Below are 230,686 nucleotides of genomic sequence, written 5' to 3'. Positions count from 1 at the left end.
CCGGCTCTCGCGGACTCGGTCTCGCACTGGTCTCTCAAGTGGTGAAACGGCACGGCGGCACGCTCACCAGCGAACCGGCGATGGGCTCCATGCTGGTGGTCCGCATCCCGCTGCGCGAGGCGGAAGCGCCGCGATGATCCGTGTACTGATAGTCGACGACGAACCGTTGATCGCGCAGGCACACCGTTCCTACGTCGAGCGAGTGCCGGAATTCGTGGTCCACGGCGTGGTTCATTCCGGGAACGCCGCCGTGCGTGCAGTTACGGCGGCCAACGCCACCGACCAGCCCATCGACCTGGTCCTGCTCGACATCGGGTTGCCCGACGCCAGCGGTCTCGACGTGGCTTCCGCCCTGGGCGGTTTGCGCCCGAGTCCGGACATCATCGCGGTTACCTCGGCGCGCGATCTGGAGGTGGTCCGAAGCGCCGTGGCTCGCGGGATCGTCCTCTATCTTCTCAAGCCGTTCACTTTCGCAGCATTCCGCGACAAGCTCGAGCGCTACCTCGAATATCGTGCAGCGCTTCCCGCTGGAGAGTCTGCGGTCAGTCAACACGACATCGACCGCGCGATGTCCGCGCTACGAACGTCCGACGATCGAGCAGCGGCACCGAAAGGCTTTGCGTCTCAAACACTCGGACTCGTCGCAGCGTCCGTCCGGGATTCTGAGGGACCCGTGACCGCTGCAGAGGTGGCAGCATCGGTCGGCGTGTCCCGGGTGACAGCCTGGCGCTACCTGGAAAAGCTGGCAGACGACGGCATGCTCACCCGGGAGACCGAGTACGGGCGCGCTGGGCGCCCTCAGGTTCGTTACCGCAGAACCTGATTGACACAGAACCTGACAGTCACCGAACCTGATTGACACAGAAGCTAGTTCGCGCCCACGGTGTCCAACACCCAGGCGAACTCGAACGCGACCTCTTTCCACTTCTCGTACCGACCGCTGACACCGCCGTGTCCGGCGCTCATCTCGGTCTTGAGAAGTAGCGGAGCATCACCGGTCTTGGTGGCGCGCAGTTTTGCGACCCACTTGGCCGGCTCCACGTACAGAACACGGGTGTCGTTGATGCTCGTGATCGCAAGAATGGCGGGATAGTCCTTGGCTTCCACGTTCTCGTACGGGCTGTACGAGCGCATGTAGTCGTAGACGTCCTTGTTGTGCAGCGGATCTCCCCATTCGTCCCACTCGATGACCGTCAACGGCAGCGACGGATCGAGAATCGACGTCAACGGGTCGACAAACGGAACGTTGGCGAGAATGCCGGCAAACAGTTCCGGAGCGATGTTGGCGACAGCGCCCATCAGCAATCCACCTGCACTACCGCCGTCGGCAACCATCCGGTCGGCCGACGTGACACCGGTGTCGATCAAATGCTTTGCGCAAGAGACAAAATCGGTGAAGGTGTTCTTCTTGGTGAGCGTCTTGCCGTTTTCGTACCAGTGACGGCCCATCTCGCCGCCGCCGCGCACGTGTGCGACGACGAAGACGACACCGCGATCGAGCAACGACAAGCGGGCAACCGAGAACGACGGGTCGATGCTCGCCTCGTAGGAACCGTAGCCGTACAACAGCAGCGGCGCGGGACCTTGCGGCGCACCTACGCGCCTCACGATCGAGAGCGGAATGCGGGTTCCGTCGTCGGCTACTGCCCAGTCGCGACGCTGCTCGTAGTTACTCGCATCGAAGTCTCCGAGAACGGGCTGCGACTTACGCAGTGCCAGTTCACCACTGGCGACGTAGTAGTCGTACACCTGCCCGGGAGTGATGAATGAGGTGAACCCGAGCCGGATGGTGGGCTGCGCCCATTCCGGGTTGGACCCCATGCCGATGCTGAAGAGTTCTTCGTCGAAGTCGATCTCGTGGCGTTCGCCGTAGCCGTCATCCGTCAACGGCCACACGGCAACCCGAGTGAGCGCCTCGCGTCGGTAGCTCAGGACGAGGTGTCCGGCAAAGGCTTCGGCTTCTTCCAGCCGAACGTCCGCGCTGTGCTCGATCAGCGTCGTCATGTTCATCGGATCCGACACGGGAGCTTCCACCAACACGAAGTTCTCTGCCTTGATGCCGTCGACGACGTCGTTGTGGAGGATCAGGAAGCGGTCCTCTCCCCCGATCACGGCGTGCTCGGCCCCGTACTCGACGCCCTCGCGACGCGGGATGATGACGCGGAAGTCGCCTTCCGGGTTCGCCGATTCCAGCATCCAGCCTTCGCTGGTCACCTTGGAACCGACCCAGATCATCAGGTACTTCTCGCTGCGGGTGGACCCCACCGAAACCCAGTACCGTTCGTCGGGCTCGTGGAACACCGAAACATCTTGACTCTGCGGCGTTCCCAGCTTGTGACGCCACACCGTGTCCGGACGCCAGGAGTCGTCGACCGTCATGTAGAAGACGTGACTGTGGTCGATCGCCCAGGTGGCGCCAGGCGCGGTATCGGGAATCTCGTCGGCGAGCATCTCACCGGTCTCGAGGTTCTTGAACCGCAAGGTGTACCGCTCGTCGCCGACGATGTCCACCGAGTACGCGAGCAACGTGCCGTCCTCGCTGATGGAGAACGCGCCGAGCGAAAAGAACTCGTGCCCTTCGGCTTCGACGTTGCCGTCCATGAGGATCTGCTCGTCGGCCAGCTCGACGCCGGGCGTCAGGTCGGGCGGAGTCCAGTCATCTTCACCGGCGATGGGGCACCGGCACTGGACGGTGTACGACTTGCCTTCCACGCTGCGCGAGTAGTACCACCACTTACCCATGCGCGTGGGCACCGACATGTCGGTTTCCTGCGTCCGCGACTTGATCTCCTGGAAGATCTTCTCGCGCAAGGGCTCGAGCGCGGCCGTCTGCTCGTCGGTGTACGCGTTTTCGGCTTCGAGGTATGCGACTACCTCGGCGTTGTCCTTGTCCCGCAGCCACTCGTAGTCATCGACGAACGTGTGTCCGTGATGGGTACGTTCGGTGGGGACCTTCTTTGCGACCGGCGGGATCAGGCTCATGCGCTGGGACCGACCCAATCGTCGAAGGACAGACCGGAAATACGCTCGTACGCCTCGATGTAGCGTGCCCGGGTCGCGTCGACGATCTCCTGCGGCAACGGCGGCGGTGTCGTGTCCGAGCTACGGTCCCAGCCGGATTCGGGGCTCGTGAGCCAGTCGCGCACGAACTGCTTGTCGAAACTGGGCTGCACCTTGCCCGCTTCGTAGCCTTCGAGAGGCCAGTAGCGCGACGAGTCGGGGGTGAGCACCTCGTCGGCGAGCACGAGGTTTCCAGCGGAGTCGAGACCGAATTCGAGCTTGGTGTCGGCAAGGATGATTCCGCGATCCGCTGCGAAGTTGGAGGCGCGGGCATAGACGTCGAGAGTGTCCTCACGAAGCTGCACTGCCAGCTTCTGGCCGACCTTCTCCACTACCTGATCGAAGCTGATGTTCTCGTCGTGATCCCCGAGAGCCGCCTTGGACGCCGGGGTGAAGATCGGGTCGGGCAGACGGGACGCCTCGACGAGGCCCTCGGGCAACGCGACGCCGCACACTGCGCCGGTGTTGTTGTAGTCGACCAAGCCGGAGCCGGTGAGGAAGCCACGAACGACGCATTCGACGGGAACCATGTCGAGGGAGCGCACCACGAGAGCGCGGCCGAGAACCTCTTCCGGGATACGATCGTCGTCGGGCTCGCCGGCCAGGTGGTTGGTGCCACCGAGGACGTTGAAGAAGAACACGCTCATCGCGGTGAGCACGCGCCCCTTGTCCGGGATCGGTGTGCTGAGCACGTGGTCGTAGGCCGAGATCCGATCACTCGCGACAAGCAGCAGATGCTCGTCGTCGATCGTGTAAAGGTCACGGACCTTGCCACCGGCCAGATGAGTGTAGGAATCAAGTGTAGGACGCACCCGGTCACCCTATCGGGCGTTCGCAGTTCGTACAGAACCCCGGTAGCCGGGACAGGTAAGCGTCCTCGCCGTTCGGAGAGCTGTCCGCCCTGCTCATCCGGATATGCAGGTGGCCCCTCGCCATCAGGCGAGAGGCCACCGTCACAGTCGATGAACTACTGGTTTGCGGGCAGCTTCGACAGGCCCTCGTCGATCGAATCCAGCGTCAGAAGGGCCGTCTGATAGGTCGCGGCCAGCGAATGCTGGACCTGGACGACGTTGCCGGCCTTCACTGCGGGCAATTCCTTCCACAGCTCGGAATTGACCAGCTCCTGCAACTGGGGCGACATCGAGCCGTCGGCATTGAGGCCGTAGACGATCACGTCGACATTTCCGAGATTTTCACCGATCTTCTCGATGGATACCTGTTCGACGTGGATGTCGGCAGGGTCTGCGGGGGTGCCGGGGAACTGCAGTCCGAGTCCGTCGAAGAGATTGGTCGTGTACGAGGACGCGTACTCGCGTGAGAAGGTGCCGGCTTCCGGCTTGCAGACGTTGCACACGCCGCCGAAGGTCAGCGAGCCGAGCTTGTCCTTGTACTTCGCGGCCAGTTCGGCGGTTTTGGCGTCGTAGTCGTCCTTGAACTCGCCGTAGTTGTCGGAGACATTCGCGGCATCGGCGAACTGCTCGCCCAGCACTCGCCAATCAGCAGGAACCGTCGGTCCCAGGAAGACGACGGGAGCGGCCGCCTCGAGCTGCGCCATGTCCAGCTGGCTTTCGACTCGAGCGGGAACACCCATGATGATCAGATCGGGCTCGGCAGCGACGATTCCCTCGTAGTTGAGCTGGGAGACGTTGCCGTCGGGCGCGACCTTCGGCAGAGCTTCGTAAGCGGCCTTGGTCTTGTCGTCCATGTTGCCGAGTTCACGGGTCCACTCACATACTGCTGCCAGGTTCGCTCCCGCCTGAATCAGCGGCAGAACTGCGTATCCGCAGGCCACGATCCGTTGCGGGTCGCTCGGGATCTCGATGGATCCGTTCTGTGCCTCGAAGACACGGGTCTGCGAGCTCGCGGCTGTCGTCGACGATTCGGACGACGCCTCCTCGGAGTTGCTACAGCCGGCGACGCCGACCGCCAGCGCAGCTGCTGCGCCGATCACCACTGCGCGGCGAAACCGCGACAGACCTTGAACCCGCATGTTGAACTCCATCTGAACGCACCGGACTGCTCCGGAATTGATTTGGTGAGGCTAACCAATATCAGGGCACTGGACCTTTACACAAACACAGCTCCCGAGGAATGAACTGCGCCTCCCGAGCCGCCCACGCTCACAGCAGCACGCCTCCCACTGAGAGGGAGCAAAGCAAGATTCCTCTCGAATCGGACACGCGAACTCGCTACCTTGCCTTCGCGATACCTCATCGACTCGCCACTCTCTCCGCTCGACGAAGGGCTCACACATGTCCCGATCCACCCGTACCTGCTCACTACGGTCTGCCGCGGCCATTGCGTTGACCAGTAGCTTTCTCATCACCGGTTTCGGCGCCTCGATCGCGCAGGCCGAACCTGGCCCCTCGGCTCCGCTGTTCGGCTCGCTGGATTTCGGATCCAGCAACCTCGGCAGTTCCGAGCAGACCCCAGATGCGCCGCGGCTGACCGGAATCGACAATTTCCGCGACGTCGCAGGCACCGGCGCCGGATACTCGGGGACTTTCGGCCTGCCCGTGAACAAGGGAGTCTTCTACCGCGCGAACGCGATCACGCCCAAGGGCGATGACATGAGCAATCTCGAAAAGCTGGGACTGACAAAGGTTTACGATCTGCGCACTGAACCCGAGATCGCCAGTAAGCCCGATGTCTTGCCCGACGGGGTTGCGTACGAGAACATTCCGATCCTGTCCGGGAACATCGCCGAGATGATCGCGAAGATCAAGTCCCCCGAGGACTCACGATCGATGATGCAGGACATGAACCGCGCCTTCGTCACCGGAGCGACGGAGCGAGCCGGGTTCGCGCAGTTGCTCACGGGTCTCGCGGAAACCGAAGGTGCACAGGTCTTCCACTGCACCGCAGGCAAAGACCGCACCGGCTGGACGTCGTTTCTGCTGCTGAGTATCGCCGGTGTCGACCGCTCGGTGATCATGAACGACTACTTGCTGACCAACGAGTACACAGCCGAAGGCATGAAGGCCACGCGCGCGGGCATCGCGGCGAGCCTGGGCGAACAGATGGCCGTCAACATGGAGCCTCTGTTGGGTGTCGAGGCAAGCTATCTCGATGCCGGTCTCGCCCAGTTGGACCAGACCTACGGGTCGGTCGATCGGTACCTGACCGAGGGCCTGGGTCTGAGCCCGGCGACTGTCATGACGCTCAAAGCCAAACTGCTGGGCTGAGTGGCACGGATGCCCCGGGTTCGACGAGGGATCGGACCCGGGGCACGTGTACTTCTCTGCCCGTGCCGCGGCGGATGCGCCGCAGCGTCCCGTGCGTCAGCGCGATACGGCGATCACGTTGTTTCGGTACGCCCAGATGACGATCTGCACACGGGTACGCACCTGCAGCTTCTTGCAGATGTTGCTGATGTGCGACTTCACCGTGCTCTGTTCGAGGCTGAGGGAATCTGCGATGTCGTTGTTTCCCAAGCCTTGTGACAGCAACTGCACCACATCCATCTCACGCGCACTGAGACCGTGATCCGATCCGGAGCGCGCCGTGGACATCGGTGCCGGCTTGCGCCTCGCGAACTCCACGATCAGTCTCGACGTCAATCTCGGCGAGAGCACCGAACCACCTTCGGCCACGGTCAACACTGCCGACGAGAGCTCTTCGGGATCGGCGTCTTTGAGCAAGAACCCTGCGGCACCGCTGTCGAGCGCCTCGAAAACGTACTCGTCGAGATCGAACGTGGTGATCACGATGACGCGGGTCCCGGGAAACTCGGCAAGGACCTCCCGAGTCGCAGTCAACCCGTCGCCGTGCGGCATTCGGATATCCATCAGCACGACGTCCGGACGCAGTGCACGCACCTGCTCGTACGCCTCGACTCCCGTCTTGGCATGCCCGACGACGCGAATCTCGGGGTGACCGGAGAGAAACAGCTCGAACCCCTGCCGTACCACCTGCTGGTCGTCTGCAATAAGGACATCGATCATGCGTTGATCCTCCCGTTCACCGGCACCAGTGCCTGCACAGCCCACTCACCTTCCGAATTCGGTCCGGCGTCCAGTTGACCACCCATGAGCGTCGCGCGTTCGCGCATTCCCACAATTCCGAGGTTTTGCCCGTCGGAGGCCGGGCGAGCATTCCCGAGAGTATTGACCACCCGTACCCTCACCGCACCGGCTTCTCGACTCAGACACACCTTGGACTCGCTACCCGGCGCATGGCGAAGGACGTTCGACAACGCCTCCTGCACGATGCGGTAACACGTCAACTGGACTCCGCTGTCCAGGTCGTCGAAGCGGCCGACCTTCTCCAACGAGATCGACGAGATGGTGCGCTTGCAGTCGTCCACCAACTCGTCGATGTCGGAGACCATGGGCGTCGGGAAATCGGGGTCTTCCTCACCCAGACGAAGTATCCCCACGATCTGCCGCAAGCTGTTGAGGGCCCGCTGACCCTGCTCGATGACGCCCCCCCAGAAGGGCTTGTGCTTGTTCGGGATTGCTCGAGAAGAACTTGTCGGCGGCACGAGCCTGGATGATCATGCCGGTCATGTGGTGGGCAGCGACATCGTGCAGTTCACGTGCCATGTCCTGCCGTTCGGCGACAACGGCATTCGCGATCTTGCGTTCGCGGTCCCGGTGCAGATCCGCTACTGCCTGACTGTTCTCCACTGCTTGTTTTCGCAGGCGCGCGACGATCTTTCCCATGGCTGCGACGACCAGAAAACTCGTGACGGTGTTTGCCGCCGGTTCGAGGAACAAGTGAGGCAACTCCCCCACCTGAACCTCGGCGACCGTCAGCCCGTCCCGTTCGGTGAGATACATCGCCAAGATCACGTCCATCGCCATTCCGAGGACCAGCAGTCCGACCAGGCGCATGCCTGTCACTCGGATGGACACTGCCATGATCGCGAACCAGAAAAGCGGCGTGGCCCCCAGCGATCGACTGCCGAGGAAGAGCATCAATCCGCCGGATCCTGCCAACGTCAGGAGGTAGTACGCGATCGGGTACCGCCGGCGCGCACACGCCACAACGGTCAACACCGTCAGGAAACCCATGATGCCGACGACGGTTCCCGGATCGCTCAGCACTCGATTGCTCGTCTCGGGTTCAGTCTTGAGACTGGCGAGACCGAACACCCACGGCACACTCAGCAGGCCGACGATCACGGCCGCCGTGGCCGGGTTGTTCAGGTTGAAACGTCCCCACCCTCGCGATGCCAGGGCTTGCCCCGGGGCATTCTGACCAGCCGAGTCGAACATCCACTCCCCATTCCGCATCCGATGATTGACGTTCATGGTGGCATGCGCGCACCACTTGGTCCCACATTCGGCGAACGTGAAGGGAATGTTCGATTCCCGGCTCCTACCAAAGCACTAGTTGAAGGTGAAAGGCCTAGTACTTATGGCTCAGCTGAACTGCTCGACCAACCGGTTCACCATGTTGGTTGCGCTGTAGTAGTCGAGACGGAAGGTGTCCAGACCCACGGCATAGACGTGGTGATCACGAATTGCCGGATGCTGGGCCAACAGTGGAAGTGCCTCGACCGCCTTCACCGCACCGTCGTCGGCACTGACCAAGATCAGGGTGTTGCCCGCGATACCGTCGTAGAGGTTCTCCGCCGAGACCTGAATGATGTCCTTGCGCTTACCCATGGATTCACTGCTCTTCGCGGACTCGGGAATGTCGGCGACCGTGAAACCCATCGCCGTGAGCAACTTCGCCTGCCCCGACTCGTGCGTCCAGATATTGGCGCCGCTGCCGTCCTCGTAGTAGACCAGCGCAGTGGTCGGCTGCGGGGGAAGTGTGATCTTGGCCTTCGCGGCCTCTACTGCGCTGTCGAACTTCGCGACCGTGGCCGCCGCGTTGTCTTCGAGACCTGTCGCCTTACCCAGCACAGCGGCGACTTCCTGCCAACTACTTCCGCCGTAGTCCACCACGATTGTCGGCGCGATGGCCGTGAACTGTTCGTACAGATCGACGACGGAGTCACCTCCAGTTGCCGAGACGACGATCAGGTCCGGGTTCTGCGCCAGAACGGATTCCGCGTTCGCACCGCCCATCGGCAACACTGCAAGTCCGCGTTCTTCTGCTATGTCGCCCCACTGTGTGAACAACCCCTGCGCATCCGAGACGTCGGTGTTCGGTCCCGTCGATGCGGTAGCCACCACCGGAGCGTCGATCGACAACAGCGTGCCCGTCAGCGTCACACTGGTCGAGACGATCCTCTCCGGCTTCGACGTGATCTCCACCGGCCCCTTCGGCGTTTCCACGGTACGCGGCCAATTACCCTGCGATGCAGCTGAGTCAGCATCGGAATCGGCATCCGCAGAACTACAACCGGCGAGGGCGAACCCTGCTACCAAGACTGCGGAGAGCACCTTCAGGGTGCGTGATTTTTTCATTGTGACGCCCACTGGCGGACCACTCCTCGAATTCAAAAGCCCATCAAATTAGGTTAGGCTGTGCTCATGCTAACTCAGGCGGTGACCGAATTGTCCGCTACCCTCGCGGCCTCGCCCGACATCGAGACGTCCTGGAATCGGATAGTGCAACAAGGAACGCCGATCATCGAAAGCGTTGATACACAGACTGTTCGAGTTACGTTCCTCTGGCGTCAGCCCGAGGAGACCGAGGTCGAGCGCGTTTACCTGGATGCAAATTCGCTGACCGACCATCACGCAGAACAACTCAGCGTGATGCAGCGACTCGGCGACAGTCCGGTGTGGTTCTACACCGCCGAAGTCTCGAACACCTGGCGTAGCAGTTACAGCATCATCCCGGTACCGAAGTCCGTAGTCGACGAGTTCGACTATCCGGGAGCAGGCAAGGAAGACTCGACCCGCCGCACACGCTGGTTGGGGTTGCTCGAGCACCGAATTGCCGACCCACTCAATCCGCTTTCCGCAGGTGTGGACACAAGGCGTTCCGTCGCCGAGATGCCCTTGGCGCCGGTCCAGTTCGGTTGGGATGCTCCAGTTTTCAGGAAGTCGGTACAGCTCACCTGGGCTAGTTCGACTTTGGACGTCGAGCGGCCGGTGTGGATCTACGAGACCGTGGACGACGGATTGACACCGCTCGAAGAACGGCCGCTCGTGATACTTCTCGACGGGCGTCACTGGGCCGAGGTCATGCCGGCAGGCGCCGCCTTCGATCGTGCGGTCCAGACCGGCAAACTGAAATCCTGCGTTCTGCTGGCCATCGATTCCGTTGACAATCAACGCCGTTCGCAGGAATTGCCGTGCAACCGCGACTACTGGAGTGCAGTCGTCGACGAACTGCTTCCGCAGGTGCGCGCCGTCACACCTTTCTCGTCTGATCGAACGCGAACGGTGGTCTCGGGGCAGAGCTTCGGCGGCCTGGCTTCGATGTTCGCAGCACTCGAATTCCCCGAACACTTCGCGCTGGTCGCCAGCGGGTCCGGTTCGTTCTGGTGGCCAACCGGCTTGAAGCGCGGGGAAGACGGCCCGCCGGGTGGAGACATAGCCGCACGCATCGAGCGCGACGGCGTACCGGACGGATTACGCGTTGTCCTCGAAGTAGGTAAGCACGAGTCCGACATGGTCGGGCACAGCGCAGCGGTCGCACAGGCGCTGGAGGCCGCAGGAGCGCAAGTGTCGTGTCGGATCTTCGACGGCGGCCACGACTGGTTGTGCTGGCGCAGTGTCCTTCTGGACTCCGTTGTCGAACTGATCGGCAGTCCGTGAGACAGACCACGCTCTAGGCCGGCTCGATGTCACCAAGCTTCCAAGTCCGATCGAAATACGGTTCGAGCGGTCCGTAGAAGCGGAAGTACGAGAACCAGTGCTGACCCGCAATGGTCTGAACCCAATTGGGTTCCTTCCCTACCGGAGCTGTAGGTCCGTAGTAAAGATCCACCGAACCGTCCTCGTTGACAACAAGATCGGGATCTCGCGAGCCACGGTCACCTCGGCCCTGCTCGTTGTCGACAAGGCAGCGTGTGTCGACCGAGTAGACCGTCGCGGACCAGAACAACTTTGCCGGGACATCGGCGGGTACGTGGAGTGTGTAACTCTTTGCTCCGTCCAACCAGTGGCCCTCGGCGTCGGCGTAGCTACCCAGATATGCCTGCCCAAGTCCGGGCGTCGTACTCTTCATCGCCTCGGAGAAGGTGACCGCCTCGTAGAACCACGACGCGCGTTCGTAGAACTCGTCGTAGTTGTCCCCTCGCTGAGCTGAGTTGTCCAGGACAATCGCCAAGTCCCACTGGCGATCCGGCCAGTAGCGCGAACCGGGGAAGCGTTTGACGAACGCATTCGCCTGGGCGAACACCTCCCCCACTTCGACGGCCCGTTGCAAGATCTTTCTCGCTCGATCATCCGGGGCGAATGGCTTGCCCTTCTCAATCCCCAGCTGCCGAAGCCACGCCATCGGGAAGCGGTCGCGCTCTTCGACAGGTTCGTCCTGCACGATGTCGTGCAGGAGTTCCCAGTATCGAAGGTCTCGCGGCTGAATTCCGCTCCAGGGCTTGCCGTCCGGTGAGACCAGACGCGTCGGAGTCGGATTCTCACGATCGGAGTACGGGTACACCCGGACGGCGTCGACCAACGCGTCCGAGCGCGCCGGGTCGGGATCGAGCGTGCGGAAGCCGAACATGATGTGCATCATCGGGGAGTGGACAACGGTGTAATCACCTGTGTCCTCGGCACTCTGGCCTGGGCCGACTACCAGGGTCTTGCCACCCTTGCCTGCATCGGGGCCCATCTCACCGAGCACCGCGAATTCTCGTTGCCAGAAATCTGCGATGCCCCCGGCGGTCGGCCCTGGCGGCAATTCGATCACCAACGGCCCCGTTGCACCGAGATCGAAAAAGTTCAAGATGTACGGAGTCGTCGCGTTGGCGGTGATCAGGCCTAGTCGGTCACGATATGAGCGGTAGACGACGATATCGGAGGCAGTTGCTCCGAAGATGTTGGTATGCACGTCCATCCACTGAGCCCAGGACACGATGGGTATGGCCCACAAGTACGCCTGCACTGCTGTTTGGAAGTCGAGCTCGTCGAAGACCGTTGCGATGGTTTCGCGAGCGGGAAGCTCTCCGTCCCTCGGGACAAGTCCGCAGGAATACGTCAGTTCGATGTCGGCCATACCCAGATGGTGCTGGGAGAAACCTCGGCGCGAATCACCCACACCGGGTGAACCTCTAGTTCAGTGCGCCTCGAATGACGGCAGCCGTGCTGTCGAGGATTGTCCGATTGGGCGTGCGAGGTAGGGCGCGCAGGCCGAAGCCGTCGCCGCGATTTCGCGGAATGACATGCAGATGAACATGGAAGACTTCCTGCCCCGCAACAGCTCCGTCGGAGAGGTGCAGATTCACTCCGTCGACGGGAAGAGATCCGGTACGCATCGCCGCGGCGATCTTCTGCGCGACGGCGAAGATCCTGGCACCGTCGTCGGGATCGAGCGTGGACAATCCACTGGCGTGGCGCTTCGGCACGACCAGGAGATGGCCGGATGTGAACGGCCGAATATCCATGAAGGCAAGGACATTCGCGTCGTCGTAGACGACGCTGGCCTCGGCCTCACCGGCGATGATGGAACAGAAGATGCAGTCCATGGTCTCCGGCCCCTGTGCGCCTTTTCGGTAGTGGTGACCACCGAAAAGGCGCACGGGGCGTAGCCCTTACAGAATCGGCGACGGCGCGTACGCCGCAGCTTCGGGGTTGGCGTCGACAAGTTTCTGCACCTCGGCGACAACGGCATCGACCTGAGCCGAAGCGGCACCGACAAAAGCAGCCTTGTCGGCCAGGGCCTCGTCGAGTGCAACGCGGTCGAGCGGCAAACGGTCGTCGGCGGCAAGGCGATCGAGCAGGTCGGGCTCCTTGCCCTCTTCACGCATCGCCAGCGCAACTGCGACGGCATTCTCCTTGATCGCCTCGTGTGCGGTCTCGCGTCCGACGCCGGCGCGGACGGCGGCCATGAGCACGCGCGTCGTGGCGAGGAACGGCAGATACCTGGTCAGTTCCTTCTCGATGACGGCCGGGTACGCGCCCATCTCGATCAGCACGGTCAGGAAGGTCTCGAACATGCCGTCGATCGCGAAGAACGCGTCCGGGAGCGCGACGCGGCGCACAACGGAGCAGAAGACGTCGCCCTCGTTCCACTGTGCACCCGCAAGCTCGGCTGCCATGGAGCCGTATCCGCGCAGGATCACCTGAAGTCCGTTGACTCGCTCGCACGAGCGGGTGTTCATCTTGTGCGGCATCGCCGAGCTGCCGACCTGGCCGGGCTGGAAGCCTTCGGTGACCAGCTCGTGGCCGGCCATCAGGCGGATCGTGTGTGCAAACGACGACGGGCCCGCGCCGACCTGAACGAGCGCGGAGATGACGTCGTGGTCGAGGGAACGCGGGTACACCTGGCCGACGCTGGTCAACACGTGAGCGAATCCGAGGTGCTCCGCAACCTTCGCTTCGAGCTGCTCGAGTTTGGCCGCATCGCCGTCGAGGAGGTCGAGCATGTCCTGAGCGGTCCCCATCGGGCCCTTGATCCCACGAAGCGGGTACCGGTCGATCAGCTGGCGCAGACGCGTCAGTGCAACCAGCAGCTCGTCGGCGGCCGAAGCGAAACGCTTGCCCAAGGTGGTGGCCTGAGCTGCGACGTTGTGCGAGCGGCCGGCCATAACGATGGACGAGTACTCGGCAGCGCGCTCACCCAGACGGGCGGCGACGGCGATGCCGTGGTTGTAGACGTGTTCGAGAGAACGCACGATCTGCAGCTGCTCGACGTTCTCGGTGAGGTCGCGGCTGGTCATGCCCTTGTGGACCTGCTCGTGCCCGGCAAGTGCGTTGAATTCCTCGATGCGTGCCTTCACGTCGTGGCGGGTGACCCGCTCGCGGTCCGCGATGGACTCGAGGTCGACGTTGTCGATGACACGCTCGTAGTCGTCGATGGCGTCGGCCGGAATGTCGATGCCCAGCTCTGCCTGCGCACGCAACACCGCCACCCACAATTGACGCTCGAGCACGATCTTGTACTCGGGAGACCACAGAGCAACGAGCTCCGGGCTGGCGTAGCGGTTGGCAAGGACATTCGGGATGCGGCTCACGAGGCCTCAGTCTAACGGTGGCCGAGCAGTGCCGTTACCCCCGATAGGAGACCGAGCTAGACCGGCGGCGCCATCACGTCGATCGATTCCAAGAGCATTCCCCTGGCCAACCCCCGTGGGTCCGGGTCGTACTCCCCCAGAGCCGTGATCATCGCACCGTCGACCATCGCGACAAGACGGCGCAATTGCCCCTCGGGAGCCGACCGGCCCGAGCGTCGAAGCGCATCGGTCAACAGGTCGTCGAGCTGGGCTCGTAGGCGCAACTGCACGTCACGAAGTGCGGGATGACGGGCACATGCCACAAATCGTTCGTAGCGCGAGATCAAACGCTCGCGGCTCTCCGGCCGCTTCTCTTCGTCTCCGAGCAGCAGCTCGACCAACAGTTCGACGGTTGATTCCGCGCCCCGCCGACGTTGGGTCACCGCAGCCACTCTGGCGCGCATCGCTTCCATGTCGGCGTTGCCGTTGAGCTCGACGGCACACGCGATCAGATCGTCGAGTGAGTCGAAGTAATAGGTCGTCGAAGCCAGTGGAAGGTCAGCTCTGGTTGCCACCGCTCGGTGACGAACGGCGTCGAACCCGCCCTCCAGCAAAAGTTCAGCAGCGGACGCCACCAGAGCTTGGCGACGTCGTTCGCCCTTGGGCGTAGCTGCAGAAGACACCACGACATCGTGCCAGCAGAGGGCACCTCCGCATGGCGAAACAGCTCGAAGACCCTGCTGTTTGTTACCCGAGCCACTTCTCGAGGCGGGCCAGTGCCTCCTGGATGTCTGCTGTCGCACCCGCGAACGAGAGTCTGACCATCCGGTTTCCGTGGACGGTGTCGAAATCGATTCCGGGTGCCAGCGCGACCCCGGTATCTGTCAGCAACCGGGCACACCACGCGGTGGCGCCCTCGTCGCCACACAGATGGCCGATGTCCGCGTAGACGTAGAACGCACCGTCGGCGGGAGCCAACTCGGTGATGCCCAGTTTCGGCAACCCGGTCAACAACAGTTCACGATTGACGGCGTACCGCTGAACGTGCCCGTCCAACTCGACCTTCGCCTCGTCCGAGAACGCCTCGACGGCGGCGTACTGAGAGATCGCGGGCGGACACACGGTCATGTTCGACGCGAGTCTCTGCAGCGGGCGCCGAAGATAGGTCGGCACCAACATCCACCCGAGTCGCCAACCCGTCATCGAGAAGTACTTGGACACCGAGCCGATCACGACGGATTCGCGTGAGGTCTCCCAGGCGCTCGACGTGTGCTGATCGCCGTATCCGATGCCGTGGTAGATCTCGTCCGAGATCAGAAGAGTTCCGTGCTGCTCGCACCACGTCGCCAATGCAGCGAGCTCCTCGGGCGAGATCACCGTGCCCGTGGGATTTGCCGGGCTCGCGACGATCAGACCGGCAGGCGGCGACGGCAAAGCCTCGAGCATTTCCACTGTCGGCTGGTATCGAGTTGCCGGCCCGCAGTCGAGTTCGACGACGTTGCAGCCGAGAGCGGCAAGGGTATTGCGGTACGCGGGATATCCGGGTCGAGCAACCACCACGGTGTCGCCCTCGTCGAACGCGGCCAGGAAGAGCAAGGTGAACGCCCCGGACGAACCGGTCGTCACCACCACGTCTTCGGCGTCGACGGCGATTCCCGATCGCTCGCTGTGGTAGCGCGCAATAGCCTCGCGTAGCTGCAGGATCCCGAAAGTCTCGGTATACCCGAGTAGTTCGGTGCCCAGAATCTCTCGCGTCGCACGTAGCACCGGTGCCGGCGCGGGCGTCGACGGTTGACCTGCCGCCAAGGTCAGGACGTCACCATGTGTCCGCTGACGTTCGGTCGCGGCCTTCCATACATCCATGACATGGAACGTCTGGATATCTGATCGACGAGATTCTGAGCGCACACTCCGACGGTAGTCGAACCGTGGTGCGGCAAGAAACGACGGCCACCCATTGTGACGATCCGACAGATTCAGGCGCTCAGCATGAGTCGATTCAACGAGACCTGGGCCACGTCCCTCGCGCAACATTGATCAACGACTTCCTTCGATCAAAAGGTGCATCAGATGAAAGCTCGCTCAGTGCCCACTGCGGCTCTGGTCACGATCGGCGTTCTCACGGTTGCCTCGTGCGGAAGCACCTCTGATCCTGGCGGCAATTCTTCCGGCGACTACGCGAAGGACGGCAGTTTCACCACGATCGTGAACACCGATCCCGGCAACCTTCATCCCCTGATCACCAATCTGACTGCCACGCAGGCGATCAACAGCTATACGAACGACTCGTTGTTGGCCATCGACCCCAAAACCCGCGCAGCGGGCTCGTATCTGGCCGAAAAATGGAGCGAGAACGGAACTTCGCTGAACTTCACCCTCAAAAAGGGGATCACGTGTGAAGACGGCACGACCTTCACTGCCCAGACAGCGGCAAACAACATCAACTGGGTCGTCGACACGACCAACGGCTCGCCGTGGTTGGGAGCATCCGTACCCGAAACTGCGGTAGCAACCGCTGATGGTGACGAGCTCACGATCAAGACAACGGAACCCGCGCCCTTCCTCCTCGAGCGCATCGGCGCTCTCAAGATGGCGTGCCAGGCAGCCCTCGACGACCCTGCCAGTGTTCGAGGCAGCAGCAACGGAACCGGACTGTTCAAGATCACCGAAGTAGTGGCCAACGATCACGTCACGCTCGAACGCCGCGACGGATACAACTGGGGGCCGAACGGCGAAACCACGTCGGACACGCTCGGAGTGCCCAAGACGGTCACGATCAAGGTCGTGACCGACGCCGCGACGACGGCGAATCTCGTCCTCACCGGAACGGTCAACGCGGCCCCGGTTGCCGGCGCGGATATCGAACGTGTGGAAGCTTCAGGCCTCGAGTCGATGACGTCCAACACCCTGAGCGGACAGTTCATCTTCAACCACAATGCGGCTCTCCCCACCAAGGACGAAGCCGTACGCACCGCACTCGTGCAAGCGATCGATCTCGACGATTACACGGACATCAACACCGGTGGCAAAGGCTCACGAGCTACGGCACTGGCAGTAGTCGATCCGCGGGCGTGTGACTTCGACAGCGTCACCGGTGTAGTTCCGAAGTTCGACATGGCCGCTGCGAAAAAGACTCTTGCGGACGCCGGTTGGAAACCCGGATCCGACGGTGTCCTGACCAAGGACGGTCAAGCGCTGCAATTGACGGTCATCTTTGCCAACTACCGCGACACCACCTCTGCAGCAGCAGAATACGCGATGAAGCAGTGGCAGGAGCTCGGCGCGAAGGTAGAGCTTCGTGGTGGTGACAACAACTTCATCATTTCCAACACATTCGCAGCGAAAGACCTGACGTCATGGTCGATCTCGATCGGACTGACCGTCCAGAGCGATACCCCCAGCATCTTCGTTCCGTACTTCGCCGGCCCCACCCCACCGTCGGGTGTCAACTTCGCATCGATCGACAATCAAAAGTACGCCGAACTGGCGGCGAAGGCCTCGGTTCTGCCCGGGCAGGAATCCTGCTCGGTGTGGAAGGAAGCGGAACAAGCACTGTTCACCTCGTCCGACGTCATTCCGGTGTCCACGTCGCCGAACTTCATGTTCTTCAACGGCGCAACGGCCCTGTATGCACCAGTTGGCGGCACCCTGGCCGGCCCTGGCGTTCGCGTTCTGAAATAAGCCGGAAGACAAAGCTTTACGTCTGCATCTATTTCTCCGATTCGAAGGATCTACATGACTGACCGTCCATTTGTTCTCGACGACCTCCACCGTGTGGTCACACCCACTGAGACCTCAATCTCTCCCGACGGCACCGTGGTCGTCTTCGTTCGCTCGGAAATTGTTGCTGGAAAGGCAACTACATCGCTCTGGGCGGTGTCCCGCGATTCCCAGGCTCGCCGCCTCACCGCAGGGCCCGCCGATTCTGCCCCTCGGTTCTCTCCGGACGGAACCTCGATTGCCTTCCTGCGTAAGGTCGGCGACTCCGCGCAGCTGCACCTGATCCCGCTCGCCGGTGGCGAGGCCGAAACTCTCACCACATCAGCATCACTCCCCCTCGGCGCCGGTGCAGCAGCCTGGAGCCCGGACGGAAATGCCATCGCGTTCGCCGCTGTGGTCTCACGCTCGGACTCCGCCGATCCGAATGCTCCCATCGTCACCGACCGACTCGGATACAAGGTGGACGGTGCCGGTTGGCTCGGCACCTTCCGTCGCCACCTTCACACTGTCGATCTGGAGACGAAGGCAGTTCGACGGCTCACCGACGGTGATTGGAATGCCGACGTTCCGTCCTGGTCGCCCGACGGCACGGCCCTTGCCTTCACCGCGAATCTCGAACCGGACAGCGATCTGAACCTCACGTTCAGCGCTTACCGCATCCTCGTCGACGATCTGTCGGTTCCCCCGCAGCGACTCGGTCATGCCACCGGAGTGCAGGGCTCCACACTGTGGCATCCGCAGGGAGATTCGGTCGTCGCCATCGGCACTCCCGAGGTCCGTGTCGGAACTGCAGACCTGATCCGGCTGTCCGTCCCCGGCCCAACCGAGACACCGGTCGACGTCACCCTCACAGCTCATCTCGATCGCAACGTGATGCCCGGTGCACCCGGTTACCCCGGCGGCACACCGGCACTGTCGAATACTCGCGACGAAATCGTGTTCTGCCTACGCGATCGTGGATGGACGCATCTGTACGCGGCCGACATCGAAACCGGCACCTCTCGATCCCTCGTCGCCAATCCCAACGAGGTCGTCTCGGCGCTCTCCGTTGCCCGTGACGCCCGCGTCGCCTCCGTCATCGTCACCACGCAGCAGTCCTTCGGCGAGGTCGCACTCGTCGATCTCGACAGCGGCGCGGTCACCACGCTGACGAAATTCACCGCAGAAGCACTCCCCGAGGTGACACTGTTTGCCGCCGAGGAACGCGAGTTCACCATCTCCGACGGCCGCACCGTGCATGGTTGGTTACTGTCCGCTCCCGAAACCAGTGGCGCTGCACCTCTTCTGCTCGACATTCACGGCGGACCGCACAACGCGTGGACCGGCGTTGCAGATACCTATCACCCCGCCCACCAGGTTCTCGCCGCCCAGGGTTGGCGCATCCTGACCCTCAATCCACGTGGGTCGGACGGGTACGGCGCAGACTTCATGTACGCCGTCAACGGCGCCTGGGGTACCTCCGACCAAGCCGACTTCCTCGAGCCGATCGACGCGCTTGTCGCCGAGGGACTTGTCGACGGGGACCGTCTGGCGATCACCGGGTACAGCTACGGCGGATACAGTACGTGTCACCTGACGTCCGCGACGGATCGTTTTGCCGCTGCGGTTGCCGGCGGGCTGATCTGCGATTTCAACGCCATGGCCGGAGTCTGCGATTTCGGTCCGCACCTCGCGTCACTCGCCACCGGCACGACTGTTCCCGAGAACTCCGCCAAGCTGCTGGCAGCCTCACCGCTCGCCGCTGTGAAGAACGTGGTGACCCCGACGCTGATCCTGCACGGAAAGTCGGACGAGCGGTGCCCGCTGGGTCAGGCCGAGGCCTGGTTCGCCGCACTGCGCCAGCAGCATGTACCCACCCGACTGGTGGCGTATCCCGGTGCAAGCCACGGGTTCCTCGTCAACGGCTCGATCTCGCACCGAATCGACTACAGCACGCGGCTCATCGAGTGGGTGAAGCGATACACCTCCGCGAAGCTGCCCAAGACCGGCCTGGCCAATGCATCTGCCGGCGCCGACGCGTGGAAGCGCTCACTGGACGTACTGTGTGAGCGTTACGGCGTCACCGGTGCTCAATTCGGTATTCTCACACTCGATTCCAGCGGCAAGGAAATCACCCGTACGACGGTGGCTTCCGGCGTGATCAACGCAGACACCGGGGTCGAGGTATCCACCGACTCCCTGTTCCAGATCGGATCCATCACCAAGGTATGGACCGCGATGCTGGTCATGCAGCTTGTCGACGAAGGCTTGCTCGACCTGGACGCGACCGTCCGGTCGATCCTGCCCGATTTCGCACTGCAGGACGAGGAAACAGCTGCCCGCATCACGGTTCGCGCACTTCTGAACCATCGCAACGGAATCGACGGTGACCTGTTCATCGACAAGGGTCGCGGCGACGACGTCGTCGAACGCTACGTCGAGGGCCTGCGTGACTTCCGTCAGGTTCATCCACTCGAGGACGGCTTCGCGTACTCGAACTCCGCGTACGTCCTTGCAGCTCGTATCGTCGAGGTTCTTCGCGGCGGCATCTGGGACGACATCCTCAAGGAGCGGATCATCGATCCTCTCGGCCTCGCGCACACACTCACGTTGACCGGAGATACACCGAGATACTCTGTGGCAGCGGGTCATACGGGGAACTCCGTCGTGATGCCCGTCTGGCCGATCACCCGCTCGATGGGGCCCGCCGGCTGCATCACTGCCAGCATCGGAGATCTACTCACGTTCGCGGAACTCGGTCTTCTCGAAGGACAGAGCGTCGACGGCGTACGGATCGTGTCGGAAAAGTCAGCCGCCGCGATGCGCACACCCGAAATCGACATCAGCGAACTGTTCCCGGACAAGTCGGGTTGGGGCTTGGGCTGGTTCCACGAAACCTGGTCGGGCGAAGAGATTTTCGGGCACGACGGCAGCACCATCGGCCAGCACGCGTATCTGCGCATCTTCCCCCGCCACAATGTCGCGATCGCACTGCTGACCAGCGGCGGCAAGGCCGACGGCCTCTACCGTGATCTCTTCACCGAAGCCGCGGCCGCGTTGGTCGGACTCGAACCTCCGCAAGCCCTCGCCCCGAACCCCGCGAGTGTGGAGTCGATTCCGGATTCGGTTCTGGGAAAGTACAGCTCGGGCGGAATAGCAATCGAGTTCCGTCGTGTAGAGTCCGCTGACGAGGCCGTGATCACCGTCATCGGCGACGTAATCCCGAATCCCGAGGAAGACGAAACAGCTCCGAAGAAGCCTGCAACGGTAGCCACTCTCGTACCGTCACAGATCCCGGGGACCTGGACCACCCGTCAACCCGGGGCCGCCGGTTGGACGACGGTACGGCCGCACCGAGACGGAGTGTACGTCGGATTCCGCTTCCTACCACGGGTTAACGCGTGACGATGACCGATACACATACGATGACGGAAACACAGAACGCCGAAACACAGAACGCCAGCGAACTCGAGGAATCAAAGATGCAAGAACAGCTTCAAGAACTCGTCGATCAGTGGAGGGTCGAGGCAAACATCCCCGGCGTCTCGGTCGGTATCGTGCACGGCGACAAGGACATCGTCGTCACCAGCGGAATCGAAAGCGTCGAAACCCAACTCCCGGTCACCGACAAGACGATGTTCATGATCGGCTCCACCACAAAGGTGTTCGCCGCAACAGCCGCGATGGCACTCGTCGAGGACGGCCTACTCGATCTCGACACCCCGTTGGTCGAGTACGTCCCCGAACTGACCTTCGCCGACGAAACAGCCACGCGCACAGTCACGATGCGTCATCTCCTCACCCACACCGGCGGATTCACCGGCGACGCGGGCCTCTCGGCAGGCTGGGGCGAAGACGCCCTGGGACGCTCGGTTTCACGGCTGAACGAACTGCGACAAGAATTTCCCGTCGGAGAAGTCTTCTCCTACAGCAACTCCGGATTCGTTCTCGCCGGACATGTCGTGGCCAAGATCAGCGGACTGACCTTCGAAGAGCTGGTCAAGCAGCGCGTGCTCGACCCCCTCGACATGAAGAACTCGGCCTTCCTGCCCTGGGACGTGATGACCCACCGGTTCGCACTCGGTCACTACATCCGCGACGGTGTGCCGTTCGTGTCCAACGAAACCGGGCTGGACCGCGGCATGATCCCTTGCGGCGGAATGTGGTCCTCGGTGCGAGACCAACTCGTCTTGGCACGTTACGCACTGTCTGGCGAACACCCCGGCGAAGGACAGCCGCTCGACGAGTCCACCCGGTTGTTGATGCAGAAGCCGCAGCGTCCCGCCGCGATGATGTTCGAAGAAGTCGGCCTGGGATGGCTGTTGACTCGATACGGAACCACACAGGTAGTGCGGCACGGCGGAAACGTGAGCAACCTCCAGGTCTCCGAGTTCATGACAGTGCCCGAGAAGAACTTCGCCGTCACCGTGCTGACCAACGCCCTCGGCGGCGGAATCGGCAAGAAGATCGTCGACTGGTGCATGGCCAACCTCACTGAACTACCCACGCCGGCATCCCTCGACGTGGTCGAGCCCGAACCCGCTGCCGTCGACGCAGTCCTGGGCAAGTATCAGGCCGGCTCACTGACGATGACCGTCGCCCCCGGTGACGAGGGAATCGGCATCCGGATGGGCAGCGCGCAGGATCTCGGTGAATACGAGGACATCGTCTGGCCGCCGGCAATCCCGATCGCCTTCCTCAACGACCGTGACTTCGCTGCGCGCGCCGACACCACCCGGGCGTTGGGACGCTTCGTCACCGACGACACCGGTCGCGCCGTGATGCTCGAATTCGGCGGCCGCACCGCCAAGCGAGTGGCCTGATCCTCTAGACGGGTGACGCGGTCCGATTACGGGACCGCGTCACCCGTCTTCGTAAATGCACAGCCGAGAAGGTACAGACTGGACGCCATGAACTTCATCGGCGAGTCGCTTCTGCACCCCTCCCGGTGGAGCGTGCGTGCCCGTTCGACCGTGGCATCGACACTCGTGATCGCCTTCTGCCTGGTGATCGCCGGGCTTGCACTGGTTTTCGTGCTGGCAAACTCCCTGCATCTGTCCGCGCTGAACAGCTCCGACGCTCGCGCCACGCAATTGGTCCAGCAGCTCAACGGAAAAAACCCGGCCGATCTCGACCCTTCGCTTCTGTCCACAGACAGTCAGATCGGAATCGTGCAGATCGTCGACGCCGATCACCGAATAGTCGCCCAATCACCTGGAACCGACAGCGACCTCCTGTCCGAACGTTTTCTCGGCCCTGACGAGTCGGACGCTCTCGGAAGGGTCAAGAAGTCCGACGACGAGGACTACTGGCTGATCGGGCGAGGCGCTCAGACGGCGACCGGACCAGTCACCGTCTTCGTCGGCGCCGACCGCGAACCGGTTGAAACCGTGGTGACGACCGTTGCCGTTCTGCTGGCCATCGTCGGACCTCTGGTCCTGGGGCTGGCAGCGTTTGCCACCTACCGCCTCGTCGGTTCGGCCCTCGCTCCCGTCGAACGCATCCGCGCTCGGGTAGCATCGATTTCGAGTGGGCGTCAAGGTGAACGAGTGCCTGTCCCGTCAGGGAACGACGAGATAGCCCGACTGGCAACAACAATGAACGACATGCTGGCGCGCCTCGACGAAGGTGCGCTGGCCCAGCAACGATTTGTCAGCGATGCCTCACACGAGTTACGCAGTCCGCTGTCCACGATCACGACGGCCCTCGAACTGGCACACCGACGCCCGGATCTCCTCGACGACGCGCTGATCGAAGACGCACTACTTCCCGAGGCGCGCCGGATGCGGCAGTTGATCGAAGACCTGTTGATTCTCGCGCGCTCTGACGAAAGCGAACTCGAAAAGTTCGGCATCGTCGTCGACGTCGACCTCGATGACATCTTGTTCGCCGAGCAGAAAAGGATCGACGGTATCTCCGCAGTTACGGTCGCCGCTGCCGTGGCTCCGGTTCGGGTCTCCGGAGACCCGAGAGCATTGACGCGGATGGTGCGAAACCTCGTGGACAATGCAGTGCGGCATGCGGAGACCCTCGTGTATCTCGAGTGCTCCGAAGCCGGAAACGAAGCCCACATCGTGATCGAGGACGACGGGCCCGGAATCCCTGCAGCAGAACGCGAACGAATCTTCGGACGCTTCGTCCGCCTGGACCAGCCACGGTCGAGGCAGGGAGGCGGGTCCGGACTTGGACTCGCCATCGCGTCGGAAATAGTTGCGGCGCACCACGGAACCATTTCCGTCAGCGAGAGGGCGGGCGGTGGAAGTAGATTCGAGGTGACGATTCCGGTACCGAACGACTGACGATCAGGCAGTGCCGACAAAGCGGTACCCGACGCCTCGGACCGTTTCGATGCTCTGAGTTCCGAACGGGAGGTCGAGCTTCTTACGAAGGTAACCGATATACACCTCGACGATGTTCTCGTCACCTTCGTAGTTGGTGTCCCAGACAGCGCGAACGATCTCGGTCTTCGTGACCACCACACCATTGTTGCGCATCAAGAATTCGAGAACGCTGTACTCCCGCGGCGTCAGGGTCAATTCGATTCCCGCTCTGCTCACCTGATGTTTGGCCGGGTCGAGGGACAGGTCTCCAACGGAGAGTATCGCCGGACGTTGTGGAGCGCCGCGACGCACCAGTGCGCGCAGCCGAGCGAGAAGCACGACAAACGAGAATGGCTTGACCAGGTAGTCGTCGGCGCCGAGATCGAATGCATCGGCCAGGTCGTATTCGCCGTCCTTTGCCGAGAGCATGAGGATCGGCGTCCAGATCTCCCGGGCGCGTAGATCCCGCACGATGTCGTACCCGTGTTTGCCCGGCAACATGATGTCGAGAACGATCACGTCGAATTCGTCACTGCACGCAGTCGCGAATCCGTCGTCACCGTTGAGTTCGACGGCGGTCACGAATCCCTCGGCCACCAATCCCCGCCGGATCGTCTCGGCCAAGCGCACTTCGTCTTCGACCACCAGTACTCGCACCACCGGCCCCGTTTCGTCGCCACGCAGTTGTTCGGATGCACCCAGTAGAGCAGACGGTAGACCCAGAGCCGAGTTCCGTTCAGCGTTTCTTCAGCTTCGGCTCGTCACACTGCATTCATGCCTGCAACTGTGTCGACCGTGCGAAACGTGGTCACCGAAGTCCTGACCGAGAGCACCACCGCAGAGATCGCGGTTGCCGCAATCGTGGTGGCCGCAGCTCTGTTCGCGTTCGGTTCGATCTACCGAGCTTCCGGCGTTCGGTCTACAGCCCTTCGCACGTGCGGACTCGTGCTTGCACTGGTGACGCTGTCGATCCAGGTGTATGGAAGCGGGTGGTTGACGAGCTTCGACGGGCCGGTGACCGACTGGATGGTCGATCATCGGAGCGGCGCCCTGAACCAGATCGCGGTCGCCGTCACAGATCTCGGTAGCCCGGTCGCCACCGCGCTGCTCGGGATCACCTGCGGAGTGCTCATCTCATGGCGAGCGCGTTCGGTCGTTCCGGGCTTGATCGTGATCGGAACCGTTGGCGGGGCGGCGGTCGCCAGCACGGCAATCAAAGCGCTCGTCGGTCGCGAACGTCCGCCGACCAACATCCAGGTTCTTCTCGAGACCGGCCACTCGTTCCCCTCCGGTCACGTGACGGGCACAGCAGCGCTGTTCGGCATTGCCGTTCTCGTTGTGAGCGTCGACCGAACACCGGCCGTCAAACGCCTTCTGATGCTCCTCGCCGTGACGGTCACCGTCGTCGTCGCGCTGACTCGCCTCTACTTGGGTGCGCACTGGCTCACCGACGTCATCGCCGGAGCCATTCTCGCGACGCTTGCAGTCACGGTGGGTGGAGCCCTCTTCCGATTCGTCGGCACTCACAACCAAGCTGAATCGACTACTGCTGCAATGCGCTCTGCAGAACCTTCAGCACTTCACGAGCCGCAGTCGGCCCGGTATTGAGGTAAAAGACGTCATCGTCAACAGCGACGGCGTGGTTGGCGACCACACCACGTAACTGCGCCCACAACGGCGCGTTCGTCAATGTCGCCGGGTCCCCGCCCTGCACGCCGTAGAAGATCCAGTCGGCGTCCGCCACGTTCAACTCTTCTTCACTGATGTCTCGGGAAGTGTCGTCGAACTGCTGCGACTGCGGACGGGTCAAGCCGGCATCCTCGGCGATACTGCCGGTGAACGAAGGAATACCGAAGATGCGCAGACGATTTCCGTTCTGGCGCGTGAACGACACCGTCGGCGGCGACGAGAGGGAAGCACCGAGGGCCGCGGCATCGGTATTGAAGGTATCCAGCAGTACCGTCGCCTGCTGCGTCTTACCTACCCCGTCGGCAACCAGCAGGAAGTCCTGCTTCCAGTAGACGCCGGTTCCCTGTGTTGCCACCGTGGGTGCGATGGCAGAAAGCTGGTCGTACAGCGAATCAGCGTCCTTTCCTGCAACATTCATCAAGATCAGGTCAGGATCGAGCGTGACGATCGCTTCGAAATTCGGTGTGAAGCGTCCACCTGCGTCAACGACATCACTTAGCTGAGTACGGAATTCGGGGTATGCAGACAACAAGTACGGAGGCACCAGGTCCGCACCGTCACCACGCGTCGAACCTGCGGGCACGACACCGAGCGACAGGAGAGCATCTGCTTGCCCGGTCGAGATGACGACAACCTTTTCGGGCTGCGATTCGATCGTGGTGTCCCCTTTGAAGTGTGAGACGGTACGAGGGAACTCGCCGTCCGACTTTCCGCTCCCCATTCCAACCGGGACTTCTCGCGGAGCGACAAACGCAGAGTCCGCCGGAGCCGACGCACTGATCTCGGCATCTGTGGGCGACGCGTCCTCGCTCGAGCAGCCACTGAGAGCTGCCACCAATGTCAGTGCGCCGATCAGCATTACACTGCGTGACTTCTTTCGAAAATTCATGATCGTGTCCCGTACGTCGTGAAGCATGACAGCTTCATCTTCCGTCATGGTTAGGTGACCCTACCCTTTGAAGAACTGTAAACTATATCTGTGTCAGATACAGTTCCAGGGCGTGGATCACACGAGGTCGATCGCTACTCCGATCGCGTGCCCACCGCGGAAGAAGCATCGAGATCACTCATCGCTGCGGCGTTCGAATTGCGTCGAGCGCTGCGGGAATACATGGATACGTCGGGTACCGACGCGACTCTGCCAGAGGCACAATCCGAAGTACTTCACGATGTCGCACACCATCCGGGCACTCGCATCGGGGCCGTGGCCGATCGCCTCTCCAGACGCCCGAACACCGTCAGCACGCTGGTGCGCATCCTCTCCGACAAAGACCTGATCGAGCGGCGACCCGATCCCACGGACGGCCGAGTGAGCACACTTTTCGTGAAGGACGAGCGAAGCGCGCGACGAGACCGTCGATCCGAACTACGCATCGGCGTTCTCGCCGAAGAATTGGCGGCCCTCGACGAGGGCGACCTCGACACATTGACCACTGCCGTCGGTATCCTCGACCGAGTCAATCGATCATTGCGAGATCACGCACCGCGATGACACTCCGGGACATACAGAAGCGGTGCGGTGCAGCACCTGCCGCACCGCACCGCACCTGCTGACGAGTTACCGCCCTAGTTCATGTCGTTCGCAATGATGTTCTCGATATTCCGTTCGGCCAGAGCGGTGATGGTGACGAACGGATTGACTCCCACATTGCCCGGTACGAGGGATCCGTCCATGACGTACAGACCCGGGTACTCCGGCAGACGACCGTAGCCGTCGGTCGCCTTGCCGAGCACACAACCGCCGAGGGGGTGGTACGTCAACTGATCGCCCCACGTCTGCGTCGGGCCGAAGAGGTCGGTCCGGTAGATCGTGCCTTCCTTCTTGTTGATCTTGTCGAAGAGCTTCTTCGCCATGTCGATCGACGGCTGGTTCTGCGAGCGCTGCCAGTTCAATCCGACCTTGCCTGTTGCCGAGTTGAATTGGAACTGAGCACGTTGCGGATTCTTGGCAATCGCCAAGTACAGGCTGACCCACAGTTCGGTACCGGCCGGGAAGGGTGCGATTTCCGCAAAGACGGGAGCGGATGTGTCGGCCCAGTTGTCGATACCCATCACGGGGATCGCCGACTGCTTCGCACCGGTGGCGTCCCACATGTGATTGGCGCGGCCCACCATCACGTTGCCGTTGTGACCCCATTCCTGTCCAACTGCACCCGGCAAATTCGCCAGCTGCCCTTGCGCTTTCATCGCGACCAGGAGCTTGCTGGTCCCGATACTGCCGGCCGCGAAGAAGACCTTGTCCGCCGTCACTGTCTTGGTGCCGACGGTATTGCCCTGCTCGTTGATCTGGTTCATCACCACTTGATAGCCACCGCCGGTCGCGGCCGGGGAAACCGAGGTCACGACGTGCAGAGCTGAAATGGTGAGCTTGCCGGTGGCGGATGCCGCAGCGAGGTACGTCTTGTCCAGAGATTTCTTTCCGGCATTGTTGCCGTAGATGACCTCACTGACCAGAGCGGACTTGGTGACCTGGCCGGCAGCTTCTTGCTTCATGTAGTTGAAGTCGTAGACATTCGGCACGAACGTTGTTGTGTAACCGGATCTCTCAGCGGTCTTTCGCCCCGTCCGCGCGAACTTGTAGTACTCGGTCGATTCGAACCAGGCCGGGTCGATGTTGTTGACTCCGAGCGCAGCGTTCGCGCGCGGGAAATACGTCGAGTACATCTCGTTGGAATCGACACCGGGCAGGATCTCTTCGAAATAGTTACGCTTGGGTGTGACGGCCATACCGCCGTTGACCAGCGACCCACCGCCGACCCCTCGGCCCTGGTAGACCTTGATCCCGCCGAAGTCCTCGGCGTCGAGAACACCGACGTAGCGGCTGATGTTCTTGTCCACCGAGCCGCCGGAGAAGTGTGAAACCGGTTGAACTGTACGGTCTCTGAGCCAGAAGGACCGACCGTCGGGCGAGAGCATCGGGCAGAAGATCTTGCCGTCGGACCCTGGTGTGGTCCACGACTTCCCCATCTCGACCATGTGCGTGTCGATACCGGCCTGTGTCAGGCGAAGTGCCGCAACGGCACCGCCGTATCCACTGCCGATCACGAGCGCGGGGACACGGTCTCCGTCGTTCAATGCTCGTCTGGGCGCAGCGGCCGCCGTGGTCCACGAGGACGAGAGTGCGGCGGCCCCCACAGCTAATCCTGTTGCTGCCAAGAAGTTTCTACGCGAGAGCGTGGAATTGGTACGTGCGTGCCGTTCGTTGGATCCAGCGCGAATGCTCAAGTGTGCCCTTCTCTTTCCGTGACCCCCGCGCTGAGATATACCGGGAGAAACCGAACGAGAAGTCCATACTCGTGGGTAACTTCGAGGAACCGTTGATTTTCCATGAAAAGGGCCGATGAACAGAAAGTTCACCGGCCCTCCGAAAGAACGAGTCAGGGAATTGAGATGCGACCTTCGACGGCGCCGAGCCCGATGTCCTTGCGGAAATGACCGCCGGGAAGCTTGACGTCGGCGATCTTTGCGTAGGCGTCGTCGCGAGCTTCGGTCAGATCCTTGCCCACTCCGACAACACTCAGCACACGCCCGCCGGCCGAGACGACGGCACCGTCTTCACGCTTCTTGGTACCGGCGTGCAGGACTCCGTCGGCGTCGGCTCCGGTGATCACGTCGCCGGTGCGTGGGGTTGACGGGTAGTTCTCCGCGGCAATCACGACCGTGACAGCGGAACCGTCGCGCCACTGCAACGGACCGACCGAATCGAGTGTTCCGGTCGAGGCCGCATTGAGTAGACCGCCCAGCGGCGTTTCGAGGAGAGCAAGCACGGCCTGAGTTTCGGGGTCACCGAACCGGCAGTTGAATTCGACGACGGCCGGGCCGTCGACACCGATCGCCAGACCGGCGTAGAGAAGGCCGGAGAAACTGCTACCGCGCGCGACCAACTCGGCAGCGACAGGCTTGACGACGTCGTCGACGATCTGCGTGACCATCTCGTCGGGCAGCCACGGCAATGGGGTGTACGCGCCCATGCCGCCGGTGTTGGGTCCGGAGTCTCCGTCGCCTACTCGCTTGTGGTCCTGTGCCGGGAGCAGCGGGATCACGGTTTCGCCGTCGACGAGGCAGAAGAGCGAAACTTCCGGACCGTCGAGGAAGGACTCGAGGAGAACCGGGTGTCCGGTCTCGAGCAGTTCTGCGGCATGATCGCGCGCGGCGAGACGATCCGTCGTGACGACTACGCCCTTACCCGCGGCCAATCCGTCGTCCTTGACCACCCAGTTGGGACCGAAGCGGTCGAGTGCTTCGTCGAGCTTGGCCGGATTGTCGACGATCTCGCTGTGAGCGGTCTTGACGCCGGCGACAGCCATCACGTCCTTGGCGAAAGCCTTCGATCCCTCGATGCGGGCGGCGTCGGCCGAAGGCCCGAAGCAGGCGATACCTGCTGCGCGCACCGCGTCTGCGACACCGAGGACCAGCGGAACCTCGGGTCCGATGACGACGAGGTCGGCTTCGACCTTCTGGGCCAGCGCGGTAACCGCGTCACCCGAAGCGACGTCGATGGGGTGCTGCTCGGCGATTTTTGCGATCCCGGCATTGCCAGGCGCGCAGATCAGGGCCGTGACACCTGGATCGCGAGCAAGAGAGAGAAGGAGGGCATGTTCACGGGCTCCGGAGCCGATTACTAGTACGCGCACGGGGAACAGACTACGGCCTGCGATAACAGCGCTCTCGGAGTGCCACTGGCGGGGCCAAGGTCCCAGCGTTCGGCCTTTGTGCGAAATATCCGTTTCGAGATGAGATCATATGAATACCTGAATAGGTGAACAGATGTTTTCGGACACCTGTCCACCAAGGAAAGGACACCCGTGAAACTCCACAAACCAGGCGTTCTGACGCTCACCGCAACCGCCGCAATCGGCGCACTTCTGATCACGTCGTGCAGTAGCCCGACTGGCACCGACTCCTCGGGCAACAACGACGGCCTGGTCTTGGCCGACGGCTACGAGCTGGGCGGCTACAACCCGGTCGCAGGCTTCGGCGCTGCCGGTGAGGCCAAGATGTACGACGGTCTCGTCCGACTCACCGGAGGGACCGGCATGCCGGGCTTCGAGCCGTCTCTGGCCGCGGAGATGCCCACTGCCAACGCCGACGCGACGGTCTGGACGGTCAAACTCCGCGACGGGGTCACCTTCTCCGACGGGTCGACCTTCGACGCCGACGACGTGGTTGCCACGTACAAGGCGATCCTCGATCCGGCTTCCGCCTCCGAAGCGCGGTCGTCGTACGACATGATCAGCGACGTCGTGGCCGTCGACGACAGCACAGTCGAGTTTCGTCTCGCCTACTCGTATGCGCCCCTGCTGACGAAGATGCTGATCGGCATGGTTCCGTCGGAATCCCTCGCGACACCCGGACTGGCCGCCGAATCGCCGTTGAACACCGCGCCTGTCGGTACGGGTCCGTACACACTCGTCGATCTCTCACCGGATCGAGCGGTCTTCGAGGCGAACGAGAACTACTGGGACGGTGCACCGGAGATCAAGAAGCTCACTCTCCTCTACGTTCCGGACGACAACACCCGCGCCCAACGTATGGTGTCGGGCGAGATCGACGGAACCAACCTCCCTCCACTGCTTGCCAATACGTTCTCGGGCAAAGACAACATGTCGGTGACTGCCCATCAGTCAGCGGACTGGCGCGGTCTCTCACTTCCGACGAACAATCCCGTGGCAGGCGACAAAGCCGTACGGATGGCGCTCAACCTCGCCGCCGATCGCCAGTCGATGATCGACAACGTCCTGGGCGGACACGGCCGCGTCGCCGCCACTCCGATCCCCGAGGTCTACGGCGATTCGTACAACCCGAACGCAACCTTCGCCTACGACCCGGCCGAGGCCGAGCGAATTCTCACCGAAGCGGGCTGGATCGAAGGTGCCGACGGAATCCGTTCGAAAGACGGTCAGCGGGCGCAGTTCACGATCATGTACAACTCCGTCGACACCGTTCGACGTGATCTCGCTCAGGCATTTGCCTCCGATGCTCTCGCTGTCGGCATCGAGGTGGATCTCGAAGCGCTCTCCTGGGACCGCATAGACCCTCGAATCAACCTGGATTCGACGCTTCTCGGTGGTGGAGACGAACCTTTCGATCCAGACACGCAGGCGTACGACGCGCTGAACTCGAAGTACATAGCGCCCGGGGTCGGCAGCATCTACGACAACGCCAGCGACTACTCCAATCCAGCAGTCGACGCAGGCTTGGAAGTAGGACGCCGCAGCCTGGATCAGGCAACGCGTGACGCCGCGTATCGCGACGTGCAGCAGGCGTACGTCGAGGATCCCGGATTTGTCATCCTCGTATTCCTCGACCATACGTACGTTTCGAAGGATTCCGACTGGCAGATGTCCGGACCTGTACTCGAGCCACACTCACACGGTGTGACCTGGGGCCCGTGGTGGTCACTGCAGACGTGGGCCAGAGGGCAATGACAGCGGTCGACGTTCGGGTAGACGCGCGGCAATCGCTCGACCACCGTGGCAACTCCCGCCGAAAGGCCATCCTCACGATGGTCGGTCGGCGGGCGTTGTTCATCGTGCCGGTGATCGCCGTGGTGTCCGCGGGACTCTTTGCCGCCGCCGCGATCTCACCGTTCGATCCACTTGTCGGCTACCTGGGCACGCGATACATGACGACCAGCGACGCGGACAAAGCGTTGATCGCCGATCAGATGGGTTTCGACAACCCCTGGTACAGCACGTACTGGAATTGGCTCCAGGGCGTGTTCACCGGTGATCTCGGGATCTCCAGATCGTTCAATCAGCCTGTTTCCCAAGTTATCTCCGAGCGTCTGCCATGGACCCTGCTGCTGGTCGGTATCTCACTCCTCATCGCGATTCTCGCCTCGCTGACACTCGGTGTTCTCGCCGGAATCCGCAGTGGAGGATTCTTGGACAAGACCGTGTCCGGGCTGAGCGTCGTGGTCCAAGGACTTCCGCCGTTTGTCTTGTCGCTGGGTGCCATCGCGCTCTTCGCGTTGACTCTCGGCTGGCTCCCGGTCGCCGGGTTGACCGACGGGGGTGCCGATCCCACACCGGGACAGGTGATCCGGCACTTGGTGCTACCGGTGACGGTCCTCTCCATCTCGCAGATGCCGTGGCTCCTACTCGCGGTCCGAGAATCCGTCGTGGGTTCGAAAAGTGAGGGATTTGTCGCGGGCGCCGTAGCACGCGGAATCCCGACGCCGACCATCACGAAACGCCACATACTGCCGACCTCACTGGCGCCTTTCGTGAACATCGTCGGCGTGCGACTGCCCGAGCTGATAGTCGGGGCAGTGCTGGTGGAAGAGGTCTTCAGTTGGCCAGGGATCGCCGGCGCCATCGTCTCGTCAGCCCGTGACCTCGACATGGCACTGCTCGCGTTCCTCACCGTCGGTACGACATTGACGGTCATGCTCGGCTCACTGCTTGCCGACGTCCTCGTTGCAGTACTCGACCCGAGAGTGAGTACCGATGGCTGAACGACGCTTCAAGATCGCCGTCGGCGTGCTGATCCTCGTGGCGCTGTACGCGGCGTTGGTCCCATGGTTGGCCGACGTCGACGACCGAGTCACAGACTTCTCGGCAGCTCGCCTGGCTCCGTCGTTCGATCACCCGTTCGGAACTGACTCGGCGGGCCGAGATCTATTCGTGCGCATAGCTGCAGGCATCAGAACCTCACTTCTGATCGCACTCGCCTGCGCGCTGCTCGCCACGGTGATCGGCGTCGCCGTCGGCACTACGGCCGGACTGGTCGGTGGCTGGGTGGACAGGTTCGTCATGCGCGGCACCGATGCCGTCAACGCACTCCCCCACCTGTTGCTCGGCATCGTCATCGTCGCGATGTTCCGTGGAAGCATTGCCGCCATCGTGCTTTCGATCGCACTGACCCACTGGACCCAAGTGGCCCGGATCATCCGCTCCGAGATCTTGAGTCTGCGCGAGCGTCCCTACATCGACGCCGCCATTCTCGCGGGAGCAAGTCGACGTCACGTGATCATGCGCCACCTCGTGCCGGCGACGGCGCCACAGGCTTGGATCGCAGTCGTTCTCCTGCTGCCCCACGCCGTCTGGCACGAATCGACGTTGTCCTTCCTGGGATTCGGCCTTCCCCCGCACAAGCCCAGTCTCGGGACGCTTCTCGAAGAGGCACGCAGTTCTCTGCTCCTCGGCGGTTGGTGGACGCTGGTATTCCCCGCCGCAGTTCTCGTGATCGCCACCGTCGCAGTTGCCGTCGCCGGTTCGGCCCTGCGGTCGATGCTCACGCCCCCTCGACCTTCGGAGTTGCGACTGTGAACCACGGCCTGCGCATCGAATCTCTCACCGTCAGGATCCCTCTACTCGGAGGATCGGTAGTTCACGCTGCGAGCGACATCGACCTCGACGTTCCAGCCGGCACGGTGACCGCACTTGTCGGGGAATCGGGGTGTGGCAAGTCGATCATCGCCACCTCGGTCATGAACATGTTGCCGCCGAATGCTTCTCGAACCGGAACGGTCACCGTCGGAACACCGGACCTCGAGATCGACGTCTTCTCCGGCACCGCGTTCCGTGGGCGGCACGTGGCTCTCGTTCCACAATCCGCCGCAACACATCTCACCCCCGTCCGCACTGCGCGATCGCAACTACAGGAGACGATCGACGCACTCGGCAGCGATCACACTTGCGATGCCTTGGCACTTCGCGTCGGACTCGAACCGTCGGCCCTGGACTGCTACCCGCACGAACTGTCGGGCGGCATGGCGCAACGCGTGGCCATTGCCGGTGCGCTGTCCGGGAATCCGTCGGTGATCGTCGCAGACGAACCCACCGCCAACCTCGACCGCGAACTCACCGACCACGTCGTGGGATTACTTCGAGAGTGCGCGGACGCCGGAGCGGCGGTCCTGCTCATCACCCATGACCTGGCATCCCTCACCCGCAGCGGTGTCGCTGATCGACTTGCCGTCATGTACGCATCACGCATCATGGAGACCGGTCCGGCCGCGCTGGTGTTCAAAGATCCGCTTCACGATTACACCCGAGACCTTCTCGGCGCCTTACCTTCCAGAGGTTTGACTCCCATGCCGGGATCGCCACCGCAACTCACCGATCTCCCCGAGGAGTGCGTCTATCACCTACGACGCCCGGAGTCGAAACAATCCGGTGGCCCGACCGAACTCGTCACATTGGGTGACCGCACGTACCGAACGCTGCGGAAGGTGGGCTGACATGAGTCTGCAAGCTCTGGGAATCACCAGCGGTTACCGTCGCAACCGGCCAGTTCTCGAGAACGTCTCGCTCGAGATTCCGTCGGGAAAGCTGATCGGCCTGACCGGGCCTTCGGGCACCGGAAAATCAACACTTGCAAGGATTCTCGCCTCACTGGATGCACCGTGGTCAGGCGAAGTGCGGATCGACGGATCACCCGTTGTGGGTACCAGATTCTCGGTACCCGCGGCACTACGCGGCACGGTGTCCATGCTGTTTCAGTCACCTCGCGCATCGACCGACCCTCGGCAGACGCTCGCCTCGATCATCGGCCAACCCGGTGACATTGCCAGTAGGTCAATCGATGTGGCCGCGCTGGCAGCAGAAGTGGGCCTCACTCCCGATCTCTTGTCGCGCAGACCACACCAGGTGAGCGACGGCCAACTACAGCGCGCCTGCCTGGCGAGATCGCTGGCGCAACAACCGAAATACCTCATCTGTGACGAGGCGACGGCGATGCTCGACGCCGCCACGACGGCCGCGCTCATTCGGTTGATCGAGAGTCGCGCCGCCGAAACCGGCGTCGGCGTATTACTCATCAGCCATGATCGCGAATTGCTCGGCGCCTGCTGCGACGTTGTCCACGACCTCGACATTATTAGCGCTTAGCCCCTGCGAAATCGGCCCTTGACTCGAACACGTGTTCGAGTATGGTTTGGGGAGGGGATCGGGGGATTCAATGAGCGTCTTGTTGTCGGATGTGGTGTCTGGTTCTGCGGTGGGGTTACGCGGACGCCTGTGGCAGTTGACTGCTGCCGAGTTGCGTGCTGCTGCTGTCGAAGCGAGTGCGGAGATTCTGCGTCTCGAGGCTGTGCGGGTGGCGGTGGTGGACGAGTTGTCGTTGCGCCCGGATGATCAGGTGATTGCCAGTCGCGGGGTGGGTGCGTGGTTGGCGGCCAACACGATGCTGCAGGTTCGGGACGGGAAGAAGATCGCCGCGTTAGGTGCAGCTTTGCGGCCATTTCCGGCGGTGGCTGCTCGGTTCGATGGCGGGGACTGCTCCTTCGAGCATGCGGTGTTGATCGTGGCGTTCTGCGAATCACCACCGAAAGGCATGCCAGACGCCGCGCTCCCTCGCTGTATCGACCTACTGCTTGCGGCTGCGTCGGGTGTGGAAGCGACGACCACGAAAGTGCGGAACGTGATCGCGACGTTGGAGCGAATCTTCGAATCGGATGAGATTCCGCCCGCCGAAGACATCGACCGGAACGAGCTCCGGATCGCCTCGACATTGAACGGTCGAGTGGTGGTGCGCGGCGATTTCGACGCTCTCACCGGGGAGATGTTGCTGTCGGCGTTGTCGAATCTGACGATGCCGACCCCGGCACCAGATGGGACGCCGGATTCTCGGTCGGCAGCGAAGCGGACCGCGGACGGGTTCACCGAACTGATTCGCCGCTATCTCGATTGCGCCAAGACCGGAATCGATGGTGGTCAGCGTCCGCATGTGAACGTGCACATCAATGCTCGGGATCTGGCCGAGCATCGGGACTGCGCCGCCACACCAACTGATGGTGGTGGAGTGGCTGTGTCTGATCTTGATGTCGGGCACATGCCCTGGCTCGGGCCACTGTCGGTGTCGCAGACCCGACTTCTCGGGTGTGATTGTTTCCTCTCGACCGTTCTGCTCGACGATCACGGCGCGCCCTTGGATGCGCAACCAGGGAAGAGGTTGGTCACCGCCGAACAACGCGTCGCCCTCATCGCCCGAGACAAAGGCTGCGCCTTCCCGGGCTGCACATGTGTACCGGCCTGGACGGATGCGCACCATATCCGGCACTGGGCGAACGGTGGGCCGACGGTGATGAACAACCTGGTCCTGCTGTGCCGTTCACATCACCGGCTGATGCACCGAAAATCAGGGTTCGTCGGGAAATGGGAAATCCGCATCGGCGCCGACAACAAACCCTGGTTCATCCCGCCACCCTCGATCGACCCCGGGCAGCAACCCAGGCCGGCGAACACCACCTTCAAAACCTGAGGACGAACCTCAGGCATACAACTTCACGCCAGGTCCGCATCGGAGGAAGCACCTCCGATGCGGACCTGGCGTGCGTTCCTGTTGGTCAGCCTGCAACCGTCAAGTCGTAGAGGGTTACTCCGTCCACCGTTGTGGCGGTGAAGTTTTCGGTCACCCACGTCGAGATGGCGGTAGCGGTGCCTTCGGCGTTCATACCGCCACCCATCCCACCGCCGGCGATGAAGAAGTGAATCTTGCCCTCTGCCACGTACTGCTGGAACTGCGCGAGCGTCGGCGACGGATCGCTCCCGTTGAACCCTCCGATAGCCATGACTGGTGACTGCGTCGCAAGCTGATAACCCGAGGCGCTGTTGGACCCGATTGCCGCGGCTACCCACGTGAACTGGTCGGAGTTCTCTTCGAGTGTGGACACAACAGCGGCTCCCGGCGTGCTGCCCTGCAGTAGACCACCGGCACCGCCTCCCATTGCGCCTCGCGTTCCGTCGGTGGTCGGCGTGGTACCACCCGGAACTGTTGCACCACCGGGCATCTGACCCATTCCTACAGGGGGCGTGCCCGGCATTCCGGTCCCAGCCCCGTCAGTCCGACGGTTACCGCCATCAGCCGTGCCACCGAATCCACCGAAGCCTCCGCGGCCACCGCCGGGCCCGCCCATTCCACCTTCGACGCTCGGTCCGGCCGAAACTATGGAACCGGTATGCGGAGTATTGATCGTGTCGATCGCGTATGCAGTCGGACCCGCCAGACCGGTGAAGATCGCTGCGAGAATCACTGCCACAGCCAATCGACCTCGCGTCACTGCCGGAATCAGCACTGCCACGGCACTGACGATGCCGACCACCAGAATGGTCCAGCGAAGCCACGGTACGAACGTAGGCGAGCGTCCGAGCAGTACCCACGCCATCGCGACGGTTGCGGCCAAGGACACCGCCAGAATGATGCGAACCCAGAGGACGTCACGATGACGCCACGCCACTACCGATCCTGAACCGATCAGCGCGGCGATCGCCGGCGCAAGCGCAACGGTGTAGTAGGCGTGGAAGATTCCCGCCATGAAACTGAAGGTCAGTCCGGTCACCAACAGCCACAGTCCCCAGACGATGAATGACGCGCGCTGTGTATCAGCGCGGGGTGCCCTGCCTCGCAGCACGATTCCAGCCACCAGAAGTATCAGCGCAGCAGGAATCAACCAGGCGATCTGTCCGCCCTGGGCCGATTCGAACAGTCGGGTAATACCGGTACTCCCCCACATACCACCGCCGGCCGCACCACCTGGTGCCATACCTCCCCCGGCCATACCACCCGCGGCCTCGCCCATACCTGGGAAACCGCCCGCAGCAGCGCCGGCCGCGGCATCACCAGCACCGCGCATTCCGCCGCCGCCGACGCTTCCGGTCTCGTTGCCGCTCAAGCGCCCGAGCCCGTTGTAGCCGAGCGTCAGTTCGAGAATCGAATTGTTCTGTGAACCACCGATCCACGGACGCGAGTCGGCCGGCCACAGTTCGACGATTGCCAACCACCATCCGGCGGAGACGATCAGTCCGCCCAGTGCCGCGAACAGTTGGAGTACGCGCTTACCCAGTTTCGGCGGTCCGGCGATCAGATAGGTGAGCGCCAGCGGTGGAACCACCAACATGACCTGTAATTGCTTTGTCAGGAAACCGAATCCGCAGAAGATACCGACCAACACGAGCCAGCGGGTGCGGCCGTCCTGCACGGCGCGCATCATCGCCCACACTGCTGCGATCATCAGGAGCACCAGCAGAGCATCCGGGTTGTTGAACCGGAACATCAGCGCCGCTACGGGTGTGAGCGCAAGTACCAGGCCTGCGAGGAGGCCGGCGGCCGCACCGAAATACCGTCGAACCGTTCCCCACAACAGTGCAACCGATCCGACCCCGAGGAGTGCCTGCGGCACCAACATCGCCCAGGAATTGAGTCCGAAGATGCGAACCGACAGCGACATCAACCACAGGGACATGGGCGGCTTGTCGACGGTGATCGAGTTTGCAGCGTCCGAGGAGCCGAAGAAGAAAGCCTTCCACGACACCGAACCTGCCTGTACCGCAGCGGCATAGAACGAGTTGGCCCATCCGGACGCGCCCAGGCCCCAGATGTAGGCGACTCCGGTGCCCACCAACAACACTCCCAGCGCCCACGGTTCCCAGCGCACCTGACGTTGCGGTTCCGGCGCTGGCAGCGGCGCGGCGAGTGTCTCTGCAGCGGCGGTCATCGATTGGCTCCTACGGATTGTGCGGTGCGAAACACCCAGCGCAGTGCGATGAATCGACTGACTGTGGCAACAAGATTGGCGATGACGAGTACGGCAAGCTCCACATGCTTGGAAGCATCGGGCGCCATGACGTCGAGCACGAACAACGATCCGCTGGTGAGCAGTAGACCGAACCCGAACACGAGCAGGCCCTGCATCTGGTGACGAGCGGATCCTTCCGACCCTCGGATCCCGAAGGTGAAGGCCCGGTTGGCGGCGGTGTTGAATACCGCGGTCACCAGCAATGCGACGGCGTTGGCCCACTGCGCACCCATGATCGAGTGCAGAGCGAGGTAGAGCAGCGCGTACGCGAGCGTCGAAATGACTCCCACCACGGCAAAGCGTGAGAGCTGCCCGACCATTCCTCGTGGAACTCCGGGAACCAACGGTTCACGTCCGAAACTAGCCCTGAGCTCGGCCAATGGAAGGGAACCAGTAGACAGTGCTCGCCCGACACGGACCACACCTTTGAGGTCGGCAACTGCCGTGGCAATGATGTCCACCCGGCTGTCCGGGTCGTCCACCCAGTCGACAGGGACCTCGTGAATCCGCATGCCCGCTCGCTCGGCCAGCACCAGCAATTCGGTATCGAAGAACCACCCGGTGTCCTCCACCAGCGGAAGTAGTTGGCGTGCAACATCGACGCGCATGGCTTTGAATCCGCACTGGGCGTCGGAGAAGCGAGCATGCAGTGCGCTTCGGAGGATGAGGTTGTAGCTACGTGAGATGAACTCACGCTTGGGGCCGCGCACCACGCGGGACGATCGTGCCAGCCGGGAACCGATGGCGATGTCCGAGTGTCCGGAGAGCAACGGAGCAATCAACGGCATCAGGGCGTTGAGGTCGGTCGAGAGGTCGACGTCCATGTACGCGACCACGTCGGCATCGGACTCGCTCCATACCTGCCGCAGTGCTCGACCACGACCCTTCGCATCCAGGTGGACGACCCGGACGTCGTCGAATTCTTCGGCGAGGGAACGGGCGAGTGCCAACGTGCCGTCGACACTGGCGTTGTCCGCGATGGTAATTCGTGCAGAGAATGGCACCTGCGTGCGTAAATGCCGGCGCAGGCGCCGCACGCACGTCTCGAGGCCTGCCTCTTCGTTGTATACCGGGACGACCACGTCCAGCACTACAGTCGTCGCGGAGACCTCCTCTGCGTCCGTGCTGCCCGCGGTCTGCATGGCTTCTGTCGTCATACGTCCTAGATTTGTCGGGCCGGCTCCGACGAACCTGCGTCCAGCCTGGGAGTTTCCTGGCAACCGGACGCGGGCTAATCTCGGGGTATGCCTTCAGTCTTCAGTGCCATCATCAACGGGGATCTACCAGGACGTTTCGTGTGGGAGGACGAGGACGTCGTCGCGTTCTTGACCATCGCGCCGGTAACGCAGGGCCACGTGCTTGTGGTTCCGCGAGCCGAGGTCGATCAGTGGCAGGACGTGGATCCTGAACTCTTTGCCAAGGTCACCGCTGTTGCCCGCAACCTCGGCCAAGCCGTGCGTAAGGCGTTCGACGCGCCTCGGTCGGGTCTCCTCATCGCAGGTCTGGAAGTTCCGCATCTTCACGTTCATGTTTTCCCCGCATACGACATGGGGAACTTCGACATCAGTGGCGCCGACACCTCGCCGTCACCCGAATCTCTCGACGAGGCGCAGACCAAACTCAAGTCGGCGCTACGCGACCTCGGCTTCGAGGCAACTGTCTCGACTCGTTGATCGCATACCTTCGACCGAATTTCGCTGGCCGATAACTGGACTCCCCGCCGCAGCCTCCAACGGAGGTTGCGGCGGTCGCATTTGTCGCTCCTACCGACCGTGACCTGCGATTGCACACCGAACAGTCCGTTTCGCGCTGTCGCGCGAGCACGAGATTCGCTGCTACCGTGGGTCGCTGGTCCGGGACCTAGGGCCCTAAAACTGGTTCACGTGTTAACAGTCGGAGGACAAGGGAGCAATGCAGGAACGTGCCAAGATCAGTCGCCGACAGATTCTTCAAGGTGCTGCTGATCGGTTCGAAGTCACGGGGTACGGCAGCACGAGCATGAATGACATCGTGTCCGCGGCGCAGATGACCAAGGGCGCGGTCTATTTTCACTTCTCGTCCAAAGACGAACTGGCTCAGGCGGTGATCGAAGAACAGCACCAGATCTCGATCAGTGCCTTCACCGCAGTTGCAGCCACAGGCGCACCGGCACTGGAACAGCTCGTCATGGTGTGCCACGAGATGGGCCGCCAACTCGTCGCAGAACCTATTGTTCGTGCGGGAATCCGACTTACCCTCGAGTTGGCCTCTGCCGACGGTTCGCAAGGCCCGTACGTCGCGTGGATCCGCGAGCTTCGAAAACTGGCCGAGGCCGCGAAGCTCGAAGGCGACATCCGCGACGATGTGGAGCCGGAATCGGTGGGTCGCGTGGTGATCTCGGCATTCACCGGCGTTCAACTGGTTTCGAACGTTCTCACCAGACGAAGCGATTTGAACGACCGTATCGACGAATTGTTCACCCTCCTGTTGGCAGGCGTGGTCTCCGACAAGCGACGCAGCGCCGTCGCCGAACTGGTCGGATGTCGCCTCGAAACTTATGCGTCCTGATCCGGAGAACACCCCGACGCCCGGATGATTCGGCGCATCAGCACCGAACCGTGCGCCAACCTTCGTCGATTCGTACAAGACCCCCCGTCGTCGACTCACTATCGTCAGATCCACGAATAACCCAGATACATGGATACCGACGAAAGGGCTTCTCGAATGACCGAAACCGCCACGTACGTTGAGAGCGCACAGCAGGAGATCGCTGCTGTACTCGCCGAAGCGAAGACCGATGCCTACGTCCACGCACGCGACATCGATTCCGGCGAAGAGTTCGGCTACGGCGCGGACGAAGGTGTCATCCTCGCCTCCGTTTTCAAGATTCCTGTTGTGCTTCAGTACGCCCGTGAAGTAGCGGCAGGCACCCTTGATCCGACCGAGCACGCCACGGTGACCGCCGAGTTCCGCTCCGGCGGCATCGGTATCGGCGGCTGCGCCGACGACGTGACTGCAAGCTGGCGAGACCTCGCTCTGCTCATGATGAGCTTCAGCGACAACGCCGCCACGGATTTCTTGTACGAACGTCTCGGACTCGACAACATCGTCGCAACGCTGCGCGGGCTCGGTTTGGAGAAGACCAACTTGGTCCGTGACTGCCGAGGCCTCTTCAAGACGGTCTACGACGACCTCGGCGTCGACAAGAGCACCTTGCTGGAAATGCCCCCCATCGAAATTCTTCGGACAATTTCCGTCATGGATCCCGCCCGCTCCAATTCCAGTACTCCTCGTGAGATCACAATGTTGCTGGCTGCAATCTGGAGGGACGAAGCCGGCCCCGCATCGGCTTGTGAAGAGGTCCGAACCATCATGAGCAAGCAGGTCTGGCCGCACCGCCTTTCGTCCGGTTTCCCCGACGAGGTCACTGTCGCCGCCAAGACCGGAACGCTGGGACTGGTACGAAACGAAGCCGGCGTCGTGGCGTACCCGGACGGCAAGCGTTACGCCGTCGGTGTCTTCACCAAGTCCCACGAGCTCACCCACCGCGCCCCGAAGATCGACGCCTCCATCGGAACCGTCGGCCGCATCGCTGTCGAAGCACTTCGCAACAACAGCTGATCCGAACCCACTGACAAAGAATGCGGGTCGCGCTGAGAAATCAGTGCGACCCGCATTTTTCGGCTTTCGAGCTAGCGTGGACCGCGCAGACGAAGATGCACCATCAACCGGAAGCGGACGTTGGGGTCGTCGAGATCCAACGCGGCCATACCCTTCAACTTGCTGAGGCGATACCGAAAGGTGTTGGGGTGCACGTGCAATGACGCCGCGGCGTCACCGACATCACCGAACGCGTTGAGCCACGCATCGAGAGTGTCCACGAACGAGGTCGCATGAGCGGCGTCGTGGCTGGCGATCGCCTCGATCGGTCCGAGGTCCGAGAACCCTTCGGCTGCAGCTTCCGACGCGATCTCCAAGAGGATGGCATCGACGTGGACGCTACTGAAGGTGGCGACGCTGCCCGACGCTCGTCCCGCCAACAACACTTCGAGGGCATGTTCGGCGTCGCGCTTCGATCGGCTCAGCTGCGCCGGTCTGGTCACGACCCGGCCGATCCCGATGATCGTGTCGCCGGACGCTCCGGTGCGGTCCAGGAAGTCCGAGGCCACACGGAACGCCTGCAACTCGGCTTCGGCCGGGGAATGCCCTCGTACAGACAGCACCGCGTAGCCGGTTCCGTTGACCAAGGCTGCCGCCGACTGCGAGTGGACGGCGCCGAGGTGCATGGCCAGAGCGTCGGTCAGTCGCACCACGTGGGCGGCATCGTCCGGCTTCGACGATCCCTCGAAAGACCTACGACCCAAAGCCATCACGAGTGCGGGGCCGGTCCCGAGACCGAGGCGATTCATCGCGTCGACCGCACCTGACCCACCGTCGAGAAGGGTTGCGATCAGGTCTGCGCGCAGTCGGCGCTCGGCGTCGGCGCCGCCGCGCAACCGCAACATCTGCAGCGCGATCAACCCGGCAGAATCGCGCAGAGCACGCATACGGTCGTCGGACATCGGCTCACCGGTTGCCACCCACATGGAGCCGAGGAACTCGTCGCCGGCTCTGATGGACACGGCGATACGACCCATTTTGGTACCGAGGGTCTCGGCCGAGACCCACACCGGATCGTCGCTGCGATAGAGCCGGTCGAAGACCCCGGCCTCTTCGAGCACTCGAATGTACTGGTCAGGAACTTGCCGCTCCAGCACGGTCGCGATACGTGGACCGTCTCCTTCTTCCTGGCGGCCGGAGAAGGCGATGACCCGTGAGCTTCGGTCCTCGATCGTGATCGGCGCATCGAGAAGTGCGCTGACAGCGTTGGCGAAGGCGAACAGATCGCCGGCCGGGCCACCTCCGCGTGAGTGGATGTGCCCGACTTCGTTTCGGGCCGAGAGCACCGAATGAAGCAGGCTTGTCAGCTGAACCCACGAGACTCCACGCGCCAAGGCCAACAGCACGACGCCCGAGGCGATGACGGATTCGCGGTCCGCATCGCTGACCTCGGCGGTCACTCGCGCGACCACCACGCGTACTCCGCGCTCGGCCAGGCCGGCCACGGACTCCGCGATACGTTCGCCTCCGGTGACGCCGACGAGCAGCACCATGGAGTCCGGTGTCGAGGGTGAGTCGTCGTCGGGGTCGTGAATGACCACCGAGGCGATCTCCTGGACCGCCTCCGGGTCGCCGACAACCGGATTCAGCACCGTAGTTCCCACGTCTTCGAGAAGCCGCACCAAACTGATGCGAGGTCGTACGGTGCCCACGTCTATCACTCCTTCGTCCGGTGAACGAAGTGTGTCATAGTGATTCGTCAAAGCCGATCCATGCCGATCCATTCGACCGACGTGGTAATTGCTTCGAGCAGGTCGGGGATCGGTTCGACGCCGATGCCCGGTCCTTCCGGAACCTTCACGTAACCGTTGTCGAGTACGAACGGCTCGGTGATGTCTTCGGCGAAGTACCGGTCGGAAGCCGATGTATCGCCTGGTAGGGCAAATCCGGGGAGCGCGGCAAGCGCGACGTTGGCGGCCCTGCCGATTCCGGTCTCGAGCATTCCGCCGCACCACACGGCAATTCCGTTGGCCTTGCAGACGTCGTGGATACGACGCGATTCCAGATAACCGCCCACACGTCCCGGTTTGATGTTCACCACGCTGCACGCACCGATTGCCAGCGCGTCGGCGGTGACCTTCGCGGAGGTGATCGACTCGTCGAGGCAGACCGGCGTCCGCATCATCTCGGCCAGCCTGGCGTGGCCGCGCAGTTCCTCTTCGGGAAGCGGCTGCTCGATCAGCAGGAGGTCGAAGTCGTCGAGCCGCTGGAGATTGCGGGCGTCAGCCAGGGTGTACGCGGTGTTCGCGTCGACCTGGAGGAGTACGTCGTCGCCGAACCTCTCGCGGACTGCGCGAACCGGCTCGATGTCCCAGCCCGGTTCGATCTTCAGTTTGATGCGCAGGTATCCGGCATCGAGGAACCCGCCTACCTCCTCTAGCAGCTCATCGATCGAATTCTTGATACCCACCGAGACACCCGCGGGTACGCGATCGACCACCGCGCCCAGGTACGAAGACATGCTCGTCCCGGCAGCCCGTAACTCGGCGTCGAGAAATGCGGTTTCCAGTGCCGCTTTGGCCATGGGGTGCCCGGCGAACTGTTCCATCGTCGCGCTCAGTGCGTGCACGTCGGGATCGGTGAGTTGACCCAGAGACGGAATCAGGAACTTACGAAGGACTTCGGCGGCGCCGTCCGTGTATTCGGAGCAGTAGCGAGGCTCGGACATCGCCACGCACTCGCCCCAGCCCTCCGACTCCGAGGTGACTACCTTGACGAACAACACGTCCTTGGTGGTCTCGGTGCCGAACGAGGTACGGAACGGCGCTTTCAACGGCATTGCCGCCCGGCGTAATTCAACTCCGTCGATCTTCACGATGTAACCTCCGCTGTTGTCCTGCCTGCCTGTGTTCCCGGCGCACGGTCCAGCACGTACTTTCCGGTTCTGGTAACTGCGAGAACCACTCCGTTCTCGGCGAGCACACCACCGAGAGTCTCGCGGACTGCCAGGCGCCAGTCGTTCGCCGCCGCCGGGTCCGACTTACGCAGTGTGTACACGTCATTCGGTGTAGCCACCGTGACGAATCGATTCTTGGTCGACTTCAACACGGGCAGGCCGGCTTCGGAGACGGACAGCAGTTCGCTCGCCCCCAAGGACTCGGGAGTCGGGACTTCTCCCGAACCGGCGACGACGTCGGCAACCTTGCTACTACCGATTTCCCAGTCGATCAGCAATCGGTCGCTGTCTGCGCCGCCGTTGAGACTGTCGTTCATCGGCGCGTAGAAACGCGGCAGATACTCGATCGGGAACGCACCGAGCTTCGAGACGTTGAAGTAGGCATTGCGTGCGACGAGCGGGTCGAAAGTCCACCGCACGTGGAGAATTCCCCGTTCCAGTGCCCACGCACGCTGGAACAGTTTCAACGCGAGGCCGATGTGCCCGTTCTGCACGTTCGGGAGGATCCCCGTGATGTGCGAATGCAACGAACGGTGTTGCGGTTCCTCGAAGAATGCAACCGAGCCGCCGATCAAATCTCCACCACGAAACGCGCCGGCGACGTAGTTACCGGAGTATGCGAGCGCTTTCATCATGTCCCGATGGACGGGAGGGTTACCGCTCTCCGGCTGCCATACCTTCTCGAACAGACCGAATACCTGTTCCAACTCGGCATGCCCGGTGACGGTTTCGATAGTCACACATGCAAGCAGGGCGGCCTGCTCGGCCTGGCTGATTGCTTGCCGCATCCTTGAAGGCGATACACCTCCGAATGGTTGAACGGTCTTGCGTTGGACATTGTTCGGCGACGTCATAGTCACAGTCCTCCCTCCAGGATTCGAGTCACCAGACCGGCCAACAAGGTGGCGCGCGGGATCATCTGATCTATCTCTACGTGTTCTGTCGCTGCGTGGGCGCCACCGCCGACGGCACCGAGGCCGTCCAACGTGGGAGTTCCTACTGCGGCAGTGAAATTTCCGTCCGATGCACCGCCGACGGCGCAGTCGCGCAGCATCCCCAAACCGCTCTCACTGCTGACCTGGTGAGCGAGAAAGTACAGCTTCTCCGAAGACACTGATTCCAGTGGTCCACGGTTGGGGCCTCCGGACACCGAAATTCGACTTTCGGCCAGCGCCGGTGTCAGTGCACGGATCGAACGGTCGATGCGTTCCTGTTCCTTCGCCGACCACATGCGAACGTCACACCACAGTTGCGCTTGCGCTGCAACAGTATTGGTGGTCGTGCCGCCACTGATCACGGACGGCACCACCGACGTTCCCGCCGCCGGGTCCGCGAGCTCCACCACGGCCTGAATCTGGTGTGCGAGCTCCACTACAGCGTTCACACCTCGTTCCGGTTCCAGTCCGGCGTGTGCAGCGCGTCCCTCGATGTCGACGCAGTACAGCGACATACCCTTGCGCGCGGTCTTCACTGCGCCGTCGGCTGCGGCTTCGAGGACCAGCACCGCGTCGACCTGACGTGCTTGCTCCTCGATCAGTGCGCGCGAGGTCGGGGAGCCGATTTCCTCGTCGGAACTGAGGAGCACGACCACCCCGTCGAGCGACGGAAGCGATGCGAGCGCGTGGAAGAGCTGGACGATGCCGGCCTTCATGTCGAAGACTCCGGGTCCGGTGGCGATGTTGTCGGTGACAGACCAGGGCAACTCCGCGAGCGTTCCGAGCGGCCAGACGGTGTCGAAATGGCCCAGGAGCATCACCTTCGGCTCCGCGCCGAACGACCAACGCAAGTGCTGGCGCCCGTCGATGCGGATACGTTCGGGGGTGCTTCCGAGGTGGCGTTCGCCGATTTCGGCCACCACGTCCGCACATGCATCGACTGCGCCGAGATCGGAACTGGGCGACTCGGCGGTTACCAACGCCGCCAGGTCTGCCACCATTGATTTCTTGTCCACTCCGACGCTCTCCTGTCACCGACTTGCAACTTCGCAGTCAAGCTTGGTCGAAGCGACCCTGTCGGATCTTGTCCAAGACTCCTGTCCTTCGGGCTCGGATTCGTCGTGTGTCACGAACAGCTGGGTGTCATCAAGCAGGTGTGTCAGGTACCGATCTCTGTTCGGGCGGCAAACAGCTCGGGAAAGAAGCTCAACTCCAGCGCACGTTGCAGGAAGCCGGCACCACCACTCGAACCGCCGGTCCCCTTCTTCATGCCGATCACCCGCAGCACGGTCCGAAGGTGCCGGAACCGCCACAGCTGAAAGCTCTCCTCGAGGTCGACCAACTCCTCGAACGCCTCGTACGCCGTCCAGTGCTGTTCGACGTTCTCGTAGATTGCTTTGACCAGCGGAATCAGTTCGTCGTTTCGCACGTAGGGCGCGCTGACGTCTCGTTCGAGAGCCGACGCCGGAACGTCGTACCCCTGCCTGGACAGGTACCGCCAGAACTCGTCGTACAGTGTCGGCTCCCCGAGCAGGGTCTCCAACAATCGATGGGCGGACGGATCCGATTCGAACACCTTCAGCATGCCCGCGTTCTTGTTTCCGAGCACGAATTCCACGGCGCGGTACTGGTACGACTGGAACCCCGACGAGTTGCCGAGAACGCCCCTGAACTCCGCATACTCCGCCGGCGTCAGTGTCGCCAACACCGACCACTGCTCGGTCAAGGTGGCCTGAATATGTTTGACACGTGCGATCCGCTTGAACGCAACCCGAATGTCGTCGGCAGCGATCGCTGCTCTGGCCGCCCGAATCTCGTGGAGAAACAGCTTGAGCCACAACTCGCTGGTCTGGTGCTGAATGATGAACAAGAGTTCGTCGTGGTGTTCCGGCTCGCTCACCGGGTGCTGCGAATCCAGGAGGGTGTCGAGTCCGAGGTAGGCCCCGTAACTCATCTTCCCGGAAAAATCGGTGACGACGTCGTCTTCGATCTTTCGTGTGCCGTCCGTTGCCGACATCTTCGGTCTCCTTGTCAGAATTTCGCCGGGGTCTGAGGAACGATCATGGCCACCAATGCGGCAGCGCTCGTCGCTCCGACCAGGACTCCGAATGCAGCCATGTACGAGAACTGGTCCACCATCCATCCCATCACGAGCGGGGTGATGAAACCGGCGAACTGACCACAACCGTTGATCAAACCCATTCCGGAACCGAGGAATTCGGCCGGAAGTGCCCGCAACGGCATCGCGAAGATCGACATCGAACACAGACCGCTGATGCCTAGAGCCAACGTCTCGTAGAACGTGAACATCGCGACGGTGTCAGCGGTGGTCATCAGGAACAAAAGGACTGCCGACGTGGCCATACACGGAACCAGAAGGATCCTGGCCCGGTCGTGGAAGTACTTGTCCACCAACCGCCCGCCCACAATCGTGGCCAGCGCCGTGACGATGAAGGGGATTGCGGCAAAGATTCCCGTGTCGATCAGCGAGAGTCCCTTGTCGTTGAGCAGATAACTCGGCACCCAGGTCATCAGCCCGTACGCGGACATGTTGGCCAGGCAGAACAGAATCGCGAACTTCCACACCGACGCGGACTTGAACACCGCGGCGCGAGAGTGCTCGCTCGCCAGAGGTTGCAAGGCTGCCTCGGGATCTTCCGAGATTTCCGTGTCCAGCGGTGCGGGCAGCACCAACCACACCACCGTGCCGATCACTGCGCCGGCGATCGCCACCAGCCAGAACGCGTCACGCCACCCCACGGCCATGAGGACCGGCGCGATGATCAGCGGTGCGATGCCGGGGCCGAGGTTGTTGGCGCCGAGCATGAAACCCATCGCGGTCGCCCTGGTTTTCGGACGCGTCCGCTCAGCCAAAGCCTTGAACGACGCCGCTGGAAAGAGCCCCTGGCTGATGCCGAACATCGCACGCATGACCATCAGCGAGACGAGACCCCACGCGAACCCTGTCAACGCTGTGAAGACCGACCACAGGATCAAAGCAACGATCAACAGTGGCCTGGGTCCGAAGCGGTCGGCCAACATTCCGCCGGGGACCTGCCCGAGCATGTAGAAGATCGCGAATACCGAGACCACGCCACCCAACTGCGTACTGCTGAGCGAGAATTCGTCGCCGATCATCGGAAGCGCAAGCCCGATCATGACGCGATCCACCATGTCGATCAACCAGATGGTACTGAGCAGCCCCACCGTAACGGTGGTCGTACGACGAATCGACTTGTTGTCCATCATTTTTCGAACCGAACCGTCGCTCGCCCGCGACGGCGCTTCCACTGTGACGCGTTCCGCCTTCATCAAGCCTCCCGAATTGTCTTGTGCCGCATGGACTGGAACATTGAAAAGACTGATGAAGTGTGACAGCGAACACGTCTACCGCATTGGTCCGTTTCACCAATAGCCGAAGCAACGTTTGGTCGGTCGGAACATGTTCTGCCCCAAGAGATGACAAATGCCGCCGACACACAAGGCGTCGACGGCATTTCGCGATGGAGTCGCTACTTCATCACGTGCGATTGGCGACTGCCACGATCGTCGAGACGCCTGCGGCTGCAAGCCGAGCATTGACAGTGATCAGACCGAGAATGTCGTCGACGCTACCGAGTGTGTGCGAAATCGTACGATCCGAAATCCGTCGCGAGCCGGGAACAGCCTCGGCGAGTTCAGCTCCCGTGGTGGTGGGGTGAACGATCTCGAGGGTCCATTCGTCACGCAGCTCGACCGGCTTCAGTGTGTCGGCCTTACGCACTGCGCGCTCGGCTCCTGCTCGGATCTGCTCGCACGCCAGCGACGGCGGCAGCGAATTGGTTGCCGACCATCCATGTGCCTTCTTGACCTCGACGGTCTCGGTTGTCGGCGATGCCGCGTCGACCAAGCCGCAGATGATGTCGTCACCCGTCACCAGGCCGACGGGAACGCCCTGGGTGGCAGCGTAGAGGGTGTTGACGTCGGTCTCCGAGACGGACTTGCCGTCGAGGCGGACGTCGGCGAACAAGCTCGAGAACGTGTGCGCCAGGACGCCGGGCCCACCGGCTGGTGCGTGATAGCCGACAAACAGAGCGACGTCGTGATCGGACGTCAGTCCCTCCGCCATGCACTGCATCTTCGGTGTTCCGAAGATCAGACGCGCCCGTGGATCCAGGTCGGCGTGAAGCAGATTGTCCATCGTTCCGTGGCTGTCGTTGACCAGGACGCTCGTCGCACCGGCGTCGAACGCACCGGCGATCGCGGCATTGGTCTCGGCGGTCATGAGCATCTGCGCACGGTGGTAGCCGCCACCGCCGCGGATCGTCTGATCGAGCGTCGCGATACCCGCGATGCCCTCCATGTCCACCGAAATATAGACGTGCATTCCTGTCCTCCATCGATCTCAATCGGCTGAATTGATAACTTCGCTTTCACCTTCACACTCGAGCGCATCCGTTTCTTGTCCGCTCGAACGGTGAGTCGGCCTCCATTTGGGACGTTCACACCAGAATCCGATACCCGAGCCGTGAAACCATCGGGACATTCGCCGGGCCATGCGGTTCGACCAACGACAGGAGTGCAGCGCTGATGCAGGTCCACGACATCGTGTTCACCGGCGGCCGCGTCGTCGATCCCGCATCGGGGACCGACGAGGTTCGGGGCATCGCGATCACCGACGGCAAGGTCTCGGCGTGGGGTCGCGACGCGATCGAAGCCCGGCAGACGATCGACGTGACCGGTCAGGTCATCTGCCCCGGATTCATCGACCTGCACAGCCACGGACAGGAAATCGCCGAGCAGCGACTTCAGGCATTGGACGGAGTCACGACGGCCCTCGAACTGGAAGCCGGCGTCATTCCTGTTGCAAAGGCATATGCCCAGGCCGGCGCCGAGGGCCGCCCGATCAACTACGGCTACGCGACGTCGTGGGCGCACGCCCGAATGATCGAACTCTCAGGGGCCGATCCCGACGGCGACATCAGAACGCTCCTGCACCATCTCGGTTCCCCGAGCTGGCAGGGCGAGCCCACCGCCTCCCAGCGCGCCCACATTCTCGAACTCCTCGAAAACGATCTGGCCGCAGGCGCTCTCGGCATCGGCGTGGTGGTCGGGTACGCGCCGAAATCCGATCCGGTGGAGTACCTACAGGTGGCGGATCTCGCGGCCCGAGCCGGTGTTCCCACCTATACCCATGCGCGCCCGCTCATCTCGGCCGATCCGTCGAGCCCGGTGGATGGTGCCGTCGAAATCGCCCGTGCAGCAGCCGAAACCGGCGCACACATGCACTACTGCCACGTCAACAGCACCTCGGGAATGCACGTCGACCACGCGCTGTCGGTGGTGGCACAAGTTCAGGCAGCCGGATCGCGCGTCACGACGGAGGCGTATCCGTACGGTTCCGGGTCGACGGCCGTCGGAGCTGCGTTTCTCGATCCCGACAAGCTGCACCTGATGAATCTGACACCACGGTCGCTGACATTCGTACCCACCGGTGAACGTATCGCGGACCGCAAACAGCTGGAACATCTTCGGGCCACCGACCCCGGTGGGTTGGTGCTGGTGGAGTTCCTCGACGAGAACGACACCGTGCAGCGCGAATTCCTCGAACGGGCGATGACTTTCGATCGCGCCGCCATCGCGAGCGACGCGATGCCACTGACCTGGCCCGGCCGTTCGCCTGCCGACTCATTGCAGTGGCCACTGCCGAAGAAGGCACTCGGCCACCCCCGCGGCGCCGGCACCTACGCACGTGCGATTCGTACGCTGTACCGCGAGCGTCGGCTGCTGTCGCTGTCGGAGATCATCGCGCGCTGCTCGTTGATCCCTGCGCAGATTCTGGAGGAGTCGGTTCCCTCGATGGCGACGAAAGGTCGGATCAGCCCCGGTAGCGACGCGGACATCCTCGTTTTCGACCCCGAGCGAATCACCGACAACGCCACGTACATCGACGGCACCCGCCCCTCCACCGGTATCAGCCGCGTGCTGGTCGGCGGAGTACCCGTCGTCGAAGACGGTGTCGTGGTCCAGGACGCGTTGCCTGGTCGCCCGGTACGCCGCTCGTAGCCGGATCTCATCCTGACCTGCATAGTTCTGACAGAAAGTCACCACACATGAACACATCGTCTGCAATCAACGGCACAATCGATGCCATGACGGATTTCGCGAACCCCCCGATCGGTTGGCAGCACAAGGCCTTCGGCACCGACCTCGAAGGTCGCGACGGTTCCGACCTCGAGCCGCTGGGGATCTCGGCACTCGACGGCAACCTCCTGCTACCCGTGATGACACTCAACCGTGCAGCGATCGCGCACAATGTCGACCTCATGGCGCAGTTCTGCTCCGACCACGATGTGGATCTGGCGCCTCACGCGAAGACCACGATGAGCCCCGAACTGGTTCGACGGCAGCTCGACGCCGGGGCTTGGGCGATGACGGCGGCAACCGTTGCGCAGGCACGCATTCTGCGTGAGTTCGGTGTGGACACCATCATCATCGCCAGCCAGGTTCTCGATCCCGCCGGTATTCGGTGGATCTGCGACGCCCAGGCCACCGACCCCGATTTCTTCGTCACCACCCTCGTGGACTCGGTCGAGAGCGTCCGCCTGATGGAACAGTTGATCGCGAAAGTCTCACCGGCCACCCGTATCCGGGTTCTCGTCGAACTCGGCTACGACAGCGGACGCGCGGGCGCTCGCACTGTCGAGCAAGCACTCGACGTCGCACGCGCAGCATCGCAGGCACCTTCGTTGATACTCACCGGAGTCGAGGGGTTCGAGGGCATGATGCCCGGAGCCTCGGTAGCAGCCCGCCGTATCTCCGTCGATTCGTATCTCAAATCCGCGCGGGTTTTCACGGAAATCTGTGTGGCCGAGAACCTGTTCGAGAACAACTCCGCGAAGGCTCCCAGGCCACTGGTCACTTTCGGCGGCAGTGCGTTTCACGATCTGGTCGTACGCGAGCTGGCCGGCCGATGGGCACTCGACAATGGTGTACGCATCGTGCTGCGCAGCGGTTGCTATATCACCCATGATCACGGTCTCTATGCCGAAACTTCGCCGTGGGCTGACGGTCCGCGAACTCTGCAGGGAGCCGCAGAGGTCTGGGGCGTAGTGCTCTCCATACCTGAACCCGGACGGGTGATCCTGGGCTTCGGCCGCCGCGATGTCGGTTCCGACGCAGGCTTTCCCATAGTCCTGTGGCGCCGACGCGACGGATCCAACCGATCAGCGCGAGAGCTGACGATCACCGCACTCAACGACCAGCACGCGTACGTCGACGTTCCGGCTGACTTCGACGTGAAGGTCGGCGATCTGCTCGGTTGCGGAATCTCGCATCCCTGCACCACATTCGACAAGTGGTCACTGATTCCCGAGGTCGATTCGGATTACCGCGTCGTCGGCACGGTGCACACCTACTTCTGAGGGGACCGGTTGCGGCAATCCGGCGTCAGTCGTCCTTCGGGTCACGCGGCAATTCGACGCGGAACGTCGTCCCCTGCCCGAGGGAGGTCTCGACGCTGACGGTTCCGTCGTGCGCTGCAACCAAAGCCGAAACGATGGACAGGCCGAGACCGGCGCCCCCGGTCTCACGGGTGCGAGAGGTGTCGGCGCGGTAGAAACGCTCGAAGATCCGCGCGGCATCCTCGTCACTCAAACCCTGACCGGTATCCGAAACCTCGACCACCGCGGAGTTCTCGGTCGTACCGACACGAACGGTGACCTGCGCATCCGGCGGCGTGTGTTTGATCGCGTTGCCCACCAGATTGGCAACTACCTGACGCAGTCTGGCCTCGTCACCATGCACTTCGGGCAGGCCTGGGCCGCCGGTCATCTGAAGTTCGACAGTTCGATCCGGTGCGATCGCTCGTGCCGCCTGTACCGAATCCGCCGCAACTGCAAGCAGATCCACAGGCTTGTTCTCGAGTGGACGCTGTTCGTCGAGTCTTGCCAGCATGAGCAGATCTTCGACCAGAAGTCCCATCCTCGACGCCTCGCCCTCGATCCGGTTCATCAGCGTTTCCGTATCAGTCATGGCGCCTTGGCGATACAACTCGGCGAACCCACGAATAGTCGTCAAGGGTGTGCGCAACTCGTGGCTCGCGTCGCCGACAAACCTACGCATCTTCTCCTCGGAACGCCGGGCCGATTCCTCCGAAGCCTCGGTCGCGGCAAATGCGTGCTGAATCTGCGCGAGCATTCCGTTGAGCGCCACGGACAGTCGACCGACCTCGGTGCGGTCATCGCGCTCCGGAACACGTCGATGAAGGTCGCCGGCGGCAATGGCAGCGGCAGTCTCCTCCACCTCGACAAGCGGACGGAGGCTCCGACGAACCACGAAATACGCTGCGCCGCCGAGGATCAGCAGGACAACCAGGCCGATGCCGAGTTGCAGGCCGACCAAGTCGTCGACGGTCTGCTCGTTATCCGTCAGTCGCACACCGATAGTCGTGGTCGTGCCGTCGCGGACCGTCGTGAGAACCCGCCAGTTCACGTCCGAACCGTCGCTCGATCCGACGGTGATCGGGCCGTTGGTGGAATCTTTCGACAGGTCGGGTTCGGTCGTCGTCGACTTGTCGTTCAGGATGATCACCCGTCCGTCCGGGGTCACGGTCCGAACGAAGAAGGGGCTGGGTGGGCGGGTGCCCGGGCCGACATCACTGGGCGGTTGCAGGTCTCTGCTGTGCGGCTTTGCCCAACCGTCGACCGCTTCGTACAGCGTTTTGTCGGTTCGCTGGGTCAGTGAGTTCTCGAGAGCAGAAGTGACCGCTACACCCGACGCCAACAGACCCAGCGCGGCCAACACCAGCAAGGCCGCAACCAGGGTGAAGCGCAGCGGCAGTGAATGGAGACGGAAACGACCCCGCTTCGGAAGCTGATCGTTTTCCGCGGCGGCGATCATTGCCGCGGTTCACGCATCACGTAGCCGACCCCACGCAATGTGTGAATCAGCGGTGTCTCCCCCGTGTCCACCTTGCGCCGCAGGTAGGAAACGTAGGACTCGACAACTCCGACCTCCCCACCGAAGTCGTAATTCCAGACGTGGTCGAGAATCCGCGGTTTGCTGAGAACCGTCCCGGCGTTGACCATGAAGTATCGGAGCAGTGTGAACTCGGTGGGCGAGAGTGCAACCAACTCGCCCTTCTTCCAGACCTCGCGGGTGTCGTCGTCGAGTTCGATGTCGGCGAACTTCACCCGCGGCGACTGCTCCGGCGCGACACCGCGACCGGCGCGGCGCAGGATGACCCGCAACCGCGTCACGACTTCTTCGAGGCTGAAGGGCTTGGTCACGTAGTCGTCCGCGCCGAGGGTCAGGCCGCTGATCTTGTCGTCGAGCGAATCCTTCGCCGTCAGAAACAGGACCGGCGCGTCCACGCCGTCGGCGCGCAGGCGCCGAAGCAGACCGAAGCCGTCCATCCCGGGCATCATGACGTCGAGAACGATCGCGTCGGGACGGAATGTCCGTGCGACGTCCAGGCCTTGGGCGCCGCTCGAAGCAGTTGCCACCTCGAAACCCTGGAATCGGAGGCTCACGGAGAGCAACTCCACGATGGTGGGTTCGTCGTCGACAACGAGGATGCGGGCTTCGGGGGTCTTGTCGGTCACGAGAACCATCTTCTCCCCTGCCACTGGATTCCCGCTGTATGTTCCCTGGGAGCTTCCTGTGAACGGCCGGGTGCATGTGATGGACTGAGTACAGGTGAAAAGCCAGGTGCAGGTGAAAAGCCGGGTGCAGCTGAAAAGCTGGGGTGCAGGCCCACGAACCGGAAGGATGCGGCATGTCACTACCCCCACTGTGGAACATGGAGTGCTTGACCTGGCGTATTCCTCTGTTCACCAACAACTCCGATACCGGCGAGGATCCCGGCTTCGCGCCACCGGAGTCTTGGGCACAGGCCCTCGCAGGTGTTGCCCAAGATCTGCGTTGCCTGCGATTCGGACCTGAAGTTGTTGTCGACCGTTTGATATGGGAATTTTCGATCAACAGCGACTACAACGTCACGATCGGCTGGCAAGGCACACGTGACATCAGCGGATTCAGCTACTTCAACGCACTGTCGATGGAGACTGCATTCGCGGACGCTGCGGTGTGGGTCGCCGACGCAGTTCAGACAAATTTGGCCGGCTACGACTTCGTTCAGTGGCCGAGTCGAGGACGCCATCTGCTGGTTCCTCGACTTCGGGACGGGGAACCGGTGTGGATTGATCCGCACGGCGATGTGACGATAAGTCGTATAGGCGAGTTGTGCAAGAATTCGACGAATTATGCAGCAACGTAGCCCAGTTCAAATCGCTCAGCTCTACGGTCCTGTGGCGTCCGCGCTGGTCGGCGGTGTGGTAGCCGCGTACGCAGTGGCCGAGTCCCGAGTTGACGACTTCTCCTTCTCCGACGCCGGCGTTATCTCGGTGGTGATCACGCCGCAGTGGGCGGGAGCAACTGCCGCGGTGGTTGCGGCCGTCGGCGTAGCGCTACTGCATCGCTGGGGACGTGGCGGTCTCGCGAGTGTCTTCGCTGTAGTCGGCGCCCTCGCCATCGCGCTACCTGCATTCGTCCCCGTCTCCGCCCAGATTTCGGTGACTCTGAACGCAGTCGGAGCAGGCGCTTTCCTCGCGGCAGCGGCATTTCCGACGAAGGGGCACCGCGGAGCACAAACCGCTCTCGGACTCGGCGTAACCACGACGACCCTGTACTTCGGCGCAGCGGACTTGTGGCGCGATCGCGTCCCCAGGTGGTCGCTCACACTTCCGGGCGATTCCTACCCCGTGCCGTCCACGGTTCCCGTCTGGATTCTGCTCGCCGCAACTCTTCTCGTGGGTGGAGTCGCCGCACTCGCACGACCGAATCAGGAGCCGGGCGACATCGACGCACGCCTGGTGAAGCTGGGAGTTGTTCTGCCCCTGGTATTCACGGCTCTCTATGTGTGGTTGGGCTCGACGACATCACCTGGGTCATGGGTGATCGCGGTGGTATTGGCGGTTGCCGTTACCGTCGCACTGGCTTGGCGGTTGCCGCCACACGACGGTCGTTTCGTACTCGTCGGACTGGCAGTCAGCGCGGTTTCGGTCAGCTCGATTTCCTTTCCATCCGACTGGACCTGGGCGATGCCCGCGGGAGCTGCTGCCCTGGCGTTGGGCGTCGTCGTCGGCTGGAGAAGACCGATGCCGCAACTCGGGCTGGGACTCCTTGCCGTGACTGCACTCTCGGGATTGCTGGATGCCGCCCCGACCACGGTTGCCTACGTCCTCGTCCTCCCGCTTGCGCTGGGACTGGCCGTCACGTCATGCATGCCTGTTGCCGTCGGAGCAGTCTCGAGCGGGTCCGTATTTCCCTTCGCTCTTACCTTGTTCTCGGTTTCAGCGACCTTCCTGGACCCTGTCTCGCAGGAATTCGGGTGGTCGACCGATACGCTCGAGGAACACGGTCCCGTCTCGGTGGACACGCCGATTCCTCTGGCTGTTCTCGCTGCAACGGCGACGATCGTGGTGGCCGTGACGAGCATCCATCTGAAGCGGGTTCGACCGGCGGTGGTGACCTAAATCGCCAGCTGATCGGGTCGGAACGCAGAATTCTGTTGCTATGGTTGGGTGGTCAACGACGACATCCGGACGAGCGCACCGTACCCGGCCAGCGAAAAGACGGTGCCTTGGGAGTTGTTCACCATGGCATGGATCGTGCTCGTCATTTCCGGACTTTTCGAAGCTGTCTGGGCTACCGCCCTCGGTAAGTCCGACGGATTCAGCAAGATGTCGCCTACCATCGTCTTCGTCCTCGGCCTGATCGTCAGTATGGCCGGCCTCGCGTATGCAATGCGTACCCTTCCCATCGGGACTTCCTACGCGATCTGGGTCGGCATCGGCGCCGCCCTGACTGTGGGATATGCGATGATCACCGGCGCGGAGTCCACGTCGATCGTCAAGATACTGCTGATCCTGGGCATCGTCGGCTGTGTCGTCGGTCTGAAGGTCCTTCACTGACCGGCGATCCTGGTGAGTGTTTGTGTGTTACCGGTTACAGTTAACGCATGAAACTGCTGGAGATGCTCACGCTTCCCCTACGCGCGGGCATTGCAGCCGCAGAGATCAGTTTGGGAATCGCCGAGCTGACGGTCACGACAGTTCGTATCGCCGTCGGTAATACCGGCGCGGTGACGGCGGGTGCTGCCGGCTTGGCAAGCCCCCGCGGACCCATGCAGATGATCCAGCAGTTGTCATCACTCACCGCTGACGATCGGCCCATCGGGCAGGCCTTGGCCCCCGGTGGGCCACTCGATCGACTTCTCTCTCCCGGCGGTCCGGTCGACAAACTGACTGCACCCGACGGCACTCTCGAACGACTACTCGCTCCCGGCGGACCACTCGAAAGACTTCTTGCCCCCGGCGGACCGCTGGATAGGGTGCTCGCCGAGAACGGCGCATTGGAACGCTTGCTCGCGCCGGACGGTCTCCTCGACCGAATGATGGCGGAGGACGGTCCGCTTGAACGCCTGACAGCGCAAGACGGTGCCGTCGAACGCCTGACTGCCAAGGACGGTGTCATCGATCGCGCACTGGCCGAGAACGGCATCCTCGAAACACTCCTGGCAGAGAACGGCGCCTTCGAACGGCTCATCGCCGAAGGCGGCCCGCTTGACCAGATCGTTGCACTGTCCGACACCTTGACTTCCCTCGCCCCCAACCTCGAGCGGATGAGCGCGAGCATCGAGGTCCTTCAGGAAACCGTCGGAATCCTCAGCGCTGCAGTCGGTCCACTCGGAGAACTTGCCGGCAAACTTCCCAATCGGTGGCTCAAGAGCAAGAGCGACCGCCCAGGGCCGGACCTTCCGATCGAATCGGCATAACAAACGGTTACTCGCCGATTACGCGGTCAGTTGTTGATCACGATGTTGAGGTTGATGATGATTCCGCCGAAAGTCAGGATCGTGTTGGCCAAGCCAACGGTCATTCCACTGTTCAGAGCCGCGATCAGTCCGTTCATCGTCGTATCCCCTTCACTGTCTACGGGTTACGCGTACAAGATTGTGCGCTGGCGCTGACAATAGGCCAAGTTCGTGACCTGCGCGCCATTGCGGAGAAAACTTGTACCCCGGTCGCAGTTTCCACGTTAACTGTTGCAGGACAACATAATTCCAAGATCGGCGCAGTACCCGCTAACGGCCGAATCAAACATCACGATTGGGCATACGCAGACCACTTCACATAACCGTCCGCCCCATCAGACACTTGTCCACCGAAACAGAGTGCACAACAGTTAGTCCGGTGCAACAATGAGACGAATCGGACATGCCTGCGACGTGATGGGGAAGGGTGGTTGAGACAATGACGGCGCCGCGCATCGCCAGAGGACACCGCGGCCCCACCGGGGGCCGAAATTCCGCGTCGCAGGACAGCCTGGACGCCGCCTCGGACGCCCTGCAATCGCTGTACGCGCACCTCGATCCACATGCCCAGGCCGAGCAATTTCTCGAACAAGTCTGCAGGCATGCCGTCGATCTCATCGCCGACGCCGACATGGCCGGAATTACCATCGGCGGTTCGGACACGACATTCCGAACCGTCGCCGCCACCCACCAACTTGTTCGCACCGTCGACTCGATCCAATTCCGACTGGACTACGGACCGAGTGTGACGTCGTCACGCACGGGAACCGTTGTCCGCGCACATGCCAGCGAAGCCCACAGCCGGTGGCCTCAATTCGCAAGCGCGGCAAAGGCAGTCGGCGCCGTCAGCTTCTTGTCCATGCCACTGCCTGGCCGGGAACGCCCGCTCGGAACCCTCAATCTCTACAGCCACGACCTCCGAGGTTTCACCGGCGCCGACGTGGCATTGCTCCAACTGTTCGCCGTGACCTCGGCCTACGCGCTGCACAGCTCGCAGCGCCTCGACATCGCCAGAAAGCACGCAATGGACCTCGAGCGAGCACTCGAATCGCGAGGCGTCATCGAACAGGCCAAGGGCATCATCATGGGCACCCACCACGTCGACGCCGACCGAGCCTTCCGCATTCTCATCCAGGACTCGCAGCGCAGCAACGTCAAACTGCGAGTGATCGCCCAGCAGTACATCGACGGCGCGATCGACCCGCGCCAGGCTACGAACAAGCCCGAGACCAACTGAACCGGGCGCCTATCGGCACCTCAGCAAATACAGAGGCACCCACCACATTGGTGAGTGCCTCTTCTTTCGGAGCCTCCTGTCGGGATTGAACCGACGACCTTTCGCTTACAAGGCGAGTGCTCTACCACTGAGCTAAGGAGGCGAAGACCGACGCGTTGCCGCGACTGACTTTGCGGAGCCATCATATCCAAGCCGTCACGGTGGCCGCGCGCGGGTCACGTTAGATAGCGTGGGCCCCATGCGCAACTCCCACTCCGCCCCCTGATGGCGAAATTCACCGAAGTACTCACACGCCTGACGGGAAACCGGCAAGCCACCGTCGACACGGTCACGTCGGCTCCCGCACCGCTTCAACCGATCGACCTGACAGACGACGCCGTCGTCGCAGAGGTCCTGGACCTCGCGGTTCGGGTGGGCGAAGTCCTCCTCGCATCCGGAACCGCGGCCATGGACACCGCTGAGCAGGTGCAGTTCATCGCCGCCACGTACGGCCTTGCCCAGTGTGACGTCGACGTCACTTACAACTCGATTGTGCTCTCCGCCTATCGCGGCCCGACGCGACCGCCGGCGAGCACGATGCGCATCGTCCACTACCGGTCGATGGACTTCACGCGGCTGGCGGCTGTCGATCGTCTGACACGTCGTATCCGCCGTGAGGCGATCACACCGGACCAAGCGCATGACGCGCTCACAGCCATCACGACGGCGCCGCACCCGTACAACCGGTGGACCGCGACCATGGCCTGGGCGGCGATGGCGGCTTCGGTCTCCGTCCTGCTCGGCGGCGGGTTCCTCGTTGCCACAGTCGCGTTTCTGACGACGATGGTCATCGATCGAGTCAACCGCGTACTGAACCGGTTCGGGTTGCCGTTCTTCTTCCAGCAGGTTGTCGGTGGTCTCATCGCCGCTGCGCCTGCCGCCACGCTCTATACATTTCAGGACCAGCTGGGGATCAGTATCCGGCCGTCGTTGGTCATCGCGGCCGGAGTGGTCGTCCTGCTGTCCGGGCTGTCGTTGGTGGGCTCGGTCCAGGACGCGATCATGGGTGCACCCATTACAGCTGTCGCGCGATTCTTCGAAGTGGTGATGATGACGGGCGGCATCATCGCGGGCGTCGCAATCTCGTTGCGAATGACCGGGATGTTGGGTTCGACGCTTCCACCGATCAATGTGGAAGTCTCCACCATCACGCAGTTGCCGATCCTCATGCTCTCCGGTGCGTGTGCGTCGGTGTTCTACGCGCTCGCCTGCTACGCCGAGCGGCGTGCACTCACCGCGGCGTTCCTGGGCGGTGCGGCAGGCAGTGGTGTGTCGATCTTCGTGCAGACACTCGACGTCGGTCCCGTGATCGCCGCCGCAATCGCCGCAACCGTGGTCGGTCTTGCCGGTGGTCTGATGGCTCGCCGCGCACTGACGCCTCCGCTGGTTGTCGCGGTCGCAGGCATCACTCCGCTGCTCCCCGGTCTGTCGCTGTACCGAGGCCTGTACGCGCTGCTCAACGACCAGGTACTGATCGGGTTGACTGCCTTGCTGTCGGCGTTCGGTATCGGCTGTGCCCTGGCCGCGGGCGTCACGCTCGGCGAATGGGGAGCGCGCACGCTGCGTCGTCCACGGATTCTGATGCGCGTGGACTCGCTACGTCGCCCGATGGTCCGCAAGCGCAGGCGTCGAGTTCCCGTCACCGAGAAGTAGGCGTCGTTCAAGCAGAAAGAGCTGGGCACCTGACGGTGCCCAGCTCTTTTCTGTTCACTCGGGGGTTCCGAGCGGTGAGAGAATCAGCTCTCGACTGCGTGCTTTCCACCGGCAGCCTGATCGGCTTCCATGGCCTCGCGCAGGCTCTTCGGACGCATGTCGGTCCAGTTCGCCTCGACGTATTCGAGGCACGCCTTGCGGCTGTCTTCACCGAACACCACTCGCCAGCCGGCGGGGACCTCGGAAAACGTGGGCCACAGCGAGTGCTGGTCCTCGTCGTTCACCAGCACGTAGAAGCGGCCGTCTTCGTCATCGAAAGGGTTAGTGCTCATCTCGCCTCACTCGTTACGTACGTGTCTTGTGCGCCCAGACTAGCAAGCGCACCAGTTCGGTTCTGGTGGCTCAGCACCGACGCCAGAATCTCCCCCGCCCGCACTGCCACGTTCGACAGCAGCGACGACGTCAATCCGTGAGTCTGTTCTGTCCCACCCTGCAGATAGATACCGCCTGTCACGTCCTCCGTTACAGCCAGTCGATAATCCCGACTGACGTTACGCGGAACGGACGAATCCGGCACGAGTTCACCCAACAAATCGTCCAGAGGTGCCGGGGTGAAACCCGTGGCCAGAATGAGTGCGTCGCACGCCAGCGTGTCGGTCAAGCCGTCGAGATTGCTACGGACAGCCAGTTCGATGCCGGATTCGGTCTCCACGGCACTCGTGATCTCCGAGGCCCGACGCATGAACAGTCGCCGCGGCCCACGAACCATCTCCTGATATTCGGTGGCATACAGCTTGTTGATCAGTTCGATGTCGACGACCGAGTAATTGGTACTGCGGTGCAGATCGAGCAGTCGGCGTCGTTCCGCGGCGTCTGCACCGTGCAGCTGATCGACGGCTTCGGGATCGAAGATGCGGTTCGCGTACGGGCTGTCGTCTGCCGGGCTGTAGCCGTAGCGGGCAAAAACACTGTGAACTTCGGCGTTCGGGTAGTTCGCGTGCAGGTAGTCCACGATCTCCGCGGCACTCTGGCCGGCGCCGAGAACGACGAACCGGTTGTGTACGGGCTCCGGCATTGCTTCGAGATGGAAGAGGAACTGGTGATTGTGGAAGCACCGCGACGAAGGCGTCGCCCACTCCGGGATCCGCTCTTTCAGTCCGGCTCCGACAACGATGTTGCGCGCGATCACCGTTTCACCGTCGGCGGTGCGAACCGCAAAGCGATCGACAACGCCGTCGGAGTTCTTGATGCCCTCGACCCCGTCGACGGTTGTACCGAACTGCACGTCCGCGTCGACTCGTCGAGCTGCCCAGCACAGGTAGTCGTTGAATTCGTGGCGCGTGGGGAAGAAGGTCTGGTGGTTGACGAAGTCGACCAGTCGACCCTGCTCGAACAGATACGAGAAGAAGCTGTATCCGCTCTGTGGATTCCGGAACGTCACCAGGTCCTTCGGAAACGCGATCTGCATGGTGGCACCGTCGAGCAGCATCCCGGGATGCCACGCGAACTGAGACTGCTTTTCGAAGAACCGCGCGTTCACCCGATCAACGGCCGCACAATTTGCATTGTGTTCTTCGACAGCAATGGCCAACGCGAGGTTGGCCGGACCGAACCCGACGCCGACGATGTCGACAATGGCAGGTTCGGCGCTGGAGTCTCTTGGTGATTCACTCATTACAGGTAGTCCATCCCCGACGGAACGACCTGGTACGGCCGCCAATCGATGTCCCGAAGTAAGTAGCAAAGGCTACCCTTAATGAGGTGAGGGTATCAACACTGTGAGCCCCCGTATAGCGGTCGACCCCACGGAGCGATGCGACGTATGTCATAGTTTCGCCCCCTCGCTCGCGTCATCCCCTTCGGCGGCGACTGCAGCCTCGATCACGTCGACCAACTGACCTGCCCATACGCGGACTGCACCCGCATCGACGCGGTCGGCACGGAACCCGAGAGTTGCAAAGACAGGCCCATCGCCCACCGGCTCGTAAAAACTCAACGTCACATCCGCATGGGGCACTCCCACCGGAATCGGTACGAGAGAACCGAAGTCGCCGAGCCCGTCCAAATCCGCCTGTTGATGATGGATCACCATCACCTGAGGTCTCATGGACGCCGGATTACCCAGCGCCTGCTCGACATACACATATGAGACGTCCTGATTGCTCAGCGCTTCCAGATTGTTTTCCCGGATGCGAGCCAGCAATTCTGCAAACGTCGGACTACCGGACGTATCCGTGCGCAGGAGAACAACATTGAAGAACGATCCGATCATCGGTTCGAGACGGGGATCCGACCTGCCCGCAACCAATGAACCGATGGGAAGATCAGTACCCGCGCCGGCCTTCGTGAGAACGCTGGCCAGTGCGGCCTGCAGGACCATGAACATACTCGTGCCGGTGCGCGCAGCCAGGGCGTCGATTCCGGCGTGCAGACCCGCGTCGATGTCGACGGCGATCACGTCACCTCGAGGCTCCGAGTCACCTTCCGGCAACGGAAGATTCACACTGGTCGGTATTCCGTCGAGCGCATCCCGCCAATATGCAAGTTGCTTCGACGCACGGCTGTCGACGTCTCGGGGGTCTCCCAACAGCTCGTCCGACCACACGGTGTAATCGGCGTACGTCAATGCAAGCTCGTCCCAAACCGGTTGATCTCCCTGCGACCGGGCTGCATAAGCAGAGACCAGATCTCCCAACAGCGGCACTACTGACCACTCGTCGACGGCGATGTAGTGCATGACGAGAAGCAGTGTCCTAGAGCCGTCTTCACCAAGCACCAGATGAACCCGCAACGGTGATTGCTCACGCAGATCCATCGGAAGTTGAGCCAGTTCGAACACCACTCGACCCACATCGCCGGCGCCGACATCGACCACATCGACAGTCGGACGCACCGATTCTCTTGCCACGACGATGCCGTCGACCTCGACGAAGGTGGTCCGCAGGGGTTCGTGCCGCGAAGTCACATCGTCCAAGGCGTGCCCGAGAATCTCCGGATCGATCTTCGATTTCAGGGTCAGCGCCAGAGCGTGGCTTGCTTGCGGTTGCGCGCCGGACGCGCGGAACAACTCCCACTGACGACGTTGCGGCGCAGACAGACCCATCGTCTCGGGACGTTTCACCGCCGGCGCCAGGATCGGACGCCTACCTTCCGAACGCGCGACGACGGCCGCCAACTCCGCAACACTCGGCGCGTCGAATACGTCTCGAATACTGACGTCCACGCCGAACGCTTCCCGAATGCGACCGACCAGTTTCATCGAAGCCATCGAATGGCCGCCGAGTTCGAAGAAACTGTCGTGGACTCCGACGCTCGGTAGCTGCAGGATTTCCGCGAACGCAGCCGCAACCGTGGACTCCACTGCCGTGCGAGGAGCAACATCACCCGCCAGCTCCGACCAGTCCGGAGTGGGCAACGACTTGCGGTCGAGCTTTCCGTTGGGCGTCAACGGCAGCGGACCGTCAAGGGCGACAACCATGGTCGGAACCATGTAGTCGGGCAACGACAGTGCCGCGAGGTTCCGCACTGCCGTCGTGTCGACGACGACACCGGGTTCCGGTGACACGTAACCGACCAGGCGCGTGATTTCGCCCTGCCGATCCGCGACGACCGTTGCCTGCTTCACCGAAGGATGGGCACTGAGAGCTCCGATGATTTCGCCCAACTCGATTCGGAAACCGCGGATCTTGACCTGATCGTCGACGCGGCCGAGGAAGTCGATGTTCCCGTCAGTGCGCCACCGCGCGCGGTCCCCGGTGCGATACATGCGATCGCCCGCGGTGAAGGGATCGGCGATGAATCTCTGCGCCGTCAGATCGAATCGGCCCAGATAGCCTCTCGCCAGGCCGCGTCCCGCGATGTACAGCTCGCCGGATACTCCCGGCGGAACCGGACGGAGTTGATCGTCGAGCACGTACGCCTGTTCGTTGGGGTCAGGGATTCCGATGGGCACGGGACCGTTCCAACCGGGTTCCGCCTGCCACAGTGTGTTGTTCACCGTGGCTTCGGTGAGTCCGTACGCGGCAAGCAAATTCAGCCGCTCCGCCCATCGCCCGATCAGCTCCGGTGGCACCGTCTCGGTTCCGACCAACACGGTGCAGCCCTGCGGCACTTCACATCCTGCCGGCAGAGCGGCCAGCAACGAGGGAGGGATGATCGCGTGGGTGACACGATTGCTCGTCATGAAATCGGTCAGCGCCGGACCGGCAACTCGTGCATTCTGCGGCACGATCACCAGGGTGCTGCTCGTGCACAGTGCCATCGCCAGCTCGAATACCGCGACGTCGAAGCCGACCGAAGCGAACTGCATCACCACCGAACCCGATACCAGTCGCATCCGAACCTCGGCTGTGGCAACAAGACTCGGAATACCGTCATGGGAGAGGACGGCTCCCTTCGGCTTGCCGGTCGATCCCGAGGTGTAGATGACATAGGCAGCGTGGCTGACGCCAACTGGTGGCCGGGGAGTTTCGACGATCACTGCCTCGTCCAGTTCCGCACGGATCAGCGGATCGTCCAGGAGGATTCGCTCGACGCCGACCACATCCTCGATCCGCGAGCTTTCCTCCGCAGTGGACAGAAGTACCGAGGCGCGGGAATCGGTGAGCATGTATGTGATGCGCTCGCTCGGGTGACTCAAATCCAGGGGTAGATACGCGGCCCCCAGCTTGAGCACGGCGAGGACCGACGCGACCATTTCCACCGAGCGCGGGACGGCAAGCCCCACCACGTCTTCGACCGACACTCCGCGGCGATACAGCACGCCGGCGATCCGATCACACTGCTCGGAGAGTTCGCGGTACGTGGCCTGCCCCGCCTCGTCGCGCACCGCAATCGCCTCGGGCGTAGCAACGACTCCACGCGCGAAAGCGTCGTAGAACGTCTCTTCCGGCACGTCGACGGCGGTGTCGTTGAACGAGGTGACAACTTGCTCGAGTTCGCCTGGCAAGAAGATGTCGATGTCGCCGATCTCGATGTCGGCCGATTCCACGACTGCCGCGATCACCGATTCCAATCGGCTCGAAATTCGCTGTGCTGTTTCGCGATCGAAGAGGTCGCTGCCGTATTCGAGTCGGACGTCGATGCAGCCTTCGTCGCCGAGGTACTCGGTGAAGTTGAACACCAGATCGAACTTGGCCGTGTACTCCTCGAGTTCGAACGAATCGCCGCCCATCTCCTCGCGGCTGTGATAGCCGACCATGACCTGGAACAGCGGATTACGTGCCAAAGTACGCGACGGATTGAGGCGCTCCACCACCGTTTCGAAGGGAACGTCGGCGTTGGCGAAGGCCTCGAGATCTCCCTCGCGAACGCGATCCACCAACTCCCGGAACGTCGGATTACCTGACGTATCCGTGCGCAGCACAATCGTATTGACGAAGAAGCCGACCAGTTCGTCGAGTCCCTGCTCACTACGTCCGGCGACGGGAGCGCCGAGGGGAAGGTCCTCACCCGCTCCGAGCGCAGTCAGCAACGCCGCCGACGCCGCGTGCAGAACCATGAACATCGAACTCCGGCTCTCGCGCGCCAGATCTCGCAGTGCAGCAGTTGTCTCCACGCCCAACTGTGTCACCACTGCACCACCGGAGAAACTCGGTCTGGCCGGTCGACTCCGGTCGGCGGGAAGCAGCAGTTCTTCGGGGGCTCCGTCCAAACTCTTCGCCCAGAAGTCCAACTGCGTGCTCAGGATGCTCGACGGATCGTCAGGGCTGCCCAACAATTCCCGTTGCCACAGAGTGTAATCCGCGTACTGAACCGGAAGCGGTTCGAAAATTGGATCTTCGCCCTGGATCCGAGAGGAGTAGGCCGACATCAGATCGCGCAGGAATGGCCGATCGGACCATTCGTCCGTAGTGATGTGATGCAGGACGATCACGACCACTACGGCACCGTCCACCTCGGCACCGTCCACCCGGATCAGACGTGCGCGGATCGGAATCTCGTCAGACAGGTCGAACGGACGACCCACTGCCACGGCAATTTCACCGGCGACACCGGATTCGTCTCGATGAACTGTCTCGACCGGAATCGTCGCCGATTCGAGAATTATCTGCTCCGGCGATCCGTCCACCAACCGGAACACCGTACGCAGGGATTCGTGTCGTTCCACGACGTCGCCGAGCGCCGCGGCGAAGACGTCCGCGTCCAGTGCGCCGTCCAAACGGAGCACGATCGGGAAATTGTAGGCCGCGGAGTTCTCCTCCATCTGTCCGATCAGCCACAATCGCTGTTGAGCGGCAGAAAGAGGAAGGTGGTCCGGCCGCGGCTTCGCTACCAGTACCGGTCGCGTCGATCCCTGCTCGGCCGCAATACGTTCCGCGAGTTCCGCCACCGTCGGCGCTTCGAAGAGATCACGCATGGTCAGACTGTTCGGAATGGCGATCCGAGCTCGACTGATCAGCTTGGTGGCCAGAAGCGAGTGCCCACCGAGGTCGAAGAAGTTGTCGTCGACCCCGACATCGTCCACATCGAGTACGTCGGAGAAGAGGTCGCAGAGGACCTCTTCCGTGTGGTTACGCGGTGCGATCGACTCCCCACTCCGCTCCCCCAGCACCGAATCGGCGGTGGGCAGTGCCTTGACGTCGAGCTTGCCGTTGACGGTCATCGGTAGTGTCTCCACCTCGATCACCACGGCCGGAACCATGTAGTCGGGTAGGAGAACTCGCGCCTGCGCGCGGTAGTCGTGCCCGGCGCCGAGTCGCACGGGTGTCACGTAGCCGACGAGCCTCTTGACTCCACCTGCCCCGACGTCGACCACCACTGCCGCTTGCCGCACATGTTCGTCGGATTCGAGAACGGAGACGATTTCGCTCGGCTCGATGCGGTGACCTCTGATCTTCACCTGATCGTCGGTGCGGCCGAGGAAGTCCAGGTTGCCGTCACCGCGTCGCCGCACGAGATCCCCGGTGCGGTACATACGTTCTCCGGTCCCAGCCGGATCTGCGACGAAGCGCTCGGACGTGAGCGCGAAGCGTCCGAGGTAGCCGCGAGCCAAACCGGCTCCGGCAATGTACAGTTCGCCGGCAACTCCATCGGGGACCGGGCGCAGCCAGCCGTCGAGAATATGCGCGGCCGTGTTCCAGATCGGTTTGCCGACGGTCGGGGTGTCACTGTCGGACGTTCCGCCACCGAGCGTGTTGATCGTGTATTCCGTCGGACCGTAGAGGTTGTAGCCCACGGTTCCCTCGGTGTCGCGCAGCCTGTTCCACACCGAATCCGGAACGGCTTCACCGCCGAGCAGGACCAACGGAGGGCGGTGGTGTCCCACACCGTCGTCGAGAAGCCCGCTGTCGATCAGGTGCGTCGCGTAGGTCGGTGTCACGTTGACGACGTCGATGTCCAGTGCGTCGCAGTATCCAACGAGTGCCTCGGCATCACGACGCAGATCTTCGTCGCAAATGTGCACCTCGTGGCCTTCCACGAGCCACAGAAGTTCCTCCCACGACATGTCGAAGGCGAAGGACACGGTGTGCGCGATCCGCAGGCGCCGGCCCGCCGCGGCGATCACGGGTTCGAAAATCGCCTCGCGGTGGTTGAACTGCATGTTCGTCAAGCCGCGGTAACCGGTGACCACGCCCTTGGGCTTGCCGGTCGAACCAGAGGTGTAGATGACGTACGCGGGGTGGTCGAGTCGATGCGGTGCCCCCGGGGCGAATGCTCCGAGTTCCGACGCGGAGAGTGCCCGCGCCGAGATCGTCAGTCTCCTTGCTGCTGTATCGGGTTCGTCGATCACGATAGTGCGGACGTCGGCACCTTCGAACCTCGGTGAGGCCGAAACGGTTGTCAGCAACACGACAGGATCCGCGTCGTCGATCATCACGGCCAACCGTTCGGCCGGATGGTCGAGTTCGAGGGGTAGGTAGGCAGCACCCGTGCGCAATACCGCGAAGAGCGCGACGACCATGTCCACCGAACGTGGTAGGCCAAGAGCGACAATCTTTTCCGGGCCGGCGCCGCAATTGATCAGCAACCGCGCCATCCGGTTGATCTCGCCGTCGAGATCGGCGTAGGTCATCCGGCGCTTCCCGAACACGAGTGCCGTGTCGTTCGGTTGCGCCGACGCGACTTCTTCGAACAGGTCGGCAATGGTACGCTCCGGCAACTCCCGGATCTGCGTCTGCTGCGCTACTGCGGGAACCGGAGACGCAACAACCGATCCCGCCATGTCCTGCGACCAACTCTGCAGCAGGTCGACGAAGTGACGCAGTAGGTCCTCGGCCCGGCGCGCGGTCACCAGATGCGGATGGAACTCAAACTTGACGTTGACGGTGGCACCCGGTGTGACCACGACGGTCAGCGGATAGTGCGTGTGATCGATACTGTCGCTTCCACTCACGTCGTGAGCGGCGTTGAGCGCGTGGACTTGCCTCTCGTCCACGAAGTTCTGCAGGACCATCAGCACGTCGAAGAGTTGACGATGCTCGGAAACACGCTGGATCGATGCCAAACCGAGGTAGTCGAAAGGCATCAGCGAAAGCCGATCCGCCTGTGTCCGACGAAGAAGTTCCTCGACGCTCTCGTTCGGATCCAGTTGCAGCCGAACGGGAACGGTGTTGAGGAACATTCCCACCACGGTGTCGATTCCCGGTACCTCCGGTGGCCGTCCGGCAACCGTGGAGCCGAAGACGACGTCCTGTCGACCGGTGGCCGACGCCAGCACGAGGGCCAGCGCTGCATTCAGTACCGTGTTGAACGTGACGCCGGACGCGGCAGCGCGCTCACGCAACGCACGCGAAAGCGTTTCCGACAGAACCGCATCGCGGCGATCCGGAAGCTGAACTTCGACGCCGGGCATCGGCTCGGCAACAAGCGTCGGCTCCTCGAGTCCTGCGAGCGCTCCGCGCCACCCCTCGTCGGCGCCTGCACCGTCGCGATCGGCCAACCAGGCGAGGTATGTCTCGAACGACCCCTCGGGTTCGCCGAATGCGCTGTCGTCGCCGCCGGTATCGTAAAGCGCCAGAAGCTGACTGACGACAAGGCCGTTGGACCAGCCGTCCCACAGCAGGAACTGCCTGTTGATCACCAGACGATCCTGGCCGCCGGGCAGATGCAGCACACTCATACGCCACAGCGGCGGCGCGGTCAGGTCGAATGGCGTCACTCGGTCTTGGGCGGCGACGGCCTCGGCACGCTCACGAGCAACCGAGTCGTCGAGTTCACGGAGATCGTGGACGACGACCGGAACATCGAGTCCAGCGCTGAAGAACTGCACCGGCTCGTTCAGCCCTTCGCTCACGAAACCCGCTCGCAACGTGGGATTTCGTCGTTGAAGTGTCCGGGCGGCCGCAGCCAACCTGTCGACATCGAGGGTGTGCCCGAAGTCCATCGAGAACTGTGCCGTGTAGATGTCCCCACCACTGCTGCTGTCGCTGCTGCCCGCGTAGCCGGCTTGGAAGTACAGGCCTTCCTGCAACGGTGAGAGTGGGAGGATGCTGCTGACACCTGCCGGACTCGCATCGGCTATCGCGTCGATCTCGGTCTGACTCAGGTCGAGCAACGTCACATCGGACGGGGTCAGAATGGGAGGCCCGGCGTGACGCGCGGCCGCAGCCGCCAGATCGCCGAGGGCCGAAACCCAGCCGTCGGAGAGTGACTGCGCGTCCTCCTCGGACAAATCTTCACTTGCCCAGGCAAACTCGGCGCGGAGCCCCGAATCCACGCTGACGACATTCACGATCAGTCGGTACGGGCCTCCCATGTTTGCGTCGGGATCGGTGGACAAGGCTTCGGATTCCGCTGCCAAGGACCATGCTGTCGATCCTACTGTCGTCGTACGTCCGAGATAGTTGAACAGGATCTGAGATTCGGAGCGCCCCGCCAATGTCGATGCCGTGCGGGCATTCACGTATCGCAGCATCCCGTAGCCGATACCGCCGTCCGGAGCCGCCCGCAGGCTCTCCTTCACCTCGCGTAGCGTGTCCACCGGGTCGATTCCGCCGTGCAGTCGCATCGGGGCAATCGTGGTGAACCAGCCGACTGTTCGCGACAGATCGATGCCCGCCACCAACTCCTCGCGGCCGTGCCGTTCGAGATCGACCAGCAATTCGTGCTCACTGCGGCCGGTGGAGCGGCGCCAGCGATCGACGGACATCGTCAGCGCTGCCAACAGAACATCCGTTCCCTCGGCACCCACCATTGCCGCAACCGATCCAAGTGCTGCCTCGGAGATTGCTCCGTCCACCGTGACCGTGCGCCTCGAGCCTCCGGATACGACGGCATCGCCCGCGGCGTCGGGGATCAACTGCGCGCCCGGAGCGGTCACGGTCAGCCAGTGATCGAGTTCGGCGAATCGATGAGCACTGTATGCGTGTTCGGCCACCGTACGGGAGAAGGTACGCAGCGAAGTTCCGACGGCATCCAGTGCGGCGGGCTCTCCGGCTTCGACTGCCACCCAGGCCATCGCGAGATCCTCGAGCAGGGTTCCCCAGGAAACCCCGTCCACGACCAGGTGGTGCGCGACTATCGCGAGTCGGCCCAGACTCTCAGCGCCGCAATCGAACCAGACCACCGAGACCATCCGCCCTGCAGACGGATCCAATCGACTGGTCGCAGTTTCAGAGTGCTCAGTGACGAGTCTTCGCAACTCGGAGTCATCCAGTCCCCGAGCATCAACGCGTTCGACCAGGTTCGCTGCCCGGACACTACCGGGTTCCTCGATCCGAGCCGACCACATCCCGCGGTCATGTCGGATCAAGGTTTGGCGAAGTCCGTCGTGGTGATCGAGCACGGCCTGCAATGCGCCGGTGATCGAACCGAGAGATGTTGCCGGAGAGTGGATCAGAACTGCCTGGTTGAAGCGGTCGGTACCACCCGTCCATTCGGACAAGCGGTGAACCACCGGCAGCGGAACCAGCTCACCCACGCCGATGTCGGCCGTGACGGTGGCATCCGAGGTGGCGACATCACCCACCGCTGCAGCGATCGCAGCGGGAGTGCGCAATTCGAAGATCTGACGCGGGGTCAGCACTACCGAATCACGACGAGCCAGGTTGACCAGTCGGATCGCCAGGATACTGTCGCCGCCGAGAGTGAAGAAATCGTCGCGCACCCCGACACGGGGCAGTCCGAGAACCGTCGCGAAATGCCCGGCGAGGAGGTCTGCAACGCCCGAGGAAACCACTCCCGTCAAGTCGCCCACCTGTGCCGCAAAATCCGGTGCAGGTAGTGCTTTTCGGTCGAGCTTGCCACTCGGGCTCAGCGGCAGCGACTCGAGCCGCACGAAGGCACTTGGCACCATGAACTCCGGTAGCACTGACAACAACTGAGCTCGAACCGCAACATCATCAGCATCTCCGACCAGGTAGGCGACCACCTGTGCGCGGTTGCTCGGACCGTCGGTTCGGACGATCACGGCACTTGCCGTGACTCCGGGGCACAGCGCCAATTGCGCTTCGATTTCGCCGAGTTCGATTCGGAATCCACGAACCTTCACCTGCTCGTCGGCACGGCCGAGGTACTCGAGAACGCCGTCGGCATTCCACCGCACGATGTCACCGGTCCGGTACATCCGCGAGCCGCCGTCGCTGTACGGATTCGCCACGAATCGTTCGGAGGTCAATCCCCCACGTCCGTGGTAACCACGTGCCAGTTGTGGCCCTGCCAGATAGAGCTCACCGGTGGCACCGGCCGGGACGTTCTGCAGGTAGGGATCGAGAACCAACAGGCCGGTGTTGGCGGCAGGTGCGCCGATCGGGACGCTGACGGCGTCTGCCGGAGTTTCCTGCACCGACGGCTGCCAACTGACGTCGACGGCGGCCTCGGTGGGGCCGTAGAGGTTGTCCACCAGAGTATTCGGCAGGATCTCGGAGACCTTGCGCGCAACGTGAACGGGCAGTGCCTCGCCGCTGCAGTTGACGATCTCGAGCGAAGAGCACAGTGCTGCTTTCGGCTCCGCGAGAAACACGTCGAGCATCGACGGAACAAAATGCACTCGGGTCACGGAATGTTCGACGATGACGTCGGCCAGATAGCCAGGGTCCTTGTGCCCGTCCGGCTCGGCCATCACGAGAGTTGCCCCCACCAGGAACGGCCAGAAGAATTCGGGAACGGAGACGTCGAAGCTCGACGGGGTCTTCTGCAGCATCCGGTCGGAGACGTCCATCGGACGTATCTGCTGTGCCCAGAGCAATCGGTTGACCACACCCTCGTGGTTGACCACAACGCCTTTGGGGCGACCGGTCGAACCCGAAGTGTAGATCATGTACGCGGCATCCGCGGGCGATCCTGGGACACTCAGCGGATCGGCGGGGAACTGCGCCGACTCCGATACCGTCACCCGCGGAACCGAACCCGAATCGAGTGAAGAATCTTCCGACACCACGACGCACACAGGATCGGCGTCACCCAGCATGTACGTCAGCCGCTCCGCCGGGTAGCCGGTGTCGAGGGGAACGTATGCTCCCCCGGCCTTTCCGATGCCGAGTATCGCGACCATCAGATCAGGAGAGCGAGGCAAGGCAACCGCTACCAACGATTCGCGTCCGACGCCACGTTCGCGCAGCAGATGCGCAAAACGATCAGCGCGAGAGTGAAGTTCGGCGTAGGTCAACGACTCTTCACGGAAGATCACTGCGGTGGCTTCGGGCGTACGCCCGGCTTGATCCTTCAGCAGCTCGGTCAGCGTTGCGCGCGGCCGATCCAAGGCCGTGCCGACGCTCCCCGGCTGTGCGGGTGCCAGCGCGATCCGGCCGATGACCTGATCGAGATCGCGCGAGAGCTCGGTGAGTACGACTGCGAGAGTTTCGGCCAGCGACGCAGCGGCGTCGCCGTCCACCTGAGCAGCGTCGTACTTGAGCTCCAACGCCAATCGATCGCCGGGGACGACGATCAGGGTCAACGGGTAGGCCGGTCGCTCGTCGAATCGAATTCCCGTCAGTCGCACCGAGTTCGTCGGATCAGCGATTGCCGTGTCACCGAGTGGATAGTTCTCGAACACGACGAGTGATTCGAAGTCCTGCTCCAGTCCGCCGGTCCGTCGCAGTTCGGGTAACCCCAGGTACTGATGGTCGAGTAGTTCCGATTGTTCCCTCTGCCAACGGGAAAGCGCTTGCGCGGCTGTCTCTGCCGGATCGAACCGCAACCGAGCCGGCACGGTGTTGATGAACAAGCCCACCATGGACTCGATCCCGGGCAGGTCTCCACCGCGTCCCGATACGGTCGATCCGAACAGCACGTCTGTTCGGCCGGTCATTCGGCCGAGCACCAGCCCCCAGGCGCCGTGCACGAGCGTACTCAGCGTCAGGCCATGGGAGCGTCCGTTGATCGCCAGTGCGCGAGTATTACTGTCGGACAGCTCGACTCGGGTGGCACAGACGCCGCTGCTGCCCGCGCTCGGCGCGGGAAGTTCGACCGCGGGCCCGGGAGAGTTCAGCGCTTCTCTCCACACCGCTGCCGAGGCCTCGTGATCGTGGCGGGCCAACCATTCGAGATAGCTGCGGTACGGCGCCGGAGTCGGGAGCACCACGCCGGAGTCGCCAACGCTGTACGACGCCATCAGCTCCCGCAGCATCACCGGAACCGACCATCCGTCTGCGACCGCATGGTGAATCGACTGCAGCAGAAGGTACTTCTCCGAAGAGGCACGGACAAGCGTGTAACGGACGAGCGGCGGTTGCGCCAGGTCGAACCCGCGCGCGCGGTCGGCGGAAAGCAGTTCATCGACATCGGCGCCGGCCACCTCGACTACCGCCATCTCCACGACAGCGCTCGGGTGCACCACCTGCACGACCCGGCCGTCACCCAGGACCGAGAATCCGGTGCGCAGCGCCTCATGCCGATCGACGACGGATTGCAGCGCGCGGTGCAGCGCCGCACTGTCCACGGCTCCGGTCAGTTCCACAACCTGTTGCACGACATACTGATCGGCCCCCGGATCGGCAAACGCCGAATGGAAGTAGATCCCTTCCTGCAGCGGAGTGAGTGGGAGAATCTCTTCAGCCTTCGGTAACCCGTCCACGTCTGCCTGAGCGAGCGCCACCAGAGGGTAGTCCGAGGGTGTGGCTCCGCCGAAGGCTGCGAGCCCGGACACGGCCTCGAGCGAGTCCAGCCACAACCGCGCAAACCTGTCGATGTCGCTACGCAGGAAGATGTTCGACGCCCAGGTCAGGGTGGCTCGCAGGCGTGGTCCACCGGCGGCGTCCTCGGCTACGACGTCGACAGACAACGCGTGTCCCAGCGGCATGGACGGATCGGCAGCACCGTCCATCGACACCGGGAACCAGTCCCCCTCCGCTGCGGCAGTGCGTCCCAGATAGTTGAGCACCACCTCCGGCGCTGCGAAACTACGCAACTGATCCGAGCCGCCGAGGTATCGCAATGCTCCGTACCCGAAGCCGGCGTTCGGGACCCGTCGAAGTTGCTCCTTGACGCTCTTGAGAACCCCCGCCAACTCGCCGCTCGCGTCGAGATCCGGAGCGGCTGTACCGATCTCGAGCGCCACCGGGAACACTGTGGTGAACCATCCGACGGTACGAGTCAGGTCGACGTGCGCAGCGCCGTCACCGCGAACGATGTCCTCGTCGCGTCCGTGCCCCTCCAGGTCGATCGTCACCGATCCGGCACCGCTCCAACGGGTCAGCGCCACGGCAAGTGCGGTGACCAGCACTTCGCTCACATCGGCTCCGAACGCCCGTGGGACACTGCCCAACAGCTGATCTGCAAGTTCTGGAGGTAGGGTGATCGACCGCGCTGCAGCGGTGCGCGCGAGGTCAACTGCCGGGTCGAGTGCCCGACGGCCGAGAGATGCCCGTTGTGCGGACGTCACCGAGTCCCAGAACTCGATTTCCGAGTCCAGTCGCCCGGCTCCGACCGCATCCGAGACGAGTTCGGCGTACCTTCGCACCGACGTGCCGACCGGAGCGAGTGCGGGTTCGTCGCCATTCATCGCTGCGATGCCGGCGCGCGCGAGGTCCTCGAGGATGATGCGCCACGAGACGCCGTCGACCACCGCGTGGTGGATGACAAGCAACAGCCGTCCGGGACCGGTCACAGGGCGGAACAGAACAGCGCTGACCATCGTGCCGTCGGCCGGATTCAGACGGCCGACAGCTCGCTCGGTCTCGGCGACGATCAACGGTCCGCATTCTTCGAGCGGTGCCGGTAGTGCACGGGTCTCGAAGACCACAGCCACTTCGTTTGTCTCCGGGACGAGCAGTCTTCCTTCGGGCGTCAACGTCGCACGAAGTGCATCGTGGCGCGCCACCAGGGCGTCGAGCGCCGCCTGGACATGCTCGGACGTCAAGGCTGACGGGGTCTGAATCAGCGCACGCTGGTGGAAGGTTCGTACTGCGTCCGACACTCCGAGAACCCTGGCGGCAATCGGCGTCGTGGCTACGTGGCCGATCGGTTGGTCCGCGTGGTCGACGATCTCAGCCACTCGGGAGGACTGGGCACGCGCCATAGCCTCGGCGGTGCGCAGTTGGAACACCTCGCGAGGACTGATCGACAAACCGGCAGCACGAGCCGCGGTCACGAGTGCGATCGCGACGATGCTGTCGCCGCCCAGTGCAAAGAAGTCGTCGGTAACGCCGACCGAATCGAGGCCGACTGCCGACGCGATCAACGTGCAGAACTGTTGTTCGACTTCGTTTCTCGCAGCGACATGTGCACTCAGTTCGGCGAGATCGGGCTCGGGTAGCGCGCGACGGTCGAGTTTGCCGTTTGCCGTGAGCGGAAACTTGTCGAGGACGGTGACGGTGGTCGGGACCATGTAGTCGGGCAGCTTGCTCGCAGCCCACTCGCGAAGCTCACGTGAGTCGATCGCGAGGTTCGTCCCCGACGCTGCGCTCACGTAGGCGGCGAGATACTTTGCACCGGTTGGTGCTTGGCGCACCAGAACTGCCACGTGACGCACTGCGGGGTGCGAAATCACGGCGGCTTCGACATCCTCGAGTTCCAGGCGCATGCCGCGGATCTTCACCTGATTGTCCGTGCGTCCGAGGAAGTCGAGGGTGCCGTCGGCGGTCCATCTGGCCAAGTCACCGGTGCGATACATGCGGGATCCGGCCAGATCACCTGAGACGAAGGGATCCGCGACAAAACGAGATGCGGTCAGTGCCGAAGCACCCACGTATCCGCGTCCCAGCAGGAAGCCCGCGGCGTAGAGTTCGCCGCCGGTGCCGATCGGAACCGGCTGCAAGTCGCCGTCCAACACGTACAGACGAGTGTTGGGGTTCGGGCGACCGATGGATGTGGCGATTCGTTCCGCGTCCTCGCGGTAGATCACATGGGAGACACCGATGGTCGCTTCGGCCGGGCCGTAGCCGTGATACAGCGTCGTGGACAGTTGATCGCGGAACCGATCGAAGAGTTCAGGCGTGAGAACCTCACCGCCGCACCACACGTGCTTCAACGAATCGAGCTGATCGGTCCCGTTCGCCAGATCCAGAAGGATGTCGAGCATCGACGAGACCAGGTAGACGAAAGTGACCGATTCTCCGGCGATCAGGTCGAGCAGGTATTGCGGGTCGCGTTCCCCCTCGGGCTTCGCGATCACCAATCGACCGCCGGAGACGAGCGGGAGCAGGATCTCGTTGATCGAGATGTCGAACGAGAGTGGGGCTTTGAACAAGGAGGCATCGCCGGACCCGAACCCGAGAATCCGCTCCCGCTGCCACAGCAACCTTGCGCAGATTGCCTCGTGGCGGATCATGGCGCCCTTCGGACGTCCGGTCGAACCGGACGTGAAGATGACGTATGCGAGTTGGGCACCGTGAATACGAATGTCGGAGGTCATCGTCTCGGACAGGTCCGAGGGCCCGTCCTCGTACGCCCACGCGGAGAGATCGACCGGAACGGAGTCGTCTACACCGTCCGAGGTGAGCACCAGTGTGGCGCCCGCGTCGGCAAGTACCGATTCGCGGCGTTCCGCAGGCCATGACGGATCCAGCGGAACGAAGGCACCACCGGCACACATGACGGCCAACAACCCCACCACCATCTCGGCGGATCTCGGAAGCCCGATCGCCACAACGGTTTCGGTCGCGACACCGCGAGAGATCAAGTGCGCGGCGAGCTGTGATACCCGACTTTCGAGTTCGCCGTAGGTCAGCCGGATGTCGCCGTCGACCACGGCGACAGCGCCCCGATCGGCAGAGAAGCTGCTGCGCAACAAATCCGGCACCGTCGTGATTGGCTGCGGCTCTGCGGTGTCGTTCCACCCGTGGAGCACGAGTTCTCTCTCCGCGAGCGACATGGGGTCGAGTGCCGAGATCGGAAGCTGCGGCTCGGCTACGAATCGATCGAGGAACTGTTCGATTCTGGCGGTGTGATCGGCCAACTCCCTGTCGAATCCGGCCGGGGCGCGGACGTCGATCTCGATCGGTTCCCCGTCCTGACCACCGCGCACACTCAGATCCAGGTCACTGACTCGACCGGTTACCGAATTACGCACGCGCACCGGGCATCCGCCGAAGGTGAGTGTGTGTTCGAACATCATCGAGTTGATGCCGGGGCCGAAGACCTGACGGTCGGGATCGATCGCCCGAATGTCGCGAGCGAGATCCTCACCTCGGTACCGCCCGTGCTTGAGAATCGAGACCAGGGCGGTGTCGAGACGAGTTGCCAACTGGCCGATGGTTTCCGAGCGTTCTACCCGAATACTCAGCGGCAAAATCGTCGACGCCATCGAAGGAGTGCGACGCATGTCGCGCCCCACCCGAGCGGCCATCGGTACCGAGACGACAACGTCGTGCTTTCCGGTGGTTCGTGCGATGTACGCGATCAGCGCGGCCATGGGCAGGCGAGTTCGTCGAATCCCGGCGTCGGCCGCATAGCGGTAGAGCTGTGCCGCGCGATCAGCGTCGAGCGTGAGTATCGCTGAGATCGGCGGCAGCGAATCATCCACCTGCCCATGCAGAATCCGCGTCGCTTCCGGTCCCGATTCAACGCGTTCGACCCAGTACTGACGGTCGGTCTGGAATCGCGGAGAGTTCCGGTAATCCAGATCGGCTGTAACCACGGCGTCGAGTGACCACTGCGGCGCGGCAGTCCCGAGATTCGGATCGTCGTATCGCTCGGCGACGTCGGCGACGATGAGCGAGATGCCGTACCCGTCGATCACGCTGTGGTGATAGCGCTGATACCAGATGACTTGGTCGTCAGCGGTCAGCAGAAGCACCTGGCGGAACAGCAGCTCGTCCGGACCGAAGACCCGAGCCATGTCGGTGTCCATCCACGACTGCGCAGTCGAATCGGGATCCGCCTCGGCCCGAAGGTCGAGAATTTCCACGTCCCAGCGCGCATCCGGAATCGGCACCTGGATCAGCTGGTTGTCGGCATCGACCTCGAAGTGCACGAACAGCGCTTCGACGCGTCCGACGCTGGCCTCGATCGCCGCTGCCGCGCGCTCGATGTCGATCGTGCCGTCGACCTCGACGACAAGTCCGATGTTGTAGACCGGACTGCTCGGATCCACGTTCTGAGCAACCCACACCTCACGCTGAGCGGCCGTCGCCGGGAGCGCTGCGTCCAGATCGGCACCGCCCGATACCGCCGGGTGAGCTACCTGAGAGTGGTCAGACATCAAGAATCCGATCATCGTCGTTCATGCTCATCGAACGACGAACACCCTCGCAAGTTTAGGGTAGGCTACCCAGGAACGTGAAGGTGCGCTCCCGCCCTGGTCAGACCTGTTCCCACGGACCGAATTCGAGCAAAACGTCAATTGCTGTCTTACCGTCCTGCGGCCGAACGACATGTTCGAGGGCATAGACCCTCGATCCCTCCGCAGCGCGAGCGAGATCGGAAATACCGGGCAGAATGGTCGGTTCGGGTGGACCGCCCACACCACGATGGAAGTTCTCGATGGAATGCCCCAAATAGAGGACCCGTCCGCCGGGCGTCAGCCACTCCCCGGCGCGCTTCAAGGTTGCGGCCAGATGGTCGACCTCGAGGTGAAGAAAGCTGACCAACACCAGGTCGACCAGCCCTTCCGGCTGCCACTCGGTCGCGTCGCCGACCTGCCAGTCGACAGCCTTGTCCCCGTCACTCGCCCGTGCCAGATCGAGCGCCACCGACGAGTAGTCGACCGCAGTCACCGACCAACCTTGCCCAGCCATCCACCGCGCGTGACGGCCGTCGCCGCAGGCCAGATCGATCGCGGTGCCCGGTCTCAGATCGGAAATTCTTGTTGCGACGGTTCCCGCCGGGTCGACTCCCCATGGCTCCGTCACCGCTCGGTATCGCTCGTCCCAGTCGCGTGCGTCCATGATTGCTCTCCCATATCCGTTTCACCGTTTCAGATCGGACGGTGCCCCCAGCAGCATAGAGAACCCTCGAATGTGACAGATCGATACCCCTGGGGGTATACAGGTGACGGACAGGAATACCCCCACCCGTATCAGGAGTGAAGATGTCAGCGACCAGAACAGTCACCGCGGACCCACCCACCCGAGCCGACGGCATACTTGCGCGTCTCGGTCGATCGATGGCGACTCACACCCGCCTCGTCGTCGGCGTCTGGTTGATCGCGTTGATCGCACTCGGCGCCGCAGCACCCAGCGTCTTCACCTCTCTGGCCGGCGCGGGTTGGCAGGCAAACGGATCCGAATCCGTGCAAGTTCGCGAGTTGGCCGAGCAGCATTTCGGTGGAAATTCCTCCGCCGCAGTACAAGTGGTCGTTCACTCCGATTCTCTACCCATCACGGATCCGTCGATGCAGCAAACCCTGGCCGCGGCAACGGAAATCTTTTCCGCGGACCCTCGCTTCGGCGAAGTGATCGCCCCGCAGCCCGGTATGACCATCAGCCCGGACGGACATACCGGCATCATGGTCGCGGGCGCCAACGCGAGTACCGACGAGATGGTCAGCGCGGTAGACGAACTCGGCAAGAAGCTCACGGGCTTGTCCACCGACACGATCGAGGTGTACCCGACGGGTGCGTCGGCGTTGTGGAGCGATTTCAACAAGGCCAATCACGAAGCCATGATCAAAGCCGAAATGATGTCGTGGCCCGTCACTCTCGCGATCATGGTGTTGGCCTTCGGCTCCCTGGTTGCCGCGGGTCTACCACTACTGCTGACGCTTGCGGGCCTGGTCGCTTCGGCGGGCGGGCTTGTAATCCTCAACGAGATCACGCCGATTTCCGTGTGGGCCATGAACTTCGCGATGATGTTCGCTCTCGCGCTGGGCATCGACTACGCACTCTTCCTCGTCGCCAGGTTCCGGGATGCATTGCGAGCCGATCCGGATCCAAGGGCCGCCGTGGCTCAAACCATGGACACCGCCGGCAAGGCTGTGGTCCTTTCCGGCCTCACAGTTCTGGTCAGTTTGTCTGCGGTTCTCATCGTTCCAGCCCCGGCCGTACGCACGATGGCTGTCGGAATCATGCTCGCTGTGATCTTCGTTCTCGCCGCAACACTCACCCTGTTGCCTGCCGTGCTCGGCCGGATCGGCGCGAAGGTCAACGGCGGTTCTCTACCGTATGCAAAGCGCCAGCAGCACCGCTCCCCGATGTTCGCAGGTTGGGCATCATTGCTGCACAAGCACCCGTGGCCATTCGGCTTCGGCGCCTTACTCATCCTGATCGCACTCGTTGTTCCGGTCTTCGGACTGAAGGTGGCAATGCCCTCCATCGCCGTGGTTCCCGAGGACGCCCCGGTTCGCCAGGGCTATGAACTGGTGCAGCAGCAATTCGGGGACGGCGCCCCGGGGATGTTGCAGATCGTCACGTCCGCCGACGATGCAGCCGACACCTCACGAATTGCCATGAGCGTTGACGGCGTGGCCATGGTCACCCCAGCGCAACAAGCTGCCGACGGGTCCGATCTTGTTATGCTGCAAGCAGTTCCCACCGTCGACCCGTCAGATCCTGCGATGGAAACCATCCTTGCCGACCTTCGGTCGCAACTGCCGGAATCGGCGCTCGTCGGCGGCGCTCCGGCCGAAAATCTCGACCTTCAGCAGGCACTCGACGACTACCTTCCCATCGTCGTGGTCGTGATTCTGACGCTCGGATTCCTGTTGCTGCTGATCGCCCTCCAGGCGCCTTTGATCGCCTTGATCGGCACGCTGGTCAGCCTGCTGTCCACTGGGGCCGCATTCGGAATCGCGAAGCTGATCTTCCAGGACGGTCACGGAGCAGGCCTACTCGGCTTCACCCCCCAGGGTTTCCTCAACGGGTGGGGTCCGGTCTTCTTCTTCGCCATGATCTTTGCGATCGCGATGGACTACACCGTATTCCTGCTTTCGAGTGCCAAGGAGCACTACGAACGCACAGGCGACCCCGCGATCGCACACATCGACGGCCTCGCGCATTCGGGTCGGGTCATTGCGGCGGCAGCAGCGGTGATGGTTGCGGTCTTCTTCACTTTTGCGCTCGCAGATCCCTTGCCACCCAAGGAAATGGGCATCATTCTCGGCGTAGCTGTCCTCCTGGACGCATTGCTCGTCCGCTTGGTGCTGCTGCCCGTTCTCCTACGCCTCACCGGCCGGGCAGCCTGGTGGGCGCCGGCATGGCTGCGTCGCGTCCTGCCGAACATCAGCTTCTCGCATGGCTGATCGTGTACCCGACATCACTGTCCTACTGATACCCCCAGGGGTATGATGGGGACAAGAGAAATCAAAGCCGGCGACAGTGACAGCCCACGACGAGGAGCGCGCAATGACAACACCCACAGAACCGATAGCGATCGCAACCAAGGTCACCGGAACCTTCGACGACGTCGTCACCCGCACGCGTGGCGCTCTCGCCGAGCAGGGCTTCGGCATCCTGACCGAGATCGACATGCAGGCAACACTCAAGGCGAAGCTGGACGAGGACATGGAAAAGTACCTGATCCTGGGTGCCTGTAACCCGCCGTTGGCCCATCGGGCAGTTTCGGTGGATCGTCAGATCGGCCTCCTGCTGCCGTGCAACGTCGTCGTCCGCGAAGATACGACTACCGAGAATTCGTTCTTCGTCGAAGCGATGAACCCTGCTCTCATGGTTCAGGTTTCCGGCGAACCCGGCCTCGAGTCCGTGGCAGCCGACGCAGCCGTCAAGTTGCGCGCGGCCGTCGACTCGCTGATCTGACACCGCAGTCGGATCAAACACTGAATCAAGCAGTGACATGCCCCCAGGGGTACCCTTGACCGCAGCACGAACACTCGAGAAGGGGCCACCATGACCGGCGACGAAGAGAGCATTGCGCTCGTATTGAACAGACTGCGTCGTGCCCACGGCCAACTTGCCGGGGTCATCTCGATGATCGAGAACGGCCGCGACTGCAAGGACGTCGTCACGCAACTCGCCGCCGTGTCCAAGGCGCTGGACCGAGCAGGGTTCAAGATCGTCGCTTCCGGGCTGCGTGAATGCCTGAGCGGTGACAGCGCGGAAGGTCAGGAACCGATGACCGAGGCCGAACTCGAGAAGCTGTTCCTGGCACTGGCCTGAAACATGTGAAGGGCCTGACCTGCAGTTAGCAGGTCAGGCCCTTTCTCGCGTGCGGAAAACTACTTCGCCAGGAAGTCGATCAGCACCTTGTTCACGGCCTCCGGACGCTCGAGGTAGCCGTAGTGCCCGGCGTCGGGAATCTCTTCGTACGACGCCGTCGCGATGCAGTCCGCCACCTCGCGGGAGAGGTAGGGCGGGATCATGCGGTCGTCGGCGAAAGCGACGGACAGGCACGGGCGCATGATCGACTTGTACGCACCCCGTCGATCGAAGGCGCGGTCCATACCGAGCTGTGCGCGAACACCCGGTGACGTTGCGCCGCCGGTGAACTCGAAGATATCCATCCAGTCGCGCGCCGAGTGATCGTCTGCCAGCGTGGCCGGCGAAAGGTTCATCACCGCGGTCACTGCGGCACGGTACTTGGCCGGCAGAGCGACGCCACTGTCGAACAACTGGCGCTCGCCCTCGGTCAGGACCTGCTGGAAATGATCCATCCGGGCGTGGCCGGCGAGGAACACTGCTTTGCGAACCAGATCGGGCCTGGCGAGCGTCAGTTCCTGCGCCACCCGGGCGCCCATCGAGGTGCCGATGACATGGGCCGGACCGCCACCGAGGTGCTCGATCAGTCCGGCGGTGTCTGCGACCATGTCGGGCATCGTGATGCCGCCGAGGCTCTCGCCGGACGGTGCGATTCCGCGGTTGTCGAAGGTGCAGACTCGGTAGCCGGCGGCCACCAGCGCCGGGGTCTGGTGCAGATCCCAGACGCGGCCGGGGCTGCCGGTCCCCATGATGAGCACCACCAGATCTCCATCACCCTTGACCTGGTAATTGATGGGGATTCCGTTGATTGTGGCGACCGTCATGTCAGCCTTCCTCCTCGTACGTGTGATCAACAATTTTGGTTGGATAGCCTAAGCTGATGGGCGGTCGTGTGACCGCAACCCCAGCCCATGCTCGTCCAGGAGGACCCCCGTTGAGAGTCGCTACGCTCGGATACCAAACCTGGGGCCACCGTACCCTGCAGGCCTTGATCGACTCCGATCACGAGGTCGTGCTGGCAATCACACACCCGAAGAGCGAACACGTCTACGAACAGATGTGGGCGGACTCGGTTGCAGATCTGGCGGCCGAGAACGGTGTACCCGTTCACGTGGCGAACAAGCCTGACGACGCCTTCAAAGCCGCGCTGGCCGAAGCAGCTCCCGACATCATCGTCGCCAACAACTGGCGTACCTGGTTGCCTGCGGAGGTCTTCGACGCACCCAAGTACGGCACCCTCAACATCCACGATTCGCTGCTGCCCAAGTACACGGGATTCTCCCCGCTCATCTGGGCTCTGATCAACGGCGAAGAAGAAGTCGGGCTCACGGCGCACCTGATGGACGAGGAACTCGATGCGGGCGACATCGTGCTGCAGCGTTCGACGACGGTCGGCCCGACCGACACCGTCACCGATCTGTTCCACCGCACGATCGACATGATCGGCCCCATCACACTCGACGCCCTGGATCTGATCGCGTCCGGCCGTACCGACTGGACGCCGCAGGACCGATCGCAGGCCACGTTCTTCCACAAGCGCGCACCGCAGGACAGCCACGTCGACTGGTCCTGGCCCGCCGAGGTCATCGAGCGTTTCGTCCGGGCACAGTCCGATCCGTACCCCAACGCTTTCGCCGAGTTCAAGGGCCAGCGCATCCGCATCCTGAAGGCGTCCGTCTCACGCGGGCACTACGGCGGAACCCCCGGCCGAGTGTTCATCCAGGAAGACGACGGCATGGTGATCGTCGCGGGCCCCGACGCGTGGTCGGGCAAGAACAAGGGACTGCGGATCGAGCGCGTCCGACTCGACGACGGCAGCGAGTACACCGCCGCCGAGTTCTTCCCCCACGGCGGCGGGTACCTCACCTGATCGCCGGATCAGACCCCCTCAGTACAAAACCCAGTACAAACCCCTCAGTCGCGACCTTCCCAGGCCGCCCACAGTTGTGCGTAACGCCCGCCCGCGGACACCAGTTCGCGGTGCGGGCCTTCTTCTACGATCTGACCGTGTTCGAGCACGATCACTCGGTCGGCGCCCGCAGCCTGCGTAAGCCGGTGTGCGACAACCAGAGTGGTGCGGCCCTCCGTAGCGGCGTCGGCAGTCGCTTCCAGTTCCCGCGCTCCGGCGCTGCCCGCCTCCGCTGTTGCCTCGTCCAGTACGGCGACGGCGGGATCGGCCAACACCAGTCTCGCCAAAGCCAACTGCTGCGCCTGCGCCGCTGTCATCTCGTGCCCGCCTTCGCCGACGACGGTCAGCATTCCCTCGTCGAGAGCCTCCACCCACTCGTACGCGCCGACCGTCCGCAGTGCCGCGGCAACGTCCTCGTCCGAGGATTCGGGAGCCGCCAATCTCAGATCCTCGATCAGAGGTCCGGCAAAGACATGAACCTCCTGACTCACGATCGCGATGTGGCGTCGTAGGTCGTCGAGGTCGGCAAGCGGGACACCGCCGATCGACACCCGGCCCGACGTCGGAGTGATCGAACCGGCAGCGATCGCCGCGAGCGTCGTCTTTCCGGCTCCGGTCGAACCGACGAGCGCCACGCGCTCCCCCGCTCGCAGTGTGAGGCTCACTCCGTGGAGAACCTCATGACCACCGTCGTAGCTGTGCCGAATGTCATCCAGACGCAGCGAACCGTCGGCCGGAACGGAACCTGCATCCGTCGAAGGCTCCGTTTCCTCGATCTCGACGACGCCGACCAGTCGCGCGAGGCTGGCGCCGGCCGACTGCACTTCGTCGAAGGTGTAGAGCAGCGAGCCGATCGGGTTGAACAGGCGGTGGAACAGCAGGGCAGCAGTCGTCGTCTGGCCGACTGTCACGACGTCCTCACGGACCAGCAGGAATCCGACGACGAGAATCATGGACAGGCCCACGAATTCGGCGCGGTTACCTCGACCGGCGAACCTCGTGAACAGGCCGAACACTCCGACTGCCAGATCGCGCGCTTTTGCCGACGCCGCATCGATCTGCCCGAGGTGTTCCTTCTCGAGGCTGTACGCACGGACCGTCTTCGCACCCTGGAGACTGCTGATCAGCGCTTGTGAACGAGCGCCCATCGCTACCCGCTCGGCTGCGTAAACAGGAGCCGAGCGTGGCAGGTACCACTTGAGCGCCAGCGCGTACATCGGCAGCGCGACCATTCCGGCCAGACCGAGTCGCCAGTCGAGTCCGAGCATGGTCACCATGCTCAGAGCCACGAGCAGAACCGCCGCGATCATGCCGGGAACCACGTCGGACACGGCCTTGGCGATCACCGACACGTCGTCACCGACTCGTGAGAGCAGATCGCCCTTACCGACCTTCTCGACGGTCTGGATCGGCAGGCGCAGTGCCCGGTCCACGGTCCGCTCTCGCAGATCCGCCAGGATCGTCTCACCGAGCCGCTTGATCAGATAGGCAGCCACACCGGTGAACACACCGCCCACGATTGCGGCAGCGGCGATGATCACGACCACCCCGACGATCGTCGACGTGGGCGCGTTGTCCCGGACCCGGTCGACCAGGACACCGAAGACGTAAATCGGCACCAGGGCCATCGCCGACGCCGAAGCCGCGACGATCAGGACCAGCAGGCTCTGCATCCGGTGTTCGGCCAGCGCTGCCCGCAACCACCTCCAGGTCTGGCGACCACTCGCGATCGGCAACAACTCGCGCTCTGTCACCTTCTCGGCGTTCTCCCCGGCCGGCATTTCGGTTGTCATGTCCGTGGCCGTCACCGCAGCACCGCTCCTCGGTAGTTCGCGTCGCCGCGAGAGAGTTCGGAATGTGTGCCGATCGAGGCGATCACTCCGTCGTTCAACACGATCACTCGATCCGTCACGGCCAGCAAGGCTGGGCTGCTGGTGATCAATACCGTCGTGTGGATGCCACCGGCACCCTCGTGCCGCAGTTCTGCGATTCCTTCGGCGATCGACGCCTCGGTCACCGCGTCCACCGCCGTCGTCGGATCGTGCAGGACCATCACGGGTGCCTGTGCCACCAGGGCGCGCGCGAGGGCGACGCGTTGCCGCTGGCCTCCCGACAAACTGGCGCCCCGATCGGTCACTTCGAGGTCGAGACCGTCCGGATGTGCATCGACGACATCCGCCGCTGCCGACGCCACCAGAGCGCTCTGGATGTCGAGAGCAGCGCCATCACCGGCGCCCGCGGTGACGTTCGACGCAAGCGACCCGGAGAACAGATCGGTGATGTGCGGCTCCACCAACACCGTCCGACGTGCCAATCGCAAGTCCATGTCGGACAGGCTGATTCCGCCAACCCTCACCACTCCGCGATACGCGTCCTGCGCCAGCTGACCGGACAGGACCGCGACAAGGGCGTCGGCGTCCTGCGGCTGGTAAGCCACGACGCCCAGCAGTTCTCCCGCAGGCAGGTGCAAGTCGATGCCCTTGAGCGACTTGTACTCGACTCCGTCGAGGGTCAGGTCGGTGCCTTCGAGTTCGGTCTGCGAACCCGCGCCACGCAGTGGCTCCGCGTCCAAGACCAATGCCAGTCGATCCGACGACGCCCGCGCCACCGCGAAGTATCCGGGAATGGACGCAAGCAATCCGAGCGGTTCGATGATGAACTGCGCAAGCCCCACCACGGTGATCAGTTCACCGACCGTGATCCGGCCCTGCAACGCGAAGTATCCGGCGAAGCCCGCAACACCGACTGCGAGCAACGCACTGACGGTCGCGGCAACGCCGGTGTAGATACCGGTCGCCTTGGCCGTGCCGATCGTCGATGCGAGCGCTTGACGGCTGACCGTGCGGTAGCGCGCCGACGCGGTCTTCTCACCGCCGATACCGCGCAGCGGACGCAATCCGCTGACCAGATCCGTAGCCATCGCCGACGCCCGCGCGATCGACGCCTGCTGACCGGTGGCCCTCGACGTGATGAGAGGCGCCGCCAACTGCAGCAGACCGAGAATGACCGGCGTTCCGATCAGAACGGCCAGCCCCAGCCAGAGGTCGATCCACACCAACGCCACCGCCGACGCCACCGCAGCTGTCAGGGCCGCAGCGGCGCGCGGGACGATGTCCGCGATCCACGAAGTCTGCTCGGCATCGGATGTCGAGACTGTCAGCAATTCACCCGAACGCAGATCGGTGCGCACCCCACGCGGATCGAGGACGCGGTGCGCCACCTCGAGCCGGAGGCGATGAGCCTCCTGCTGCATCGCGGTGACGATGAAGCGTGCGCCGAAGCGCCACGCGGCCGTCAGAACGAGAAACAGAGCCGCGAGACCGACGATGGAGACGATCAGGGCCGTGGTGTCCGAAGTCTCCACCGCACGGTCGATGATCACACCGATGGAGATCGGCACCGCCGTCTCGGTCAGTTGGTGCAGACAGACCAGAACCGTGCCGATGGCGAGCGGGCCACGGTTACGGACGAGGACACGTCGCAAAATCGCAGCACCGCTGTGATTGCCACTATCCGGCTCGTCCGAGTCGACGGTCACACTCGAGGGGGTCGAACTCATGGAACTCCAAGCATCGATGGAAGCGATAAAGTTGAGTACAGAGATAAGTAAGTCGACCCTAATACATGAGCAACTAGCGTCGACACGCCCAGTTCTCATAGAGTCGCGAGTAAGAACCATTGCTTGCGCCGTGCAGGCAAGCACGAGAGGAACATGATGGCTGAGAACACGACCGTCGAAACCGAGATCGCGGACGAGGACCTCGAGCCCGTAGCGGACGAAACTGCTCGTCAGGCACAGCGCGTCGTCGCTGCCTACGCGGAAGATGCCGACGAGTGCAGGATGCTGCTCTCGATGCTCGGTATCTCCCCCGCCGCCAAGCTCGACTGAATCTTTCCCTCACCGACCGAGAAGGAACCACGTGCCTGTCAGTCCGGATTCGACCAGTTCAACCCTTTCTGACAGCGCACCTGCTTCTTCGACCGGTGAAGCCGTGTCCGGGCAGGCTGAGTTCGTTGTCGTAGCGAACCGCCTGCCCGTCGACTTGGAACGGCTTCCCGACGGCACCACCCGCTGGAAGCGAAGCCCCGGCGGACTGGTCACCGCTCTCGAGCCGATCCTGCGCAGCAATCAGGGCGCGTGGGTGGGCTGGGCGGGGGTGGCGGACGCCGAGCTCGACCCCATCGTCGAAGACGGACTCGAGCTCTACCCCGTGCCGCTGAGCGCCGAGGAGATCAACGAGTACTACGAGGGATTCTCCAACGCCACCCTCTGGCCGCTCTATCACGACGTCATCGTCAAACCCGAGTACCACCGCGAATGGTGGAACGCCTACGTCGAGGTGAACCGGCGATTCGCCGAAGCCACCTCCAAGGCAGCGGCACAGGGCGCGACAGTCTGGATCCAGGACTACCAGCTGCAGTTGGTACCGAAGATGCTGCGGATGCTGCGCCCCGACCTGACCATCGGCTTCTTCCTGCACATTCCGTTTCCCCCGGTCGAGCTGTTCATGCAGATGCCGTGGCGCACCGAGATCGTCGAAGGCCTCCTCGGCGCCGACCTCATCGGCTTCCACCTTCCGGGTGGCGCACAGAACTTCCTGTACCTGGCCAGACGCCTTGCCGGGCAACAGACTTCACGTGGAACCGTCGGCGTCCGCTCCAAACTCGGTGTGGTGCAAGTAGGTTTCCGTAGCGTCCGCGTCGGCGCCTTCCCTATCTCCATCGACTCCGGCAAGCTCGACGAGCTCTCGCGCACCAAGGCAATTCGAGACCGCGCCAAGCAGATTCGCAAAGAACTCGGAAACCCCAAGCACATCATGCTGGGCGTCGACCGCCTCGACTACACCAAAGGCATCGACGTCAGGCTCGCTGCGCTCCACGAACTTCTCATGGAGAAGCGCATCGACCCCGCCGACACCGTCATGGTGCAGTTGGCGACCCCGAGCCGCGAACGCGTCGAAAGCTACGTACAGATGCGCGGAGACATCGAGCAGAAGGTCTCCCGAATCAACGGCGAGTTCAGCGAAGTCGGCCGCCCCGTCGTCCATTACATCCATCGGCCGATCCCACGCGACGAACTGGTCGCGTTCTTCGTCGCCGCCGATCTCATGCTCGTCACGCCGCTGCGTGACGGCATGAACCTCGTCGCCAAGGAGTACGTCGCCTGCCGAAGCGATCTGGGTGGTGCATTGCTGCTCAGCGAATTCACCGGTGCCGCAGCAGAACTCCGCCAGGCATTTCTGTGCAATCCCCACGACCTCGACGACGTCAAGGATTCGATGGAGAAGGCCCTCAATCAGCCGCGCGAGGACGGCCGGCGCCACATGCGTGCGCTACGTCGTCAGGTCCTGACGCACGACGTCGACCGCTGGGCGCGCTCGTTCCTCGACGCGCTCGCACACGGCGGTGCCGCAGGCCCGGCGCTGATCGCCCCGGCCGAAGCCCAAGACCACTGAGGACAGTGCACAAAGGCTGAGGCCGCGGAGAGTGAATCTCCGCGGCCCCAGCCTCTTTCGTACCCGACTCCAGCCTTCCTGTGTTTGATCAGAAGGGTTGGACGTTGTTCACGAGCCAACGCCCGTCCTGCTTCTCCAGACTCATCTTCACGCGACTGCCACTGGCAACGGCTTCGGGCGATTCCGAAGACGTCGTGATCTGATTGAGGAACAGCATCGTCGTCGCGCTGTCCGCCTCCGCGTCGAGAACCGCGGCGCCCTGGACGACTACCTGAACGGTCAGCGACTTTTCCTTGGCTCCCGGAATGATCACCGATTCGATCAGGTTGGTGAACGTGCCCTGGAAATCGCCCGTCAAACCGTCTGTGGCCGCGTGCAACTGCTGATCGACGTTGTTGTAGTCGTACTGGAACATCGCAACCGCCTGATCGGAAGAGGCCTGTGCCACTTCGTCTCTGGTCTGATCGATCGCTGCGGTGTCACGCGTTCCGTCCGGACCGAAGTAGAGATACGCCGACACTGCCGCCAACGCGATGGCCACTGCACTGATGACGCACAGGATGATGGCGAGCGGTGAGGCGCGCTTCGGCTTCGGCGAAACTTGCTTGGACGTCTCGGGGTTCACTTCTGGGGTCATGGCACAAACTCCACATTCGAGGCACGCAACTGCCCGTCGACGTCGCACATGGTGATTCGGAGTCGGTAGTTGCGTTCGGCGGGCGCTTCGTCGCCGTTCTTCTGCATCGCGCGCACCGCGACCAATGAAGTCCCGCAATTGCCGTCGGATTTCTCGAACCCGGCCTCGAGCACCTCGCCGTCGGTTTGAACTCCGGCCTGCCCGAGGACGTTGACAAACGAATCCTTGCGTCCGTCGAACTGCGACTTGAACTCGTCGGTGGTGCCGGCGAGGAACTTGTCGAGGTCGGCAGCCGCTGTATCCGCGTGCAGTGTCGTCAGATTCAGTGCGGTGGTCCGGGCGCCGGCCACGTAGCGGGCTCGGTCCTCGTCGGCATTGGACGCCTTGTTCCGGTCGACGAGAAGAAACACCGTCAGGGCTGCGAGAGCGATGGCGATCACCGAAGCAATGGCGATCCCGACTACCAACCCGGCCTTGGGCTTCGAACGAACAGGGGTGTCCACAGCAGTTTCTGCGGGGGTTTCGGCGGTACCGGTCGGCTCGGCCTTGGTCGCGACCTGATCACCGCTGACGACCTTCTCAGGTGGAGTATCGGGCTTACCCAAAGCAACTGGCGCCGCCGCCTTCTGCTCATCTGGCTTCTGCTCAGCCGACTTCTGTTCGGCCGACTTCTTTTCGGTGGGCACTACTACCGCGGCAGCGTCTGCATCCGCACCCGTGGGTCCGGCGCTGCGAGACGCGCGACGGCGCACCCGCTGCCCGGCCTGTGGATCTTCGTCTGTCATCAACCCTGCTGACCCTTCATGAACTGTTCGAGACTGACGTCGCCGCCACCGAGATTCGGTTGCGAGTACGTCCTTCCGTCCGGCCCGATGTACGTGCCTGTAATCGGATCGTACCGACGAGCCGAGACCGAAGGCGTCGACGTGTACGAGCTCGGGGTCGCGGTAATCGGTTCCGGAGGCCCGGATTGCGGGTTCGTGCCCATCGGTACGTAGCCGGAACGGCACTGTTCGACCGTCGGCGCACGACGTCCCGGATACTCCTCGCAGGGAAGGTTTCTCGCGCCGCGCACGGCGATCGGCGAATCCTGGGCAACCTGACAGAAGAGATCCGACGGCGTCTCGATTGGTGATTCGTCCTTCGGACTGCGCCACTGCTCTGCGGGCAGGAATCCTGTAGTGCACGGCGGCGGGTCGTTGACCTCCATGTGGAAGTCCACCAGTGCACCATCCGCAGCCGGGCCGGAGCCTGCCACCGTGACCAGCGCCGCGGCCAGCGGCGGGTAGATGACCAGAATCTGCTCGATCGCGTTGTTGTAGATCACGCCGACCTGTCCGACGGACACGAGGTTCGCCAGAAGAATCGGCAATGTCGGCTGCATGTCTTGCAGAAGAGCATTCGCCTCCGCCGCTGCGGCCGGACCCTTCTGGATGACGGCACGCAGATCAGGGTCGCTGGCGCGGAGCTGGTCGGTGAACGTCACCAGATTGCTTGTCCAGGAACGGATGGCGTCGCTGCTGACCACCTGGGTGTCCAGGAGTGGACCGGCCTGCTCGATCAGGGTCTTGGTCGCGTCGGAGTTGTTGTTCGCCTCTTCGACGAACAGCCGAGCCGAGTCGATCAGCTTCTGCAGATCCGGGCCGGCACCGTTGAACGCCTTGAAGGATTCGTCGATGACGGTCTTGAGCTTGGTGTCGGAAATGCTCTGCAGCAACAGATCTGCCTGATCGAGCATCGCGCCGACATCCTGGGGAATGCTGGTTCGGTCTTCGGGAATCACCGATCCGTTTTCCAGATGCCCGTCGACCACGATCGCTCCGGAGCTGTCGGTGTGCGGAATCAGATCGACGAATTGCTCGCCGATCGCCGACACACTCTTGACCGCAGCGTTGACGTCCGAGGGCACCTTGACGCCGCTCTCGAGAGACAGTCGCGCATTCACGCCCGTTTCCGACAACTCCACCGCGTTCACGACACCGATGGTCTGACCGCGGTAGGTGACGTTCGAGTTCTTGTACAGCCCACCGGTGGCGGGCAATTCGACAGTGACGTCGTAACGGCCGATACCGACCATCGCCGGAACACGCACGTACTGAGTGGCCATCACGATCAAACCGACAACCGTCAAGACGGCGAAGATGGTGAGCTGGATACGGACGAACTTTGTGAGCATCATGGTGCCGGTGCCCCCTGAGGAAGTCCTGGAATGTTGATCGGCGGAAGTCCCGGAATCTGAATGGTATTCGGATCCGCTGCCGGGGCCTGCGCAGCGGGAGCCTGTCCGGCGGGAGCTTGTGCCGGCGGTGCGGCAGGCTTGAGCGGATCGCTCAACGGGTTGCCTGTCTGTCCGGCGAGCCCCGCCTGCTTACCCAACACGCCTTCTGGTCCGGAGAGTGTTCCGGCCAACGGAGTTCCGGTGAGGAAGTTCGCGTCGAGTCGGGGCAGCGAGATGTCGATGGTCATCGCCAGGTTGGCGTAGTCACCGCGGATGACGTTGTCGATTCCGTTCTGCGGGAACGGGAACGTCAAGAGGACTCCGAGAACCTGAGTGAGAGCGTTACCCGAATCCGCCAAGGCCTTCAGAGTCGGCGAAAGAGCCCGAACATTGGTCGCGAAATCGTCGCCGCTCTCCTGGATGACGCGACTGGCCACCTCGCTGAGACCACCGAGGGAGGTCAAGGCGTTGGTGATGTCCTGACGCTGAGCGACAAGAACCTCGAGTGCCGGCGGAATACCTTCGAGTGCTTTGTTCAGGGTGTCGTGCTGGGCCTGGACCGTCGAGGACAGTCGATCGAGTCCCTCCATCGCCGAAACGATGTCGCCCCGTTGCTTGTCCAGACTGCCGACCAGCTGATCGAGCTGAGGCAGGAGGTCGCGAACCGAATCTTCACGCCCACCGAGAGCGGCGTTGAGTTCCTTCGTGATGTCCTGAACCTGAGCGAGACCGCCGCCGTTCAGTACCACCGACAGCGACGACAGCGTCTGTTCCGTCGTCGGGTAAGCGCCCGCCCGCTCGATCGGAATCAGGTCACCGGCTTCGAGTCGGCCCTCGGGCTCCTCCCCTACCGGCGGCGCCAACTCGATGTGCTGAGAGCCGAGCAAGCTGGTCTGACCGATTTTTGCCGTCGCGTTGGCCGGCAACTGAACCTCGGGATTCAGCGACACCGTCACCAGAGCGTGCCAGCCTTGAACCTCGATGTTCGAAACGCTTCCCACTGCCACGTCATCCACCCGGACGGGCGAATTCTGCGACAGCGTAGTCACGTTCGGCATCTCGATCTGAACCTCGTATGCGCCTTCGCCCCGGCCTTGAGTGCCTGGCATCGGCACCGAGTTGAGACCGTTCCATTCACAACCGCTGGCGCCGAGAGCCACTGCCGTGGCCAACACGGCAACCGTGGTCTTGCGAGCTACCCGCATCAGTTCCCTCCGCCCATGTTGAAGAGTTCGGCGAGATCCTTGGGAACACTCGTCATGGGAGCACCTGACATCGGTCCTGCGACGGTTTCCGGCTGATTCTGACTTGCCGCTTCCAATCCCGGCTCGGTGTAGACGATCTGATCCGGGAAAGCCTGCACGCCCGCGACCGGGTTGAACAGGAATCCGGGGTAGTTGCCGATCATCGTGCTGAGCACCGGCCCGAGGTACTGCTTACACAGGTCGGCACTGTTCTGGGAGTTACCACTCTCGATACCTTCGATGGAACCACAGATCCACTGGATCGGATTCTTGAAGTTACTCAGTGCAATTGCGCCGGTCATACTGCCCTGAGCCGGCTTGTAGATCTGATAGAAGTTGGCAAGCGACGTCGGTCCGGAGTGCAGAACCTGCTCGATCTCCGGGCGCTTGTCAGTCAGTACCTGAGTGGCATCGGCGAGACGCGCAACCGATTCGCTCAGTCCCTCGCTGTTGTCCTTGACGAACCGCTGGACGTCGCCGACGGCCAGGTCGAGATCACTGAGGGCTGTACCCAACTCGTCGGAGCTGCTTGCGAGAACGCTTGTCACCGAAGCGAGGTGACCGCTGAACTGCACGATCTGCTCGTTGCTCGAGGACAACGCAGTGACAAACGCCTGCAGGTTCCGAATGGTGGAGAACAAATCGGTCCGGCCTTCGGACAGCGTGTGCATCGTGGCCGAGAGTTCGCGCAGCGTCGACCGAATCAACTCACCGTTACCGTCGAGGTTCGTTCCCACGGTGTCGATGAATCGACCGAGGGAACCCTGATCGTCCAGACCCTCCGGTCCGAGTGCGTCCGACAGTTTGGTCAGTTCGGTCTTGATCTCGTCCCACTCCACCGGAACGGCGGTGCGCTCGATCGGGATCTCGCCGCCGTTGGGCATCTGTTCCCCGCCGGAGTACACGGGGGTCAATTGCACGAAGCGTGCGGACACGAGGCTTTGAGCAACGATGAGCGCCTTGGCATCTGCCGGAACGTTGACGCTCGAATCGATCTTCATCTCGACGTAGGTGTCCCGATCACGCGGTTCGATCTTGGTCACCTTGCCGACGTTGACACCGAGCACTCGCACGACATCGCCCTCGTAGAGACCGGTGGTCGAGACGAAGTGCGCGGAGATCTTGGTCTTGCCCAGGCCTGGGATGAAGAGGTAGGCCGCACCGGCGACGAGCAGCGCGACCAGCACACCCGCTCCGATCAGCACCCACTTCTTGCGTGGGTTGGTGGAGCCCTGTGGATCCTGTGAAGTCATGGTCTCGGTCATTCTCCCGGCCCCCTGATCGTCGGTGGAATACCGGGGAAGAAGTCTTCCAGGTCGCCCGGAACCTGCTCGGGCGCGACGCTGGTGTCCACCAGGGTCTTCCACCAGTTGCTCGGCAGAATGTTGATGATGAAGGCGTCGAAGAACGGGCCGCTGGCCACGGTCTCACCGAGCGCGGTGATGTACGGTCCGAGTCCGTCGAGCGCTCCCGCGATGTTGTCCTTGTTCTGCTGGAGAACCTCGGCGACCGAATTCAGCTTCTCGAGGGTCGGCCCCATCTGAGCCTCGTTCTCCTGCACCAGCGCTGACAGTTGACGTGAGACTGCGCCGGTGTTGACGATCAGTTCGCTGATCGCGTCACGCCGCAAGCTCAGTTCGGCAAACAGCTTGTTGCCGTCGACCAGCAACGAATCGATCTGACCGCTTCTGTCGGAGAGGATCTTGGTGACATCTTCGGCCCGCGAGAGCAATTGGAGCAGGCTCTCGTCGCGTGAGTTGATGCTCTGCGAAAGCCGCGTCATTCCGTCCAACGCGGTGCGCAGTTCGGGCGGAGTATCGGCCAGCGTGTCCGAGATCGCGTTGAGCGAATCGTTGATCTGTTCCGTGTCGAGTTCGGACACCGTTGTCCCGAGGTCACCCAGAGCGTCGTTGAGCGAGTACGGGGAGTTGGTGCGTTCGACCGGAATCGGCGTGTCCGTCCGCAACAGTCCGGATCCTTCCGGCCGTACCGCCAACGACTTTCGCCCGAGAACCGTGTTGGTCTTGATATCAGCCGCTGTCTGCTCGCCCAGGGCGACACCGTCCTGAACGGTGAAGGTGACCAACACCTTCTGGTCGTCGAGTTCGACGTCGCTGACCTTGCCGACCTTCACGCCGGCCATGGTCACGTCGTCGCCGGTGACCAGGCCGCCGGCATCTTGGAAGTACGCCGAGTAGCGAATGCCACCGTTGATGAACTGGAGTTGATCGTATTGAAGCGCGGCACCGACGGTTGCCACCGCCAGGACGAGACCGATGACACCGATCTGTACCGGATTACGTTCACGGGTTGGGGTCATGAGACTTTTGCGCACCTTCCCGTGTCCTGAACTGCCGTGGGCAAGATGATCGTCGTCCCGTCGGGTCCGGAGAACTTGAAAGTGTTGGCGCACAGATAGAACTGGAAGAACGCTCCGTACGTGCCCACTCGGATCAGCTTCCGGTAGTCGGACGGCAGACGATCGAGAGCGGTGTTGATGTCGTCCTTGCCCAGGTCCAGCTGCGTCATCGTTCGGTTGGTCTCCCCGATCAGCGTCTGGATGTCCGGACGTGTCGCCTGCAGCAACGACGCGAGATCTCCCGTGGCACCGGCGATCTCGGTGATCGAATTACCGATCGGGCCACTGTCCTTCGCCAATCCACTGACCAACTGCTGGAGCTGATCGATCGTGGTGGAGAACTGATCGCCCTTGTCGTTGATGGTGCCGAGTACGTCGTTGAGATTGGTGATGACGTCCCCGATCAGCTGGTCTCGGTCCGCCAACGTGCTGGTGAACGAACTGGTGTTTCCCAGCAACGAAACCAGCGTTCCGCCCTGGCCCTGGAGTACCTGCAGCAGGGCCCCGGAGAGGTCGTTGACCTGCTGCGGGTCGAGCGAACGAAGCAGCGGCTTGAATCCGCCGAGCAGCAGATCCAGATCGAGAGCGGGCGACGTCTGATCGACCGGAATGGATCCTCCCGACGGAAGCGTCTCGGTGGAACCGGCGCCCTCGAGCAGTTCCATGTAGCGATCGCCCACCAGGTTCTCGTAGCGCACAGTCGCTTTGGTGCTCTTCATCAGCGAGTACTTGGTGTCGACGTCGAACTCGACCTCGGCCTGGTTGGAGTCACCGATGGACACTCCGGTGACCGACCCGACCGGAACACCGGCGATGCGGACCTTGTCGCCGGACTTGAGTCCCGAGACGTCCGAGAAGGTGGCGTGAAATCCGTTGCTGCTGCTGAAGCGCACCTGACTGAAGACGATCGCCAGTCCGGCGAAGATGACCGCCATGACGACGGTGAAAATCAGCAGCTTGACCGTGGTCGGTCTCATCACTTCCCGTCTTCCTGCTCGTAGGAGTCACCGAAGAGATACTGGAAAATGGTCGGCACGGTAACGCGCAGTTCGGTGTTGGGAACGAAGGGCACGTTGCCGGTGTTGGTGACTGCGAACGGTGCATGCCCGTCGACCTTCGGATCGAATTCGGGCAGACCATAACAATTGGGTCCGCCGGAGGCCGCGACCTTGGGGAGAGATTGCGGATTCTGGTACGCCTCGGCGCCGTACATGAAGCTCGCACTCAGCATCAGCGCCGCTTTGTCCCCGGTGCCTGCCAGTGGCTCGAACTTGATCCGACCGTCGTTCAACCCGACGATGAAGCACGTCAGACCCGACGAGTACTTGTCGAGCAGGGTCGTCGTCGCGGTCAGAGTGTCGAGGGCGGTGGTCAGGTTCTGCTCGTTGTCGGTCAACAACGCGTTGCCGGTGTCCGCGAGGCCGGTGACGTTGAGCAACAGCAAGTCGAGGTTTGCCTGCTCGGCCACGATCGATCCGCTTGTCGCGGTGGCATTGTCGAGGATGCGCATCAGATCCGGTGCCACGTCGGCGTACAGATTGGTGACATCGGCGGCGCCGACCAAGTCTTCCTGGAGCTGCGGTAGAACCGGATTCATCTTCTTCAGATAGGTGTCACCGAGCTCGAGAACCTCACCCAGCGACTCGCCGCGCCCGTTGAGTGCGGTGGAGATCGCGCCGAGTGTGGCGTTGAGCTTTTCCGGTTCGATCTTCGCGAGTACGTCCGAAAGATGTTCGAAGACACTGTTGAACTCGACGGTGACGCTGTCCGAAGCGATGACAGCACCCTCCTGGATCGGTTGGGTCGACGGATCGTCGGGAATCACGATGTTGACGTACTTCGCACCGAACACCGTGGTGGTCTTGATCTCCACCCGGGCGTTCGACGGAATCTTCGACATCTGGCCCGGATCCATCGCCAACTTCAGGTTTGCCTGGTCCCCGACGAGTGAGATCGACTCGACGCGGCCGACCTGCACTCCGCGCAACTTCACCTTGGCATTGGGTTCCATGACGAGGCCGGCACGCGTGGACGTCACGGTGATGGGCGTGCTCTTGGTGAACCCACCCGAGAACATGGTGAGAGCAACGGCGACGATCGCCACGAGTCCGAGGACCAGGCCGGCTGCGGCCAACTTCTTGTGCCATCTGGGTACGGTCATCGCTTGCCCGCCTATCCCGACAGGTTGAAGTTGCCGGACCCGCCGTAGATGGCGAGTGAGATGAGCAGGGTGACCGTGACGACCGCGATCAACGAGGCGCGCACTGCGTTACCCACCGCGACACCGACGCCGACCGGGCCACCGGTTGCGTTGAAGCCGTAGTAGGTGTGGATGAGCATGACGGCCAGCGCCATGACTATCGCCTGGGCGAACGACCACAGTATGTCCGTGGGTATCAGGAAGGTAGTGAAGTAGTGGTCGTACACGCCGCCGGACTGGTTGTAGAGGAACACCGTCGCAAAGCGGCTGGCGACGAACGACGCGATCACCGCCAGTGAGTACAGCGGGATGATCGCGATCATGCCGGCCATGACGCGGGTGCTGACCAGATACGGAATCGACGGGATCGCCATCGTCTCCAGCGCGTCGATCTCTTCGGAGACGCGCATCGCACCGAGCTGCGCGGTGGAGCCGGCGCCGATGGTCGCGGCGAGGCCGATTCCGGCGATGACCGGCGCTGCGATGCGAACGTTGATGAAGGCGGCGAAGAAGCCCGTCAGTGCTTCGACGCCGATGTTGCCCAGCGAGCTGTAGCCCTGAACGGCGATGGTGCCACCGGTGAACAGTGTCAGGAATCCGACGATCACGACGGTGCCACCGATGACGGCGAGCGCACCGGTGCCCATGCTGATCTCGGCGATCAGTCGCAGAGTTTCACGTGGATAGCGCATCAGCGCCTTGGGAGCGTGACCGAGAGCCTTCGCGAAGAACAGCGCTTGATCACCGATGCTGTCGATACTGCGAGAGATCGAGCCGATCTGTCGACGTGTGCGCGGGAAGCGTCCCGCTGCGGCCAACGCCATCAGATCTCCTCCCGTCTGTCGTTTGTCGTTCTGTCCACTTCGATCTCTCCGACTGCCGTGGGCCTCATCCGGCCGTCAACTTGATACCGATGGTCGTGATGAGCACGTTGACGACGAAGAGCGCCATGAACGCGAACACGACGGTCTGGTTGACCGCGTCACCGACGCTCTTGGCGCCGCCTTTGACGTTGAGTCCGAGGTAGGCCGCAACCAGGCCGGCGATCATGCCGAACAGCCCTGCTTTGACCATGGAGAGCATGAGCTCACCGAATCCGGTGAGCAGTGTGATGCCGTTGACGAAGGCGCCGGGGTTCACGTCCTGGATGAACACGGAGAAGACGAAACCGCCGAGGATGCCGATGGTGCAGACCAGTCCGTTGAGGAGCAGCGCCACTCCCGTCGACGCGAGCACCCGGGGAACGACCAACCGGTGGATCGGATTGATACCGAGCACCTTCATGGCGTCGATCTCTTCGCGAATGGTTCTGGCCGAGAGGTCCGCGCAGATGGCGGTTGCGCCGGCGCCGGCGACGATCAGCACGGTGACGATGGGGCCGACCTGTGTGACGGTACCGAGCGCAGCGCCGGCACCGCTGAGGTCGGCTGCACCGATCTCGCGCAAGAGAATGTTGATGGTGAAGCTGACCAGCACCGTGAACGGGATTGCGACCAGCACCGTCGGCACCATCGAGACTCGGGCCACGAACCAGGCCTGATCGATGAACTCTTGACGCTGGAAGGGGCGGGAGAAGACTGCCCTCAAGGTTTGGGCGGACATCTGAAAGAAGCCACCGACCGCTCGTAATGGCACCTCGACGAGGTCTACCATTCGCCCTCCTCGTCCTTGGTTGCCGCAGTACTGTCTGTTCTCATAGTCCAGCCCCCGACAGCTTGTGACTCAGGTCATATTAACTAGAACGTGTTCACCTGTCAAAAACAAGTGTCCAACTCTAAGGAGTAGCCTCACGGCGCCGATCCGAAACCGGAAGATCGGAGACATGGGAAGCATCCCTTTTCGATGCGATTTTCGCCGAAATATCCTGGAAATTAATACTTTTGAATGATCGGCGCCTTTCGGCGCCAGGTTCGAAATTCAGCCATGCGAGAGCCTTGACTGGGCACGCCGATCGAATATCGCATCGTTAGCAGGAATGCAAAATTGGAACACAGTCCAGTTTTTTCGAGACCGTTGGTCTCGTTACGGAACGCAGGCAAACTGCCGCGCCCACCGACTCGTGAACACGCTATTTCTACCAGGAAGTGGACACGTAGACCGTCTGAGTGTGAACAACGGTTCTACGTGTCGCGCACCCGAGAATCAGCGCCGTCGATCAGCCCAACGCGCGCAGGGCCGCCGATGCCGAGAACATCTTTGCCGGGTCACGGTCAGCGAAGTAGTCACCCATCACTGCGGACAGCGTTTCCGGCGACCAGGAATCTCCCTCTGCATCGAACCTCTGCTCGACGACGGGCGCCGCCATCAGCGCAACCATCGGTCCGTACACCACGAATACCTGACCGTTGACGGCGTCGGCCGCTGGTGATGCCAGGTACGAGACGAGCGATGCCACATGCTCGGGCGAGAGCGGATCGATGCCGTCGGCCGGCGCGTCACCGAACACACCTTCGGTCATCGACGTCCGTGCCCGCGGGCAGATCGCGTTGGCCCGTACGCCGTAGCGCGAGAGCCCACGTGCGGCCGACAACGTCAGCGCCGTGATTCCGGCTTTTGCAGCGCCGTAGTTGGGCTGCCCTTCCGGTCCGAGGAGACCCGCCTCCGAAGAAGTGTTGACGATGCGCCCGTACACCGGCGCCCCGGCTTCCTTGGATTTCGCCCGCCAGTAGGCAGCGGCGTTGCGGCACAAGAGGAAATGGCCGCGAAGGTGCACTTCGAGTACGAGATCCCAGTCTTCGTCGGACATGTTGAACAGCATCCGGTCGCGTACGACCCCTGCATTGTTGACGACGATGTCGACACTGCCGAACTGACCCTGCGCTGCTTCCATCAGCGCGTCGGCAGTAGAACGCTCACCGACGTTGCCTGCCACGAATTCGACCTTGGCACCGAGACCACGGATTTCCTCGAGCGTCGCTTCGACGGCCTCGTTCGGGGCCAGATCGTTGACGACCAACGAAGCACCGGCCTTCGCCAGACCGATGGCCTCGAACTTTCCGAGCCCCGATCCGGCACCGGTCACGATGGCGACCTTGCCTTCGAGACTGGTTTCTGGGCTGTTCACAGCATTCATCGAAGCGCTCTCCCGGTTCTCTGCGGTCGTGTGTCGAGTTACCCGGCTCGATTGCCGTGACCCACGAGTTCGCAACTTTAGAACGTGTTCTTGTTTTGGGCAACCATCGTCACGGATGTTCGGTCAGTGCCGCGCGCGGGCACTGAGCGATCGCGGAACGGACATCCTCCCAGCGATCCTCCGGTGGGCGCACAGAACTGATCACGAGCTCCTCGTTGTCATCGAGGTCGAAAATATCGGGCGCGATCCCGACGCACACACCGTTTGCCTCGCAACGGTCCAGATCAACCCTGACCTCCATGGCGATTCCTCTTCTCTACTCACAACTGCTCACACGAACACGGATACGAAACGAGTGCCGCAGGGCTGTGCCGCACACCGTTCCTGGCGATAACACTAGAACCTGTTTCAGTCGTGTGCAATGATTCGAAAAAGTACCGAGAACGGACGTCGAACGATCCGCCGGAGACGGCGAGGGCGCCCCTTGTCGCCGATGTACGCATCGATAGAACCTGTGTCAATCGAATGGTTGACGCTTTGATTCGTATCTCTATGGAGAGGTAACCATGCACATCACCTACACCCCTGAGCAGCAACAGCTCCAGGAGGAGTTGCGTGCCTACTTCGCACAACTGATGACTCCCGAGCGGCGTGAAGCGCTCGCCGCCACGACGGGTGAGTACGGCGAAGGCAATGTGTACCGCGAAGTCGTCGCGCAGATGGGCCAGGACGGCTGGCTCACCCTGGGTTGGCCGAAAGAGTACGGCGGACAGGAACGCTCCGCGATGGACCAGCTGATCTTCACCGACGAAGCCGCCATCGCCGGTGCGCCGGTGCCGTTCCTGACGATCAATTCGGTAGCGCCGACAATCATGCATTTCGGTACGGACGAGCAGAAGGCCTTCTTCCTGCCCAAGATCTCTCGCGGTGAGCTCCACTTCGCGATCGGCTACTCCGAGCCCGAGGCCGGCACCGACCTGGCCTCTCTGCGCACGTCGGCGGTCCGTGACGGTGACGATTACGTCATCAACGGGCAGAAGATGTGGACCAGCCTGATCCAGTACGCCGACTACGTGTGGTTGGCGTGCCGCACCGATCCGGAAGCCAAGAAGCACAAGGGAATCAGCATGCTGATCGTCCCCACCACGGCAGAAGGCTTCTCCTACACACCGGTTCACACCATGGCCGGCCCCGACACCAGCGCCACCTACTACCAGGACGTACGGGTCCCGGCGTCGTCGATCGTGGGTCAGGAACACGGCGGCTGGGCACTGATCACCAATCAGCTCAACCACGAGCGCGTTGCCCTCACCTCGGCCGGACCGATTCTGACCGCGCAGCGTGAGGTCCGCGAGTGGGCACAGAACACCAAGCTGCCCGACGGCCGACGCATGATCGACCAGGAATGGGTGCAGATCAATCTGGCTCGCGTGCATGCCAAAGCCGAGTACCTGAAGTTGATGAACTGGGAAATCGCCTCCGCAACCGATCACGCTCCCGGCCCCGAAGCTGCGTCCGCCAACAAGGTGTTCGGTACCGAATTCGCCACCGAGGCTTACCGCTTGCTGATGGAAATCCTCGGATCCTCCGCCACGATCAGGCAGAACTCCCCCGGCGCTCTTCTGCGCGGCCGCATCGAACGTATGCATCGTTCTTCGCTGATCCTGACGTTCGGCGGCGGTACCAACGAAGTGCAACGCGACATCATCGGAATGACAGCTCTGCGGCTTCCCGCATCGAAGCGATAAGGACCCACGATCATGGAATTCACCCTTACCGAGGCCCAGCAGGACCTGTCCGGCCTGACACGATCCGTAGTCACCGAACTGGTCACCAACGATCGCCTTCGTGAACTCGACGCCGCGGAAGACCGCTTCGACGCCATCTTGTGGAACGCTCTGGCCTCGGCCGGCGTCCTCGGTGCGGCCCTTCCGGAGTCGGTCGGCGGAGACGGATTCGGTGTCCTCGAGCAGTGCAGCGTCCTGGCCGAACTCGGACGCGGTGTTGCAGCCGTTCCGTTCTTGACGTCCATCGTCGGATCCGCCGCAGCGATAGCGGAATTCGGCTCGGACAAGCAGCGAGACGAATGGGCGAGCGCTGCCGCCGCCGGCGAGAAGATACTCACCGCGGCCCTCGCCGAGGAATACAACGACGACCCGGCCCACCCCGTCACGCGTGCCGAGAAGACCGCCGACGGTTGGCGCATCGACGGAGCCAAGATCACCGTCGACAGTGCACCGCTCGCAGATCTGTTCCTCGTCCCCGCCATCACCGAGGACGGCGTCGCGGTCTTCCTCGTCGAACCGTCGGACGCGGGCGTGAGCATTACCAGGCAATCGACCACAGATTTCTCGAGCGCGGGTCTCGTCGAATTCGATTCGGTGCAGATCCCGGCCGATCGTGTTCTCGGCTCGGTTGCCCAGGGATCGGACATCGCGGCGTGGATCGTCGAGCGAATTCAGCTCGGTTCGACCGCCTACCAGTACGGAGTGCTCGATCAAGCGTTGAAGCTGACCGCCGAATACGCCACCGAGCGTGTGCAGTTCGGTCGACCGATCGGTAGTTTCCAGGCCGTGGCCCAGCGCCTCGCAGACGGATACATCGACGTCAAGGGTGTTCGTCTGACTCTGTGGGCTGCCGCGTGGCGTCTGAGCGAAGGACTTCCTTCCGACGGCGCTGTACAGACGGCCAAGTTCTGGGCTGCAGATGCGGGACACCGCGTCGGGCACACCGCTGTTCACGTTCACGGCGGTGTCGGTCTGGACGAGGACCATCCGGTTCACCGCTACTTCCTCGCGGCCAAGCATCACGAGTTCCTGCTCGGCAACGCAACGGATCAGCTTCGCGCGCTCGGCAAGGAACTCGCCGCAGTCCCTGCCTGAGTGCGTCCCACCGAGTGGAAATCCATGACCTGGTCCGAGACGAATCGATGATGATGCAGCTATGAGTCAGAGCCCCACTGTTTCCGATCTACTCCTCGGAGTCAGCGAGATCGACGACCGCGGTATCCGTTTCGAGGACCAGGTCATCACCTGGCGCGAGCACGTTCAAGGCTCGTTCGATCGAGCAGCGCTGCTGGACACGCTGCTCGATCGAACGCGCCCCAGGCATTTCGGACTTCTGATGGAGAACGTCCCCGAGTTCTCGCTGCTGCTCGGAGCGGCATCGTTCTCGGGTTCGGTCGCCGCCGGGCTGAACACGACCAGGCGCGGCCCGGCATTGGCGCGAGACATTGCGCTCTCCGACTGCCAGGTCATCTTCACCGAGAACAACCAGGCACATCTACTCGACGACATCGATCTCGGCGACGTCCGGGTGATCAACGTGGATTCTCCGGCCTGGGCGGAATTGTTGGCGCCCTTCGCCGATACGCCGGCCTACGCGTCGACGGCGCAGCCCGACGATCTGTTGATGCTCATCTTCACTTCCGGAACCAGCGGTGATCCCAAAGCGGTTCGGTGCACGCACCACAAGTTGGCCTCTCCCGGGGTCATGCTTGCCGATCGTTTCGGGCTCGGCGCCGACGACGTCGTCTACATGGCGATGCCCATGTTCCATTCCAACGCGATGATGGCGGCGTGGACGGTCGCGCTGCACGCTCGTGCGGGAATTGCCATGCGACGCAAGTTCTCCGCTTCGGGTTTTCTACCCGACGTTCACAAGTACGGAATCACGTACTCCAACTACGTCGGAAAGCCGTTGTCCTTCATCGCTTCCACCCCCGAGGTGCCGAACGAGCGGGACAACACCTTGAAGATCATGTACGGCAACGAGGGTTCGGCGCCCGCCGTCGCCACCTTCGTCCGGCGCTTCGACGCTCGCGTCATCGACGGGTTCGGTTCCACCGAGGGCGGCATTTCGATCTCCGCGGCACCGGTTCCCCGGCCCGGCGCCCTCGGACTGCTCCCGGACGGCGTCAAGATCCTCGATCCCGAGACCGGAGCGCCATGCCCGCCTGCAGTCTTCGATGCCGACGGCCGGATCACCAACGCCGACCAGGCAACTGGTGAACTGGTCAATGTCACCGGCCCAGGCACGTTCGCCGGGTACTACAAGAACCCGGAAGCCGACGCCGAGCGAATGCGCAACGGCCAGTACTGGAGTGGCGATCTGGCGTACACCGACGTCGACGGTTACGTCTACTTCGCGGGACGCAGTTCCGGTTGGCTGCGAGTGGACGGCGAGAACATCGGTGCCGCACCCATCGAACGCTCCCTGGTCGGTTACCCGGGCTTCGCGCAGGTGTCCGTGTACGCAGTCCCCGACAGCGACGTCGGCGACCGCGTCATGGCGTCGGTGATTCCAGTCGGCGATGTCGACAACTTCGACCCGGCAGCCGTAGCCGAATACATCGATTCCCGGCCGGAACTCGGGCCGAAGCAGAAGCCGACCTTGATCCGAGTGTGCAGTGAGTTCCCGAGAACGGCGACGTTCAAGGTGGTCACTCGAACGCAGAGCGCCGAACGCTGGAACACCTCCGATCCAGTGTGGATCCGACGGCGTGGAGAATCCGACTTCCAATTACTCACTCCCGAAATGGCACTCGGCCTCGAGAAGACGCGAGAGCCCGTCTAGCCCGATATCTCAGTAGTGCTGAGCAAGCGGTTTGTGCGCCGACACCGTTTTGTAGAACTCGGTGAGCCGAAGCTGTGATGCCGCTGCATCGTCGATCACCACCGTCGCGTGTGGATGCAGTTGGAGGACCGATGCCGGGCACACCGCGGCCAGCGGCCCCTCGACGGCAGCGGCAATCGCAGCGGCCTTGTGCTCGCCGGTCGCGATCATCACCAGATGCTTTGCTTCGCAGATAGTTCCGAGGCCCTGGGTGATCACGTGCCGTGGTACGTCGTCCGGACTCTCGAAGAATCGGGCGTTGTCGGTTCGAGTCTGTTCCGTCAGCGTCTTGACCCTGGTCCTCGAATTCAGTGAGGACGTCGGTTCGTTGAAACCGATATGACCGTTGCCGCCGATGCCCAGAAGTTGAACGTCCACCGGACCATTCGACGCAATCGCCCGGTCGTAGGCCGCCGCGGCGGCAAATGGATCCGGCGCGGTTCCGTCAGGGCTGAATACCCTTGCCGCGTCCAGGTCCAGGTGATTCACCAGCTCGGTGCGGATCACCTGGGCATACGACTCCGGATGGCCTTCCGGCAGGCCGACGTATTCGTCCAACAGGAACGCCTGCACGCCGGCAAAACTCAACCCTTCCTCGCGGTGACGGCGCGCGAGTTCGCGGTACACCGAGAGCGGTGAAGATCCTGTCGCCAGGCCCAAAGTCCGTGCACCTGAATGCACCGCGTGTTCGAAGACGTCGGCAACAACGGTGCCGGCCGCCTCCGCACTGTCGACAATGACAATTTCCATCGGTTGATTCCTCAGCTTTCGGTGTAGTTCATGAGCCAGTTCCCAGCGGCCATGACGGCGCGCGTTTCGAGTTCTGGACCGGTGACGATCAGATCGGCCCGGCAACCCGGCACGAGATCGCCGACTATTCCGGCCAGCCCCATCAGCGCAGCAGGCGTTGCCGTCGCTGCGATGACAGCCGAAAGCAGATCGACGCCCGCGTGATTGACGGCTCTGCGGACAATGTCCATCAACCGACTCGTCCCGCCGGCAATGGCCGTGTCCCCCTGGCCGGCCAGCCGCGCCACGCCACCGACCACGTCGACGTCGAGAGGTCCGAGTGGGTAGCGCCCGTCGGGCATTCCCGCCGCAGCCATCGCGTCGGAGACCAACGCGATCTGATGCGGACCGACCAGATCGAACACCGTCGCCACCGTCTCGTCGGCGAGATGTACTCCGTCCCCGATCAACTCGACCACCATCTGTCCTTTCGCGGCCGCGGCAAGACACGCCGCCACTGCGCCGGGAGCGCGATGATGCATCGGAGCCATACCGTTGAACAGGTGAGTGGCACTGAGCGGTGCATGCGCCGAGTGTGCGATCGAACGTGTCGCAATCGGGTTGGACGCATCGGTGTGTCCGATACTCACGACGGCCCGGTGACGCTCCAGCAATGAGGCAAGTTCGCCGAAGTGTGCTGTCTCCGGAGCGATCGTCATCGAGCGGATGTGCCCGCGGCCGGCTTCGAGCAGCGACTCGAGCAGAGCCGGGTCGCCGTCGAGAATGCTGTCGGGATCCTGGGCGCCACAACGGAGTACCGACAGGAATGGACCTTCCAGGTGAATTCCGGCCAGCGTGCCCTCGTCCACCAGTCCTGCCAGGAGCTCGATGCGACTGCGCAGGATCTGCGGCGGCGCGGAGACGAGCGAGCCGATCACCGAGGTCGTGCCGTTCGTCCGGTGGTGATCGGCAGCCACGGTGGATCCGAACTCGTCTGCCTCGGGGAAACCGAATCCGCCGGCGCCGTGGCAGTGAACGTCCACCAACCCCGGGATGATCGTTGTCCCCGCAGCTGCCCGTTCGGGTAACGGGTCGGTTCGCTGCGACGCGGGCCCGGCCCACACCACACGATCACCGGAAATCTCGACGACACCGTCCGGAAGCAGTTGCCCACCGGTCACCAGTTGTCCACGAAGAATTTGTCTACGATGCATCACGACATCACCTGCGGTACAACGGGAACTTCGGTATCCGCGATCGACAACTCACGGAGCACGGCGTCCGCGAGCACGTAGTGCCCTTGTTCGTTCGGATGGAATGCGTCAGCCAGGAGAGCCGGCGGTGGGCCCTCGGGAGAATGGGCCGTCCACTGCGCGTAGTGGTCGACGAACACCACGCGCGTCGAGGCGGCAACCTGCCGCACGACCTCGACGTACTGAACCAATCCCGCTCTGGTGGGCGCATTCTCGACGTCGATCGGTGGCGGCGTCTGCAGGATCGGCACCGCACCGATCGCTCGTGTCCGGAAGATCGTGTCCAAGAGGTCGTCTCGAAACCGCTCCAGTCCTTCTTCGCCATCCAATGCGTCATTCGTACCGAGCATGATCAACACCACCGAGGGTTCGAACACTTCGATGCGGTGTGCGAAACCCGCACGCACATCGGAGGATCGATTCCCGCTCACCCCGGTGTTGACAAGGACGTGGTTGAACAAGGAAAGTTCACCACGGACGCGCTCGGCGCAGTGTTCGACGTAACTTCGATGACCGTCGGTGTGCGTCAATCCCTGAGTGATGCTGTCGCCGGTGAAGACCCACCGTATCGGCGTCGAGGAGTCTACGAGCAAAGTCTCCAGTCGAATCCGTTCAGCAGTGCTGGACTTCAAAGCCTTCGACGTCGGGGTCACACCCTCGACCTTTCGGCGCCCGATACTGCGGCTGCGAATTTCGACGTGATGAACGCCGGATCCGTGATTGCGGTTCCGACAACCACCGAGTCTGCACCCAGGGCGATGGCGCGTGCCGCATCCTCCGGGCTGTGGTATCGCCCCTCGGCAATGAGGACTGCATCTGGAAGTGCCTGCCGCAGTTCCGAGATCAGTTCCAGGTCCGGGCCGGCCAGCCGTCGGCTGTTCTCGGTGTATCCCGCCAGTGTGCTGGAGATGACGTCGGCGCCCGCCGCGGCGGCAGCGACGCCGTCCTCGAGTGTTCCACAGTCGGCCATGACGAGGCCGCCGCGATCATGGACCGCGTCGACGGTGTCGGCAAAGGTCAGCCCATCCGGACGAGGTCGCAGCGTGGCGTCGGCAGCCACGATCTGCGCACCCGAATCCACGACTTCGAGGGCTGATTCCCTTGTCGGCGTGATGAACACGCCCTCCGAGCCGATCTTCGTCAAACCGATCACCGGTACCTTCACTGCCGACACGACTGCTGCGACATCCGGGGTTCCGCCCACACCGCCGCAGCGGATAGCCACCGCTCCCCCGTCGACCGCAGCGCGGGCCATCCTCTCGATGGTCCCGGTGTCGCGCAGGGCATGGCCGTGTCCGGCCTGACAGGACACGATCAGCTTCCCGCTGATGATCGTGAGCAATTCTTCGACAGTCACGGTGTTACCTCGATTCGTGTTGCGGCGGCCAGGAGCGCAGCGCCGACGAGCGGCGCATCGGTGCCCAAACGAGCAGGAAGAATGGCGGTTTCGGCAATGGGGCCCATCGCTTCCACCCGGAAAGCGGACTTCAGCGGAGACAGGAGGTCGGCTCCGATCTGGGCTGCGCCGCCGCCGATGACGATCACCTCGGGATCGAATGCAGTCGCGATGCCGGCCAGGACGCGGCCCAGCAGAGTACCGGCGTCGGAGACCACGGCACGGGCGATCGGATCGCCCGAGTGCATGAGCGCCACCACTGCCTGTAACGGTTGAGTGGGCACACCCGCCCGCGCTGCGTACTCGGCTGCCATCGCCGGGCCAGACGCGACTGCCTCGAGGTGATCGGTTCTGCCGCAACCGCAACCTATCGCCCCGGAGACCGGAACCAACAGATGCGCGAGCTCGCCGGCTGTTCCGTGGGCACCGTGGTACAGCTGACCGCCCACGGTCAACGCGCCACCGATTCCGGTACCGATCGAGACGAACAGTGCAGAGGTTCGACCGCGACCGGCGCCGATCATGTTCTCGCCGTGAGCCATCGCGCGCACGTCGTTGTCCACCGTCACCGGTAGGCCTGAGTGTGCCTCGAGTTCTCCGCGAACCTCGGCGCCACTCCATCCAGACAGAATGTCGGAGGCGAAGACGACGCGGCCACGCACCCGATCGATGATTCCCGGTGCACCGACTCCGATTCCGGCTACCGTGTGATTCGCCCTCAGACGGTCGATCAACGCGGTAGCGGTCCCGAGAACGGCTTCCCTACCCGCCGTCGGTGTTGCCGCACGAACGGTGTCGATCACGTCTCCGTCGGACGTCACCACCGCGGCAGCCACTTTGGTGCCGCCGATGTCGATACCGATCCATCGCTTCTGCCCAGATGTCATGTCAGAGGAGCCCGGCCTGTTCCAGAACGACCTTGATCGTTGCGGTCTCGGACTCGTCGAGCGAGAGCATCGGCGCGCACATCGTGTTGCCGGTGATGACGCCGCGCAGGGCCAGAGCCGTCTTGAACGCGCCCAGACCCGCGGCACCGGCACTGACGCGACCCGGTGTCGGCGCCTCGACGATGGAGAACAGATCGGTGAGTCGATCCTGCTCGGCCTTCGCTGCGGCCCAGTCTCCTGCCTGCGCAGCGCGCCACAGTCGTACGTAGCCGTGCGGGTCCACGTTGGCCAGGCCGGGCACTGCGCCCGAAGCACCCATCAGCAGGCATCCGTCGACGACTACCTCGTGCCCGGTGAAGACGGCGAAGTTTTCGAGCCCGGCCGACTGACGGAGCAACATACGGAAACTGACGTCGTCGCCGCTCGAATCCTTCACGCCGGCGATGACTCCCTCGCGACCGAGCTCGACCAGCATTGCCGGGCTGAGCTTGCTGTGGACACGAACCGGGACGTCGTAGGCGAACAACGGAAGATCCACTGCGGCGTGGATGGAGCGGAAATGCGTTGCCGTCTCGGCTGCATCGGTGATCGCGTAGAACGGCGCCGTCGCGACGATGGCATCCGCACCAGCCTCGCGCGCCTGCTCGGCGACGGCGATGACCCGGTTGGTGGTCATGTCGTTCACTCCGACGAGGACCGGTACCTGGCCGCCGACGTGACCGATGGCCGTCTGCACCACCTGGGCGCGCTGAGCGTCGGTGAGGTAACCGACCTCACCCGAGGAACCGAGGACGAACAAGCCGTCGACTCCGGCTTCGATCTGCAGTGAGAGCAGGCGTTCGAGCGACGTGGTGTCGACCTCGCCCTCGAGCGTCAGTGGTGTGACGATCGGCGGGACGATTCCGCTGAAGGTGGTGGTTTCCGTGCTCATGGGGTCTCCATATGTTGGTTGTCGGATTGAGTTGTGGGTGCGGCTGTCAGGGAGAAACGGAGACCGGCTGACCGCTCGAGGCGGACAGATAGGCAGCATCGATCACGCGCATCGACGCGCGGGCGTCTGCCACGGTGTAGTCGGGTTCGGTCCGTGTGGGAAGTCGATCGAGCACGTGAGAGAGAAAGCTCGACACCGCGTTGTCCGAACCGAAGCCGCCGATGGGTAGTGCGGTCACGTCTCCCGAGGCCGCGAAGTGGGTCACCGCGGGTTTGTCGTCGTCGGAACTCGCGTATCCGTGGGATCCGAGGACGCGAACCGTCGCGGTATTCGCGCCGAAACCCGGTGCTGCGGGGATTCTTCCGACGGTCACCGTCGCGGTGACGCCGTTTTCCAGGGCGAGCGAGATCAACGCCGTGTCTTCGACTCCGAACTGCTGGTGGGCCCCGCCGTAGAGTGTGCTCGTCTCGGCGTACACCTCGGTGACGTCCAGGCCGGTGAGGTATCGGAGGTAGTCGGCGGCGTAACCGGCGAAGTTCACTACTTCTCCCCCGCCGGAAAGCGCGGGATCCACCACCAGTTCGGGACGCTCGACGGACGTCGCGAAATGTGTTCCGCTTGCGAGGAACTCGATGTCCATGTGGCGCGGCAGTCCGAGATTTCCGGCGTCGATCCATCGGCGCAGTCGCCGGAGCGCAGGTGAATGAGTGCGGTTCACCACCGTGCAGATTCGCCCGTTCGACCGTGCGGCTTGCTGAACCGCCGCGGCCTCCGCCTCGTCGACGCCCACCGGCTTGTCCACCAGGACGTCGAGTCCCGCGTTCAGTGCGGAAATCGCAAGCCGTGCATGCCTGGTCGGCTCACTGCAGATGATCGCCAGGTCTATCCGTTCGGGGTCGAGCAGCTCGCCGAGTTCGTCGATCCACTCGATGTCTGCGGCCTTTGCCATCGCGATTCCGTCCTCACGAATCCAATCGGGGACCGAGGATTCGTCGGAGGCCCCGACCAGGCTCACTCGAGGATCGGAACGCAACAGGTCTGCATAGGAGCCGGCATGCCTGACGCCGCTGACAAATCCGACGCGGATCGAAGCGGTGCCGGTCATTGGTGTTCTCCGATCGAGATCGCGCGGCCGGTGTCGAGTGATTGCTGTGCAGCGATGGCCGTAGCGAGAGCTGCACGCACCTGCCAGTTCTCGACTATCGGGGTCGCTGAACCGTCGAGAGTGGCGATCCAGTGGCGCATCTGATGCGACATCGCGTCCTCGATCGACGACGGCGGCGCGTTGGTCGTGTCCGTCATCAGTCCCGGGTCGTCGCCGGTGTCGTGCGCGAGCGTGCCGGAAGTCCCCGACACCACGATCCGGCGTACCATCTTTCCCGATTGTGGTAGCGCGTAGGCCAATTCGATGAGAGCCAGCGATCCGTCCTCGAAGCGAACGGTCAGATGGAAGCTGTCGTGCACGGGCATCCCCGCCGCGAAGGTGGGGAAACTACGAGCGAACACACGGGTCGGACGACGACCGATCAGCCACGTCACCAGATCGAGTGCGTGGGTTCCGTTGTGAACGGGGTGACCACCCGAACGTTCCTTGTCGTGTTGCCAGCCTCGCCAGCCCCCTGGCCAGACATGGCCGGTGTACCAACTGAGATGGATCAACCGGGGGTCGCCGATGGCACCTTGTGCAACCGAGTTTCCGATCGAGGTGATCGACGGCTGGAATCGTACGGTCTGTCCGACCATCAGTGAGGTGCCGCCACCTTCGGTGGCCTCGACCATGGCGTCGAAGTCCGCGACTGTCAGCGCGGCCGGCTTCTCCACGTGCACATGCTTTCCCGCGCGGCCCGCGGCTATCGTCACGGGTGCGTGGTCGGGAGTGGCCCCGACGACGTTGACCGCCTGCACGCTCGGGTCGGCGAGAATCTTCGCCAGATCGGTACTGGCCTTCGCGCCCGGCGCCAACGCCGCAACCGATGCGGCCCGGTCCAAGTCACTGCCGAATACGTAGGCGACTTCGACCGACGGGATGCGCGCCAAGGCGCTGACGTGGTCCCGCGCGATTCCGCCACTTCCGATGACGGCTACACGCACCGTCACTTGGCACTTCCCGAGAGCGCTGCCGGTTCGCCGCCACCGAGTCGCACCTGTTCGGCGACGACGAGTGCGCGTTCACGTGCGTACGTCAACGGCGAGTCGGGATCAGCCTTGCCGTCGAGAACTGCTGCCATCTCGTCGATTTCGTGACGAATCGCAGCCTGCATCCACAGCGAGGATCCTCCGTTGCCCGAGTTGTACTTCTGCGTCCTGCTCGCAGCGTCGATCAACGATTGGTTCTCGGCGTCGACGTCGAAGATCGGCCACGACTCTACGACCTGTCCCCCGCGCAGTCGGCTGACCCGGCCGGTGTGGAAGTCCGCGTGGACCGAACCTTCGGTGGCATCGACGGTCAGCTGCCACGACGAAGTGTGTGACCGCGTCGAAATGGTGTGTCTGCCGATCGCGCCGCCGGCGAACGACACCACTGTGTTGCGGAAGCCGTCGTCCGCGGTGGCGATGCTCGACACGGCAGTCACCTCGCCGCCGAGCCAGCACATCAGGTCCAGTTCGTGAATCTCGTGAGTCAGTTCTCCACCCGTTCGGCTCTTGTCGAGCTTCCACCACTGTGGATCTGCGCCGTCGGTGTCGATCCAGCGTGAGCGAGACGTTTCGATCGCAGCGACCTCGCCGAGCTCCCCCGACGCCAGCAGGTCCGCCAGACGTCGTACACCCGGCATCATCCGCATGATGTGCCCGACCATCAACGGCGAACCGCTCGCGTCGGCGCTCGCGATCATGTTCTGCGCATCGACCAGTTCGACGGCGAGTGGCTTCTCGACAAAAACTGCCTTGCCGTGTTCGAGCGCCGCGATGGCAGGTTCGGCGTGCGCGTGATTGGGCGTCGCGACGACAACGAGGGCCAACTCCGGGTGAGCGGCCACCGCGTCGTGATCGTCTGTCGGGGTTGCCGAGAACTCTGCGGCGACGTCCTTGGCCCGCTCGAAGTCACGGTCGCACAGCATCGTCAGTTCGAAACGTGGATGGGCAGCCAGCTCGCGAGCGAGGGAACTACCGAAGAATCCGCAACCGACCACACCGACTTTGTATCGGGTCATGAAGTCTCCAAAGATTGGATGAGGGATGTCCTATGTTATACGGCCAGCGTCATCGCTCGTCAATTCGACGCCGGTAACACAGTCTTCATCTATGCAGGTGAGCGCACTATTTTTGGCTCGAATCCGGCAAAACGTCGAAGTTCGACGCCGCCAGTTCCGAAGATTCTCTAGACGCTTTCTGATCCACAATGTAAGTTACGCAACATCGGACGTCGAACATAGGACATCCCCTATCCACTCCCTTGATGTCCCGCTCCCCGCCTTGGAGGCCGCCTTGAAGAACGAACGACCGCTGAGCTCCGCGTTCACCCGCCGAGACCTGTTCCGGTACACCGGGCTACTGGGAGCTGCAGCAGGTATCACCGCGACTCTCGCGGCCTGTGGCGGCGGGCCGTCGTCGACCTCGGTTGTCGGCGGTTCCGCGAGCACCGGCGATCTGACCACCGCCATCGGATACGGCAACGACCAGAGCTTCGACCCGATGCAGACTGCATCCGGTTTCCTCATGGCAGCGGTCAACCACGTCTACGAGGGACTGCTCGAAAACGATCCAGGCACCGGTGAGACGTATGCGGCGCTCGCACAGGCCGTCCCGACCGACGCCACTGCCTCGAGCTGGACCATGAAAATCCGCGAGGGAGCAACCTGGCACGACGGCACTCCGGTCACCTCGGACGACGTCGTCTTCACCTTCGATCGCATCCTCGATCCACAGCAGAACGTACTGATCCGCTCCTTCTTCTCCTCCTGGCTGCAGTCCGTCACCAAGGTCGACGACCAAACGGTGACCCTGAACTTCAACTACCCGTTCAGCGCTGCCGCACAGCGTCTCTCGATCGCCAAGATCATGCCCAAGCACGTCTTCGACGGCCACTGGGACGAGGCCAAGTCCGGAACGCTGGTCGTCGGTTCCGGTCCGTACAAGCTCAAGAGCCACACCCCCAAGAGCAACACAGCTTTCGAGGCCTTCGAGGCGTACAACGGGCCGCGTCCGGCCAACTTCGCGACCATGAACTGGCTCTCCATCGTCGACACCTCCTCACGCATCGCGCGCGTCTCGGGCAACAATGCCGGTGCACAACTCGCCGACAACATCCCCGTCGCCAACGTCCCCACTCTGACCTCCGGTGGGCGCACCGTCGAGGGCAACCCGGGCATGAACCTCATGTACCTGCTCTTCGACACCACTCAGGCACCGTTCGACGACGTTCGTGTTCGCCAGGCGATGTTCTATGCGATCAACACCCCGAAGATGATCGAGATCGCCCTCGGCGGCAAGGCAGCACCGGCCACGAGCTACCTGTACGAGCGCAACCCCGACTACGCGCGAGCGTCCACCGTCTACTCGTACGATCCGGACAAGGCCCGCTCACTCCTCGCTGCCGCCGGCGTCAGTGGCCTCGACCTGACACTGCTCTCCACCAACGTCAGCTGGCTGGCCGACTGCTTGCCGACCATCAAAGAGTCTTGGGACGCAGTCGGATTCAACACGACGCTCGAACCGCAGGACACCAGCGCCATGGTGAGCAAGCTCAACAGCGGCCAGAAGTTCCAGATCGCCGCCGGTACGTCCAACCCGCAGGCATTCGGCAGCGACGTCGACCTTCTCGTCCGCTACACGTACAGCAAGGGCGGCTTGTGGACGAAGACCTACGCCAAGTGGGACGACACCCCCGAAGCGCAGAAGATCTACGCCACCATGGACGAAGCCACCCGCGAGACCGACCCGGCAAAGCGCAGCACCCTCGTGCAGTCGTACCTGAACCAGATCGCCGAAAATGCTGTCTACTACCCGGTTCTCCATCAGGAACTCCTGACTGCGTGGGATCCGAAGAAGATCGCCGACGTCACTCCGCTGCCGTACCCCGGCGTCAACCTGCTTCAGGCGAAGCCGGCCTGATACCCGCCCGCTCGGCCGTTTCCCACAACTGAGAGATCCCCCGATGGCAAGAGTCCTCCCCATGCTGATCAGGCGATTACTGATACTGATCCCCCTGATCCTCGGCATCATCGCGTTCGTCTTCATCGTGATGCAGTTCGCGCCCACCGATCCCGCAACCGCGGCGTTCAACGGTGGCAACCCGACTGCGGAACAGTTGCAGCAGTTCAAGGAAGAGAACGGACTGCTCGATCCGCTTCCGCTGCAATACGTTCACTTCGTGACCGATCTGGTCAGCGGCAACATGGGTGACAGTCTGATTTCCGGTACCCCGGTGTTGGATTCGATCTCCACCGCTCTGCCACTGACCATTCAGCTCACGGTTCTCGGACTGGTGATCGCCATCGTGCTCTCGCTGATCTTCGGCGTCACCAGCGCACTGTTCCGCGATCGTTGGCCGGATCAGGTCATCCGAGTGATCTCCCTCGGTGGTGTGGCGGCACCGTCATTCTGGTTGGCACTGCTGATGATTCAGTATCTGGCTGTTCAACTCGGATGGTTCCCCACCGGTGGCTACGTCAATCCGAGCGACTCCGTCAGCGACTGGCTCTGGTACATGGCGCTCCCGGCACTGTCCCTGTCACTGCCCGTCGCAGCACAACTCACGCGCATCATCCGCACGTCGATGGTCGAGGAGTTGGACAAAGACTACGTCCGGACCGCGATCGGCAGCGGCCTGCCCTATCACGTGGTGATCGGACGGAATGTGTTGCGTAACGCACTGATCAACCCGCTCACCGTCCTGGGTCTACGAGTCGGTTATCTCCTCGGTGGCGCTGTGGTCATCGAGCAGATCTTCGGCCTGCCCGGCATGGGTCAGCTCATGATCAACGGCGTCACCAACGGTGACCCCGCAGTCGTTCAGGGTGTTGTCATCGTCATCGCGGTCGGCTTCGTCGTCGTCAACCTCGCCGTCGACATCCTCTACCTGCTCGTCAATCCACGACTTCGGAGCGCAGCATGATGAGAAGAAAACTCACCGAGAAGCTTTCGCGACCCGGCATCACCTTTTCTCGCTTCCCCCTCTCGACCTGGCTGTCGATGGCGGTTCTCGCGATCATCGTGCTCGCCTGCCTCTTCGCGCCGCTGATCACGCAGTACACGCCGCTCGAACAGGCGGTGGGTACCGCGGGCCCCAGCGCCGAGCACTGGTTCGGGCAGGACAGTCTCGGTCGAGATCTGTTCAGCCGCTTGCTCTACGGCGGACGCTGGTCGCTGACCATCGGCCTCGGTTCCACCTTCCTCGCACTGTGCGCCGGCGCTCTCATCGGATCGGTGGCCGCAACGAGCCGAAAAGGCGTCGACGAGACCATCATGCGTGTGCTCGACGTGGTCATGGCGTTCCCGGGCATCGCGCTCGCTGCCGTACTCGTCGCAGCCTTCGGTGGTTCGATTCCAGTTCTGATCGTCACTATCGCGTTCCTCTACACACCGATGGTGGCTCGCGTCGTTCGCGCGAACGTTCTCGCTCAGTACGGTGAGGACTACGTCGCGGCCGAAAAGGTCATCGGCGCAAGAACTTCACACATCGTCGTCAAGCACGTCGTAGCCAACTGTGCTGCGCCCGTTCTCGTCTTCTGCACTGTCATGGTCGCCGACGCCATCGTGCTCGAGGCCAGCCTGTCGTTCATCGGAGCAGGTGTCCGTCCCCCGGATCCGTCGTGGGGATCGGTGATCGCCGACGGCAAGAACATGGTCCTTCTCGGTGGTTGGTGGGCAACGGTGTTCCCCGGTCTGCTGATTCTTCTGACGGTGCTATCCCTCAACGTGCTCGCCGAGGGCCTGACGGACGCGATGGCCGATCCGAGTCTGAAGAAGACCAAGAAGACGCCCTCCGCACTCCAAGCAGCGCAGACCGCCGCAGCGGAGGAGACCTCCAACGAACTCATTCTGGAGGACGAAGCCGCATCGGTCGCCAACACTCCGGAGTTGATCGACGACTTCGCCGACCCGAGCGTCGTGAAAGATGTCCTGAAACCGGCCGCCGAGCCGACTCCTCTCGAAACTCACCTGAAGATCCTGGCGGAAACCGAGCGATCTCGGTCCGATCGTCTTGTGTACGAGGGCGATGCCGCACCACTCCTCGAGGTCCGCAATCTCACGATCCGGTTCCCGGAACGCTACGGAGACACCGCGATCGTCGACAACGTGAGCTTCACCGTCCGTCCGAACGAGACGATGGCGCTCGTCGGCGAGTCCGGTTGCGGAAAGTCGCTCACCTCGCTGGCGATCATGGGTCTGCTACCCAAGGCGGCAGTGGTGACCGGCGAGATCCTGTTCGACGGAGTCAACGTCCTCGAGCTGAACAACCGAGAGCGAAACAAGCTGCGCGGGCACGACATGGCCATGATCTACCAGGACGCGCTGAGTTCACTGAATCCGGCGATGCTGATCCGCGCGCAGTTCAAGCAGCTCACCAAGCGCGGCGGTACCCGCACAGCCGAGGAACTGCTCGAACTCGTCGGACTCGATCCGGTGCGCACTCTCTCCAGCTACCCACACGAGCTTTCCGGTGGTCAGCGTCAGCGCGTTCTGATCGCCATGTCGCTCACCCGCAGTCCGCGGTTGATCGTCGCGGACGAGCCCACCACCGCTCTCGACGTCACCGTCCAGGCCCAGGTCGTGGACTTGCTCAACGATCTTCGGGAAAAGCTGGGATTTGCAATGGTCTTCGTCAGCCACGACCTGGCACTCGTAGCCTCCCTGGCCCACAAGATCACGGTGATGTACGCCGGTCAGGTCGTCGAGTCGGCGCCCACGAGTGATCTGCTCGTCGATCCCCGCCACGAATACACCCAGGGCCTTCTCGGTGCCGTTCTCTCTATCGAGGACGAAGCGCCGCGACTGCATCAGATTCAGGGAACTGTTCCCTCGCCCGGAAACTTCGCGGCGGGTGACCGTTTCGCCGAGCGTTCCACTCGCCCGGACTCCGACCCCCTCCGTAAGCCGGAGATGGTCCGAATCGACGGGACCGAGCATTGGTTCGCCAGCCAGTCCGCGACTCCCGTACGTACAGAATCGGAATTGGAGAGCGTGCGATGACTACAGCTGAAGCACCCATCCTGGAACTGAAGAACATTCACGTCGTCCACAAGACCCGTTCGGGATCACTGTTCAAACCCGGCACGGTTCACGCGGTCAACGATGTCAGTATCGACGTACGACGAGGGACGACGATCGGCATCGTGGGCGAGTCGGGTTGTGGCAAGTCCACTCTGGCCAAAGTCATGGTCGGACTGCAGAAACCGACGTCGGGCGACGTGGTCTTTCGCGGCCGAAGCGCTCTGACCCGGTCGGCCGGCGTGCGCAAGGAGTTCGGCCGGGCGATTTCGATCGTCTTCCAGGATCCGGCTACCGCGCTCAATCCCCGAATGACGGTGGCCGACATCCTCACCGATCCACTCGACGTCCACGGCATCGGCAACCGCGCGAGCCGGACCGCCCGAGTTCGCGAGCTGGTCGGTTTGGTCGGACTCCCCCAATCTGCGCTCGAAGTCATCCCGAGCCAGATCTCCGGCGGTCAGCGGCAACGTGTCGCGATCGCGCGTGCACTCGCGCTCGAACCTGACGTCATCGTGGCCGACGAGCCGACGTCGGCGCTCGACGTCTCGGTGCGAGCGCAGATCCTGAATCTGCTCAGCGACATCAAGGCTCGGTTGGGGCTCGGCATGGTGTTCATCTCGCACGACATACAGACGGTGCGGTACGTCTCCGACACCATCGTCGTCATGAACGCCGGGCGGATCGTCGAGCAGGGAACGGCCCAGGAAGTATTCGACAACCCGTCGGATGCGTACACGGCCAAACTGCTGGGTGCGGCGCCCAGCCTCCTGCAACGCACCGTTGACGTGGGTTGACCAATGGAGCGGATGACCGGACATAGGATGAAGGACGTTCGTATCAGAAAAGGGGAATCGATGTCTGTCCGGAGTGGCACACAGGGCGCTCGTTTCAGCGCGCAAAACCGCATGCGCGCACTTCAGACGGACATCATGAACTTGATCCTCGAACGCAGGCTCTCCCCCGGCGACCCGATGCCCACCGAGGCCGAACTGTCCGAGGAATTGGGTATCGGCCGAAACACGCTCCGGGAGGCGCTCAAGGTTCTGCAGGCCTTGGGCGTCGTCGAGATCCGTCACGGCTTCGGAATGTTCGTCGCCCCTAGCAACTTCGACGCTCTCGCCGACGGCCTGACCTTCCGTGGCCGGTTGTCCTTGCAGGGCACCGGGCACGAGGCGATGGAACTGGTCGACATTCGTCAGGCACTCGAGACCGGACTGATCGGTGCGGCGATGGCCGAGATGACGTCGGCCGACCACGCCGACCTCGACGAACTCGTCACCGGCATGGAGGTCCGTGCCGCAGCCGGGAAGAACTTCTCCGACATCGACGCGACCTTCCACTCCCGCCTGTACTCCCCGCTGGACAACCAGGTCCTCGCTCAATTGATGGACGTCTTCTGGCAGGTGTACAGCGAGATCCAGCAGGCCATCGGGCATTCGGATACGCCACTGATCGACATCGCGTCGAAGCACCGTGCGATTCTCGACGCGATCCGTACGGGTGATGCAGTCGAGGCGGCGCACACTCTCGATGTGCACTTCGGTGGCCTGCGCGAGCGGATCGCGAGTCTCCATGCGTCCGAAGCGCAGTAATTTCGAAACACGTGATTTTGCTCCGCTGGCTCACCATCGCGCCCGTTCTTCCGGCAAAATTACAGGTATGAAGAACCCGAACCTGACGCCTTCGCGCGTTCTCGCAGTTGTCCTCGCTGCCGCCCTGGTCATTTTCGTGATCGCACGCCGCCGCGACGACGGCGCCCTCAGTCGCGGAGAATGGTTGTCGGACACCGTCGGACCGGACGACCTCGCCGGCTGAAACGACGTGTGCCCTCGGCCGAAACTCGGCCGAGGGCACACGCACGTGTCATCTACTACTTCATCGAATCCAGTCGGGTTCGCGCGTCTTCGAACCCGGACACCAGCTCTGCCATGACCTCGGCGACCGGGCGGATCTCGTTCATCCGTCCCACGATCTGACCGACGGGCATTGCCACAACTTCCGGATTCTCCGATGCAGCGATTCTCTGATGAGCGTCGCTGACCAGAAGGTTCTGCAGCGGCATCGGCAATGGCGCCGGTGCTCCCGGGTTCGACCAGGCTTCCGTCCACTTGGTCTTGAGCAACCGAGCGGGCTTACCCGAGTAGATGCGCGAACGAACGGTGTCGGCCGACGTCGCGCCCAACAGTGCACGCTGAATAGCGGACGGGCCATCGCCCGATGCACTGCCGAGTTTGTATTCGGACGTGGTGAGCCAGTACGAGCCCATCCACACTCCGGACGCACCGAGCGCAAGTGCGGCAGCCACCTGACGGCCGCTGCCTATACCGCCGGCAGCCAGTACGGCAGCTGAATCACCCAGTGCATCAACGATTTCCGGAACGAGAACCATCGATGCGATTTCGCCGGTGTGACCGCCGGCCTCGTAGCCCTGCGCGATCACGATGTCGACACCGTTCTCGACGTGACGACGTGCATGCTCGACGGCGCCGGCCAGCGCTGCTACCGGTACGCCCTTCTCGTGTGCCTGATCGATGACGTCCTTCGGCGGTGATCCCAGTGCATTCGCAATCAACGCAATCCGGTGTCCCAGAGCAACATCGACGTGTGACCGCGCCACCGAGTGAAGCCATCCCAGTACGCCGGTCGCATGCTCGACGTCGTCGGAAAGCGGCGGCACACCGAGCTCGTCGAGCGTGCGGTTGACGAAGGCGCGGTGCTCCTCCGGAATCAGCTTGTCGAGATCGACGGCGCCGCCCTCGGTCGGCACCTTGGCCGGCATGACGATGTCGACGCCGTACGGCTTACCGTCGGTGTTCTCGTCCATCCACGTCAGTGCGGCTTCGAGCTCTTCCGGGTCGTTGAACCGGACGCAACCGAGCACGCCCAGACCTCCCGCGCGGCTGATCGCGGCCGCGACGTGCTCGGAAGGAGTGAATCCGAAAATCGGGTATTCGATGCCGAACTTGTCGGCGAGATCCGAACGCATCAGGCTTCCACGCTTTCGTTTGCGGACGCCACAGGAGCGCCGTTTCCGTTGTGATCATCGGCCTCGCGCGATTCCGTTTCGGCCTTCGCCCAGCGGTAGTCGGGCTTGCCTGCCGGGTTGCGCTTGATCTGGTCCACGAACCACACGCTGCGCGGAACCTTGTATCCGGCAATCTCTTTGCGTGCTGCGGTGGCGATGTCGTGCAGCGTCGGCGACGTGCCTTCGCGTACCTGGACCACTGCGGCAACGCGCTGACCGAAGCGCTCGTCGGGGATACCGACCACCAGGACGTCGAAGATGTCCGGGTGCGCCTTCAAAGCGCCCTCGACCTCTTCCGGGTACACCTTCTCGCCGCCGCTGTTGATCGACACCGAACCGCGGCCGAGCATCGTGACCGTGCCGTCGGCTTCGACCTGCGCATAGTCGCCGGGGATCGAGTAGCGAACGCCGTTGATGGTGCGGAAGGTTTCGGCGGTCTTGACCTCGTCCTTGTAGTAGCCGAGCGGGATGTTGCCCTTGCGAGCAAGCATGCCGCGCTTGCCCGATCCGGGTTCGACCTCGTTGCCGTCGTCGTCGAGAACCGTTGTGGAGGCGTCGATCTTGACCGTCGGACCGCCAGTGTGCTTCTGGCCCTTGCTCAGCACGGCGAGTCCACCGAAGCCGGTCTCGGATGCTCCGATGGAGTCCGTCAGCAGGCGGTTGGGCAACAGTTCGAGGAACTGCTCCTGGATACTCGGCGAGAAGAGTGCAGCACTGCTGGCCATCACGTAGAGCGTCGAAAGATCGTACGGCTCACCGGTCTCCGGGTTTCCGGCGATGAGTGCGTCGAGCATCGGACGGCCCATCGCGTCACCCGTGATGAAGATCAGGTTGACCTTGTGCTTGTCGATGTTCTGCCACACCTCGTGGGCGTCGAATTCCGGGTGCATCAAACAGGTTCCGCCGCCGAAGAGGCTGTGGAATACCGCCGACTGCGAACCGCCGTGAATCATCGGGGGGATCGGGTAGCGGATCATGCTCGGGTTGGCTGCGCCGACCTTCGCCATCTCGTACTCGTCCTCGACCGGAACTCCGGTGACGAAGTTGATGCCTCCGCCGAGAACACGCCACCAGTCCTCGTGACGCCACATGACGCCCTTGGGACTTCCGGTGGTGCCGCCGGTGTAGAGCATGAAGATGTCGTCGTTGCTGCGCTCTTCGAAATCACGCTCACCCGAACTCTGCGCGAGTGCGTCCTCGTAGCCGATGCCGAAAGCACTGAAGTCCAGATCGGTGCCGTCCTCGACCACGATGACGGACTTGACCTTGGGAGTGTTCGGCAGGACGTTCGCGACCTTGTCCGAGTAGCGGCGCTCGTGAATGAGCGCAACCATGTCGGAGTTGTCGAAGATGTACTGCAACTCGTTCTCGACGTACCGGTAGTTGATGTTGACCATCACGGCCCGGATCTTGAAAACCGCGACCATGGCCTCGATCGCCTCGATGACGTTCCGGCAGTAGATGCCGACCTTGTCACCCGGCTGAACGCCATGTTCACGCAGGTAGTGGCCGAGGCGGTTTGCTCGGTCCTCCAACTGTGCATAAGTCATCTCGCGGTTGTCCGAGACCAGCGCAACGCGGTCCGGAACGAGGTCGATTGCGTGCTCTACGAAGTCTGCGATGTTAAGGGCCACGAGTTCAAAGTAGAACGTGTTACCGTTTCTGGCAAGACCCAATTTGAGAGCCAGCTCACAGACCCGCCAGGAGCCATCAGTGTCCACTTCGACGACCGAAAAATCAGACATTTCGGAAACCGCGCCGCATTGCCTCGTGGAGAAGCGTGGCCACGTTCTCATCGTGACCATGAATCGCCCCGAGCGTAAGAACGCCATCACCGGCGAGATGATGGCGATCATGGTCGACGCCTGGGATCAGGTCGACAACGACCCCGAAATCCGTGTCGCCATCCTCACCGGTGCGGGCGGCGACTTCTGCGCCGGCGCCGACCTCAAGAACATGTCCGCCAAGCCGCCGGGAGATTCCTTCGCGGGCGGTGGCGTCGACATGTCCAAGATCGAAGGCCTCCTCAAGGGCCGTCGGTTGACCAAGCCGCTGATCGCTGCGGTCGAGGGTGCAGCCATCGCCGGCGGAACCGAAATCCTGCAGGGCACCGACATCCGCGTCGCGGGTGAGAGCGCCAAGTTCGGCGTCTCCGAAGCCAAGTGGGGGCTCTTCCCGCTCGGCGGTTCCGCAGTGCGTCTGGTGCGACAGATTCCGTACACGATCGCGGCGGACATCCTGCTCACAGGTCGTCACATCAAGGCTCCGGAGGCCAAGGAGATCGGGCTCATCGGCCACGTGGTCCCGGACGGCCAGGCCCTCGACAAGGCGCTGGAGCTCGCGGACCTGATCAGTGCCAACGGCCCTCTCGCCGTTCAGGCGATTCTCAAGACCATCCGCGACACCGAGGGCATGCACGAGGAAGAGGCCTTCCAGATCGACGCACAGCTGGGCATGAAGGTGTTCATGAGCGCCGACGCCAAGGAGGGCCCGCGGGCTTTCGGTGAGAAGCGGGCGCCCCAGTTCAAGGGTGTCTGACCCACCCCTGTCTGAGCCACCCCCGTCTGACCGACCCCCGCCTGAGCCCCCTTTCCTGTCCGCTCTCGGTCCCACCCACCCCCTTTTCGAGCGAACGTACCTTTCGGCGCCTTCAGTGCGCCGAAAGGCACTTTCGCTCAGCCGGTTTCGTCCAATTTCACCCATCTCGACCTCGCGAACACCTGCGGCCGGGGACGTGACTGCGCCAATCTGTAGTGCGCACGCAGGTCCTCGATCACGCGATCAGGGTCCGTTCGCAGTGCACTGGGCACCGTCGGCAACACGATGATTCCCGCATTCTGCATACGCGTCCGACGCTCCACCGTGCGCTTGTAGTCCGTCGGTGCGGCATGCCATTCCAAGGAGTCGATGTCCCACGCGAAGGCAACCGAATCGATCCATCCGTCCGGAACTGCGATGAAGTCCCCGTTGGCATCCCGGATCTCATGGTTGAACAACATTTCCGGCAGCCCGCTCCGCTGCCACAATTTTCGCGCGTGAACCTCCGGAACCGAGTGGACGTTCGCGTTCACTTCGCGCAACACGACCCGAGGTAGCGCGGAACCCCGACTGCTACCCGCTTCGAGTTCCTTCGCAAGTTCGCGCACCGAGACATCGCCGCGCTGAACAGCCTCAGCGATGAGTGCCCGTGTGGGATCGAGCGCCTTGTACCGCCTCGCAGCGTCGAGTAACGCTCGCGGCAGCGGAGCACAGCGCAGACCGTTCCGAATCTCCGGCTCGGGCAGTCGAACAGTGCGCTCCACCGTGACGAACCCAACCGATTGAACTCGACGGTCGATGGGGATGAGCACCTGCACATCCCCCGAGTGCGTTCGATATCCGTACTCCGACATGGCTGATCGCCCCGTCAGCAGGGAATCGTCACCGCTCAACATGAGCGCAGCGATCGAGCGTTGACGTGGCGTCGGTTGACCGTTTCTGAGCAGAATGACCCCCGGCAATATGCGCTGCCACGGTCCACCTACCCGACACCGGGTGTGCACTGCGGAGTTGGACACGCCCAATCGCGCCAACTCCGCCGTTCGGATCACTCCGCTTCGACTGACGCGGTAAATCGCGTCCAGATCATCGCCCCACGTTCCTCGCCGCATGGTTGCAGCATGACTCGAGCATCAGCGCGGGCCCCGGCGGCGAACTGGGGTTTCGGTGCGCCTGTGGATAACTTTGGGCGAGCGAAAGGTACGTTCAGCGCCTCAGATGCGCTGAACGTGCCGTTCGCTCGAAGAAAAAAGGGGGGTACCGCTCGAAAAAAAAGGGGGTGCCCCGCTCAACCACCCACCGCGGCCGCGAGCTCTCGCACATGGTCGGCGTCGCGGCAGGTCACCAGCAGCATCGTGACTCCGGCTTCCTCCCAACGCTTCACGTCTGCGCGCACCTCGTCGACGTTGCCGATGATCATGGTCTCGGTGACCATCTCGTCGGGGACGACGGCAGCAGCTTCGTCCTTGCGGCCCGACATGAAGAGGCGACCGATCTCGTCGACCTCCTTCTCGTAGCCCATCCGCTTGTAGACCTGCGCGTGAAAGTTCAACTCCGGGGCGCCCATTCCGCCCACGTAGAGGGCGGTCATCGGCTTGAGAGCGGCGATGGCAGCGGCGCGATCGTCAGTCACGATGACCTGGCACGTGGCGGCCACCTCGAAGTCTTCGCGACTGCGACGGGCCCCGGCGCGCGCGAACCCTTCGTCGAGCCACTTGTTGTACATCGGGGCCAGGCGCGGGGTGTAGTAGATCGCCAGCCAGCCGTCGGCGATTTCACCGGCGAGCGCGACGTTCTTCGGCCCTTCGGCGCCGAGCCAGATCGGGATGTCCGCACGCAGCGGGTGCGTAATGGGCTTGAGCGGCTTGCCAAGTCCCGAACTACCCGGTCCCGCATACGGCAGAGGGTAGTGGGGACCGGGACTGGTGACGGGCGCTTCACGGGCGAGGACCTGGCGCACGATCGAGACGTATTCGCGGGTGCGTGCGAGCGGCTTCTCGAACGGCTGGCCGTACCAACCTTCGACGACCTGCGGGCCGGATACGCCGAGCCCGAGGATCGTTCGCCCACCGTTGAGGTGATCGAGAGTGAGCGCGTGCATGGCACAGCTGGTCGGTGTTCGTGCCGAAATCTGTACGACGGAAGTACCGAGCCGAACCGTCTCGGTGCGCGATCCCCACCAGGCGAGCGGGGTGAAAGCGTCCGAGCCCCACGACTCCGCCGCGAAGACCGCGTCGAATCCGGCGCCTTCCGCGGCCTCGATCAGTTCCGGGGCGTTTGCCGGCGGCTGTGCGCCCCAGTATCCGAGTTGCAACCCAAGCTTCATCGCAGGCCTCCACATTGCCGGTGATCAGAAGTGACTCTTGCCACAATCTCTAGAACCTGTTCTACTCGATCTTGTGACCATCGGAAAGAGCGGGGTGGCCGACAAGCCCCTGAGCGCACCATTGAATCTCCATTTCGACTACACCAGATCGACGGGACCGACCATCGGCGCGTTCGTGACTGCCCTGCGTGATCGCAAGGTGATCGGCGCACGCGGGTCGAACGGTCGTGTCTTCGTGCCGCCACCGGAATTCGATCCGGACACGGCCGAGCCACTGACCGACTTCGTCGGAGTCTCCGACGGCGGAACGGTCGTGAGTTGGACGTGGATGCCCGAACCCATCGAGGGTCAACCACTGACGAAGCCTTTCGCGTGGGCCCTGATCAAGCTCGACGGCGCGGACACGTCCATGCTCCACGCAGTCGACGTCGACTCCCCCGACGACATCAGCACCGGCCTGCGGGTCCGTGCTCGCTGGGCGTCGGAGCGGATCGGGCAGATCAAGGACATCGAGTGCTTCGAACCAGGTGAGAGCGAAAATGGAATCGCGACAGTCGATTCCAGCGCCGATCCTGTCACCATGATCACGACGCCTGTCGATCTGCACTTCATGCATTCCGCTTCGGCCGAGGAGAGTTTCTACCTCCGCGGTCTCGCAGAAGGCAAGCTCATCGGTGGTCGCAGCGGACCCGAAGACAAGATCTACATCCCACCGCGCGGCGCGAATCCCACCAACGGGAAGCCGACGAGCGAGCAGATCGAACTGCCGGACAAGGGAATTGTCACCACCTTCTGCATCGTCAACGTCCCGTTCCTCGGGCAGCGAATCAAACCGCCCTACGTGGCCGCCTACGTGCTTCTCGACGGGGCTGACATTCCGTTCCTGCACTTGATTCTCGAATGTGATGCCGCGGACGTACGCATGGGCATGCGCGTCGAAGCCAAGTGGAAGCCTCGCGAAGAGTGGGGTTACACCCTCGAGAACATCGAATACTTCCGGCCGACAGGTGAACCCGACGCCGAGTACTCCACCTTCCAACACCACCTGTGAGGCTCCTGAAATGACTTCTGCAGACATCGCAGTCGTGGGCTTTGCTCAGGCACCCCACGTCCGCGAAACCAACGGCACCACCAACGGCGTCGAGATGCTCGTCCCGTGCTTCCAGCAGCTCTACAGCGATCTGGGAATCACCAAGTCAGACATCGGCTTCTGGTGCTCCGGATCTTCCGACTACCTGGCCGGACGAGCGTTCTCCTTCATCTCGGCCATCGACTCCATCGGAGCGGTCCCGCCGATCAACGAATCTCACGTCGAGATGGACGCTGCGTGGGCCTTCTACGAAGCGTGGATCAAGATCTTGACCGGCGAGGTCGAGACCGCGCTGGTATACGGCTTCGGCAAATCCTCCGCCGGGCACCTGCGCAAGATCCTGTCCATGCAGCTCGATCCGTACCTCGTCACTCCGCTGTGGCCGGACTCCGTCTCGATCGCCGGACTTCAAGCCCGACTCGGACTCGACGCGGGTAAGTGGACGCAAGAGGACATGGCGGAGGTTGCCGCTCGTAGCCGTCGTCACGCGCTGAGTAATCCGAAGGCTCAGCTCGCAGGCGAGGTCGACATCGAGGCCCTTCTCGCCAGCCCCTTCCTCGCAGATCCGTTGCGCGCACACGATTGTGCGCCCATCACCGACGGCGCGGCAGCAATCGTCCTGGCCTCGGGTAACCGCGCCCGCGATCTCTGCGAGCGGCCGGCGTGGATCACCGGACTCGAGCATCGCATCGACTCCCCCAACCTGGGTGCACGTGACCTGACCACCTCACCGTCCACTACGTCCGCAGCCAAGGCGGCAACGGGCGGCGAGGTCGGCAACATCGACGTCGCCGAACTGCACGCACCGTTCACTCACCAGGAATTGATCTTGAAGGAAGCGATCGGCCTGACCGACGCCACCACGATCAATCCGTCCGGCGGTCCGCTCAGCGGCAACCCACTGTTCGCCGGTGGTCTGGAACGAATCGGCCACGCCGCCAAGGCAATCTTCGACGGCCAGGCGAATCGCGCTCTGGCCCATGCAACAAGCGGCCCTGTGCTGCAGCAGAACCTGGTAGCAGTCTTGGAGGGACGGAACTGATGGCCGGAACGCCTCAACTCGCGGCCGTGCTCGGCACCGGCCAAACTCACTACGTCGCAAAGCGTCACGATGTCTCGATGGCGGGCTTGGTTCGTGAAGCCATCGACGCCGCGATGCTCGACGCCAACGTCGGCTGGGACGACATCGACGCCGTCGTCATCGGAAAGGCCCCCGACCTGTTCGAGGGTTCGATGATGCCCGAACTCGCCATGTCGGATGCTCTGGGCGCAAACGGAAAGCCGTTGCTGCGTGTTCACACTGCCGGATCGGTGGGCGGTTCGACAGCTATCGTCGCCTCCAGCCTGGTCAAATCCGGTGTCCACAAGCGGGTTCTGACGGTTTCCTGGGAGAAGCAGTCCGAGTCGAACGCCATGTGGGCGCTGTCCGTACCGGTTCCGTTCAACATGCCCGTCGGCGCCGGTGCCGGTGGATACTTCGCCCCGCACGTCCGTTCGTACATTCGTCGATCGGGCGCACCGGAGCACATCGGCTACCTCGTCGCGGTGAAGGATCGGCTCAACGGCAGCCTCAATCCGTATGCGCACTTGCGGCAGCCGGACATCACTCTCGAATCGGTACAGGCATCTCAGATGCTCTGGGATCCGATCCGATACGACGAGACCTGCCCGTCCTCTGACGGCGCGTGCGCTCTGGTGATCGGCAACGAGGAAGCGGCCGCACAGGTCGAGGCCGAGGGTCGTTCGGTCGCGTGGATCCACGCGACGGCCATGCGCACCGAGCCGACCTTCTATGCCGGACGCGATCAGGTCAATCCGCAAGCCGGCCGTGACGCTGCAGCAGCACTGTGGAAGTCAGCGGGAATCACCGATCCGCTGAACGAGATCGACTGCGCCGAAATCTATGTCCCGTTCTCGTGGTTCGAGCCGATGTGGCTCGAGAACCTCGGCTTCGCGGAGGAAGGCCAGGGCTGGAAGCTGACCGAGGCAGGTGAAACCGCGATCGGCGGCAAGCTCCCGGTCAATGCCTCGGGCGGTGTTCTCTCCTCCAACCCGATCGGCGCCTCGGGCATGATCCGATTTGCCGAGTCGGCGATGCAGGTCATGCACCGCGCCGGCGATCACCAGGTAGCCGACGCGCGCAAGGCTCTCGGCCATGCCTACGGCGGTGGCTCGCAGTACTTCTCGATGTGGGTCGTCGGCTCCGAACGTCCCACCACGTAAGCAGCAGCACACACGCCGATCAGGAAGAGGCCGAAGATGAAGTACACCGTCGGGGTTGCCATGAACCCCTTGGACCAGTTAGCCGGTATCGCCAAAACTGCCGAGGAATGCGGCTTCTCGTCGATCGCTCTCCCCGATTCACTGTTCTTCATGGAAACACAGGCGGCGGATTACCCGTACACCCCGGACGGGTCTCGGATGTGGAATGCCGAGACCCCCTGGGTCGATCCGCTCATCGCCGCGGCTGCAATGGGCGCGGTGACCGAGAAGATCGAGTTCTACACCCAGGTGCTCAAGCTGGGTAGCCGCAATCCCGTCCTGCTCGCGCGGCAGGTCGGTTCGGTGGCGGCATTGACGAACAACCGTTTCGGCTTCGGCGTCGGAATCGGTTGGGCTCCGGAAGAGTTCGAGTGGTGCGGCGCTCCGTACAAGCGTCGGGGCGCACGTGTGGACGAGATGATCGACGTCCTCAAACTGATCCTCGGCGGCGGCATGGTCGAGTATCACGGTGAGTTCTTCGATTTCGATCGCCTGCAGATGAGCCCGGCCCCCACCAAGCCGGTTCCGTTCTACGTCGGCGGCCACACCGAGGTCGCACTCAAGCGTGCTGCGCGAGTCGGCGACGGTTGGACCTCGGCGATGATCAAGTTCGACGACCTGGTGGGTGTGATCGCACGACTACGCGAACTGCGCGCCGAGTACGGCCGCGAGAACGAGCCGTTCGAAATCCAGACGGTGTGCATCGACCGTTTCGGCAAGGACGGTTACGCAGAGCTCGAAGATGCCGGCGTCACGGACATCATTACCGTGCCTTGGGTTTTCGACGGAATCGGATTCGATGCCCCACTGGAGGCAAAGCAGGATTCGATGCGCAAATTCGCCGAGCAGTACATCAACTGAGGAGCCGCGATGACCGACGAACACCCCGCCCGCGTCGCGGGTAACGCTTCGCGCGCCGCAGCGAGTGGCAAGAACAAGGAAGCCTGGCTGGACCTCTTCGCCGAGGACGGTTGGGTGGAAGATCCGGTCGGGCCTTCGGGCTTCGATCCCGAAGGCAAAGGCCATCACGGGCGCGAAGCGATCTCCAAGTTCTACGACATGACGATCGCGAACGCGGACAAGCTCGAATTTCTGATCGACGATTCCCTGGTGTGCGGCAACGAGAACGTCAACATCGGCAAGATCCGAACCACCATCGGCGGCTCGATCATCGACGCCGAGGGCGTGTTCGTCTACCGGGTGAACGACGACGGCAAGATCGCGTCGCTTCGAGCATTCTGGGAAGTGGACCGTGCAATGAAGACGGCACGCAAAGCCTGAGAACCCACAGTACGAGCGCGGCCCCGGTCATCGACCGGGGCCGCGCTCGTCGTATTCGAATCAGCCTGTCGTACTTGCACCGAGAAGCTCGAAATGGTTTCCTGGTTCCCAACGTCGCGTGTCGATGACGGACTGCGTCAGGCATGGAGGCGTCGTACCGCAAGGGGTCACTCATGACCATTTCGTTCAATCACACCATCATCGCCGCAAAAGACCGACAAGAGTCTGCGTGGTTCTTCACTCACATGTTCGGCCTTCCAGGCCCGGTCGAAGCCGGCTACTTTCTCGGCGTTGAACTCGAGCACGGCGTGACGTTGGACTTCGCACAGGTGGAAGAAGGCGCCGAGGTTGCGTCTCAGCACTATGCCTTCCTCGTCTCCGAGGATGACTTCGACGGCATCTACCAGCGGATACAGGCGCTGAAACTGGATCACTGGGCCGATCCGCGCCAGTCGAGTACCGGCTTCAACACCAACGACGGTGGGCGTGGGGTCTACTTCCTCGACCCGTCGGGACATTTCCTGGAAGCCATCACCAAACCGTACGGCGGCTGAATTGGAGATTGAACTACAAACGGCGGCGCCTACGGGAGATGAGGGATCCCGCAGACGCCGCCGCAGTTCCAGGTTGCCAACAAGTGGCTCCCCGGAACGTCTACTGTAGTTCTGCGTGTTCGAGAGTGCAGAGGCAACTCCCGAAAACCTACACAGAACCTACTCGCCGGTTACCAGGTCAGTATATGTCCGGATCAGTGTTTGACCGGGCAGCCCGATGTCTTGTAATCAACCTGAAACTCTTTGATGCCGTTGAGCCAGCCCGAGCGAAGGCGTCGGGGATCCCCGAGCCTGGTGATGTCGGGTAGGTGATCGGCGATCGCATTGAAGATCAGATCGATTTCCAGACGGGCCAAGTTGGCGCCGATGCAGTAGTGCGCACCGGTGCCGCCGAATCCGAGGTGCGGATTGGGGTCACGCATGATGTCGAACTTCGTCGGGTTCTCGAAGACGTCCTCGTCGAAGTTGGCCGACGCGTACATCATCACGACGCGATCGCCCTTCTTTATCTTCTGTCCGCCGAGTTCGGTGTCTTCGAGCGCGGTGCGCTGGAAGGAAGTCACCGGGGTCGCCCAACGAACGATCTCGTCGGCCGCCGTCTTGGGGCGTTCCTTCTTGTACAGCTCCCACTGGTCGGGATTGTCGAGGAAGGCAACCATGCCGTGTGTGATGGCATTGCGAGTGGTCTCGTTACCCGCGACCGCAAGCAGGATCACGAAGAAGCCGAATTCCTCTGGGGAGAGCTCATTTCCGTCGATGTCAGCTTCGATGAGCTTGGTGACGATGTCATCGGCGGGACACTTCTTGCGCTGATCCGCCATCTGGTACGCGTATCCCAGAATCTCCATCGACGCTGCCTGCGGGTCGATGTCGAACTCGGGATCGTCGTACGACGTCATCTGGTTGGACCAGTCGAAGAGCTTCATTCGATCTTCCTGCGGCACACCGAGAAGCTCGGCGATTGCCTGCAGCGGAAGTTCGGACGCGACCTGAACCACGAAGTCACCGGCACCGCCGGCAGCCGCGGTCGTGACGATCTTTTCGGCACGCTCGGTCAGTTCCTCGCGCAGGCTGTTGATGGCGCGCGGGGTGAATCCACGAGATACCAGCTTGCGCAGCTTGGTGTGCTCCGGAGCGTCCTTGTTGATGAGAATGAATCGCTGCATCTCGACGTTCTCACGCGGGATGTCGTCGGCGAAGCGAGGAATCGCAGTGTTCTCGTGGGTCGAGAAGATGTCGCTTCGCTGCGAAACTTCCTTGACCTCTTCATGACGGGTGACCACCCAGAAGCCCTCGTCCTGGAATCCACCGATTTCCGGGGGCTGCGGATTCCACCACACGGGGGCCGTCTTCCGGAGTTCGGCGAACTCCTCGAACGGCATGCGTTCCGCGTAGATGTCGGGGTCCGTGAAGTCGATTCCCTCGGGGAATGCGGGCTGTGCCACTGATGTCTCCTGCCCTAAGCCTTTTCATCACAGGGGTGATGGGGATCCGTGATGTGTAACACGTTCTACTCTCATTGAAACACAAGCCTGCTTACTAGGAAAGGAAACGTCGGCAGGTCTTGCTTCCCGCAGAGAACCTGTTCTACTTTTTCATTACAAGGAAAGGAGCCCGCTGTGGGCACACCAGTAATCGTCGAGGCTGTCCGTACACCGATCGGCAAGCGCGGAGGTTGGCTCGCCGGTCTGCACGCCGCCGAGATCCTCGGAGCTGCACAAAAGGGAGTTCTCGACCGGTCGGGAATCGACCCGTTGCTGATCGAGCAGGTGATCGGCGGCTGCGTCACCCAGGCCGGCGCTCAGTCCAACAACATCACGCGCACGGCCTGGCTGCACGCCGGACTTCCGTGGCAGACCGGCGCAACCACCGTGGACTGCCAGTGCGGTTCGGCCCAGCAGGCGAACCATCTGATCGCCGGTCTGATCGCCACCGGCGCCATCGACGCCGGTATCGCCTGCGGCATCGAAGCCATGAGCCAGGTTCCCCTCGGCGCCAACGTCGGCGATCAGGCCGGACCGCGCCGACCCGCGACGTGGGACATCGACATGCCCAACCAATTCGAAGCTGCAGAACGCATCGCGCGTCGACGCGGACTGACCCGCGACGACGTCGAAGCCCTCGGCGTCCGCTCGCAGGCGCTGGCCAAGCAGGCTTGGGAGGAAGGACGTTTCGACCGCGAGGTTCTCGAACTCTCGGCACCCCAGGTCGACAAGGAAGGAAACCTCACGGGCGAGACCAAGGTCGTCAATCGCGATCAGGGCCTGCGCGATACGACGGCGGAGTCCCTTGCCCGACTGAAGCCCGTCCTCGAAGGCGGGATTCACACGGCCGGAACGTCTTCCCAGATCTCCGACGGCGCGGCCGCAGTCCTGCTCATGGACGAGGACAAGGCTCGCGCGCTCGGATTGAAGCCGCGAGCCCGCATCATCGCCCAGGCGCTGGTCGGCTCGGAACCGGAATTCCACCTCGACGGACCGGTGCAGGCAACCAGCCGTGTCCTGGAGAAGAGCGGAATGAAGATCGGCGATCTCGATCTGTTCGAGATCAACGAAGCATTCGCATCCGTCGCACTGTCCTGGGCTCAGGTTCACGAACCTGACTTCGACAACGTCAATGTCAACGGCGGCGCGCTCGCTCTCGGCCATCCGGTCGGCAGCACGGGATCTCGCCTGATCACCACCGCACTGCACGAACTCGAGCGTCGCAACGGCTCGACGGCTCTGATCACGATGTGCGCCGGCGGCGCACTGGCCACCGGAACCATCATCGAGCGTATCTGAGATGACTACTCCCCCAGCCAAACCCAAGGGACTCGACGCTCCGGCGACGGTCAAGATCATCAAGTGGATGTCGAAGGCGAACGTCGCGATGTATCGCGCCACCGACGGGCGGCTGGGTAGCAAGTGGCGGGTCGGCAGCGCGTTCCCTCGCGGGCTGCCGATCTGCCTGCTGACCACCACCGGTCGCAAATCCGGCGAGGAGCGGATCAGCCCGCTGCTGTTCCTCGAGGACGGCGAGAACGTGATTCTGGTGGCGTCGCAAGGCGGTCTTCCGAAGAACCCGATGTGGTACCTCAACATCAAGGCAGACCCGGTGGTGACGGTGCAGATCAAGTCTCGGATCCGCTCGATGAAAGCCCGCGTCGCGGCCGAGGACGAGCGCGCTCGGCTGTGGCCGATGTTGAGGGCGATGTATCCGGATTTCGACAACTATCAGGCCTGGACCGACCGGGTCATTCCCGTCATCGTGTGCGAGCCACTGAAGAGTTAAACGAACTGTTTACAACAAAACGTTTACATTGACCCGGGTTCGTGCCACCCTGGGTTCATGACCGATGACCAGTTCAGACCGATCGATTCCGGCCGCGAACGCGCACATCGCGAGTACGCCGGACTCTTTCGAATCAGCGAGCGCCACGGCGCGACCCCAAGCCAGCGCGCGCGGCAATCTCATCCGGAGATGCTCGAGCCCTACGGCGCGGTGCGCGTCGTGGCTCGTCTTGCGGGCGGAACCGACATACCTGAGCCGAACGAACCCGAGGTCGACGATGCCGACGTCATGGCTGCGTTGACTCTGATCCCCAAGGCCCGAGCCGAAATGGAACAGCTGGAAGCACTGTTCCTCGGGATTGCCCGCGAACGGGGCATGACCTGGCAGGACATCGCTTTCGGGCTGGGACTCGGAAGCACTCAAGCCGCCCGCCAGCGCTACGAACGGCTCGTTCGCCGCACCGGAGGCTGAACGCGTGCCATAACCGGCGAGTTGGAGCACTATTGACTCGTACGGTCCGCACGGCGTTTCGACAGAGCCTCGAACACAGCAAGGAGTCGCATATATGACGACGCATATTCAAGATCAAATCCTGGACCGACGCGAGATCACCTCAGCCCTCGTGCGTGCGCTGGAGCGTCGCCACGAGGTGCTGGACGCAGTGGTCGACAGCAAGGACCACCAGGAGGCACTGACCACCGTCGCGGAACTCCTCGGCACGTCGGAAGCAAATGCCGAAGCAGTTCTGAGCCTCAAGTTCAGCGCACTGACCAAGGCAGCGCGCGATCGCATCCAGGGCGAGCTGGAGAATCTCGACGCCACTCTCGAATGGACGACGCTCGATCGTCCCGCGAGCAGCGGGCAGAACTTCACCCTGCGTCCGTTCAGCGACAGCGCAGAAGACAAGGCACTGTTCACGATTCGCTCGGCCGAGCAGCTCGGCGAAGACGGCAAGCCGTGGAGCGAGGATCGGATCGAAGCCGAGCGCGTCGGCGGTCTCGGTCGGATCGACGACGAGAGCGCTGCCTGGTTCGTCGCCGAGGACGTTTCCGGCGACGGCCCGAAGAGCGTCGGCCTGGTATTCGGCGAACTCGACGGCCAAGAGGTGAACGTGGCGATCTGGATCGCGCCGGAATCTCGCAAGAAAGGCTACGGCACCGCCTGCGTGAAGCATTCGCGGCGCGAACTCGCAGCTGAGTTCCCCGGCACCGTGTTGGTGGTTCGGGCGCCCGCGTAGGCGGCACGCCGCCTGTGAGTGGTTGAGGAGTCCCTGCACTCCTTAACCACTCACGGGGCCGGAGGCCCTACGCCCCGTACACCGGCGTCGGAATCTCCGCCTTCTCCAACAGCGTTGCCACGACGGGCCCGATCTCCTTCGGGTCCCAGCGATCTCCCTTGTCCTCGCTCGGGCCGTGACGCCAGCCCTCCGCGACGGTGATCTTTCCGCCCTCTACCTCGAACACCCGGCCCGTGACGTCCTTGGACTCGGCGCTACCGAGCCAGACGACCAGCGGCGAGATGTTCTCGGGAGCCATGGCGTCGAAGCCCTCTTCCGGAGCTGCCATCGCTTCTGCCATCGCCCCGCCCGCGCCGACAGTCATGCGTGTGCGCGCAGCAGGCGCGATCGCGTTGACACTGACTCCGTAATTCTTGAGCTCGGCGGCGGCCTGGATGGTCATCTCGGCGATGCCGGCCTTGGCCGCGGCGTAGTTGCCCTGGCCGATCGAACCCTGCAGTCCTGCACCCGAACTGGTGTTGATGATGCGTGCGTCGACGGTCTTGCCTGCCTTGGCCTCGGCGCGCCAGTAGGCAGCAGCGTGACGGAGCGGCGCGAAGTGCCCCTTGAGGTGCACGCGGATCACCGCGTCCCACTCGCCCTCGCTCATACCGACCAGCATGCGGTCCCGCAGGAAGCCTGCGTTGTTCACGAGTACGTCCAGGCCACCGAAGGTGTCGATCGCGGTCTTGATCAGATTCTCGGCGCCCGCCCAGTCGGCGACGTCGTCTCCGTTGACCACTGCTTGGCCACCGGCGGCGATGATCTCCGCGACAACCTGCTCGGCCGGACTCTCACCGGTCGCGGAACCGTCGGCACCCGCACCGATGTCGTTGACGACAACCTTGGCGCCCTCGGCAGCAAATGCCAATGCATGCGCACGTCCGATACCGCGGCCAGCCCCGGTGATGATGACTACGCGTCCGTCGACCAATCCACTCATATTTGTCTCCTAATGCACTCTGCTCGGGCTTGTCGGCTCCGCTTGTGTGCTAACTTACCAAGCAATCGCTTGGTTTGGTACACAGACGTAAGGAATCCCGATATGGGCATCAGCACCTCCTCCGACGGAACCGGCATCACCACGGTCACCATCGACTACGCGCCGGTCAATGCAATCCCGTCCAAGGGATGGTTCGAGCTTGCCGACGCCATCCTCGACGCGGGCAAGGATCTCAACACTCACGTAGTGATCCTGCGAGCCGAGGGACGCGGATTCAACGCCGGCGTCGACATCAAGGAGATGCAGGCCACCGAGGGATTCGACGCGCTGGTCGCCGCCAACCGCGGTTGCGCCGCGGCCTTCGCGGCCGTCTACGACTGTGCTGTACCCGTCGTCGTGGCCGTCAACGGATTCTGTGTCGGCGGCGGCATCGGACTCGTCGGCAACGCGGACGTGATCGTCGCTTCCGACGACGCGATCTTCTCCCTCCCCGAGGTCGACCGCGGCGCACTCGGCGCTGCCACACACCTCTCGAGGCTGGTGCCACAGCACATGATGCGCACGCTCTACTACACCGCACAGAGCGTCGACGCGCACACACTCAAGCAGTTCGGCAGCGTCTACGACGTGGTCCCACGCGAGAAGCTCGACGAGTGCGCTCGCGAGATCGCCGCGAAGATCGCCGCCAAGGACACCCGCATCATCCGGTGCGCCAAGGAAGCCATCAACGGCATCGACCCGGTGGACGTCAAGGGCAGCTACCGCCTCGAGCAGGGCTACACCTTCGAACTCAACCTCCTCGGCGTGTCCGACGAACACCGCGACGAGTTCGTCGCCACCGGCAAGCCGCGCGAGAACGCAACCCAGAAGGAAGGCTGAGACAAACATGGCTAGCAAGCGTGACAAGACGAAGTCGCTCGACGAGGTAGTCGGCGAACTCCGCAGCGGAATGACTATCGGCTTGGGCGGCTGGGGATCTCGCCGCAAGCCGATGGCCTTCGTTCGTGCGATTCTGCGTTCGGACATCAAGGACCTGACCGTGGTCACTTACGGCGGACCGGATCTCGGACTGCTGTGCTCGGCCGGCAAGGTCAAGAAGGCGTACTACGGTTTCGTGTCCCTCGACTCCGCGCCGTTCTACGACCCGTGGTTTGCCAAGGCACGCACCGCCGGTGAGATCGAAGTCCGCGAGATGGACGAGGGCATGGTCAAGTGCGGCCTCGAAGCAGCTGCCGCTCGCCTTCCCTTCCTCCCGATCCGCGCCGGCCTGGGTTCGGACGTCCGCAACTTCTGGGGCGACGAACTCAAGACCGTCACCTCCCCGTACCCCGAGGCCGACGGCCGCTCCGAGACCTTGATCGCGATGCCTGCACTCAACCTCGATGCGTCCTTCGTTCACCTCAATCTCGGTGACAAGCACGGCAATGCCGCGTACAACGGTGTCGACCCGTACTTCGACGACCTGTACTGCATGGCCGCCGAAAAGCGTTACGTCTCCGTCGAACGCATTGTCGAGACCGAGGAACTGGTCAAATCCGTTCCACTGCAGAACCTTCTGCTCAACCGCATGATGGTCGACGCCGTCGTCGAGGCACCCAATGGTGCGCACTTCACGTTGGCCGGCGAAAGCTACGGCCGCGACGAGAAGTTCCAGCGTCACTACGCCGAGTCCGCCAAGACCCCCGAGTCGTGGCAGGCGTTCGTCGACACCTTCCTCTCCGGCAGCGAAGAGGACTACCAAGCCGCAGTAAAGAAGTTTGCCGATTCATCAAAGGCAGGGGAGCAGGCAAAATGAGCGAATCCACCGTCACCCGCGCAGAGTACGTTGTTCTCGCTTGCGCTGAAATCTTCTCCGGTGCAGGCGAAATCATGGCCAGCCCGATGTCGACGTCGTCCACCATCGGCGCTCGCCTGGCTCGACTCACCACCGAACCCGACCTGCTGATCACCGATGGTGAAGCCCTCATTCTCGAGGACACTCCGGCCGTCGGAACGAAGGGCCCCGTCGAAGGATGGATGCCGTTCCGCAAGGTGTTCGACGTCGTCGCTTCCGGCCGTCGCCACGTTGTCATGGGCGCCAATCAGCTCGATCGCCACGGCAACCAGAACCTCTCCGCCTTCGGCCCGCTTCAGCAGCCGACGCGTCAGATGTTCGGTGTGCGCGGCGCCCCGGGTAACACCATCAACCACGCGACGAGCTACTTCGTCCCCAAGCACTCCAAGCGAGTGTTCGTCGACAAGGTCGACGTGGTGTGCGGTGTCGGCTACGACCAGATCGATCCCGAGAACCCGGCTTACAAGTACCTGAACATCCCCCGCGTCGTCACCAACCTCGGTGTCTTCGACTTCGGCGGACCAGGAAACACCTTCCGCGCGTTGAGCCTTCACCCCGGCGTCACCGCCGAAGAGGTAGCCGAGAACACCTCGTTCGAGGTTGCCGGACTCGCCGAGGCCGGTATCACCCGTGACCCCACCGCCGAAGAACTTCACCTCATCCGCGAAACCCTCGATCCGCGCAACCTCCGGGACCGTGAGGTCTCGGCATGACCCCCACCCTGAAGACCGCGCTGACCGAACTGGTCGGTGTCGAGTACCCGATCGTGCAGACGGGTATGGGCTGGGTTTCCGGTCCCGCCCTCACGTCGGCAACGGCTAACGCCGGTGGTCTCGGCATCCTGGCTTCGGCCACGATGACGTACGACGAGCTCGAGCACGCGATCAAGAAGACGAAGCAGCTCACGGACAAGCCGTTCGGCGTCAACATGCGTGCCGACGCCACTGACGCCCCGCAACGCGCGGATCTGCTGATCCGTGAAGGCGTCAAGGTCGCGTCGTTTGCGTTGGCTCCCAAGAAGGAACTGATCGCCAAGCTCAAGGACCACGGCATCGTCGTCGTGCCCTCGATCGGTGCCGCGAAGCACGCGGTCAAGGTTGCATCCTGGGGCGCGGACGCCGTCATCGTCCAGGGCGGCGAAGGTGGTGGCCATACCGGCGGTGTGGCCACGACATTGCTTCTCCCCTCGGTTCTCGACGCGGTCGATATTCCGGTCATCGCCGGTGGCGGATTCTTCGACGGCCGCGGGCTGGCTGCCGCACTGGCGTACGGCGCTGCCGGTGTCGCGATGGGAACGCGATTCCTTCTCACCAGCGACTCTTCGGTGCCCGATTCCGTCAAACAGGAGTATCTCAAGCGCGGACTGACGGATACGACTGTCTCCCGCAAGGTCGACGGCATGCCTCATCGTGTGCTCAACACCGACCTGGTCAACAGCCTCGAAGGTTCCAGCTATGCAACCGGTTTGATCGCCGCGGCCAAGAATGCCACGAAGTTCAAGGCCATGACGGGCATGAAGTGGTCGACCCTCGCCAAGGACGGTCTCGCGATGAAGCGGTCGGGTGACCGCACGCTGATGCAGATCATCATGGCAGCCAACACACCGATGTTGCTCAAGGCCGGACTGGTCGAGGGCAACACGGAAGCCGGTGTTCTTGCTTCGGGTCAGGTTGTCGGCATGATCAACGATCTGCCCAGCTGCAAGGAACTGATCGAAAGCATCATGGAAGGTGCCGCGGGGCGTATCGACGCGCTTGCGGCTCTTCGCTGACACAGCTCTATCCGAGTGCGTCTCCCCCACTGCGCTTTACGCGTAGTGGGGGGAGGCGCACTCTTTGCGTTTGTCGGACTATCCCGTCTTCTCCTGCTCGAACCCGTCGATCATTCCGAAATACTGCGAGATCGCTGCTGCCGCCATCTGTACGGGAGCGGCGTTCCTCTTGTCTATCGTGCCGCGAATCAAGGGCCCACAAATCGAGAGACCTACTGGCATGTGGTCGAGCACCCCGATTCGCGCGCCGATACAGCCCATCCCGGAATTGCAGATTCCGAACGCAACTGCGTGTTGGCGAACGTCATTGGCGTTGTGCGACGATGCCACCGATCTGTTGCCGGCGCTCAACAGTGACTTCCCGATGGTCGACGCTTGCGCTGGGATACGTGAGCCGACGCGAGTCTGAAGGTCGGGGACCATCAGGCTCCCGATCTTCTGGATGTAGCGCACATGGTTTCCTTCCAACACCCCGAGGTGCACGGCGTGTCCAGTCACGAAATGCAATTGCTGAAGTAGGGGCGTAACCACTCGATCCACTTTGTTTCGATACAGCGAGAGCGCGCCCAGATCTCCTAGCTTGTCGCCTATCTCGTACTCGAGTCCTTCGCGGCGTAGCCAGTTCATCCTCACGAGTTTCAGTAGCATCCGGTGCACGGACGATCGCGGAATCCCGGTTCGGCGCGCGACCTCCCCCAATGTCAGCCGAGGCGCGTCACGAAAGCAGTCCACCACCACCGACAGTCTGTCGAGAGTTGACATGGGGATGGACTCTTCGGTGATCGGTCCGACCAACATCGATGTCTCCGTTCCGGTGGCCCGCCGCTTCGGCAGCCAACATTCGTTCCGCCCATCTGAGCTTCCGTGGACACACGACGCCAGTACGTTTCCCACGCAGCGGGAGATGCATCTGCATGGGCTCTCACCAGCACCTATACCGATGATCGGTCATGTTCGTTGAGCCCGAATCCATCCCTCGTCACAGTGATGACCGGAGCCCATCAGATCATGCGGCGCCGAGCAGAACGCTTCAAAATCAGGAGGACACATGAATGCTTCATCCCCGTCGACAGGCGTGATCATCACCGGCGGCGCATCCGGAATCGGATTGGCCTCCGCCCGCGCGCTCGCGGCGATCCGACGACCAGTCGCTCTCTGGGATATCGACGAGGCAAAAGCGGTCGATCAGGCAGCCGTGATCTCCTCCGAATTCGGCATCGACGCCATCGGAGTGGGAATCGATCTCACGAGAGCGGACGACTACGCGGCCGCATTGGCCACAACCCGTTCCTCACTTCCCTCCATCGGCGGACTTGTTCACTCCGCCGGGGTCGTCGATATCGGATCCCTCGAAGGAGTGACGCTCGACGTGTGGGAGACGGGTATCAACACCCATCTACGTCCGCTCATCCTGTTGGTTCAACAGTTGATGCCTGATTTCACGGCCAATCCCGGTTCGGCAATAGTCGGAATCGCTTCGATCAACGCAACTTTGGGCAATGCAATCAACCCTGTCTACTCCGCTGCAAAGGGTGGGATGTTGTCGATGGTCCGATCGCTGGCGGACCGACTGGGCCCGGACGGCATTCGGATCAACTGCGTCTCTCCCGGACAGATTCTGACCCCTCTGCTTCAGCCGACCGTAGACGCATTGGGTGACGGGGCATTCGAACGACGCATCCTCCTCGGCAGGCTCGGTCGCCCGGAGGAAATCGCACACGCTGTCCGCTTCCTGCTGTCCGACGAAGCAAGTTACATCACCGCAACGGAATTGGTTGTCGACGGCGGCAACATCTCGTCGCAGCGTATGTGACTTGCCCAGAGATTTACCCCCCTTCGACTGTCGTACAACGTCGCTCGGTCCAGCCCACCGGGTGCACTCACGAAAGGAAGAACATGACAATTGCGGATGTCAATGAATCGGAAGAGGTTCGCATCATCGACCAGGGAGAACCTCCCACTCGATTTGCCCGCGGATGGCACTGCCTCGGCCTCGCCAAGGACTACAGCGACGGGAACCCGCATTCCGTCGAAGCTTTCGGTACCAAACTGGTCGTCTTCTCCGACTCGCATGGCGAACTGAAGATCCTCGACGCGTACTGCCGTCACATGGGCGGCGACCTGAGTCAGGGCACGGTCAAGGGCGATTCGATCGCGTGCCCCTTCCACGACTGGAGGTGGGGAGGCAACGGTAAGTGCACCGCGATTCCCTATGCTCGACGTGTCCCCCCGCTTGCCAAGACCCGCGCTTGGACTGCGCTCGAACAAGACGGGCTGCTCTTCGTCTGGCACGACCCCGAAGGCAATCCGCCTCCTGCCGAAGTCGCCATACCGATCATCAAGTCTGCGGAGCACGAGTGGACCGATTGGGTCTGGAAGTCGATAGTCATCGATACGAACTGCCGAGAAATCGTCGACAACGTCGTTGACATGGCGCACTTCTTCTACGTGCACTTCTCGTTCCCCACCTATTTCAAGAACGTCTTCGAAGGACACGTCGCCATCCAGGAGCAGAGCGGCATCAACCGCGACGACATCGTGACCTGGACCGACCCCGACGTACCGAAGTTGGTGTCGAATCTTTCGACAGCGGCCTACCACGGACCGTCGTTCATGATCGACGACTTGCGCTACGTCTACGAGAACTTCACGACCGATTCGGTGCTGATCAACTGCCACTACCCGGTGAGCCCGAACAAATTCGTACTCATGTACGGCATTACCGTCCAGAAGTCCGCAGAGATGCCCGCCGAGTTCGCCGATCAACTTGTCGACGCAATGATCGGGTACATCGGCGTCGGATTCGAACAGGACATCGAGATATGGAAGAACAAGACCCGTATCGACAATCCACTGCTCTGCACCGAGGACGGCCCGGTCTACCAACTACGCCGTTGGTACGAACAGTTCTACGTAGACGTCGCCGACATCACCCCGGACATGGTCGACCGTTTCGAATTCGAGATGGACACAAGCAAACCCATCGAAGTGTGGAAGCAGGAAGTCGCTGACAACATCGCACGCAGGGCCGCCGCAGGAGTAGGGCAGTGACCATGGAACCGCTGGACTGCGAGCGGTGCGGAACATACGTCCTCGTGGAGAAGAACAGCTGGCATCACACGTCGACCCAGTGGCGATCAGATTCGCGCACGGCATGTTTGGAGTACCGCGACGATGCTGAACCGCCGAGAATTCGATCCGGAAGTTGTTCCGCATTGAGAAATTCCATCAGCAGGGCCGCAATCGACGGGCGGATAACCGTTCCCGAATGACAATCTCCCTCGCGGCCTTGAAGGCTCACCTCATGGCGGCGGCCAACTGCTGAGACAACGTGCCTTTGTTCTCCACCTCGATGGTGTCGCAGCCCTGCCAACGCGCAGTTCTCCGAAGGAGTTCCGCCAACCGCGGCGCAGTGTCGGCGTCCGCGGTGGGTTCGGCCCACGCCGCGCGGACAAGCAGTCGACGGTTCTGACGGTCGTTCTTCAGATCGACTCGGGCGCAGATCTTGTCGTCGATCAACACCGGGAGCACGTAGTATCCGTGAACTCGCTTGTGCGCCGGAGTGTAGATCTCGATCCGGTAGTGAAAGTCGAAGAGCCGCAACGCTCGATCGCGTGCCCACACTACCGGGTCGAAGGGTGACAACAGCGCATCCGCACGGATGGACCTGGGACGCTTCGCTCGCGGATCGATCCACACCTCCCTTGCCTTGCCTCGACGCTCCCAGCCGTCGACGGACACCCGGCGCACACTGCCGGCATCTTCGAGTTCCTGCAATGCCGTTCGTGCTTCTGCGCTGGGCAGACGAAAGTAGTCGGCGATGTCGTCGAGGGTGCCGAGACCGTGTGCCTTCACACCCCGCAGCACCAGTTCGCGTATCGCCTCCGACCGCTCGACGTGTGCGTCGAGTATCTCGGGTGCAAGCATCTGCTCGGCCAGGCCGTAACGACGCTCGAAACCGGCGCGCCCCGCCGAGACCACCTCGCCCCAACGGAACAGCGTCTCCAGCCCGACCTTCACGTCGGACCACCCCCACCACGGACCGCGCCGTGTGTTCGCCTCGTGTTCGATCTCGCTCGCCGCCATCGGACCGTTGTCGCGCAACTCCTGCCGCAACCAATCGAGGAAGACACTCCGATCGGAAGCCCACCCGTCCTTGTCACTCAACGCTTTGGCGCGAAACTGGTCCATCCGCCAACGGAACAACGGCCACATGTCCACCGGCAAGAACGTTGCTTCGTGGCCCCAGTATTCGAGGTATCCCGAACCGGGGGCGAAGGCAAGCTGATCGAGTCTGGATTTGTCGTATGCGCCCAATCGCGCATAAACGGGTAGGTAGTGACTGCGTTCGAAGACATTGACCGAGTCGATCTGCAGCACCTGCAGCCGGTCCATCACGCCGACCAGATTGCGACGCGTCACCGTCGTGGGATGCGATTTGCCGAATCCCTGAGCGGCAAGCGCTATGCGACGGGCAGCTGCCAGTGACACGACTTCGCTCATAGTGGGCCAGACTACGCACACTCACCGACACGCTTCAGGCGGCCGAAGCCCGACGGCCGAACAGTACTGCCGACATGAACACCTGCAACATGGCCGCGTTCTCTGCGGCAGCGTCGAACTTCATCATGCGGCCGACATCCGGGACCAGGTTGAGCGCAGCGTGAACTACGAACTTCGCCTCTACTGCCGACAGCTCAGGACGAATCTCGCCGAGCACTCGCGCCCATTCGACCACGTAAAGCTTCTGGCGATTCTTCAGATCGCTTCGATGACTCGGCAGAAGGTTGTTCATCTCGGAGAAGTAGACCGACATCAATTCGTGCTGTGCAAACGACAACTCCACGTACATCGCCGACAGTGACCGGAGCACTTGTTCGTGCGAAGTCGCGGAGTCGAAGACCGCTGCCGTCGCCAAGTCCAAGCGATCTGCAGCTCGATAGAACACGGCGCCGAGAAGCTCTGCCTTGCTGGGAAAGTAGCGGTACATACCGGATGCGTTCAAGCCGGCGGCCGCGGCGATCTCTTCGATGCTGACGTCGTGATACCCGCGAGAGTCGAAGAGGCGCACGGCTTCCTGCAAGAGACGTTCACGTTTGTTCGTGGTCACGGTTCGAGGTAACGAGGACTGCTCCAAGCGGCTAGCGGTGATTGCACCCTCACCTTGATCTATCGCCAGACACGCGTCGAGCAGAACCTTCTCCATCGCTCGCTGGGGCAGCAACAGGTTATGGGCGGTGATACTGCCGATGACGCTGAACATCGCTGCCACGACAAGGGTCTCGTCCCTCGCCGTCATCGCGGGTTCGGAGCGCGAAAGATACCGGGCTACTCGGCGATTGACCGTACTGGCTTGCGCTCGAACGGATTTCCGATCATCGGTGTCGAGAAACCGGCTCTCCCAACGATAGATTCCGGCCGTACGCCGATTGCGGATCGTCGTTCGTATCACTGCAATCAGATCTTCGCGCAACCGCTGCGCATCGGTTGCCGCAGGCGCAACCGAAACGGCATCGAGGGCACTGGCGAGCGCTCCGGTCAACTCCAGTGCCGCGTGGCGGAACATCGCGTACTTGTTCGGAAAGTGCCGATAGAGCGCCGAACCCGAAATACCGACCGCCGACGCGATGTCGTCGACACTGACAGCAGGATATCCGCGCTCACTGAACGCGATTGCCGCTGCTGCCGCGATCTGCGCCTTGCGGTCCTTCGGTCGCCTCTTGACGGAGTCGGACCTCGGCTGCCGAACAATCCCATTCGACGTCTGCGCGTCGACGAACTGATCGTTCAGGCTCACCGTGTACCCCACTCTCCAGCCCTCACGCACAAAGCACTTCGATCCGCCTGCTCATCAGACGAGAATCAGCATAAGCATGATTCTGAAAACTCGTACACCGATTTCAGCACATCGCGCGTCTAGAGTTTCATACATGCAGGTAACGCTGACTTTGATCAGAACACACCACTCGCCCTTCGCCACCTCCCCCGTTGCTTCCACCGAGAATCTTCGTTAACAAAACGTTGCCTGTGGCCACCAGCAGTGGGTAGGGTCACCGCTCGAAGCATCCAGCCCGCATCCACGAAGCAATCCGACTGGCAGATTCGGAATATTCGTAAACATACACAGGATGTCGATATGAACAGTTCCGATATCTCCACGTCAATGAAGGAAACTCGGTCAACAGGGCTGACAGTTCGACGAGAATTTCGGTTCACATAATGCTTGCTTGGACACATATATGTGTGAGATGCTTCACAGGCAGTTCGCTCGACCGCCAGCGCTCGAACAGTTCGAACTCCGCGCCGAACACTGTTGATCTGCAAAGGAATTCAATTAGATGACGTACGAGCTGCCAGCCGCGAAGGGCCCGGTGCGAGACGTAGCGTTACAGGGGGGCTATCTGATCGGATTCTCGGTTCAGGCACTCTTCGGCCTGTTCACGGCAATCCTGCGCAGACGACTCTCATTGCACGAGACGGTTACTCAGACCCTGTTCATCGGTCGCGTCAGCACCGGCCCGTCGCTGCTTCTCATGATTCCGATCGGTGTATTCATCGCCGTCTCGGTCGGTGAACTGGCCGGCCGGATCGGAGCCGGTGGATATTCCGGAGCTGTCGTAGCTTTCATCATCGTCGGTCAGGCCGCGGCGCTGGTGTGCGCGTTGATGATGGCCGGTGTCGCAGGATCGGCGATCTGCACGGATTTGGGTTCACGAAAGATCAGGGAAGAGATCGACGCGATGGAAGTGATGGGCATCGACGTGATCGAGCGCCTCGTCGCACCGAGATTGGTTGCGGCAGTGATCGTCTCCCTTGCACTGTGTTCGATGGTCACCTTCGGCGGTGTGATCGCGTGCTACCTGTACCACATCTACGTCCAGCATCTTCCGGCCGGAACGTTCATGGCAACGTTCAGTCAGTACGGGCGATCTTCCGACTTCGTCATGGCTTTGGTGAAGGCTGCGGTCTTCGGCATCGCTTCGACTTTGGTCGCCACCTTCAAAGGTCTACATGCAAAAGGTGGCCCACGCGGCGTTGCCGACGCAGTCAACGAAGCCGTGGTCATCGCGTTCGCGCTCGTCTTCATCGTGAACACAGTGTTGTCCGCGCTCTACACCGTAATCGTCCCGGCAGTCGGTGAATTCTGATGTCGCTCGTCGATCTCCGTGTTCGAGCACGTCAAGCGAGCAGACCCCTGCGAACCGCGGGCGACGGCCTCGTCTCCCTCGGTCAGCACGTCACTTTCTACGTCCGCACTATCGCATCGATCCCCTTTGCGCTCACCAAGTACCGCAAGCATGTACTCGGTCAGATCAGCGAGGTCAGCTTCGGCACGAATTCCTTGTTGTCCGGCGGCGGCACCATCGGGATCGTCTTCGCGATGTCGCTGGCCGCGGCGATGATGTTGGGCGTCGAGACCCACCGGGGCCTCGAGCTTGTCGGGATGACCTCGCTCTCCGGCATGCTGTCCGCGGTTGCCAACACCCGTGAACTGGCCCCTGTTGTCGTCGCGATCGCGTTGGCCGCCAAGGTCGGAACGGGTTTCACCGCCCAGATCGGGGCCATGCGTATCTCCGACGAAATCGACGCGCTGGACTCGATGGCGATCCGATCGATCCCCTTCCTCGCGGGTACCCGGGTGATCGCTGCCATGATCTGTGTCATCCCGATCTACATGATCGGACTCCTGGCCAGTTACCTCTCGACCCGACTGGTCGTCGTGTTCTTCAACGGCGCATCGGCCGGTACTTACGACTACTTCTTCCATCTGGCGATCTCTCCGCAGGATCTCCTGTACTCGGGTCTCAAGGCCGTGGTGTTCGCCGCTGTTGTCGCGCTGGTTCACTGCGCGTACGGCTACTATGCCTCCGGTGGTCCGGCCGGCGTCGGGCAAGCGGCCGGGCGCGCGCTCCGGACTGCGATCCTCGCGATCGGAATCCTCGACGTACTGATGACTTTCGCGCTGTGGGGCCTCGTGCCCCAGATCCCGGGAATGGGGGTCTGAGCCGTGGACAGACTCACTACACGCACGAAGATCGTGTACGCCCTTCGCGGCGCGATCGCCATAGTCGTAGCCGTCGCCGCCGCCGTGACAATGGTTCTACGCGGTTCGGGAAATCTCGAGCAGAGCACCGACATCTTCGTCGCTGTTCCAGCCACAGCCGGTCTCATCAGCGGTGAAGCTCCGGTTCGGTACCACGGCGTCAACGTCGGCCGAATCGGCGAAATCGAATCAGGAACCGCCGAATCCGTTGTGCAGTTGCAGATTCAGACCGATGACGCGTCGAAGATTCCCGCTGACGTGGTGGCTCGCGTTGTTCCACGCACGTTCTTCGGCGACATCTACATGCAGCTCGTGGACAGTCCGAATGAGCAGGGCCAGACGACTCTGGCGGACGGAGACGAGATCCACATGGACGACGGTCCCGAAGCCGTTGCGCTCTACGACGTGTACACCAAGTTGGTGGGCGTCCTCACTGCGATGCAGCCCGAGAAGTTGCAGACAGCCCTGACTGCGCTGGGCCAGGCGCTCGACGGAAACGGAGCCGAGATCGGTACCACGATAGACAATCTCAGTGCCGCGTCCGGCGTACTGACACCCGCCGCACACCAATTCCTCGAATCGACACCCGAATTCAAGTCGGTCGTCGACGCGTTGGACCGTGCGACCCCCGACATTCTCGATACCTTGGCAGCCGCCACAACCGTCTCGAACGACATGGTCGCCAACAGAGCGAATCTCGAGTCCTCGATCGGCGCGGCCGCAGTCTTCGCCGCTACCGTCGACGATTTTGTCGGGGCGAACAACCGAAACATCATCACTGTGATCGATTCCGCCGGAAAGATACTCGCAACCACCGCGGCCAATCCCGGAGGACTGCGTTCCACCCTCGCGAATGCCAGTACGTTCGGCGCCGCGGGCGCTCGGGTCTTCGCCACCGGAAAGTTCGACATCACAGCAGTTGCCACGTTCGCCGAACCGCTCCCATACACGGGTGATGATTGCCCGCAGTACGGTGACTCGCGCGGAGCACAGTGTTCGGGCTCCAACCTGACGCCTGAACAACCCGTCAGTGCCCCGGTCGTCGGCGGCGTAGCCGAAGCGGCCCCCCTGCGGTACCTCGAAGATCAACTACTGGGCGGATCGCCGGAACCCTCGGATACCCCCAACCCGGCAACAACACTGATGTTGGGGCCGATGGTCAGAGGTAACGAGGTGACCGTCCCGTGAAGGTCCGTCCTGGCCAGGTAATTCGGTTGTCACTCTTCTGTCTCACCGGCGTCGCCTGCGCGTCGTTCGTGGCGAACACGTTGTCGGTCCCGGTTCGCGGAAGCACCGATTCGTACTCGTTCGAGTTCACCGACGTCGAAGGACTCAACCCGGGCAACCCGGTCACCATGTCGGGTGTGCGTATCGGCCGCGTGGACTCGGTTGCGTTCGCCGACAACGGAGGCGGGACGAGCAAGGCGATCGTCGACGTCGAAATCGAGTCGCGATATTCCCTCGAGTCGGATGTCCGTGCCGCCGTGCGCTACGGCGACATGCTCGGTGCTCGATATCTGGCACTGACGCAAGACGACAGCGCAACAACGGTATCCGCACGACAGCTCGAACCAGGTGACACGATACCGCTGGCGCAGACAACACCGCCGATCAACTTGACGGCCCTGATGAACGGGTTCAAACCGTTGTTCGCCGCGCTGCAGCCCGAGCAGGTCAACACGCTCACGCGAAGTTTTGTCGAAACCTTCAACGGCCAGGGCCAGGCAATGACCACCCTGCTCGACCAGATCGCGACCATGAGTTCCGGCCTGGTCGACCGTCAGGACGTCTTCGCGCAACTACTCACGAACATGAACACTCTTCTCACCTCCGTCGACGAGCGTCAACCCGAATTGGTCGGTCTGTTGGACGGTTTGAACGATCTGAGTACTTCCGTCGTCGGGCAGAACGATCAACTGGTCTCGCTCTTGGATCAGGGAAACCGCACTGTCTCGTCGTTGGCTCAGATCATGGCCGGGTCGAACGGCGCATTCGGTCAGACCGTGCAACAACTCGAAAGTGTCACCGGGAGTTGGATTGCGAGCACCGACGAGTTCAACAGACTTCTCGTCAACCTTCCCCAGTTCGCCGACGCCGCCAACCGGATCGGAAGTTACGGAAGTTTCATCAGCCTGTATCTGTGCAATTTCACTCTGAAGGCAGGCGATATGGAAGCCAACATCTTCGGTCCGACACACTCGCCGGTGTGCTCATGATGTTCCTGGTCAAGCTGATCGACGTGTTCGTCGGCATCGTGCTCTTCCTGTTCAAAGGGGATCGCCGTCGCAGCGGTAGCGGCACCGCTCTCGCCCTGGGCAGTCTCGGAATCCTCGTTCTGGTGGTGGGACTCGGCGCCGCCTTGGGCATTCCGAAGCTCTGGTACAACGTACGCACGTCGGCATACACAGCCGAGTTAGCCAATGCCAGCGGGCTTTCCGACACCGATCCGGTTTACGTGGCCGGGGTTCCCGCGGGCCGAGTGGATTCGATCGACCTTGCCGGCGACCACGTCGTCGTCAACTTCCGCTTGGACAAGGACCAGCCTTTGGGAAACCAGAGCACGGCGACGGTCAGGCTCAAGACGGTCCTCGGCAAGCGCTACCTGGAGATCGTGCCGGCCGGAGTGGTCGACGACTCCGAGGCGCGGGTCATCCCGCTCTCCCGCACAACCGTGCCGTACAGCCTCGACGACGTCAGCAGTGATGCCACCACTGCGGCAACAGGCGTCGACCTACAGGCGATGGAGTCCATGATGAACACCCTTTCGCAGGCGATTCCCACTGATTCCGATCAGGTGGGCCGGGCTCTGGCCGGAATCAGCGGCGCCTCGGCGGCTTTCGCGCAGAACAGTGAACGGATCGACCAGATTCTCATCATGTCTCGTGAGCTGTCGGACATGGCTGCGGCACAAACCGATTCGATCGTCGGTACTGCGGCCAATGCTCAGACGATCGTTCGAACTCTTGCGATGCGCAAGGACGCACTGACTCAGCTGGTCGACAACCTGACAATCATCATCTCGAAGCTCTCCACCACTTTCGTCGATCGTCAGGACGAGTTCGGAGCCATGACCGACAACCTCGTCGCGGTCACCACCACGCTGAAGAACAACGCAGATCAGATCGACCTGCTGTTGACTCGTCTTCCTTCCGCGCTGCGTTCGGTCACCGATTCAACCGGCACCGGCAATTGGACCGACGTCAACGCGCCGGCGGCCGTGATCCCGGACAATCTGCTCTGCGCGCTCGGCATCATGGAGGGCTGCAAGTGAATACACGAAAAGCCGTCACGGCCATGCTGGTAGTGACCTTGGCGATCGCCCTGCCCGGTTGGTACATATTCGGACGAACAGATCAGTCCAAGACCGTCTACGCCGATTTCAGCTACGTCGGCGGAATCTACGAGGGAAGCAAGGTCACCGTCCTCGGAGTCGGCGTCGGGACGGTCACGTCGGTGGAACCTCGCGGAACTTCTGTTCGAGTAGCGATGTCGATGCCCGACTCCGTGGACCTGCCCGCCGACGCCTCGGCCTATGTCCTCAATCCATCGGTGATCAGCGATCGACACATCGAACTCGGCCCGGCGTACACCGGCGGAGAGACACTGAAAGACGGCGACCAGATTCCGATCGAACGTGCCCACTCCCCCATAGATTTCGACGGCTTGATGGGAAGCGTCAGCACTTTGGCCGACGCATTTGCCGGGGATGGGGGCAATCTCGGCGATCTCGTGAGCCGCGGCGCCGCCGGGTGGCAGGGCCAGGGCGATCAATTCAACACCGCAATTCGCAACCTCAGCACAGCAACCGGAGTTGTCGGCGCTCGGTCGGAAGACATCGGTGCCCTTGTCGACAATCTCAACACTTTGATGAATGCTCTGGACGCACGGCAGGTCAGCCTCGACGAACTTGTCGGCGACCTCGGCGTCCTGGGTGATCAATGGGCGAGCCAGAACATGGACATCTCACAGCCTCTGCAGGATCTGCAGGTGGTCTTCGACCAGTTGAACAGTTTCATGACAACTCACGGCGATGATGTCGGTGCCATAGCCGACAACGTGCGAGTTCTCGGTGACACTCTGGCTGCCAAAGAACCCGGCCTCGCCGAGTTCATGGACCTGGTGCCGTTGATGATGCAGAACCTCTCCCAGACAATCGGTCCTGATCAGCGCGGGCGCATTCGGCTCAACGTCTCGACTGCATTGACTCAGTTCGCGGTGGCGAAACCGCTGTGCGACACCTACAAGTTGCCGATCTGCACCGGAGCCGGGTTCACGAATCCGATTTCCTTCCCCCTCAGCACTTCTGATCCGCTCGGCATCGCCTCCGCGATTTCCGGCGGAGCCGTCCCCGGAGGTGGCAATTGACGCGGCAATCAGTTCGAATAATCGCCGGTATCGCGATCATCGGTGTGGGTTCTGCGGCCGTGTTCGCCTTCGGCGGCTGTAGCGCAGGCATTCAAGACCTACCCCTCGGTCGTTCGGCCGACGGTGACGCGTACAACGTGGCGCTGCAGCTGGCCGGCGCCGACGGCCTGGTGTTGGGAGCAGACGTCCGCAGCGGCCAGAAAGTCATCGGTCGAGTATCCGCGCTGTCAGCCGATGTCGTCGGAGCCGATGTGACTCTGAGTCTGGACGCCGCGACGCCATTGCCCGACAACGTCGAAGCTTCCGTCGAACTCCCGTCCGCACTTGGCAATCCGTTCATCAGACTCTTGGTGCCGGAAGTTCCGTCCGGCTCCACGCTCAGCGACGGAGACACAATTCCGGAGTCTCGCACCGAGATCGGTCCGCAGGTCGAAAGTGCGCTTGCCACCCTCGGCACGGTTCTGACCGGAAGCGGCATCGACCAACTCGATACCGTGGTGCGCGAGCTGAACACCGCGTTTTCCGGGCGCTTCGGTGAAGTTCGTTCTCTGACCGAGACCCTCACCTCGCTCATGGCAGAGGCAAGCAGTCACCGCAGCGAGTTCGACGAGGCCGTCGACCTCGCTGCCCGGGTCTCCTCCCAACTGGCCGGCCAACGCGTAGTTGTCGACAACTACCTCGATTCCGTTCCACAGGTGGTGTCGATTCTCGTGGGACAGAAGGATCAGATTGCGAGCCTGTTGAACTCGACCGTTCAGCTCGCCACCAACGCAAACACCATTCTCGACTCGTCTCCCAACGGCCTCGACGCGATGCTGCACGATGCGTCGACCGTTGTCGGGACTCTGGATTCGTTCAACTCGGAGATCGGCCAGACGCTGACGAACATGAACGGGTTGCTCGAAAACTTCACCGGTGCAGTGCAGGGTGACTACCTCGTTTTCGACGGCGCCCTGGATATTCCGGGAACGATCGACAAGCTCTGGAGCGGCGGTATGGCCGGTCAATCGATCGCACCAGCGGGAACTCTCACCGATCTACTTCAGGGAGGTCCGCGTTGAGTCGCCTTGCGCTTGTTCAACTTGTCCTGTTCGCTCTGATCGCTGCTGTGGTCATCCCTTTCGGGATCGTCTACGTGGTCGGCCCTCAGGGTTTCGGGGGTCAAATCCGGCTGCACGCCAACATGTCCGACGCCTTCGGACTGACCAAGGGCACGGTCGTCACGTATCGCGGCGTACAGGTGGGGAAAGTGAGTGAAGTCGAACTCGACGCAGGCACCCGCACGGCTCGGGTGGAACTCTCACTCAACGACAACACCGAGATACCTACCGACAGCGTCGCCAAGGTGACGATGGGGACCGCAGCCGGAATTCAGAATGTCGACATCTACCCCAACACAGACCACGGCCCGTATCTTAGGGACGGCGACGAGATCGCCATGCCCGCGGATCAGCAACCGGTCCAGATGAGCCAGTTGATGCTTCAGGCGTCCGGTGTCCTGGAAGGGATTGATCCACAAGCGATCAGCGACATCGGGACCGAGCTGGGGAATTCGTTCAACGGGCTCGGCCCGAGCTTGGCGACGATGATCGACAACGGTGGGACCATGTCGGCGCAGTTGAACGACCAGTCGGCCGAACTCGCTGCGCTGCTGTCGCGAACCTCCACGTTGGTGGACTCCATGGCGACACAATCGGATTCGTTCGTCCGGGGAATGTCAGCTGCCAAGAACTTCACCGAACAACTCGAATCCAACGCGCCGGTGCTGATCTACCTCACCGATCATTCGCCCGCCGCCCTGAACAGCGCTCAACAGTTGTTCGACAAGTACCACAACACTTTCGGAGCGGTCCTGGCCAACCTCGTCACTGTCGCACCGATCATCTCCGACCGCACAGACGCCCTGGAAACCGGACTTGTCACGATTCCTGAAGGTCTCGCCAAACTGGCATCCATCGTCAAAGGCGATCGAGCCGACTTTGCCTTGGTTGCGACCCAGGGGCCGGTCTGCAACTACGACACCCCTCGGCGTGAGGTCGGCGATCTGTCTCCCACCAGTCCGAGTCTGGCGATGTACTGTCCCCCCGCCGACGACCTCGTCCAACGCGGAGCACAGAATGCTCCGCGTCCGAACGACCTCGGTTTGCAGAACTCGACCGTCCCGGGCACTCCGATCGGACCGCCCGTCGTCGCAGATCCGATTCTCGTCCCGACCGGAGTCGACGCCCTGAACTACTGGAGATTGATGTTGGAAGGACTGGGAAATGGCACACGGTGACAACGCACTACTCGACGAGGCAGAAGCCGAGGTGGCCGAACATCCGACTTCTCCGTCGCTACTTCGCCGCCTGAAGGAGCCACGCAACGCACTGATCTCACTAATAGCGGTAGCGCTGGTCGCCGCGTTGGTGGTGCTCGGATTCCAGATGTACTCGGCGAATCAGGAAGACACGCTGCGGCAGGAGGCTTTGGACACCGCGCGGGATTACTCGACCATCATGTCCTCCTTCGACTATCAGAACCTCGATGCCAACAAAGACAGCATTGCCTCGATGTCGACCGACGAGTTTGCCGGCACCTACCGAACAATGGTCGATTCACTTCGCGAAGTCGTTGCCGGGGGCCAAGGCCAGGCGAGCGCGACGGCGACAGACGTCGGTATCGAATCGCTGGACAATTCGTCGGCCAAGTTGCTCGTGTTCGTCGACCAACAAGCCAAGAATGTCGCAGCGCCAGAGGGAAACACACAGAAGTACCGCATGGTCGTGTCCCTGGTCCGCTCGGGCGACCGGTGGCTCGTGAGCAACGTCGAGACCAAGTAACTCACCACACGCGGAGGAAGATCCATGCCCACTCACTACCTGGATTCGGAAAAGTCCGAGTCGTCGCTTCGCACCGATCAGACACGCATCACCATCACGGCCGAGCGTAGACGGTGGGCACGTAAGCCCGCACACATCACCGACGCACTCGATTTCTGGTCGTTCGCCGGAGCCGCTGCCAACGTCATCCTGCAACTCGGTTGGCCCGAGGTGGCGTACGGCGTCATGGAGAGCAAGGTCGAATCGGGTGCTCTGACAGCGCATCCGTGGAAGCGTGCACGAACCACGACGCAGTACCTGACGGTCGCGATCCTGGGTGACGAGGAAGAGCGAAAGGCTTACCGCGAGGCCGTGAACTCGGTGCACCGACATGTGAAGTCGGATTCAAACAGCCCGGTCAAGTACAACGCCTTCAATCGCGAACTCCAATTATGGGTTGCTGCATGCCTGTTCATCGGTTTCGAGGACAGTCATCAGTTGCTGCACGGCAAGATGTCCGAAGAACAGGCGGAGTCGTTCTACAAGTCCGCGTCAACTTTGGGAACGACGCTGCAGGTCACCGAAGAGATGTGGCCGGCCACACGTGCCGACTTCGAGCGCTACTGGAACCTCGGTTGCGAACGCGTCGTCATCGACGAACGCACCAAGCAGTACCTGATCGACTTGGTCAACCTACAGATGATCGCGTGGCCGATACGCCTGGTGTTCCGAAACTTGTTGCGGTTCCTGACGGTCGGATTCCTTCCACCGATCTACCGCGACCAACTCGATCTCGAGTGGACCGAAGACGACCGCCGCCGGTTCGAACACCTCTTCATTTTCGTGTCGTTCGTCAACAGGTTCATCCCACGCTCCGTTCGTCAGGCCGGCAACACCATTCAGATGCGCGACATTCGCCGCCGGATCAAGGCGAGCAAGAATCTCGTCTGAGCCAGCGGCGCGTTATTCGTTGTCAATTCTGCTGCCCTACAGGTAAATCGGGCCGGTCGGTCGACAACAGATCACGGCTGGACATGGGTTCCAGCACGACTGAAAACCGGGTCGAAAAGCCGACAAACCGGGCTGATCGAGTGTCACATTCGCCGCATATCGACGCCGCCGAGGCACGTTTCAGGTGACTTGCATCACATTTCATCTCGTTTATGTAACGCCGGGAGAGGTGGCATATCGCCATGCGACCTGGGAAAACACTCTTTGATGCATTTCTGTTGCACATACATGTGTCGACACGCCGACCCGTGACCAATCCGTAATCATCTCTTATGGTTGGTGACAGCCCGATCAACCGGGCATTACCGAATCGCCACCGCCCGTCCCACCCCGCGGTTCGGACTCGACAACATTCCTAGTGGTGGGAGCGGAGCTGAGACGGTCACCGTCCTCCGTCGGCGGGACTCGAGAGGATTTACCAAAAATGACCAAGACCACCGTTACCCGTGCACTTGCCTCTGTCGCCGCAGCCGGAGCCCTCGCAGCCGGAGCCCTCGGATTGAGCGCAGGCACCGCATCCGCAGCCACCCACGACTGGTCGGGTGTCGCAGAATGCGAATCTTCGGGCAACTGGGCCGCGAACACCGGAAACGGCTACTACGGCGGACTCCAGTTCAGCCAGAGCACGTGGGAGGCCTACGGCGGAGCGGGCAGCGCCGCCAACGCCAGCCAGGCAGAACAGGTCCGCGTTGCTGAAAACGTCCTTGCCGGTCAGGGCGCCGGCGCGTGGCCGGTGTGCGGACAGTACCTCCGCTGACCCCAGTTCGAGTAGTGCGTCACTGCCCGGTGTTCGTCGAGAATTCGACGAACACCGGGCAGTGTTGTATACCGATACCTATTTCCCACCACCACTACTGTTGAAAGATGTTACAGCGGTGCGTGATCCGTCGGGATGCCGCGCAGCGAGCGAGGTATACCGACTCGCCTTCCGATCCCCCATCATCCCTCGAAGAGCCATCCACAATTTTTGGGCCGTCCTTGCCAACCGGTTGTGAGAACTGACCGGCGCAGCCGTAGAAGCGTACGGGATGGGGTCCTTACGCACGTAGTGCTCCATAACCCCAGCGTAGCCGTGTTTCGATGCCGAAATGTTCGTTTTCAATCGCTACCTCGCATCCCTCACGGCGACCGAACAAATCGATCCGGCGCACTCGATGGCCCATCCTTGACCAGGCGTGCAAACCGGTCGGGTAAATCGCGTGGCCCGAACACTTCTCGACCACTGTGTGACAAAAGGCGGTCAACGCTCCACCACTCGGAGTGCTCGACCAGCTCGGCGGCCAGCGCTTCGCGCCCCAACGACCCACAGGGCTCGAATACGGTCGCCACCGGCACGAGGAAGTAGTCGTTGATCGCACCGCCCCAACCCGGCAATATCGCCGGGTCACGGATCTCCTCATGCCACACATGGGTGGCTGCGCCGTAGTCGCGCAAGCCGATCTCCTCGTCCAATTCGCGCGCGAGCGCCTCGGACGGGGTTTCGTCTCCTTCCAAGCCTCCGCCCGGAGGACACCAGACCGTCAGCCCACCCCCGGGCGCGATGAGTCGGTAAAGCAGAAGACGGGACTGGTCGTCAACGACCAACCCCCTGGCCGAATGCCTCAGACGCATGAGTGCCACTGTAAGTCAGCAGGTCAGGCCATAACGGCCAACTCCGGCAGTCCGGCAACCACAACCGCGAGGTTGTATCCCGACATCCGCAGTTCTCCGTTGTCCCCTGTCCTCGCGTACTCCGCATGCCCGAACGCCCGCTCGTGTTTCACTCCATCCGGGGTGATCCCCTCGGCCGTGGACAACCGATGGAACTCGGTGCGCGTCGGATCGCCACCGAAACGGCCGAACCCCGCGATACTGTCGCCTTCCGCTTTCATGACGTAGACGTGGCGGTCGGCGATACCGAGGTCCGACTCCACCTTGGCTCGCACCCCGGGTGAACCGTAGAACACCACGTCGTCGACCGCTGCGCTTGCCCCGCGTTGCAGCGCAAGAGAAGTCGCGAGGGATCCGTAGGAGTGGCCCAACGCGGTGATATGGACTCCGTCGTTGACCGACGCGGCACGAAGACCGTGAAAAAAGCTACCCAATGCGTCGGCGGCTATGCCTGCTTTGGACGATCGACTGACGTCGAAGCTGGCCCGACCGATGTCGAACTTTCCCGGCCCGATCACCTGTGGCGCGTCATATCCGATCCAGGCGATGGTGGCCACGCTTTCCTTTCGGCCGGCCAGTTCGAGTTGCCGCATCGCCTCGGCTCGTAATCGCGTTGCCTCTCCGACCATTCCGCGCATCGAGTCCTTGACGTTGGTGTTCAGTCCGGGAATCGTCACGGAGATGTGATCCGCTGTGTCCGGATCACCGATCGCAATTGCAGCGAAGCCTCGTTCGCCCGAGCGCATGTCCATGAGCAGTAACCGTCGATCAGGTTCGGCGCGAAACAACTCGTCGAGCGCGTCCAGATCCTCGAGTTTGCGTTCGGCGTACCACTGGCCCGCCCCGGTGTTACTCAGTCTGCCGCCGAAGAACTCGCGGTGAAGTTCTTGCGATATTCGGACTGAATCATCTTGCAGCCGTGCTCGTTCCGATTGAATTCGATCGAGGTTGGCCGGGCTGCGAATCGCAGCAGGAATGCCGTCGAGGTTGGCGATCAGGCCTGGTGCATGACGCAACATCTGACGCTGCCGATCAGGGCTGAACGCTCGCCACTCCTCCCCCACACGCACAGCTTTGTCGCGGAGGTCGGTGCCGACCTGAGACCGCAGAGACAACGCATGATGAAGATCCGCGCTGACCAGCAGTGCCTCACCGATCAGTTCTCGAACTGCGACCTCGAGCAACTGGGCGTGCACGTGGAGCGGGTGACCGTCGGCGATGGGCGCAACGGCAGAGACGGTTCCATCCTGACGAATATGCAAGTCGTCGGCGACGGCCTCTTTGCGCAGCGTATCCAGCCGTCGACGGATGTCGCGAACGCGGTGAGCGACCAGAACGCCTTCCAACCCAGCAGACAGTTGATCCAAGGCTTCGACGTCCCATACGTCGATATCTGTGAGATCCACTCGGGTCAGGACGAACGAGCAGCGATCCGAGCCTGTACTTCCGGGCGACGCAACGGAGGGACGGTCTGAGGTGGCTGTCTGCGAGGCGGCAACGCACTGAGCAGGCGCGTCGTCGTTTCGGTCACCTCACGCACCGCCTGTTCGAAGGCGTCTCGGTTCGCGTCGGACACCTTGGCTATTCCGCTCACCTTACGTACGTATTGGCGAGAGGCCGCTTCGATCTCCTCCGGCGTAGCAGCGGGCTCGAGTCCACGAAGTTCAGTGATGTTTCGGCACATAATTCGACGATAACCCTGCTCACCGACGCCGTCACGGTTCGATACATCAATGTATCCAAACTGCCACGCAGATCCGGGCATCACGGTAGTTTCAGTGAAATTCCCCCAGTGACTGGAAGTAGCCACTAACTCATGGACTCTGCACTCACCTCCGTCGGCCTACCCGCCGCACTCGCCATCATCATGTTCGGCCTCGGGCTTTCCTTGACGGTCGGAGATTTTGCCCGCGTGGCAAAAGCGCCGAAAGCCGTCTCGATTGCCCTGATCTGTCAGTTGTTGTTGCTCCCGGCCGCGGCCTTCGGTCTGGTCACGTTGTTCGACCTCGACCCACTGCTCGCTGTCGGCATGATGCTCCTCGCCGCATCACCGGGCGGCACCACGGCAAACCTGTTCAGCCATCTGTTCCGCGGCGATGTCGCTCTCAATGTGACACTCACTGCGGTCAATTCGGTGATAGCGGTGGTCACCCTTCCGCTCATCACCAACTTCGCGTTGGGCTACTTCGAACCCGAGGACGCGGACGGCACCCTCGGACTGCAGTTCACGAAGGTACTTCAGGTCTTTGCCGTCGTACTGATTCCTGTCGCCCTCGGAATGTGGGTTCGATTGCGCTCGAGCGCCTTTGCCGAGCGCATGGACAAGCCCGTCCGCATCGGATCCGCGGTGGTTCTGGCACTGGTGATCGTCGGAACGGTTGTTTCCGAGCGCGAGAACATCGCGGACTATCTCGTCGACATCGGCGTCGTCGCTGCCTTGTTCTGCCTACTGAGCCTCTCGATCGGTTACGTCGTTCCCCGGATATTCGGCATCGAGGATCGTCAGGCCATCGCCAGTTCCATGGAAATCGGCATCCACAACAGCACGTTGGCGATCACCATCGCCGTCAGTCTCCTCGACAACGTGCAATTGGCAGTGCCGGCCGCGGTGTACGGCGTTCTGATGTTCCCGCTCGCTGCAGCCTTCGGCGCCGCCATCACCCGAAAGTCACGGACCATGGCCGAAATCGACTAATATCAGGCGGTTTTCGATATAGGTGATCTGGTATCGCCAACCCTACGATCGATACGGACTCAGACCGAAGGGTATCGAAAAAATGCTGACCAACACACCTACCGTGCCGGACGAACGCGTCTGGCAAGAGCTAGTCGACGCACTTACCCGTCGCCAATTCGGCATCGGAGCCGGGATGGCAGCAGTCGCAACTATTCTGTCGTCCTGCAGTTCCAGCGACGGTTCAGGGGCCGATGATGACGCTCAAATGCGCACCGTCACCACGCCGTTGGGGACCTACGACATACCTACCAACCCCAAGCGGGTCTTGGCCGTCGACGCCCGAACTGACCTCGAGCTCGCCATTGCCCTGGAACTACCGGTGTTCGGATACAACATCTCGCCCGTCACCAAGTGGGTTCCCGCCGACGGCTCGGCCGAATACCTCAGCGACAAGCCCAATCTGGAGCAGATCCTCGGACTCGCACCCGATCTCATCATCTGCGTCAACGCCGACAACGAGTACTGGCCCGCTGCAAAGCTCCAAGGCATCGCTCCTGTCCTGACGACCGAATCGAAGCAGACGTGGCGGGAGAACCTGACCCAGCTCTCCGATTGGCTGGGCCGAACACCCACCATGGATCGCCTGATCACCGACTATGACGCTCTGATCACCGACATTCGCACTCGACACGCTTCCGCGATCGCGGGCAAAACCGTCGCAAGCTTGTCCTACAGTCCGGACAAGGCCACGATCTACATCGACAGCCTGCCCGTGTCGGAGGAAACGGGAAAGAAGAATCGTCAACCCACCGACATGACGCTCGCCGATATCGGCGGAAGAACATTGAACACAACCGGTTTCGACAATCAGGGACGACTGAGCATCGAAGAGATGGATCGTCTGCAAGGCTGCGACGCGTTCATGGTTTCTGTCACAGACAGCAATGACACCACCTTCGAACAACTCTCGGACACCAAGTTGTGGCAAAGACTTCCGGCTGTGCAGGCCGGGAACGTCACCGTTCTGCAAGGAAGTACGTACTACGGGTCCATCTACACCAACATGTACGTCGCCAAGGGCTGGGACGATCTCTATTCGACGCTCGACTGATCAGACTTGTCCGTGGAAATGCCGGCCGCTCCCGCGCGGTCGGCATTTCACGTTTCGAGGTCGATGCCCAACGCTCCGGAGAGGGTCCGCAGACAGATCACTCTCAACTCTTCCTGCGGTATGGAAGGTTGATCGAGCCAGTCGAGGCAGACAGCTCGGACGAACGCGATCCATCCCCGAACTGCAACGGCAGCGAGCTGTCTTCTTTCGCCCTCGAATCCCAGTGCATCGAGGATTCGAATCTGCTGCTGTTCGAGTTCGCGCTCGACAATCGCCCGGATACCGGCCTCGGCCGAGAGCGTCCCGACGTTGATGGCGCGCACTCCCCTGCTGTGCGACTTCACGTACGCGAAGTAGGCGTCCAACCCGGCTGCCACCTGTTCGCGCACCGGTAGCGTCGCATCGGGTGCGGTCACCTCGAGCAGGTGCTGCGATTCGCGCTCGACGATTGCGGCGAAGAAGTCTCGCTTGGTCGGAAAATAGTGGTACATCAACCCGCGCGAGACGCCCGCAATCTCGGCGACCTCTTCGATCCACACATCCTCGTACGAGCGATCGGCAAAAAGTTGCGCGCCGATGTCGAGCAACTGCGTGCGCCGCTGCTCTCGGTCCAGGCGTTTTCGTGGTGCGACCATAGGCAAGTCAGATTACTACTTGACACCGATTCAGTAAGGCGTACTTTGCGTACTAGACATCAATTCAGTAAGCGATCTCACCCCGGGGGACACACAATGAGCGTCGACACCACTCCAGAGGCGACGACCGATGCTCGGATACCGCATCCGGCGTGGCGCCTGCCGGTCCTCGGGGACGTTCTCGGGATCAATATCCGGACACCGCTGCAGAACTCCGTGAGCATCGGCCGCGAACTCGGCCCGATCTTCGAGAGAAATGTCCTGGGAAATCGCTTCGTCTTCGCCTCGGGCGCGGACATGGTGGCAGAACTGTCCGACGAGTCCCGGTTCGCGAAGCACCTTGCACCTGGAGTCAAAGCACTCCGCGGAATCGGCGGCGACGGCCTGTTCACGGCGTACAACCACGAACCCAACTGGGGCAAGGCGCACAATCTCCTGGCACCGGCGTTCAGCCAGACTGCGATGCGCTCGTACCACCGCACCATGCTCGACGTGGCCGGCGAGTTGGTCGACCATTGGGACAGTCGTGAAAGTGACTCCCCCATCGACGTCTCCGCAGACATGACCAAGCTGACGCTGGAGACCATCGGACGCACTGGATTCAGCTACTCGTTCGACTCCTTCGAACGTGAAGAACAGCATCCGTTCGTCAAGGCAATGGTCGGCGCACTCTCCCATTCGCAGCGCACGACGTTCCTGAAGTCGACCGCCCTCGGGCGAGTGCTCGCACGTCGCGCCGATCAACGTGACGAGGTCCGCAAGGCGTACATGGCCGAGGTTGTGGACGAAGTGATCCGTGCCCGGCGGACAAGTACCGAACCGGGGCCCGAAGATCTTCTCGAACTGATGCTGCGGGCGGCACGCGAGAACGATCCCAACCGTATCGACGAACTGAACATCCGCCATCAGGTCGTGACCTTCCTCGTCGCCGGACACGAAACGACCTCCGGCGCATTGTCGTTCGCGCTGTACTACCTGTCACGAAACCCTGACGTGCTGGCCAAGGCGCAAGCCGAGGTCGACAAGGTATGGGAGGGCGAGGAGCCCGCCTTCGAGAAGATCGCGAAACTTCGATACGTACGACGCGTCCTCGACGAATCATTGCGTCTGTGGCCGACCGCTCCCGCCTACGGGCGCGCGGCGCTCGAAGACACGACGCTCGTCGGCAAGTATCCGATGAAGAAGGGCGATTGGATGCTCGTGCTCATCCCCTCACTTCATCGTGATCCGGTGTGGGGCAACGATCCCGAGGCGTTCGATCCGGATCGCTTCCTGCCCGCCAACATCAAAGCCAGGCCGGCGCACGTGTACAAGCCGTTCGGAACCGGTGAACGCGCCTGCATCGGAAGACAATTCGCTATTCACGAAGCGGTCCTCGTGTTGGGCACCATCTTGCAGAAATACACGATCGAGGCCGATCCGGACTACGAGTTGAAGGTAGCCGAACGGCTCACCCTGATGCCCGAAGGCTTCAACTTGACGGTCCGCCGACGCTGACCTCGCAAAACTGCGTCGCGCAACTCGGTTGAAACAGTCCCGAATGCGGTAATCCCTGAGGTGGCAGCAGCGAGCACCGGCGCACCCTGGGAGTTCACATGACAAAGAGGCCTGCAGTGGGAATCGTCTTACTCTCGGCGGCATTGGCCACGGGAGCTTGCTCGGCAAGCGTCGGGACGCCGCAAGTGGACAAGTCCGAAGTCGCAAGTCAGATCTCCACTCAACTAGCCGAGAAGATCGGCGAGCCACCCGACGACGTGACGTGTCCGGAGAACCTCGACGCCGAAGTCGGCGCATCGATCACGTGCGTCCTGACCGAGCAGGGCACCGAATACGACGTCACAGCTACCGTGACCAGCGTTGACGGTGAAAGTGCGAACTTCGACATCAAGGTCGCGGATGCGCCGAACAACTAACTGCTGTGCGCCTTTATTAACCGCCGGCGGTTAATAAAGGCGCACAGCAAGGCGTCAGAGACGCTCGATAATCGTCGCGTTCGCGGTGCCGCCACCTTCACAGATGGTCAGCAAGCCGTAGCGGCCACCGGTGCGCTCGAGTTCGTTGAGCAGGGTTGCCATCAGCTTGGTGCCGGTCGCGCCGAGCGGGTGACCGAGTGCGATCGCGCCGCCGTTGACGTTGACCTTGGCCGGATCTGCACCGATCTCCTTGATCCAGGCCAGGACGACCGGGGCGAAAGCTTCGTTGATCTCGACGATGTCGATGTCGTCGATGCTCAGGCCGGCCTTCGCGAGAGCATGCTTCGTGGCCGGGATCGGCGCACTGAGCATGAAGATCGGGTCGTCGCCGCGTGCGCTGAGGTGATGAATCCGGGCGCGGGGCTTGAGGTTGTACTTCTCCACCGCTTCCGCCGACGCCAGCAGCAGCGCACTCGCACCGTCGGAGATCTGGCTGGCCACTGCCGCGGTCATGCGTCCGTCTTCGACGAGAACCTTGAGCGTCGCCATCTTCTCGAGGCTGGTCTCGCGGGGTCCTTCGTCGACGGTCGCGTCGCCCATGGCGACGATCTCGTTGTCGAAGCGACCCGCGGCGATTGCAGCCTTGGCGCGCTCATGGCTCTGCAGGGCCCACTTCTCGAGCTCTTCGCGGCTGATGTCCCACTTCTCGGCGATCATTTCGGCGCCCTTGAACTGCGAGACCTCTTGGTCACCGTAGCGCTCGGTCCAACCGACCGAACCCGAAGTCGGCGTGTCGAATCCGTACTGCTGACCGACGATCATCGCTGCCGAGATCGGAATCTGGCTCATGTTCTGAACGCCGCCGGCAACGATCAGATCCGCAGTGCCCGACAGGATGGCCTGAGCGCCGAAGTGCACTGCCTGCTGGCTCGAACCGCACTGACGGTCAACGGTCACCCCGGGAACGTGCTCCGGGAATCCCGCTGCGAGCCAGGACATACGGGCGATGTTGCCGGCCTGGCCGCCGATGGCGTCGACGCAACCGAAGATCACGTCGTCGACGTCACTGGGGTCGATACCGGTGCGCTCGACCAGTGCCTTGACGACGTGCGCACCGAGATCGATGGGGTGCACGCCGGACAGCGCGCCGCCCCTCTTGCCGATCGGTGTGCGAATGGCGTCGACGATGTAAACCTCGGACATAGCGTTAGCTCCTAGTTTCGTTGTGCAGCAATAGTTCTTGAAGTTGATTCAGCAATAGCGTCTGAAGTTGTGGCCGGATCGGAGAGCCCGTCGAGCACGATCGCGAGATATTGAGCCGCGACGGCGTGAGCCGAGAGGGATCCACCAGGGCGGTACCAGCGAACCGCGACCCACACGGTGTCGCGCATGAAGCGGAAGACCAATTCGACGTCGATGTCGGAGCGGAAGGTCCCGTCCGCGACGCCGGCTTCGAGGACGCCGACCCACAGGTCCCGGAATTCGGTGTTGCGCTCGGCCAGGTAAGCGAAGCGCTCGTTCCCGACGAGGTGCTTGACCTCGTCCTGGTAGATCGCCACAGCCGAATGTGAGGCGTCGATGGCCTCGTACGACGTCACGACCAGTGCTTCGAGCGTCGCGCGACTGTCCAACCCCGCCGCGACGATCTCGCGGTATTTTCCGAAGAGTTCGTCGAGGAACTGGTGCAGGATCTCGTCGACCATCGACTCCTTGGAATCGAAATGGTGATACAGGCTGCCGGACAGGATCCCGGCGGCGTCGGCGATGTCGCGGACGGTCGTCGCGCGCACTCCGCGATCGGCGAAGAGCCCCGCCGCGATCTCGAGCAGCTCGTCGCGGCGCCCGGACTTGCCGTTTGATTCGTCGGAATTTCGAGGTGGCGTCATGTATTCAATCCTATCCAGGGCCTTCCCCTGTGCGCGGTCAGCGAGTCCAGGGACTCCTTAACCGCGCACGGGGACGCTAGGCCCTCTGCGAAGAAACGGAGACGATCTCGCCGGTCATGTAAGTGGAGTAATCGCTGGCGAGCATCGCGATGACCGTTGCGATCTCCCAGACCTCCGCGGCGCGGCCGTAGGCCTCACCGGAAGCCAACTGGTCGAGCAGTTCCTCACTGGTGACCTTCGCCAGGAACGCGTGACGCGCAATGGAAGGCGAGACCGCGTTGATACGGACTCCGTACTCCGCTGCTTCGATGGCGCTGCACCGAGTCAGCGCCATGACGCCGGCCTTGGCTGCGGCGTAGTGCGCCTGGGAATGCTGCGCGCGCCAACCGAGAACGGACGCGTTGTTCACCAGAACACCGCCGTGGGGAACGCTCTTGAAGTACCGCAGGGCGGCGCGCGTCGAACGGAAGGTGCTGTTGAGTGTGATGTCGAGAACGCGATCCCACTGATCGTCCGTCATGTCGACGACGGGAGTTTCACCGCCAAGGCCCGCGTTGTTGACGACGATGTCGATACGTCCCAACTTCTCGGCGGCGCCGACGAACAACGCGTCGACCTGCTCGGTGCTCGATACATCGCAGATGATCGATTCGACCTGCTGACCGGGGAATTCGGCCTTCAGCTTCTCCACCGTCTCGCCGAGTCGACGCTCGTGGAAGTCGGAGACGAGAACGTCGCCGCCCTCGAGAAGCACCCTGCGCGCAGTGGAGAAACCGATGCCGGTTCCGGCTGCGGCGGTGATGATCGCCTTCTTGCCCGCGAGCAGTCCGTGGCCCGGGGTTTCCTCCGGCGCAACGGAAAGCGGGGACGCGGCTTTGGTGTCAGACATTAACGGGCCTCTCGGGGAAGACCGAGCACGCGCTCGGAAATGATGTTGCGCTGAATTTCGTTGGAGCCGCCGTAAATCGTGTCGGCGCGGGTGAAGAGGAAGAGGCGTTGCCATTCGTCGAGCTCGAGGTGCTCGGGATCGGTGATGTCCGAGGCATTGCCTTCGGAATCCGCCCACGGTGCAACCAACGACGACGCACCCTGCACGTCCATCGCCAGCTGTCCCAGATCACGATGCCAGTTGGCCCACAACAGTTTTGCGACGGACGCTTCTCCGCCACCGGTTCCGGCGTCGACCGCGTCGAGAGTGCGCATCGCGTGGGCGCGCATCACGCGCAGTCCGACCCACGCGCGGGCGATCTTTTCGCGAATGTGCGGATCCTGGTCACTGCCATTGGCTTTCGCCAGGTCGACGACGCCCTGGAGCTCGCGAGCAAATCCGATCTGCTGTCCGAGCGTGGATACACCGCGCTCGAAGGTGAGCAGCCCCATCGCGATCTTCCAGCCCTCGCCGGGTTCCCCGACCACCAGATCGGCATCGGTGACGGCGTCGTCGAAGAAGACCTCGTTGAACTCCGATGTGCCGGTGAGCTGCTGAATGGGCCGAACTGTCACACCGGGCTGATCCAACGGGACAAGCAGGAAGCTCAACCCCTGGTGACGCTTGGAGCCCACCTCGGTGCGGCAGACCACGAAGCACCACTGCGCGACGTGAGCCAGTGAGGTCCACACCTTCTGGCCGTTGATGATCCACTTGCCGTCTTCGAGGCGTGCGGTCGTGGAGACGTTCGCGAGGTCGGAACCGGCGCCGGGCTCGGAGTAGCCCTGCGACCACAGTTCACTGACCGTGTTGATGCCAGGAAGGAATCGGCGCTTCTGCTCGTCGGTGCCGTACGCGATCAGCGTCGGGCCGAGCAGCTCTTCACCGATGTGGCTGACGCGAGCGGGCGCACCGGCCTTCGCGTACTCCTGATGGAAGATGACCTGCTGGGAGATGCTTGCTCCCCGCCCGCCGAACTCCTTCGGCCACCCGAGGCACGTCCACCCCGACGCTGCGAGGTGCTTGTCCCACTCGAGTCGTTGCTCGAAGAACTCGTGCTCACTGCCGGGGCCGCCCTTACCCTTGAGCTGGGCGAATTTGCCCGTCAAGTTCTCGGCCAACCACTGCGCGACCGTGGCCGCAAACTCGTCGTCCGTCATCTGCCCGTCCGGGCTCTCGCTCTGGTCCACATATGTAAGATAACCTACCAAGCACTTGCTAGGTAGCGTGTCAGGTAGGAGTCCAGTGACCGAACAACCGAGAACCATCCCATCAGCCCTCATCCGGGCCGCCGAGGAGTTCGGTGAGCGCGCGGCTATCGCCGATGGCGACACCCGACTGACCTTCGCACAGCTACATCAGCGCGTCCGCGATTTCGCCGGCGCACTGATCAACCGTGGGGTGAAGGCAGGCGACCGCGTCGTCATCTGGGCGCCCAACACGTACCACTGGGTGATCGCCCTGCTCGGCGCTCAGTACGCCGGCGCAGCCATCATCCCGATCAACACGCGCTACACCGGCACCGAAGCACTCGACATCATCGAGCGCGTCGACGCAGCTGCCCTGGTGGTCGTCGGCACGTTCCTCAAGGCCGATCGGTACCAGCAGTTGCTCGACGCCAATCCGGACCTGAGGATCCCCACCGTCATCCAGGTACCGATCGACGGGGACGACGACCGTGACGGCGTCATCGAGTTCGAGGACTTCCTCGCGCTCGCCACCGACGCCGCCCGCACCGAAGCCGACGCGCGTGCTGCGAAGGTGCAGCCAGACGACGTCAGCGACATCCTCTTCACCTCCGGCACCACGGGGCGCAGCAAGGGCGCGATCACCGCGCATCGTCAGTCCATCGCTGTCGCCAAGTCGTGGGGTGAATGCGCCGAGGTCACCGCCGACGACAACTTCCTCATCATCAGCCCGTTCTTCCACACCTTCGGGTACAAGGCCGGAATCCTGGTCTGCCTGTTGAACGGTGCGACGATCGTGCCGGTGTCCGTCTTCAACATCGACGACACCCTCGCATTGGTCAGCAGCGAGAAGATCAGCATCCTGCCCGGCGCCCCGACGATCTACCAGACCATCCTCGATCATCCCCGCCGCAGCGAATACGACCTGTCCTCGCTCCGCATCGCGATCACGGGCGCAGCACCCGTGCCGGTTGCTCTCGTCGAGCGCATGCAAGCAGAGCTTTTCGACGCCGTCCTCACGGCATACGGTTTGACCGAGGCAGTGGTTGCGACCATGTGCCGCACCGACGACGACCCGGTCACCGTCTCCACCAGTTCCGGCCGCGCGACAGCCGATTTCGAGGTCAAGATCGGCGACCAGGGTGAGATCCTGCTTCGTGGACCGAACGTCATGCTCGGATACCTCGACGACCCCGAATCCACCGCCAAGGCAATCGACGCCGACGGCTGGCTGCACACCGGAGACGTCGGAACCCTCGACGAGCGCGGATATCTCGACATCACCGACCGTCTGAAAGACATGTACGTCAGCGGCGGATTCAACGTCTACCCCGCCGAGATCGAGGGCATGTTGGCTCGCCTGCCCGGCGTCCACGAGTCTGCTGCCATCGGCATCCCCGATCACCGGATGGGAGAGGTGGGCCGCGTCTACATCGCCCAACTCGACGGTGCCGGCCTCACCGAAGAGTCGGTAATCGCCTTCCTCAAGGAGAAGATCGCAGGCTTCAAGGTGCCCCGCGAGGTGCGCTTCGTCGATCACCTGCCCCGTAACCCTTCGGGCAAGGTCCTCAAAACGGTTCTGCGCGAGGAACAATCATGACCGTTCCCTTCGAAGCCGACGTCGTGACCTACGAGGTTCGTGACTCGGTCGCCGTCGTGACCTTGAATCGACCCGACTACCGCAACGCCCAGAACTCGGTGGTCACGTACGCCCTCGACGCGGCATTCCAGCGCGCCGTCGAAGACGACGAGGTGAAGGTGATCGTCCTGGCAGGCAACGGACCTCACTTCAGTGCCGGTCACGACCTGGGAACTCCGGGACGCGACCATCACGTCGAGTACGAGAACAAGGCCACCATGTGGTGGGATCACGTCGACAAGCCAGGCGGTGACCAGCGTTTCGCCCGCGAGATGGAGGTCTACCTGGGCATGTGCCGCCGTTGGCGGGAGATCCCCAAGCCCACCATCGCGATGGTGCAAGGCGCCTGCATTGCCGGCGGGCTCATGCTCGCCTGGGTCTGCGACATGATCGTCGCGGCCGACGACGCCTTTTTCTCCGATCCCGTTGTCCGCATGGGCATCCCCGGCGTCGAATACTTCGCGCACCCGTGGATGGTCGGTTCACGATTCGCCAAGGAAATGCTCTTCACCGGCGATCGGTTCACCGCGCAACGTGCATACGAAATCGGCATGGTGAACCGCGTCGTCGCCCGCAAGCATCTCGAGAAGGAGACGTTCGAGCTCGCCGGACGTATCGCCGAGATGCCGCGCTTCGGACTGGCTTTGACCAAGAAGGCCGTCAATCAGTGCGAGGATCAGATGGGGATGCGCAACGGCATCGACTCCGTCTTCGGTCTGCATCACTTCGCTCACGCTCACAACGCCGAAGTCGGCAAAGACTCGCTTGGTGGTCTCGACGCCAAAGCTATGGCTGCCAGTGCTCGCGCACCGCAGGAAGGAACAAACTAGTGGATCTCGTATTCGACGACGCCACAACCGCATTCCGTGACGAGATTCGCTCGTTCCTGGAAGCGAATGTGCCCGCGACTCCCCTGAAGTCGATGGATACCGCCGAAGGCTTCGAAGAGCACCGTCAGTGGGAGCACACTCTCGCCGACGCCGGCTACGCCGTCGTCTCCTGGCCCAAGGAACTCGGTGGACGCGATGCGTCCCTGCTCGAGTGGGTCATCTTCGAGGAGGAGTACTACCGCTCGGGCGCGCCCGGCCGCGTCAGCCAGAACGGCATCTTCTTGTTGGCTCCCACACTGTTCGAGCATGCAAATGCCGAGCAGTTGGCTCGCATCATGCCGCGCATGGCTCGTGCCGACGACATCTGGGCCCAGGCCTGGTCCGAGCCCGAGTCCGGTTCCGACCTCGCAAGCCTGCGTTCGAGTGCGAAGAAGGTCGACGGCGGCTGGCTGCTCAACGGTCAGAAGACGTGGAGCTCACGCGCGAGTTACGCCGACTGGGGCTTCGGCTTGTTCCGCTCCGATCCGGATGCGCAGCGCCACAAGGGCATCACGTATTTCATGTTCGACCTCCGGTCGAAGGGTGTCACCGTTCGCCCGATCGATCAGCTCGACGGTGAGCCCGGCTTCGCCGAGATCTTCCTCGAAGACGTCTTCGTTCCGGACGACCCGGCCAACCCAGGTGAGTCGGGTGTGATCGGAAACGTCAACGAAGGTTGGCGGGTCGCGATGAGCACCGCGAGCAACGAGCGTGGTCTCTCGCTGCGCAGCCCCGGCCGCTTTCTCGCCACCGTCGACCGCCTGCTCGAGCTGTACAAGTCCAGCGGACGCACCGACGACAGCGCTTTGCGCAACCAGGTCGCCGACGCCTGGATCGGCGCTCGCGCTTACCAACTCAACACATTCGGCACCGTCACCCGTCTGGCCGACGGTGGACAGCTCGGCGCCGAGTCCTCGATCAACAAGGTCTTCTGGTCCGAGTGGGATATCGCCACCCACGAGACTGCTCTCGAACTTCAGGGCCCTGAAGCCGAGTTGGCCGACAACTGGATGGACGGATACCTGTTCTCCCTGTCCGGCCCGATCTACGCAGGCACCAACGAGATTCAGAAAAACGTCATCGCTGAGCGTCTGCTCGGCCTACCGAAGGCGGACCGATGAGATTCGCGCTCGACTCCTCCCACCAGGACTTCGCTGCAAGCATCGATGCACTGCTGACCAAGTCCGACATGCCCGCCGTCATCCGTTCGTGGAACGACGGTGACACCGAGCCGGGCAAGAAGCTCTGGCAGCGCCTCGCCGAGACCGGCGTCAACGGTCTCGTCATCTCCGAAGAGCACGACGGACTCGGCGCCGACGCCGTCGACCTGGTCGTTGCGCTCGAACAGCTCGGTCGGCACGCAGTACCCGGACCGGTCGTCGAAACGATCGCCGTGGCGCCGACGCTCCTGGCTTCCGTTGCACCGGAACGTCTCTCTGCTCTCGCCGAGGGTTCGCTGGCAACCGTCGCAGCTCCCCCGCGCACACCGTTCGCGCTCGACGCCGATGCGGTGGATCTGGTTCTGCTAGCGCAGGACGGTGCCGTATCACTCGGCGTCCCTGGCGAAGCCAAGGCATCAGTGGATCTCTCCCGCAAGCTCTACGAGGTTTCAGCCGGCGAATCGCTGGGCTCCGCCGACTTCTCGGCCGCCTTCGACATGGGCGCTCTTGCCACTGCCGCGCAGTTGCAGGGCCTGGGCCAGACACTGCTCGAGGTCACCACCGAATACGCGAAGCAGCGCAAGCAGTTCGGCAAGGTCATCGGACAGTTCCAGGCCATGAAGCACCACCTGGCCGAGGTTGCCGTCTCCCTCGAGATGGCTCGCCCCCTGCTGCACGGCGCCGCACTGTCGGTTCGCGATCAGTCGGCCGACGCCTCGCGTGACATCTCTGCGGCCAAGGTCGCGTGCGGGGATGCTGCGTACAAGGCCGCTCGCGTCGGACTCCAGGTTCACGGCGCCATCGGCTACACGATGGAACACGATCTCTCCTTGTGGCTCACCAAGGTACGGGCGCTGCTCACCGCGTGGGGCACACCGTCCGAGCATCGCGCACGCGTCGTCGAAGCGCTGGTTGCATCATGAGCATCGACACCGAAGACCAGGCAGCATTGCGCGCATCGGTACGCGATCTCCTGAGCAAGCATTCCGACTCCGCTGCCGTCCGCGCCGCCATCACCACAGAGATCGGCTACGACGCCGCTTTGTGGAGCAAGCTGTGCGAGCAGATCGGCGTCGCCGCGTTGGCGATTCCGGAGGAGTTCGACGGCGTCGGAGCAGGTTTGGGCGAAGTACACGTGGTCCAGGAGGAATTGGGCCGCACGCTGACCCCGTCACCGATGCTGGGTTCGGCGATTCTTGCCGCACAGGCACTGCTGCTTTCCGGTGACAACGACGCATGCTCGCGACTGCTGCCCGGTGTCGCGTCCGGCGAGAGCACGCTCGCTCTGTGCTGGGCAGGTGCCGCGGGTTGGAGCACCTTCGGCGTCGAGGCAACCGAAGACGCGTTGACCGGCACGGCGTCGTACGTCCTCGACGGACACGTCGCAGACACCCTGCTCGTTCTCACGGCCGACGGGTTCTACGAAGTGGATCCAGCGGCCGAAGGCGTCTCCCGCCGACGCGTCCCCACCATGGATCCGACGCGAACGCTGGCGGAGGTCACGTTCTCCGGTGTTCGTGGTCGGCCACTGGAGTGGTCCGAAGATCTGGTCGATCGGATCCGAACCGTCGTTCTGATCGCCTTGTCCGCGGAACAGGTCGGAGCGGCAGCAGCGATCGTCGAACAGACCGTGGAATACACCAAGTCGCGCAAGCAGTTCGGTCGCGCGATCGGTTCTTTCCAAGCCCTCAAGCACCGGATGGCCGACATGTACACGTTGGTCGAGACGGCGAGGTCGATGACGTACGCCGCCGTGGCGACGCAGTCGGCGGACGACGCGGCAGTGGCGAAGGTCTACTGCTCGGAAGCCTTGCAGCAGATCACCTCCGAAGCAGTTCAGCTGCACGGCGGAATCGCGATCACCTGGGAGCACGACGCTCAGCTGTACTTCAAGCGTGCACACGGCAGCGCTCAGCTCTTCGGTCAGCCGAGCACCTACCTGCCGAGCCTCGCGCAGGCAGCGGGCCTCTAGGAGACGTCGGTGCTTGTTCGCTCGGGATTGCGAGCGAACAAGCACCGTCTCGTTCGGTCTGAACCAGACTTCAGCTCTCTGCAGGAGCGACTAACCCGTTCTCGGGTATTGACAGTCCTGATGGTGAGATTTCCTGAAACTGCATGTTCCGCCTCAGTTCGATTGCTATCCGTTCCCGTGAGCTGGCCGAAAGCTGCTTTTCTATCAGCTTGTTAAGTCTCACCGGATCCGGTTCGAACCGTTCAGCTTCTTCACGCACTCGCCAAGTCGCTTTATCCCCAGGATCCGCGAAGGTGACGACCCCAATTCCGTGAGAACTGGCAACTGTGCGAACTTCTCGAAGCGGTCTCTTGAGTGCATCCGTGAGATACGTAGGGATATGGAACGCGACAACAGCGTGCGTCGAGGCCCGACGATGCGCAAGCGCTTCGTACACCGCTGTGACATTGACTTGATCGAAAGGCTTCACCTCAACGGTTGTGGCCTCCAGAAAGATTCCAGGTACGTAGTCGAATCTACGTACCGAGATTGTCACAAGATCTGAGCGTGACCACGTACCACCGGTGCTTCGCTTACCTTGATTAGCGACGTCGTCGACCGTCAGTGGCGCCACGCCGGATTTGCGGAGTGGAAGCTCCCGCAGCACATCGACCATCGGTGCGTAGAGGTTTAATTCCCGGACCCTGAACGGCACCGTCAGCGTCGTAACTGACTCGTCGTCGTCCTGGTCTCTCGTAGAAGATTCCCGAACCACGCTTCCACCCCGGCCGCCTGCTTTACGGACCAGGTTCTTGGCCACCAAAGAATTTGCAGCAGTTCGATACCGCTCTTTGCCGAAACTTGCCTTCTGCCTGAGCTTGCCGTTACCAAGGGTATCTCCGTTTGAAGAAAGCAATTCGAGCAGAAGAGCCTCGTCCAAAGTCAACTGCGGAAGCGACACTTTTTTCCCCGATTCTCGCGTTCAATGGGCCGACCTATTGCGACCGGTCTGAATGTATTCGACCAGCTGCGCCTGCGTAAGCCAGTTGCAAGTAGCAGTCACCCACTGAGCGGAACATTCCGCTGTCTCGCACCCTCCGGTAGCGCAGAATCGGTCACCAGACAGCTGTCCATCCCACAGACCGGAGTTTTCTCGTGAATCGATTCGACGACAAGCGCGTCCTCATCAGCGGCGCAGGATCCGGAATCGGCCAGGCCACCGTTGCCCGCATCCTGGCAGAAGGTGGCACCGTCGTCGCCGCCGACATTTCCGAGACCGGCCTCGAACAGACGCTGAACACCGCGAAGGACGCAGGACACTCCGATCGCCTGACCACGGTGAAGGTCGACATCTCCAGCGAAGAGTCTGTTCGCGAACAGGTCGGCGCTGCGATCAAGGCTCTGGGCGGGCTCGACGTGCTGGTCAATGCGGCGGGCATTCTGCGCTCCGCGCACACCCACGAGATGACACTCGATTTCTGGAACACCGTCATCGGGGTCAACCTCACCGGAACATTCCTCATGACGAGGGAGTCCCTGCCGGCACTGCTCGAAAGCGGAGCAGGCGTCGTGGTCAACTTCAGTTCCACATCGGCGACCTTCGCCCACCCGTACATGACGGCATATGCGGCGTCGAAGGGTGGAATCCAATCCTTCACGCACGCACTTGCACTCGAGTACAGCAAGCAGGGCCTTCGCGCCGTGGCCGTCGCACCCGGCAGCATCGCTTCGGGCATGACCTCCGATCCCGGCTTCCCGGCCGACATCGACTTCACGCTGCTCGGCAAGCTGGCCCCGGCAATCGGTGAGGGTTTCGCGCCCCCGTCCGCCGTCGCCGGCGTGATCGCGATGCTCGCTTCCGAAGACGGCTCGTTTGTCACCGGAACGGAAATCCGCATCGACGGCGGCACGCATATGTGACCACTTGCTGTGCGCCTTTATTAACCCCCGGCGGTTAATAAAGGCGCACAGCAGCGAGGCGGCATACTTATCTCGTCGTCCGGAACCGGTCCGGCGGTACGACGTGCGGTGGGGAGCCAGCGGTGAGCGAGTCAACAGGCACTACGAACCTCGAGCCCGTGCTGATCAGTCCCGTCGTCGGCGGAAAGATCCGCACCTGGTCCGAGGACGAGACCCGCTTGTGGAGCGTCGACGATCCCGCGGCGCTCGGCGCACTGTTGGGACGCGGTCTCGTAGCCCGTACGACCCTGCCGGACAACAAGTTCCGAGAAATTGCGTTTCTGGATACCCAGACCCAGGCCCTCACTGTGCAGCCGCGCTTCGCTTCCCCTGACAGCACTGCACTTGCCGCACCGTTCAAGCTCACCGAGGCGTCGGCCCCGACGTCCGACGCTTGGGAAGATCTCGAATCGGTACTCGCGTCGATCGCGATCTCCGCTGCTGGACGTGGCGAATTCTGGCTCGCGGAACTCGGCGGGTGGGATTCTCCGCACGAGCCGAACTGCCTCTTCACGACCGTCGACGAATCGGGACTGGCCAACGCGGTCATGGAGGCCACCCCCGCGCCCGCCGGAACCGGCGTCTGGCCGGAGGTTCCGAGCGGACAAACCGGCGTTTCCGTTTCGGCACCAGCCTCACAGGACACCATCGGGGCTGCCGGAATCTTCGCGGTATCAGCGATCGAGACGTGGGGCGTCACACCGTGGGACATCAACCTCACTTTCGGCAAACTGGTCGATTTCGCCTGATCAGCGGCGCCGACACGCGGCGGTGAGTTGTACGTCTCCCCTCAGCCGACGGCTCACGGTTCGTCACAACACGCCCGATGGCGACGACATCGGGCCCCTCGGTGGGCATACTGAGGGAACTGGGGTTACTCCCGGTCACAAATACCCGTGGATCCGCGTCGGGGCGGGTGCGGTCCGACAACACGCGAGCAGCCACAGACACTGGCGGCTCCGAAAGGTTCAATCATGGCAACCGACCAATTGCAGACGGTTGTATTGCACGGCGACCAGCTCAAATACGTCGACCAAGGCAGTGGCCCCGTTGTGGTGCTCATTCACGGCCTACTGGGCGCGCACTCCAATTGGGAGCCGCAGATCGAGACACTCTCGCGCCACTACCGTGTCATCGCTCCTGACCTCTTCGGACACGGTGCGTCGGACAAGCCTGCCGGCGACTACTCACTCAGCGCTCACGCCGCCACTGTGCGTGACCTCCTCGAGGCCCTCGACATTCCGTCGGCCACCCTCGTCGGCCACTCCCTCGGTGGTGGGATCGCGATGCAGACGCTGTATCTCTTCCCCGAGCGTGTGGAGCGGCTGTGCCTGGTAGCCAGCGGCGGACTCGGCCCCGAGGTGAGCCCACTCCTGCGCGCAGCAACTCTGCCCGGCAGCGAACTGGTACTTCCCGTCCTCGCGTCCCGGACGCTGACCGACGTGACAGACAAAGCGCTCGGACTTTTCAACAAGATCGGCCTGTTCAAGCTCGGTGCCAGCGCGAGTGAGGCCCGTAAGAGCTTTGCTTCGGTATCGGACGCGTCGACGCGTCAGGCATTTCTGGCGACGGCACGATCGGTCATCAATTACAACGGTCAAACCGTCAATGCCACTCCGCATTTCGCCAACTTCAAGAATCTGCAGGCACTACTGGTATGGGGTGAGGAAGACACCATCATCCCCAACGCCCACACCGAGAACGCTCGCGCCGAACTACCGCTGGGGCGGGTGGAGATCTTCAAGCGCGCCGGACATTTCCCGCACCTTGACTACCCGGATCGCTTCGACCGTGTCTTCTCCGAATTCATGACGGACTGCGGAGTCGGTATCGGCACCGGACCCAAGGCCGTCAGCAGCTGAACTAGCGCCCCGCAACCAACTCTTCGAGGTAGCTCGCCACGCCGTCCTCGTCGTTCGTGGGCAAAATTCGGTCGGCGAGCTCGATGACCTCGGTTCTGGCGTTGGCCGGCGCCAGAGCTGTTCCGGCCCAGGTCAGCATCGCAACGTCGTTGAAGGCGTCACCGGCTGCGGCCACTTCTGACGCGTCGATGCCGTCGATCGCGCACAACTGCGCGAGAGCGCTGGCCTTCGAGACGCCCGCTGCAGCCATTTCCATGTACGGGGCGCCGGAGTGGGTCAACTCCACACCCTCGATGCCCGCAGCGACCGCAGTTCGGTACAGGTCGGCGCTGGGAACCTCGGCATGCCGGGCCACGATCTTGACCATCGGCTCCACGTCCAGCGGCAGCGTATCGGCGAGCACCATCTCGTGCAGGTGCCGGTGATGGTCCGCGAACTCGCACAGAGCGGCATACTCCGGCTCGGCAAAGAACTGCGTGGGTCCGACGTTCGCGAACACGACGCCAGGAATCAGAGCACGAACCTGCTCCATAGCTGTTGCAGCCAAAGATGTTTCGATCGAAACGGTGTCGACGATCTCCGGAGTCCCGTCCGCCAGGTCGAGAATGACAGCTCCGTTGGCACACACAGCTTTACCGCGAAATCCGCACGAGCTCGCCAACGTGTGTACCGAATGCCTGGCCCGGGCCGTCGCCCACACAACTTCGATCCCCGCGAGCCGCGCGTTCTCCATGGCCTGCGCGGTGCGCGCCGAAATCGTTCGGTCGGAGCGCAGCAGGGTGCCGTCGAGGTCGGTTGCGAACATACGAATACGGGTCACCAGACAATGATGGCAGTCCGTTCGCAGCCCTCACCAACTACGTGACATGGGCCGTTGCTCTGTCAATTACTTGCTTGGGCCTCGAGAAGGTGCCGACGCATCTCACCGAAGACCACACCCAGCCGCTCGACATCTCGCGGGCTCAGCAGGTCGAACATGCTCTCCCGTACAGCGGCCACGTGCGCCGGGCTTGCCGACGCCAATTTCTCGGCACCCGAGTCGGTCAGCTCCGCATTAGCGCCCCTCTTGTCGTCGACACACTCGACCCGGCGCACCCACCCGGCACCGACCAGCCGATTGACGGCCCTGGTCACACCACTTCGGGTAGCCATCACAGCGTCGGCGAGCTCACTCATGCGCAGTTGCCGGCCGGGCGCTTCGGCGAGAGCGACCAGCAGTTCGAAATCGGTGAAGGAAATGTCGGAGTCTCGCACCAACTGCTGATCGAGCACACGCTGCAGCAGTCGCGTCGAGTCCAGATACGCCCGCCAGGCCGATTGCTCCGAGTCGGTCAACCACCGCACTGATTCCATAACGCCAGCATATCCGAAGTAGTTGACAACAAAATCAAATGAGCTATTCTCGATGTAGTTGATCAGTCAACTACTTGTTCGAAGTGAAGATTCAACCGGGAGGCGGGCGCCATGAGCGACAACAACGCAGTGCAGTTCGAGGAACGCCGGGCCGAGATCAGGGATCGACATCTGCTCCCCGCCGACAAACGACCCGCATCGACCGCACGCGGCCTGCACCATACGGCCCTGATCAGCAGTGACGTCGAACGAACCGTGAAGTTCTACCAGGATCTCCTCGGATTCCCACTCACCGAGTTGATCGAGAACCGTGACTATCCCGGGTCGTCGCACTTCTTCTTCGACATCGGCAATGGCAACCTTCTGGCCTTCTTCGACTTCCCGGGTCTCGACGTGGGCCCGTACCAAGAAGTACTCGGCGGCCTCCACCACATCGCGATCAGCGTCGAACCTGCCAAGTGGGCGAAGCTGCGCACCCAACTGACCGAGGCCGGCGTCGAACTGATCGAGCACAGCGAGGTCTCGTTGTACTTCCGCGATCCCGACGGCGCTCGACTCGAGCTGATCGCCGACCCTCTCGGCGAGATGTACGGCAATCACGTCCTCTGAAAACTTGCTCTCCCCCATACCATTCGGAAGGCACACCATGACCTCCACTCTGTCGCAGCCGAACCTCGATATCCGTCGATCCGGGGATCGTTTCAAGTCCAATGCCGGCTGGCTGGACTCGAAGCACTCGTTCTCGTTCAGCAATCACTACGACCCGAAGAACACTCACCACGGTCTTCTTCTGGTGAACAACGACGACATCGTCACGCCGGGAATGGGATTCGACACCCATCCCCACCAGGACATGGAGATCGTCACCTGGGTACTGAGAGGTTCTCTCGTACATCAGGATTCGATGGGTCATTCGGGTGTCATCTACCCCGGTCTAGCCCAGCGGATGAGCGCCGGAACGGGCATCCTGCATTCGGAGAAGAACGATTCGTGGCGACTCGGTGACGTGGCGGGTGCGCATTCCGACAAGCACAGCGACCCGGTTCACTTCATCCAGATGTGGGTCATCCCCGACGAAGCCGGAATCACCCCCGGCTACGAGCAGTTGGAGATCGACGCCGAATTGCTTGCCGGTGGACTGGTTCCCGTCGCCTCCGGCATGGACGCGTACGCCGATCACTCGGCAATCCGGATCAAGAACAAGTACGCCGCGATGCACGTTGCGCGTCTGCAACCCGGACAGCCCGTGACCCTGCCCGACGCACCGTTCCTGCACGTTTTTGTCGCCGACGGTCAGGCCGCCATGGAAGGCGTCGGAGTGCTCGAACAAGGTGACGCGGTACGCGTGTCCGGCGGCGGAGGTCAGCAGATCAGCTCCGATACCGGGGCAGAGGTCATCGTCTGGGAAATGCACGCCACCGTTTCGCAGGGATGACATGAAGCCCTTCTCGTACGACGCTTCACCGGCTCGAATTGTCTTCGGCCAAGGGATGATCGATACGATCGCCGAAGAAGTGCGGCGGCTCGGCCGTAGCCGAGTGATGGTGCTGGCAAGTCGTCGACTCGACGCGGTTGCCGCCGCGGTGACCGAATCTCTCGGCGACATGGCGGTGGCCCGCTTCGACGGCGCTTTGATGCATACTCCGATCGAAGTCACGACAGCCGCGCTGAGACTTGCCGAGAACCATCACGTCGACACGGTCGTCGCGATCGGCGGTGGTTCGGCAACCGGGTTGTCCAAGGCATTGGCACTACGAGCGGGGTTCGATCAGATCGTCGTTCCGACAACGTACGCGGGATCAGAAGTCACTCCGGTGTTGGGTGAAACAGAGAACGGACGCAAGACAACTCGCTCCTCTCCCCACATCCGACCGGAAACCGTCATCTACGACGTCGACCTCACTCTCGATCTGCCGCTGGATACCACCGTCACCAGCGCCGTCAACGCGATGGCGCATGCGGTTGAAGCGTTGTACTCCACCGAGTCCAACCCGATCACGGACTTGATGGCGATCGAGGCGATCTCCGGGATCGCCCGTGCGCTGCCGAGCATTGTCGATGATCCGAAAAATCTGGAAGGTAGGGCCGAACTACTGCAAGCAGCCTGGTTGGCCGGAACCTGCTTGGGCACGGTCGGTATGGGGCTTCATCACAAGTTGTGCCACACCCTCGGTGGCAGCTTCGGTTTGCCGCATGCTCCCACCCACACCGTTGTCCTTCCCCAGGCAATGGCGTTCAACGCGCCTGGCGTCCCGGAAGTCATGTCTCGAATAGCGACTGCCTTGGGTGTATCCGACGCCGCCACCGGCGTTTTCGACCTCGTCACCTCGTGCGGCGGACCGACCTCTCTGCGAGAGGTGGGAATGAGTCACGATCAGATCGGCCGTGCAGTCGAACTCGCGAACGCCGCCGCTTATCCGAACCCGCGTGAGATCACCCCGGCAGGCCTGAGCGAACTCCTCGAGAACGCCTGGTCCGGGCGTCGACCCGCCATCAGGTGAGAACGAATCAGGCAGTACCGCCTCGCGGCCTGACATGTTCGAAGATCAGAATCGTCTCGGTCGCAGCAACCGCCGGATGCGCCGAGAGATTGTTGACAACGAAGTCACGCAACTGCGCCGAATCCGTCGTTGCGACGTGCAGCATGTAGTCGTCGACACCGGCAACGAAGTACACGTTGAGCACCGAGTCCAGCTTGGCGAAATCGTCGCCGAGCCGGCTGAGGTGCGACCGTGCGTTGGCCTGCAGTCGAACTGCGATCATCGCCTGCAGATCCATTCCGAGAGCGGCGGGGTCGATGTCCGCATGGAATCCCCTGATCACGCCGTTGTCCACCAAGGCGCGCACACGTCCGAGGCATGTCGACGGCGCAATTCCCGCGATCGCGGCCAGCGCATTGTTCGGAATCCTCGCATCCTTCGCCAGCTCTTCGAGCAGAACCCGGTCGATCTCGTCCAACTTCATTGCTGCCCGAACATGCTTCGGCGAGGCAGCCGTCTGAATACCGATTTTTGAACTTTCACGCACCATACATACAGCGTAGAGAATTATCTTCACTTCTCTTCACTATCTGGCGACGAAACTTCATGCTTGGCACCTGCCATTCGAAGAAACAACAGACTCAGTTCGGAGCCGTGTCATGAAGGTCGGAATCCCCCGCGAGATCAAAAACCACGAGTACCGCGTGGCCATCAGCCCAGCAGGCGTCCACGAACTGGTCGGCCGAGGACACGAAGTCGTCATCGAAACGGGTGCAGGCGTCGGCTCCTCGTTCAGTGACGAGGATTTCAAGGCCGCGGGCGCGCAGATCCTCGGATCTGCCGATCAGGTCTGGACGGACGCAGATCTACTCCTGAAGGTCAAAGAACCTATTGCAGAGGAGTATTCGCGACTTCGTAAGGATCAGGTTCTCTTCACCTACCTGCACCTGGCGGCGTCGAAGGAATGCACCGACGCGCTCCTGACGTCGAAGACCACCTCCATCGCCTACGAAACAGTTGTCGGTTCCGACGGTTCACTGCCCCTCCTCGCCCCGATGAGTGAAGTAGCCGGACGCCTGGCACCGCAGGCGGGCGCCTATCACTTGATGCGTCACGGCGGCGGACGCGGAGTTCTGATGGGCGGCGTCCCCGGAGTGCGCCCCGCCAAGGTCGTGGTGATCGGTGCGGGAGTCTCCGGCAAGAACGCCATCGCCGTGGCCTACGGCATGCAAGCCGACGTCACCGTTCTCGACCTGTCGATCGCGCGCCTGCGGGAAATCGACGAGCTGTACCACGGCCAGGTCAAGACCATCACGTCCAACAGCCTCGAACTCGAACAGGCAGTACTCGACGCCGACCTGGTCATCGGCGCAGTGCTGGTCCCCGGGGCGAAGGCGCCGACTCTCGTCTCCAACAGCCTGGTGGCGCGTATGAAGCCGGGTTCTGTCCTGGTCGACATCGCCATCGACCAGGGCGGCTGCTTCGAGGATTCACACGCGACCACGCACGCCGATCCGACGTACCAGGTTCACGGTTCGGTCTTCTACGGCGTTGCGAACATGCCCGGAGCGGTCCCCCGTACGTCCACCTACGCACTCACCAACGCGACGCTTCCGTACGTCGTCGCCTTGGCCGACAAGGGGTGGAAGGACGCGGTCGCGACAGTTCCCGGCCTGGGGTCAGGTCTGAGCACACACAACGGCCTGCTCCTGTCCGACAGTGTTGCAGCGGCGCATGGGTACTCGGCTACCACTCTCTGACCCAGGCAGCTCTGACCCAGGCAGCTCTGACCCAGGCAAGGACAGCTCGAGATCGCTAGCCTTGATCCATGAGCATTCCTGACATCACGCTGAATTCCGGAACCACGATCCCGCAACTCGGCCTCGGAGTCTGGCAGGCCACCAACGACGAAACCGAGCATGCAGTACGGTTCGCACTCGACGAGGCCGGCTACCGGCACATCGACACCGCTGCCGCCTATGGAAACGAAGAGGGCGTCGGACGAGGTATCGCCAACTCGTCCGTCGCGCGAGAGGACATCTTCCTCACCACGAAGCTGTGGAATGCAGATCAGGGCTACGAGCCGGCGTTGAAGGCTTTCGACACCAGCATCGACAAGCTCGGCGTCGACTACGTCGATCTCTACCTCATCCACTGGCCTCTGCAGGACAACGACCGACTCCTCCGCACGTGGGACGCACTCGAAAAGATCGCGGAATCGGGCCGCGCCAAGGCAATCGGGGTGTGCAACTTCGAGCCGCATCATCTGCAGCTTCTCGTCGAACGCGGTGGATTGTTGCCCGCAGTCGATCAGGTGGAACTGCACCCGCACCTCACGCAGCAGGCCATTCGCGACAAGGCCGCCGAGCACGGGATCAAGGTCGAATCGTGGAGCCCACTCGGCGGTACCAGTAACGCAGGTTGGGGTAAGGCGTCCAAGCCCAACACCCTGCTCACCGACCCGATCATCACTCGAATCGGTGACCGCCACAGCAAGACTGCCGCGCAGGTCCTGATCCGTTGGCACCTTCAGAACGGCCTGATCGTCATCCCGAAATCCGTACACGATGCTCGAATCGCTCAGAACATCGACGTATTCGACTTCGAACTCACCGATCTCGACCTGAGCGAAATCGATACGCTCGACGACGGTACCCGCGTCGGCGCGCATCCCGATGAACTCAACATCGGTGCACCGAACTGATCAAGCCGCTCGTTTGGTGGGGCGAAGCGCATCGAATCCGTTTCGCCTCACCATCGTTCCGAGGGTCTTCCACCACGGCCGAGCCGGATCCGGCTCGCTTCCGTCGCCCATCCGGTGCAGCTGATCGGTATGCCACTGCAGGTCGAGTGCACCGTCGAGCATCGAGATGTCGGCAACCTTCCCCAACAACTTCCGCGCTCCGAACTCAACAGTCGGCACGGTCAATCGTTCCCGATCCGATTCCAGGAGAACGGTTGCCGCGTCGGGGATCGTGATCGTCGGCCGGCCGAGGCCGATCACGTCGCACGCGCCGGAAGCCAGTGCCTCGACCATCGCCGATCGCGAGCGGAAGCCGCCGGTGACCGCCAAGGGAATGTCGCCGGCAATCGCTCGGACTGTCTCGGCGTACTCGAGGAAATATGCCTCTCGATCGCGAGTGCTCTGCTTCTGCGCTTTACCCATCATGGCCGGCGATTCATAACTGCCACCGCTGATCTCGATGAGATCCACCGACTCTTCGGTCAACGCGCGCACTACTTCTCGCGACTCGTCTTCCGAGAATCCACCTCGTTGGAAATCAGCCGAGTTGAGCTTGACCGAGACCGCGAATCCCGGAGCAACGGCAGAGCGTATGCGCCGAACGATCTCGATCAGAAAGCGTCGTCGACGCTCAGGATCTCCACCCCACTCGTCCGTCCGCTGATTGGACAAGGGCGAAAGGAACTGCGCAACAAGATAACCGTGCGCTGCGTGTATCTGCACGCCCCCGAAGCCGGAGGACTCGGCGACGCGAGCGGTTTCCGCGAACTTGTCGATGATCTCGTCGATCTCAGCGGTCGAGAGTTCTCGCGGCGTCGCCATTCCCGGAATCTTCAGCGCGATCGCGCTCGGGGCGACCGGTCTACCTCTGCTGGCAATCGGGTTGGATTGCCGCCCTGGGTGGTTCAGCTGCATCCAGATCTCGGCGCCGCCGTTCTTGGCGGTCTTGGCCCAGGCAGTCAGTGCTTCGGCATCACGATCGTCGTCGACGACGACATTACCCGGTTCGGCGATCTGCGATCGATCGACCATGACATTGCCGGTGATCAGCAAACCGAACCCGCCACTGCCCCAACGACCGTACAGCGTTTCCAAGCGAGTGGACGGTCCATGAGTGCGGTCACCCAGAGCCTCGCTGAGCGCAGCTTTCATGGTCCGATTCCGCAGGATCTGCCCGCAGGGCAAAGTCAACGATTCTCCGAGTGTGGTCATGGATGCCTCTCGTATGAAGGGAAGAAAGTCAATGGCGTGGCGCAGAACCGAAGTGCCGCTTGGTATCGCGCACGAAGCTCGAGAAGATCAGTGAGTTGACCGGTAGCCCGCCACGCACCGCGAGCGACAGCTTCGGACGCGGCGAGAATGCAAAATTCCACTGCAGTCTCGAACCCACTGCGAGCTCATCGACGCGGTAGTCCTCCGCGAAGGATTGGAACAGCGGAACATTGGACTGTTCGACGTAAAACGAGTGCCGACGCGTTTCGTCGTCCCAGGTGATGAACTTTTCGCGCATCTGCATCGCACCACCGCCCACCTCCGCGATTCGGCGCGTGCCGACGCCGTAGGGGCGCGGCGAGGTGTAGTGCACTTTGGTGAGCAGCCGGCACCACGACAGCGGTTCGTCCGCGGTCAGACCAGCCCAGACGTCATCCGGTTCGGCGGTGAGGTCGATCGAGTACGTGAAGATATGCGGTGCCGTGTCGAAGAAATCGACACCGACCGGTTCGAGGTCGAACCAATGTGTCATCGCCTACTCCTGCCCAATTAGCCGTTACATGAAGTTACGGATACTTGACGACCGAAGTCAACCCCCGAAGGCTCAGCCGGACCAAGCCTCAGAACGAGAGAGCCCCTGCAGTGAAGCGATGACCTGTTCGAGCGGCTCGATACTTCGAGTCGTCTGGCACACCGCCACCGCACCTTCGACCGACGTGATCGTCAGGTTTGCCATCGATTTTGCCTGCACTGCAGGATAACCCGCAGTTTCGAGTTGCGATTCGATCAACTTCTGCCATCCCAGCATGACCTCAGCCGACACTTCCGCGACTTCTGGCTCACTGGCACGCGCCAACCCGCCGGCAATCACCGGGCAGCCGATCGCGAAGTCCGAGCGTGTGAGATTGAGTCGCCAGATGTCTCCGACCGCTTCGATCACGTCGGCCGTGGAACCGGTAGCCGCAGCCGAGCTGATCCGTCTGGTGATGATCGCACCGGCCGCGCGCACGGCTTCGACCATCAACTCGGTCTTACCGCCAGGAAAGTGGTGGTAGATCGACCCACGGGGTGCGCCGCTGTGCTTGATGACGTCGCTGAAGGACGTCGCGTCGACACCGTTGCGGCTGATCAGTTCAACCGCACTGCGAATCATGCGATCACGTGAGCTCAGCTCTGCCATGTCACAGATCCTTCGGCCGTCGGTACACCTGTCGACTCATACGCTACGTTATGTATGACGACCTACATAGTGATGGGATGAAACAATGAGTGACGAGACAACCGCGACCGTCGATCCGGCGCAGATGACAGGCCTCGAACTTCTCCGCTGGATGGGAACCCAGGTCAACGACCGACCCAGCATCGGACGCCTCCTCGGCATGGAGATGCGCGAGGTCAACGAGGGATCCGTCAGCTTCGCCCTGACCCCGCGCGCCGATTTCAGCAACCCGCTCGGCACTGTGCACGGCGGCATCTGCGCAACGCTGCTCGACTCGGTCATGGGCTGCGCGGTACACACGATGCTTCCCGCGGGCGTCGGCTACACGACCCTCGAACTCAAGCTCAACTACATCCGCACTGTGCCTCTCGACGGTGACGAGCTGACAGCCCACGGCAGTGTCATTCACGTGGGCGGGCGTACCGCGACGGCAGAGGGCAAGGTCTTGGACAAGAACGGCAAGTTGGTGGCGCACGGAACTACGACGTGCATGATTTTCCGCTGAGCCGACGGAGGATGGCGAAAATGTAGCCGCGCCCGACGTGAGCAGGGTGCGAGTGCCGATGTACGATCGGCTCGTGACCCTGCTCACTGCGCACCTCTGGTGGCCCGACCGCTGACGGTCAGCCGCAACTGCGTGCTGCCCGGACCGATATCGGGTGGTCCAGCAGGCTCCTCTCAGGATCCCCGATCCGGCAAATGCCGTACGCGTCGTCGCTACGACCGCCAAGATCAGGTACCGAATCCACGAAGGAGAGTTAGTTGACCACCACCCCACTCAACCGTTCGCTCGAGCCTTTGGGCGTCTCCATCCCGTCGAAAGTGCCGACGCACTGGTACAACCTGGCGGCTGACCTCCCCGAGCCTGTTCCCCCGCACCTGCATCCGGGCACTCGTGAGCCGCTCGGCCCCGAGGACTTGGCGCCGCTGTTCCCGATGAACCTCATCGCGCAGGAAGTCGCAACCGAGCGCTACATCGAGATCCCGGAGACGGTTCGCGAGATCTACGGCATGTGGAGGCCCTCTCCCTTGTTCCGCGCGCACCGACTCGAGCGCGCTCTGGGCACACCTGCCCGCATCTACTACAAGTACGAAGGCGTGAGCCCGGTCGGTTCACACAAGCCGAATACTGCTGTCGCGCAGGCTTACTACAACGCAATCGAGGGAACCACCAAGCTCACCACCGAAACCGGTGCGGGACAGTGGGGTGCGTCGCTGTCGTTCGCGGGCGCGCTGCTCGGACTCGACGTCGAGGTATGGCAGGTTCGCTCGTCCTTCGATTCGAAGCCGTACCGACGCATCCAGATGGAGGCGTACGGCGGAATCTGTCACCCGTCGCCTTCGGACCTGACGGAAGCCGGACGCGCACTGTTGAAGTCGCATCCCGACACCACCGGCTCGCTCGGTATGGCCATCAGTGAGGCCGTCGAGGTCGCTGCGCAGGATCCGAACACGCACTACTCACTCGGTAGCGTGCTGAACCACGTCATGCTGCACCAGACCGTGATCGGTCAGGAAGCAATGGTCCAGCTCGAAGAAGCCGGCGACGCCGTCCCCGACACCGTGTTCGGTTGCGCCGGTGGCGGTTCCAACCTCGCCGGACTCACCTTCCCGTTCCTGGGACGAAACCTTCGCGAAGGCACCAAGACTCGTCTGGTCGCCTGCGAGCCGTCGGCATGCCCGTCCCTCACCCAGGGCGAGTACCGCTACGACTTCGGTGATGTCGCCGGCCTGACGCCGCTGCTCAAGATGCACACTCTGGGTAAGGATTTCGTACCGCCGGCCATCCATGCCGGTGGCCTCCGCTACCACGGCATGTCGCCGATGGTCTCGCACGCGGTCAACCTCGGACTCATGGATGCAATTGCCGTCGATCAGGACGACGCACTCCAGGCAGGTCTGATTTTCGCCCGCGCCGAAGGAATCATCCCGGCTCCGGAATCAACCCACGCGGTTGCCGGCGCTATCGCTCACGCCCGTGCCGTCACCGAACCCGAGGTGATCGTGATCGGGCTGTCCGGCAACGGTCAGTTGGATCTTCCGGCGTACTCGCCTTACGTCTGACGCCGTCGGTGTGGTGGTCTCGTGCGTACGAGGCCACCACACTTCGTCACACCGAGCACGTGGGCTCGATCTCGCGATCGACATCGTGCCGGCCGTCCGCGAAACGAACCGATCAGTTTGATCGATCGGTTACGGTCTTTCGATGCAGCTTCGGTTGAAGGAACATTGGAAACTGGTCGCACTCGGACTGGCATTGCTCGTGGCGATCGCGTTCATCGTCGTATCGGTAATCTCCGACTCCAGTGATGCGGCATGGCCGAAGCAGAAGACAGGCGGTCCGATCGTCGAGCAAGGCGTTGTCGACGTAGACCTCTCCGATCCTCCGCAACAAGCCTGGGAACTCGATGTCCGAGCGCTCACGGACAACCCCGGGGACGTGCTGCTGTCGATGCCTTCCACGCTCGATAGCTACTACGGCTACGGCAACACGTACCAAGTCGGTGACGTGCTGGTGGCCGCGACTGCTTATCCGCTTCCCAAGACCGACGAGTCTTCGTCGAGTCAGGGAGTCGGTGCCGTCACACTCGTCGGGGTGAATCCCGACGACGGAAATCCGCTGTGGAAAACGCGAATCGGCGGAGTCATCGGCCAGTGCAGTCAGCAGAACGAATCCACGATCATCGCGTGCTGGGGCGATCGACGGATGATCTTTGTCGATACCGCGACCGGAACTCTGATGTCCGACCTCGGAACCGACTTCGATCTCAATGGCGCCACCATCGCCGGAGACACCGTGTACACGTCCGGCGAAAGGATGGACGGAACGGTTCGAACACGAATTCTTGCCAGCGGCACCACAACCAATTTGACGGCCAACTTCGTGCGTACCTTCGAACCAAGTGAGAAGTTCGGGGCCGTCTACACGGTCCCTCACACCGACACTGTCATTGCGATGGAACAGGGCGACGGCGGGGACCCGCAGTACCGCTATCGAATCTACGATCTGCAGTCCGGCGCCGAACGATTCCGATTCGAGGGCGATTCGCTTGTCCCTACCGGGAACGGATTGTTCCTCACCAGTGTCGGCGGCCGGTCGGGATATGCCGGAACCCAAAACCTCTTGGCTTCCGACGGATCCACGATTCGTGCGATACCGATTCCCTCGTACTCATCGTCGTCCTACCCGAGTAAGCCCTCGACGGCGGTGCCGATGTTTCTCGGCGACGGCGCCTACGATCCGGAGTCGGGTGACGAACTCTGGCGCAGTTCACAAATCGTCAACACCGCGACGGCCGGGACAGGAAGCACCATCGCCGCAGTGGTAGGAAAAACAATCCTCGTCACGTCGCCGGAGACCCGCACAATCTCGGGTCTCGACGTCGAGAGTGGCCGACAACTGTGGCAAACACCCTGGCAAGACGCGTACTGGGTTCGAAGCGGTGCGACTGATGGCGATCACTTCGTCTTCAGCGACTACACCGGCATGCATTCGATCAGGGCTCGCGACGGAAAGATGATGTGGTCGGTCCCCCTTCCGCCAGAGGTCGATCCGCGCGGAGTCGTCGTCTCGAATGCCGGCAAAAACGTGTCGTTCTCCTGGCAAAACCACTTCACCGTTTGGCGATAGGCCGGCAACATCACCGGTTCAGTGTCGTACTGACCAGCCGGCTCAGCAACCAGCAAATGGATAGACGTACAGCCTCGATGGCCACAATCCAGTCTGGCGCGTTTGTTCAATTTCGGGGGAACGATCTCGAACAACTGCATGTATCTCCGCGACTCCGACTTCGGAAAGATCAGACCAGACCTGCGGTGAAGGGGTGCATACGAATCGCACCGACTCAGGTATCTGATCCAATCCAACCATAAAGGGAGCCAACGGGAATGGACGCTAGATCCCCTGTTTGCAGTCGGCAACAAATAGTCCAGTTCGCGCGCGAACATCTGCGTACCGGGGGACCGAACTCAGACCAAATTCGTCGTCATTTCGGTTTGCAAAAACGCGCCTTCTTCACACAGCTCGACACCCATCTCGACGATTCTGCACTTTCAATGCCCGAAAAAGTTGCGCTCCGCCGCATCTGCCGACAAGAAAATAGAAGATGCCCGATCAAACGTATGAACGTCTCAGCAGGTCAAGCCAACCCACCCCGGCCGATGTACGACGCGCTTCCTTTCCCACCCCGGAATCATCCCGCTTGACGATCGAAAGCCGCCAACTACGTTGAGCCGCTTGATTCTTCCGCAGTCCCCTCTTCTCGGATCGGGATCATCGGAGATCCAACAGCCGCGCGACTTTCAGGCTCAAATGCAAGGCCAACCGGTCGTCGCCGTTTGCCAAGTCTGCTCGTGTTATCTCCTGAATTCGCCGCAAGCGATAGTACAAGCTCCCTCGATGCACACAGAGCGCCTCTGACGTTCGCTTTACGTCACCGGCATTGTCCAAAAAACTCTCCAGCGTCGCGAGAAGAGCCTCACTTTTCGAGTCCTCATGGCTGAGCAAGGACTGCAAACCTGAGTGAATACTGTTCTCGAGTCGATCCTCCGACAGTTCGGCCAGAAGTCCGTAGACGCCGAGATCCCGATAACGCACAACATTTCCGAGCACCTTGACGACCTGGGCCACATCTGCGGAACGTCTGGACTCTTCGTAGGATTCGCGCACGTGTGCAACCGAGGTTCGCGGTTCACCGATACCGACCCAACATTCGATGTTCTGGCGCCCACTTTCAGACAAGACTCGCTCCCGGGCTGCCACGATCAGCGAGACCAGATGGGTTTGAGTCGAGCGTTCGGCCACCGATACGATCAACAGACTGTGGTCGGGGCGGTCGAGTTGGATTGCACTGTTCCGCGGGAGCCTCCGACGAAGCTGATCGACGCCGACGGCAACACTCAGACGATCTCTTTCGGTCAATGTCGACTGGTCGCCAGGACGGAGCAACACAGTGACCACGACTGCTGGACCCGCAGCCAACAAGCCCTCCTCGGCCAACCTGTTTGCCGCGTCCTCGCGCAGCGACCGCTCGCCCGACAGGACGTCTCGAGTAAGTTCCCGCTCCCGACTTCGGGACAACTCGTCCAGCAACTGTTCGCGGTGGAGGATCATCGCTGCCGCATCAGCCGTGCGCCTCAAGACCTCGGCTTGATCCTCGTCAACTTCGCCCTCCGAAGTCAACAGCCAGACGAAGCCCAGCAGCGCATTGCGGTATCGGATCGGCATCCCGACCCGGCCAAGGGTCAGCCCTAGTTCTTCGTTGACGGGAACAGTGAAGAGATCGAGGGCTTCACGGCCTCCACTCGCGTAGATGAAGTCTACGATCTCGCGTGAAACATTCCGCTGTAGAACGGAATTCATTCTGACTGAATCGACGGCACTGTCATGCGAGTTGTACGCGAGCAGACGAATCTGTACATCATCGATCGCAACGGAACGGTCCAGTCGGCGCCCGGTAGTGTCCACCAAATGCTGCAGTTCTCCGACCATGGTCGAACTGTACGAGCCCCCTCTCCGGTTTGCAACATATGCCCAAATTTCTACGTAGAAAATTGAACACATGACAGTGATGCAACTAACTTTTGCACCATAGGCTCGCTTCATGCCAAGCACCCGAGACCCGTGACGTCTTCACTCGGTCCGCAAACCGGCAGAAGTGGCAGCGACGAGATCTGTTGCAGCCGTGGGATTTGCGTAATGGGGAGCGAGGCCGGCCGGCACGATCTCCCTCAGACGAAGTCGCCTCCGACCCGAAATCGACAAACGACCTTCGGTCGCCAGTTCAACATCGAATCCCACCGACCTCTTTCAATGTCGAATACCTCGAATGACATCGGTGACCGTGATATCGCAAAGCCGTTGCCATTCAGCATATCCCGAGAGGAATCATCATGACCGGCACAGCAAATGCTCCTGTAGAGCATCAAACCGAGACGTCACCCGGACGTCGATCGGCACGCCGTAGGGCCCTGATTGCCGGCGCGACAGGCAACATCGTCGAATGGTTCGATTTCACGATCTACGGTTTCACTGCCGCAGTTCTCGCGACAGTGTTCTTCCCTCCGGAGTTCGGCAGTGGCGCACTGCTTGCCACCTTCGCTCTTTACGGAGTCGCATTCTTGGCCAGACCTGCCGGCGGCATATTCTTCGGAAGACTGGGTGACCGCCTCGGCCGACGGAGGTCACTGTCCCTGGCAATTACGCTCATGGGCTGCTCGACGGCGGCAATCGGTCTCCTACCGACGTACGCTTCGATCGGTGTTGCCGCACCGCTGTTGCTGCTGCTGTGCCGATTGGTTCAAGGATTCTCGGCCGGGGGCGAATACACCGGAGCTGCCACCTTCGTCGTCGAGCATGCGCCGTCCCACCGCCGAGGCTTGTACGCAGGGATAATCAGCTCTTCGTCATTTGTCGGCAGCATCTTGGCCACGGTCACAGTCTTGTCATTCAGCTCGGTCGGCGCTGAGCACTTCGCCGACGGAGGATGGCGTTGGCCGTTCATCATCGGAGGCGTTGTCGCCATGGTGGGCCTGTTCATGAGGCTTGCCGTCGAGGAGACTCCGGCGTTCAAGGAAATGCAAGAAAACGATTCCCTTCCAACCCGCCCACTCGCAGATCTGTTCCGCAATCACTGGCGGACTCTGCTCACGTCCTTCGTGTACTTCGCCTCGCTCGGTGTCGTTACTCATATGCTGCTCGGCTACATGCCGACATTTCTGATTCTTTCAGCCGACGTTTCGAGCACGGTGGCACTGCTGATGACAACCGGCGCTTTGGTTCTCGCAGTCCCGCTGTTCATCTTCTTCGGCGCCACGGTCGACCGAATCGGCCGGAGACCTCTTGTCAGAATCGGCATGGTGATGTCAGTTTTCGTTTCGGTGCCCAGCTACATGCTCATCGGCACCGGAAACATTTTCGCGATTGCCATTGCACTGGCTGCTCTGGTCATCGCGCTTTCCCTACTCGCGTCCGCTTTGCTCGTAATCCTCGAAATGATGCCGACGCATGCTCGATTCACCGGCACGGCAATCCCCTACAACATCGCATATGCACTTTTTGCAGGGACCGCTCCTCTGGTGTGCGCAGCACTGGTCAACGCCACTGGAAGCGATCTGTCGCCTGCCTTCTATGCGACCGCCATCGCTTTGATCGCGCTTCCCATTCTGTGGCGAGGGATTCCGGAAACGAAAAACTGGTCTGCCACGCAGGGCAGCCCGACGAAACATTTCTGACAACGGACGCGCCACGGCTGTAATTTTTTGCGCAGCTGTCGATAGCGTTCCGATGGCCGCCACGAGAGAGTTGAGGACGACGAACACCTCTGGACTTTCAGGTGCCAAATTCATTAAGGCAGAGCCGAATCCGAGAAGTCGGGATGAAGCTCTCCAGAGGAAGTCGACGGCGTCGGAATTACCAGAACCCAAGCTTGCCGGATCGAACAGCTGTGCTTTCGATCCGGCGAAGCCATCAGTAGAAAGAGAGGCCGAAAGTGCCTACCGACAAGACCGATGCAGTTGTGGTCGGAGCTGGAGTGATCGGCAGCTCCATCGCCTACGAACTGGCCGCTCGAGGTTACGAAGTCCTGGTCATCGACAAGTCTGGTGGTCCGGGCTACGGCTCGACCAGTGCATCCAGTGCGGTTATCCGGTTCAACTACTCCACATTCGACGGTATGGCTGCGGCTTGGGAGTCGCTGCATTGCTGGCAAAACTGGAACGAGCATCTCAACGCGACAGTCGACGGCGCGCTTGCGAAGTTTCGGCAATGCGGGATGGCACTGCTCGACGTCGACGTCGCGCCCCACGCGCGCACGATCGGATTATTCGAGAAGATAGGAATCGATTACCAGCTTTGGGACGCAACGACACTCGTCGAGAAGATTCCCGGTATCGACGCCGGCAAATACTATCCTCCGAAGCCAGTCGACTCGGAGTCCTTCTTCGCAGATGCCGAAACCACGCTCGGCGCGCTGTACACACCTCAGGCGGGGTTCGTCGACGACCCGCAACTGGCCGCCGCGAATCTTGCTGCGGCAGCACGTTCGCACGGTGCGGTTTTCGCATACAACACGCGTGTAGTGGCAGTCGAGCAGTTGCCTGACGGCATCTGGCAGCTAGGGCTCGACGACGGGGAAAGTGTGAAATCCAAGATTGTCGTCAATGCCGCCGGCCCCTGGTCAGGAGCGTTCAACAAGCTGTCGAACGTCGGGGCCGACTTCAAGGTTTCGGTTCGGCCCTTGCGCCAGGAAGTTCATCACGTCACCGCACCCACTGGCTACAACGACGACGAGATCCTCGGCCCGATGATCGCCGATTTGGATCTCGGAACCTACATGCGAGCCGAACCTGGAAACGGTTTCCTTGTCGGCGGAACCGAACCGGATTGCGATCCGCTCGAGTGGATCGACGACCCTGATACCGCCAACCCGAATCGCACTGTTGCCCGGTTCGAAGCGCAGGTTTTCCGCGCCGCCAGGCGTTTCCCCACCCTGGAGGTCCCGTCACAACCGAAAGGTATTGCCGGCGTGTACGACGCAGCATCCGACTGGACCCCGATCTATGACAAGACAGACAGGCAAGGTTTCTACGTCGCCATGGGCACCAGCGGGAACCAATTCAAAAATGCGCCCATCGCTGGGCGCCTCATGTCCAGGATCATCGACCAGGTGGAAGCTGGACACGATCACGACGCTGATCCCCTGACCTATGTCGGGATGCACACCGGGCTCGAAATCGACCTCGGCGCATTCTCCCGCCTTCGGGCACCCAATGCCGAGTCGACCGGGACGGTCATGGGTTAGAAGTCTTGTCCGGCTTGGAGAATCGATAGCCGCGACAACTGAATAGACACGGCTGTGGGTGTCCACTACGTGGTGGACACCCACAGCCGACTTCTCCTTCAACGGCGTCTACGGAAAATCGCCCTAGAACGTGTCAGCGGCACATCGCCTCCGGGACGGAGAGCTAACGTGCATGGCAGCTCTTCAAGTAGCTCAGGAACGATGCCTGCAGCCCGGTTACGTGCGTCTCGTGCAACAACGCGGTCGAAACATCCTGCGACCGTCCCTTGCCATGCAACTGCTCCACGACGGCGAGAACGTTGCGTGACAGTCCGCGATAGATCGGAATGGGTCCAGTCAGTTCGGCTTCGTTCAGCGTGACGTGCAGCTGCGGAACAACTGAGCCCACGCCACGCTCGGGCAGTGCCTCGACCAGTGTGTGGATCTGGCTGTCGGCGTTCACAACTCCGGGACTACCCGCACCGAAGGTCGCGAATGGGGGCGCGTCGCGCAGCCATGCGTAGAGGGCGAAAAGGCCTCCGTACGAGTACCCGAAGAGTCCGTGCCCGGACTCGCTGACACGTAGCTCCGACGAGTACAGGCGAGGGTGGAGTTCGTTGGTCAGGAAGTCGAGGAAGACGTCCGCGTGGGTGTCTGCCAGCTCCTCGAGGTAGGCGTCCACATACTCCTGGGTCATTGCACCCGAGTCGCGAGCAGCGGCAAGAGTGGCCGTCATTTCGTCGCCTACCGGTTCCCCGGGCGGCACGAGATCGCGGTTGCGTAGTCGTGCCCAGTTGGCAGCTTCTTCACCGGCATAACCGACGCTGACCTGGATGTACGGGGCGATCGTCAGATACGGGTCTGCCTGCGTGACGATGAGCGGGGCGGTAAGACCTACAGCCCAGTTGCCGTCCATCACGTATATCAGCGGTAAGGGATCCGTGGAGTCCGCGTAGCCGGGGGGTGTGGTCACCCAGATGCCGTAGCTGTACCCCGACTTCGCCGTTATTTCGAAGTACTCCGTGTCTGCAAAACATCCGTGCAGCATTGCGCTCATCGAACCTCTCCCTTCACTACGTGGCCGGCCTTCACGACGAGAACAGCCATGTCCGGATCGGCGAACACCTTGGCGTCGTGGAGCGGGTCTTGCTGCCAGGCGACCATGTCCGCCTGCATTCCGACGCGGATAGTTCCAACGGTGTCCCCGATACCGAGGATGTCGGCGTTGACGCTGGTGGCCGATACGAGAGCATGCATCGGCGACTCCAACTCGGCCCGCAAGCGCAACTCCTCGCCTCGGCGCTGCTGGTGCGGCCCGATGAGGTCCGAGCCCAGGCCGATCCTCAGGCCTGCTGCGCGAGAGACCGCGAGTGCCGAGGCCATGCGTTGACATACTCCGGCGGCGCGGTCTCGTATTGCAGGGTCCAGGTCCATGCTCTCGGTGTCCGTCAACTGCTCGACCACGGCGAAGGTAGGGACCAGAGCCACGTCATGCTCGCGCATCAGCTGGGCGGTCTCTTCGTCGATGTCGGTGCCGTGTTCCACGCACCGGACACCGGCTCGCACCGCGTTGCGAATGCCCGCATTGTTGTGCGCGTGCACCGTGACGTAGGTGCCGCGCGACGCTGCTTCTTCCACTGCCACGGAGATTTCCTCGACGGTGAACTGTGTGTCGGTGAGGTGGTCATGGCCTCCGACGACACCGCCGGTGACGCACAGTTTCAGAAATGTTGCGCCTCGGCGGAACGACTCGCGCACGTTGCGTCGTAGCTCGTCGGCATTACCCGACATCAAGGACAAGGCGCAGAGCCCTGGAATGTGGTGCATGTTCCACAGCTCGGTCGGCTCCCATGCGGCCCCGTAGTAGCCGTGTCCACCGGTCTGGCACTGCACAGGACCGCACGAGAGGACACGCGGACCACGCACCTTGCCGCTCGCGATAACGTCGACGACTCCGCCGTCGATGCCACCGACGTCTCGCACCGTGGTGAAGCCCGCGTCGAGGGCATCGCCCGCGGTGGCGAAGATGCCCGCAGCCAGTTCGGCTGCCGAGAGCTCAAACCCGAATTGCCTTCGGATCGGACTCGAAATACCCAGGTGGACATGAGCATCGATCAGCCCCGGAGTCAGAAGCATGCCGTCCAAGTCAACTGTCGTCGAACCCGACGGCGCCTGTCCGATCGCGGTGACAATGCCGCCACTCACGCACACGTCGACTTCGACCGGGTCGGTGCCCGATCCATCCGCGACCATGCCGCCGGCAAACCATACGTCAGTCAAAGGGACCTCCCGAGCATTGGAAACCACTCTCCTAAACACTGGTGAATTCGATATGCGGTACCGTACTCAACAGTGGTGAACCCGTCAATGGAGGTAGCGTGAGATCGCCGGTTGGGGAGGGTCGAGAGCGACTGTTACAGGCGCTGTTCGACGAGTTCGGTGAAACCGGCCCGAGTCCGAAGCTGTCGATGCGCCAAGTAGCGGAGCGACTCGGCGTGCACCACACGCTTCTGACCTATCACTTCGGATCACGACCAGGTCTCCTCAGCGCCGTACTGTCGGAAGCGCGCCGCCGTGACAACCTCGTCATCGCCGCGATGGGCAAAGATCTCGGATTCGCGGCCCTGTGCAGGGCGATCTGGAGTTTCTACTCGAACGCCGAGCATGAAGATCGAAGCCGCACCTTTTTTCACCTGGCCGGACTTGCGGTGTACGAGCACAAAGCATTTCAAGATTTCGCCGCCGACCTCGACGACTTGGCTCATCTCCTTGAAGCGGCAGCCCTTCGCGAAGGATTCACAGTGGTGGATGCAAAGCAGCAGAGCATCATCGCAACCGCATGTCTGCGAGGACTGTTGTTGCAGAGGTTGCTCACCCCCGACGCCGAGGTCGACGCGGCAGCCGAGCGCTTCATCACCTCGTTGACAGCGTCCACCACGTAAGGCCTCACAACCGATCACCCTCGTTCGAAATCACCGACGCGGGGCCGTTTGCCATTGGCTCGGTCACGTTTCGGCGTGAGACGGGTCTCTGAACCCCGGTTGAATGATGGCCGATCGCACTTTCGACATCTGTACGAGCGAAGTGCCGAAAGATGCGACAAGTGAACCTATCCCGACCCAGCAGACACACGACATCATCGACAAGTCCGATGATTCACATGAGTTTCGAAAGTCAGGATTGAATTGTGACCATTACCTTCCGTGCCGCAGAGTTGAACAGCGCAAGTGGGATCTTCCAGCAAGCACTGCTCGGCCAACCCAGTGCAGAGCCACTCGGCGGAGACATCATCACTCGTGCAGATGTCGAGTTCACCAGTGCCGACGGCCGCATTCAATCCGGAGTCTGGGAGAGCGAACCGGGAAAGTCGCGGTGGGAGTTCCTCACCCGCGGCGAGATCATCACCATCGTCTCCGGCGCCATGACCGTCGAGGAGGACGACGGCGATCCCGTACATCTCGTTGCCGGTACGAGTGCAATCTTCCCGATCGGATGGAAGGGTACGTGGACGGTCACCGAGACCGTACGCAAGGTGTTCGTCGTATACAACGTATGACCGAGAGAATCCGCAACATCCGACTTTCACGGCCCGTCGTACGGACGGATCTCACGACGCAGCCCACTTGCCCTGAGTACCTGTCGCTGCACTCCCGCCCTCACGGAATCCTCGGTGCCGATTACTCTCACATGGTTTCTGGCGCGAGTGATCGCCGTGTACAACAACTCCCGAGTCAGCAGTGACGACGCCTCGGCCGGCAACATCACCGATACGGTGTCGTACTGGCTGCCCTGGCTCCGGTGAATCGTCATCGCGTAAACCGTCTGCACCGACGAGAGTTGGCTCGGGTGAATCAGAAACGCATCACTGCCCCGCTGGAATGCGGCAATAGGCACGCCATCCTCACGCTGCACGATCACCCCGGCGTCCCCGTTGTAGATCTTCGCCTCGTAGTCGTTGGCCGTCACGAGCAGCGGTTGGCCCGGATACCACCGCGTCGGGTCAAGAAACTGCCCTGATGCCGTGCCGACCCACTCCATCGCCTGCTGCGCCCACCTCCCGACACCGTACGGTCCGTCACGGTGGGCGCACAGAAGGCGGTGCGATTCCAAGCCTTTCAGCGCGCCGATCGCATCACCCACCTCGGCCGACGCAGTCACCACCTCTGAACTCGCAACGATGTCGGCGCGCAATGCGTCAACATCCTCGGGCGAATGGAAGGAGACGGCGGGATCACCGCTGCGCAGGATACGCAGAACCTCAGCGGAATCTCCCGCTCGAACTGCCGTGGCCAACGACGCGATGGTTCCGTCGAAGCGGCGCCCGCGTGAGAGTTGAATGATCCCGCCCCGCAGACGATCCTGCTCATCCGCACTCAATGCCTCTTCGGAACCAGTGGCCGTGAGATCGTCACCCACCAACTGTGTCAGCGTCGGATTTCCACTGACGTTTACCGGGCGGGCGACAAGATCAGCAAGAACAGCGCCCGCGTCGACTGAGGTCAACTGATCGGGATCGCCGACGAGCAGTAGCCGGGCATCGGGGCGAACGGCTTCGAGCAGGCGCGCCATCAACGTGAGGGAGACCATCGACGTCTCGTCGACGACGACCACATCGTAGGGAAGTCTGTTGGTCGCATTGTATTTGAAACGACTCGAACTCCCCCGCTGCCAACCGAGTAGGCGGTGCAGGGTCATGGCCGCGAGTTCTTCGGGAAGGCCAAGGCTCGCGGTCTGCTCACGTACGGACTCCTGCAGCCGTGCTGCGGCTTTACCCGTCGGTGCGGCCAGACCGATGCGAGCATTCGAACCCAGTTCCTCCGACAGGAGAGCGAGAATACGTGCGACCGTATGGGTTTTGCCGGTTCCGGGCCCACCGGCGATGACGGTGGTCCACTGTGTCGCGGCGAGAGCAGCTGCTATCCGTTGACGATCCGGCGCGATGGTCGGCCCGTTCTCGTCGACGAACAGCGAATCCAGCCGCGTTCGGACCGCTTTCAGGTCGGCGGGCGGCCACGTGGACGCCCGCTCGTCGAGCACTCGCCGAATCGTCTGCTCCTGCAGAAAATATCGATCGAGGTAGAGGAGTTCACCGTCGTCCGTGTCGACCAACCGGAGCGGTCTGAGAGGTCCGGCGTTTCCGCCGATCACCAGAGGGCTCAGCCGAAGGGCGGCAACGATCTCCGACGGTTCGGGCCACGGCAACGACGTGAGTTCCTCCTCCGTCGCATTGTCGACGCTCACGTCACGCATCCGTTGCAGATCGAGGCACACCGAACCTGAGCGCACAGCGCGGACCGCCAACGCTGCGGCCAGCATCACCTCGTCCGACGTTTCACCGCCCAGGCTGCACACTCTCGTCGCGACATGAACATCGGCGGCAACCAGAACCCCGGCTTCGTTGAAGATTCGCACGATCCCTTTGGCGCGCTGCGCCAATTGCGCCTCGGTCATCGAATCTTCTCCCCTACTGTGTGGGACGCATCAAGACCGGCCAGCAGATCCGATAGTTCAACCGTCAGCTGAGCAGGCGGTTTCCATTCGAAGACACCGCATTCCGGCGGGCTGTCCGGGCCGAGCATCCCACGCACGAATTGATACTGCGCGCCCCCGAGATGACGGTGCGGATCGTAGTCGGGCAGGCGCCACCGCAGATACCGATGCAGTGCAACCGAATACAGCAGTGCCTGCAGCGGATAGTGCGAGCGCATCATCTCCGTCGCCATGAGTTCACGCGTGTAGTTGGCAGCCGTCAGATCGCCGCGACCGATCCGGTTGGTCTTGTAATCGACGATCACGAACGACGGGCCCGGGATCCGCAAGACTGCGTCGATACTGCCCGTCAGGAATCCGCGCATCGGTGACGTCTCGACACGGTCCAGATAGTCGGCGTACGACGCCAGAATGTCGTCGGAGGAAAGGTGGCGCCTCAACAGTTCCGACACTCCGCGGAGTGTGACACTCATCGACACCGGATCGTCGCCACCGGCCAGTGGGAGTTCGAAATCGAGTTCGGGAAGACGATCTTTCGGCGCGATCGTGGCCAAGGTTCCGAATCCCAAGGGAGTCTGCATCACCAGATACAGCGCATCCGCGAGTGCTTCGGAGTCGACCTCGGCCGCCCGAACCGAGACCGCCTCGGCGCAACGCATCCCGAGTTCCGCTCTCAGATCTGCCGCAGCCGTGTCCACCACCTCGAGCACCTCATGCACCAGCGTGCCGAATGCGGCGCCCGCGGGAAGTCCGTTCATGGGTGAAGGGAACGCCTCCAGGGGCGAGGGGGTAATGCTCCCGAGGTCTACGGAATCCTCTGGCTCGTCGTCTTTTTCGGGATCCTCGACCTCGCTGCCCGTGGTCGTGACCGCGTGGTGCGCTCCGGCGGTGAGTGCCGAGTACGACGTACGACGCCACAGAGTGTCCAGGTCTCGATCGAAACGCGCCGCGGCCAGTTCGGTCACGTCCGCAGCCGCTCTGGACCAGTGGACGGGCGAGGGCGGATGGGGACCAACAGGTTCCACCGAGATCACGACGGACGCTGCTGCCGGCCAGGTTGCGAGCCGTGCTGCGGTTGTACCGTCGTCGAGCACCTTCACTACCCGAGCAGGTTCGGCGATGCCGGGAGTACGTCCGAGCATCAACCGGTGCAGCGGCGAGCGGGAGGTCCCGTAGCTGGGTGCCCACCAGAGCACGAGTTGGCACTGCGCCCGGGTCAGCGCCACGTACAGCAGCCGCAGTTCTTCGCCCGCTTCTTCGGCCTCCGCAACAGTCTTTCTGGCGTTGTACCCCGGGCCTTCCTGCCCGCCGACGTCGAGGATGCGGCGTCCCTCCGGGTCGTGCAACAGCTGCGTCGGCGAGTTGAAGCCGCCAACGCTCTCCCAACTGAACGGGACGTAGACGATCGGGAACTCGAGCCCTTTGGTGGCATGCACCGTAGCGATTTGCACTGCGGCAGCGTCACTGTCGAGGCGGCGGCTTCGGTCGGTGGCGCTCCCGGACGTCGGGTCCTTGATCCGATCGGAAAGCCAGCGAACCAGTGCGCTCAACCCGAACGCTTCCTCGGTCGCGACGCGACCGAGGAGTTGTGCGACGTGCCGCAGATCGGTGAAATCTCGTTCGCCGGACGGGGCCGCGAGTACACGCTTCTCCAGATTTGTTTCGGCAGAGATTCTTTCGAACACAGCCGCAAACCCGACGCGTGCGAACAGCCCGGAATAGGAGCGCAGTTGACCTGCAAGTTCTGCAACGACGTTGTCGCCGTCCTTGTCCAGTTCTTCGGAGGTGCGCCCGAAAATCGGCGAGAGGGCCGTCAACCGGACACGATCGGAGCGATGGGGCTGCTCGATCGCCTGCAACAGCCACAGCCACTGGGTCGCACTGGGTGTCGCGAAAACACTGGACCCTCCGGTCAATACGGAAGGTACACCGACGGCATCGAGAGCATCGCGGATCATCGCCACGTGCTTGTGGGTGCGCACCAACACCGCGACGTCTCCCGGTTCGACCGGGCGTGGAACACCGTCGACTGCCAAGCGGGCATCGCCGCCCAGGAGCGCGACCACGTCTGCTGCGACGTCGTCCGCGACGCGACTGCGAAGTCTGCCTACGGCCGGAAATCCCGAACGATTGAGCGGTCCGACTCCGGTACGGGGCAGATGGCGTACACGCATCGGCACCGGGCCGAACAACCGAGACTTCTTGTGCGAAGCCTCCACTGGATGCGCGACGATGCCTTCGTTGCCGAGTGCGGCACCACCGTAGAGGTGTTCGAGTGCCGCCAACAACCCTGGGTCGCTACGCCAATTGGTGGTCAACTCCTGGTGCGCATCCGCCTGATCGACCGCATCGAGATAACTCAGGACTTCTGCCCCGCGGAACGCATAGATGGCTTGTTTGGGATCACCGACCAGGACCAGGGTGGTGTGACCGTGGAAGGCCAACCGCAGAATGTCCCACTGCAACGGATCGGTGTCCTGGAACTCGTCGATCAGCACGACCTTGAACTTCTCGCGCACCCGACGGCACGCGACGGGGCCGTATTCCGGATCGGTCAATACGCCGTGCAACAGCGTCAGCAGATCGTTGAAGTCGCGAATTCCTTTGGTCCGCTTACGTCGTTCGACCTCGAGGCGAGCTGCCGCCGCGAACAGGACTCGCTGACCGGGGGCGGTCTCCTCCTCGCCGTCGGGTTCGAGAATTGCCTGACCATCGCCGACTGCGCTTCGGGCAATAGCCAGCGCGTCCTTCGTGGAAAACGGTGGAGACGAGTCCGTCCGGCTGTAGCGGCTGAGGTACAAATCCGAGACGACCTCACTGATCAGGTCGTCAACCGACTCCACAAAAGTTGTGTCCGGTTCGCGTTCCCCGGCGATGCCCAGCCCGTCGAGCATCCTCTGACAGAAACTGTGGGTGGTCGTGATGGTGCCGGCGTCGTACTCCGCGAGAGCGCGCAGGAGTCGGCGACGCCGCACGCCGATCTCCTCGTCGTCAGCTGTGGCGAGGTACGCCACCAGATCATCATCCGACCGCCTCGCCGCCACTGGGTCAGCCAGTGCTGCGGACACTCCGGCGAACCTCTCCCTGGCACGCTCACGAAGTTCCTGAGTGGCGGCCCGGCTGAATGTCACCAGCAGAACTTGCGAAATGTCAGCGAGACCTTCGGCTACACAACGGGTCGCGAGTCCGACGATCGCGTAGGTCTTGCCAGTTCCGGCGCTCGCTTCCAACACCGTGGTGCCGGTCGGTAGTGGCCCCAAAAGGTCGAAGTCCACGGGTTACTCCGCTCTTTCGTTGGTCAGCAACGGATCCCACAGTCGTCGGGCGAGAACTCCGAATCGAGTCGGTTCCTCGGCCCAGACGAATTCGTCGTCCGACGGCGGATCCGCAGCCAACTCCGCCAGTGTTCGAGCCTCTCCGAAAACGTAAGTGTTGCTTGGATCGATCATCTCGCCGTACTGCCCGGTCCACTGGGTGTCCGCACCGTTTGTCGCATCGTCGACCGACTCGCCACCAAAGCGTCGGCGCGCATATTCGGCTGAAGTAGCGGCCCACATCGGCAACGGACGCTGCAGCCCCCGCTCGCGTAGGTCCACCAGTTGCTGCAGGATCTCGACCGCATTGCCCGGCGCATCGAGCACTGATCGTGCCGCTGCTGTCTTTCCCCGACCCCGTCCGATCGACACTGCATCGAGCGGACCGGGTCGTCCGTGCGCTTTCAAGGCGAGCAGGTTTATCCAGGCCGTCATCCGATGTTTAGGCGCCAGTGAGGAATACGACGCTCCCACCACTGAATTGCCGTGCACACCGGTTACCGTTCCGGTGAGACGACGCCCGTCACCGAGGTCGATGTCGACGTCGACAGCCTCGGAGTCGCCCTCGAGGTGTGGCAATGCAAGACCGGCAAGTTGGTCTACCACCCACTCGACGTTGCCCAGAACCGTGGCGCCCAGGTTGTAGGGCGGCAAAGTACCGCGGCGCCACTCGGCTGCACGGAAATCCGCCGAGCTGCGTCCAGCCAAGCGCGAGAGAAGCATTCGGTCACCCAGAGCCCAGGTGGACAGTGGATCGAGCTCGGTTGCCAGCGAATCCGCGATGTCGTCGTCGAGTTCCGGTACCCGGACGCCGAGGCGTTGGCGCAGAAAACCACGCGCGGGATGTACCAGGAAGTTCACCAAGTCGGCGAGGTTCACTTCCTTCGGATGCACCTCGGGTAGCTCGGCCGACAAGGCTGTCGGCAATTCGACCGGTGTTCCGGAGGCAGCCCTCGCACCGGCCAGCGCTGCCGTGTCGAAGCTGAACGGCTTGTTCGGCGCGAAGTTTCGATTGTCGAACGATTGCAACGGATGCCGTGTCAGCACCCCGTTCACAGCGTCCGGACCCACCGTCGCACTGAGTACGTCGAGAAGGCCACTGAGGGGGATCGCCGGTGGTCTGACGACACCGGTGACCGGATCGGCACCGGTATACAACAGAATCAGATGTTCGCCCGCAGACATCACGGCATCGAGAAGCAGTTGCCGGTCTTCACTGCGCAGATCACGCTCCCCCACAACGGGATCACGGGACAAGATGTCGTCGCCGTCGACTCCACCGGTTCGAGGGAACACCTCGTCGTCGAGTCCGATGAGCACGACCACGCGATGCGGTACCGAACGCATCGGAACCATCGTGCACACCGTCAGTTCGCCGGTTCGGAAGTTGGCACGCGTCGGTCTGCCCGCGAGGCTGCGCGAGAGCATCGCGCGAACATCGGCCAGACGTAACACCGTCTCTCCGCCGAATTCGACAGCAGCTACCAGTTCGCGGTGGGCCCCCGCGCTCTGCCAGGAATCTGCGGGCGCTGTGTCGGTCAGCAGATCCAGGGCCCGCATCAGCACACGAAGCCATTCGGCCGGTGAATGTGGGCCGGCAAGATCGCGAAGCGAGACGGCCAGGCGATCGACGAACTCTGCGAAACGTCCAGTCAGGTCGATGTCTGTGCCGTCCACGTCATCGAGTGGTAGCGCGAGATCCAACCAGGCATTTTCCGATTCGTCCGCGCTGACCCCCAACAAGATTCGGTCCATGGCGGTGTTGAAGGTGTTCTGCGGAAATGCGTCGAGGCCGAACGTGGCACGCTGCCGACTACCGATTCCCCAGCGAGCACCCGCTTCCGTCGTCCATTCCCGCAGTCTTTCCAACTCGTCGTCGCCCCACGAAAAACGTGTGCGGACAGGCTCGGTCGCGGCCAGGTCGAGAACCTCACTGGCTGTGGCCCGGCCGTCGGCCAATTCGAGGAGAGAGCCGAGAACGGCCAGGACAGGATTGGTCTGACGTAATCCGCGGTCTGCCAGCCTTACTCGAAGGAGATGCCCCGGGTGGCCATGGACGCCTTGCCCGAATGCAGCACGAACCAAAGGTGCGTACGTTTCGACGTCCGGGCACATCACGAGTACGTCGCGCGGCTGCAATGTCGGGTCGTCCTCGAACAATCGGAGCAGACATTCGCGGAGCACCTCGACCTGCCGTGCCGGCCCGTGGCAAGCGTGGACCTGAACTGTCCCATCCGGTTCCGCTGCAACGCTGGGAGCACGATCTGCGATGACATCGGCCTTGACCGTCGCCAGGAGGGATTTCGGGCCGGCTGGTTCGGGAAGATGCACCGACTCGAACTCGGCGGCACCGAGGCTGATCTGAAGTTCACGAACGTCGCGAGCAAGACTCGACAGCAACGGATTGGCGGATATCAGCGCTGACCCGTCTTCCGAACGTCGGATCGTGCTCTCACTTCGAGGCGGTATGCGCGAGCTCATCTTGGTCCACAGCGCGGGGCTGGGATGCGGGAGCCAGATGTGCACGTCCCGATTCGCACTGAGTGCGCTCAAGATCATTCGCTGATCGACCGGCAGCCGGGTCGGCCCGAAGACCGACAGACGTTCCGGTAGGTCGACCAAGGCCGGGTCCTCGACCAGTGCGCGGCTCACTTGCCCCAGTCGCTCTGCGGGCCCCGGAACGTCGATCTTGTCCGCGACGATGCACCACAGACGTGCCTGCCATTCGAAATCCTCCGACAGCGCCAATCCGTGTCCGTCGGTCAACCGCCCGGCGGCCCAGTCGATCAGCATCTGCGGGCGTTGCGCGGCATAACTGCGGAAGAGTTCGGTGACATGTGTGGCGGAGGCAAACCGTCGACCTTCACGATGGCCTTCGAGATGTTTCGCCAGGACTCCGCACCAGGGCTCGCCGAGGGACTCGTCGATCACATCGAGAACCGTCCACACCAATCGCGTCGGCGACCATGGGTCGTCGTCAGCCGTGATTCCACTGACCGCGGCCACGGACTCCGCGACCAGGCGCGCGGGTGAAGGAAACGCGATGTTCGCAGAAATTCCGTCCACTGCTGACGGTCCGGACGTGCCTAGCTGGGAGGACAGCCGCTGATTGAGCCAACGCTCGACGCCCTTGGCCGGCACCGCAACAGTTTCCCGGGCGAATGGATCCGACAGCGGGGTACGGAGGAGCGTGGCCAACGCCGAGACCAAGGTGTCCGAACGCTCGGCCCGGTACAACTTCAGCAATCTTCGCTCCCCTCACTCCGTCCAGACGTCCATCTCACCACGGCGCTGTGACAGGAGACGCCGAACCAGCCTCACGCAGCGGTGACGCGCAGGCAACATGACCGCAACCGGACGTTCGTACTGTGCGGGAATGACCAGTCCCGTCACCACACCTCGCCCCGCTGGAACCGGTCTCGACATCTCCGGCCTCGGCAAGACCTTCGAGATGGGTCGTCGGTCGGTGACCGCGCTGACCGACGTGTCCCTTCAAACCAGCGAAGGCTCTTTCCTGTCTCTGCTCGGGCCGTCCGGATGCGGGAAGTCCACCGTTCTTCGCATCCTTGCGGGCCTCGATAATCCGACGTCGGGAACGGCCCTTGTCAACGGGCAGTCGCCCGCCGAGTTACGCAAGCGCCGCGAACTCGGAATCGCCTTCCAGGATTCGGCTTTGCTGCCGTGGCGAACAGTGGCCTCCAACATCAAACTGCCCCTTCAGGTTGCCGGCATCGATCCCGACCCCGGACTGATAGCCGACCTGATCGCTCTCGTCGGCCTCGAAGGATTCGAGAAGGCCAAGCCCGCTCAATTGTCCGGCGGTATGCGTCAGCGTGTGTCGATCGCACGATCGCTCGTGGTCAAGCCGAGTGTCCTGCTACTCGACGAGCCTTTCGGCGCGCTGGACGACATGACCCGACAACGACTCAACATCGAATTGCTCAGGATCTGGACCGAGAAACCGGCGACCACGTTGATGGTGACTCACGGAATCGCCGAAGCCGTGTTCCTCTCCGACGTCGTTGCCGTCATGACGCCGCGGCCCGGACGCGTCCTCGAAGTCGTGCCGATCGACCTGCCGCGCCCGCGTACACCCGAGATGATGCGTACACCCGAGTTCCACGAGATCCACGACTACCTCTCCGGACTGCTCTTCGGAAAAGCAGGCGTCGCATGACAATTACCGATATCGAGAACGTCGCGACCGCGGCGGCGCAGCCATCTGTACCGCGCCGGATCCGATTTAGGCGTCCTACGTGGTTCGGCGGTGCAGTCGGTATCTGCGGACTGATCGTGCTCTGGTGGATTCTGGCGGCGGCCGGTGTTGCGGGAGGCACGATTCCGACGCCGTGGGTGGTTGTCTCGACGATGTTCGACGACGGTTGGTCGCTGTACGGACCCAATTTCACCGTCACGGCTTCCGGTGCGCTGCAGGGCTTCCTCTGGGGAAACCTGCTGGCGATCACGCTTGCCGTGCTTGTCGTTCTCATTCCGCCCATCGAGGGATTGGCCACACAACTGGCGATCCTGAGCTACTGCACACCGCTGTTGGCGCTTGGCCCAATCATCCTGGTCGTCTTCGGCGGCCGGACCCCCACAATCTTTCTCGCCGCGATGTACTGCTTCTTCACCACGATGGTCGGCACACTCGCCGGCCTGAGATCGGCCGACAAGACGAGCCTCGATCTCGTCGCCGCCTACGGCGGTGGGCGTTGGCAGAAGTTCACCAAAGTTCAACTTGTGAGCGCACTTCCGAGCACCTTTGCTGCCCTCAAGATTGCTGCACCTTCGGCCGTACTGGGTGCAATTCTCGGCGAGTATCTCGGCGGGGTGGACAGCGGGATCGGCGTCGCACTAACGGCCGCTCAGACGTCGTACAACGTCCCGCGAACGTGGGGAATGGCTATCGCCGCCGCCTTGCTCGCCGGTCTGGGGTACGCCGTAGTCGCAGCGATCGCCCGGCTCGTCACGCCGTGGACCAGCGCTCCGGGAGCACAGAAATGACCGCGGTACGAGGAACATTGAGATTCCTCGCCCCGATTGCCATCGCCTCGGCGCTGTTGCTTGTCATCTGGGTGGTCTTCCTCAACGCCTTCCCCCAGGTCGGCCCGCGTGTGGGAAAGACGCCGGCCGACGTCTGGGAGTACCTGTTCTCCGGCCCAAAATCCGCCGACGCTCGTTCGGGCATCATCGACAACCTGTTCATCACTCTGCGCGACGCCGGTGTCGGCTTTGCCGTCGGAATGACTGCCGCGCTCGTGGTGGCATCGATCTTCGTCGTTTCCCGCACTGTCGAACAGACTTTCATGCCCGTTGCAATGCTTCTACGATCTGTTCCTCTCGTTGCGATGACCCCGATCATCGTCCTGATATTCGGCCGCGGAATCGTGGGTGTGACGGTCATGGTTGCGATAGTGGTGTTCTTTCCGGCCCTGGTCATGATCATGGTCGGTCTGCGCGCCGCTCCAGCTCAGGCACAAGACCTCATCGCTGCGTACGGCGGGAGTCGTTGGACCGCATTGCGAATGGTGTCCGTACCGTCCGCACTTCCGGCGGTGTTCGCCGCCGCTAGGGTGTCAGTGCCCGGCGCTTTGATAGGAGCACTGATCGGCGAATGGCTCGGTAGCGGTCAAGGCTTGGGTTCGAGCATGATCAAAGCCATTCCGCGCTACCAGTACAACGAATTGTGGGCATCTATCGTGGTGATCACCGTGGTGTCGATCGTCCTCTACGCCGTGGTCGGGATCTTCGAAAGCATCGCTCTGTCTCGTTTCGGTCCTTCGGCGGGCAAGTCGTGACATCTGTTAACACGACCTCAACAAACTCTCTCTCCCAAGCAAACTGAACGAAACCGACTGGCCCTAGTGTTCCGATTCATGACGCCATTCAAGCCCGTCCGCCAGCTGGACCGCAGGGCCTTCTTCCGCTACTCCGCGCTGACCGGCATCGCAGTCGCCGGTAGTGCGTCATTGCTCGCGTGTAGCAGTGACTCCAGCAGTTCGAGTGGCGGAACCACGGACGACGGTTCCGAATTCGGAACAGTTGCAGTGCAGTTGTCCTGGATCAAGAACATCGAGTTCGCCGGCGAGTACTTCGCTCTCGACAAGGGGTACTACGAGGATGCCGGGTTCGGGAATGTAGACCTGGTGGCAGGTGGCGCAGCCGGTACCGGCGTCGAAGCCGGCTTGGACACCGGCAAGGTGTGGATCGGAATGTCCGCACCGCAGCTCACAGCCCCCGCCGTACTCGACGGACTGGAGGCAAAGATCGTCGGTGCGACATTCCAGAAGAACCCGTTTGCGATTGTCAGTTCCGCTGCGGCACCGATCAACTCACCACAGGACATGATCGGCAAGAAGATCGGCGTCCAGGATTCCAATCAGCTCGTCTTCGGAGCTCTCCTGGCAGCAAACGGCCTGACCGAAAGCCAGATGACGATCGTGCCCGCGCAGTTCGATCCGAGCCCCCTGGCAAACGGCGAGGTGGACGGCTGGGTCTCCTACGTGACCAACGAGCCGATCACACTGGCCGCCAAAGGTTTCCCCAACGCCCACTTCCTCTTCGCGGACTACAACCTGCCGTTGGTCGCCGAATCGTTCACGGTTCTCCAGTCCACCATCGACAACGAGCGGGACAAACTCAAGGCATTCCTGAAGGCCGAGATCCAAGGATGGAAGGATGCGGTCGCCGATCCGGCAGAGTCGGCACGGCTTGCCGTCGAGGTCTACGGCAAGGACCAGAACCTCGAACTCGAAGAGCAGATCAAGGAAGCCACCGCACAGAACGATCTGGTGGTGTCGGCAGATACCAAAGCCAACGGGTTGTTCACGATGACACCACAACTGATCGAACAGAACATCGCGGCACTGTCGAAAGCGGGGCTGGAGATTACGGCGGAGCAACTGTTCGACATGTCGATCCTCGAGGAGGTGTACGCCGAGAATCCGGAGTTGATCTGACACTACGGCCGAATTTGAATCGGCCAATTGTGAACTATCCGACCCATTGTTGGAAGTGACGTCCGAACATATCTGGCTGTTGAAAATGAGAAGATCAAACGAGACCGGAGCCACACTGATACCGCAACATTGACGAACAAGCATCCTTCAACCCAAAAGGTTAATCAGATGGAAGTTCGTTCAGTGCCCACCATCATTCTGGTCACGCTCGGCCTGCTCTCACTTGCCTCATGCGGGAACACATTACCCAACGGCATATCCTCCACCGACTACGCCAAGGACGGCAGTTTCACAACGGTCGTGAGCACCGATCCCGGCAATCTTCACCCCCTGCTCACCAATTCGATCTCTGGTCAGGCGATCAACTCCTATACAAACGATTCATTACTGGCTACTGATGCGAAGACAGGTGCGACTGGCCCCTACCTCGCGGAAACGTGGTCAGACGCAGGAACGTCTCTGACTTTCACGCTCGAGAAGTCCATCACCTGTCAGGACGGGACGCCGTTCACTGCGCAGACCGCAGCCGACAACATCAATTGGATCGCAGATCCCAAGAATGGTTCCCCGTGGCTGGGCGTATCCGTGCCTGAATCGACTGCGGCCACGGCCGACGGTGACGTCCTAACAGTCACGACCGCAGAGCCCGCTCCATTTCTTCTCGAGCGGATCGGCGGACTCAAACTCGTGTGCAAGGCAGCGCTGGACGATCCGTCGAGCATCCGGAACGGCAGCAATGGAACCGGCCTGTTCCAAGTGACCGAAGTGGTGGCCAATGATCACGTGATGCTCGAACGGCGTGAGGGATACGAATGGGGACCTAACGGGGAAACCACCTCCGATACCCTAGGAGTGCCCAAGTCAGTCACAATCAAGGTTGTCTCTGATCCCGCAACCACCGCCAATCTCGTCCTCACTGGATCCGTGAACGCAGCAGCAATAGGTGGGCCCGATCGCGACCGAGTCGAATCAGTCGGCCTCGACTCGATGGACTATACGAGTTTGTCGGGTCAGTTCATTTTCAACAACAATGCAGCGTTGCCGACTTCAGACAAAGAAGTCCGAGCTGCACTTCTTCAAGCGATTGACCTCGAGGACTACACGGCGATCAATACTGGAGGCAAAGGCTCGCGTGCAACAGCATTGGCTGTAAGCGAGCCGCGGTCGTGTGACTACGACAGTGTGACCGGCGTCCTGCCGAACTTTGACGTAGAGGCAGCGAAAAAGAGACTGAACGACGCTGGTTGGCGGTCTGGCGGCGGCGGAATCCTGGCGAAGGAAGGCAAGCCGCTGGTACTCGATGTGGTGTTCAACAACTCTCGAGACACGTCTTCGGCAGCCGCTGAATACGTGCTGAATCGGTGGGAGGCACTAGGTGCACACGTCGAGCTACGCGGTGGTGACAACAACTTCGTCATTTCGGAAACCTACGGCGCCAAGGACCCCACATCATGGGACATCTCGATTGGACTTGCCGTTCAAAGTAGTGCGCCTAGTACATTCCTTCCATATTTTTCCGGCCCTACGCCCCCGGCCGGGGCCAACTTTGCAGGCATCGACAACCCCAAGTACGCCGAACTCGCCGCCGCCGCCTCGGTACTGCCGGGGCAGCAATCCTGTCCTGTCTGGAAGGACGCCGAGCAAGCGCTCTTTGCGGACTTCGACGTAGTGCCGATATCGGTCTCACCGAACTACATGTACTTCAACGGCGCAACATCCCTGTACGCACCGGCTGGCGGCATCCTCGTCGGCGCCGGTGTACGAGTACTGAGATAGCTGCGCTGCATGAGATTACGAAAAGACCGTGCGTAAATTGCTGCAATAGCAGACAGACGGGCCAATAGCCGTCACTGGTGCCCGTCAAACGTGCGTTCCCGACATTCCAGTCCGAATCTCATCCGATTACCGGGCGACATTCACGTCGTCACGCTTTCAGGAAACGCGAGGATAAAAATCGATGACAAATGAACTTCAAAAGCTCGTCGATCAGTGGAGGGTCGAGGCGAACATCCCCGGCGTCTCGGTCGGCATCGTGCACGACGACAAGGACATCGTCGTCACCAGTGGCATCGAGAGCGTCGAAACCCAACTCCCGGTCACCGACAAGACGATGTTCATGATCGGCTCCACCACAAAGGTGTTCGCCGCAACAGCCGCGATGGCACTCGTCGAGGACGGCCTACTCGATCTCGACACCCCGTTGGTCGAGTACGTCCCCGAACTGACCTTCGCCGACGAAACAGCCACGCGCACAGTCACGATGCGTCACCTCCTCACCCACACCGGCGGATTCACCGGCGACGCCGGCTTCTCGGCAGGCTGGGGCGAAGACGCCCTGGGACGCTCGGTTTCACGGCTGAACGAACTGCGACAAGAATTTCCCGTCGGAGAAGTCTTCTCCTACAGCAACTCCGGATTCGTTCTCGCCGGACATGTCGTGGCCAAGATCAGCGGACTGACCTTCGAAGAGCTGGTCAAGCAGCGCGTGCTCGACCCCCTCGACATGAAGAACTCGGCCTTCCTGCCCTGGGACGTGATGACCCACCGGTTCGCACTCGGTCACTACATCCGCGACGGTGTGCCGTTCGTGTCCAACGAAACCGGACTGGACCGCGGCATGATCCCTTGCGGCGGAATGTGGTCCTCGGTGCGAGACCAACTCGTCTGGGCACGTTACGCACTGTCTGGCGAACACCCCGGCGAAGGACAGCCGCTCGACGAGTCCACCCGGTTGTTGATGCAGAAGCCGCAGCGTCCCGCCGCGATGATGTTCGAAGAAGTCGGCCTGGGATGGCTGTTGACTCGGTACGGAACCACGCAGGTAGTGCGGCATGGCGGAAACGTGAGCAACCTCCAGGTCTCCGAGTTCATGACAGTGCCCGAGAAGAACTTCGCCGTCACCGTGCTGACCAACGCCCTCGGTGGCGGTATCGGTGAGAAGATCGTCGACTGGTGCATGGACAATCTCGCTGAGTTGGCCGCGCCGGCATCCCTGGACGTGGTCGAGCCCGAACCGGCTGCCGTCGACGCGGTCTTGGGTAAGTACCGGGCCGGAGACCTGATGATGACCGTTGCCCCCGGTGACGAGGGAATCGGCGTCCGGATGGGTAGCGCGCAGGATCTCGGTGAATACGAGGACATCGTCTGGCCGCCGGCGATCCCGATCGTCTTCCTCAACGACCGTGACTTCGCTGCTCGCGCCGACACCACCCGGGCGTTGGGCCGCTTCGTCACCGACGACACCGGTCGCGCAGTGATGCTCGAATTCCGCGGCCGCACCGCCAAGCGAGTGGCTTGACATGAAAACGGGCAGGGCGGTCTCGATCAAATGCGATTGAACTGAGCGTGGCCGCCTCGTCCACCTTCGCCGGTCTCCACATAGCCTGGAATGCCTCGGAGTTTCACCTGGCGAAGCATGATCGAGGTATACCCATCTACACCAAAGAACGGTGGGTCCAGCTGTATCCCATTCCACGGCTGTGGTTTTCATAATTGAGTTCACAACAACGTAAGGCATTCCCAAGGAGAGAACTCATGCTGAGATCGGCCAGAATACTCGTACTGAGCACCGTAATTGTTTCTTCTGCAATAGGTCTGACCTCTGGATGCCATTCCACTCAGACAACAAACTCGCCAGCAACGGCTGCCTCGGCCACCCGGTCAGACCGCGAAGAATTCGATGTGGAAGACGCCGCAATCGTTGATCTGCAAAACGCAATCGACGAAGGCCGCCTGACGTCCGAAGATCTCACCGCGACGTACCTGGAACGAATCGAGACTCTCGATCCACAACTTGGTGCGGTTGTCACGGTGAATCCGGATGCAATCGATATCGCGCGATCCCGCGATCAGTCGCGCCGAGACCACGGTCCTCTCAGCCCTTTGGACGGAATTCCAGTTCTGCTCAAAGACAATATGGACACTGCCGACAACCAACCGACCACAGCAGGTTCGACTGCGCTACTCAACTCACGTCCATCCGACGACGCATTTCTCGTCGATCAACTGCGTAAAGCAGGCGCTGTAATCCTGGGAAAAACGAACATGTCTGAATGGGCGAACTTCCGATCGCCGATGGCGATCGCCGGTTGGAGTGCGACTGGCGGCCAAACACACAATCCTTACGTTCTCGACCGCAGCCCCTGTGGATCCTCGAGCGGGTCGGCCGTCGCTGCTGCGGCCAGTTTGGCCGCCGTCACTATCGGGACCGACACCGACGGTTCGATAGCGTGCCCCGCAAGTGTCACCTCAACGGTCGGCATCAAACCTTCCCTCGGATTGGTGAGCCGTTCCGGAGTTGTGCCGATCACCTCACGACATGACAGTCCCGGCCCGATGGGGCGCTCCGTGGAAGATGCAGCACTCGCATTGTCGGTGATATATGGGTCCGATCCGTCCGATCCGGACAGTGCTGACGTCGCCGGTTCCCTACCCGCAGATTTTCAGAACATGCTCGACCCAAACTCACTCAGCGGCAAACGTATCGGAATATGGCGCGAGGGCCGGGCCGGGATCGATCCTGACGTCGACAGAACCTTCGATGCCGCCGTCGAACAACTACAAGATCTCGGCGCCACCGCTGTCGAGGTCAACATCACCACCGACGCCGACGTCGTCTCACAACATTTGCTCCCCGCAGTACTCACCGAGTTCAAACATGACATCAACCAATATCTCGCCAATACTCCCGGCGAACACCCCGGAGACCTGACCGGCCTGATCGAATACAACCGCCAAAATGCCCAGGAAGAGTTGACGGGTTTCGGGCAAGAGCTATTTGAAATGGCCGATCAGACAGATGGCAACCTCTCCGATCCCACGTACCGCGCCCACCGTGAAGCCGCGACCGGACGCGCACAAACGGCAATCGACGACGCTCTTGTCGACAACAACCTGGATGCGATTGTCACGCCTACCGAACTGCCGGCCCCAGGTATCGACTACCGAGGAGGGGGTGAAGGCCCACAATTTGCCAGTTCAACCCGCACTTCAGCGCTCGCCGGCTACCCGATGGTGACCGTCCCCTCCGGATACGCGCGCGAAGAGTTACCTCTCGGTCTTTCATTCCTCGGTACACGCCTCGACGACGCAAAACTGATCAGTTTCGCCTACGCGTACGAGCACGCTGCCCAGATCCGGAAATCGCCGAGCTATCTTCCGACCCTCCCGTAGCCGACTCTGGAACGTACGCCTCCAACACAGCACCGGGCAGCCGTGCCCGGTGCTGTGTTCTGCCAAGGAACAAGAATTGTTCGTCATCGGCCTCGTGTGCAGTGGAGTTCGTTTCGAGGGATGCTGACGGTGGCAGGGCCCTGAGCTGAAGAACAAGGACCAGAACATGGAACTCGAAGAACAGATCAAGGAAGCCACCGCCCAGAATGATCTGATGGTGTCGGCAGATACCAAAGCAAACGGGTTGTTCACGATGACAACACAACTGATCGAACAGAACATCGCGGCACTGTCGAAAGCGGGGCTGGAGATTACGGCGGAGCAACTGTTCGACATGTCGATCCTCGAAGAGGTGTACGCCGAGAATCCGGAGCTGATCTGACTGCCGAGCGTCAGCGAACCTCCCGCGCGAGTACGCCCGAGATGAATAGCTGTACAAGGACCTCGGCCTTGTACCGGTCATCGGACCCAGCACCGATACAAAGGTTCCCGATGCCTTTGAGCACGTTGTACGCATCGACCCGCGAAGCAGTGCCAACGGACTCGAGCGCTGCCGCGAGGAGGGAGTCACATACCGGAACGAGGCGGTCGACGAAGTAGATATGCAGAGCGTCGGACCCGGCGCTGTCTCCTTGCAGTGCACCGGCGAGCCCATGCTTGGTTACCAGGAACTCCACGAACAAAGCCACCCATGCCCGCAAAGCCGCCTCGGGCGTTGCACTCTCCGCGAGCATCTGTGGGCCCGCGTCCGCACACGCCTCGACTTGGTGTCGGTATACGGCTACCACCAACTCGGGACGCGTCGGGAAGTGGCGGTAGATCGTCCCCATGCCGACGCCGGCCTTCGCCGAAATCTCCCGCACCGGAGCGTCGACTCCGGACTCCACGAACACTGCTGCCGCCGCGTCGAGCAGCGCCTGCTCGCTTCGACGTGGGCGACCGACTTGCTTGGGAGACGCGACGCGCGACTGCTCGTCCTGGGCATCAGCCATGTGCACTCCTCGCTGACTCACAACATATGTTTGCATTACGGAACAACGCTCCGTAATGTTGCGGAGCGACGCTCCGATAAACAGTATCGCAGGGTGCAGCCTCAGCAAGGAACTTGCCATGACCTCATCAATGATCGACACTCTTAACGGCATCATCGGCGCCGGCACCCCGGTCGTCTCCGTTGCCCCCGTCGAGTTGTTCGCCCCCGATCGACCTGTCCCGCTGGAAGTACGTGTGTCTGCTCCGGCAGCAGGCACGAACCTCCCCGTTGTGGTGTTCTCCCACGGCAACGGCTGGAACCTCGATGGATACTCGCCACTCACGGCATTCTGGGCATCCCACGGATTCGTGGTGATCCAGCCGACACATCTGGACTCGCGCCGGAACGGTTTCGGGTTCGACCACCCGGTTTTCCCGACGATCTGGACCGAGAGAATCGCGGATCTCACACGCATCCTTGATCAGCTCGACACCATCGAATTTGCCGTGCCCGGGCTTGCCGGCCGCATCGACCGCAGTCGAATTGCCGCTACTGGTCACTCCTGGGGCGGGCAAACCGCTCAGTCACTCCTCGGAGCAAGGATCTTCGACGAGGCCGGCCAGGTCGGCCAGGACACGTCCGACAGTCGCGTCACCGCGGGAATCCTGTTCGCGGCAACCGGTCTCGGCGGCGAGAACCTGCATCCGTTCGCGCAGGCGAACTTCCCGTTCATGCGCCCCTCGTTCCAGGAACTGACGACGCCGACACTCGTCGTCGCGGGCGACCACGACCAGTCCAAGATGTCCAGCCGCGGACCTGACTGGTTCACCGACGCCTACACGCACAGCCCAGGAGCCACCGACCTCCTGACCTTCTACGGTGCCGAGCACGCACTCGGCGGAATCGTCGGATACGAAGTCGCCGAGACCACTGACGAGAACCCAGAGCGGGTCGCCGCCATCCAACGGATGAGTACTGCCTACCTTCGGACCACGTTGCGCATCGATGAGACCAGCTGGCCAGCGGCCCGGGCCGCATTCAGCGACAACGCCGACCCGATCGGCCGAGTCGACACCAAGTAATGCGGCAGTGATCCGACTTATTGGCCGAAGTTGAACCTGAGATTCGCATTGATCAAGGTGTTGAGCCGCTTTCGCATTCTGACAACCTCTGCCTCGGGCGGTATCGGATCGTCCAAGAAAAGCGTCCAACGCAGCATCGTGCTGTTTCCGACCGCCTCGATGTCGAATCGGATGACGGCGTCGGGTCGGTCCGGCCATATCGACGACCAGATCACCAGCTCCGGTTCTTCAGCCCTGACGATCTCCGGTGCGATCTCGCTCTCGAGAAGTTCCAGCCAGTGCCGGGCGGGCTGGCGGTACGGATCGATCAATGCCTCGAACATGAAGCGCGCAGGCGGCGGCTGGCTCCGGCGCCTCGTCGCGACTTGCAGCATGGCACGAGCGTAACCGCCTCTCAAGGGCATACCTCTGCCTTCGCAGTGCTGGATCCACGAAAACTGGGATAAACCGGGCATCGACGGAGGACACTCAGGAGCACATCCGTCTGGGAGGGCCGCTCATGCGTAAACGCCATCAGGTTCTGCTTGCAGTGTCCGCAGCGATCGGGCTGTCTCTGACGCCGATCAATGCGTCGGCAACACCGAGCACGGGAGTACACGGGGAAATCCTCGGGCAGGTGACTTTCGACGGCAAGGACTACATCCTGCGCCAGATCACCATCGACCCCGGCGGTTCCACCGGTTGGCACTTCCACGACGGGACGCTCTACGCGCTGATCGCGCAGGGCACGTTGAGCCACTACCGATCCGATTGCTCCGTCGACGGGATCTACAGCGCCGGAAATACTTTGATCGAACCGAGCGGTTCAGATCATGTGCACATCGGAAACAACTCGCAGACAACACCATTGGTGCTCGAGGTCGTCTACGTCAATCCGGCGGGCAGCCCCCTCTCCGAAGATGCTGCGCCGCCCAACTGCCAACTACCCGGCTGACGGGGCAGAAGAGTTAAACCGCACCGGCATCGATTCGAGCCCGGACACGAAGTTGGCCGCACGCCGCTGCAACGGCGCGTCGGTGGCAAGTTCCATGTCCGGCAGCCTGGCGAAGAGTTGCTCGAACATGATCCGTCCCTCCAACCTGGCCAGCTGATTGCCCAGACAGAAATGAGTTCCGAAGCCGAAGGCCACGTGCGGATTCGGTGTGCGGCCGACATCGAACCGTTCGGCGTTCAGGAACACGGACTCGTCGAAATTTGCCGATTCGAAGAGCAGCAGCATCTTCTCGCCTGCCTTCAGCTGCGCGCCGAAGAAAACGGTGTCACGGGTCAGGGTTCGAGCCATGTTCTTGATCGGCGAGGACCACCGCAGCATCTCCTCCATTGCCAAGGGAATGGCATCGGGATCGTCGACTAGCTCCCGGCGCTGGTCCGGATGGCGCAGTAGCTGTTCCATGCCGCCGCTGAGCACGTGCCGTGTGGTCTCGTCACCGCCGATCAGGATCAGCAGGGATTCGTTGACGATTTCCTGATCGGAGAGGGCTTCGCCGTCGACCGCACTGTGAATCAACGTGCTCACCAAATCGTCGGCCGGGTCGCTCCTCCGCTCGGCGATGGTTCGCATCATGTACGCGGTGAAATCGACGTACGCAACCATCATGGCCCGCAGTTGATCCTGGGAAGCGTTGCTTCCCAATGCCTTCACCAGATCGTCCGACCACCGCAGAAACAACGCGCGTTCCTCCGGACGGACACCCAACATGTCGCCGATGACGGCCATCGGCAGCGGTGCCGCCAGGTCTGCGACGAAGTCGGCTTCTCCTTTCTCACAGACGGCGTCGATCAGTTGATCGCAGATCTCCCGGATACGGCCGGCCTTGGCTTCGACCTTCTTACGTGTGAAACCCGCATTGACCAAGCGTCGACGTGTGAGGTGCTGCGGGTCGTCCATGTCGATCATCTGCGGCAATGGACCGGTTTCGGGGCGGATGCCACCGGCGTTGGAGAACAGTTCGGGATCCCGCTCGGCTGCGACGACGGCGTCGTAGCTCGCGGCCGCGGTGATTCCGTTGGCGTCGTCTCGGTACACGGGCTCGTGATCACGCATCCAGGCGTATGCGTCGCGCACATTCCCGAGGTCTCCGCTGTAGAAGCGTCCGTCGATCAAATCGAAGGTCGGTCTGGTAGCCATCACTCCACCTCTCGCACAACCCTTGCCTCAATAAGTAGAACCTGTTCCTATATAGCGTGGGGCGTTTTCACCGAAGCCGGACCGGAAAACCTCCAGAAGCAGCACGCGAGCCCGCCGGAGCAACGACCAGGAGACACGCATGGACGACGACACCGCCTCAGCGGGCATACCCACTTTCACCGGCACATCGATACTGGTGACCGGCGGCGGTAGTGGCATCGGCCTGGGCATCGCTCGTTCGCTGGTTGCGTCTGGCGCTCACGTCACGATCTGCGGACGCAACAAGGCGAAACTCGATGCTGCCGCCGAATCGATCCGGCAGGCGACTGCCGCAGGATCGGTCAGCGTCTCCCCCGCCGACGTCACGATCGAGACAGACGTCGTCGCCGCTGTCGCCGCGGCGGTGTCCGTCACCGGAAAGCTCGACGGAGTCGTGGCCTGCGCCGGCGGGAACGAAACCATCGCACCGGTCACGCAACTCGACGTCGACGCCTGGCGCCGCACCGTCGACCTCAACGTCACGGGGACCATGCTGACGATCAAGCACGGCGCGCGGGCACTGGTGGCAGGAGGCGGTGGATCCATCGTCGCGATCTCGTCGATCGCCAGCAGCAACACACATCGCTGGTTCGGCGCGTACGGAGTCTCGAAATCCGGCGTCGACCACCTGGTGCAGTTGGCAGCAGACGAACTGGGCGCCAGCAACATTCGTGTCAACGCGATCCGCCCGGGGCTGACCCGAACGGATCTGGTCGCGCTCATCACCGACGGTGGCCCCATCCTGGACGACTACCTGGCCAACACGCCGCTCGAACGCGTCGGCGAGGTCGAGGACGTCGCCGGACTCGCTTCTTTCCTCCTCGGACCGCACTCCACCTGGATCACCGGGCAGATCATCAACGTCGACGGAGGCCAAATGCTGCGCCGCGGACCGGATTTCCGCTCGATGCTCGAACCCGTCTACGGCTCCGACGGACTCCGCGGGGTGGTGGCGCCATGAGCTATACGATTCTGGGCAAGAAGGTCGAGATGCCCGTCGAAGTTCGCACCGCGTCTGCCTTCATGGCGTTGTACTCGGTACCCAGCACAACCGCGCAGTCGATCATCGATTACACCGGCTTGACCGTGCTCCAGTACCGTCCCGGCCGGGCGCTGTGCGGCCTGGTTTTTGTCGACTACATCGACGGGGATCTGGGGCCGTACAACGAATTCGGAGTGACGTACATGGTGCGCAGCCACACTGCGCCTCCCGAAACCTCGGTGCTGGGAGATCTACGTTCGCTCGCTGCCGGAACTGCAGGGGCACTCATTCACGAGTTGCCGGTGGACGGCGAGTTCACCAAGGCCGCCGGCCGGGAAATCTGGGGATTCCCGAAGGTGCTCGCCGAGTTCGACACCGAGCACGTCGGCTCGGTCAAGCGCGGATCGGTCTCTCGCGACGGCAAACTCATCACACAGTTGAGTGTGAAATCCGGCGTCAGCGTGCCGGGCGGCGGAGCCAACATGTCGTTGGCCGCGTACTCACATCTCGACGGCGCCACCAGGTGCACGTCGTGGGACATGGCACCGACCGGCGTCAAATCGCGCCCTGGTGGAGCCGAGGTTCAACTGGGCAGTCACCCGATGGCGGCGGAGCTTCGGAAACTGGGACTCCCCCGCCGGGCCCTGATGACCACGACCATCAAGAACCTGGCGATGACGTTCGGGGAGGCCACAACAATCTGAGTGTCGGCCGACGGCACCCCTTTCGGTCACGTGTGACTCGGGCTACACTCCTGGACGGTTGACCAACTCGCGTCAGACCGCCCGAAAGGACACTCGTGCAGATCACCCGACGCACCGTACTGGCAGGCGCTGCCGCCGCACCTGCGCTCGCCGCTCTGTCGACGAACCAGGCCGTCGCAGCTTCGCCGGCACGCACCGTTTCACCCGCACGCACCGACAAGTCGTCGGCGTCACTGCAGGTGGGCGTCGGAATTTCCGACGTGACCGGACCGGTCGCCGAAGTCGGCATGATGGGCTACTCGAGCTTCGACCAACGCGCCGAAGGACTGCACCAGCGAATGCGCGCACGCGCCTTCATCTTCGAGTCCGGCGGGTCGCGGGTCGCCTACGTGTGCGTCGACAACTGCATGATCTTCCAGTCCGTTCACGACGAGGTCCTGCGCCGACTGGCCGGGAGGTTCGGTGACATCTACACCGAACGCAACGTCATGTTGACGGCCATCCATTCACACGCGGCATGTGGCGGGGCCTCGCACAACTACGCGTACAACCTCGCAGTTCTCGGCTTCGAACTGCAGGTGTTCGAAGCCGAGGTCAACGGCATGGTCGAGGCGATCAGCGCTGCGCACGAGAACCTGGCGCCAGGCACGGTCCGTTTCGGGCGGTCCGATCTCACCGACGCCAGCGTCAACCGATCGCGAGTGGCGTTCGACCTCAACCCCGAAGAGGACAAGGCCTACTACCCCGGTGGCAACGACCACCACATGCGTGTCATGCGTATCAGTCGGGGCAGCAAGGACATCGGAGCGATCAACTGGTTCGCCACCCACTGCGCCTCGCTTACGAACGAGAACCATCTCATCTCCGGGGACAACAAGGGCGCCGCGGCGTACTTCTGGGAGCACGACGACCAGGGCGTGCGCTACCTCGACGGCGACACCAGCTTCATTGCTGCGTTTCCGCAGACCAACAGCGGCGACATGTCACCCAACCTCTTCCTCGAGCCCGGACGCGGACCGACCGAAGACGAATTCGAGAACGCACGCATCATCGGGCTGCGCCAGGTAGCGGCAGCTCGAACTGCCTTCGACGCGGCGTCCGACACCGTCACCGGTGGCGTCGACAGTCGGATCATGTACCTGGACATGGCAAATCAGGTGGTGAGCGGAAGATTCACCCCCGACGGACGCGAGCACCGCACCGCTCCGGCCGCGATCGGCGCGGCAATGAGCGCCGGAAGCGTCGAGGACGGACCGGCAATCCCGATCTTCCCCGAGGGCACCCGAAACCCCATGATCGACGCCCTGGGCGGTATGGATGCTCCTGTGCCTCAATGGCTTCAGGATGCACAGGCGCCCAAACTCGTAGTCGTTCCGGTCGGCCTGCTGCCACCGGGAGGATGGGTGCCGAACGTACTCAAGATCCAGATCCTGCGGATCGGTCAGTTCTACATCATCGGTGGCCCTGCGGAATTCACCATCGTCTCCGGATTACGAGTGCGTCGAACCGTCGCCGAGGAGCTTGGGGTTCCCCTCGAGAACGTCATCTTCCAGGGATACGCGAACTCGTACTCGAGCTACTGCACCACACCACAGGAATACGATTCGCAGCAGTACGAGGGCGGTTCGACGATGTTCGGCCGTTACACATTGCCGGCCTATCAGCAGGGGTATGCCGCCCTTGCAGCCGCGATGCGCGACGGCACCGAACCTCCTCGCGGCCCCGCTCCGGCCGACCTGTCCGGGTTCCAACCCAGCTTCGGACCTGGCGTCGACTTCGACGAGCCCTTGCCGGGAACACAATTCGGCGATGCGACCGTCCAGCCCGGCGACAGCTCACCGGGTGCGCAGGTTGCCGTCGAGTTCGTCACCGGCCACCCCAAGAACGACACTCACCGAAACGGGACCTTCTACGAGATCCAGCGCAATACCGGCGGATCCTGGACACGGGTCGCCGACGACAACGACTGGTCCACCAAACTGCACTGGCGCCGGGTCGGGAGCAACGGTTCCGTCGTGCGCATCACGTGGGATGTTCCGGCCGATACTCCGGCGGGTACGTATCGAGTCCAACACTTCGGTGCGTCGAAGGCTCGGGGTAGCGGCGCGATCACGCCTTTCTCCGGGGTGACCGCCGAATTCCGCCTCACCTGACCCGCGTGAACGTATCGCTCCCCTTGTTGGACAAGGGGAGCGATACGTTCACGCGATGGGGTCAGAGCGCAATGGACAGGTTCAGGCGGCGGTCGGGTGCAGCGAGGTGGTCGGCGTCGACGGCTCTGACGCTGCCGGGCGGTCGATCTTCGCCGCGACGAGCAAGACCAGCAGACCGGCGACAGTGACTGCCGCTCCCATCCAGATCGGGGAGGTGAAGCCGAGTCCCGCGGCGATGGTGATTCCGCCCAGCCACGCCCCGAGTGCGTTGCCGACGTTGAAGGCGGCGATGTTGGCACCCGATGCCATGGTCGGTGCGGCCGACGCGTAGTTCATGATCCGCATCTGCAGACCGGGAACCGTCGCAAAACCGAAGGCGCCCATGAAGAACAGCGAGATCACAGTCATGACCTTGCTCTCCGCGGTGGCGGCGAACACGATCAGAACGACGGTCAGGATCGCGAGAATCCAGACCAGCGCCTTCGTGAGCGAACGGTCGGCCGCCTTGGCGCCGAGGAAGTTGCCGACGAACAGGCCCGAGCCGAAGAGGATGAGCAGCCACGGAACGCTGGACGTCGCGAAGCCGGTGACCTCGGTGAGGGTGAAGGCGATGTAGGTGAAGGCTCCGAACATTCCGCCGTAGCCGAGGATGGTGATGGCGATCGAGAGCCATACCTGCTTGTTGCGGAAGGCCCCCAACTCTCCGCGCAATCCGCCACCGGTCGTGCTGGCGGGCGTCGTCGGGACGAGTGCTGCAATTCCGATGAGCGCGATGACGCCGATGACGGTGATGGCCCAGAACGTCGAGCGCCATCCGAGTTGCTGGCCCAGCAGCGTGCCGAACGGAACGCCGAGAACGTTGGCGATGGTCAGGCCCGCGAACATCATCGCGATGGCGCCGGCGCGCTTGTTGGGCGCGACCATGTCGGCGGCAACCACCGAGCCGATTCCGAAGAACGCACCGTGGCACAGCGCCGCGACGATGCGTCCGCCCATCATGACCTCGTAGGAGGGCGCGAGCGCGGACATCAGGTTGCCGATGATGAACAGCACCATGAGCGAGAGAAGGACCTTCTTGCGCTCGAAGCGGGTGACGGCAGCGGTAAGGAGGATCGCGCCGAGCGCCACCGACAGTGCGTAGCCCGAGATCAGGTAGCCCGCGACGGACTCGGTGACCTCGAAATCAGCCGAGACCTCGGGCAGGAGGCCCATGATGACAAATTCGGTGAGGCCGATCCCGAACCCGCCCATAGCGAGGGCAATGAGACCCAATGGCATCTCGATGTTCCTTTCACAGATTTACGCGTAAGCCGTTAGCGGGCGCGTGCATTAGTTGCAGGCGCGCTATAAATAGTTGCACGCGCGCGCTACATGCGCAAGCTGGTAACCTGGAGTCGCAGGAAACGGACAAGGAGAATCACATGGGGATCGCCGACGACGCCGTCGAAATCCGTTCGCAAGGGTGGCGCACGCTCGCAGCACTGCACGGCGCCCTCGACACCGAACTGGAACGCGCGCTCCAGCGTGAGCACAAACTGTCCGTCGTCGAATACACCGTCCTCGACGCTTTGAGCCGCCAGGACGGCTGGCACATGCGGATGGCTCAGTTGGCTCGCGCTGCCGCACTGAGCAGCAGCGCCACGACGCGCTTGGTCAATCGACTCGAAGATCGAGGACTATTGACGCGCATCCTGTGCGCCGACGACCGTCGAGGCATCTACACCGAGCTGACGCCGGCCGGCCGCGAGCTTCTCGAAAGCGCACGGCCGACGCACGACGCCACCCTCGAGGCCGCGCTCGACGAGGCATGCAAGACACCCGAACTCGCGCCACTGGTGCGCGCGCTCCACGAGCTTCCCGTCGGCTAGAAGTCTGCCGGAAGCAGGGCACGCTCTTTGATGCCCGAGACCACCTGAGCGACAAACACACTCGCATCGACGACCACCCGCCCACCACGCGCGGGGACCAGAACGTCGACGGTGCCGCCGTGCACCTCGTTGTCCCCGATCACCGCGATGTACGGGTCACGGTGAGTGCGTGCCTCGCGGATGCGACGTCCCAACGAT

General features: G+C 62.3%; 196 protein-coding genes, 1 tRNA gene, 2 pseudogenes and 1 riboswitch (2 of these 200 running past the window's edge). Of the genes and pseudogenes, 108 read left to right on the top strand and 91 right to left on the bottom strand.

Annotation, left to right across the window (positions count from 1 at the left end; translation table 11 throughout):
* Both GN300_RS16015 and GN300_RS16010 read left to right on the top strand, forming a co-directional pair.
* A protein-coding gene (locus GN300_RS16015) for a sensor histidine kinase (RefSeq protein ID WP_063314975.1) crosses the window boundary here: on the top strand, positions 1-137 show its 3' end. The gene continues 1,450 nt to the left of window position 1, outside the view; only the last 137 of its 1,587 coding nucleotides appear in the window; the start codon falls outside the window, past its left edge; its stop codon occupies positions 135-137.
* Positions 134-823: a response regulator gene (locus tag GN300_RS16010; protein WP_003945570.1), complete on the top strand. Its 690-nt coding sequence runs from the start codon at positions 134-136 to the stop codon at positions 821-823. The genes GN300_RS16015 and GN300_RS16010 overlap by 4 nt, the downstream gene beginning before the upstream one ends.
* 44 nt (positions 824-867) lie before the next feature.
* Here GN300_RS16010 and GN300_RS16005 read toward each other — a convergent pair whose 3' ends face one another.
* The 3 genes from GN300_RS16005 to GN300_RS15995 all read right to left on the bottom strand — a co-directional run bounded on the left by GN300_RS16005 (position 868) and on the right by GN300_RS15995 (position 5,062).
* A complete protein-coding gene (locus GN300_RS16005; RefSeq protein WP_063314976.1) occupies positions 868-2,982 on the bottom strand; it encodes a S9 family peptidase in 2,115 nt (704 codons plus the stop codon).
* Entirely contained in the window at positions 2,979-3,872 is an 894-nt protein-coding gene (locus tag GN300_RS16000; RefSeq protein WP_003945463.1) for a phosphoribosylaminoimidazolesuccinocarboxamide synthase, read from the bottom strand. Before GN300_RS16000 ends, GN300_RS16005 begins: the two co-directional genes overlap by 4 nt.
* Before the next feature lie 155 nt (positions 3,873-4,027).
* The gene (locus GN300_RS15995) at positions 4,028-5,062 is read right to left on the bottom strand and encodes an ABC transporter substrate-binding protein (protein WP_082845674.1); all 1,035 of its coding nucleotides are present in this window, start codon (positions 5,060-5,062) and stop codon (positions 4,028-4,030) included.
* Between the two features lie 250 nt (positions 5,063-5,312).
* Between GN300_RS15995 and GN300_RS15990 the strand changes: the two genes are divergently transcribed.
* Complete coding sequence (locus tag GN300_RS15990; protein WP_007734429.1) at positions 5,313-6,245, top strand: tyrosine-protein phosphatase; 933 nt, start codon at positions 5,313-5,315, stop codon at positions 6,243-6,245.
* A 96-nt stretch (positions 6,246-6,341) separates the two neighbouring features.
* Here GN300_RS15990 and GN300_RS15985 read toward each other — a convergent pair whose 3' ends face one another.
* From GN300_RS15985 to fepB, 4 genes are all read right to left on the bottom strand, one after another.
* On the bottom strand, positions 6,342-7,004 hold the full coding sequence (locus GN300_RS15985; RefSeq protein WP_003945911.1) for a response regulator transcription factor: 663 nt from the start codon (positions 7,002-7,004) through the stop codon (positions 6,342-6,344).
* Entirely contained in the window at positions 7,001-7,438 is a 438-nt protein-coding gene (locus tag GN300_RS15980) for a sensor histidine kinase (protein WP_233405654.1), read from the bottom strand. Before GN300_RS15980 ends, GN300_RS15985 begins: the two co-directional genes overlap by 4 nt.
* Positions 7,416-8,279, bottom strand: coding sequence for a histidine kinase (locus GN300_RS15975; protein WP_233405653.1), 864 nt, complete (start codon positions 8,277-8,279; stop codon positions 7,416-7,418). Before GN300_RS15975 ends, GN300_RS15980 begins: the two co-directional genes overlap by 23 nt.
* A 147-nt stretch (positions 8,280-8,426) precedes the next feature.
* Positions 8,427-9,422, bottom strand: coding sequence for a Fe2+-enterobactin ABC transporter substrate-binding protein (gene fepB, locus GN300_RS15970; RefSeq protein WP_039973419.1), 996 nt, complete (start codon positions 9,420-9,422; stop codon positions 8,427-8,429).
* 66 nt (positions 9,423-9,488) lie between these two features.
* Here fepB and fes point away from each other — a divergent pair, with 66 nt between their 5' ends.
* Positions 9,489-10,724, top strand: a complete 1,236-nt coding sequence (fes, locus tag GN300_RS15965; RefSeq protein ID WP_003945472.1) for an enterochelin esterase — start codon at positions 9,489-9,491, stop codon at positions 10,722-10,724.
* A gap of 13 nt (positions 10,725-10,737) precedes the next feature.
* Here the strand turns inward: fes and GN300_RS15960 are convergent, their stop codons facing one another.
* The 5 genes from GN300_RS15960 to GN300_RS15940 form a co-directional block, all read right to left on the bottom strand.
* Positions 10,738-12,126: a DUF1254 domain-containing protein gene (locus tag GN300_RS15960; RefSeq protein WP_063315148.1), complete on the bottom strand. Its 1,389-nt coding sequence runs from the start codon at positions 12,124-12,126 to the stop codon at positions 10,738-10,740.
* Positions 12,127-12,181: 55 nt separating this feature from the next.
* Complete coding sequence (locus GN300_RS15955; RefSeq protein ID WP_042920316.1) at positions 12,182-12,595, bottom strand: HIT family protein; 414 nt, start codon at positions 12,593-12,595, stop codon at positions 12,182-12,184.
* A gap of 66 nt (positions 12,596-12,661) precedes the next feature.
* Positions 12,662-14,083 (bottom strand): adenylosuccinate lyase, encoded by a 1,422-nt coding sequence (gene purB, locus GN300_RS15950; RefSeq protein WP_003945775.1) that lies wholly within the window; start codon positions 14,081-14,083, stop codon positions 12,662-12,664.
* Between the two features lie 56 nt (positions 14,084-14,139).
* The gene (locus GN300_RS15945) at positions 14,140-14,745 is read right to left on the bottom strand and encodes a TetR/AcrR family transcriptional regulator (protein WP_003945736.1); all 606 of its coding nucleotides are present in this window, start codon (positions 14,743-14,745) and stop codon (positions 14,140-14,142) included.
* 64 nt (positions 14,746-14,809) lie between these two features.
* Positions 14,810-15,970, bottom strand: coding sequence for a pyridoxal phosphate-dependent aminotransferase (locus GN300_RS15940; protein ID WP_037132442.1), 1,161 nt, complete (start codon positions 15,968-15,970; stop codon positions 14,810-14,812).
* A gap of 162 nt (positions 15,971-16,132) precedes the next feature.
* On the opposite strand from GN300_RS15940, the gene GN300_RS15935 reads away from it, so the two are divergent.
* The 4 genes from GN300_RS15935 to GN300_RS15920 all read left to right on the top strand — a co-directional run bounded on the left by GN300_RS15935 (position 16,133) and on the right by GN300_RS15920 (position 24,060).
* Positions 16,133-17,743: an ABC transporter substrate-binding protein gene (locus tag GN300_RS15935; protein ID WP_063314977.1), complete on the top strand. Its 1,611-nt coding sequence runs from the start codon at positions 16,133-16,135 to the stop codon at positions 17,741-17,743.
* A 54-nt stretch (positions 17,744-17,797) separates the two neighbouring features.
* Positions 17,798-21,166 (top strand): serine hydrolase, encoded by a 3,369-nt coding sequence (locus GN300_RS15930; protein WP_063314978.1) that lies wholly within the window; start codon positions 17,798-17,800, stop codon positions 21,164-21,166.
* Between the two features lie 20 nt (positions 21,167-21,186).
* Positions 21,187-22,584 carry a serine hydrolase gene (locus tag GN300_RS15925; protein WP_233405652.1) on the top strand — a complete coding sequence of 466 codons (1,398 nt, stop codon included), beginning with the start codon at positions 21,187-21,189 and terminating at the stop codon, positions 22,582-22,584.
* An 87-nt stretch (positions 22,585-22,671) separates the two neighbouring features.
* Positions 22,672-24,060, top strand: coding sequence for a HAMP domain-containing sensor histidine kinase (locus GN300_RS15920; RefSeq protein WP_063314979.1), 1,389 nt, complete (start codon positions 22,672-22,674; stop codon positions 24,058-24,060).
* Between the two features lie 3 nt (positions 24,061-24,063).
* On the opposite strand, the gene GN300_RS15915 is transcribed toward GN300_RS15920, so the two are convergent.
* Positions 24,064-24,738 (bottom strand): response regulator transcription factor, encoded by a 675-nt coding sequence (locus tag GN300_RS15915; RefSeq protein ID WP_063315150.1) that lies wholly within the window; start codon positions 24,736-24,738, stop codon positions 24,064-24,066.
* Positions 24,739-24,855: 117 nt separating this feature from the next.
* On the opposite strand from GN300_RS15915, the gene GN300_RS15910 reads away from it, so the two are divergent.
* Positions 24,856-25,689: a phosphatase PAP2 family protein gene (locus GN300_RS15910; RefSeq protein WP_233405651.1), complete on the top strand. Its 834-nt coding sequence runs from the start codon at positions 24,856-24,858 to the stop codon at positions 25,687-25,689.
* On the opposite strand, the gene GN300_RS15905 is transcribed toward GN300_RS15910, so the two are convergent.
* Positions 25,625-26,707 (bottom strand): ABC transporter substrate-binding protein, encoded by a 1,083-nt coding sequence (locus GN300_RS15905; RefSeq protein ID WP_231917208.1) that lies wholly within the window; start codon positions 26,705-26,707, stop codon positions 25,625-25,627. The two genes, GN300_RS15910 and GN300_RS15905, sit on opposite strands and share 65 nt — an antisense overlap.
* 42 nt (positions 26,708-26,749) lie before the next feature.
* Between GN300_RS15905 and GN300_RS15900 the strand changes: the two genes are divergently transcribed.
* Positions 26,750-27,262 carry a MarR family winged helix-turn-helix transcriptional regulator gene (locus GN300_RS15900; protein ID WP_231917207.1) on the top strand — a complete coding sequence of 171 codons (513 nt, stop codon included), beginning with the start codon at positions 26,750-26,752 and terminating at the stop codon, positions 27,260-27,262.
* A gap of 74 nt (positions 27,263-27,336) precedes the next feature.
* On the opposite strand, the gene GN300_RS15895 is transcribed toward GN300_RS15900, so the two are convergent.
* Both GN300_RS15895 and purD read right to left on the bottom strand, forming a co-directional pair.
* Entirely contained in the window at positions 27,337-28,905 is a 1,569-nt protein-coding gene (locus GN300_RS15895) for a GMC oxidoreductase (RefSeq protein WP_197487702.1), read from the bottom strand.
* Positions 28,906-29,147: 242 nt separating this feature from the next.
* Complete coding sequence (purD, locus tag GN300_RS15890) at positions 29,148-30,404, bottom strand: phosphoribosylamine--glycine ligase (protein ID WP_007734401.1); 1,257 nt, start codon at positions 30,402-30,404, stop codon at positions 29,148-29,150.
* Positions 30,405-30,575: 171 nt separating this feature from the next.
* On the opposite strand from purD, the gene GN300_RS15885 reads away from it, so the two are divergent.
* From GN300_RS15885 to GN300_RS15860, 6 genes are all read left to right on the top strand, one after another.
* A complete protein-coding gene (locus GN300_RS15885; RefSeq protein WP_063314981.1) occupies positions 30,576-32,198 on the top strand; it encodes an ABC transporter substrate-binding protein in 1,623 nt (540 codons plus the stop codon).
* Positions 32,195-33,229, top strand: a complete 1,035-nt coding sequence (locus GN300_RS15880) for an ABC transporter permease (protein WP_082654891.1) — start codon at positions 32,195-32,197, stop codon at positions 33,227-33,229. Before GN300_RS15885 ends, GN300_RS15880 begins: the two co-directional genes overlap by 4 nt.
* Entirely contained in the window at positions 33,222-34,043 is an 822-nt protein-coding gene (locus GN300_RS15875; RefSeq protein WP_063314982.1) for an ABC transporter permease, read from the top strand. The genes GN300_RS15880 and GN300_RS15875 overlap by 8 nt, the downstream gene beginning before the upstream one ends.
* Positions 34,040-34,957, top strand: coding sequence for an ABC transporter ATP-binding protein (locus tag GN300_RS15870; protein ID WP_063314983.1), 918 nt, complete (start codon positions 34,040-34,042; stop codon positions 34,955-34,957). The genes GN300_RS15875 and GN300_RS15870 overlap by 4 nt, the downstream gene beginning before the upstream one ends.
* A gap of 1 nt (position 34,958) precedes the next feature.
* On the top strand, positions 34,959-35,606 hold the full coding sequence (locus tag GN300_RS15865; RefSeq protein WP_063314984.1) for an ABC transporter ATP-binding protein: 648 nt from the start codon (positions 34,959-34,961) through the stop codon (positions 35,604-35,606).
* Between the two features lie 70 nt (positions 35,607-35,676).
* Positions 35,677-36,978 (top strand): HNH endonuclease signature motif containing protein, encoded by a 1,302-nt coding sequence (locus GN300_RS15860; RefSeq protein ID WP_063314985.1) that lies wholly within the window; start codon positions 35,677-35,679, stop codon positions 36,976-36,978.
* A gap of 85 nt (positions 36,979-37,063) precedes the next feature.
* On the opposite strand, the gene GN300_RS15855 is transcribed toward GN300_RS15860, so the two are convergent.
* Both GN300_RS15855 and GN300_RS15850 read right to left on the bottom strand, forming a co-directional pair.
* The gene (locus GN300_RS15855; RefSeq protein WP_063314986.1) at positions 37,064-39,211 is read right to left on the bottom strand and encodes a glycosyltransferase family 39 protein; all 2,148 of its coding nucleotides are present in this window, start codon (positions 39,209-39,211) and stop codon (positions 37,064-37,066) included.
* Positions 39,208-40,449, bottom strand: a complete 1,242-nt coding sequence (locus GN300_RS15850; RefSeq protein WP_063314987.1) for a glycosyltransferase — start codon at positions 40,447-40,449, stop codon at positions 39,208-39,210. The genes GN300_RS15855 and GN300_RS15850 overlap by 4 nt, the downstream gene beginning before the upstream one ends.
* An 87-nt stretch (positions 40,450-40,536) precedes the next feature.
* Between GN300_RS15850 and GN300_RS15845 the strand changes: the two genes are divergently transcribed.
* From GN300_RS15845 to GN300_RS15835, 3 genes are all read left to right on the top strand, one after another.
* Positions 40,537-40,965 (top strand): HIT family protein, encoded by a 429-nt coding sequence (locus GN300_RS15845; RefSeq protein ID WP_042449536.1) that lies wholly within the window; start codon positions 40,537-40,539, stop codon positions 40,963-40,965.
* Positions 40,966-41,203: 238 nt separating this feature from the next.
* On the top strand, positions 41,204-41,839 hold the full coding sequence (locus GN300_RS15840; RefSeq protein ID WP_007734383.1) for a ScbR family autoregulator-binding transcription factor: 636 nt from the start codon (positions 41,204-41,206) through the stop codon (positions 41,837-41,839).
* Positions 41,840-41,995: 156 nt separating this feature from the next.
* Positions 41,996-42,892: a serine hydrolase gene (locus GN300_RS15835; protein WP_063314988.1), complete on the top strand. Its 897-nt coding sequence runs from the start codon at positions 41,996-41,998 to the stop codon at positions 42,890-42,892.
* Positions 42,893-42,963: 71 nt separating this feature from the next.
* Here the strand turns inward: GN300_RS15835 and GN300_RS15830 are convergent, their stop codons facing one another.
* From GN300_RS15830 to GN300_RS15800, 7 genes are all read right to left on the bottom strand, one after another.
* Entirely contained in the window at positions 42,964-44,583 is a 1,620-nt protein-coding gene (locus GN300_RS15830) for a CdaR family transcriptional regulator (protein ID WP_058039306.1), read from the bottom strand.
* A 47-nt stretch (positions 44,584-44,630) separates the two neighbouring features.
* Positions 44,631-45,746, bottom strand: a complete 1,116-nt coding sequence (menC, locus tag GN300_RS15825; protein ID WP_007734378.1) for an o-succinylbenzoate synthase — start codon at positions 45,744-45,746, stop codon at positions 44,631-44,633.
* A complete protein-coding gene (locus tag GN300_RS15820) occupies positions 45,743-46,615 on the bottom strand; it encodes a GNAT family N-acetyltransferase (protein ID WP_233405650.1) in 873 nt (290 codons plus the stop codon). The genes menC and GN300_RS15820 overlap by 4 nt, the downstream gene beginning before the upstream one ends.
* A gap of 68 nt (positions 46,616-46,683) precedes the next feature.
* Positions 46,684-47,778, bottom strand: a complete 1,095-nt coding sequence (locus GN300_RS15815) for a M20 family metallopeptidase (RefSeq protein ID WP_063314990.1) — start codon at positions 47,776-47,778, stop codon at positions 46,684-46,686.
* 143 nt (positions 47,779-47,921) lie between these two features.
* A complete protein-coding gene (locus GN300_RS15810; RefSeq protein WP_003945883.1) occupies positions 47,922-48,779 on the bottom strand; it encodes a tryptophan 2,3-dioxygenase in 858 nt (285 codons plus the stop codon).
* A 14-nt stretch (positions 48,780-48,793) separates the two neighbouring features.
* Positions 48,794-50,074, bottom strand: coding sequence for an MFS transporter (locus tag GN300_RS15805; RefSeq protein ID WP_063314991.1), 1,281 nt, complete (start codon positions 50,072-50,074; stop codon positions 48,794-48,796).
* Between the two features lie 208 nt (positions 50,075-50,282).
* Entirely contained in the window at positions 50,283-51,128 is an 846-nt protein-coding gene (locus GN300_RS15800) for a M55 family metallopeptidase (RefSeq protein WP_007734371.1), read from the bottom strand.
* A gap of 203 nt (positions 51,129-51,331) precedes the next feature.
* On the opposite strand from GN300_RS15800, the gene GN300_RS15795 reads away from it, so the two are divergent.
* Together GN300_RS15795 and GN300_RS15790 are read left to right on the top strand one after the other, a co-directional pair.
* Positions 51,332-52,807 carry an amidohydrolase family protein gene (locus GN300_RS15795; RefSeq protein ID WP_063314992.1) on the top strand — a complete coding sequence of 492 codons (1,476 nt, stop codon included), beginning with the start codon at positions 51,332-51,334 and terminating at the stop codon, positions 52,805-52,807.
* A gap of 47 nt (positions 52,808-52,854) precedes the next feature.
* The gene (locus tag GN300_RS15790) at positions 52,855-54,165 is read left to right on the top strand and encodes an alanine racemase (RefSeq protein ID WP_063314993.1); all 1,311 of its coding nucleotides are present in this window, start codon (positions 52,855-52,857) and stop codon (positions 54,163-54,165) included.
* A gap of 25 nt (positions 54,166-54,190) precedes the next feature.
* On the opposite strand, the gene GN300_RS15785 is transcribed toward GN300_RS15790, so the two are convergent.
* Positions 54,191-55,642, bottom strand: coding sequence for a cell wall metabolism sensor histidine kinase WalK (locus tag GN300_RS15785; RefSeq protein WP_003945873.1), 1,452 nt, complete (start codon positions 55,640-55,642; stop codon positions 54,191-54,193).
* Positions 55,639-56,355, bottom strand: coding sequence for a response regulator transcription factor (locus GN300_RS15780; protein ID WP_007734368.1), 717 nt, complete (start codon positions 56,353-56,355; stop codon positions 55,639-55,641). Before GN300_RS15780 ends, GN300_RS15785 begins: the two co-directional genes overlap by 4 nt.
* A 164-nt stretch (positions 56,356-56,519) precedes the next feature.
* On the opposite strand from GN300_RS15780, the gene GN300_RS15775 reads away from it, so the two are divergent.
* The 5 genes from GN300_RS15775 to GN300_RS15755 all read left to right on the top strand — a co-directional run bounded on the left by GN300_RS15775 (position 56,520) and on the right by GN300_RS15755 (position 60,855).
* The gene (locus GN300_RS15775) at positions 56,520-57,020 is read left to right on the top strand and encodes a hypothetical protein (protein ID WP_063314994.1); all 501 of its coding nucleotides are present in this window, start codon (positions 56,520-56,522) and stop codon (positions 57,018-57,020) included.
* On the top strand, positions 57,007-58,278 hold the full coding sequence (locus GN300_RS15770; protein WP_063314995.1) for a hypothetical protein: 1,272 nt from the start codon (positions 57,007-57,009) through the stop codon (positions 58,276-58,278). The genes GN300_RS15775 and GN300_RS15770 overlap by 14 nt, the downstream gene beginning before the upstream one ends.
* Before the next feature lie 43 nt (positions 58,279-58,321).
* Positions 58,322-58,387: riboswitch (guanidine-III (ykkC-III) riboswitch) on the top strand.
* Between the two features lie 14 nt (positions 58,388-58,401).
* Entirely contained in the window at positions 58,402-58,716 is a 315-nt protein-coding gene (locus GN300_RS15765) for a multidrug efflux SMR transporter (protein ID WP_007734365.1), read from the top strand.
* 47 nt (positions 58,717-58,763) lie between these two features.
* Positions 58,764-59,579: a hypothetical protein gene (locus tag GN300_RS15760; protein WP_003945831.1), complete on the top strand. Its 816-nt coding sequence runs from the start codon at positions 58,764-58,766 to the stop codon at positions 59,577-59,579.
* Positions 59,580-60,057: 478 nt separating this feature from the next.
* Positions 60,058-60,855, top strand: a complete 798-nt coding sequence (locus GN300_RS15755) for a GAF and ANTAR domain-containing protein (RefSeq protein ID WP_003945473.1) — start codon at positions 60,058-60,060, stop codon at positions 60,853-60,855.
* A 70-nt stretch (positions 60,856-60,925) separates the two neighbouring features.
* On the opposite strand, the gene GN300_RS15750 is transcribed toward GN300_RS15755, so the two are convergent.
* A tRNA-Thr gene (locus tag GN300_RS15750) sits at positions 60,926-60,997 on the bottom strand.
* Between the two features lie 122 nt (positions 60,998-61,119).
* Between GN300_RS15750 and GN300_RS15745 the strand changes: the two genes are divergently transcribed.
* Positions 61,120-62,547 (top strand): threonine/serine exporter ThrE family protein, encoded by a 1,428-nt coding sequence (locus GN300_RS15745; protein WP_007734361.1) that lies wholly within the window; start codon positions 61,120-61,122, stop codon positions 62,545-62,547.
* Positions 62,548-62,630: 83 nt separating this feature from the next.
* On the opposite strand, the gene GN300_RS15740 is transcribed toward GN300_RS15745, so the two are convergent.
* From GN300_RS15740 to GN300_RS15725, 4 genes are all read right to left on the bottom strand, one after another.
* Positions 62,631-62,879: an MbtH family protein gene (locus GN300_RS15740; RefSeq protein WP_003945538.1), complete on the bottom strand. Its 249-nt coding sequence runs from the start codon at positions 62,877-62,879 to the stop codon at positions 62,631-62,633.
* On the bottom strand, positions 62,876-64,222 hold the full coding sequence (locus GN300_RS15735; protein ID WP_007734359.1) for a lysine N(6)-hydroxylase/L-ornithine N(5)-oxygenase family protein: 1,347 nt from the start codon (positions 64,220-64,222) through the stop codon (positions 62,876-62,878). The genes GN300_RS15740 and GN300_RS15735 overlap by 4 nt, the downstream gene beginning before the upstream one ends.
* A gap of 150 nt (positions 64,223-64,372) precedes the next feature.
* Positions 64,373-81,082: a non-ribosomal peptide synthetase gene (locus GN300_RS15730; protein ID WP_063314996.1), complete on the bottom strand. Its 16,710-nt coding sequence runs from the start codon at positions 81,080-81,082 to the stop codon at positions 64,373-64,375.
* A gap of 85 nt (positions 81,083-81,167) precedes the next feature.
* Positions 81,168-81,752, bottom strand: a complete 585-nt coding sequence (locus tag GN300_RS15725; RefSeq protein ID WP_063314997.1) for a bifunctional 2-polyprenyl-6-hydroxyphenol methylase/3-demethylubiquinol 3-O-methyltransferase UbiG — start codon at positions 81,750-81,752, stop codon at positions 81,168-81,170.
* Between the two features lie 143 nt (positions 81,753-81,895).
* Between GN300_RS15725 and GN300_RS15720 the strand changes: the two genes are divergently transcribed.
* The 3 genes from GN300_RS15720 (at position 81,896) to GN300_RS15710 (ending at position 84,917) form a co-directional block, all read left to right on the top strand.
* Entirely contained in the window at positions 81,896-84,043 is a 2,148-nt protein-coding gene (locus GN300_RS15720) for an MMPL family transporter (RefSeq protein ID WP_082845695.1), read from the top strand.
* 103 nt (positions 84,044-84,146) lie between these two features.
* The gene (locus GN300_RS15715; RefSeq protein WP_003945447.1) at positions 84,147-84,557 is read left to right on the top strand and encodes a DUF302 domain-containing protein; all 411 of its coding nucleotides are present in this window, start codon (positions 84,147-84,149) and stop codon (positions 84,555-84,557) included.
* Between the two features lie 90 nt (positions 84,558-84,647).
* Entirely contained in the window at positions 84,648-84,917 is a 270-nt protein-coding gene (locus tag GN300_RS15710; RefSeq protein WP_007734349.1) for a metal-sensitive transcriptional regulator, read from the top strand.
* A 59-nt stretch (positions 84,918-84,976) separates the two neighbouring features.
* Here the strand turns inward: GN300_RS15710 and GN300_RS15705 are convergent, their stop codons facing one another.
* Positions 84,977-85,780 carry an alpha/beta fold hydrolase gene (locus GN300_RS15705; protein WP_003945829.1) on the bottom strand — a complete coding sequence of 268 codons (804 nt, stop codon included), beginning with the start codon at positions 85,778-85,780 and terminating at the stop codon, positions 84,977-84,979.
* A gap of 110 nt (positions 85,781-85,890) precedes the next feature.
* On the opposite strand from GN300_RS15705, the gene GN300_RS15700 reads away from it, so the two are divergent.
* Positions 85,891-86,826 carry a methionyl-tRNA formyltransferase gene (locus GN300_RS15700; protein WP_007734348.1) on the top strand — a complete coding sequence of 312 codons (936 nt, stop codon included), beginning with the start codon at positions 85,891-85,893 and terminating at the stop codon, positions 86,824-86,826.
* Between the two features lie 44 nt (positions 86,827-86,870).
* Here GN300_RS15700 and GN300_RS15695 read toward each other — a convergent pair whose 3' ends face one another.
* Entirely contained in the window at positions 86,871-88,658 is a 1,788-nt protein-coding gene (locus tag GN300_RS15695; protein WP_371747841.1) for an ABC transporter ATP-binding protein, read from the bottom strand.
* Between the two features lie 11 nt (positions 88,659-88,669).
* Positions 88,670-90,424 carry an ABC transporter ATP-binding protein gene (locus GN300_RS15690; RefSeq protein WP_081557388.1) on the bottom strand — a complete coding sequence of 585 codons (1,755 nt, stop codon included), beginning with the start codon at positions 90,422-90,424 and terminating at the stop codon, positions 88,670-88,672.
* 156 nt (positions 90,425-90,580) lie between these two features.
* Between GN300_RS15690 and GN300_RS15685 the strand changes: the two genes are divergently transcribed.
* Both GN300_RS15685 and GN300_RS15680 read left to right on the top strand, forming a co-directional pair.
* Positions 90,581-90,754, top strand: a complete 174-nt coding sequence (locus GN300_RS15685) for a hypothetical protein (RefSeq protein ID WP_164490548.1) — start codon at positions 90,581-90,583, stop codon at positions 90,752-90,754.
* A 103-nt stretch (positions 90,755-90,857) separates the two neighbouring features.
* The gene (locus tag GN300_RS15680; RefSeq protein ID WP_085989962.1) at positions 90,858-92,321 is read left to right on the top strand and encodes a trehalose-6-phosphate synthase; all 1,464 of its coding nucleotides are present in this window, start codon (positions 90,858-90,860) and stop codon (positions 92,319-92,321) included.
* Between the two features lie 88 nt (positions 92,322-92,409).
* Here the strand turns inward: GN300_RS15680 and GN300_RS15675 are convergent, their stop codons facing one another.
* The 12 genes from GN300_RS15675 to GN300_RS15620 all read right to left on the bottom strand — a co-directional run bounded on the left by GN300_RS15675 (position 92,410) and on the right by GN300_RS15620 (position 104,353).
* Positions 92,410-92,958, bottom strand: coding sequence for a hypothetical protein (locus GN300_RS15675; RefSeq protein WP_007734345.1), 549 nt, complete (start codon positions 92,956-92,958; stop codon positions 92,410-92,412).
* On the bottom strand, positions 92,955-93,743 hold the full coding sequence (locus GN300_RS15670; protein WP_082845676.1) for a hypothetical protein: 789 nt from the start codon (positions 93,741-93,743) through the stop codon (positions 92,955-92,957). Before GN300_RS15670 ends, GN300_RS15675 begins: the two co-directional genes overlap by 4 nt.
* Positions 93,743-95,137: an MCE family protein gene (locus tag GN300_RS15665; protein WP_063314999.1), complete on the bottom strand. Its 1,395-nt coding sequence runs from the start codon at positions 95,135-95,137 to the stop codon at positions 93,743-93,745. Before GN300_RS15665 ends, GN300_RS15670 begins: the two co-directional genes overlap by 1 nt.
* Positions 95,134-96,381 (bottom strand): MCE family protein, encoded by a 1,248-nt coding sequence (locus tag GN300_RS15660; RefSeq protein ID WP_020968506.1) that lies wholly within the window; start codon positions 96,379-96,381, stop codon positions 95,134-95,136. Before GN300_RS15660 ends, GN300_RS15665 begins: the two co-directional genes overlap by 4 nt.
* Positions 96,381-97,685 (bottom strand): MCE family protein, encoded by a 1,305-nt coding sequence (locus tag GN300_RS15655; protein WP_082845677.1) that lies wholly within the window; start codon positions 97,683-97,685, stop codon positions 96,381-96,383. The genes GN300_RS15660 and GN300_RS15655 overlap by 1 nt, the downstream gene beginning before the upstream one ends.
* Positions 97,682-98,740, bottom strand: a complete 1,059-nt coding sequence (locus tag GN300_RS15650; RefSeq protein ID WP_003945728.1) for an MCE family protein — start codon at positions 98,738-98,740, stop codon at positions 97,682-97,684. The genes GN300_RS15655 and GN300_RS15650 overlap by 4 nt, the downstream gene beginning before the upstream one ends.
* A complete protein-coding gene (locus GN300_RS15645) occupies positions 98,737-99,756 on the bottom strand; it encodes an MCE family protein (protein WP_007734337.1) in 1,020 nt (339 codons plus the stop codon). The genes GN300_RS15650 and GN300_RS15645 overlap by 4 nt, the downstream gene beginning before the upstream one ends.
* Positions 99,756-100,940, bottom strand: a complete 1,185-nt coding sequence (locus GN300_RS15640; protein WP_003945815.1) for an MCE family protein — start codon at positions 100,938-100,940, stop codon at positions 99,756-99,758. Before GN300_RS15640 ends, GN300_RS15645 begins: the two co-directional genes overlap by 1 nt.
* 11 nt (positions 100,941-100,951) lie before the next feature.
* The gene (locus GN300_RS15635) at positions 100,952-101,803 is read right to left on the bottom strand and encodes an ABC transporter permease (RefSeq protein ID WP_003945759.1); all 852 of its coding nucleotides are present in this window, start codon (positions 101,801-101,803) and stop codon (positions 100,952-100,954) included.
* A 64-nt stretch (positions 101,804-101,867) separates the two neighbouring features.
* A complete protein-coding gene (locus GN300_RS15630; protein ID WP_003945687.1) occupies positions 101,868-102,632 on the bottom strand; it encodes an ABC transporter permease in 765 nt (254 codons plus the stop codon).
* A 502-nt stretch (positions 102,633-103,134) separates the two neighbouring features.
* On the bottom strand, positions 103,135-104,052 hold the full coding sequence (locus tag GN300_RS15625) for a 3-oxoacyl-ACP reductase (RefSeq protein WP_007734334.1): 918 nt from the start codon (positions 104,050-104,052) through the stop codon (positions 103,135-103,137).
* A 109-nt stretch (positions 104,053-104,161) separates the two neighbouring features.
* Positions 104,162-104,353: a ferredoxin gene (locus GN300_RS15620; protein ID WP_007734330.1), complete on the bottom strand. Its 192-nt coding sequence runs from the start codon at positions 104,351-104,353 to the stop codon at positions 104,162-104,164.
* 265 nt (positions 104,354-104,618) lie between these two features.
* On the opposite strand from GN300_RS15620, the gene GN300_RS15615 reads away from it, so the two are divergent.
* The 3 genes from GN300_RS15615 to GN300_RS15605 all read left to right on the top strand — a co-directional run bounded on the left by GN300_RS15615 (position 104,619) and on the right by GN300_RS15605 (position 108,627).
* Entirely contained in the window at positions 104,619-105,800 is a 1,182-nt protein-coding gene (locus tag GN300_RS15615; RefSeq protein WP_003945878.1) for an acyl-CoA dehydrogenase family protein, read from the top strand.
* A 12-nt stretch (positions 105,801-105,812) separates the two neighbouring features.
* The gene (locus GN300_RS15610; RefSeq protein ID WP_063315000.1) at positions 105,813-106,934 is read left to right on the top strand and encodes an acyl-CoA dehydrogenase family protein; all 1,122 of its coding nucleotides are present in this window, start codon (positions 105,813-105,815) and stop codon (positions 106,932-106,934) included.
* A gap of 61 nt (positions 106,935-106,995) precedes the next feature.
* Positions 106,996-108,627, top strand: a complete 1,632-nt coding sequence (locus GN300_RS15605; RefSeq protein WP_063315001.1) for a long-chain-fatty-acid--CoA ligase — start codon at positions 106,996-106,998, stop codon at positions 108,625-108,627.
* Between the two features lie 9 nt (positions 108,628-108,636).
* Here the strand turns inward: GN300_RS15605 and nagB are convergent, their stop codons facing one another.
* From nagB to GN300_RS15560, 9 genes are read right to left on the bottom strand one after another with little or no spacing between them, the layout of a single operon-like run.
* Positions 108,637-109,416: a glucosamine-6-phosphate deaminase gene (gene nagB, locus GN300_RS15600; RefSeq protein ID WP_063315002.1), complete on the bottom strand. Its 780-nt coding sequence runs from the start codon at positions 109,414-109,416 to the stop codon at positions 108,637-108,639.
* 11 nt (positions 109,417-109,427) lie between these two features.
* Complete coding sequence (locus GN300_RS15595; RefSeq protein ID WP_042449511.1) at positions 109,428-110,609, bottom strand: N-acetylglucosamine-6-phosphate deacetylase; 1,182 nt, start codon at positions 110,607-110,609, stop codon at positions 109,428-109,430.
* Positions 110,609-111,301: a GDSL-type esterase/lipase family protein gene (locus GN300_RS15590; RefSeq protein ID WP_063315003.1), complete on the bottom strand. Its 693-nt coding sequence runs from the start codon at positions 111,299-111,301 to the stop codon at positions 110,609-110,611. Before GN300_RS15590 ends, GN300_RS15595 begins: the two co-directional genes overlap by 1 nt.
* Positions 111,298-112,005, bottom strand: a complete 708-nt coding sequence (locus GN300_RS15585; protein ID WP_063315004.1) for an N-acetylmannosamine-6-phosphate 2-epimerase — start codon at positions 112,003-112,005, stop codon at positions 111,298-111,300. Before GN300_RS15585 ends, GN300_RS15590 begins: the two co-directional genes overlap by 4 nt.
* Positions 112,002-112,931, bottom strand: a complete 930-nt coding sequence (locus GN300_RS15580) for an ROK family protein (RefSeq protein WP_063315005.1) — start codon at positions 112,929-112,931, stop codon at positions 112,002-112,004. Before GN300_RS15580 ends, GN300_RS15585 begins: the two co-directional genes overlap by 4 nt.
* Before the next feature lies 1 nt (position 112,932).
* Positions 112,933-113,862 (bottom strand): dihydrodipicolinate synthase family protein, encoded by a 930-nt coding sequence (locus GN300_RS15575; RefSeq protein ID WP_007734313.1) that lies wholly within the window; start codon positions 113,860-113,862, stop codon positions 112,933-112,935.
* 46 nt (positions 113,863-113,908) lie between these two features.
* Positions 113,909-114,967, bottom strand: a complete 1,059-nt coding sequence (locus tag GN300_RS15570; RefSeq protein WP_042449503.1) for a Gfo/Idh/MocA family protein — start codon at positions 114,965-114,967, stop codon at positions 113,909-113,911.
* A complete protein-coding gene (locus GN300_RS29905) occupies positions 114,964-115,959 on the bottom strand; it encodes a Gfo/Idh/MocA family protein (RefSeq protein WP_042449501.1) in 996 nt (331 codons plus the stop codon). The genes GN300_RS15570 and GN300_RS29905 overlap by 4 nt, the downstream gene beginning before the upstream one ends.
* Complete coding sequence (locus GN300_RS15560) at positions 115,956-117,014, bottom strand: Gfo/Idh/MocA family protein (RefSeq protein WP_042449499.1); 1,059 nt, start codon at positions 117,012-117,014, stop codon at positions 115,956-115,958. The genes GN300_RS29905 and GN300_RS15560 overlap by 4 nt, the downstream gene beginning before the upstream one ends.
* 274 nt (positions 117,015-117,288) lie before the next feature.
* On the opposite strand from GN300_RS15560, the gene GN300_RS15555 reads away from it, so the two are divergent.
* The 6 genes from GN300_RS15555 to GN300_RS15530 all read left to right on the top strand — a co-directional run bounded on the left by GN300_RS15555 (position 117,289) and on the right by GN300_RS15530 (position 123,831).
* The gene (locus GN300_RS15555; protein ID WP_007734285.1) at positions 117,289-118,914 is read left to right on the top strand and encodes an ABC transporter substrate-binding protein; all 1,626 of its coding nucleotides are present in this window, start codon (positions 117,289-117,291) and stop codon (positions 118,912-118,914) included.
* Between the two features lie 43 nt (positions 118,915-118,957).
* Positions 118,958-119,917, top strand: a complete 960-nt coding sequence (locus tag GN300_RS15550) for an ABC transporter permease (RefSeq protein WP_003945671.1) — start codon at positions 118,958-118,960, stop codon at positions 119,915-119,917.
* Positions 119,917-121,995: a dipeptide/oligopeptide/nickel ABC transporter permease/ATP-binding protein gene (locus GN300_RS15545; protein WP_063315006.1), complete on the top strand. Its 2,079-nt coding sequence runs from the start codon at positions 119,917-119,919 to the stop codon at positions 121,993-121,995. Before GN300_RS15550 ends, GN300_RS15545 begins: the two co-directional genes overlap by 1 nt.
* A complete protein-coding gene (locus tag GN300_RS15540) occupies positions 121,992-122,810 on the top strand; it encodes an ABC transporter ATP-binding protein (RefSeq protein ID WP_042449495.1) in 819 nt (272 codons plus the stop codon). The genes GN300_RS15545 and GN300_RS15540 overlap by 4 nt, the downstream gene beginning before the upstream one ends.
* A 60-nt stretch (positions 122,811-122,870) precedes the next feature.
* Positions 122,871-123,608 (top strand): FadR/GntR family transcriptional regulator, encoded by a 738-nt coding sequence (locus GN300_RS15535; RefSeq protein WP_007734278.1) that lies wholly within the window; start codon positions 122,871-122,873, stop codon positions 123,606-123,608.
* Between the two features lie 67 nt (positions 123,609-123,675).
* Positions 123,676-123,831 carry a hypothetical protein gene (locus GN300_RS15530; protein WP_003945810.1) on the top strand — a complete coding sequence of 52 codons (156 nt, stop codon included), beginning with the start codon at positions 123,676-123,678 and terminating at the stop codon, positions 123,829-123,831.
* A gap of 55 nt (positions 123,832-123,886) precedes the next feature.
* Here the strand turns inward: GN300_RS15530 and GN300_RS15525 are convergent, their stop codons facing one another.
* Entirely contained in the window at positions 123,887-125,002 is a 1,116-nt protein-coding gene (locus GN300_RS15525) for a nitronate monooxygenase family protein (RefSeq protein ID WP_007734277.1), read from the bottom strand.
* Positions 125,002-126,675, bottom strand: a complete 1,674-nt coding sequence (locus GN300_RS15520) for an acyl-CoA synthetase (protein ID WP_039973409.1) — start codon at positions 126,673-126,675, stop codon at positions 125,002-125,004. Before GN300_RS15520 ends, GN300_RS15525 begins: the two co-directional genes overlap by 1 nt.
* A gap of 79 nt (positions 126,676-126,754) precedes the next feature.
* Here GN300_RS15520 and GN300_RS15515 point away from each other — a divergent pair, with 79 nt between their 5' ends.
* On the top strand, positions 126,755-127,579 hold the full coding sequence (locus GN300_RS15515) for a crotonase/enoyl-CoA hydratase family protein (RefSeq protein WP_007734275.1): 825 nt from the start codon (positions 126,755-126,757) through the stop codon (positions 127,577-127,579).
* A gap of 137 nt (positions 127,580-127,716) precedes the next feature.
* Here the strand turns inward: GN300_RS15515 and GN300_RS15510 are convergent, their stop codons facing one another.
* Both GN300_RS15510 and GN300_RS15505 read right to left on the bottom strand, forming a co-directional pair.
* On the bottom strand, positions 127,717-128,691 hold the full coding sequence (locus GN300_RS15510; RefSeq protein ID WP_042920440.1) for a hypothetical protein: 975 nt from the start codon (positions 128,689-128,691) through the stop codon (positions 127,717-127,719).
* 176 nt (positions 128,692-128,867) lie between these two features.
* Complete coding sequence (locus GN300_RS15505) at positions 128,868-129,905, bottom strand: LLM class F420-dependent oxidoreductase (protein ID WP_047269595.1); 1,038 nt, start codon at positions 129,903-129,905, stop codon at positions 128,868-128,870.
* 73 nt (positions 129,906-129,978) lie between these two features.
* Here GN300_RS15505 and GN300_RS15500 point away from each other — a divergent pair, with 73 nt between their 5' ends.
* From GN300_RS15500 to GN300_RS15475, 6 genes are all read left to right on the top strand, one after another.
* Positions 129,979-130,956, top strand: coding sequence for a Zn-ribbon domain-containing OB-fold protein (locus GN300_RS15500; RefSeq protein ID WP_019746979.1), 978 nt, complete (start codon positions 129,979-129,981; stop codon positions 130,954-130,956).
* A 10-nt stretch (positions 130,957-130,966) separates the two neighbouring features.
* The gene (locus GN300_RS15495; RefSeq protein WP_003945801.1) at positions 130,967-132,037 is read left to right on the top strand and encodes a thiolase domain-containing protein; all 1,071 of its coding nucleotides are present in this window, start codon (positions 130,967-130,969) and stop codon (positions 132,035-132,037) included.
* Positions 132,037-133,218: a thiolase domain-containing protein gene (locus GN300_RS15490; protein ID WP_007734272.1), complete on the top strand. Its 1,182-nt coding sequence runs from the start codon at positions 132,037-132,039 to the stop codon at positions 133,216-133,218. The genes GN300_RS15495 and GN300_RS15490 overlap by 1 nt, the downstream gene beginning before the upstream one ends.
* 36 nt (positions 133,219-133,254) lie before the next feature.
* Positions 133,255-134,118, top strand: coding sequence for a TIGR03619 family F420-dependent LLM class oxidoreductase (locus tag GN300_RS15485; protein WP_019746978.1), 864 nt, complete (start codon positions 133,255-133,257; stop codon positions 134,116-134,118).
* 9 nt (positions 134,119-134,127) lie between these two features.
* Positions 134,128-134,538 (top strand): nuclear transport factor 2 family protein, encoded by a 411-nt coding sequence (locus GN300_RS15480; protein ID WP_007734269.1) that lies wholly within the window; start codon positions 134,128-134,130, stop codon positions 134,536-134,538.
* Positions 134,539-134,711: 173 nt separating this feature from the next.
* Positions 134,712-135,092 (top strand): VOC family protein, encoded by a 381-nt coding sequence (locus GN300_RS15475; RefSeq protein WP_020906296.1) that lies wholly within the window; start codon positions 134,712-134,714, stop codon positions 135,090-135,092.
* 194 nt (positions 135,093-135,286) lie between these two features.
* Here GN300_RS15475 and GN300_RS15470 read toward each other — a convergent pair whose 3' ends face one another.
* Positions 135,287-136,537: a cytochrome P450 gene (locus tag GN300_RS15470; protein WP_007734267.1), complete on the bottom strand. Its 1,251-nt coding sequence runs from the start codon at positions 136,535-136,537 to the stop codon at positions 135,287-135,289.
* A gap of 174 nt (positions 136,538-136,711) precedes the next feature.
* On the opposite strand from GN300_RS15470, the gene GN300_RS15465 reads away from it, so the two are divergent.
* The 4 genes from GN300_RS15465 to GN300_RS15450 all read left to right on the top strand — a co-directional run bounded on the left by GN300_RS15465 (position 136,712) and on the right by GN300_RS15450 (position 139,602).
* Positions 136,712-137,875 (top strand): steroid 3-ketoacyl-CoA thiolase, encoded by a 1,164-nt coding sequence (locus GN300_RS15465; protein ID WP_003945509.1) that lies wholly within the window; start codon positions 136,712-136,714, stop codon positions 137,873-137,875.
* A gap of 1 nt (position 137,876) precedes the next feature.
* The gene (locus GN300_RS15460; protein WP_050655745.1) at positions 137,877-138,365 is read left to right on the top strand and encodes a nitroreductase family deazaflavin-dependent oxidoreductase; all 489 of its coding nucleotides are present in this window, start codon (positions 137,877-137,879) and stop codon (positions 138,363-138,365) included.
* A 57-nt stretch (positions 138,366-138,422) separates the two neighbouring features.
* On the top strand, positions 138,423-138,836 hold the full coding sequence (locus GN300_RS15455; protein ID WP_042449485.1) for a hypothetical protein: 414 nt from the start codon (positions 138,423-138,425) through the stop codon (positions 138,834-138,836).
* Between the two features lie 94 nt (positions 138,837-138,930).
* Positions 138,931-139,602 (top strand): GNAT family N-acetyltransferase, encoded by a 672-nt coding sequence (locus GN300_RS15450; RefSeq protein WP_003945460.1) that lies wholly within the window; start codon positions 138,931-138,933, stop codon positions 139,600-139,602.
* Positions 139,603-139,669: 67 nt separating this feature from the next.
* Here GN300_RS15450 and GN300_RS15445 read toward each other — a convergent pair whose 3' ends face one another.
* On the bottom strand, positions 139,670-140,584 hold the full coding sequence (locus GN300_RS15445; RefSeq protein WP_003945561.1) for an SDR family oxidoreductase: 915 nt from the start codon (positions 140,582-140,584) through the stop codon (positions 139,670-139,672).
* 102 nt (positions 140,585-140,686) lie between these two features.
* Between GN300_RS15445 and echA20 the strand changes: the two genes are divergently transcribed.
* Genes echA20 through GN300_RS15425 form a run of 4 tightly spaced genes read left to right on the top strand, consistent with a single transcriptional unit; the run spans position 140,687 to position 144,189 of the window.
* A complete protein-coding gene (echA20, locus tag GN300_RS15440) occupies positions 140,687-141,463 on the top strand; it encodes a (7aS)-7a-methyl-1,5-dioxo-2,3,5,6,7,7a-hexahydro-1H-indene-carboxyl-CoA hydrolase (RefSeq protein WP_003945611.1) in 777 nt (258 codons plus the stop codon).
* Between the two features lie 7 nt (positions 141,464-141,470).
* Positions 141,471-142,379 carry a cholesterol ring-cleaving hydrolase subunit IpdA gene (ipdA, locus tag GN300_RS15435; RefSeq protein WP_003945662.1) on the top strand — a complete coding sequence of 303 codons (909 nt, stop codon included), beginning with the start codon at positions 141,471-141,473 and terminating at the stop codon, positions 142,377-142,379.
* Complete coding sequence (locus GN300_RS15430) at positions 142,376-143,131, top strand: CoA-transferase subunit beta (RefSeq protein ID WP_003945796.1); 756 nt, start codon at positions 142,376-142,378, stop codon at positions 143,129-143,131. The genes ipdA and GN300_RS15430 overlap by 4 nt, the downstream gene beginning before the upstream one ends.
* On the top strand, positions 143,128-144,189 hold the full coding sequence (locus GN300_RS15425) for a nitronate monooxygenase family protein (protein WP_007734249.1): 1,062 nt from the start codon (positions 143,128-143,130) through the stop codon (positions 144,187-144,189). The genes GN300_RS15430 and GN300_RS15425 overlap by 4 nt, the downstream gene beginning before the upstream one ends.
* Before the next feature lie 78 nt (positions 144,190-144,267).
* Here GN300_RS15425 and GN300_RS15420 read toward each other — a convergent pair whose 3' ends face one another.
* A complete protein-coding gene (locus GN300_RS15420; protein WP_042449480.1) occupies positions 144,268-144,987 on the bottom strand; it encodes an IclR family transcriptional regulator in 720 nt (239 codons plus the stop codon).
* A gap of 250 nt (positions 144,988-145,237) precedes the next feature.
* Between GN300_RS15420 and GN300_RS15415 the strand changes: the two genes are divergently transcribed.
* On the top strand, positions 145,238-146,002 hold the full coding sequence (locus GN300_RS15415) for an SDR family NAD(P)-dependent oxidoreductase (protein WP_007734247.1): 765 nt from the start codon (positions 145,238-145,240) through the stop codon (positions 146,000-146,002).
* An 83-nt stretch (positions 146,003-146,085) separates the two neighbouring features.
* Positions 146,086-147,240: a Rieske 2Fe-2S domain-containing protein gene (locus GN300_RS15410; protein WP_063315007.1), complete on the top strand. Its 1,155-nt coding sequence runs from the start codon at positions 146,086-146,088 to the stop codon at positions 147,238-147,240.
* Positions 147,241-147,486: 246 nt separating this feature from the next.
* On the opposite strand, the gene GN300_RS15405 is transcribed toward GN300_RS15410, so the two are convergent.
* Positions 147,487-148,692: a winged helix-turn-helix domain-containing protein gene (locus GN300_RS15405; protein ID WP_063315008.1), complete on the bottom strand. Its 1,206-nt coding sequence runs from the start codon at positions 148,690-148,692 to the stop codon at positions 147,487-147,489.
* Positions 148,693-148,726: 34 nt separating this feature from the next.
* The gene (locus GN300_RS15400) at positions 148,727-149,986 is read right to left on the bottom strand and encodes a TetR/AcrR family transcriptional regulator (RefSeq protein WP_233405648.1); all 1,260 of its coding nucleotides are present in this window, start codon (positions 149,984-149,986) and stop codon (positions 148,727-148,729) included.
* 541 nt (positions 149,987-150,527) lie between these two features.
* Here GN300_RS15400 and GN300_RS15395 point away from each other — a divergent pair.
* The 11 genes and pseudogenes from GN300_RS15395 to GN300_RS15345 all read left to right on the top strand — a co-directional run.
* Positions 150,528-151,337 (top strand): ABC transporter permease, encoded by an 810-nt coding sequence (locus tag GN300_RS15395; protein WP_003945485.1) that lies wholly within the window; start codon positions 150,528-150,530, stop codon positions 151,335-151,337.
* Entirely contained in the window at positions 151,337-152,194 is an 858-nt protein-coding gene (locus GN300_RS15390; RefSeq protein ID WP_003945491.1) for an ABC transporter permease, read from the top strand. Before GN300_RS15395 ends, GN300_RS15390 begins: the two co-directional genes overlap by 1 nt.
* A gap of 3 nt (positions 152,195-152,197) precedes the next feature.
* Positions 152,198-153,421 carry an MCE family protein gene (locus GN300_RS15385; protein ID WP_007734237.1) on the top strand — a complete coding sequence of 408 codons (1,224 nt, stop codon included), beginning with the start codon at positions 152,198-152,200 and terminating at the stop codon, positions 153,419-153,421.
* Positions 153,418-154,449 (top strand): MCE family protein, encoded by a 1,032-nt coding sequence (locus tag GN300_RS15380; protein ID WP_042449469.1) that lies wholly within the window; start codon positions 153,418-153,420, stop codon positions 154,447-154,449. Before GN300_RS15385 ends, GN300_RS15380 begins: the two co-directional genes overlap by 4 nt.
* A complete protein-coding gene (locus GN300_RS15375) occupies positions 154,449-155,504 on the top strand; it encodes an MCE family protein (RefSeq protein WP_063315156.1) in 1,056 nt (351 codons plus the stop codon). Before GN300_RS15380 ends, GN300_RS15375 begins: the two co-directional genes overlap by 1 nt.
* Positions 155,501-156,598, top strand: a complete 1,098-nt coding sequence (locus GN300_RS15370) for an MCE family protein (RefSeq protein WP_003945762.1) — start codon at positions 155,501-155,503, stop codon at positions 156,596-156,598. Before GN300_RS15375 ends, GN300_RS15370 begins: the two co-directional genes overlap by 4 nt.
* Positions 156,595-157,659: an MCE family protein gene (locus tag GN300_RS15365; RefSeq protein WP_063315010.1), complete on the top strand. Its 1,065-nt coding sequence runs from the start codon at positions 156,595-156,597 to the stop codon at positions 157,657-157,659. The genes GN300_RS15370 and GN300_RS15365 overlap by 4 nt, the downstream gene beginning before the upstream one ends.
* Positions 157,656-158,876, top strand: coding sequence for an MlaD family protein (locus GN300_RS15360; RefSeq protein ID WP_063315011.1), 1,221 nt, complete (start codon positions 157,656-157,658; stop codon positions 158,874-158,876). Before GN300_RS15365 ends, GN300_RS15360 begins: the two co-directional genes overlap by 4 nt.
* Complete coding sequence (locus tag GN300_RS15355) at positions 158,863-159,420, top strand: hypothetical protein (RefSeq protein WP_063315012.1); 558 nt, start codon at positions 158,863-158,865, stop codon at positions 159,418-159,420. The genes GN300_RS15360 and GN300_RS15355 overlap by 14 nt, the downstream gene beginning before the upstream one ends.
* Positions 159,421-159,444: 24 nt before the next feature.
* Positions 159,445-160,350, top strand: coding sequence for an oxygenase MpaB family protein (locus GN300_RS15350; RefSeq protein ID WP_003945519.1), 906 nt, complete (start codon positions 159,445-159,447; stop codon positions 160,348-160,350).
* Between the two features lie 484 nt (positions 160,351-160,834).
* Positions 160,835-161,161, top strand: a pseudogene (locus GN300_RS15345) (transglycosylase family protein); the annotation flags it as partial.
* A 368-nt stretch (positions 161,162-161,529) separates the two neighbouring features.
* Here the strand turns inward: GN300_RS15345 and GN300_RS15340 are convergent.
* Genes GN300_RS15340 through GN300_RS15330 form a run of 3 tightly spaced genes read right to left on the bottom strand, consistent with a single transcriptional unit; the run spans position 161,530 to position 163,744 of the window.
* Positions 161,530-162,021: an NUDIX domain-containing protein gene (locus tag GN300_RS15340; RefSeq protein WP_082845696.1), complete on the bottom strand. Its 492-nt coding sequence runs from the start codon at positions 162,019-162,021 to the stop codon at positions 161,530-161,532.
* Between the two features lie 23 nt (positions 162,022-162,044).
* A complete protein-coding gene (locus GN300_RS15335; RefSeq protein ID WP_042449462.1) occupies positions 162,045-163,466 on the bottom strand; it encodes an alpha/beta hydrolase in 1,422 nt (473 codons plus the stop codon).
* A gap of 5 nt (positions 163,467-163,471) precedes the next feature.
* On the bottom strand, positions 163,472-163,744 hold the full coding sequence (locus GN300_RS15330) for a DUF2277 domain-containing protein (RefSeq protein WP_003945457.1): 273 nt from the start codon (positions 163,742-163,744) through the stop codon (positions 163,472-163,474).
* 132 nt (positions 163,745-163,876) lie between these two features.
* Here GN300_RS15330 and GN300_RS15325 point away from each other — a divergent pair, with 132 nt between their 5' ends.
* Entirely contained in the window at positions 163,877-164,755 is an 879-nt protein-coding gene (locus tag GN300_RS15325; protein ID WP_003945620.1) for a bile acid:sodium symporter family protein, read from the top strand.
* An 82-nt stretch (positions 164,756-164,837) separates the two neighbouring features.
* Entirely contained in the window at positions 164,838-165,848 is a 1,011-nt protein-coding gene (locus GN300_RS15320) for an ABC transporter substrate-binding protein (RefSeq protein WP_063315157.1), read from the top strand.
* 47 nt (positions 165,849-165,895) lie between these two features.
* Here GN300_RS15320 and GN300_RS15315 read toward each other — a convergent pair whose 3' ends face one another.
* Positions 165,896-166,483, bottom strand: coding sequence for a TetR/AcrR family transcriptional regulator (locus GN300_RS15315; protein WP_003945528.1), 588 nt, complete (start codon positions 166,481-166,483; stop codon positions 165,896-165,898).
* Between the two features lie 96 nt (positions 166,484-166,579).
* Between GN300_RS15315 and GN300_RS15310 the strand changes: the two genes are divergently transcribed.
* Complete coding sequence (locus GN300_RS15310; protein WP_007734205.1) at positions 166,580-167,980, top strand: cytochrome P450; 1,401 nt, start codon at positions 166,580-166,582, stop codon at positions 167,978-167,980.
* A gap of 98 nt (positions 167,981-168,078) precedes the next feature.
* Positions 168,079-168,396: a DUF4333 domain-containing protein gene (locus GN300_RS15305; protein WP_232329980.1), complete on the top strand. Its 318-nt coding sequence runs from the start codon at positions 168,079-168,081 to the stop codon at positions 168,394-168,396.
* Between the two features lie 54 nt (positions 168,397-168,450).
* Here the strand turns inward: GN300_RS15305 and GN300_RS15300 are convergent, their stop codons facing one another.
* The 4 genes from GN300_RS15300 to GN300_RS15285 form a co-directional block, all read right to left on the bottom strand.
* Positions 168,451-169,599 carry an acetyl-CoA C-acetyltransferase gene (locus GN300_RS15300; protein ID WP_007734192.1) on the bottom strand — a complete coding sequence of 383 codons (1,149 nt, stop codon included), beginning with the start codon at positions 169,597-169,599 and terminating at the stop codon, positions 168,451-168,453.
* 11 nt (positions 169,600-169,610) lie between these two features.
* Entirely contained in the window at positions 169,611-170,282 is a 672-nt protein-coding gene (locus GN300_RS15295) for a TetR/AcrR family transcriptional regulator (protein ID WP_003945807.1), read from the bottom strand.
* 76 nt (positions 170,283-170,358) lie between these two features.
* Positions 170,359-171,171 carry an SDR family oxidoreductase gene (locus GN300_RS15290; RefSeq protein WP_003945582.1) on the bottom strand — a complete coding sequence of 271 codons (813 nt, stop codon included), beginning with the start codon at positions 171,169-171,171 and terminating at the stop codon, positions 170,359-170,361.
* Positions 171,171-172,400 (bottom strand): acyl-CoA dehydrogenase family protein, encoded by a 1,230-nt coding sequence (locus tag GN300_RS15285; protein WP_007734188.1) that lies wholly within the window; start codon positions 172,398-172,400, stop codon positions 171,171-171,173. The genes GN300_RS15290 and GN300_RS15285 overlap by 1 nt, the downstream gene beginning before the upstream one ends.
* A 55-nt stretch (positions 172,401-172,455) precedes the next feature.
* Between GN300_RS15285 and GN300_RS15280 the strand changes: the two genes are divergently transcribed.
* From GN300_RS15280 to GN300_RS15260, 5 genes are read left to right on the top strand one after another with little or no spacing between them, the layout of a single operon-like run.
* Positions 172,456-173,997, top strand: a complete 1,542-nt coding sequence (locus tag GN300_RS15280) for a FadD3 family acyl-CoA ligase (protein WP_007734186.1) — start codon at positions 172,456-172,458, stop codon at positions 173,995-173,997.
* Positions 173,994-174,866 carry an enoyl-CoA hydratase gene (locus GN300_RS15275; RefSeq protein WP_007734183.1) on the top strand — a complete coding sequence of 291 codons (873 nt, stop codon included), beginning with the start codon at positions 173,994-173,996 and terminating at the stop codon, positions 174,864-174,866. Before GN300_RS15280 ends, GN300_RS15275 begins: the two co-directional genes overlap by 4 nt.
* Positions 174,866-176,026, top strand: a complete 1,161-nt coding sequence (locus GN300_RS15270) for an acyl-CoA dehydrogenase family protein (protein ID WP_063315013.1) — start codon at positions 174,866-174,868, stop codon at positions 176,024-176,026. Before GN300_RS15275 ends, GN300_RS15270 begins: the two co-directional genes overlap by 1 nt.
* Positions 176,023-176,988: an acyl-CoA dehydrogenase family protein gene (locus GN300_RS15265; protein ID WP_007734178.1), complete on the top strand. Its 966-nt coding sequence runs from the start codon at positions 176,023-176,025 to the stop codon at positions 176,986-176,988. Before GN300_RS15270 ends, GN300_RS15265 begins: the two co-directional genes overlap by 4 nt.
* Complete coding sequence (locus tag GN300_RS15260) at positions 176,985-178,037, top strand: acyl-CoA dehydrogenase family protein (RefSeq protein ID WP_003945931.1); 1,053 nt, start codon at positions 176,985-176,987, stop codon at positions 178,035-178,037. The genes GN300_RS15265 and GN300_RS15260 overlap by 4 nt, the downstream gene beginning before the upstream one ends.
* A gap of 70 nt (positions 178,038-178,107) precedes the next feature.
* On the opposite strand, the gene GN300_RS15255 is transcribed toward GN300_RS15260, so the two are convergent.
* Positions 178,108-178,977, bottom strand: a complete 870-nt coding sequence (locus GN300_RS15255; RefSeq protein WP_003945836.1) for a hypothetical protein — start codon at positions 178,975-178,977, stop codon at positions 178,108-178,110.
* Positions 178,978-179,171: 194 nt separating this feature from the next.
* Here GN300_RS15255 and GN300_RS15250 point away from each other — a divergent pair, with 194 nt between their 5' ends.
* From GN300_RS15250 to GN300_RS15240, 3 genes are all read left to right on the top strand, one after another.
* Entirely contained in the window at positions 179,172-179,936 is a 765-nt protein-coding gene (locus GN300_RS15250; RefSeq protein WP_042449451.1) for an SDR family NAD(P)-dependent oxidoreductase, read from the top strand.
* A 122-nt stretch (positions 179,937-180,058) separates the two neighbouring features.
* Positions 180,059-180,724 carry a hypothetical protein gene (locus tag GN300_RS15245; protein WP_063315014.1) on the top strand — a complete coding sequence of 222 codons (666 nt, stop codon included), beginning with the start codon at positions 180,059-180,061 and terminating at the stop codon, positions 180,722-180,724.
* Positions 180,725-180,949: 225 nt separating this feature from the next.
* Positions 180,950-181,837 (top strand): alpha/beta fold hydrolase, encoded by an 888-nt coding sequence (locus GN300_RS15240; protein ID WP_007734173.1) that lies wholly within the window; start codon positions 180,950-180,952, stop codon positions 181,835-181,837.
* A 1-nt stretch (position 181,838) separates the two neighbouring features.
* On the opposite strand, the gene GN300_RS15235 is transcribed toward GN300_RS15240, so the two are convergent.
* On the bottom strand, positions 181,839-182,657 hold the full coding sequence (locus GN300_RS15235) for an HAD family hydrolase (protein ID WP_031332850.1): 819 nt from the start codon (positions 182,655-182,657) through the stop codon (positions 181,839-181,841).
* A 62-nt stretch (positions 182,658-182,719) separates the two neighbouring features.
* Positions 182,720-183,190, bottom strand: coding sequence for a MarR family winged helix-turn-helix transcriptional regulator (locus GN300_RS15230; protein WP_063315015.1), 471 nt, complete (start codon positions 183,188-183,190; stop codon positions 182,720-182,722).
* 111 nt (positions 183,191-183,301) lie between these two features.
* Between GN300_RS15230 and GN300_RS15225 the strand changes: the two genes are divergently transcribed.
* Genes GN300_RS15225 through GN300_RS15215 form a run of 3 tightly spaced genes read left to right on the top strand, consistent with a single transcriptional unit; the run spans position 183,302 to position 185,691 of the window.
* Positions 183,302-183,799 carry a VOC family protein gene (locus GN300_RS15225; RefSeq protein ID WP_054781329.1) on the top strand — a complete coding sequence of 166 codons (498 nt, stop codon included), beginning with the start codon at positions 183,302-183,304 and terminating at the stop codon, positions 183,797-183,799.
* Positions 183,800-183,836: 37 nt separating this feature from the next.
* Complete coding sequence (locus GN300_RS15220; RefSeq protein WP_054188065.1) at positions 183,837-184,625, top strand: pirin-like bicupin family protein; 789 nt, start codon at positions 183,837-183,839, stop codon at positions 184,623-184,625.
* A 1-nt stretch (position 184,626) separates the two neighbouring features.
* Positions 184,627-185,691: a maleylacetate reductase gene (locus tag GN300_RS15215; protein ID WP_063315016.1), complete on the top strand. Its 1,065-nt coding sequence runs from the start codon at positions 184,627-184,629 to the stop codon at positions 185,689-185,691.
* A 7-nt stretch (positions 185,692-185,698) separates the two neighbouring features.
* Here the strand turns inward: GN300_RS15215 and GN300_RS15210 are convergent, their stop codons facing one another.
* Complete coding sequence (locus tag GN300_RS15210; RefSeq protein ID WP_058227650.1) at positions 185,699-186,220, bottom strand: Lrp/AsnC family transcriptional regulator; 522 nt, start codon at positions 186,218-186,220, stop codon at positions 185,699-185,701.
* 109 nt (positions 186,221-186,329) lie between these two features.
* Here GN300_RS15210 and ald point away from each other — a divergent pair, with 109 nt between their 5' ends.
* Positions 186,330-187,430: an alanine dehydrogenase gene (ald, locus tag GN300_RS15205; RefSeq protein ID WP_063315017.1), complete on the top strand. Its 1,101-nt coding sequence runs from the start codon at positions 186,330-186,332 to the stop codon at positions 187,428-187,430.
* 68 nt (positions 187,431-187,498) lie between these two features.
* Entirely contained in the window at positions 187,499-188,374 is an 876-nt protein-coding gene (locus GN300_RS15200; protein WP_063315018.1) for an aldo/keto reductase, read from the top strand.
* Here the strand turns inward: GN300_RS15200 and GN300_RS15195 are convergent, their stop codons facing one another.
* The 3 genes from GN300_RS15195 to GN300_RS15185 all read right to left on the bottom strand — a co-directional run bounded on the left by GN300_RS15195 (position 188,375) and on the right by GN300_RS15185 (position 190,805).
* Positions 188,375-189,625, bottom strand: coding sequence for an NADH:flavin oxidoreductase/NADH oxidase family protein (locus GN300_RS15195; protein WP_007734160.1), 1,251 nt, complete (start codon positions 189,623-189,625; stop codon positions 188,375-188,377).
* A 28-nt stretch (positions 189,626-189,653) separates the two neighbouring features.
* Positions 189,654-190,157, bottom strand: a complete 504-nt coding sequence (locus GN300_RS15190; protein ID WP_042920475.1) for an SRPBCC family protein — start codon at positions 190,155-190,157, stop codon at positions 189,654-189,656.
* Positions 190,158-190,229: 72 nt separating this feature from the next.
* A complete protein-coding gene (locus GN300_RS15185) occupies positions 190,230-190,805 on the bottom strand; it encodes a TetR/AcrR family transcriptional regulator (protein ID WP_003945856.1) in 576 nt (191 codons plus the stop codon).
* A gap of 85 nt (positions 190,806-190,890) precedes the next feature.
* On the opposite strand from GN300_RS15185, the gene GN300_RS15180 reads away from it, so the two are divergent.
* From GN300_RS15180 to GN300_RS15170, 3 genes are all read left to right on the top strand, one after another.
* Positions 190,891-191,349, top strand: a complete 459-nt coding sequence (locus GN300_RS15180; RefSeq protein ID WP_003945940.1) for a PaaI family thioesterase — start codon at positions 190,891-190,893, stop codon at positions 191,347-191,349.
* 257 nt (positions 191,350-191,606) lie between these two features.
* On the top strand, positions 191,607-192,908 hold the full coding sequence (locus GN300_RS15175) for a TrpB-like pyridoxal phosphate-dependent enzyme (protein WP_003945451.1): 1,302 nt from the start codon (positions 191,607-191,609) through the stop codon (positions 192,906-192,908).
* 142 nt (positions 192,909-193,050) lie between these two features.
* A complete protein-coding gene (locus GN300_RS15170) occupies positions 193,051-194,475 on the top strand; it encodes a PQQ-binding-like beta-propeller repeat protein (protein WP_063315019.1) in 1,425 nt (474 codons plus the stop codon).
* A 642-nt stretch (positions 194,476-195,117) separates the two neighbouring features.
* Here GN300_RS15170 and GN300_RS15165 read toward each other — a convergent pair.
* Positions 195,118-196,335 carry a CdaR family transcriptional regulator gene (locus GN300_RS15165; RefSeq protein ID WP_007734149.1) on the bottom strand — a complete coding sequence of 406 codons (1,218 nt, stop codon included), beginning with the start codon at positions 196,333-196,335 and terminating at the stop codon, positions 195,118-195,120.
* A gap of 401 nt (positions 196,336-196,736) precedes the next feature.
* Here GN300_RS15165 and GN300_RS15160 point away from each other — a divergent pair, with 401 nt between their 5' ends.
* Complete coding sequence (locus GN300_RS15160; protein ID WP_063315020.1) at positions 196,737-198,077, top strand: MFS transporter; 1,341 nt, start codon at positions 196,737-196,739, stop codon at positions 198,075-198,077.
* Positions 198,078-198,334: 257 nt separating this feature from the next.
* Positions 198,335-199,645 (top strand): FAD-binding oxidoreductase, encoded by a 1,311-nt coding sequence (locus tag GN300_RS15155; protein ID WP_003945449.1) that lies wholly within the window; start codon positions 198,335-198,337, stop codon positions 199,643-199,645.
* A 163-nt stretch (positions 199,646-199,808) separates the two neighbouring features.
* Here the strand turns inward: GN300_RS15155 and GN300_RS15150 are convergent, their stop codons facing one another.
* Positions 199,809-200,681: an alpha/beta hydrolase gene (locus tag GN300_RS15150; protein ID WP_020906257.1), complete on the bottom strand. Its 873-nt coding sequence runs from the start codon at positions 200,679-200,681 to the stop codon at positions 199,809-199,811.
* Complete coding sequence (locus GN300_RS15145) at positions 200,678-201,904, bottom strand: amidohydrolase family protein (protein ID WP_233405647.1); 1,227 nt, start codon at positions 201,902-201,904, stop codon at positions 200,678-200,680. The genes GN300_RS15150 and GN300_RS15145 overlap by 4 nt, the downstream gene beginning before the upstream one ends.
* Before the next feature lie 98 nt (positions 201,905-202,002).
* On the opposite strand from GN300_RS15145, the gene GN300_RS15140 reads away from it, so the two are divergent.
* Positions 202,003-202,566 carry a TetR/AcrR family transcriptional regulator gene (locus GN300_RS15140; protein ID WP_029254476.1) on the top strand — a complete coding sequence of 188 codons (564 nt, stop codon included), beginning with the start codon at positions 202,003-202,005 and terminating at the stop codon, positions 202,564-202,566.
* A 245-nt stretch (positions 202,567-202,811) separates the two neighbouring features.
* Complete coding sequence (locus GN300_RS15135; protein ID WP_063315022.1) at positions 202,812-203,180, top strand: cupin domain-containing protein; 369 nt, start codon at positions 202,812-202,814, stop codon at positions 203,178-203,180.
* A gap of 26 nt (positions 203,181-203,206) precedes the next feature.
* Here GN300_RS15135 and recD read toward each other — a convergent pair whose 3' ends face one another.
* The 3 genes from recD to recC are packed head-to-tail and all read right to left on the bottom strand — an operon-like array spanning position 203,207 to position 211,674.
* On the bottom strand, positions 203,207-205,075 hold the full coding sequence (gene recD / locus GN300_RS15130; protein WP_063315023.1) for an exodeoxyribonuclease V subunit alpha: 1,869 nt from the start codon (positions 205,073-205,075) through the stop codon (positions 203,207-203,209).
* Positions 205,072-208,389 carry a UvrD-helicase domain-containing protein gene (locus tag GN300_RS15125; RefSeq protein WP_063315024.1) on the bottom strand — a complete coding sequence of 1,106 codons (3,318 nt, stop codon included), beginning with the start codon at positions 208,387-208,389 and terminating at the stop codon, positions 205,072-205,074. Before GN300_RS15125 ends, recD begins: the two co-directional genes overlap by 4 nt.
* Positions 208,390-208,392: 3 nt before the next feature.
* Complete coding sequence (recC, locus tag GN300_RS15120; protein ID WP_063315025.1) at positions 208,393-211,674, bottom strand: exodeoxyribonuclease V subunit gamma; 3,282 nt, start codon at positions 211,672-211,674, stop codon at positions 208,393-208,395.
* A 97-nt stretch (positions 211,675-211,771) separates the two neighbouring features.
* On the opposite strand from recC, the gene GN300_RS15115 reads away from it, so the two are divergent.
* The 8 genes and pseudogenes from GN300_RS15115 to GN300_RS15080 all read left to right on the top strand — a co-directional run.
* On the top strand, positions 211,772-212,605 hold the full coding sequence (locus tag GN300_RS15115; protein ID WP_063315026.1) for an ABC transporter ATP-binding protein: 834 nt from the start codon (positions 211,772-211,774) through the stop codon (positions 212,603-212,605).
* Entirely contained in the window at positions 212,602-213,432 is an 831-nt protein-coding gene (locus tag GN300_RS15110) for an ABC transporter permease (protein WP_063315027.1), read from the top strand. The genes GN300_RS15115 and GN300_RS15110 overlap by 4 nt, the downstream gene beginning before the upstream one ends.
* Positions 213,429-214,226: an ABC transporter permease gene (locus GN300_RS15105; protein ID WP_003945590.1), complete on the top strand. Its 798-nt coding sequence runs from the start codon at positions 213,429-213,431 to the stop codon at positions 214,224-214,226. The genes GN300_RS15110 and GN300_RS15105 overlap by 4 nt, the downstream gene beginning before the upstream one ends.
* A 78-nt stretch (positions 214,227-214,304) precedes the next feature.
* Entirely contained in the window at positions 214,305-215,387 is a 1,083-nt protein-coding gene (locus GN300_RS15100; protein WP_063315158.1) for an ABC transporter substrate-binding protein, read from the top strand.
* A gap of 168 nt (positions 215,388-215,555) precedes the next feature.
* Positions 215,556-217,163 (top strand): ABC transporter substrate-binding protein, encoded by a 1,608-nt coding sequence (locus GN300_RS15095; RefSeq protein WP_058227662.1) that lies wholly within the window; start codon positions 215,556-215,558, stop codon positions 217,161-217,163.
* 181 nt (positions 217,164-217,344) lie between these two features.
* The gene (locus tag GN300_RS15090) at positions 217,345-218,685 is read left to right on the top strand and encodes a serine hydrolase (RefSeq protein WP_063315028.1); all 1,341 of its coding nucleotides are present in this window, start codon (positions 217,345-217,347) and stop codon (positions 218,683-218,685) included.
* Positions 218,686-218,921: 236 nt separating this feature from the next.
* A complete protein-coding gene (locus GN300_RS15085) occupies positions 218,922-220,559 on the top strand; it encodes an amidase (RefSeq protein ID WP_063315029.1) in 1,638 nt (545 codons plus the stop codon).
* A 142-nt stretch (positions 220,560-220,701) separates the two neighbouring features.
* Positions 220,702-220,941, top strand: a pseudogene (locus GN300_RS15080) (ABC transporter substrate-binding protein); the annotation flags it as partial.
* Between the two features lie 10 nt (positions 220,942-220,951).
* Here GN300_RS15080 and GN300_RS15075 read toward each other — a convergent pair.
* A complete protein-coding gene (locus GN300_RS15075; protein ID WP_063315159.1) occupies positions 220,952-221,551 on the bottom strand; it encodes a TetR/AcrR family transcriptional regulator in 600 nt (199 codons plus the stop codon).
* A 118-nt stretch (positions 221,552-221,669) separates the two neighbouring features.
* Here GN300_RS15075 and GN300_RS15070 point away from each other — a divergent pair, with 118 nt between their 5' ends.
* Positions 221,670-222,614, top strand: coding sequence for an alpha/beta fold hydrolase (locus GN300_RS15070; RefSeq protein WP_063315030.1), 945 nt, complete (start codon positions 221,670-221,672; stop codon positions 222,612-222,614).
* Positions 222,615-222,631: 17 nt separating this feature from the next.
* Here GN300_RS15070 and GN300_RS15065 read toward each other — a convergent pair whose 3' ends face one another.
* Complete coding sequence (locus GN300_RS15065) at positions 222,632-222,988, bottom strand: hypothetical protein (RefSeq protein WP_050655893.1); 357 nt, start codon at positions 222,986-222,988, stop codon at positions 222,632-222,634.
* A 125-nt stretch (positions 222,989-223,113) separates the two neighbouring features.
* Here GN300_RS15065 and GN300_RS15060 point away from each other — a divergent pair, with 125 nt between their 5' ends.
* Complete coding sequence (locus GN300_RS15060) at positions 223,114-223,548, top strand: cupin (protein ID WP_003945598.1); 435 nt, start codon at positions 223,114-223,116, stop codon at positions 223,546-223,548.
* Here the strand turns inward: GN300_RS15060 and GN300_RS15055 are convergent.
* Complete coding sequence (locus GN300_RS15055; RefSeq protein WP_063315031.1) at positions 223,537-224,742, bottom strand: cytochrome P450; 1,206 nt, start codon at positions 224,740-224,742, stop codon at positions 223,537-223,539. The genes GN300_RS15060 and GN300_RS15055 overlap by 12 nt on opposite strands.
* A gap of 139 nt (positions 224,743-224,881) precedes the next feature.
* On the opposite strand from GN300_RS15055, the gene GN300_RS15050 reads away from it, so the two are divergent.
* The 3 genes from GN300_RS15050 to GN300_RS15040 all read left to right on the top strand — a co-directional run bounded on the left by GN300_RS15050 (position 224,882) and on the right by GN300_RS15040 (position 228,620).
* Positions 224,882-225,742 (top strand): SDR family oxidoreductase, encoded by an 861-nt coding sequence (locus tag GN300_RS15050; protein WP_063315032.1) that lies wholly within the window; start codon positions 224,882-224,884, stop codon positions 225,740-225,742.
* On the top strand, positions 225,739-226,467 hold the full coding sequence (locus GN300_RS15045) for an acetoacetate decarboxylase family protein (protein WP_003945787.1): 729 nt from the start codon (positions 225,739-225,741) through the stop codon (positions 226,465-226,467). The genes GN300_RS15050 and GN300_RS15045 overlap by 4 nt, the downstream gene beginning before the upstream one ends.
* Before the next feature lie 95 nt (positions 226,468-226,562).
* Complete coding sequence (locus GN300_RS15040) at positions 226,563-228,620, top strand: neutral/alkaline ceramidase (RefSeq protein ID WP_063315033.1); 2,058 nt, start codon at positions 226,563-226,565, stop codon at positions 228,618-228,620.
* Between the two features lie 81 nt (positions 228,621-228,701).
* Here GN300_RS15040 and GN300_RS15035 read toward each other — a convergent pair whose 3' ends face one another.
* Positions 228,702-229,898, bottom strand: coding sequence for an MFS transporter (locus GN300_RS15035; RefSeq protein WP_063315034.1), 1,197 nt, complete (start codon positions 229,896-229,898; stop codon positions 228,702-228,704).
* A 143-nt stretch (positions 229,899-230,041) separates the two neighbouring features.
* Between GN300_RS15035 and GN300_RS15030 the strand changes: the two genes are divergently transcribed.
* Positions 230,042-230,488, top strand: coding sequence for a MarR family winged helix-turn-helix transcriptional regulator (locus GN300_RS15030; protein ID WP_003945852.1), 447 nt, complete (start codon positions 230,042-230,044; stop codon positions 230,486-230,488).
* Here the strand turns inward: GN300_RS15030 and thrS are convergent.
* Positions 230,485-230,686: the final stretch of a threonine--tRNA ligase gene (gene thrS / locus GN300_RS15025; RefSeq protein ID WP_063315035.1), read on the bottom strand. It continues 1,019 nt past the right edge of the window; the window shows 202 of its 1,221 coding nt (coding positions 1,020-1,221); the start codon falls outside the window, past its right edge; its stop codon occupies positions 230,485-230,487. The genes GN300_RS15030 and thrS overlap by 4 nt on opposite strands.

It is taken from the genome of Rhodococcus sp. Ni2 (assembly GCF_021352185.1).
Taxonomy (GTDB): Bacteria; Actinomycetota; Actinomycetes; order Mycobacteriales; family Mycobacteriaceae; genus Rhodococcus_F; species Rhodococcus_F qingshengii.
Note: the sequence above shows the minus strand (reverse complement) of the source record. Positions and strands in the feature narration are given on the sequence as shown.

What these genes read in the sequence shown, in the direction of transcription:
- GN300_RS16010 (WP_003945570.1), top strand. Translation starts at nt 134, where the DNA reads ATGATCCGTGTACTGATAGTCGACGACGAACCGTTGATCGCGCAGGCA.
- GN300_RS16005 (WP_063314976.1), bottom strand. Translation starts at nt 2,982, where the DNA reads ATGAGCCTGATCCCGCCGGTCGCAAAGAAGGTCCCCACCGAACGTACC.
- GN300_RS15995 (WP_082845674.1), bottom strand. Translation starts at nt 5,062, where the DNA reads ATGGAGTTCAACATGCGGGTTCAAGGTCTGTCGCGGTTTCGCCGCGCA.
- GN300_RS15990 (WP_007734429.1), top strand. Translation starts at nt 5,313, where the DNA reads ATGTCCCGATCCACCCGTACCTGCTCACTACGGTCTGCCGCGGCCATT.
- GN300_RS15985 (WP_003945911.1), bottom strand. Translation starts at nt 7,004, where the DNA reads ATGATCGATGTCCTTATTGCAGACGACCAGCAGGTGGTACGGCAGGGG.
- GN300_RS15975 (WP_233405653.1), bottom strand. Translation starts at nt 8,279, where the DNA reads ATGTTCGACTCGGCTGGTCAGAATGCCCCGGGGCAAGCCCTGGCATCG.
- fepB (WP_039973419.1), bottom strand. Translation starts at nt 9,422, where the DNA reads ATGAAAAAATCACGCACCCTGAAGGTGCTCTCCGCAGTCTTGGTAGCA.
- fes (WP_003945472.1), top strand. Translation starts at nt 9,489, where the DNA reads ATGCTAACTCAGGCGGTGACCGAATTGTCCGCTACCCTCGCGGCCTCG.
- GN300_RS15960 (WP_063315148.1), bottom strand. Translation starts at nt 12,126, where the DNA reads ATGGCCGACATCGAACTGACGTATTCCTGCGGACTTGTCCCGAGGGAC.
- GN300_RS15955 (WP_042920316.1), bottom strand. Translation starts at nt 12,595, where the DNA reads ATGGACTGCATCTTCTGTTCCATCATCGCCGGTGAGGCCGAGGCCAGC.
- GN300_RS15935 (WP_063314977.1), top strand. Translation starts at nt 16,133, where the DNA reads ATGAAAGCTCGCTCAGTGCCCACTGCGGCTCTGGTCACGATCGGCGTT.
- GN300_RS15930 (WP_063314978.1), top strand. Translation starts at nt 17,798, where the DNA reads ATGACTGACCGTCCATTTGTTCTCGACGACCTCCACCGTGTGGTCACA.
- GN300_RS15925 (WP_233405652.1), top strand. Translation starts at nt 21,187, where the DNA reads ATGACGGAAACACAGAACGCCGAAACACAGAACGCCAGCGAACTCGAG.
- GN300_RS15920 (WP_063314979.1), top strand. Translation starts at nt 22,672, where the DNA reads ATGAACTTCATCGGCGAGTCGCTTCTGCACCCCTCCCGGTGGAGCGTG.
- GN300_RS15910 (WP_233405651.1), top strand. Translation starts at nt 24,856, where the DNA reads ATGCCTGCAACTGTGTCGACCGTGCGAAACGTGGTCACCGAAGTCCTG.
- GN300_RS15905 (WP_231917208.1), bottom strand. Translation starts at nt 26,707, where the DNA reads ATGACGGAAGATGAAGCTGTCATGCTTCACGACGTACGGGACACGATC.
- GN300_RS15880 (WP_082654891.1), top strand. Translation starts at nt 32,195, where the DNA reads ATGACAGCGGTCGACGTTCGGGTAGACGCGCGGCAATCGCTCGACCAC.
- GN300_RS15875 (WP_063314982.1), top strand. Translation starts at nt 33,222, where the DNA reads ATGGCTGAACGACGCTTCAAGATCGCCGTCGGCGTGCTGATCCTCGTG.
- GN300_RS15865 (WP_063314984.1), top strand. Translation starts at nt 34,959, where the DNA reads ATGAGTCTGCAAGCTCTGGGAATCACCAGCGGTTACCGTCGCAACCGG.
- GN300_RS15860 (WP_063314985.1), top strand. Translation starts at nt 35,677, where the DNA reads ATGAGCGTCTTGTTGTCGGATGTGGTGTCTGGTTCTGCGGTGGGGTTA.
- GN300_RS15855 (WP_063314986.1), bottom strand. Translation starts at nt 39,211, where the DNA reads ATGACCGCCGCTGCAGAGACACTCGCCGCGCCGCTGCCAGCGCCGGAA.
- GN300_RS15850 (WP_063314987.1), bottom strand. Translation starts at nt 40,449, where the DNA reads ATGACGACAGAAGCCATGCAGACCGCGGGCAGCACGGACGCAGAGGAG.
- GN300_RS15845 (WP_042449536.1), top strand. Translation starts at nt 40,537, where the DNA reads ATGCCTTCAGTCTTCAGTGCCATCATCAACGGGGATCTACCAGGACGT.
- GN300_RS15840 (WP_007734383.1), top strand. Translation starts at nt 41,204, where the DNA reads ATGCAGGAACGTGCCAAGATCAGTCGCCGACAGATTCTTCAAGGTGCT.
- GN300_RS15835 (WP_063314988.1), top strand. Translation starts at nt 41,996, where the DNA reads ATGACCGAAACCGCCACGTACGTTGAGAGCGCACAGCAGGAGATCGCT.
- GN300_RS15820 (WP_233405650.1), bottom strand. Translation starts at nt 46,615, where the DNA reads ATGCGGCAAGCAATCAGCCAGGCCGAGCAGGCCGCCCTGCTTGCATGT.
- GN300_RS15810 (WP_003945883.1), bottom strand. Translation starts at nt 48,779, where the DNA reads ATGTCGGCAACGGACGGCACACGAAAGATCGAAGACGACGTCGTCACC.
- GN300_RS15805 (WP_063314991.1), bottom strand. Translation starts at nt 50,074, where the DNA reads ATGAAGGCGGAACGCGTCACAGTGGAAGCGCCGTCGCGGGCGAGCGAC.
- GN300_RS15800 (WP_007734371.1), bottom strand. Translation starts at nt 51,128, where the DNA reads ATGCACGTCTATATTTCGGTGGACATGGAGGGCATCGCGGGTATCGCG.
- GN300_RS15795 (WP_063314992.1), top strand. Translation starts at nt 51,332, where the DNA reads ATGCAGGTCCACGACATCGTGTTCACCGGCGGCCGCGTCGTCGATCCC.
- GN300_RS15790 (WP_063314993.1), top strand. Translation starts at nt 52,855, where the DNA reads ATGAACACATCGTCTGCAATCAACGGCACAATCGATGCCATGACGGAT.
- GN300_RS15785 (WP_003945873.1), bottom strand. Translation starts at nt 55,642, where the DNA reads ATGATCGCCGCCGCGGAAAACGATCAGCTTCCGAAGCGGGGTCGTTTC.
- GN300_RS15780 (WP_007734368.1), bottom strand. Translation starts at nt 56,355, where the DNA reads ATGGTTCTCGTGACCGACAAGACCCCCGAAGCCCGCATCCTCGTTGTC.
- GN300_RS15775 (WP_063314994.1), top strand. Translation starts at nt 56,520, where the DNA reads ATGTCACTACCCCCACTGTGGAACATGGAGTGCTTGACCTGGCGTATT.
- GN300_RS15770 (WP_063314995.1), top strand. Translation starts at nt 57,007, where the DNA reads ATGCAGCAACGTAGCCCAGTTCAAATCGCTCAGCTCTACGGTCCTGTG.
- GN300_RS15765 (WP_007734365.1), top strand. Translation starts at nt 58,402, where the DNA reads ATGGCATGGATCGTGCTCGTCATTTCCGGACTTTTCGAAGCTGTCTGG.
- GN300_RS15760 (WP_003945831.1), top strand. Translation starts at nt 58,764, where the DNA reads ATGAAACTGCTGGAGATGCTCACGCTTCCCCTACGCGCGGGCATTGCA.
- GN300_RS15755 (WP_003945473.1), top strand. Translation starts at nt 60,058, where the DNA reads ATGACGGCGCCGCGCATCGCCAGAGGACACCGCGGCCCCACCGGGGGC.
- GN300_RS15745 (WP_007734361.1), top strand. Translation starts at nt 61,120, where the DNA reads ATGGCGAAATTCACCGAAGTACTCACACGCCTGACGGGAAACCGGCAA.
- GN300_RS15740 (WP_003945538.1), bottom strand. Translation starts at nt 62,879, where the DNA reads ATGAGCACTAACCCTTTCGATGACGAAGACGGCCGCTTCTACGTGCTG.
- GN300_RS15735 (WP_007734359.1), bottom strand. Translation starts at nt 64,222, where the DNA reads ATGAGTGAATCACCAAGAGACTCCAGCGCCGAACCTGCCATTGTCGAC.
- GN300_RS15730 (WP_063314996.1), bottom strand. Translation starts at nt 81,082, where the DNA reads ATGATCGGATTCTTGATGTCTGACCACTCTCAGGTAGCTCACCCGGCG.
- GN300_RS15725 (WP_063314997.1), bottom strand. Translation starts at nt 81,752, where the DNA reads ATGGACGCACGCGACTGGGACGAGCGATACCGAGCGGTGACGGAGCCA.
- GN300_RS15720 (WP_082845695.1), top strand. Translation starts at nt 81,896, where the DNA reads ATGTCAGCGACCAGAACAGTCACCGCGGACCCACCCACCCGAGCCGAC.
- GN300_RS15715 (WP_003945447.1), top strand. Translation starts at nt 84,147, where the DNA reads ATGACAACACCCACAGAACCGATAGCGATCGCAACCAAGGTCACCGGA.
- GN300_RS15710 (WP_007734349.1), top strand. Translation starts at nt 84,648, where the DNA reads ATGACCGGCGACGAAGAGAGCATTGCGCTCGTATTGAACAGACTGCGT.
- GN300_RS15705 (WP_003945829.1), bottom strand. Translation starts at nt 85,780, where the DNA reads ATGACGGTCGCCACAATCAACGGAATCCCCATCAATTACCAGGTCAAG.
- GN300_RS15695 (WP_371747841.1), bottom strand. Translation starts at nt 88,658, where the DNA reads ATGACAACCGAAATGCCGGCCGGGGAGAACGCCGAGAAGGTGACAGAG.
- GN300_RS15690 (WP_081557388.1), bottom strand. Translation starts at nt 90,424, where the DNA reads ATGAGTTCGACCCCCTCGAGTGTGACCGTCGACTCGGACGAGCCGGAT.
- GN300_RS15685 (WP_164490548.1), top strand. Translation starts at nt 90,581, where the DNA reads ATGGCTGAGAACACGACCGTCGAAACCGAGATCGCGGACGAGGACCTC.
- GN300_RS15675 (WP_007734345.1), bottom strand. Translation starts at nt 92,958, where the DNA reads ATGACCCCAGAAGTGAACCCCGAGACGTCCAAGCAAGTTTCGCCGAAG.
- GN300_RS15670 (WP_082845676.1), bottom strand. Translation starts at nt 93,743, where the DNA reads ATGACAGACGAAGATCCACAGGCCGGGCAGCGGGTGCGCCGTCGCGCG.
- GN300_RS15665 (WP_063314999.1), bottom strand. Translation starts at nt 95,137, where the DNA reads ATGATGCTCACAAAGTTCGTCCGTATCCAGCTCACCATCTTCGCCGTC.
- GN300_RS15660 (WP_020968506.1), bottom strand. Translation starts at nt 96,381, where the DNA reads ATGCGGGTAGCTCGCAAGACCACGGTTGCCGTGTTGGCCACGGCAGTG.
- GN300_RS15655 (WP_082845677.1), bottom strand. Translation starts at nt 97,685, where the DNA reads ATGACCGAGACCATGACTTCACAGGATCCACAGGGCTCCACCAACCCA.
- GN300_RS15650 (WP_003945728.1), bottom strand. Translation starts at nt 98,740, where the DNA reads ATGACCCCAACCCGTGAACGTAATCCGGTACAGATCGGTGTCATCGGT.
- GN300_RS15645 (WP_007734337.1), bottom strand. Translation starts at nt 99,756, where the DNA reads ATGAGACCGACCACGGTCAAGCTGCTGATTTTCACCGTCGTCATGGCG.
- GN300_RS15640 (WP_003945815.1), bottom strand. Translation starts at nt 100,940, where the DNA reads ATGACCGTACCCAGATGGCACAAGAAGTTGGCCGCAGCCGGCCTGGTC.
- GN300_RS15635 (WP_003945759.1), bottom strand. Translation starts at nt 101,803, where the DNA reads ATGGCGTTGGCCGCAGCGGGACGCTTCCCGCGCACACGTCGACAGATC.
- GN300_RS15630 (WP_003945687.1), bottom strand. Translation starts at nt 102,632, where the DNA reads ATGGTAGACCTCGTCGAGGTGCCATTACGAGCGGTCGGTGGCTTCTTT.
- GN300_RS15625 (WP_007734334.1), bottom strand. Translation starts at nt 104,052, where the DNA reads ATGAATGCTGTGAACAGCCCAGAAACCAGTCTCGAAGGCAAGGTCGCC.
- GN300_RS15620 (WP_007734330.1), bottom strand. Translation starts at nt 104,353, where the DNA reads ATGGAGGTCAGGGTTGATCTGGACCGTTGCGAGGCAAACGGTGTGTGC.
- GN300_RS15615 (WP_003945878.1), top strand. Translation starts at nt 104,619, where the DNA reads ATGCACATCACCTACACCCCTGAGCAGCAACAGCTCCAGGAGGAGTTG.
- GN300_RS15610 (WP_063315000.1), top strand. Translation starts at nt 105,813, where the DNA reads ATGGAATTCACCCTTACCGAGGCCCAGCAGGACCTGTCCGGCCTGACA.
- GN300_RS15605 (WP_063315001.1), top strand. Translation starts at nt 106,996, where the DNA reads ATGAGTCAGAGCCCCACTGTTTCCGATCTACTCCTCGGAGTCAGCGAG.
- nagB (WP_063315002.1), bottom strand. Translation starts at nt 109,416, where the DNA reads ATGGAAATTGTCATTGTCGACAGTGCGGAGGCGGCCGGCACCGTTGTT.
- GN300_RS15595 (WP_042449511.1), bottom strand. Translation starts at nt 110,609, where the DNA reads ATGCATCGTAGACAAATTCTTCGTGGACAACTGGTGACCGGTGGGCAA.
- GN300_RS15580 (WP_063315005.1), bottom strand. Translation starts at nt 112,931, where the DNA reads ATGACATCTGGGCAGAAGCGATGGATCGGTATCGACATCGGCGGCACC.
- GN300_RS15575 (WP_007734313.1), bottom strand. Translation starts at nt 113,862, where the DNA reads ATGAGCACGGAAACCACCACCTTCAGCGGAATCGTCCCGCCGATCGTC.
- GN300_RS15570 (WP_042449503.1), bottom strand. Translation starts at nt 114,967, where the DNA reads ATGACCGGCACCGCTTCGATCCGCGTCGGATTTGTCAGCGGCGTCAGG.
- GN300_RS15560 (WP_042449499.1), bottom strand. Translation starts at nt 117,014, where the DNA reads ATGACCCGATACAAAGTCGGTGTGGTCGGTTGCGGATTCTTCGGTAGT.
- GN300_RS15550 (WP_003945671.1), top strand. Translation starts at nt 118,958, where the DNA reads ATGGCAAGAGTCCTCCCCATGCTGATCAGGCGATTACTGATACTGATC.
- GN300_RS15545 (WP_063315006.1), top strand. Translation starts at nt 119,917, where the DNA reads ATGAGAAGAAAACTCACCGAGAAGCTTTCGCGACCCGGCATCACCTTT.
- GN300_RS15540 (WP_042449495.1), top strand. Translation starts at nt 121,992, where the DNA reads ATGACTACAGCTGAAGCACCCATCCTGGAACTGAAGAACATTCACGTC.
- GN300_RS15535 (WP_007734278.1), top strand. Translation starts at nt 122,871, where the DNA reads ATGTCTGTCCGGAGTGGCACACAGGGCGCTCGTTTCAGCGCGCAAAAC.
- GN300_RS15530 (WP_003945810.1), top strand. Translation starts at nt 123,676, where the DNA reads ATGAAGAACCCGAACCTGACGCCTTCGCGCGTTCTCGCAGTTGTCCTC.
- GN300_RS15525 (WP_007734277.1), bottom strand. Translation starts at nt 125,002, where the DNA reads ATGCGTTCGGATCTCGCCGACAAGTTCGGCATCGAATACCCGATTTTC.
- GN300_RS15510 (WP_042920440.1), bottom strand. Translation starts at nt 128,691, where the DNA reads ATGCGGCGAGGAACGTGGGGCGATGATCTGGACGCGATTTACCGCGTC.
- GN300_RS15505 (WP_047269595.1), bottom strand. Translation starts at nt 129,905, where the DNA reads ATGAAGCTTGGGTTGCAACTCGGATACTGGGGCGCACAGCCGCCGGCA.
- GN300_RS15495 (WP_003945801.1), top strand. Translation starts at nt 130,967, where the DNA reads ATGACTTCTGCAGACATCGCAGTCGTGGGCTTTGCTCAGGCACCCCAC.
- GN300_RS15490 (WP_007734272.1), top strand. Translation starts at nt 132,037, where the DNA reads ATGGCCGGAACGCCTCAACTCGCGGCCGTGCTCGGCACCGGCCAAACT.
- GN300_RS15485 (WP_019746978.1), top strand. Translation starts at nt 133,255, where the DNA reads ATGAAGTACACCGTCGGGGTTGCCATGAACCCCTTGGACCAGTTAGCC.
- GN300_RS15480 (WP_007734269.1), top strand. Translation starts at nt 134,128, where the DNA reads ATGACCGACGAACACCCCGCCCGCGTCGCGGGTAACGCTTCGCGCGCC.
- GN300_RS15475 (WP_020906296.1), top strand. Translation starts at nt 134,712, where the DNA reads ATGACCATTTCGTTCAATCACACCATCATCGCCGCAAAAGACCGACAA.
- GN300_RS15460 (WP_050655745.1), top strand. Translation starts at nt 137,877, where the DNA reads ATGACTACTCCCCCAGCCAAACCCAAGGGACTCGACGCTCCGGCGACG.
- GN300_RS15455 (WP_042449485.1), top strand. Translation starts at nt 138,423, where the DNA reads ATGACCGATGACCAGTTCAGACCGATCGATTCCGGCCGCGAACGCGCA.
- GN300_RS15450 (WP_003945460.1), top strand. Translation starts at nt 138,931, where the DNA reads ATGACGACGCATATTCAAGATCAAATCCTGGACCGACGCGAGATCACC.
- GN300_RS15445 (WP_003945561.1), bottom strand. Translation starts at nt 140,584, where the DNA reads ATGAGTGGATTGGTCGACGGACGCGTAGTCATCATCACCGGGGCTGGC.
- echA20 (WP_003945611.1), top strand. Translation starts at nt 140,687, where the DNA reads ATGGGCATCAGCACCTCCTCCGACGGAACCGGCATCACCACGGTCACC.
- ipdA (WP_003945662.1), top strand. Translation starts at nt 141,471, where the DNA reads ATGGCTAGCAAGCGTGACAAGACGAAGTCGCTCGACGAGGTAGTCGGC.
- GN300_RS15430 (WP_003945796.1), top strand. Translation starts at nt 142,376, where the DNA reads ATGAGCGAATCCACCGTCACCCGCGCAGAGTACGTTGTTCTCGCTTGC.
- GN300_RS15425 (WP_007734249.1), top strand. Translation starts at nt 143,128, where the DNA reads ATGACCCCCACCCTGAAGACCGCGCTGACCGAACTGGTCGGTGTCGAG.
- GN300_RS15420 (WP_042449480.1), bottom strand. Translation starts at nt 144,987, where the DNA reads ATGTTGGTCGGACCGATCACCGAAGAGTCCATCCCCATGTCAACTCTC.
- GN300_RS15415 (WP_007734247.1), top strand. Translation starts at nt 145,238, where the DNA reads ATGAATGCTTCATCCCCGTCGACAGGCGTGATCATCACCGGCGGCGCA.
- GN300_RS15410 (WP_063315007.1), top strand. Translation starts at nt 146,086, where the DNA reads ATGACAATTGCGGATGTCAATGAATCGGAAGAGGTTCGCATCATCGAC.
- GN300_RS15405 (WP_063315008.1), bottom strand. Translation starts at nt 148,692, where the DNA reads ATGAGCGAAGTCGTGTCACTGGCAGCTGCCCGTCGCATAGCGCTTGCC.
- GN300_RS15395 (WP_003945485.1), top strand. Translation starts at nt 150,528, where the DNA reads ATGACGTACGAGCTGCCAGCCGCGAAGGGCCCGGTGCGAGACGTAGCG.
- GN300_RS15390 (WP_003945491.1), top strand. Translation starts at nt 151,337, where the DNA reads ATGTCGCTCGTCGATCTCCGTGTTCGAGCACGTCAAGCGAGCAGACCC.
- GN300_RS15375 (WP_063315156.1), top strand. Translation starts at nt 154,449, where the DNA reads ATGTTCCTGGTCAAGCTGATCGACGTGTTCGTCGGCATCGTGCTCTTC.
- GN300_RS15355 (WP_063315012.1), top strand. Translation starts at nt 158,863, where the DNA reads ATGGCACACGGTGACAACGCACTACTCGACGAGGCAGAAGCCGAGGTG.
- GN300_RS15350 (WP_003945519.1), top strand. Translation starts at nt 159,445, where the DNA reads ATGCCCACTCACTACCTGGATTCGGAAAAGTCCGAGTCGTCGCTTCGC.
- GN300_RS15340 (WP_082845696.1), bottom strand. Translation starts at nt 162,021, where the DNA reads ATGCGTCTGAGGCATTCGGCCAGGGGGTTGGTCGTTGACGACCAGTCC.
- GN300_RS15330 (WP_003945457.1), bottom strand. Translation starts at nt 163,744, where the DNA reads ATGTGCCGAAACATCACTGAACTTCGTGGACTCGAGCCCGCTGCTACG.
- GN300_RS15325 (WP_003945620.1), top strand. Translation starts at nt 163,877, where the DNA reads ATGGACTCTGCACTCACCTCCGTCGGCCTACCCGCCGCACTCGCCATC.
- GN300_RS15320 (WP_063315157.1), top strand. Translation starts at nt 164,838, where the DNA reads ATGCTGACCAACACACCTACCGTGCCGGACGAACGCGTCTGGCAAGAG.
- GN300_RS15315 (WP_003945528.1), bottom strand. Translation starts at nt 166,483, where the DNA reads ATGGTCGCACCACGAAAACGCCTGGACCGAGAGCAGCGGCGCACGCAG.
- GN300_RS15310 (WP_007734205.1), top strand. Translation starts at nt 166,580, where the DNA reads ATGAGCGTCGACACCACTCCAGAGGCGACGACCGATGCTCGGATACCG.
- GN300_RS15305 (WP_232329980.1), top strand. Translation starts at nt 168,079, where the DNA reads ATGACAAAGAGGCCTGCAGTGGGAATCGTCTTACTCTCGGCGGCATTG.
- GN300_RS15300 (WP_007734192.1), bottom strand. Translation starts at nt 169,599, where the DNA reads ATGTCCGAGGTTTACATCGTCGACGCCATTCGCACACCGATCGGCAAG.
- GN300_RS15295 (WP_003945807.1), bottom strand. Translation starts at nt 170,282, where the DNA reads ATGACGCCACCTCGAAATTCCGACGAATCAAACGGCAAGTCCGGGCGC.
- GN300_RS15290 (WP_003945582.1), bottom strand. Translation starts at nt 171,171, where the DNA reads ATGTCTGACACCAAAGCCGCGTCCCCGCTTTCCGTTGCGCCGGAGGAA.
- GN300_RS15275 (WP_007734183.1), top strand. Translation starts at nt 173,994, where the DNA reads ATGACCGTTCCCTTCGAAGCCGACGTCGTGACCTACGAGGTTCGTGAC.
- GN300_RS15265 (WP_007734178.1), top strand. Translation starts at nt 176,023, where the DNA reads ATGAGATTCGCGCTCGACTCCTCCCACCAGGACTTCGCTGCAAGCATC.
- GN300_RS15260 (WP_003945931.1), top strand. Translation starts at nt 176,985, where the DNA reads ATGAGCATCGACACCGAAGACCAGGCAGCATTGCGCGCATCGGTACGC.
- GN300_RS15240 (WP_007734173.1), top strand. Translation starts at nt 180,950, where the DNA reads ATGGCAACCGACCAATTGCAGACGGTTGTATTGCACGGCGACCAGCTC.
- GN300_RS15230 (WP_063315015.1), bottom strand. Translation starts at nt 183,190, where the DNA reads ATGGAATCAGTGCGGTGGTTGACCGACTCGGAGCAATCGGCCTGGCGG.
- GN300_RS15225 (WP_054781329.1), top strand. Translation starts at nt 183,302, where the DNA reads ATGAGCGACAACAACGCAGTGCAGTTCGAGGAACGCCGGGCCGAGATC.
- GN300_RS15220 (WP_054188065.1), top strand. Translation starts at nt 183,837, where the DNA reads ATGACCTCCACTCTGTCGCAGCCGAACCTCGATATCCGTCGATCCGGG.
- GN300_RS15215 (WP_063315016.1), top strand. Translation starts at nt 184,627, where the DNA reads ATGAAGCCCTTCTCGTACGACGCTTCACCGGCTCGAATTGTCTTCGGC.
- GN300_RS15210 (WP_058227650.1), bottom strand. Translation starts at nt 186,220, where the DNA reads ATGGTGCGTGAAAGTTCAAAAATCGGTATTCAGACGGCTGCCTCGCCG.
- ald (WP_063315017.1), top strand. Translation starts at nt 186,330, where the DNA reads ATGAAGGTCGGAATCCCCCGCGAGATCAAAAACCACGAGTACCGCGTG.
- GN300_RS15200 (WP_063315018.1), top strand. Translation starts at nt 187,499, where the DNA reads ATGAGCATTCCTGACATCACGCTGAATTCCGGAACCACGATCCCGCAA.
- GN300_RS15195 (WP_007734160.1), bottom strand. Translation starts at nt 189,625, where the DNA reads ATGACCACACTCGGAGAATCGTTGACTTTGCCCTGCGGGCAGATCCTG.
- GN300_RS15190 (WP_042920475.1), bottom strand. Translation starts at nt 190,157, where the DNA reads ATGACACATTGGTTCGACCTCGAACCGGTCGGTGTCGATTTCTTCGAC.
- GN300_RS15185 (WP_003945856.1), bottom strand. Translation starts at nt 190,805, where the DNA reads ATGGCAGAGCTGAGCTCACGTGATCGCATGATTCGCAGTGCGGTTGAA.
- GN300_RS15180 (WP_003945940.1), top strand. Translation starts at nt 190,891, where the DNA reads ATGAGTGACGAGACAACCGCGACCGTCGATCCGGCGCAGATGACAGGC.
- GN300_RS15170 (WP_063315019.1), top strand. Translation starts at nt 193,051, where the DNA reads ATGCAGCTTCGGTTGAAGGAACATTGGAAACTGGTCGCACTCGGACTG.
- GN300_RS15165 (WP_007734149.1), bottom strand. Translation starts at nt 196,335, where the DNA reads ATGGTCGGAGAACTGCAGCATTTGGTGGACACTACCGGGCGCCGACTG.
- GN300_RS15160 (WP_063315020.1), top strand. Translation starts at nt 196,737, where the DNA reads ATGACCGGCACAGCAAATGCTCCTGTAGAGCATCAAACCGAGACGTCA.
- GN300_RS15150 (WP_020906257.1), bottom strand. Translation starts at nt 200,681, where the DNA reads ATGAGCGCAATGCTGCACGGATGTTTTGCAGACACGGAGTACTTCGAA.
- recD (WP_063315023.1), bottom strand. Translation starts at nt 205,075, where the DNA reads ATGACCGAGGCGCAATTGGCGCAGCGCGCCAAAGGGATCGTGCGAATC.
- GN300_RS15115 (WP_063315026.1), top strand. Translation starts at nt 211,772, where the DNA reads ATGACCGCAACCGGACGTTCGTACTGTGCGGGAATGACCAGTCCCGTC.
- GN300_RS15110 (WP_063315027.1), top strand. Translation starts at nt 212,602, where the DNA reads ATGACAATTACCGATATCGAGAACGTCGCGACCGCGGCGGCGCAGCCA.
- GN300_RS15105 (WP_003945590.1), top strand. Translation starts at nt 213,429, where the DNA reads ATGACCGCGGTACGAGGAACATTGAGATTCCTCGCCCCGATTGCCATC.
- GN300_RS15100 (WP_063315158.1), top strand. Translation starts at nt 214,305, where the DNA reads ATGACGCCATTCAAGCCCGTCCGCCAGCTGGACCGCAGGGCCTTCTTC.
- GN300_RS15095 (WP_058227662.1), top strand. Translation starts at nt 215,556, where the DNA reads ATGGAAGTTCGTTCAGTGCCCACCATCATTCTGGTCACGCTCGGCCTG.
- GN300_RS15090 (WP_063315028.1), top strand. Translation starts at nt 217,345, where the DNA reads ATGACAAATGAACTTCAAAAGCTCGTCGATCAGTGGAGGGTCGAGGCG.
- GN300_RS15085 (WP_063315029.1), top strand. Translation starts at nt 218,922, where the DNA reads ATGCTGAGATCGGCCAGAATACTCGTACTGAGCACCGTAATTGTTTCT.
- GN300_RS15075 (WP_063315159.1), bottom strand. Translation starts at nt 221,551, where the DNA reads ATGGCTGATGCCCAGGACGAGCAGTCGCGCGTCGCGTCTCCCAAGCAA.
- GN300_RS15070 (WP_063315030.1), top strand. Translation starts at nt 221,670, where the DNA reads ATGACCTCATCAATGATCGACACTCTTAACGGCATCATCGGCGCCGGC.
- GN300_RS15065 (WP_050655893.1), bottom strand. Translation starts at nt 222,988, where the DNA reads ATGCTGCAAGTCGCGACGAGGCGCCGGAGCCAGCCGCCGCCTGCGCGC.
- GN300_RS15060 (WP_003945598.1), top strand. Translation starts at nt 223,114, where the DNA reads ATGCGTAAACGCCATCAGGTTCTGCTTGCAGTGTCCGCAGCGATCGGG.
- GN300_RS15055 (WP_063315031.1), bottom strand. Translation starts at nt 224,742, where the DNA reads ATGGCTACCAGACCGACCTTCGATTTGATCGACGGACGCTTCTACAGC.
- GN300_RS15050 (WP_063315032.1), top strand. Translation starts at nt 224,882, where the DNA reads ATGGACGACGACACCGCCTCAGCGGGCATACCCACTTTCACCGGCACA.
- GN300_RS15045 (WP_003945787.1), top strand. Translation starts at nt 225,739, where the DNA reads ATGAGCTATACGATTCTGGGCAAGAAGGTCGAGATGCCCGTCGAAGTT.
- GN300_RS15035 (WP_063315034.1), bottom strand. Translation starts at nt 229,898, where the DNA reads ATGCCATTGGGTCTCATTGCCCTCGCTATGGGCGGGTTCGGGATCGGC.
- GN300_RS15030 (WP_003945852.1), top strand. Translation starts at nt 230,042, where the DNA reads ATGGGGATCGCCGACGACGCCGTCGAAATCCGTTCGCAAGGGTGGCGC.